This window comes from Porphyromonas crevioricanis, from assembly GCF_900476255.1.
In the GTDB taxonomy this organism is placed as follows: domain Bacteria; phylum Bacteroidota; class Bacteroidia; order Bacteroidales; family Porphyromonadaceae; genus Porphyromonas; species Porphyromonas crevioricanis.
The window spans coordinates 1,180,072-1,410,757 of the sequence record NZ_LS483447.1; the positions used below are offsets into that span (position 1 = coordinate 1,180,072).

A 230,686-nucleotide genomic window follows, 5' to 3' on the forward strand; every position below is an offset into this window, starting at 1 on the left:
GATCCTGATATCGATGTTGGAGAAGAGCAAGATGCTGAGTACTACTATTTACTTCAAAATAGAGTTCCTATCAATTGGATCCCTTTCTTACCCATGAAGATACAAGGTGAGTTGCGAGACATTCAGTTGAGGAGATCGAAGATGCCCATATTCTTCAATGGGAAATATCAGCCGGTTCGGCCATCGACAGAATTACTTGCTTGTAGATATTCAAAGAACGCTGATGGTTCGCAGTCCAGAAAGATTATTCCCTTTGTTATCAATGAGGAAGAAATTCTTGGCTATGGGACGACCTTATCTCTGAAAACGCAGCGAGCACGCTGGTTCTTTGGTGATAGCTTTTTATGGACTGGAATCTCCAGAAAAATTAGCAACTATCAGGCAAATAGTGGATTGATGTTTGATGAATTAGTTCGACGAGAGGATGATAAAGCCATCCAGTTTAAAGAAATGAAATGATGATAACCGCCTTGCATGTAAACTGTACTCTCCCATTCCAGATTAGACAGAAGGGAAGAAAATATAGGATAGACAAATTCGAGATTCTTACGACCATTCTTTCTGCTCTCACTTGGCGAAGAGACAATGGAAATATTAAGCTCTATACGGACTCGATGGCTTTGGAATACTATGATTCCCTTGGAATTTTGGATTTGTGGAATGGAGGGATTGATACGGAAACTTTGGAGAATACTGTTGAATACATTGACCAGAATATCTTTTGGGCAGCTGGAAAGTTGCTTGCATTGAGAAATGAGCCGGCCCCTATAGCCATGATCGACACCGATCTAATTGTATGGAAGCCGATTACCGATGTGCTTGAGAGGGTGCCGATTTCCGTTCTTCATCGCGAACCTTTGTATCCCGGTACATACCTCCCTCAGGAATATCTCAAGGTGCGGAAAGGTTATCGATTTGATCCAGAATGGGATTGGGGAGAGCCTGCTTGCAACACAGCCTGTGTTTTCCTTGCAGACCAGTCTTTCAAGGATTACTACACAAATTGTGCGATAGATTTCATGACGGAAAATTGTGAACTTCCCAAAGAAATGGTTTCGCAGATGGTCTTTGCTGAGCAGCGTATGTTGGTAATGTGTGCCAAGAAGAAAATGTTCTCAATTCATCATTTTTTGGATGATCCTTATCAACGAGAGAATACGACATTTACTCATATTTGGGGAGGAAAAGACGTAGCACGCGCACACGCAAGCCAGAATGAGCTCCTTTGTTTGGCCCTTCTTAGGAAAATCGAAACACTGTTTCCTGCGTATTACGAGAAAATCAAGGAATCCGGATTGGTGTATAAAATTCTCTCCAAGTAGGGTCTGTCACATAAAGTAAGCCAACTAATAATTCGATAGTTACAAGAGTAAAACACGGCTAATTAAAGACTGTGCATGAGGTAGCCTCCAATTAGCCATTTTTGAGACCTCTGTACGAATTAGGAGAGGGACATAGACGCCCCTTCTCTTAATCGTGCAGAGGTCTCTGTTTGTAGTTTGCTTGCCATACGGAGAGAGTATTGCATATAATGTTGTCCTCACTGTATTAGACTGCTAATCGTCTCTTTTAGAGGGATTGTGCAACGGACTCATATAAGCAAGAACAGGTCGGAGCAATCATTGCTCCGACCTATCTAACAATGGGTTTATTCGATTGGTCTTATCTCAAAAGCGAGCTCCCTTGAGCTGTATGTCGCCTTCCGTTCTGGGGCGGATAGAATAGACCTCGTTGAAAACGGTAACAATGCCACTGATAGAACCACTGCCTACAAAGTCCGTCTTGCCGCCAAAACTACAACCCTTCTTAATCTCGAACTGGAATGTATTACCCTCTTTGTCTATGAGCATCCATTTGGTGTAGTGCTTTTCGGATGGATTCTCCAGCTTTGTGCCTTCCTCCGGTACTGTTTGGAGTTGTACATCGGAGATCTTGACCAACTTGTCTTGGTACATCTTCAGCTCCTTGGCTCCGATCACTTTCGGCTCGACAGCTTTATTTTCTTTTGTTTCCACTGTGGCTTTGTTCACATCAAAAGTAATTGTGCCAAAGTAGTTGGAAAGTTTGGCTCCTTTCACTGCAATAAGTAGGCGTGTACCTAACGGATAGACAGTGCCGGCATTCTGATTGGTACGCAGAGCCATGGCAGTACCTTCCTCGTCTTGTACATAGTGATAGTTTTCACCCGCAAGTTGCTTGGATTCGTTGTTTGCTGTTACTACCACATCAATGGTGAAGGCTTCGGTCAGGTCCCTAAATTCTTTTGGTTTGAGAGATTTACCAATAGTGATCAGCTTGCTCAATGGCTCGACGGTAGACGGTTCAGGGTTCGGGTTTGGCTCCGGTTGTTGTACCGAGAATCGCTCCCCACTCATCTGCATATCTGTGTAGAGACTGGGCTTGAGGCTGTATTTCACCGGTGTACTTTCATTCTTTTTGTAGACTGTCACAATGGCCGTGATGCTACCGCTTCCGGCAGGTACGGCTTGTGAGCCGAAAGTACTGTTTTTCATAACTTCCACATCGATTGCAGTCCCAGTAGGATCTTGCAACTTGTGACTCTTCATGAAGAACGTGCCCGAGTACATCTGCTCGTTTTCGTATTTTTCAAACTGTACTTTGGGCAGACGTACCAATACGTTGTGGTATTTTCCCTGGTTGAGCTCGGCAATGGTTGTATTGATGGGTTCTATTTTCTTATTTGGTACTACAACAGCCTTGTTTTTCTGGATTGTGAGTTGCACCGTACCATTGTAGTTAACCAGTTTGCAACCTTTGATATTGACGGTTATCTGATCTCCCGGTTCAAACGGTTTTTCACTTTTGTCGAGGGTTAGGACAATCCCATTTCCGTCTGTGTCTACTATGTAGTGGAAGTTCTGGAATTGGAATTGTTTGCCTCTATAGTCCGAAACTACTACGGCACGTATTGTAAGATCCTCTTCAATAATGATCCCTTCTCTGTTATCATTTGGTAGCAGAGCTTCTATTTCAGAAAGAGGAGTGAAAGTATAATCCTTGCCATCTACACTTTTTTGTGTGATTGTATAGAAGAAACTCTTGCCCGAGGCAACGATGCGGATACCTCCTTCACGAGCTACTCCGCTATTCGGGTGTACAAGGATGTTGATATTGTGCCTGCCTTCGTTCCCACTGGAGGGAGATGCTTTGATCCACTCACCGGCCGTCTCTACTCGCCAAGCCCTATTGGTATTGAGAGTGAGCAGGGAAACACCTCCATTCTGGTCGAAAGGGATTGTATTGTTTTCAAAATGCTGTTCTACACTCACTTGTGGCGATTCATACTTATCGTCATTGTCTTTGCACGAAATCAGCAGAAAAGACAAAAGGAGTGGAGCTATCATCCAAAGAGGTTTTATGCCGATAGCTCGATTGCTGAGGTTTGTCAGATTCATTGTCTATGCTTTTTTTTGATTTGGATACTGTATGGAATAAATCTCCTTTCCCTGGATTACTCGGCAAAACGTTTGCCTTGGAAGTTAAAGTCCGAAGGGTGGATAACGATTAATTGTGGTGTGTCATTGAAAAAAGACAGAAGCCCTACGGCACTACCGTTACCCTCGGGTAGTTTGTGTCCTGCAAACCGGGCATAGCTGCTGGTGCGTACGATCAGACGATTGCCTGTGCGGTCTCTCAGGGTACGCTCCACATATCCGGTCTTTTGTTTGTTTTCCGGATCGGCCCATGTTTTTCCCAGTTCATTTTCCAGAAATTGCACATCATCGACCTGTACCAGCGTGAATGCGTATTCGCTTTTCATCTCTGCAATGCTGAGTTTTTTGGGGTGCAGAGGAGCCGGGAGTCCGGGGATCATGACTCGTGTAACCATCTTTTCGGGTACAAATCCCGTTTCATACTTCGGGTCAGCAGATTTGTAGCCCAGATTCACTATTCCATAGTTTTTGCCAAGGCGAAGTCCTTGACATTTAACCAGAACACGACGACCCTGCTTGTATATCAAATTCATGTTACCCATGCCCATCTTGAGCTCTATGCCTCCAGTTTCATCCTGTATGGCGATACTGCGGTATAGGTTTCCCTCGCTGTCATCGCTATTCACAATGCCTGCAATGACAACATTGGTAAAGATATCCCTACCTCCCGGCTCATACATTTGTTTGAGCTCGGCAATGGTATGTGTGACTTTTACATTGTCGAGATCCTGTGCTATGGAGCCGGCTGTGTCGAACTCCTTCTTGCAGCTGCTTAGCAGAGACAAGAGAGAGAGGACCCCGATTAGTATGCCTATTTTGCTTTTCATATCTATCTTGTTTAGACTGTTGATGTTCTCGGATTACCCGTGTTGGGATCGATTTTAGAATTGCAGAGAAGCATTGAGGAAGAAGGTCGTACCGTACATATAGAAATACTTTGAGTCGAACGGACGAGTCATGCGACCATCTTCTTTCGCACGGCGTATGCGTAGTTGTTCATATCCTCCACTACGCAGATTTCTGTTGTTGAGTAAGTTGCTGGCCGAAAGATTCATTCGGAGGAATGTAGATCGACTCAGGCGGAACGATTTCCCTACAGAAGCATCTACCGTAAAGCCTCCGTCGAATGTTTCTCGTTTGATAAATTCTGCTGCAAGCTCTTCTCTGGCTTGGTCTGTACGGCGTATAGGATTCATCGCTACGAAGCTGCGGCCGAAGTAGTTTACATTGGCACTCAAGAACCAGTAGCGGGGGGAGTTGTAGGTAAAGCCTATCGTGCCCGCTGTTTGAGGGGTACCGGATGTGTTGAAGCCATCCCAGTATACTCGTTCACGAGCCAATTCCTTTTCGCTGTTGTCTACCGTTTGTACGAATTTGGGATTTGATACGTAGGTGTAATGACCATAAGTGAAAGCCCCGTTGAGTACCAATGTCGGACTGAGCTTGGCTTCAAGGCCTATTTCTATCCCAGCATTTTGCTCATCGATACCACTTAGTATATAGTTGGAGAAAGCTCTATGTCCGTCATCGTAGAAGCTCATGTTACGAGTCCGATCGTTGATCCGGGTATAGAATGCGCTCACACGACCACGTATAAGGGGCAGACGTAGCAGGTAGTTCAGATCTGCGGAAAATACCTTCTCGCTCTGAGGATCCTCTACGTGGGTATTGCGAGTACGAGGAGAGACGAAGACATTGCGGAAAACCGGAGCTTGCGACATAGCCACAGCATTGAGAGATACGAAATGATGCCCATTGATTTTGTATGTGAACCCCATTTTTGCTCCCCAATCGACAAAATCAAGAGTCTCGGATTTACCATAAGAATTGGTGGGGAAAAGTCCTCTTTGTTGTAGCCCTTCGCGGCACATGGAGGTAACGGATACCTGGCCACCCAGATATGCGTCCAGATGAGTATAGTTGGCTCTCAAAGCAAACCATGAATTGATGGCTTGTATGTGGGAGAGGTAGTTGTGCCCGATCTTATCTCCTTTGCGGGCAATATGGTTGGGGTTACGCATATCCATTTGAGCTTTGGTGGCATCGACAAATTCGTTTTCTGCGAATTTGTCTACATCATACCAATACTCTCCTCCCAAAAGGTCTTTGATGACATTGAAGTTTTCGGTCTTGTTGATTCGATAATTTACTCCTCCGTCTATACGATAGTTATCATTCAATTGAGAATTTAGTAGAAGAGAGCCATACCATTGTCTCTGGTCAGTACGTCTATCTTCGAGGATATATTCACTCCTCTTTCCCGAAGCAAGTAAGTTCCCTTGGGCATCGTATGTCTCCTTATAATTGTTGCTGTTCAGATGATACAGCATATCCCAATCTATATAGCGGACATTCTCATCACTGCGCCATAGCATGGCGTAGTAGTCTGCCGTTTCTTGATCGGGTGTTTCGCTTAGGTAGGTGTAGTAGGAAGGGAGATTGCGATAATAGTCGGGCCTTGGATCCTGTGCATTAGCCCAGTTGAGGGCCGAGTAAGCATTGTATCCGAAGCGATAACCTGTGGCTGCTGTCAATCTTGTACCCTTATTTATCTCCCATATGTAGCTCAGCGTGAGTACCGGTTCGTGGTTGTTGCGTACTCTGGCATTTCTCCATTGTCCGGCTTGTCGTCCGATATTCGGATTGTAGTAGTTAGACCCTACGAGTTTATAAACCTCTTCGGTTGAGCCACTGGCTACTCCTCGCTCGGTAGGTGCTGCCAAGAGAGAGAAAAGGAATGTATGACCGCCTGCAAGACGTTTCTCGATAGAAGCGAAGTAACCCCACGCATCATAGTGTTGCCCACGTACATAGGAATAATCTCCGGAGCCATATCTGCGTGAGCCAGAGAAAGCAAAAGCCCAGCCACTTTTTGTCAGCCCGGTAGCATAGGTGTACATCAGGCGATTAGTGTAGGTGCGGTTGCTAACTGAGTAGGTCAGACGGCTTCCAGCACGGATACCACTGGCCCGAGTGTCTATCAGGGTAGCACCACCTACACCTCCGAAACTGAAGTCTGCCAATTCATTGTTAAGTATCGAATGTTGGTTACGTACGGCGTCATTTAGACCACCCCAGAGAGACCACACCGAGTAGCCGGTATTCAGGTCATTCATTTGCAGTCCGTTGAGATATTGTAGCTGGTAGGGAGAGTCCAGACCTCTCATGCGGAAACGCATCGGCCCGAAAGTATAGCCGGCAGCATTGGCGTAGGGATCTCTGGAGGCTGTGAGCAGAGGAGAAGACTCTTGTATATCCTCTTCGGTAGTGGTGCCAAGGTCTTCGGTGAGCAGTTCGCTTAAATCTTGCATCGGCAACCTGGCTGCCAGAGGACGTAGCCTGATGATGGATAGATCTCCCTCTTTCCCTTGCCAAAAGAATTGCTGAGCTTCGTACCCGGAGGCCAATACTGTAACCGTATACTTGCCGGGCTTCATTTCTGGTATAAGGTATCTGCCTTCGTTGTCTACGGCTACCATCTTTTCTTGACGGCCTCGCACTTCCAACGTTGCCGTACTTACTGCTCTCCCATCCGTGGCATCCACCACTTGCCCGCGAGAGAAGATCTCTTGAGCCGAAAGGGAAGAAAGCAGAGTCAGGCTCAGACCTAACACGATAAGGAGCTTCTTCATAAGCAATTTATTTTCTGAATGTTTATTACGTTTTCATGACACACCAATGGCGAATACACTCTGTAAATGTATTGTACACGAGAGCCTCGGCAAAGGTACGCTGCTTCCCTCTAACAAGCAAGATGACAGAGAGGGGCTAAAATCTCCTCTACCGAATACTTCCGATAGCTTGTGTTGCTAGGACTTTTTTGTGCTTTTGTCTGTGAAAGGTTTGTACATTTGCGATACAACTCAATTGTAGCATTAGTATTGTGATTAAGTTGATATATTTAGCCGCCGGATGTTTCTGGGGCGTGCAATTCCAGTTGGCCAAGTTGCCGGGAATTGTATCTACTGAGGTGGGTTATATAGGAGGGCATACCGAAAGCCCAACCTACGAGGATGTGTGCAGAGGGAATACCGGGCACTTCGAGGCCGTGAAGGTAGAATATGATGATGCTGTTGTCTCTTCGGAAGATGTGCTAAAGCTCTACTTTGAGATCCATGACTTTGAGCAAGCCGATGGGCAAGGACCTGATTTGGGGTGGCAATATCTCTCCAGAATATTCTACACCGATGATGAGCAACGACAAGTGGCATCAACGATCATAGACAGGCTCAGGGCACAGACTTATCAGGTGCGTACACTATTGGAGCCGGCTCCTAAGTTTTGGCCGGCTGAGACGTACCACCAGAATTATTACGAGAAAAAAGGAGGGCAACCTTATTGCCACACCAGGCGCAAGATTTTCTGAGAGAGAAACTTCCCCGATATGCGTAGATCACTTGCTTTAGAGATATTGTAGACATGAGTAAACACACATTGGCTTTGATAATTGTCACACTTTTGTTGGCTGCCTGCATCTTTTTGGTGGCTCTTATGGGGGTGTGGTTTGGATGGTTCTCTGTGCTTGAGGCTTTCTTTATTGCCTGCGGAGTAGCTATTTCTTCTCTTATTCTGGAACTGATTAGAGAACGGAAGAAGAAAAAGCAATCCTCACAATCGGAAGACCGTCAAGCCTGATAGAGGAGCATTCGACAGTTTTTGCAGTCGAAAAAGAGCTGCAATGCCCCTTTGCTATGTTTTAGATAGAGCGGTTCTATGTATGGCAGGGGTTTTTGTCCTAACCGAGGGCAGTGACCGAGTTCTCTTTTGATACAGTATTTGCAGGTCATGAGAGCTGCATTTTTTTTCGGCTCTAACTCAAAAGCCGGCTGGATATACCGGTACCCCAAATTTTCGTAGTGCCTTCGGGCGACACTGTTGGCTACATTTCCCATATAAGTCAATTCTTTGGACTGCCGGGATACTTGTTTGATTTTTTCTTGCCGAGGACTACGGTCGAGAGGGTAATCTTCCAATGCTTTTTTGCAAAACAAATCGGTGGCTTCTCGTCTCAAAGCAGACAGGATGGAGACGGGAATGAAAAGATCTGCCACTTCAGTTACATTTACTTCTGTTGCGATAAGGGGTGTTTGCCCAAGTTTCCCCAACTCGGAGACAAGTCTCTCCGGATTGGGGCGTTCGGCTTTTTCGGGAACAAAGGCTATGCTCGCTGTTACCGGATTGTAGCTTTCCGGCCCTTCTATAGAGAGGGCTATCTTTCCGTCGCAAGAGGTGAGTTTTAGTCGCACCGGAATACGTCTGGAGGCAGAGGGTTTGGAGAGTAGTTTCTCGAACTTGAGATCTCTGTTGCAGTAGATTTCGGAGCCGGAGGAGAAGTATTCGGGATGATCTACACGACATCTCAGATCGTCGAGGATACCGATCACCTGCGTGCCTTCCACTTTGCCTGTCCTACTTATAAGCAACAGTCCATCCCCATTGCTCAATTGGTGAGACCTGTCCAGCCGGATCGTAGAGCCTTGTACGGCTACCAACCGGCCAACATATCGCCCACGGCTCTTGGGGGTAAGTGGCGAGGCGATGGGGTCTTGACTGCGATCTTTCATTAGATAGGAAGTAAATCCTCTATTGAAACTGCGCTCTACATCCGGGGTGAAGCTGTAGCTTACTTGTCCGAATGAGCTGCGTCTGTATTGCTCCGGCTCTGTCTGTATGAGAGAGCAAAGAGCTTGGTGGTAGCTTGCCGTTACATTCTTCACGTAGCTAATGGGTTTGAGTCGCCCCTCTATCTTGAAAGAGGTGACTCCTGCTTCTGCCATTTCGGAGAGCAGGTTGAGTCGGTTCATATCCTTGAGGGAGAGCCAGTGTTTCTCTGCTCCTCCTATTGTTTGTCCATTGGCATCGGTAAGCGTATAGGGTATGCGACAGAGTTGGGCACATTCCCCTCTATTGGCCGAACGCCCCATCAGAGCTTGAGACAGGTAGCACAGTCCGCTGTACGATACGCACAGGGCTCCGTGTACAAAAGCCTCCAGCTCTACCGGCAGCTTGGCTATCTCGGCTATTTCTTCCAATGTCAATTCTCGGGCCAGTACCACTCGTCTGATACCAAGGGCAATCCATTCGGCTACCTGCTCCGGAAGACGATTGTCGCATTGAGTACTTGCATGGAGAGGAATGGGAGGAAGATCCAAATCCAGCAAGGCTCTGTCTTGTATGATCAAGGCATCTACACCGGCATCGTTCAGCTCTTGTATAATTCGGACTGCTGTTGCCAGTTCGTGATCATACAATATAGTATTGAGAGCTACGTAGACTTTGGCCCGATAGAGGTGAGCATAGCGGCAGACCTCCGCTATATCCTCAACGGAAACGGCTGCGACCGCTCTGGCCCCAAACATTGGTGCCCCTATGTACACAGCATCTGCCCCGTGATCAATGGCTGCTATGGCCGTTTCCTTGTCTTTGGCTGGTGCCAGTAGCTCAAGCTCTCTCATTGGTTACAGTTTACTCCCGTAGGAAAGGTCTCCGGCGTCACCCAGACCTGGTACGATATAAGAGTGATCATTTATTTTCTCGTCCACGGCGGCAACCCAGAGAGTTACCTCTTGCGGTAGGTGTTCTTCTAGATAGTCAATGGCTTGACGACTGGCTATTACCGATGCTATATGTACTTCGGAGGGACGACCATGGGTGAGTAGCGAATGGTAGGCAAGCTCCATGGAACTGCCGGTAGCCAACATAGGATCAGCAATGATAAGGACCTTGTCCTCTATGTTTGGGGCAGCAATGTACTCTATATTGATGTCGAATTTGAGCTTGTCTTTATACTTACGGTAGGCCGATACAAATGCGTTTTCGGCATGGTCGAACATATTCAAGAATCCCTGATGGAAAGGTAGCCCAGCCCTGAGAATAGTCCCCAGCACAATCTGTTTCTCCGGAGTGTAGGCCGGAGATTGGCCCAGAGGCGTTTCTACATTCACGCATTGGTAGTCGAGGTTTTTGCTGATCTCGTAGGCAATCAATTCTCCTGTGCGCTCTATGTTTCGTCGGAAACGCAGGCTGTCTTGCTGTATCTGTTTGTCGCGCATCTCCAGCACATAGCGACTCATGAGACTGTGTTGGCTTTCTAACTGATTTACTTTCATGTTGGTATATGATAGGATTGTTTTTTTCTCAAATACTCTGGATGTCTTGGGTAGACATTTGTTCGACTTGATGTAGACAGGCGATGGCATCGTCTACGGACTGTATGTGACTCACGCTTAGGATACGTTTCCCTCTTACCTGCTTAAACTCTGTTCGCCGGGTATGTGTCGATGCATAGGCCAAGAGCTTGGCAAAGGCTTGACTTTGGTAGTAGTGGCTATTGGGGTCTGTTACCAGGTGCAGGCTCATGCGAGCTTGAGACAGGACGATCTTTTCTATCCCCAGACTGCGGCCTATCCGTCTCAGGCGTGGTACCGCAATTAACTGCTTCCCCTCGGTCGGTATGGGACCGAAGCGGTCGATAAGACGTTGCTCAAAGCTGTTTAGTTCCTCATCAGTATTCAGGCTATCCAACTCTCGGTAGAGAAGTATCCGCTCTCCATCTTGAGGGATGTATTCGGCATCGAAGTAGAGTTGCAGGTTGGTTTCGACCTGTGTCTCTGCCACAAAGGCCTCGGCTGTTGCCCGTTCTTGTCCGCTTTCGTCTTTGTTGAAGAAATCGCTGAATTCATCAGTTTTGAGTTCGGACAGGGCCTCGTCGAATACTTTTTGATAGGCTTCGTACCCCAAGTCAGCCACAAACCCCGATTGCTCTGCCCCCAGAGCGTTGCCTGCTCCTCTGATATCGAGATCTTGCAGGGCAATGCGTATGCCGGAACCGAGATCGCTGAAACTTTCTATAGCTTGCAGTCGTCTGCCGGCCTCATCTGTAAGAGAGGATAGCGGAGGGCTTATCAGATAGCAAAATGCCTTCCGCTTACTTCGCCCGACTCGCCCTCGAAGCTGGTGCAGATCGCTCAGCCCATAGCGGTGAGCATCATCGATAATAATGGTGTTGGCATTGGGGACATCGATTCCATTTTCCACGATAGTGGTGCAGAGCAATACATCGTATTCGTGGCGATTGAAGTCGATGAGCAGGGTCTCCAGTTCGGCCGGCTTCATTTGCCCATGTCCTATACCGACCCTTGCATCGGGCACTTCACGCCGGATCAGCTCTGCTATTTCCTGTATATTCTGTATGCGATTGTGAACGAAAAATACTTGACCGGAACGGCTCATCTCAAAATTGATGGCCTCCCGAATAATATCCGGGCTGAAGCGTACCAAAGCCGTTTCTACCGGATAGCGGTTGGGTGGAGGAGTGTTGATATTGGATAAATCTCGAGCACCCATTAGGGAGAAATGCAGTGTACGTGGGATCGGGGTAGCACTCATTGTGAGGGTATCCACATTGAGTTGGAGCTTGCGCAGTTTTTCTTTTACTGCCACTCCGAACTTTTGCTCCTCATCTATGATTAGCAAACCTAAATCTTTGAATTTTACATCCTGAGAGACCAACCGGTGTGTGCCGATGATTACATCTATCTCTCCGCTTGCCAAATCAGCTAAAATCGCCTTAGTCTCTTTTGCCGACCGGGCTCTTGAGAGGTAATCCACCCTTACCGGCATATCCTTGAACCGCTGACTGAATGTTTCGTAGTGTTGATAGGCCAAAACAGTAGTAGGAACCAATATGGCTACCTGCTTTCGGTCGTTGGCTGCTTTGAATGCAGCTCGCACGGCAACCTCCGTTTTGCCGAATCCCACATCTCCACAAACCAGCCTGTCCATGGGGTAGGGACGCTCCATGTCCTTCTTGACTTCTTCGGTTGCCCGGGCCTGATCGGGGGTGTCTTCGTATAGAAAGCCTGCTTCCAATTCGTGTTGCAGAGTGCTGTCTGGGCTGAAAGCAAAGCCCTTTGTTTCTCGTCTGGCTGCATAGAGACGGATGAGGTCTCTGGCAATATCCTTTACTCGTTTTTTAGTCCGGTCTTTGAGTTTCTGCCACGCTCCACTGCCGACTTTGCTCAGGCGTACCTGCGAAGATTCTTTTCCGTGGTATTTGCTCAGTTTGTGCAGACTGTGGAGATTGACAAATACTACATCGTCGTTTTGGTAAATCAGCTTGATAACCTCTTTCCTTACGCCCCCTTCTTCGATGTTGATGAGTCCGCCAAATAGACCGATGCCGTGATCTACGTGTACGATCAGGTCTCCGGGAGAGAACTGATTGAGCTCTTTGAGAGAGAGGGTGACTTTTCCGGAGCGAACTTTGTCACTCTTGAGATTGTATTTGTGGTAACGGTCGAATATCTGATGATCGGTAAGCAATACGGTGGCATTGTCGCTATCTACAAATCCTTCGTGTAAGGTGAGTGGCAGGCGGATAGGCATCAAATCTTCCGACCCACGCTCTGTGAGGATCTCCCTAATGCGCTCTGCTTGCAGCTCGTTGGCTGTGGATAGATAGACTGTGTACCCTTGGCCTTTCCACTGGGCAAGGAATTTTGTCAAAAGCTCAAAGTTCTTGTGCAGAGACGGTTGTGGTTCCACGTGCAGTACAAAAGAGGCAAGCCGAGGAGAAGACTCCTCTCCCATACGTATCTGTACAAAATGAGCCAATTGTTGCTCAAAGGTCTCAGGGACAACCAGCCGGGATTGCATTTCTTCGAGAGAGCCAAATCCCTCTCCATCGTCTATCAGAGGTACATCGCTGTATATCTGTCGGATGCGTTCGCTCAGATGTAGATACGAATTGACCAAAAAGACGGTGTCTTTGGGCAAAAGCTCCAATATGCTGTTTCGGGCTTTGTCCGAAGCTCCTACGTCCGGCATCAGCGTTACCTCATTCACGGTCTCGACAGAGAGCTGGCTCTCTATCTCAAAAATCCGGATACTTTCTATCTCATCTCCGAAAAAGTCTACCCGCAACGGTAATTCTCCAGCATAGGAGAAGATGTCCATAATACTGCCTCGAATGGCAAATTGGCCGGGTTCGTATACATAGTCCGTTCGCTCAAACCCCCATTCTAAAAGTAGATCTCGGAGGAACTCCTGTCCGGGACTCTCTCCCTTCCGAAGGGAGTAAATCTCCTGCTCCAGTTTCTCTCGATCGATTACTTTTTCGAGCAAAGCCGAGGGATAGGTCACAATGATGGGCAGAGAGGCTGCTCCTGTGCCGGTTGCCTGTCCACTGTCTACGGCATTGCCTTTGCCAGCGACAAAAGCCAATACCTCGGCCCTCAGTACTTCGGCTGCCGGGTCTATATGCCCATATTTGATTGCCCGTTTGTAACTGGTTGGGAAAAACAAAGCACGCCCCGAACCGAAGAGAGCTGTCAGATCGGCATACAGATAGCCGGCAGTATCGGCATCATTCATGATACAGACCAGAGGAGCCGAACTTCCGCTCAACGAAGCCAGTATAGTGGCAAGTGAAGAGCCACACAGCCCTCGCAGGTTTACAGATCGACCGGCATCCAACTCTTTGCGAATGCCGGCAACGATTTCTCGTTTTGCGTAGCGGTGTAGAAAGGATTCAAGCTCTGTCATCATTCCTCAGGTGTAAATATGGTACAGGGATGGAAAGGTGTTCTCCCGTAGTACTGCTCGTATAATGATCGGGCATAATGGTCAATGCCTTGGGGCCACCGGAGCGACTGTGCCACCAACGGCTGACTTTGGTTATCACATCGCTATCTATACGCTCCAATACGTCTCGTACAGCCAAAGGGTCTTTGCGATGAGAGGCCTCGTCTGGAGCTTCGATATGCAGATAGACAAACTGAAAGTCTTGTAATAGCTCCAACGCTTTCGCTGCCTTGCCTGCAAAGTTGCTGTCCGTATCCCCCGTTGCTCCCTCCACGGTAGTTCGTTTCATCCCGAGAGCTAAGGCCATGCCCCACATGACGGGGACTGCCGAAATCATAGCCCCTTGCATTCCATAGCGATGTGCAAATGGGGTGAAATTCAGCCCACGCACAACGGAGCGACCCCACAGGCCGGCAGGTGGCAATCCACAAGACAAAATAAAGTTTTGCAAAGCATCCAAGCTCTCCTTCTCGGGAAGGGAAGGAGAGGGTACGAAGACGTGTCTATGCCGTACCCCCCGACAGAGACGACCGATAGAGGTTGGGAAAAGCGACATGTCGGGTAGCTCCGGCATATCGCAGCGGTAGCAAACAGAACCGGGAGGGAGGTCAAGCCCCAACCCTAAAGCCTCGAAGCCGGCCCGGCCGTCTACTTTCGTTGCTTCTTCGGCATAACCCAATATACAGAGGTTGGCAACCTCGCTGCCCGGTGAGCAACCTTCCGGGATAGAAGCAAAAGTGCCGCATCGGCCCAAAGGAAGAAGAGCATTCAGAGCCGGCATGGAGGCTGCCCGGTAGGGTGTACGGCCGTCAAGCAAACGATGCGGCTCATCGGCGGCACCGTCGAGCAATACCACCAATTGGCTGTAGCGGTGATCCAACCAGGGGAGAGTAGGAGACACTTTTCTTTTTAAGACCTATATGCCTTAGACTATACGAAGAACATAACAAATATCTGTGCCGTAATGATGCGTACAAACATCAGCAGAGGGTAAACCGTGGCGTAGACCACTGAGGGGCTGTCATCCGATACCTGACTGTCGGCATAGTCCAAGGCCATCGGATTGGCCATGGCTCCACAGACCATCCCGGCAGAGGCTCCGAAATCGACTTTGAATATGCGCATTGCCATGAGGCCTATCAACAAAGCCGGTACAACAGTAAGCAGGATACCGCTTACCAGCCAGGTAAGGCCGGTAGAGGTGAAAAGAACATCGAAAAATCCCTGTCCACTCATCAACCCCAATCCGGCCAGATACAATACGATACCGAGCTGTTTCATCATCTGGTTGGCACTACTGGTAACATAAGTCGCCATGCGGTAGCGTGGCCCGAAAGCCCCCATTAGTATTCCCACAATCACCGGACCTCCCGCCAAACCCAGTTTGATAGGCATACTCACGCCGGGTAAGTACAACGGAATCATCCCCACTAGACACCCCAGAAGGATACCGAAGAAGAAGCTGATCAAATTCGGTTTATCCAGCCTTTTCACCTGATCTCCCAATATGCTTGCCACTTCGGTTATGGCTGTGCGTTCTCCCACTACGGTAAGGCAGTCGCCCAATTGTAGATGTAATTCAGGCGAGGGCAAAAGCTCAATGCCGGCACGATCTATTCTGGTTATGTTGATGTCGTACAGGTTACGCAATCTCAATGACCCCAGCTTTACGCCGTTCAGCTCGCTTTTGGTCACGATAACCCCTTTGGATAATAGCTCCTTGTCTACGGCATTCCAATCTATGTCGGAGCGGTTCCAGTCTTTCTCACGGTGTAGCTTACCGAAAAAAGCCTCCAGCACTGGTACATCATCCTCTGCCGAAACGACCAGCAGGTGATCTCCGGCAGATACAACGGTCTCGGAGTTAGCTATATGGACTTCCCCCTCATGCCATATACGGCTTATCACAAAGCGACGATCTACCAAGTGGACTATATCCTGCACTCTCTTGCCACAGATAGCCGGGTTAGTCACCCCGAATTCTGAGAAGAATGCTTTGCGTTGCTCATGTCCGCCGGATTGTCGGTTTTGCTTACGGAATGCAGCCATTATGCCAAGCACAAGTATAACGCCTACAACGCCCATCGGGTAGGCCACGGCACAGCCTTGCGCCATGGCTGCCAAGTCCGAACCTAGTGTAGGACTATTCCCGGCAACCTCTGCCAGTGTTGTTTGCGCAGCTCCGAGTATGGGCGTATTTGTTACGGCTCCACTCATTACACCTATTATATCTGTCATGCTCATCAGCGTATCGGGCAATACCCAATGTATCACGAGCATGAGAAAAAGAGTGAGGGCTACCATAGCCAATCCCAGTATATTATAGGCAATACCTCCACTTTTGAGTGAAGGAAAGAAAGATGGGCCTACTTCCAATCCTAGCATATAGATAAAGAGTACAAGCCCGAAGCTTTGGGCAAAGGAGACCATATCGGCATGCAATCCGAAGCCCGGTATGTATTTGTAACCGAAGTAGGAGAACACAATGCCGATGAAGAACACAAATGTAATCCCCAGAGACACTCGTCCCAGCTTTATTTTTCCCAATACCAGACCTAAAGCCGATACGAGGGAAAGCACGATCACGGTTTGCGTAATGGAGGGAGAGAGGAATTGCTCCCGAAACCAGTCTACTATCATATCAAGTATATATTACAACAACAGGTGCGAAGCAAGTATTATGCTTCCCACCGTGGCTGCAAAAGTACGCTTTTGCGGTGAAACGAATTCTTGCTATTTGGAGTAAATTTTCCCGTGAGTCCTAAGCACGTGTAACGTTCCCCCAACAAAGGGATAAAAAACATAGAGGGAACTGCCGAATGGTAGCCCCCTCTGTATTTTTCTTCCGGTTTGGCATCGCCTGTGATTTATGGAACGATCAGTTTTCCGCTCCATGATTTTTGCATTTCTCCGGAGATTTGCCAGAAATATACCCCACTTTCGAGCGAAGAGGCGATGGATACTTGTTGCTCATTGTTGTCGAGATCATAGCTCCGCAGTATTTCTCCGGCTGCGTTGTAGAGGGTGATCCTTTGTTTGCTAAAGCCCGCAAGCGATGAGGTTTTTGCATAAAGGGTCGATCCGTTGTGCCAGATGCTGTATGGAGCGACATCTCTATCGGGTGATGCCGGATTGTCAATGCCCGTATTGATAAACTTCTTCTCTCCGTAAGTTCGCCCCTCCTGATCCTCTGCATAGATCAGCAAGTCGGGACCACCGCCACAAAGGCCGATAGCATACGGCCAGAAGCCTTGGTCCCAGCCGACACCTTCGATCCAGGAAAAAGGTATATCCATGGGATGGATATACTTGTACACACGTCTGCCCTTACTGTCTTTGTCAGACTTGTTTTGGAAAGGAGACGACATACAAGTCAGTGGCAGATCGCCTTCGTCAGAAGAATTTAGAAAAGACCATCCAGCTATCTTTTTATAGTCGTAGAGTAGTCTTTCCCTGTCACCGGGTTTGCCTTGTGTATACCCCTCTCCGGAAAGATATTCAGTTCCTTGCTCTGCATCATAACGGAGGTAGAAAAACCTTTTGTGTGGAGTGTCGGGGCCATCGAGGGAGAAGTATCTCTCTATTACATGGTATTGTTTACCTTCTTGCTCTATGACCTGCCCGGTGTGCTGATAGACATCTGTGTGATATTGCTCATTACTGCCACATCCCCCTATCTGGTACCTTATATACCATAGCCGTCCCTTTGTCAAAGGATGATCCGTAAAGGCTGTTGATTCATCCACGATAGCATCGCGAGGGGCAGCTCCGCTGGGGGCATGGGATATTCCTCCTCCTTGGTAGTAGCGCAGGCCTCCGCCTTGCATTGCAACAAAGATCTTATGCTCAACAGAACCCAAAGCCTCCAAGCGGGAAATCCCTATATGCTGAGTGACGGTATAAGAGCGTATTGTATCTGTCCCATACACCAGGAGGGAGAGAGGCTGGTATTCTTGAGTGATATACGATTTTCCGGAAATCTCTATTTCCTGCCGTGATAGCACTTTTGTTTTGATGGGTGATGCTTTTCCTGCACTCTTAGAGAAGGCGCATAACTCCAGCTCATCACCACTTGTGGCAGAGAGGTCGTATAGCAAATGCAGGGAGCCGTCTTTCCTTTGCAGGTAGGCCTTAGGTCCCTCGTAGTAGATATAGAAAGGAGGCTCCGTTGCGCTGCCGAATTTAGTGACATGGGTTGCCTGGTACTCCACAACGCTTTTCCCCTGACGCTCACTCTTGCCTATGGTTTTGATCTTTGTGTAGCCACATGTTTGTGGCAGGCTCTCGTCTCCTGTGGATCCGTATTTATAGTCGTAGTACCACTCGCTGTCCATGGGTGGCTCTGCCATAACTGTTTGGGCAGCCATGCGACTACTAACTATTGAGCACAACGCCAATAAGGCGAATACGATTGTTAGTCTGTAATGTTTCATGGTTTATTTATTTCGGATTTATTATTTGTTGTTGAGCCCTTATAAAGCCTCCGGATTTGATAATCAGAGATCTTTGCAATATTCCCCGAAGGACAAGCCTATTCTCCTAAGTAGATCTTTCCGGTGTGTCGCAAGCCTTGTGTGTCGGTCACGATGTAGAGATATAGCCCTGTGGGCAAGGAGGAGAGATCGACAGAGGTCTTATCCTCCATATTGCCGGTCCATACTTGTTCAGCCTTCATAGTGTACAGAGCCAATGTCTTTAGGTTAGTCTTTTCCCATTGTAGAAGATTGGCCTTAACAACGAAAGTCCATTCTTTGGGCAAGAAAGGATTATTCGTTCCTAAGACTTCGGTATTTACCACTTGATCTGCTCGGAAGCAATCTTTTGCTGTGACATTCTCTTGAGGGAGGATTAGGTTGCCGTACAGATCCTTCCATTTGTTGGTATCGTGATAGACGACTTGGTCATCCTGTACAAAGCAAAGCAAGAGATTTGTGGAATAGCTGTCGAAAAGAAGCTGATCATCTATGGGAGTCTTTTCTTTGAGCACAGGGGCGGATGTATATTGGATATGGAAATAAGTAAATCCGAAGCCGCCCAAAGAGCCTATGCCATCTGCCCACTTATTGCCACGAAAGGAGATAGTTCGCCTCCACTTCCCTGCAATATACTCGTAATCGTATCCTTCAAATTTAGGCTGCCATTTATTACCTCCCCACACCCGATCATATGCCGTTTCTGGCTTATCGTAGAGGTTGAAATCATACAAAATGTACTCTTTGTTCGGATCCAAAAAGAGACCATTGCCTTCTTTCCAAGAATTGAAAGGGAGAACATTCCCAGCCCAATGCCAACCTCCCTCATCCTGAAATGTGCCAGGATAGTTGTCTGGATCAGAGAGTCCCTGCGGTATCCGTAGGTAGACGATCCCCTTGTCTTGGCGGATAGCTCCCCAGTAGTTTGTTCCGTTCGCAAGGAATTTATCGTCTTTGGTGCAATAGACTTTTTTGTAATCCAGCTGATTGATTGTCGTATCTCCATGTATAAATACATAGGAGAAAAAGAGGCCCATAGGAGACTTAAGACCCAGATCTATGTCGTGAATGTACATTTGGCAGCTGTTCACCCAAATCGTACCATCACGGAGTGGAAATTCCATGATTTGGTAGTTCTCATCTGTTGGCTTTTCGCCTACACTTTCTTGTGCCTTGGCTGTCGCAGGCGCAACGAGTAGTGCAATAAGCCCCGCTAATAGTATTCGTATCATATTCAAGAAATGACAACTCTAATGTGTAACAGCGAAGTTATAAAAAGAATAAGTAAAAACAAACAAAAGAGAATTGTGTGCCCTAATTGCAAATGTATTCTTTGATAGAGGAATACCTAATTGAGACTACCGCATGATATGCTACCCACTTTGTTCTTTTTGACATTTAGTTTGGCTTACATACTTGAGTGTATAACCCAAGCTCCAGCCTCAGAGCCTTGTGGGTTCTTTGTTTTTAACAATAATGTGGTATAATTAGGGCGAGAATACCCCTTTATTGGCCTTGTCATGCTTCTCTCTTTTGATGCCGACAATTGCTGTTCGGGTTCGAGATAAAATTTTCTGGGGAGAGAGCAAAAATTCTCTCCTGAGAGAATTTTTGCTAACACAGGAGAAAAAAAAATTTCTCTGAGGAGAGAATTTTGACCCTCTCAGAACGCCCTATTCATCGGTGTTTTGATAGAGGTCGAAAAGCCCTCAAAAAGAGCTTTTTCCCAATCTACCACCACGACCTGCTATTGTGTTTGATAGGACGTATTTGTGCTAATTTGGGAAAATGAGCTTTGTGCCGTTTTGCCATATCGTGAGATCAAGCAGCGATCTCTTTGGGAGGGCTCTTTGATTTTGTCGCTCGAGTCTGCTTAGGTCTGCTATGCAACACTGTTTTTACCTAATCGCAATAGGCTCTGGATACTATTGCATAGCACAGCTCTCGTCGCATTATGCAATAGTACCTTTCGTGGAGCTGCTCTACCAAGTCTGAATTTGTCGTACGGAAATTCTCTCTTCTACATAATGTTATTAGGCTGTTATTTAGCATCTCTGTACTGATAAATCCCCTCTCTCGACAATCGCTTGTTGAGAGAGAGGGGATTGTCGTTTTTGATTATTTTCGCAGTGTATGCAAGCAGTTGTATATCAATATGGAGAAGAATTACGGAACTTGATTCGGGATGCGAATACATCTTTGGAGATCAGATGGTGTTCCCTGTTGAGAGCCAATAATTTCCTGTTGTATGAGGTCGGAGAGTAAAGAAATAACAAAGTGGGTGGAGCTATATTCCGAACCTTTGCTTAATCGAGCTTTGTCAATGGTGGCAGACAAGGAGGATGCAATGGATTTGGTGCAGGAGGTCTTTATCTCTGCTTCGTCTGCCTATGACAGATTTCAGGGGAAAAGTAGTCCTCTGACCTGGCTGCAAAATATATTGAGAAACAAGATAGCCGACTTCTATCGAGATAGATACCGTAAGCCACAAGTAGTCAGTATGTCGGATTTTTTCGATCAGTCGGGCTCGTGGACAGACCACTCCGTCCTTCAAGAATGGTCTCCTAATCTCGAAGAGCCCGAGGATGAAAAGGCCTTGATGGATACGCTGGATAAATGTCTCGAACATCTGCCAGTCCATTGGCAAATCACGGTGAAACGATATTATATCGAAGAGAAAAAAGCCAATGAGGTTTGTCAGGAGTTGGATATTGCTACGACGAATTTGTGGAAGATCCTCCAGCGCAGTCGTATGCAATTGAGGAAGTGTATCGAATTAAATTGGTTTGAGAAATTATGACGAAGCTATTCGGCAAACTTATACACCTGCTCATCATGCCTTGCAGTCATGTGCCACAGTTGATAGAGCAGGAAAGATCCGGCAAGCTGCCTCTCTTGCAGAAAGTGCGCCTGCGTGCCCATCTGTCTATATGTAAGTGGTGTGCCGCTTATGCGAGGAAAGTGGAGCAAATAGACAAGTTCCTCACGAAAAAGTATGAGGGAGGAGAAAAAAAAGATCGATTTGAAAGTTCTGAAATACAGGATTTTAAGGATAGGATCAAAAAGAAAATGACACCATAGCCCTATTTCTCCTGTCAGGATTACGAGCCTTTGCCGACTATACGTACAGAAATCCCCTTGGAGACTTTCGCATACTAATTGGTTGCATTGGCGTAATCGAAGAAAACTGATAGGATGAAAACAAGAAAACAACTGCTCTCAGGTAGAGGTATCTATCACCGGATCGGGTCTTATGTTGCCCTTTGGGGTATGGCCGTTATCCTTATATAGATAGGTATATTCAAGTTTACACCGATGGAAGCGGCTGCCATTAGGCCTTTGCTGGAGCATCATCCCATCACATTTTGGGTATATGATGTGTTCGGCGTCCAATTTGTCTCTATTCTCGTAGGTTTGGCTGAGATCTCGGTAGCTCTTTTGCTACTGCTTTCGATCAGAGTTCATTCTCTGAGGAGATACGCCGGACTGGGGATAACTTTCATATTCCTTTTTACGCTCAGCTTTCTCTTCTTCACCTCCGGTATGTGGAAGGTGAGGGATGGTGTACTCATAACCGATTACTTTATACTTAAGGATATAGCGTATCTCGGATTCGGATTGATGCTTTTGGATGCTCCGAAGAACAGCTAACAATAAAATCAGAAAAAGATGAAAAAGGCAAGTATTTTAATTTTCTCGATCGCAGCTCTCTCTCTTGTATTTGCGAGAACACAAGTCGTACAAACGAAAGAAAATAGGAAGGAAAAAATGGAAGACGTGAAAATGAAGAAGGAGATATATCTGGCCGGAGGGTGTTTCTGGGGTACAGAGCATTTTCTGAAACAAATTCGAGGTGTGATAAAAACCGAAGTTGGCTATGCAAATGGCAAGGGAGAGCATCCCGACTATAAGAGCGTATCGACCGGAGAACCCGGCTTTGCCGAAACAGTGAAAGTCGAATATGCTCCGGATCAGATCAGTCTGGAGAAATTGTTGGATTTATTTTTCGAGACTATCGACCCTACTGCTGTGAATAAGCAAGGGAATGATGTGGGGGTACAGTATAGAACAGGTATCTACTATACCGACATGGCCGACGCTCCCATGGTAAGGGCTTCCATAGACAAGCTCGCAGCAATGCATTCGCAACCGATAGCTATCGAAAGCAAGGCTTTGGAGAACTACTATACAGCTGAGGAATATCATCAGGACTATTTGGACAAGCATCCCAACGGATATTGCCATATCCCCAAGAGTCTGTTCCAGATGGCTCGCGAAGCAAATCCCGCCTTTTCGGAAGAGAAATATATACGTATGACCGATGAAGATCTGAAAGAAAAACTCACTCCGCTGCAATACGATGTTACACGCAACAATGCTACCGAAGCTCCTTTCAGAAATGAGTATTGGGATGAATTCGGGGAAGGGATTTATGTGGATATCACTACTGGTGAACCGCTCTTTGTCTCCACTGACAAATTTGAGTCGGGTTGTGGCTGGCCGAGCTTTTCCAAGCCGATAGACAAGACGCTTGTCATGGAGAAAACGGATAAGTCGTACGGTATGGTTCGCACCGAAATCCGGAGCAAAACGGGGGATGCCCATTTGGGGCATGTATTCAACGATGGGCCTGCGGAGAAGGGAGGTTTGAGGTATTGTATCAATAGTGCTGCCTTGCGCTTTATCCCCAAGGAAAAAATGAAAGAAGAAGGATATGAAGACTATATTTTCTTGCTAAAAAAGGAATTACCATTCAAAACCAAACAAATTTAGAAATCATGAAAAAGAATCTATTCAAAGCCGGACTCTCGACTATCGCTCTGGCGAGTATGACCTTCGTTGTTTCCTGCAAAAAAAATGACGAAATGAAAGCCCCGATGACCGGTGATATGCGCACTTTTACTGTTGAAAATATCGTTACACCGAAGTTGTTTGTGCAGAGTGGAACTTTCAAAGGTGTTGGGAGCAAGGAGATAAATCTCCCGATCATTCTACCCGGGCAGAGTGTTGACTTCAAGTTCAAGGCCGGTAAAGGGCAAGCTCTGATGTTCGTTACGATGTATGGAAAATCGAAAGACTGGTTTTTTGCCTCTCAACAGCCCGGTATCAACTTGTTCGACAAACAGGGCCGAGCCATACAGGGTGATGTCTCTTCTCAGGTCAGACTGTGGGACAACGGAACCAAAAACGACCAGACAGGAGATGTTGAGTCTAAACCTATTATGCAAGTTCCGGGCGTGGATGCTTCTAAATTGATGAATTTGAAGTTGGCGTACGAAGAGAAGACATCCGAGTTTACGCTTACTATAATGAATACCTCTGCTGATACCCCGAACGAAACACCGTTCTCTCCGGGTGTATGGGCTGTTTCTAACTTCGACGGTAGCAAGCTTCTTGCAGAAAAGCCCTTCTTCACTCCCAATGAGAAGTCCAATCCGGAGATTACAAATATCGCCCAGATGGGTAACATTGATAAGTTGAAGGAAAAGGTAGAAGCCAATACGGGTATTATCACCGGTATCTCACCTGTATTCCTCGTTGTCTATCGTGGAGACAAAAACCCTATTTATCAGCTTGGAGAGAAAGACCCCGGCCTGGGGTTGAAGAACTTGTCGCAAGCGGGGGATGTGAGCAAGCTGATGAAAAACCTGAAGGCGATGAAAGGTGTAAAAGGGATCTACGTGGCAGGCAATGCCCCCATTGGCCCTGGAAAGATGGCAATGGTGCAGTATAAGGCCGAAGAAGGTGATATGTTGGCCTATGCTACTATGTTCGGATTTTCAAACGACTGGTTCTATGCCAACGAACAGGCTGTATTGGCTCTGTCAAACGGAAATGTGACAAAAAGTACAGCGTTATTTGACTCGGGTACGGGGGTGGATCAATTCCCCGGAGCTGGAAATCGACAGGCCCTTTTTGGTGGGACTCCCCAGATGGAGAGTAATCCGATCAGCAAAGTAGGGAATGCCTTCCCTGTACCTCCAGTAGATCAGGTATTGAGAATCACAATTAAATAAATTGGTTTTCGGGAGAGTCTGTAACGATCTGTTGTCTTCATTGCAGTTAGTGCGGACTCTCCATTTTATCTCTCTTTTCTTTTTCTATCTCTTCTGATGTGTCTGTAGGCTCAAGTATCCGAGAGGATATGCGGGCTTGCAGATCGTCGTTTAGTATGATGACCTAAGTATAGGTGATCGAAGAATAATGGCAAATCATTACACAGCTCAAGACTGCTGCATAACACGGTATTCGCTGCGTTGCTTTCGACATTCGGGCTTGATCATGATGATAGGTATACTCCTCATATTCTCAGTCTCAATGTCTTACTTTCTCTGCATTCAGCAAAGTCAACAAAATGGTAAGTTTTAATTGCCTTTTTGAGACCTATACCAAGGTCTCAAGTCCCCTATATCTCTCTTTGTTTCGGCTACTTTGTGTGCCGGCTGCGTCTTTCTTTATGAATAATCGTGGAGGGGGTTAAATAGACTGCTCCGATTGCTTTTGTGCCAGGTATTCTCGGGCTACAAGGCAGAGCTCCTCGTACCACTCCTCGCCATAGGCTCTGATGAGAGGCTCTTTCAAGAATTGGTATATGGGTATTCCCATCTTACGGCCCAACTTGATAGCACATTTGCAAATGCTCCATTGTTGATAGTTGAGTGCTGTAGCTCCTCCATAATACTTCTGCACCCGAATGGGATAGAGGTGGCAACTGATCGGTTTGAGAAAATCGGTTTCCCCTTCTCTGTATAGCCTCTCTATAGCGCATTGGCAACGACCTTTTGAGTCGTAGGTGGTAAATACGCAGTCTTTTCCATTGACGATTTGGGTAACTTCTTCTCCATCCTCGTCTATATAACTGATCCCCTCTTCTTCGATTAGTTTTTTTGCTTGTGGAGAAATGAGGTCTTGCAGGAGAGGTAGTAAGGCCCTGATTTTGTCTGCCTCTCCGGCAGCCAGAGGTGCACCGTTGTCGCCTTCTACACAACAGATCCCTTTACATACATCGTAGTCGCATACAAATTGTTGGTCTATGATGTCCAGACTTACCAGCTTGTCTCCTATATATATCATGTGAATGTCGTTTAATGGACTGAATCGATCTACAAATGAAGCACTTCGGCTGTCTTATCCACAGGCAAGGACGAAGACAGACGAAGTGCTGCTTGGGTTGGGTGGAAGCTATTCTTCCAGCAAGTCGAGTCCGATCCCAACCGAATCGTCCTCTTCGCTATGTTGATTCTCTTCGCTGCTACCGCAGGGCGAGAAGCCTTTGGGGATCTCAAAAGCCTCGTTCGGGTCGTATCCGAGAGACCTATTCGAGTAAACGAGTCGCATAAACTCCCCGAAAATAGGCAAAGCTGAGGCTGCTCCCTGACCGATGGACATGGAGTCGAAGTGAATACTTCTATCTTCTCCTCCTACCCAACAACCGGCTACCAGAGAAGGAGTGAAGCCGACAAACCAGGCATCGCTATGATTCTGCGTTGTACCTGTTTTGCCACCAAGAGGCATCTTGAGGTTGTGACGAGAGCGCAACCTGCCACCTGTACCACCATCTATCACCGCTCTCATCATCGTGAGCATCTTGAGGGCAGCATCTTGAGAGAGAACTTCTGTAGTTTTGGGAACGAAATTGGCCAAAACATTGCCATGCTGATCTTCTATGCGAGTAATGAAAAGCGGATCGACACGAATTCCGTTGCCGACAAAAGTACTGTAGGCACTGACCATCTCTCCTATCGAAGCATCTGCTGTACCGAGACAGAGAGATACATCCGGGTACTCTATGATGCCATTTAGCCCGTAGCTTCTGAGCAGCCGCACAAAAGTATAAGGAGAGGTCAGCCCCATAAGGTATGCCGTTACCCAGTTGTCGGAATTTTGCAAGCCCCACTTGATACTTACCATTTCTCCCACACGTCGGCTTGAACCTCGAGGTGTCCATGGTTTTCCTCCCTGTGTGTAGAGCGTTTGTGGTACATGCAGCATCATATCGCAAGGTGTGAGCCCATCGGTCATGGCAAGGGAATAGAGGAAAGGTTTGATTGTAGATCCCACCTGTCTTCTCCCTCTACTCACCATGTCGTATTGGAAAGTTGCGAAGTTAATCCCTCCTACATAGGCTTTGATATGCCCATTGTGCGGGTTCATGGCCATGAACCCTGTCCGCATTAGACTTTTGAGGTACACAATGGAGTCGAGAGGGGACATCACGGTATCTCTCATACCTTGCCAGCTCCAGACTTGCATCTTACGTTTCTTGTTGAAAGAAGCCAGTATCTCTGCTTCGGAAAGACCTTCTTTTTGTGCTACTCTCCAGCGATCGGATTGTCGCATGGCCCGTTTGAGGATTTGTTGTTTCTCTTCTTTGCCTATTTGGGAGGAGAAGGGAGCATAAGATTTCCCTGCTTTTTCTCTGTCGAAAGCCGGTTGCAGTACATCAGCCATTTGCTTGCGCACAGCCTGTTCGGCATAGCGTTGCATGGGAAGAGAAAGAGTGGTGTATATCTTTAATCCATCGGTGTAGAGATTTTTCCCATTTTTTTCACACCAGCCATAGGCTGGGTCTGTTTCCCAAGCCAAGCTATCGGCCGTATATTCCTCTTTTTGCCAAGATGCATAGTTCGATCGCTTGGGTTTTTTTGCCGAGAGCATTAACCGTACTCGTTCTCGGAAATAGGGAGCTTCTCCCTCCTTGTGGCTATTCCTGTGGAAAGAGATACGTAGTGGAAGCTTGGATATGGAGTCGCATTGCGCTTGAGTCAGGTAGTTGGCTTTGGCCATTTGTTCCAGCACAACATTCCGGCGCATCAAAGAGCGTTCTACAGAAGCCTCCAATACAGGATTGTATGCAGCCGGGTTTTTACACATACCAACCAAAGTGGCTGCTTCTTGTATATTCAGGTTTTCTGGGCTTTTCCCGAAGTAAGTGTAGGCGGCTGATCGGATCCCTACGGCATTGTACAAGAAGTCGAATTGATTGAGGTACATCGAGAGGATCTCGTCCTTGGTATAGTAGCGTTCCAGTTGGATCGCAATAATCCACTCAATAGGCTTCTGCAACACTCGGGTAAACACATTTTCGGCTGTAGGGGAGTAAAGCATCTTGGCCAGCTGCTGTGTGATGGTAGAGCCTCCTCCTCCGCTTTTTTGCCCTAGCAGACCTCTCTTGACTATTGCGCGCGACAAAGCTCGATAGTCTATGCCGGAGTGCTGCCGGAAGCGCACGTCTTCAGTTGCAATGAGGGCATTTACGATATTATCCGACAAGTCGTTGTAAGAAACGTACACCCGATTGGCTCCGGATTGAGAATAGGAGCCTAATACTTCGCCTTCAGCAGAGAATACCTGTGAGGCGAATTTGTCGATCGGGTTTTGTAGTTGCTCGATGGCAGGCATATAACCAATAGCCCCCTTAGCTATGAGAGTGACAACGACCAATAGGCCAATCCAAAAGAGACCGAAGAGTCCCCAGAGGGTTCCGAGGATGATTTTGGTGCTTTTCTTCATTTATTCTTTTGTATCGATGTGTAATACTATACTTTTTGCACGCCCAAAGGTAGCAAAGCTATCCCGATACCGAGACAGAGGGTTCGAGCTTTGCGGGGGATAGGTATCCGAATACGATCGCTCTGTTTCGCCTTTCCCCTCGCTCATGGATTGCATGATGCTTATTGTGTCAGGTTGAATCGTAGAGAGACTCCAAAATTGCTGTTTCGTATCGGGAAAGAGGCCGTACTCACCAACGGTCGATTTAGATCCCAGTCATAGAAAGCTCGGAATGTGAGCATTCTACTGATTTGGTAGTCTGCACTGATCTTAATTTTTACAGCGAGGTTTCCGGCTGTTGCCTGAGAGAATCGGTCTTGTATCTTGCGAATGAGGGTTGAGGAGTTGTTAATGCTAAACTCTGCTCTTGTGGTGAGAGCTCCTCCGCTTCGTTGAGGCATTTCTTTTGCCTTCTTTCCCTTGGGCTTACGTCGTAGACCTATTTTTTTTGCAAAGTCGTTTTCCTTATAACTCAAAGTGACAGAGGCCTCGTTGGTCGATGTCTCTATAATCTGGAAGGCGGACAGATTGAGCTTTATGTTCCTGCGCTTTCTCCATTCTGTAGCCACTCCAATGCCGTTGAGGAAGGTCATATCCACCCCGATGAGAGGATAGAAGCTCTCATCCAGAGTAACCCCAGGGATCTCATACGGAGCAGCCCCGATGAAATTGTTGTTTGCAGAGACAGACGGATCTCCTTTGATGAATTGATCTTGCACTGTTATTGCTTGTTGTGCCCTTGGCAAAAATCCCAAATTATCATCGGTATCGGAGGCTGGTACCCAAGAGAGGGAGGAGGTATAGCTGTCTACCCGATAGGTGGAGGTATAGGAATGCCTGATACTGAAGTTGCTGAATATCGCTCGGAATGCTGGGAGTTTGGATAAGCCATTGTAGGAGATATTCCAGTTCGGCATTATCGATGCAAGAGCTGGGAATGGGTTTAGCCCTATCTTGTCAGGGTTGCCCATCATGGTATAGGAGGAGAGGAAGGCCGGGATAAGTACTTCGGGGCTGTTTTGCCTGATGTCGAGTTGGTTTATATCTATTTCTTTCCCAGCCAAGCCTTTTTCTATGAAAGGAGACGAGTGTGGATAACGTCCGCCCTGATAGGACTGTCTGATTCGCTCGGTAATCCGTTCTCTTGCATTGAGGAAGTTATTGAAGTCGGGAGAGGAATAGCCATCACGGCCATCCGCAGAGAAAAAGAAGCCTTTTAGCCCGATTATCGTCATCACAAAGTTCCCGCCATAGGTCTGTGGAGATCCATTCAGAGCATAGCTTGTCTGTGTCTGTCTGGAGTCGGATCGTTTGGCTGATAGGGTAATCCGCAACTCTTTGATTGGCTCCAAAGTGAGTTTGGCATCGACGTTGTCCGATACCGTATAAGCTGCTGGATTCACATTCTGTTCGGATCTGAGCAGCCAGCCTTTTTCGTTTGCTTTGGATACGAAACTATTGTCTGTGAGGCCGAAAGCAAAGTCCAGACCGGGGGCCAGCCCCTCTGGCAGATGCCCTTGACCTCCTGCTGCCTGTATATTGGGGAGGAACCCAGGGAGATTGAGTCCGGAACTACGTTTGTAACTGAGAGAGAAGTCCCGTATACCCATCAAGAAGTAACCTATCCGATCTCCCAATCCCTGAAGCAGTGGGTTTTCTTTGGGGAGAGGGGCTGTCATGCTGATTTCTATCTCTACGCTGTCCTTGTTGAGTATCTCTATCCTATTCCGGTCGAGCTTTCTGCTGCGGATAGGGTAGGGTTTGCCGTCGACTTTTGCAGTGATTAGTGCCGGATAGTTCTTGAGCCCGTGCTCAATAATGGTCGTACTATCGGTTTTCAGCTTCACTCGCTGTATTGTCGGAGGGGGGAGTTGAGACTTCTTTTTCTCCTTGCCGGCAGGTCTGTTTATTCTCTCTTCCACACCCTTGAAGTACGGAATTTTGCGCATGAGTTTTACCAAACTCAGGTTGATGCGTCCATCGAGACTCAACTGGTTGCGGATAATATTCCCTACTTCCAGACCCTGAGCAGCCCGTGCCCCCTTGTCCCAGTTGTACGTGGCATTGTAGTTGGCAGAGCCATCTATCCACTCCAAAGCCGGTATCTTGGTTGTCGGCAGGGTATACGAAGCTGTGGCCACCTGATCGTAGTGCAGGGGGGTCCCCAGCTGACGAAGAGACATCATTACGGAGTCTTGCCAGACTTTGTACTGGTCGGGGTTTAACTCTCTATTTACCTGAACGTGGGGCTCCTCTATGCGAGCATTGGTTCCGGAGCGGAAAGAGAGTCGCAAGGAGTTGGTCAGGTTCCAATTGACAGACAGAGAGCGATCCCATATAAAACTTTGCATGAAAGTCGCCGGAAGTTTTACGCCTTCCCCGATGCCGGGATTGAAGTTGCGTACCTGTTGCTCTTGGTAGTTACGCACCAGATTGGTTCGGAGATTTATCCTATTAGGAAGCAGATTGATGCCCCATTCGCTCAGTCCCTTTCCATCCCCTTGTGTCGGTTGCTTTTGCCTTAGATTTCGGCGAGGAAGGTTCCCTATTTCTGTATTTGCATTTTGTTTCTCCTTTCTTTTTTCTCCTTTTGAGAGGAAAGCAAAAGGTTTGAAAGGAGGCAGCAGCGGAGCATAGTCGTAGGTGATGCCTGCATTCCAATTGGTCGTCTTGTCGTACTCGATATCCGGTGTATGCTTGTCCACACCCGTAAAGGCGTAGTTGAAAGAGAAGTTGGCCGGATCGTACGGCATTGGATTTTTACTTTTGATATTGATCCTCATGTTGGCCAAAGACAAGCTCTTGGAGGTGTTCCTTGATATCGTAAGGCGTTCTATCGAATCTCTTTGGCTTTTGTTGGGTGCTGCATTTAATGCTTCTCGTAGCAGAACATCCTGATCAAGAGGATTGTACTGCGGGGTGATTACTTCGTCCGAGATCGTATAGTAGAGGGGTATCGACACATTTGCTTTGGGAGGGAGCAGTTTGCCCAGTTCTATATTGGCGGTCAGGTTGAGCTGTCGGTTGTCCTCCAAAGAGCGTTGAGATAGGCGTTGATCCAAGGCTCCAAATCCGGCGGACGTATATCGCCCTCGCACGTTGAGGTTACCGAGGTCGGATAGTTGCACATTGAGATTGCCTCCTGCAGCCCAACCTCCTTCTTCCTGATAGTCAGTGACTCTCAATTCGTTTACCCATATCTCCACACTTTTGATCTGGTTGGCTCCGTTACGAACCCCGATCATGATAGTTCGTACATTCGATAGGGAAGGATTTCCCAATACGCTGATAGTGGCACGGCTGTTGTCCGGGTCAGGGCGAGAGTAGAGCTTGTAGAAGCCCGACATGGAGTTTTCCGCATTTCTTCTCACCTTGAGGTTTGTGAGATTGCGTATGGAAACATCGAAATAGTTGGCATCCGGCCATACAGCGCGTCTGTCGGCATCGCTTTGCTGGCTGTAAACTCCCGAAGGTGTGATTTGCAAAGGCACCGCATATTCGTAGTAGTTATTGCGGTAGTCCGATCCCAGACGAATGAAAGCATATAGATCTCCTGTGGTGGTACCGGTGTCTTCCTCCAGAACCCTCTCAGCGTGGGTGAACATTTGGAGCCTGCTGTATCGCCTCAGATCATATTGCACATTCTTATATACCGCTCTGGCATCTCCCGGAGCCAAGTGGTGTATTTTAAGGCTGAGCGATTGCTCATTTTGCTGTGTACTCTGGGCTTGTTGCGGATCCAAGGAGCGAAGAACTCCCGGCGGTAACACATAGTTGATCGGCTTGCGGTCTCCATTTTCCTCTATGTTTACTGCGCTGACTTCCATAGTTGCATCCGAAGTGGGAGCTGTGGAGGGGTCATGTAGCTCTTGGGTATAGCTACGCCAGTCTCCACGCACTAATTTGAGGGTGCCGAAGCGTAGTTTTGTCTCATCCTTGAATGAGGTCAGGTACATACGCATATAGCGAATTGTCTTGAAGTCGCTTATGCCACCGATTGAGTTTTGGTATTTGTGTACAGGGACTTTGAATTGGTACCAAGTTACCTCTCCCCACTGCCCGTTGCGAAGCTTAACCCTCGTATCCCTTTTGTCTACAATATGGTTGGAGCCAATCTGCATATCTTGAGGACGGAGCGAGATACGGTACTCGAAGTATTTCTCCGTCTCGTTCAGCGTATTGTCCTGGTTGATATCCTCTACGTCCGGCACAACGCGGCTGGCCACGCTAAATTCATCCCCTTCCCCGGCTTGTGCCGAGTTGCTTTCCGTGCCATTGTAGTACTTGTATCGCTCTATGATAGACAGACGTGAGGCATCGTAGTCCCGACCTCTATAGTGATGGAAGTTGTCCCCTGCTGGGTCGTTGAGAGGGCTTTGTGGATCCTCCTGCCACAAATTGAGAGTTTGAGCCGAGACAATCCCTTTGAGTTTGGCTATGTAGTCCGTGTAGGAGGAGAAGGCCAACTCCTCTTCCGTGCTGAGACCATTGAAGCCGACATCTTGCTTTTTGCGTGCTCCGGGGGTATTGTCGAAAGCATAACCTGTCCCTTGCCGTTTAGGCACTTTCCCCCAAACCGTTGTTTCGGTTGCATCGGGATCATCATTGATAGGCATCCCGTTTTCAAAGAACTTTTTCTCGTCTTTGAGCACTTCCTCCGATACTTCCCCCAGATTGATATACAGATCTCCCCCGCTTGCGGTGTTATCGTAGACAAAAGGATCCATGAGCCAAAACTCTATATACTCAATGTTAGAGGCTTCAAAGTCGCTTTGGTCTATCTTGCGCATGATCCCTCCCCACATCTTCTCCGGTCGGGTGAATAGTCCATCAGCCCCCATATCCACGGTGTTGAGGTTATACGGACCACGCTGACCGGGGTAGTAGGTCAGATTCAGGGTGTTGATGTAGCTCTGCTGGGCAATACTCTCTTCCCGGTAGGGAAAAAGTTCATTGGTCTCTATCTCGCGTACAAAGTGGTTGCTGAGTTGCTCCAAGTCGTTACGCAAATAAGAAGGAGTCAGAGAGCTATGCTCACGAGTAAAGAGAGGATCGATGTAATACCACGAGAGGAGTGCTCGCCTGTTGCCATATTCCAAGTCGTTGGTTTTGGCAGCCTCCGGAAAGAGAGGACTGGCTGTGTCTTGGAAAGGAGTGGAGCTTAGCATCCATGAATAGGGATTAAGCAGATCTATTGTGCTTTGTGAGCTTTCAAAGTCATCCAGATAGCTGTATCCTTTGGCATATCGACCTTCGTAATGCCCCGGTATCAGATGTGCAAATTCTGCATTAAGGCTGACTTCGGATGGCTTGGTGAGAGAGAGTAGGGGCAGGGCATCGAACATGTTGGTGAGCCATTGCGATTTGGTTCGGTAACTCATATTGATACCCCACAAGGTATTTTTCAGGGATTCCGATCCATAGGCCGTCTTCGTTGTCAGAGGCAATTCCGAAAGGTGCATGACGGTAGCACCGAGCGAAAAGTCCTTGCTGAAGTTGTAGTTCAAGTCCAATCCCAACATGGTCTTGCGTTGCATGTTGAAGAATCCCCTGTTTTCGAGAGATACATCTATGCGGCTGCCGGAAGCTAAGATACTCGGGTTGGTGATACGTACCGTACCGGACATATAGTCCACAGTGTAGTCTACGTTCTCGGTCAACAATACCCCCCCTGCCGTTACTCGTACAGAGCCGGGAGTGACATTCGTTGCTCCAAGAGAAATCTCACCGGAGGTTGAGGCTTGATACTCACCCCTGAGCAGGAATTTGTTCTTTTCGGCTACCTGCCTGGCTGCCACGGCTGTGGTATCATACAATTCCTGAAAGATGTATTTTTTCGCCAAGGCTTCTGACCCGAGGGCTTTGCCTAATGTTTTGCCGAAAGGCTGTACGGTGGGGAATATGATAAGTCCCTTTTGAGATAGCACGGTATAGCCCTCTACATAGTCAAAAGTTCCGTCAGGGTAGGGTTCTTGCCGTCTGTCCAGCCGGTCTGCACCCAGTACACCTAATAGCATTTTCCCTTTGATGGGGCCATCGTTGATAAAGGGTTGGGCGATGCCGGCCGAGTCGCTTTGGTAATATATGTCCAGCCGGAAGCGATCAGCCTGCACGTTGTACACATTCGGGCCAAGGGAATAGATGTTTTTCATCATCAAGTCCCAGTAAGGAGCCGAAGGAGTCTGATGTGTTCCTTTGAGTAGCTTGACGTAAAGGTTGTCATTCGATTGATCTGGCTTATCGGTAGAGAACTCTCCCACTTGATATACCTGCCCCCCGTAGGTGTATTCGAATGCTACCCCCAAGACTTCATCGGGAGAGAGTCTGGTGTTGAGAGACAAGTAACCTAAGTTGCTGTTCAGAGTGTAATCTTCGGATCTTAACCTGCGAGCACTCTCTATCTTTTCGTAGTCGCGCCCACTCTTGTACATAGCTCCGAGCAGTTGAGTGACTTTGTCTATTCGTCTGGCTCCCGGTATGGATAAGATTGTTTCGTATAGAGAGTTTGCCCTGTTGTCCGGCAGTCCGGCAGTAGATCCGGTGGGTGTTACGCCCGGGCTGCTGATGTGCTTTGTTTCTCCGAGATCTGAAAAGGCTACGATATTGCGTGCTTCGTCAAAAGCCCCTCGTTTGTTGGTTACCCAAACTTCTATTCTGTTGATTTTTACTCCGGAGCTGATAAAAGGCAGGGTGCTGAGTGCGTTGTCATATTCCTCCGAAAAGTAGTGTCCGAGGAAGAAGTGTCTGTTCTCATCGTAGGCATCTGCCGAAAGTTCAAAAGGCTGGGTCTGTGCTCCTCCTTGTGTAGATACATGTTTGGTCTCCGCCTCCTGCTGGCTGACCACAAGATCTACATCCAGCTTGCCGAACTGCATTTTGCTGTGTATGCCGAAGAGAGAAGATCCTCCTTGTATCAAAGAGTTACGGCTTGACATGGACACATCGCCAGCCTCTATCAATTTGATAATGTCGTCCTCTTCTCCTTCGTAGGACAGTTTGAGTTTCTTGGCATCGAAGTCGAAAGAAGACTCCGTGTTGTAGTTCATGTTGAAGTTCAGTTTGCTGCCAACTGAGGCTTGCATACTGAGCTGTATCTTTTCGTTGAAGTCGAAAAATGTGTGGTTGCGAGCTCTCTCCGGAAGAGAGAGGTTTTCGGTAGCATTCGTTTTGACTCCTGCGAGTACTTCGGCCGATCCTTGTGTGCGTAGTCTGATCCCACCGGGGCCGAATACTTTTTCTGCAGGACCCAATTCAAAGTTCATCTCCAGTGGGTTGAAGCTCTTTTTGCCTTCGCTCTCTGCTGCGGCCCTGTCTTTATCAAGGAAATAGCTGTGTACCCCTCTCTGTTGCATATATCGCAAATACTCCGTTGGGGTATAGGGGATCGGGGTGCCGATTGTCTTGCCTCCAAGCGTTGTGGTGAGTAAGTACATGCCAGTAACGGGATTGTAGACAAAAGATGTCTGTATATTATCCGGTGTTTTCAGATCCATGGGGTATCGTTTTTGCAGGTAACGATAATCCCTGGCTCCCAAAGGCTGTACGGGGAAGCGTAGCGTGTCTGTCGCTACGGAAGATGCTGCTGCGTGGATGTGCTCACGCCCTTGAGCAAAGGTCAGCACCACCGCCACCAAGAGGAGGAGAGTTGGCAGGATATGCAGCGATCGATATGGATGTGTGCGGTTCGAGGGGCTCACCTTGGTATGTTGCTGTATCAGAGACGGCGCAAAGCCTGTTTGATGAGGTCTTCCACTTCTATTGTCGGGTCGGATTCGCAAATTTGCTTGATCACTTTGTGAATTGCCGCTTCCCCAAAGCCCAGTAGCTTGAGGGCTGAAGAAGCCTCGGACCGGACTGCTGTTCGATTGGCACTCACAGCCTTCCCACTCTCGGCTGGTATGGTGTCGAGATCTATTTTCCCTTTTAGGTCTACAATGATGCGCTGTGCCGTTTTGAGTCCGATCCCTTTTACCGATTTCAGAGTCTCCGCTTCTCCCATAGAGATTGCGGTCATTAGTTCGGAGGGAGCGAAGGAGGAGAGAATGATGCGAGCTGTGGACGGCCCCACTCCGGATACGGTGGTCAGTTTGCCGAATAGCTGTTGCTCCAATTTTGTGGCAAATCCATATAAAGTATAGGTGTCCTCCCGAATAATTTCGCTTACCCACAGTTTGACTTCGGTTTTATCCCTTATTGCACTGTAGGTTGTGAGTGAAATATTTAGTTCATAGCCGACACCCGTGCAGTCTATGATTGCTGCGGTGGGGCTAATGTCGGCCAATTGGCCATGGAGGTATGCTATCATATCTCAATGAAGTGTTCGTTTGTCAGAAGCTTACAGTCTGTCGATTCTTACAATTAGGAATAGAAACAGACAATCTACAAACGCAAAAGTACTCATTTTGTTGCCCCCTATTCTCTTTGTCGGTGCTGTTGCTCTCAATGCCAGAGTGTGCTCTCTTTTGTTCAGAGGTATTGAGATCATAAGTATGCTATGGAGTTTGTTGCTTTTGAACCCCTTGGTTATCTCACCCAAGTTAACCTTTCTAAGAGCTATTTGTTTTCAACCTGAGCGGGACAAGTTATATATCAAGATTAGGAGTACTTCTCATGCTACTCATGAGTGCTCCCATTGTTTTGGCACAAGGCCGAATTTCCATGGAAATAGAAAAAGAGATGTACGAGGGAAGTGAAAATCCATAGAGCCCCGGTAGAAAGTTCTCCCTCTGTCCGTATTACGAGAAGCATGTTTGCTTCGATCCCGAAGAACCCCCTGTTTCTTGTTGTTTAATCTGATATATTTTGTAAAAAATCACTTCTGCAGAAAACCGGAAAAATAGGAGAGAAAAAGTCTCCGAAAACGAGTGAATACAAACCCTTTTTTGTCTTTCGTAACCACCTCCTGGAATGCCGATGAATAGGGCGTTCTGGAGGGGTCGATTTTTTCTCCTGAGAGAAATTTTGCTAACACAGGAGAAAACGTTTGCTCTCACAGGAGAGAATTTTTGCTCTCTCCCGTGTTAGCAAAAAATGGCTCCTATCAGAGTCAAAAAAGAGAGGGAAAATTCAGGCTAAAATGCCCCCAATCAAGTCAGAAAAACATCTCAAAATGATAACATAAAAGATTGGATATAAACAAAAATACAAATATAGATTGGCGAAGAAAGAGAGGTGTCTCGGATAATCTTTTCGATACTTCGGGAGAGGGATTATTCTCTTCTCTTTAGATAGGGCAGTAGCTGTCGGAATTGCAGGTTTCTTCTGTATGGAAAAACGAAGAGGTATTTTCTTACCTTTGCTACATCAAGTCACACGAAAACAAAGTAACTATGGCAAACAAAAGACAACTGAAAAAATACATTCATTCAATAGCCAGAGATCTTTACTCCGATATTTCTATGGCAGGAGTAATGCTCCCAGTGGAGCGTGAACAAGAAGCTGAGGATCTGCTTGCACGGATTATCGTGTGGGATGATAAGTATATCCGCATGGTGAGCCATCCGGATGAGAAGCGTAACCCTGTCAAAGTGCGCAAATACTTCAACAACTTGATCGACTCAGCTGCAGAGGAGATTCAGCAAGTTCAGGCAGAGCTGGAGAAGATTTACGACAGCTTGAGCAACTGATATATACAGACCTGTAAAAGAGCAGGGGCCTCATTTTTTTGAGGTCTCCTGCTTTGTTGTGTCTTTGCTTTAGCTCGCTTTAGCTCTTTGGGAGTGGAGAGCGTTTTTGATTGGTTTTATTTTTAGTCTGTATCTATGAACAAGAAAAGCATTGCACGTAGTATCCTCCGTCGCTGGGGGTGGAAGATTATTGATCCGCCAAGTGAGCCACAAAAGAGTGTGATATGTGTGGCACCACATACGAGTAACTACGATTTCATACTCGGAAAGCTCTACTATTGGGCCATAGGTCGGAAAGCCGGTTTTTTGATGAAAAAAGAATGGTTTTTCTTTCCTCTTGGTCTGGTCTTTCGTTCCATGGGAGGGATTCCGATCAATCGTTCCAAACGGAGCTCTACTGTGGAGCAAATGCGTATTTTTTTCTCTGGAGAGGGACAGCGACACGTTGCTATTACTCCGGAGGGAACTCGTAAGGCCAACGATAGGTGGAAGACGGGTTTTTTGCGCATTGCGCAAGGAGCAGGGGTACCGGTGCAGTTGGCAGTTATAGACTATCGACGGAAAGAATTGGGAATTTTTGAGATCTATCAGCCCACGGGCGATATAGAAGCAGATCTCCTCTATATCAGTTCGCGCTATTCTGCCGAACAGGCTCGCAAACCGGAACAGTTTGCATCCAACTGCACGAAATGAAAACAAACGAATCCCAACTACACTTGGCTGTTGCCCAGTACCCGGTCGATGAGAGAAGCCCCGAATCCAATTTGCTCGTTGTAGAGGATTTGCTCAGACATACAGAGGCAGATTTACTTGTCTTACCGGAGTGTTCGCTTTCGGGCTTTTCCACTGACTTCTCTTCTGTGGAACGGGCTGCTGCTTTCCCAGCCATAGACCGTTTGGCGGAGCTTTCCGCGCGCTACGGTGTCGCGCTGGCCGGATCGGCTTTTGTGAGACAAGGCGAACGTTATGCCAACAGGGGATTTCTTCTTTCTCCGGATGGTCGGGTTTGTTATCAGGACAAACGCCACCTTTTTAGTATGGCTGGCGAGACAGAGCTTCTGAATCCTGCTTCGGAGCGGAACATTTTTGAGTTTCTCGGGTGGCGTATTTTGCTTACGGTCTGCTATGATATCCGTTTCCCTGTGTGGTGCCGGAATGTAAATAATGAGTATGACCTATTGATCAATGTTGCCAATTGGCCAGAACCTCGTATTTCGGCGTATAAAATTCTTCTTCAAGCTAGAGCTTTGGAGAATTTATCTTATGTTGTCGGGGCAAACAGAGTAGGCCGTGATGAGAGAGGAATTAACTATACGGGAGAGTCTTCTGTCGTGGATTTCAAAGGGAAACATCTTGTGCAGTTGCCACTCAACGAAGCTAATTTGTCTTTTGTGTACCTCAGTAAAGAGGCTTTGGTTACTTTTAGGCAGAAATTCCCGGCCTGGAAGGACCGAGATCTGTTTTCTCTAGAAATATAGAATGTAGGAAATATCAATCACTGACAAATAATAAAATCAACACGGATATATCATGGATCAAATAGCTCGATTGGTAGCCTCCAAATTGCTTGAAGTAGAGGCTGTACGTCTACAACCGGACAAACCTTTCCTCTGGGCCTCCGGCTGGCATTCTCCCATTTATTGCGATAATCGCAAAACGCTCTCTTACCCGGATGTGCGTAGCACGGTCAGGGATGAATTGGCTGCTATGGTAACTCGTCTGTATCCACAGACCGAGTATATAGCAGGAGTAGCTACGGGAGCTATTGCGCAGGGAGCTTTGGTCGCAGACAAGTTGGGCCTCCCGTTTGTGTATGTACGCTCCAAGGCAAAAGATCATGGCATGGAGAATTTGATTGAGGGAGATCTTAAGCCCAATAGTCGAGTAGTAGTGGTAGAAGACTTGATCTCAACTGGAGGAAGCAGCCTGAAAGCTGTCGGAGCTCTGCGTGCAGCCGGAGCGGAAGTCCTCGGTATGGTTGCTATTTATACACATGGATTTGACGAGCCGGTACGCCGATTTGCGGAAGCCGAAGTGAAGCTGACAACACTCACTGACTACGACACTGTGATTGCTCAGGCTCTCGCAAGTGGTTACGTTGGTCAGGCTGATGTGGATATGCTTGCCCAGTGGAGGAAAGACCCTGCCAGCTGGAACCCTGCTGTCAAGTAAGCCTTTCTGAAAAATCTCCAAAACGCACAAAACCTATGACTGAATATACAAGCCAAATAAAACGCATTGAGAAGCCGGCCGAACAGGTATTCGGCAAGCTGTCGGATCTCTCTAATCTCAACTTCGTTAAGGATAAAATCCCGGACAAGTCAATCACATTGGAGCATGCTGATACAGATAGCTGTACACTCAAACTCAATCCGATGGGGGCACTGGAATTGCGAGTTGTGGAGCGCGAACCATATAAAACGATCAAGATGCAGACGGAACGCTCTCCTCTGCCATTCACCTTTTGGATCCAATTGGTAGAGAAAGAGCCTGACCACTGTTTCTTGCGCCTTACCCTCCATGCGGAGTTGAATATGTTTGTCAAGAAAATGATAGGCAAGAAACTCGAAGGAGGAATTGATCAATTGGCCAATATGCTTGCTGCGCTGCCGTATTGATTTAGGCGAGATATTGTGCTTCGCTCCATACTCCATACCTCTGCCTTGTCTCTGCTTTTGCTGTGGGGCTTGGTTTCTTGCTCTTCCCGGCAGGAGAGCTCTATCCCCTCTGTCCCTGTATATTATGAGTTGTATTTCAATTCGGTACAGGGCAGCCTTCTTTTTTCTCCAGGTTCGGCGTTGGAAGTACGTCGTCCGGAGACGATTGTGCAGAGCATTGGTGTTTCGGGTTTGCTCATAGTGCATTCGATAGTCGATGCTGGTGTATTTTATGCTTTCGACCTTTGTTGTCCGTATGAAGCGGAGCCGGAGATAAGTGTCTGCCTGACCGATGCACTTGAAGTGACTTGCCCCTATTGCCATTCGGTTTATTCCGTTTTGTATGGCAATGGAGCACCCGTGGCAGGGCCCTCTTCAGAGCCACTGAGACGTTATCGGGTAGAAGTTTTTCCGGATAGGCTTGTTGTGATCAATTGAGCTTACCTTTCTTGATCGACCTTTGGTGTAGAGACCGAGAATGGAGCAAAATAATTTATGAAAGGATGTACCGATGGGCATACCAAAGAAAGCCATACAAATCGTAGTTGGGGATATCACGAAGTTGAGTGTAGATGCCATTGTGAATGCTGCAAACACATCTTTGCTTGGAGGTGGAGGAGTGGATGGTGCCATTCACAGGGCTGCAGGGCGGGAGTTGCTTGAGGAATGCAGGGCACTCGGTGGTTGTGAAACCGGACACAGCAAAATGACTGGAGCATATAAGCTGCCTTGTCGGAGGATCATTCACACGGTTGGCCCTATTTGGTATGGAGGGGATGCCAACGAAGCTGAGCTCCTTGAGCAATGCTATACTTCTGCCTTGGATATTGCAAGAACCAATGACTTGCGAAGTATCGCATTTCCTTGCATTAGCACAGGAGTATATCGTTTCCCTAAAGCCCAAGCAGCACAAATTGCTCTAAAAGCAATATGCAGGTATCTCGTCAGTGGTGCATATGAGGGCAAAGTTGTTATCTGTTGTTTCTGTGAAGAAGACGCCTTGCTCTATAGGCAGCTCATGGAGAATATGCCCCTTGTGGGTAGAGGGTAGTTAGACTTATTCTCTTTTTCTCTTTGTCCACCGTATATGAGTGAGTACTGACAGAAGTGAGGACAATTAGGTTTTTCAAAATGCCTTGTGATTACCGTATTCCGCAAAATCCATCAAAAGACTGCTTTTGGGAGCCTGTACCATGGTTCTTTTCGCTGAAGCTCTCAGCGATTTCCTAATTTTGTAACCCTTGGGGGAAAAGAATCCCCAATTCGGATGTGAGTGATGAAGTGTAGATCGTCAAATTTGTTTTGTTTCTTCGGCTATTTGTTTGGAGGTTTGCTTTGGCTTTGCATCGGAGAATATCCGTGTGCTGCTCAAGGAACCTTTGATCCTTATGGGATCAAGGAAGTCAAAGCAGCCAGCGAAGAAGAACAAATACGTCGAGGTAATGGACTTAAAGCCTATGTGATAGATCCGAACACGGGAGATGCCATTCGAGAGAATATAGATACACTCACTATAGGCTTTTATCGCAGGCAGGTAGCTGAAGGGAGAACCTTAGCCATCGGTTATTTGGGTAATTTGCATTCTCCTTGGCACGCCAAGCTCTTTTTCGATCGCCCACGAGAGTTGTCTGGCTTCTTCTACAAGTCGGGTTTGGATCGCCTTATATTTTCTCCACAGACAGCCCTTTTCTACGATACACAATCTCCTTTTGCAGAGGTGCTCTATCATAGGCATGGAGAGAATAAGATACGTGAGAGTCAGCTCGGTATACACTTCGGTGCGAATTATACCCCTAAATTCAATTTGGGAGCAGATTTCGATTATACTTACTCTAACGGTTACTACAATAGCCAACCAACGAAAAACTTCAACTATCGTATTTTCAGTTCTTATCGGCACGACCGGTATGAGGCCTACTTCTCTGTTGCCAACGATTATTTCCATATAGGCGAAAATGGGGGGATTCTTGATGAGCGTTATATCACCAATCCTCAAGAGTTCAATTTGGGGCGTAGCCAAATACGTCCACGAGATATTCCTGTGCGCTTCGCAGGAAATATCCTTTTCAATCGTATCAGGCAAGGATCGGCTTTTCTTACGCATCGGTTCAATTTAGGGTACTACAAGAAGGCTGTCGAAGAGCCTAAAAAAAGTCTCACCACCTCTCCTCCCAAGCAGAGCCTCAAAACCAAGCCGGATGAACCTCCTGCAGACTCACTTGTCTTTGTCCCTGTAGGAAGTATCGTGCATTCTTTGCGATTTACAAAAGATCGCAGACGTTTTATCGGAAGCCCGGATTTTGATTGGGGTAAAGAATATTCCAACGCTTTTATACATCGAGAGAGAGAGGGCAGACGTTTTGTGGCCCCCAACGATACGACACAGATGTTTCAGATCGACAATACTCTGGCTCTGTCTCTTCGCGAAGGGTTTCGCCCTTGGGTTGCATTCGGGCTCACAGCCTATGCCCGGCTTGAGAATAGGGCTTACTATCTGATGGATTCTATTGCCGGTCAGCGTGTACACGAGAAAGGTTATGATGTGTACTTGGGAGGAGAGATCAACCGTATGAGTGGCAAAAGACTACATTTCAAAGGCAAGGCCGAGATAGCCCCGATAGGAGAAAATGCCGGCACTATCCGTATGGATGCTGCCATAAAGACCCGTTTCGATTTGTGGGGAAAAGAGTTGGGGCTGGATGCTTGGGGATATTTTGCTAATACCCGACCATCTTATTTGCTCAGGCATCACCATGGGACTTTCCATTGGTGGGATACAGATCTTTCTTTTATGCAGAGATTGGATCTCGGAGCTTCCGTGGGAAGCGAACTTCTTGGGCTCAAGTTGGAAGCTCGTACAGCTACTTTGCAGAATTATCTCTATTTCGGAGCAGATGCCATTCCTGTTCAGAAGAAAGATCCTATACAAGTTTTGGAGATGAGGGCGAAGCATTGGCACCGCTTGGGTGCACTTTGTTGGGAGTTGGAGGGTGTCTACCAGCAAGCATCTGATGACAAAGCAATCCCGCTACCTCGTATAGCAGCCTATGCCCACGTGTATCTGGACTTCTATATTGCTGGGGTAATGCGTACACAGCTGGGAGTCGATGCTCGTTACCATACGGCTTATAAGGTGCCGTACTACGAACCTGCCACCATGCAGTTTATAAATCAGGATAAGCTGAATATAGGCGGAGGATTACCTCTCTTTTCCGCTTATGTCAATGCCCACCTCAAGCGTACACGTTTCTTTTTACAGATGTACAATGTGGGTGAACTGGTATTTACTCCCAATCGAATGTCTTTGCCAGGCTATCCTATCACGCCGGATAGTTTTCGTGTAGGTTTGTCCGTCGATTTTAATAATTAGTTCACGTCCATGAAGCGGAGATATCGTGGCAAGCCTCTTTCTTTTATCCTCTATTTGGGGCTTTTGCTCGCAGTTTTGCTGTGTATGTTCTTTATCGGACATCGGATAAAGTCTGTCAAGGAATCTGTCGAGTCAGATTGCATCGAGCGAGACTACGAGCAGATAGCGGAGCGTGGTGAACTGAATATCTTGACTGCTTACGATGGACTGAACTATTCTATCGAGGGCGACAGTACAGTCGGGGCTGTCTATCGAGTTGCTCGTGAGTTGAGGCAAATCTCTGGCTGGCAGGTGAATGTGCTTCTGGCTGGTAGTTGGGCGGAGAGTTTGGCCGACTTGTGCAGCGGTCGAGTAGATGTGATAGCAATGCCTGTGGCGCAGACCACACAAATAGATAGCACACGGTATCGCTACTTAGAGCCTATACACCATGGCCTTCTGTATCTTGTGAAACGAAAAGACCGCAGTGCATCCGATCGTCTGGGACAGGGAATAGACTCTGTAGTGCTCCCTCGAGCTTCGTCCGTAGGCATTGTATTGCGTCACTTGTCTGAGGAAACGGGGAATAATTTTCGCATTGTGGAGGACCCCGTCTATGGATCTGAGCAACTCGCTATCCGGGTAGCAGAGGGGAATATTGCAGCCACCATTTGTTCGGACTGGGAAGTTTCTCGACTCATCCGTTTGTTGCCGGAGATCGATTGTAGTGTACCCATATCTGTGGGATTGAGGCAGGGGTGGGTGTTGAGGCACTCCTCTATCTGTTTGGCAGACAGTCTCAACTCTTGGCTGATGAGGATCCTGACCGAAAGAAAAAGAAAAGAAGATAATTTCAATAATTAGTTATATTTGCCTGATAAGTAGGTTAATGACATAGCTAACCCAGCATTAGACAATGAAAGATTTTTTCAAAATGTTTTTCGCCTCCATTCTTGGAGTGCTTACAGCCGGAATTATTCTGGGCTGCCTGTCTTTGTTTATCCTTTTTGGTCTGATAGCAAGTATCAGTATCAGTACTCCGCAAGAGTCGGCTCTGACGGAAAATTCTGTACTCAAGATTGATTTGAGTTCATTGCCCGAAATTGTGATGACTAATAATTTGCTCAGCTTCTCTTCACAGAATGTCTCTGTATCTCTCACAGACGCAGTCTCTGCCATTAAGAAGGCCAAGGAGAATGATAAGATCAAGGGGATATACATCAATACGGAAGGTATTGGTTCAGGCTTGGCTTCGATAGGGGTTTTGCGTCAGGCCATCGAAGACTTTAAGGAGAGTGGCAAATTTGTGGTAGCCTATGCTGATGCTTATTCTCAAAAAGGCTACTATTTGGCATCTGTTGCCGATAAGATTTATTTACATCCACAGGGTTCGTTGGAGCTTAATGGTATTGCTTCACAAACGATGTTCTACAAAGATGCTTTGCAAAAACTCGGTGTAGAAATGATGATATTCAAGGTTGGGACCTACAAAGGAGCTGTCGAGCCTTTCATGCTCAGCAAGTTGAGCGAACCCAACCGCAGACAAATAGAGGAGTATGCCAATGGCCTTTGGAGCCACATCAAAAATACTGTGGCTGGAGCTCGTGGTATTACTCCGGATGAGGTGCAACGCTATGCCGATTCCGGCTACAGCTTTTCCAAAGCCAATATGGCCGAGCAAGAGAAGTTGGTCGATTCTTTGGCTCACAGACAGGACGTGGAGGATGCCTTACGTGCTCGCATCGGGAAGAAATTGGATGAGGAGATCAATTTTGTAAGTCTCTCTCGTATGAGCCGTGAGAAAGCTAAGAGCCATGGCAAGTCAAGCGACTTGGTCAAGGTGATATATGCCGAGGGCGAGATAGCCGATACCAGCGGGGCAGAACCTATCAGTATGGAAAACAATATCAACCAATCATTAGCTCGCCAGCTTCGTAAAGCTGCTCAGGATGATAAGGTGAAAGCCGTTGTTCTCCGTGTCAATTCTCCCGGAGGGAGTGCTTTTGTTTCGGATGTAATATGGAAGCAAGTGGTCGAGCTGAAGAAGAAAAAACCTATTGTTGTTTCCATGGGGGACTTGGCTGCTTCGGGTGGATATTATATATCCTGTGCGGCGGACTATATTTTCGCCGAGCCGATGACACTCACCGGCTCGATCGGAATTTTCGGTATGTTCCCCAATTTCAGAGGTATTGCAGAAAAGGTAGGTATCACCACCGATGTAGTCAAGACAGCTAAGTATGCTGATATGGGAATGCTTTTCGAGCCGATGACGGATGACGAAAAAGCTTTGATTCAGGCCCATGTGGAGCAGGGATATGACACGTTCATATCCAGAGTGGCCGAAGGGCGAAAGATGAGTAAGTCTGCCGTGGACAGCGTAGGGCAAGGGCGCGTTTGGCTGGGAGAGCGAGCTTTGGAACTCGGTTTAGTGGATGAGTTGGGAGGCTTGCAACAAGCTATCGACAAGGCCGCTGCTTTGGCTAAGGTGGATGACTTCGGGATTGATTATAGCAGGACAAAGATTGACTTCTTGGATCTATTGTTCAGTGACACTGGCACGGCTATTCGCCAGGCTGTATTGCGCTACACCATCTCTGCTCAAGAATTGGAATTACTCAGACAGTTACGTACCACTACCCAACAGACAGGTTATCGGGCGGCTTTGCCGATAGGCTTCCGGCCCTACTAACAGACAGAGAAATATATGCTGCAACCTGCTATAGAAACGATGTTTCTCAAACCTCTATCCGTAGTTTATGGCTGGGGGGTCAGGTTGCGCAATGTCCTTTTTGATCGGGGCGTACTCAAGCAAGAGCAATATCCTATCCCTGTTATCTGTATTGGTAATATTCGGATTGGTGGCACTGGCAAAACTCCTATGGTGGAATATTTGCTGGGGATGCTTATTCGGGAAGGATACCGGCCAGCCGTGGTGAGTCGTGGCTACAAGCGCTCCTCATCTGGCTTGCAGATTGTGCACGTCAGTTCTTCGGCATTGGAGGTAGGTGATGAACCAAGGCAGATCAAACAAAAATACCCATCTACTACTGTTGTGGTAGATGCCAATCGGAGGCGGGCTATTACTCGCCTCCTGGAATTGGATGAATCGGAGCGGCCGAATGTAGTGTTGCTCGACGATGGCTTTCAGCATCGCTACGTGTTACCCTCCCTCTCTATCTTGCTCACAGATCATGATCATCCTCTTTGTCATGATGATTTACTGCCTTTGGGGCGTTTGCGAGAGAACTGTGATGCCAGACATCGTGCAGATGTCGTTGTTGTCACTCGTTGTCCGGCACATATGCAACCGATTGACTATAGTATTATTGAGCGGAACTTAGCCCTGTATCCACACCAGAAATTGCTTTTCTCCTCGGTGGGCTATTCCACTCCGATTCGGGTTTTCCCAACAACCCCCTCCATACAAAAACTCACGCACATGAGCGGCAGGGCTTTGGCCATTGCGGGAATTGCCAATCCAACGAAGTTTTTCCGTGAGATAAAGCATAAAATACCGCAGGTTGAGACTTTGTCTTTCTCCGATCATCATCGGTTCGGACCCAAAGATGCCGATCTTATGAATAGGACTTTTGGCTCAGTGTTGGGGAGCACTCCTTCTTCTCAATATCCAATTGCTATTTGTACGGAAAAGGATGCGCAGAGACTGTCTGATATACGACATCTGCTTAGCCCTGCTCTTGTTTCCAATTTGTACTATTTGCCTATACATACTGTTTTTCGCGAATATGCCACAATTTCGATGGATCAGATTGTGCTGAATCATATCCGAGATTTTTACCGAAAACCTACAAGTCCCTATATTTAACCATACAATGACTGACATAGCTACACTCGGTGAGTTCGGTCTTATTGATCGACTTATTCAGGATATTGAGCTTATGCAGCCGAGTAGCATTCTCGGTTGTGGAGATGATGCGGCCGTGGTGTCTTACCCACAGGGGATGCAAACGGTTGTGACAACAGACCTTCTGCTGGAGGGAGTGCATTTCGATCTTACCTATACTCCACTTAAGCACCTTGGATACAAGGCGGCAGTGGTCAATTTCTCCGATGTTGTAGCCATGAATGCCAAGCCAAGGCAAATCATTGTAGCGATAGGTCTGTCCTCTCGTTTTGGGGTTGAGCAGGTGGAGGAGTTGTATTCCGGTATTCGCACTGCCTGTGCTGCTTATGGCGTTGATCTCGTGGGGGGGGATACAACGGCTTCTCTCAATGGTCTCACGATTTCTATTACTTGCATTGGTGAATTAGAACCGGATCGTATTTCCAAACGTAGTGGTGCCAAACCTACTGATCTGATATGCGTAAGCGGAAACCTTGGTGCTGCTTATATGGGTCTGCAGCTATTGGAGCGAGAGAAGACCGTATTCGAAGGGATGGAGAGAAGCGAAGATTTCCAGCCGGCATTCGAAGGGAAGGAGTATCTGATAGAACGCCAGCTCAAGCCAGAGGCCCGCATTGACATCATAGAGATGCTAAGGAGAGAGCAAATACTTCCAACTTCGATGATTGATATTTCCGATGGGCTATCCAGTGAACTTTTGCATATAGCACACAGCAGTCAAGTAGGTGTCCGTATCTATGAGGATAGGATTCCCATAGACTACCAGACGGCACTAATGGCCGAAGAATTTAACCTCAATGTGGTGACAGCTGCTCTCAATGGAGGAGAAGACTATGAGTTGCTATTCACCGCTCCGCTTGCTTTGGCCGACAAGCTCCAGAACCTACAAGATATTCACCTGATCGGTCATGTCACAGAAGCCTCTCTTGGTTGTGCTTTGGTGACACGAGATCAAAAGGAAATTACTTTGCAGGCCCAAGGCTGGCAGGCTTACCCACAGCGATGAATATTGATGAATATATTCGTCTGCATACTTCGCCACAGGGACAACTCTTGGATTCGCTGGAGCGTAGGGCTCATGTAGAGTTGATGCGCCCTCGGATGATCTCTGGCCATGTACAAGGGCGCTTGCTCAAGATAATAGCTTCCATTGTCCGTCCTCGTTATGTTTTGGAGATTGGTACTTATACCGGTTATGCTGCTATTTGTTTGGCCGAATCCTTAACTCCTGAAGCTGAGTTGCATACGATAGAGTCGGATGATGAGATGCTGGATTTTATTCATCGTTTTGTTTCCCAATCTCCCCAGGCGAGTCAAATACATATTCATCATGGCGATGCTTTGGATTTGATCCCTGTTCTCGTCGAATGCTATCCTTTCGATCTAGTCTATATCGATGCCAATAAGCGTGAATATATTCGTTATTATGACCTTTTGATTGACAGGCTCCCTGTTGGGGCTTTGATCTTGGCTGACAATACCCTTTGGGATGGCAAAGTGGCGCAGGAGCCAATGCCTCAAGATGCTCAAACAAAGGGGATTGACCAATTCAATAAATATATTGCTTCCGATCCTCGTGTAGAACAGGTAATCTTACCCTTGCGTGATGGCCTCTCTCTGATCTACAAGTTATGAGTCTTTGTAAAGAGGAGGCTTGTTTATAGGTTGAAGAGATTTTTCTACAGATCTCAACATTGAACCTATGTTTTGGAGAAACCTTGTCATACGACAATCTTGAGAGAACCTTTGGTGTTCTCTTCTGTGTTATATTTGTACAGTCGGCAATAGGCTTGTCGGCACGCTAAGTATGGAGCCTATGAAGAATCAAAGTTGTTTGAAATGTCTCGTTTTTGCCCTGCCCTTATTTTTGTTTTTACAGACAAACCAACTTCTTGCGCAGGGCCACTTCGAGCGTCCGATCAGCAGAGATTCGATAATGATGATGATAGTCGAGGGTTCGGATACTCTATTCATGACGGCTCTCCCCAATTTGATTGTGACAGAGCACAAGTACAAACCTCTCACCCCAGCTGAGCGCAATGAACTTTGGCGCAGAATACGTGATGTGCGCAAGACATTGCCATATGCCAAAGACATTGCAAGTCAACTGATCGAGACGTATGAATATATGGAGACGTTGCCAACTGAAAAAGTAAGGCAGAAGCACCTGAAAAGGGTTGAGGATGATTTGATGAAGAGATACAAACCCAAAATGAAACAACTGACTCTAAGGCAGGGGAAACTTTTGATAAAACTTGTTTCACGCCAATGTAACCAATCTAGCTACAATATCGTACGCTCCTTTTTTGGTGGTTGGAAAGCCATGTGGTGGAATGTTTTTGCCGGATTTTTCGGTGCCAGCCTCAAGACGGAATATGATCCGGTACACAATGCTGACGATGCTGTTACCGAGCGTATAGTTCAATTGATAGAGCTTGGCAGATTGTGACCTTTTTGAGTTCGATTTGGACAGCTTTTTCGGAATAGAAGTTGTCGTACTCCCCAATGATTTTATAAGAATGAATAGAATACAAATTTGCTACTCCAAGAGCTTAGGTCACTTTTTTCGTTTTTGTTTTGGTCAGATATCGGTCTGGGCCATTCTTTTGTTTAGTCTGATTGGCCCGATTTCCTGCCGGGATGACTTTGAGCGTATCAGTCATTCTGCTCAAGATCAGCCTTCTTTCTCGGCTGATACGGTGTTACTTGATACGCTTTTTAGTCGATTGAGCTCAGCTACTCATGAGTTGAAGATCTACAACAGAAATAAGAGTAGTATCCGTTTAGATCGGATTGCTTTGGAGTCGGGTAATAGAGGATATCGAATCAATGTAGATGGGCGCAGCGGAGATAGCTTTCCTTCCATGATCATTCTTCCGGGTGATAGTATGTACGTCTTTGTAGAAGCGACTTTTCCGGAAGGGGAGGACGATCTTCCGGGAGAGATTACCGACAAACTGCTGGTCGAATGTCGAGGAGTACAATCTTCCGTCCTCCTCAGAGGGTTTCGCTTGAATGCTGATCGGGTGGGAGCCTTAATCATAGAGCGAGACACTACACTTTCTCTGAAGAGACCTCTGCTCGTGCGAGATAGTATTGTGGTGGCTTCTCAAGCTACACTTACCATACAAGGAGGGGGGCGGCTGTGCTTCTATCCTAAGGCTTACATGGGTATTCATGGGAGATTGATTGCTGAGGGACAACGAACAACTCCCATTCGTATGGAAGGAGAGAGGCAGGATCGATTGCTTGAAGATTTACCTTATCCATTAGTGCCTGGTCAGTGGGGTGGAGTATATTTTGGTAAGAGCAGCCATGGAAATCGAATGACCTATTGTGAGTTGCGCAATGCTGTCAATGGTATTGTGTTCGATGGAGTACGAAGCCCGGAAGAGATGATACTGACAATGGAGAACAGTCTTGTCTCTAATATAAAAGGTTATGGCTTGGTGGCCGAAGGAGGGCGATTGGAGTTGTCTAATAGTGAGATTTCCAACACGCTCAATACCTCGCTCTTGCTGAATGGTTCTTCTTGTTTGATTCGTTCGTGCAGTTTTGTCAACTTCTATCCTTGGGACAATCGAGGAGGGCCGACCATATTGTACACAGATGTGATCAGCCATGATGAGGCCGGAAATCCGATAGAGAAACCTTTACCAACGCCTGGTAGCAGCTTTGAGATGATTAGCTCCGTGGTGGATGGCTCTCGAGCCACTCGAGTTTCGCCCGGCTCCATTCCTAACGATAATATGGGAGAACTCATCTTGCGTTTGGTCGACTCTACGGCCTTGGGGCAAAGCATTCACATAAGTCATAGCTTTTTGCGTATCCCAGAGGCTTATCATGTCAATTCAGCAATGAAAGATTGTTTATTGCCGAAGGATGATAAGCCAGCTGACCTCAAGAAAGACCGCTATTATTTGAGCCTTGGGTACGACAATAAGCCCGTTCCTGAACGGAATTTCCGTTATGATTTTCGACCTTTCCCGACAGCCCCATTTGTAGGCAAAGGGATGTTTCTTGACACTTGGCCAGTGGATAGAACCGGGGTAGCGCGGAGTGGAAGCCCCACGGCAGGTTGCTATGAGCCGGAGCAGTCTGCAGAGAAGTGAGACTTTTGCACCCTTTTGATTAAAAACTTTACTTACTGACCTTTCAAGAGGTGTTTTGAAGAACCCATAAGCAAAGGGTTATCGTGAGTTGTACTTATGATGTAAGTGCACTCTCGAAATCTTACGTAAGAGGCTTCAAAATCTTACATCACTTTTCGGGGGTAGTTGCGAAACTTCCTTTCAAAGAGATTTTCGAGCCATTACGAGAAGCATTGCAAATCCTTCTGTAAAAACAAGCAAACTACATCTGGAAAAATCTCACTTCGGAATGTCTCTCAGAGTCTTCGTTTTGGGGCTATTGAGCTATTGTTGTTGTTACCGCAGTATGCATCCCCTCTTTTGGGTATTTTGGGCTTGAGGATTATACCTATTTAGCCTATCTTTGTGAGGTGGATTGTGCAGGCTTCTCAGGTTGTTTTGGAGAAATATCCAAGACAGAGAAGAGGCGCATGTATAACAGGGAATGGTGTGAATCATATAAACGACGAAAACATAAAATCAAAAATTAATTCATCTATGTGGTTATTAAAGTCTTCGATAGGGCGAAAGCTGGTGATGAGTATTTCCGGGCTTTTCCTTATCACATTCCTCACGCTGCACGGAGCTATTAACTTTGTGTCAGTCTTCTCCGAAGAGGCATACAATGCAGCTTGCGATTTCATGGGGACTAACCCCGCAGTACAGGTAATGGTGCCAGTGCTGGCTTTGGGGTTCGTGATTCACATCATTTATGCTTGTGTACTGACACTACAGAATCGTCGAGCTCGTGGAAACGATCGCTATGGGACAAGTTCCAAGACTCCTGTACCCTGGAATGCCAAGAACATGTTTGTTCTTGGTGTCATCATTTTGGGCGTGCTTGTCTTTCACCTCACACATTTTTGGCAGCATATGCAATTGCAGGAATGGCGAGGAATGCATTCGGCACGCGGATATGAATTGGTCAAAGAGACTTTTTCCAATCCGTGGATTGTAGCTTGCTATTTGATCTGGTTTGCAGCTGTATGGTACCACCTTACTCATGGATTTTGGTCTGCTTTCCAGACAATCGGTTGGAACAATCGTATCTGGTATAAACGACTGAAAACCATCGGTATCATCATAGCAACTCTCATTATGCTTACCTACTTCGTCACAGCTATCTACTTTTTGATACTAAACTGCTGTGCTGATGGCAGCTGTGCCTTCTAAATTAAATCAATCACTCCCTACAATATAATTGTGTTATGAATATTGATTCTAAAATCCCTGCCGGTCCATTGGCCGAGAAGTGGAGTAACTATAAAGATCATCAGAAGCTGGTAAACCCGGCTAATAAGCGTCGTTTGGATGTGATTGTGGTTGGTACTGGTTTGGCTGGTGCCAGTGCTGCTGCCTCCCTTGGAGAATTGGGTTTTCATGTCCTCAATTTCTGTATTCAGGATTCACCTCGTCGTGCACACTCTATTGCGGCACAGGGAGGTATCAATGCAGCCAAAAACTATCAGAATGATGGGGACTCGGTCTATCGTCTTTTCTATGATACGATCAAAGGAGGAGACTACCGTGCCAGGGAAGCCAATGTTTATCGTTTGGCAGAGGTCTCCAACTCTATTATAGACCAGTGTGTTGCTCAAGGAGTTCCCTTTGCCCGTGAGTACGGAGGTCTTTTGGATAACCGTTCTTTCGGTGGAGCTCAGGTATCCCGTACATTTTATGCTCGTGGTCAAACGGGACAACAACTCTTGCTCGGAGCTTACTCTGCTTTGAGCCGTCAGGTGGGCAAAGGAGCCGTGAAGCTCTACACTCGCTATGAAATGCTCGATGTGGTAGTTATAGAGGGGCGCGCTCGCGGTATTATTGCTCGTAATCTGGTTACAGGTAAGATAGAGCGATTCTCTGCCCATGCAGTGGTGATTGCTACAGGTGGATACGGCAATACATTCTTCCTTTCGACAAATGCGATGGCTTCCAATGGTTCCGCAGCGTGGCAGTGCTATAAGAAGGGAGCCTACTTTGCCAATCCTTGTATGGCACAGATTCACCCCACTTGTATTCCGGTGCATGGAGAGTTCCAGTCCAAGCTGACTCTTATGTCGGAGTCTTTGCGTAATGATGGACGTATTTGGGTTCCCAAGAAATTAGAGGATGCCAAGGCTATTCGAGAAGGCAAGCTCAAACCGACACAGATAAAAGAGGAAGATCGTGACTATTATTTGGAACGTCGTTATCCTGCTTTTGGTAACCTTGTGCCACGTGACGTAGCCAGCCGTGCTGCCAAAGAACGCTGTGACGCGGGTTTTGGGGTAAACAATACTGGTCTGGCCGTTTATCTGGATTTCGCAGACGCTATTCAGCGTTTGGGACGAGATGTGGTGGAGCAGAAGTATGGCAATTTGTTCCAGATGTATGAGAAGATTGTGGACGACAATCCCTACGAAACTCCAATGATGATTTACCCTGCCATCCACTATACAATGGGTGGGATTTGGGTAGACTACGAATTGATGACCACAATCCCCGGTTTGTTTGCCATAGGAGAAGCTAACTTTAGTGATCACGGTGCCAACCGTCTTGGAGCTTCGGCTTTGATGCAGGGCTTGGCTGATGGGTATTTTGTATTACCATACACGATACAGAATTATTTGGCAGATCAGATACGGGTGCCACGCTTTAGTACCGATTTGCCTGAATTTAAGCAAGCCGAAGAAGCTATCCAGAAAAGGATAGAGAAACTCATGAGTATCAAAGGCAATGAGTCTGTAGACAGCATACACAAACGTCTGGGGCATATCATGTGGGATTTTGTTGGTATGGGCCGTACGGCTGAAAGTTTGCAGAAGGCAATTGAGGATCTTAAAAAACTCAAGAAAGAATTTTGGCAGTCAGTGCGCATACCCGGCAAGGCAGATGAGCTTAATGTAGAGCTGGAGAAGGCTCTTCGCTTGGCTGATTTTATTGAGATTGGAGAGTTAATGGCACACGATGCGCTCGACAGAGAGGAGAGTTGTGGCGGACACTTCCGTCTTGAGCACCAGACAGAAGAAGGTGAAGCCCTGCGCCATGACGATCTTTTCAGCTATGTTTCTTGTTGGGCCTACCAAGGGGAAGATAAAGATCCGGTCATGTACAAAGAATCTCTCGACTACGAGTTTGTGGAGCGTCAGCAGCGTAATTATAAGAATTAACCCCTCTCTTTCAACATTAAAGTAATGGACAAAAATATCAATATCACACTCAAAGTATGGAGACAGAAAGGTCCGCGTGAGAAAGGGGCTTTCGAAACATACAGGTTGGAGAATATTTCCCAAGGAAGTTCTTTCCTTGAAATGCTCGATGTACTGAATGAAAAACTCATTAGTGAGCAGAAAGAACCAGTTGTATTTGATCACGACTGTCGCGAGGGAATCTGTGGCATGTGTTCACTCTACATTAACGGACATCCTCATGGGCCGGATGATAGCATTACCACATGTCAGTTGCATATGCGTCGCTTCAATGATGGTGATACTATCATGATTGAACCCTGGAGATCTGCCGGTTTCCCTGTGATACGAGACTTGATGGTAGACCGTTCAGCATATGACAAGATCATTCAAGCCGGAGGTTTTGTCTCGGTTAATACTGGAGGTATCCCTGATGCTAATGCAATCCCCATTTCAAAGAAGAAGGCAGACGAAGCTATGGATGCCGCGGCTTGTATTGGCTGTGGAGCTTGTGCTGCTGCTTGTAAGAATGGGTCAGCTATGCTGTTTGTATCGGCCAAAGTGAGTCAATTGGCACTCCTGCCTCAAGGGCAAGTAGAAGCCGCCAGACGAGCTAAAGCAATGGTGGCTAAGATGGATGAATTGGGGTTTGGCAACTGTACCAACACCAGAGCTTGCGAAATGGAATGTCCCAAGAATGTATCCATTAGTAACATTGCTCGTCTCAATAGAGAGTTCTTGGTAGCCAAGTTGAGAGACTGATATTATCTGGAGTGGAAGTTCGGAGAGGGGGAGGTCGATGTTTTCCCATAGACTTCCCCCTCTCTGTTTCTCCTTGTTTATTTCGAGCTTGTGAGATCGAAGCTATCTCCCTCTTACAAGTGGGACTGAGGAGTGGGATATCCTCTCACCGTATTTGGCGAGCTGCAAGAATGTTTGTAAGTTTGCGAGAAATTTGAGCGCAAGCAGAAAGATTAAGAATAAAAACAAATAAATAACAGATCAAGAAGGAATATGATTGTAGTACAACTCAAAGAGGGCGAAAACATAGAAAGAGCTCTGAAGAGATTTAAGAGAAAATTTGAACGAACAGGTGCTATTCGTGAACTTCGTGCACGTCAGGCTTTTACCAAGCCTTCCGTGATCAAGCGTAAGAAAATGCAGAAAGCTATCTATGTGAAGAAGCTTCAAGAGGCACAAGAGCAATAAGCCCTTTTTGTGCGTTATAGCCTCCTTGAGCTACTCCTTACTGGGAGAGGAGCTTTGGACGGAGGCATATCCTACTACTCTAAGCCATGCCAAAACATCGTTTTGGCATGGCTTTTTTGTTTTCGTCGAGAAGACGGAGATAAGATCTAAATCTCGACAATTGTCTTGCTACACATCCTTTGAGACAGTTACTTTGCAATGCTTGTTTCAAGATAGATGCTTGTTTCAATACAGTTATTCTGCTACAATTGATTGATGATAGTTGCATTTGCAATGCTTGTTCCATAAGGATTGTTTTGTGACGATTGCTTGGTGACATATTCTTTTTAGATAGCTGCTTTTTGTAGCAAAAAGATCTCAAATTGTCTGAACTTTGCTTCCGATGTAATCTTGTTCTTGCTTTTTTTGTGAAAAGAACCTAACTTCGCGACGTTGGTTCGTACCTATTTGTCAAACCTGAAGGCCGACCAATGAGAATGGAAAGGGAGGTCTTCGCAAAAAGTTCTTTGGTATGCAGAAACGAATATTATTTACCGCATTGCTATTGATGCTGTTTTCCTCCTCAAGCATTTTTTCTCAAGAGGTGAAGGATTTAAGGTCGGAGGATGAGATTCAAATCACCGGATACGGACTGGCCAACAGGCATATAAAGGCCGATGACATCACATTGGCCGGAAATGGAGCTCCTAATTCGCCTGTAGTCCATGCCATACGATTACCTCAAATCTCTGGAGCAATCGAGGGAATACAGTTCTTTTGTTCCATGAATGATCCCGAAGCTTGCATTTTTGTGTGTGAGGTGGAGACTGGGAAAATCATTGCTTTTAAGGCTGCTTCTCTAAAAAAAGGCTGGAATGATGTCAATTTCGATGCAGCTGTAGAGATGTCTACTGAAAAGCCCCTTCTTGTGGGTTATTCGATCACTACAGATGAGACAATTCTCTACGTTTTCCCTTTCGATGGGGATGATGACAATTTTGCTTATGACTACAACTATGTGGCCTTTCCTACTGAGAAACTGACAGCCGGAGCTATCATTCCTCGAGTAAGACCTACAGAAAAGCTTAGTTCTCCCACTATTTTGGGTAATAGCATGATTTTCGCCAAGTTGAGAGACAAGGTGAATAATCTGGCTTTCCCTCTTGAGATGCTCGGCCCGATAGGGAAAGAGAATAACCCCGTCTCGGTAGAACTTGGGATCAGAAATGTGGGAAGCAATGAGATATCGTCTGTTGAGGTGAAATTGACAGGGGAGGGACTCACTCCTTCCACCAAGGAAATAGAGATTGTAGATAAGATCCAGGTGGGGCAGGACGGAGTTATCCGTTTCGATTTGGAAAATCTTGCACAAGGGACAGGTGTCGCCAACCTCTCTATACAGAAAGTCAATGGTGTAGAGAATCTTTTCAATTCGGTAGAGCGAAAGGATCAATACTTTGTGTATGACGAGAATAATTACCTGCGGAAAGGGATTTTGTTTGAGCACTTCACAACTGAGAAGTGTAGTAACTGCCCGAAGGTAATGCCTCACATCAAATCTTTCTTCAATGAAGTAACTCAATCTGGTTTGCAGGTCAATTATGTAGCTCATCATGCTGCATTCATGGAAGACCCTTATACCCTGAATGAATCGAAGGAGCTTCTTCCATATTTCTTTGCTTTGATGGTTTATGCTCCATCAGCTTCCATAGATAGACGTGCTATCTGCCATGAAATGGGCTTCGTAGACATCAAAACACCAATCTTCTTACCCATCAATAGGTATCTTAATTATGCCTATAAACGAGTGGCCAAGATGCCTGATTTTGTGGACTTTGAAACAGTGAATAAGAGCTTGACTAATGGTGAATTGTCTATGTCTGTGATTGGCAAAACCAAGGGGTTGGTAGACAAAGACAACTTCTATATCACGGCCATTGTCACGGAAGACAAGATCGAGAGTACCAAGCAGGCCGGATTCAAAGGAACTTACACGCACAATGGTGTGGCCCGTCTCTTTTTGACTCCTTATTCGGGTAATCAAGTGCAGATAAAAGAGGATGGATCTTTTGAAGTCAAATTCGACGCCAAACAGATTAAGCCTGATTGGAAACGTGAGAATCTGAAAGTGGTTCTTTTCGCACATCGCAACCTTGACCTGATGAACCATTCGGATGAGTATGTATATGCCTCTACCTCTGTATCTCTATCGGATGATATAGGCATTGTACAGGTTCAATCCGAAGATGCAATCAAGGTTTTTGACAGAGGAGGCCACGTAGGTATTCTCGGTACTTATTCTTCTGTGCAAGTATATGATATGCAGGGGGCTTGGATTACAAACCGGATCGACACGCCTTTGCCGGCAGGTGAGTATATTGTGGTGGTGAAAAATGATGCCAAGAAAACCGTTGCCAAACTCGTAATACACTAAGTTTAGTTGAGCTCCAGTAGAGAGCTAAATTGTTTGCCCCTCTCAGGAGGTCTATTGATTAGACTTCTTGGGAGGGGTAAATCGTTGTATGCTAAAAGACCTTTTGAACCTGTACAACGCTCTCTATTTGATAACTTTCTTTTGCCGAAATACAGCAAAGAAACTATCTTTAGGCCTACATGAAGTACGATGCCGGTGATATGAGCCGTAGCTCTTGTCGATAAGGCTGGGAGATGCTTATGAATACAATACTGCTCATCCTTTACTCAGCTCTGGTTGTCAGTTTGGTTGTGGTGATAATAAGTGAGAACCGCAATCCACTCAAGGCTACTTCATGGCTCCTGCTTATTACGTTACTACCGGTAATAGGTGTGCTGTTGTACCTGTTATTTGGGCAGGATCAGCGACGTCGGCGAGTAATGAGCCGCAGGGTCTACAGACGTATTATGCGCCGTCCTCAATACTTGAGCATGCCGGAGGCTTTGTTGTCGAGCCTACAAGATGAGCAGCTTAGCCCCGTGATGCGTCTATTGGTCAATAATTCGGATAATCCGCTCCTTGCTGCTGAACATTTGGACATATATACCGAGGGTGGAACTAAACTCGAAGCCCTCTATCAGGATTTGGAGACTGCACATGATCACATTCATTTGCAGTACTATATCATTGCGGACGATGAATATGGGATACGGCTGCAGCAGTTGTTGATGCGTAAGGCTGCCGAGGGTGTCCGCGTGCGAGTGATTTACGACCATGTGGGTTGTTGGGCTACTTCTTCTAAATATTGGAAAACCCTCCGAGAAGCCGGAGTAGAGGTTTACCCTTTCATGCGAGTTGCCTTCCCTATTTTCACGGGTCGTGTGAATTATCGCAATCACCGCAAGATCGTGGTCATAGACGGGACAATTGGCTATGTGGGAGGAATGAATATCGCCAAACGCTATGTAGTGGGGAATGAATTAGGGATGTGGCGCGATACGCATATCCGTATGGAGGGTACGGCGGTGGCCAGTCTCCAAAGCAGCTTCTTGATCGACTGGTACGTTGTCTCACGCAAGGTAATTAGCATTGAGGGTTGTTATCATATTCCACCGGCTCCGAATATGCTTGCAGATGGCATCCGCATGCAGGTTGTTGCAGGAGGGCCGATCGGGCGGTGGCGGACGATCGAGCAGGCTATTAGTTATACGATAGCCAGAGCCACGAAGTACGTCTACATACAAACACCATATTTCCTACCTACCGATACGCTCAACAATATCGTTTTGATGGCGGCTCTTTCCGGAATAGAGGTGCGACTGATGCTCCCGAAAAGAAGCGATGCCGTTTTGGCTCAATATGCTACTCGTTCGTACCTCAGCCAACTGATGCAGGCTGGGGTCCGTGTTTTTCTTTACTCCAAAGGTTTTTTGCATTCCAAGCTGTTATTGGTGGATGGCCGTGTTGCTTCGGTTGGTTCTGCCAATATGGATTTCAGAAGTTTGGAGCATAATTTCGAGCTTAACGTGATGATTTACGACGAGACGACAGTAGAGCGACTTCGGAAAACATTCGAGGCAGATATGGAGTCTTGTGAATTATTGGATCGGCAACAGTGGGCAGCCAGAGGGCGATTTGAGCGTTTTTCCGAATCTTTCGTCCGGCTTTTCTCCCCTCTGTTGTAGTTTGTATGTCAAGTTATATTTTTTTTGATTGAGTCCTTTTTTGTGATGCAGTGGCAACAGCTTCTATCGGATAAACGCCTCGGTTTGGAGGGCAGACACTCTTCTTCCACCGGAGGTGTGCGTACAGACTTTGAGCGTGATTATGATCGCATGGTTTTTAGTTCACCATTCAGGCGTTTGCAGAATAAGACCCAGGTTTTTCCCTTGCCCGGCAATGTTTTTGTGCACAATCGTCTCACTCATAGCTTGGAGGTCAGCTGTGTAGGGCGTTCGTTGGGCTCTATCATCACTCATACTCTCCGGCAGAGACATGGCTCGGATATTTTCCCCACAGAGGGAGCTATCAGCAGTATCGTGAGTGCAGCTTGTTTGGCTCACGATATGGGCAATCCGCCTTTCGGTCATTCCGGAGAGCGTGCCATTGGAGCCTATTTCTCCGAGGGGAATGGTCGTATTTGGGAGGAGCAGGTGCGCCGGGAGAATGGTCGTTGGGAAGATTTTTTGCATTTCGAGGGCAATGCCAATGCTTTTCGCTTGCTTACTCACCAGTTTGTCGGCCGTCGGCCGGGTGGTTTTGCTCTTACTTATAGCACATTGGCAAGTATTATCAAGTATCCACACAGCAGTTTGGTGGCAGGGCGAAAAGGGAAGTTCGGCTTTTTTGCCAGTGAGGAAGATACGATGAAACGAATTGCCGATCACTTAGGCTTGATCAAGCTCTCGGAGGAGCCTCTGCGTTATGCTCGCTATCCGTTGGTCTACCTTGTGGAGGCTGCGGATGACATCTGCTACCAAATCATGGATTTGGAGGATGCCTATAAGTTGAAAATTTTCACTGAGCGTGATACCACCGACTTGTTGATGGATTATTTTGCTCCGGATCAGCGAGATGAGATAAGGCTTGTTTTGAAATGTTTGGATGACTCCAACGAGCGAATTGCCTATTTGCGTTCCCGGGTTATCAACACCTTGGCCGAGGCCTGTGCCGATACCTTTCTGGAGGCAGAAGAGCGTATTTTGGATGGCTCTTTTGAGGGAAGCCTCATTGCTCAGATCTCCGAACGAGAGCGGTCTGCCTACCGTACATGTTCTCGCTTGGCTTATGAGCGGATCTATCCAGCTCGGGATGTTTTGGATGTGGAGTTGGCTGGTCATCAGATCTTCGGTTACCTGATAGACCGCTTGATGCACGCCCTCACGCACCCCGACTATGCCTACTCTCGCTCTTTGCTTTCGAGGGTCAGTTCTCAGTACGATACCCACAGACAAGACATTTACGGCAAGCTACAGTGCACTTTGGACTATATATCCGGTATGACCGACATTTATGCCTTAGATCTCTATCGCAAGATTACTGGGATGAGTTTGCCTGCTATTTAATGAGCAATGAGAATGGGGCCCTGATTTGTCTCTTTTTTGCTGTTGCCAAGTTGGATTGTTTTGTAAAAATCTACCTGAACTCTATACAAGAAAAATCGAGGGAGAAGAGCACAAATATTCGGCTCGATACTTTTCTTTTTTGCCCCTCCGAAACCTCTCTCCAAAATGCCCTATTCATCGGCATTCTGAGAGGGTCAAAATTCTCTCCGCACGGAAAAATTTTTCTCTCCTGTGATAGCGAAAATTCTCTCAGGAGAGAATTTTTATTTCCTCCTGTGTTATGAAAAAAGAGAGCCTATGGGGATTCAAAACGGGGTAAAAAAGAGAGAAATCTGAGTCCTATTTTGAGCCAAAAATAGGTGCTGAGAGGATAACAAAAACAACTCAAATCTAAATGATATATTACATTTTTTTTGAATGAAAGCTATGCTCTCTATTTGATTGAGAGAAGTGGAGGCCGAATTTTCGGCAAAGTCTCCCCAAGGTATAACCTCTGTCCTTTCTTTTGGGAGGCATATAGACAAATTCATGAAAGTGATATAAGAACCGTTCGACAGCCATATCGGAAGACGGATGCAAACCGATCTATTCCCTTTTTTCTCTCTTCAAGTCTCGGGCCAAAATCTCTACCTTTGCTCCTATGAGTCAAGTCAGTGTTCAAGAGGGATCGGAAGGCCGGGCAATACGATTCTTTGTGATAGGTATTACCGACCAGTCCGAACCGCATTTTAGCCCGGAGTTGTGCAAATTGATCAGTCGAGCACAGGTCTTTAGCGGAGGTATTCGGCATAGAGGAATCGTGGAGCCGTATTTACCAGCTTCCTATATTTGGATAGACGTTACGGTACCACTGGAAAAAGTATTTGTGCGGTATCGAGATCATCAGGAGATTGTTGTCTTTGCCTCCGGGGATCCTCTCTTTTACGGCTATGCTGGCACTTTGTTGCGTGAATTTCCCTCGGCAGAGATTCGAGTCTATCCTGTCTTTAATTCCTTACAGATGCTTGCCCACAAGCTATCTCTCCCTTATGAAGATATGCGTGTGGTATCTCTCACCGGACGTCCTTGGATAGGTTTGGATAGGGCTTTGATAGAACGCGAAAAAAAAATTGGCTTGCTGACCGATCGTAAGCATACCCCTTCGGCTATTGCGAAACGACTGATCGAATACGGTTTCGATGAGTATTCTATGACAATAGGAGAGTTGTTAGGCAATCGCAATCAAGAACACTTGAGTATTCGGATGTCTTTGCATCAGGCTGCTGATTATGAAGCTCTATCTCCTAATGTCGTTTTGCTACAGGCAGAGGAGGTGAAACCTCGATATTTCGGGATTGACGAGAGTCGATTTTCCTTGCTGAACGGTCGTGCAAGGATGATAACCAAAATGCCGATACGCTTGTCTTCTTTGGCTGCCTTGGGGCTACCCGGCAGGCGTTGTCTTTGGGACATTGGTTTTTGTACTGGCAGCGTCTCCATCGAAGCGAAGCTACTGAGTCCGCAAACTCAAGTTGAGAGTTTTGAGATCCGTCCCGAAGGAGAAGAATTGATGCGTGAGAATGCTCGTCGTTTCGGTTGTCCCGGCATAGAGGTACATATAGGAGACTTTTTCTCTTTCTCTCTGGAGGATTTACCCCACCCTGATGCCGTGTTTATCGGAGGGCATGGCGGGCGATTGGTCGAGATGATACAACGGGTGGCCCCCTATATGGTTTCGGGTGGAGTGTTAGTGTTCAATTCGGTTTCGTCTGAGAGTCGCTCTGCTTTTGATGAAGGTTGCCGTTTGGCCGGCTTGCTGCCGGATTTATCCCGAATTATCAAAGTAGATGAACACAACCCGATAGACATTGTTCGGGCAACTAAACCTTCCGTTTGAAGCAACAAAGATTTGAAAGACAGCTTTACCAGAATACTATGATTAAATACAGCCTTATATACGTGAGTGACTCAGCCGAAGCAATGGCTGGCTTGATCGCCTCGGAATTGCGGCCCGAAGCAGAGGTATTTCATTACAAAGACCTTGATAACGAATCCATTGCCCGACTTTGGCGTGAACGTGCAGCCTTAATCTATTTAGGGGCCTGTGGGATAGCCATACGGCAGATTGCTCCCTATGTGCAAGACAAACAGACAGACCCAGCGGTAATTTGTATAGATCACCGTGGCAAATCGGTGATCCCTCTACTTTCTGGGCACATTGGTGGAGCAAACGATTTGGCTAAACGTTTGGCTCGTATCGTGGGCGGATATGCCGTATTGACAACCAAAAGCGATGTAGAGGATCTGTGGCCTCTGGATACACTGGATCGTTGTATGGGGTGGGCTATGGAGCCTATTGAGCGCAAAGAGATGAATAGGCTCATTACACTCTTCGTCTCTCGCCGGCCTACTTTGCTTTATCTTGGTATCCGGGATCGAGGTACAGACTATTTGGAGCGTACTGCTCCCGAGCATGTGCAGATACGAAGCGGAAAGATCGATTTTCAGCAGGAGAATGGCTACGAATTGATCATTGCTGTTACTCCCGAAAAAATACAACTCCCACACGGAGTGCCTGCAATGGTCTTGCGTCCGAAGTGTTTACACTTGGGGTTTGGATGCAGACAGCAGGCCAATCCCGAGGGGATAGCCCCATTTATCGTCCATGCTCTTTCCGAAGCCGGCTATTCACCTTTGTCGGTCGCAACAGTCAATACGATAACACTCAAGCAAGACGAACCTCTTTTGCCCACCTTGCTCAAAGCTTTCCCTAACAGTCACAAGCAGATCTTTTCGGCTGAGGAGTTGGAGGGTATCTCTGTGTCCAATCCTTCGGACAAAGTACGGGAGGTAACGGGTGTAGATAGTGTGAGTGAGAGTTGTGCCATAGCAGCCGGTAAAGGACGGTTACTGATCCCGAAGCAGAAAGGGGTACTTACCGAGGGAAGCCATTTCACCTTTGCCTTGGCCGATGATTTGGATATGAGAAGAGAGGGCCATATTGAGATCGTAGGTGCTGGCCCGGGGGATCCTGACTTGGTTTCGGTGCGTGGAAGGCAATTTTTGGAGCGTGCCGATCTTATTCTATATGCTGGCAGCTTGGTGCCGATAGCCCTAACAGAGTGTGCAAAAGAGGGATGTGTGGTGCGTAGCTCGGCCAACATGAATTTGGAAGAGCAGTTTGAGCTGATGTACCAACATTATCTCCGTGGTCATTTGATTGTTCGTTTGCATACGGGGGATCCTTGCATATACGGAGCTATTCAGGAGCAAATGGCCTACTTTGATCGTTTTGGCTTGAGCTACCATATTACACCGGGGATCTCCAGCTTTCAAGCTGCTGCAGCAGCTCTAAGGTCTCAGTTCACCATTCCCGAGGAAGTGCAGACAATCATACTTACCCGTGGCGAAGGGCGTACGCCTATGCCAGAGAAGGAGAAGTTGCATATGCTTGCCAAATCCCAAAGTACGATGTGTATTTTCCTCTCGGCCGGTATTGTCGAGGATGTGCAGAAAGAGTTGCTGATGGCTTATCCTCCGGAAACGCCTGTGGCTGCCTGTTATAAACTGACTTGGCCGGACGAAAAAATCTACAGAGGGCGATTGGATCAATTGGCACACATTGTCAAGAGTAACGGCCTTACCCTTACCACTATGCTTGTGGTTGGTAAAGCAATTGATAATAGAGCAGGCTTATCGCGCTTGTACGCCGATGAGTTCAAGCACCTTTTCCGGAAGTGACCTTCATACCACAATAAGAGACCATTGTTCAGATACTCAAAAGATTCCGAAACAGCCTTTTGACTGAAGTTCATAAGATGTAGCAATGAGCAAGAATTGAGGGAGTCGGGTAAGAAACTAAGTCCGAATGCCGATAATAACACGGCGAACACAATAACTATCTCAACAAAAAAGTCTGCCCCTGAAAACTGACATTTGTGGTCAATTTTAGGGGCAGACTTTTCAATTTAGGACTTTCGTCCTTGCAGCCGAGAGTGTGTGTTTACTCTGGTTCTTTTTGAGGCTGTTGCTCAGGCTCTAAAAGGCCTTTTAGTAGCCCTTGCCAAATTTGGCAAGCCTATGGCAGCAGACTCTCTTTTGAGATCTCTCTCTGAAAGAATGGATCAGCTTAGACCATCTATAAATCCGTCTACAACATCTATGTGTTCTGCCTGTGGTGTTTTGGGAAGCCCCGGCATACGCATGATCTCACCCATGATCACAACGATCATTTCAGCACCTCGATTAACAACGACATCTGCCACTTTCAGCTCGAAATCTCTCACATCGCCATAGCCCTTGGGATCAGCTGAGAAAGAATATTGCGTTTTGGCAATGCAAATAGGGTAGTGAGACATCCCAAGCTCTTCTATACGCTTGATTTTCTTCGTTGCCTTGCTGCTATAGGTTACGCCAGAGGCAGAGTAAATCGTCTTGGCTATGTGGTCTACCTTTGTCTGTATGTTTTCTTTCAGGTCGTAGGTATAGCGAAGAGGTTGGGAAGGGTTGTTCTCCACAGTCTCCACTACCAGCTTGGCCAAATCTATGGCACCGCTGCCTCCTTCTCCGAAAGCACTGTTAATTGCAAATCCCACTCCGAGACTTTTTTCGCAATGCTCACGTACCAGCTCAATCTCTTCCTCCGTATCGGTGGCGAAACGGTTGAATGCAATGACTACAGATTGCCCAAATCGTTTTAGGTTGGAGATGTGTCTGTCGAGATTTTTCAATCCTCGGCGTACTCCTTCGGGGTTGGGTTCTTTGATTGCTTGTTCGGGTACATCTCCGTGCATCTTCAGACCTCCGAGGGTTGCTACAATGACTGTCAGCGAGGGATTTAGTCCTGCATGGCGACATTTGATATTGTAGAATTTTTCAGCACCCAAATCTGCACCGAAACCAGCTTCCGTGATAGCGTACTCCCCGGTCGTAAGTGCCATTTTGGTAGCAATGATAGAGTTGCAGCCATGGGCAATGTTGGCGAATGGTCCTCCGTGTACAAAAGCTGGCCCATGCTCGATGGTTTGCACCAGATTAGGCTTGATGGCATCATACAGGAGAGCTGTGATAGCTCCCGCAATACCCAAATCTTTCACTGTGAAAGGATCTCCCTTACGCGTGTATCCCAGGAGGATTTTCTCTATGCGTCGGCGCAGGTCATCGAAGTCCGAAGCAAGGCAAAGAATAGCCATAATTTCGGAAGCTGCGGTGATGTCGAAACCGGCTTCTCTGGGGATGCCGTTGGAGAGGCCTCCCAAGCCTGTTACGATGTTGCGCAACGAACGGTCATTGACATCCAACACTCTCTTCCAGAGTACCTCAGACAGACCATCGCAAGTATTACGGTTTTGGTAGATGTAATTGTCCAGCAAGGCGGAGATCATGTTGTGGGCGGAGGTAATTGCGTGGAAGTCTCCAGTGAAGTGGAGGTTGATTTTCTCCATTGGCAATACCTGTGCATAGCCTCCCCCGGCAGCCCCCCCTTTCATACCAAAGCAGGGACCGAGAGAGGGCTCTCGGAGAGCCACTGTGGCTGTCTTTCCTATTTGGCGGAGTCCCAAAGCCAAGCCGATGGATACGGTTGTTTTACCGATACCGGCTTTGGTAGGCGTGATAGCTGTCACCAATATGAGGTGATTTTTACGCACCTTCTCTTCATCGATTTCTGATAGAGGGACCTTGGCTACAAAACGCCCGTATGGCTCAATTGTTTCTGTATTGAGTCCGGCTTTTTCTGCTATTTCAGTGATAGGTTTTAGCTCAGCTTCGCGAGCGATCTGAATATCCGATTTCATTTTCTTAGATCTATTGAGGGCTTTTATGTTGTTGCTCTAAACTAAAGAAGGAAGTCTTGCGACAGAGCAATATCTCTCTGTGAATCTGTTCCTTTCTCAAAGGTATAATCATATTAGCCCCTTCTTTGTTTTGAGTTTGTTGTTTTGCTCCCAAAAAACATTGTTTATTTTTGTTCGGAGAGGGTTCTTTTAGGGAAGAATGAAGGGTGAAAACGCTGAAGATTCGATCCGAGAGCATCCTCCATTTTAGCAATACTTTATGAGAACGAAGAAATTAGCCAAACTGATTGCAATACTGCCATTGACAGCTCTGATGGCCTCTCCCGTTTCTTTTGCTCAAGGCCGGGGAGCCGTGGCAGATACTTCTATCATCCAACTTCACGGATATGTTCAGACCGATATTCAAGGGGGGGAGCGAGATGCAACATTGGATGTCGGAAAGCCTAACAAGAACGCGGAGAAGTTATTTGGGCGTATGGGGATCAGGCGAGGGTATTTTACTCTATCGGCCAGACATCCCAAATACCGAGATTGGTCTGCGGTGGGTACTGTCGATATAAATGATAGAGGAGTTTTTCCTTTTCAGGCTTATGTGAATTATCTGCACCAGTTCGATATTAGTGATACCGAACTTAGTTTGCTGGAGATTGGAGGGAAAGCTGGTCTGGACATCCCTTCTTTTGGCTTGGAAGAAAGAGAGACTTCGGATCAAAGACTCAGTCCGGAGCGAGCTGCCTATATATCGAATATGTATCCTGATGTCGTTGATTTGGGAGTTGGTATGCATTTCGGTATTGGTTTCGGTGGCTATACGCCAACCTATCTGCAACACTCCTTCGGCCTTGATATTCAGGCTTTGTCGGGCAATGGGCTTGGCAAGATGCGTAAGGATGTACCGGATGTTTTGTTCGATCTTCGGCATTCGATGAGCAATATCTATTTGGACATCCTGTATGGAGCTTCCTACTATTGGGGATATGTACCTCAAGGGAATGAGCTAGATAAGAAAGTGCGTCGGGATTATCTCTCTGTTTTTGCGCGTTTTGGTTTCAGTACCGTACTCGGTTATACTCGCCTGAGTGCCGAATATATCTCCGGCAATCAGCCGGGAAAACGGCAGCTCTCCCATGTAGTAGGGCAAAAGATCGGAGATAAGGAGTACTACGATGATAAGGCGATATTCTCCAGAGGCTTCCAAGGAGCAATGGGAGAGGTCTCTCACCGATTTTATTTTGCTCCTATCGGCTTGCTATACAAATACTATTACTACAACAAAAGAGATCTCATTACCAATGATAAGGAACTGTGGCAGATGTATCTCGATCAGTTTTTAGCCTCACCCGAGGCTGACGGCAAAGAGCAGGTCCATGGTTTTGGTTTGCAACTATTCCTTCTGGATGATGCACTGCGCCTGACTGCTTATTACGAAATGCCTCATAGCGAACGAGTGCCCAATCCAAAACATCCTCTCTATCGTGATCCGTCCGACGATAAACTCACATTGCGACTACAATATCGTTTCTAACTCAAATCAATAACAAACAAAATGCAGAAGAGTAATATCATTACAGCTGTCATCGTGGGGATTGCTTTTGTCGTTGGCCTCGGTGCTTTGGCTAATGGTGTAGGCAAGGTAAGACGCTCTCCCGAGCCCCTTATCAATGTAACGGGGATGGCCGAACGCAATTTTACGAGTGATTTGGCTGTATGGAGTGCCAGATATGAAGTGATGAGGTTTGATATGCAACAGGCATTTGCCGATCTTGCTGGAAAGAGAGCTCAGGTGAAGAAATTTCTCCAAAGCAAAGGTATAGCGGAGGATAAGGTCGAGTATAGCTCTGTGAGTATTGATCGGAGATACGACAAGGAGGGTTATTGTGATCAGAAAGTTTTTGTTGGCTTTGCTCTCTCTCAGAGTATCACTATTACGTCTAATAATATCGAAGAGGTGGAAAACCTCTCTCGCTCTATCACGGAGCTTATCAATGAGGGAGTTGAGATTTATTCCGAAAGTCCCCAATTCTACTACACCAAGCTCAATCAGCTTAAAATAGAGATGCTCAAAGCAGCATCGGAAGATGCCTACAACAGGGCAGCTGTGGTAGCCGAGGGAGGCAAAGGATCTTTGGGTAAGTTGGTGAAGTCGGATGTGGGAGTATTCCAGATCGTGGGGCTTAACTCCAACGAAGATTACAGCTGGGGTGGCTCGTTCAATACATCAAGCAAGGAAAAGACGGCTTCGGTCACTGTCCGCTCTTCTTATAGAGTGAAATAAAAAGTAGAGGGTAATCAGATTGTTCTATTCAACCTCTGTCCGAGGAGATGTTATTTTACTAACTCGTGTAAAGGTTTTCCAATAGGCAGGAGCTCCTCCAAAAAGAAAGTCACCCGATCTGGCAAACTCCAGATCGGGTGACTTTCTTTTTTTTAGTGCAATCCGATATTACCCTTTGTGAACTTCAAAATCGTCCTTGGTTGCACCACAAACTGGGCAAGACCAATCATCAGGAATATCTTCGAAAGCAGTACCCGGTGCTATTCCTCCATCCGGATCCCCTACTGCAGGATCGTAAACCCAATCGCATAGTGTGCAAATGTACTTTCTCATTGCTGTTTCTAATTTTACTGTAAGTGATAAATATGTAACTCCTAAAGGAAAATCAACCTGTCGGTCTTTTGCAGAACACAAAGGTATGGATATTGTTCATTCGCTTCAAGCATAAGGTCTCTCCGGATACAAAAAATAAGCCCTGACCATCTGCCGGTCAGGGCTTGAGGGAGTGTTTAGAGCTGATAACGAAGCTCTACCACTTGCCAATCTATAATTCGCCACACTTCATCAAGATGCTTACCTCTGTCGTTGGTGTAATCCAAGTAGTAGGCATGTTCCCACAAGTCTATCCCCATGAGAGGCGTCAAACCTCTACGCACGGGGTTGTTTCCATTGGCCTCGGTTACAATTGAGAGGTTTCCTTTCTCGTCCGAAGAAAGCCAAGCCCATCCGGAGCCGAATACTCCCATGGCTGCCTGCTTAAACTCCTTTTGGAAGGCTTCGAAAGATCCCCACTGTGCTGTTATTCGTTCACCGAGTTTTCCTTGTGGCATACCTCCTCCTTTGGGAGAGAATTGCTCGAAGTAGAGGTTGTGATTAAGCAATTGCCCTGCATTGTCTGCAATGCTACCTGTTGCATATTTGGCTATCATCCGAACATCAGATACGGAAGCGAATGGAGTACCTTGGATCAGCTTGTTCAGCTTTTTGACATAGCCGGCAAGATGTTTGCCATGATGCAATTCCACAGTTTGTTTGCTGATTACCGGCTCCAACGCATCTGTTGCATACGGCAATTTCATTAGTTGGAACTGAGCTGAAGCGGAGGAAAAGGAGGCCAGCACAAAGACTGTGGCCATGAGTAGGTGTTTTAGTCTATTCATTTATGTATCAGTTAAGGTATTAGAAATATGATTCCAACACATTAACCGGAACGATGTGCAAAATGTTTAGCAAAGGCCTTTATTCAGAAACTTGCTGTAAAGCGGAGGTTCCACTGTCGCCGGGTGAGATAGTTCGGGACTGCGTACTGCTGATTGAAAACATCGCTGATCCAATAGTAGGAGTTGACATTACTTACGTCGAAGAGGTTGAAGAGGTCTATTCCTAATTGTATCTTCTTGAATGCAGACCACAGGCCGGTACGGAACTTCTGTTTGCTGTTGTCAAGCAAAGTGTACTGCATACCTATGTCTATCCGCTTGTATGCACTGCCTTCGAATGCGGCAGAGGAGAATCCTTTGGCAGGGTTGATTTCCGGCAATCCTCCCGAGAGCACACCTCTGAGGCTCAAACTGATTTGTTTGTATCCAGGGAAGTAATCCTGAAAAAATAGCGACAAGTTGTATTTCGGTGCGTTCATCAAAGGAATCTTGCCTATTCCTTTTCCTAGATTTTGTTCAGCCGAGAGAAGCGAACATGTGAGCCAAGAGTCTATCCCCGGCACAAACTCTCCGAACAGTTTGAAGTCTATCCCGGTTGCATAGCCACTGCCGATATTGCTTCCGTAGTAGCGGATTTTTACATTTTCCCTTATGTATGGGTTGATCCGGTAGAGACGCTTGTAGTAAAGCTCAGTTGTGAACTTGAATTTGCGGTCGGCAATGAGAAAATCCAAATCCGATCCGAGCAAAATAATTGCTGCTGCTTGAGAGCGGGTCTCTTTGTTGAGTGCAACATAGCGATTGTCGTGCTGGTCTTTCTGTTCCAATCGTAGCTCCTTGTAGAATGGAGCTTGATAGTACAAGCCACCCGAAAGACGGAAAATTAAATTCCGGTTGAAATCCGGAGCGAAGGAGGTGTTCAATCTGGGACTGACAGTGAACTCTTTGTTGAAAGACCAATAAGAGGCCCTGACACCGGGGGTTAGACTAAGCACTCCGTGAGATGTCTGTAGGCGAATATGATCTTGTAGGAATGCACTTGCCCTCATTGATCTCATCCGAATGTCGGAGTATAGATTTCGCCAAACAGCCAATATCTCCTCCTTTCGAGGCAAGGTATAGCCCATCGAGTCTCTTTTCTCCCATTCGTTGATATGGTCGTTTACTTGTTCCAGCTTCAGGTTCAGCCCTGCTCTCCAGCGTTGTGTCTCACTGACATTCAGGTCTGTGCGATAGACCATATTGGCAACTGTTGCATAGAGGTGATTCCGGGCATGCTCATGATTATTGCCAATGCCTAATACTCCAGATCCTGTCCCCGATTCTATAGCTGAGGGGTCTTGTGCTCCCAAATCATTGAGGAAATAGGAGCCAGAAATATCGTATGTTTCTTGCTCTCGTGTGCGGAAAGCCGAAAAGGTGAGGGTTTGTCGGAAATCGGTTGATGGGGTATGTTCCAGACTTACGGCTCCGAAGGCTGTGAGGAAAAGGTCTTGCTCTTTCCCCGAGAAGTATATCTTGAACTTCTTGATATTCTCCAATGTCCCAAAATTCGTTTCTCGGGTCTTAGGGACAAAGCGATAAGAGGTGTAGGAGACATTGGTGAGGAAAGAGAGTTTGAGTTTTGTGGAGAAAGCGTAGTGCAGGTAGGCCTGTGCATCGAAGTAATGTGGGTCGTATTCGGCTTGAGTATCATTGAGAGATTTCAGCAGAGTATTGCCGGCTTTGTACCTTAGCCCGGTGATCATTGACAGCCTGTTCATACGTGTGCCAATGTATGCCGAACCTCCCATCATCCCTCCTGTGATGGAGCCTTCTGTTTCTTCCGGTCGTTTGTATTTAATATCCAATACAGAGCTGATCTTGTCTCCATAATCTGCGGTAAATCCTCCTGCGCTGAATTGTACCTGATCGGTGAGGTCGGGGTTTACGAAGCTAAGACCCTCTTGTTCAGCTGACCGGATCAAGAGAGGGCGATAGATCTCTATCCCATTTACGTAGACCATGTTTTCGTCATAGCTACCCCCTCGTACCGAATATTGAGAACTCAACTCGTTGTTCTGGCTTACACCAGCATAAGTGCCAATTAAGCTCTCGACACCGGCCGTCGGGGATACATTGGCCTTTATCAGATCTGTCTTTACGGCCTGCATCGTACTGGTTTGTTTGCGACCCTGTGCGCTTACCACCACTCCTCCGAGATCTATGGCCGATGAGGCCAGACGAATGTTGATTCGTTGGTTGGAAGCGAGAGAGCTTAGCTTCCGTTCCTCCGACTTGTATCCCAGACAAGAGTATTCTATTGTGATAGAATCTTTGCTTGCAGGCATACTGAAGCTGTAGAAGCCTTTCAGATTGGTATAGGCTCCTATGGCTCGCCCCTGAACTCGTACGTTCGCCAACTCTATAGGCTTGTCATCCCTATCCAATACATAGCCCGAAATGGTATATTGTTGGGCCAATACAGGCTCCAGAGTGGAGAGAGCCAGCAGCAAGAAGAATACGATTCGTAGGCCGAGCGTTTTCATAGACGGCTGTAGTCGGGGTTATCCGTTACATCTTCTATCAGCTTCACGAAAGGAGGCAGGTGTATATCTTCCTCTTTTCGTCCTTTTATTTCCAGTAGTTGGAACTTGAGTTCCGGTTCCAAGAATGTATCCAGCTCGAAGTACTGTTTGTCCCATACAAAGCTTTTGCGCAGTTTGTGCACGATCATCAAGTCGGATCTATCGACTCTGTTGAGCATGGATATGTATTCATTGGGGTTGATCTGTCTTTCGGTAACGATAGGCGCTCCTTCCTGTGGATGAGGGAGTGCCTGCACGCTGTGAAAGTAGACATAATTGCCAGGGTAGCCTCTCTTGCGTATACGCACTGTGGAGCCGTCCTCCGCAGGGATATATGCCTGATAGATCTCGGCTTCTACTCCATAGGGGATCTCTCCCGATAGCTCTACAAGGTATTTGCGACGTATACCCAATGTGCCGGGTTCTCCCAAAATGGAAGATATGGTATCGATTGTTTGCAGGATTTTGTTTTCAAAATCTCCATCATTCTCCACGATTCGAAGATTTTGGTGGCCTGTCCAGGCGGCTATGACTTTGGCATCCAACTCTCTGGCCTCATCAAGGGTCTCTCTGCGGAGGTCGTTGTTGTCTGTGGTATAGTGCTCTTCGGCTCCATTGGCTGCTGTCACCAAATGTATAACAGCATCATACCGGGCATTTCGCAGTTTCATCTGAGAATATCCCAACTCGTCTATCATGGCCTGCCAAGCAGTCGGATCCATGTAGGCGGATATATCCATCGTACCTCTATCGGCAATGAGTAATACCGGCTGCGAGGCTGTACGGGCAAGTTCGTAGAAGGTATCCTCCATTTGTATTTGGAACTTGAGTACGGCTTTCTCTATGTTGTAGAAATACTGTTTGTCCGAAGTTGAAAAATTGACAGAAGCAGCATTGAATAAAGTTGGAGTCTCCGGCAAAGCATATACCAGATAGCCCATGTCGGTAAATCGCTCGATGATTTTGACCATAGCTGTAGTTTTGCCTGCGCAAGGGCCTCCGGTCATTACAATGCGAGTGATATTCTTGTTCATGTTACAACCTCCTGCTTATTGTAGCAACAACTCTTCGATGTGTTGCTTTAGCTCTTGTTTTCCCATTACACCTAGCATGAGGTGAGGCTTTTCGTTTCCTGATTTTGAGAAAAGAAGAGTAGGCACAGTACGTATGCCAAAGAAAGCTGTGAGTTCCTGATCTTGGTCTACATCCACCTTGTAGACTTCTATTTGGTCTTTATATTCCCGAGCTATTTCTTCGAGTATGGGGGAGAGGGCCTGACAAGGACCACACCAAGTGGCGAAAAAGTCTACTAAGACGGGTTTCGATGACAAATGCTGCCAGTCATTGGGAGTAGATTCGATATTTGATACGAGCTGTATAAATTCTGATTTGTTGATTTGTCGTGTATTCATCTTTGTTTTTAATGCTTTAGTATTATGTACCAAACATAGCCGGAAAGGCTTTTGTTTGGGAAGAAAGTGTTCTCAGTTTTCACGCAATCCCAAGGCTTGATACAGTTTGTCGAAGTTCGGATTTTCTTTTCGCCAGCGTTCTATTCGCTCTGCATTGGTTATCGCATCTTCATCCGAACTCACATCTTCTATGCTCAGTTTCATCCGCAATTCTGTGTTTCTCAGTCTGCTTCTGAGAAAAGACATGAGAGATATTTGGATCTCTTCCAACTCCTCTTGCTGCGCGGGATTGTAGATTTTTACTTCAAAATCGGCCTTGTCTAATAATTTAGGCAGGCATAGCTGCATGGTGTTGCGTAGGTGAACCTGATCGGTGAGAACCTCTTTTGTATATGCCAACCAAGCCCGTTGCAACTCATTCTCTGTAAAGGATTCGTGCAAATCATCCTCAATGAGGTTGTTTGCCTCTTTCGGAGTGTTATCCCGGCGAATACCATGCACGGATAATCTGTTTCCAATGAAATTTCGATTGTTTTCTCCTATTTGGATCGGAGCTTGTCGTGTGCTCGGTCTGGGAGTTGTATTCGATAGCTGTTGCGCAGGCTGTATAGGAGTCTCAGGAGTCAGATTTGTTTCTGTTGAAGCAAGCGGAGCGGGTGGCGTTTGCCGTGGTTGTTCAGCCGGTTTGGGAACTTCGGTTGCTGTCTCTGCAGTCGTGTTGTGATTTGTGTCTGCTGTTGTTGGGCGGGCAGGTGGTGTGCTTGTGACTTGTGTTTTTGTTGCTTGTGTCACAGCCTTTTGCACTCCCGACTTCAGCTCGTTGCTATACAAAGCTGAGATACTCATTAAAGCAAGCTCCACAAGTAGCCTTTTGTTTGAGGCTTGTCTGTATTGTTGATCGCAGCCGACGCAGATACGTATGGCCTGGTACAAAAAAGCTGAGGAGCAGGTAGATGCGGTCTGTACATACTTTTTGGCAATGGCTTGTGGTTTTTCGAGCAAAATAGCTGTATTGGGGTCTTTGGCCATCAATAGATCCCGGAAGAACGACGCCAATCCATTTACGATCATTGCTGCATCGAAGCCTTTGGCTAATAGCTCATCCAAAGTGAGAAGAACTCCCTTGTAATTGCCCGAAACAAATAGATCGATCAGCCGGAAATAGTATTCGTAATCCAATACATTGAGCCCTGATACGACATCTTGATAGGTAACTCGACCGCCTCCGAAATTGGCTATTCGATCGAAAAGAGAGAGAGCGTCGCGCATCCCTCCATCGGCTTTTTCGGCGATTAAGCCTAAGGCCTCTTCCTCATACTCAATGTTTTCCGTTTGGGCTACATGGCTCAAATGCCGGACGATCTGCGGTACGGCAATGCGTTTGAAATCGTATATCTGGCATCGTGAGAGAATAGTAGGTAGTATCTTGTGTTTCTCTGTGGTTGCCAGAATGAATATCACATACTCCGGTGGCTCTTCCAATGTTTTGAGAAACGCATTGAAAGCTGCTTGTGAGAGCATGTGCACCTCATCTATGATATAGATTTTGTGCCTGCCGATTTGTGGTGGGATTTGTACCTGTTCTATCAGTTGCCGTATGTCGTCTACTGTATTGTTTGAGGCTGCGTCTAGTTCGTATATGTTCAGGGAACGTTGCTCATCAAAGGCCTTGCAGCTTTCACATTGGTTGCAAGCTTCTCCCTCAGGAGTACGATTTAGGCAGTTGATTGTCTTGGCAAAGACTCGTGCCATGGAGGTTTTACCTACTCCTCTGGGGCCACAAAAGAGGTAGGCATGAGCAGTCTTTGCACTGTTGATAGCAGCCTTGAGTGTAGAGGTAAGGGCTTCTTGCCCTACCATGGTCGCAAAACTGTCGGGGCGGTATTTGCGAGCCGATACTATATATTGGGTCGTATCCATCACGGACAAAAATACTCATTAAGAATGGGACGATGAAGCATTTTATTTACACAATTGTTCTCTCTGAAGTTTTCCCCTTTCGATACCTATGGTAGGGATTTCAGAACACATCACAACTATTCCGATACATATCATTTTCGTACCATAATTCTGTTTAGAGTTAAGAATACTACCACATTGCTCTTGGAGAGGAAACAAGGCCTGTGTTCCACTCGTGAGGCGCAACGCTTTCGCCCGTGCTCATCACCACGTTTGCTCCGTTGATGGTGATGCGACAAAGGCTTGCCGTTGTACCGTCTGTTTTGACTTTATTCTTATTGATGTAGAATAGGATTTTGAATGTACTGCGCATAAGTTTTTCGTGCGCTATATGATGGTTTGACGTGTGTTATGAGGTTATGAAAATATTCTCTCGATAGTCTCTCAAAATCTTACGTCACTTTTGGAGGCAGATTGTATTCCTTTCGGAAAACGCCTGTTTTATAGCTATTAAGGGCTCTTCCACTCCCAAGGTGAGATACACATAAAGCCCCCCATGTGTAGGCATCGGTAATGAGAGATAAGTAGGCGCCCCCCCCATAGGAAATGTAGGTAATATCCGCTACAACCAGTTCCCCGGGACGTTTGGGCACGAAATTAGGCTCCGTATTGAGCAAATCTTCGTACCGATGAGTTGTAAGGCCCTAATTCTTTCGGCCTTGTTTTGAAATAACAAGTGAGGATAAGTGTCTGGCTTTTCGATTAAACGAAAGAGACTCGTTTAGGTTTTGGGTCAGTGATCGGTGGAGATGTTCAACTGCTGCATTCCGATCTGTATGTACGGACGCTCCATGTCGGCCGGTTTGCACACTTCTGTATTCCAGATGAGCAGGTCTATGTCTATTGAGATGCGCGACTCTGTTTTAGGGTATTTGAGACGACCGCAAGATTGTTCTACCTGTTTGAGTATTTGTCGGCAGTCTTCTTTGCCCAAATTGGTGTGGATAATGCCGAGACAGTTGATAAAATCGTGACATTTCACCTCGCAATCTACAGCTGGGTTGAGGATAGGTGGAGAAAAGCAGATCCTGGGAAAATGTTTGGACAGTAGCTTTCTGGCTTTTTTGATGCGTCTTATGGCGTAATAATTACTCCCCAAGCTGATAAGTATCCTATTGCTGTTCATCATCTGAAACTCTGTGTTGTATCCTTACCGACTCTTGATGTATATGTGAGAAAAGACCGGAAACGAAGTCCACATCAAGTTGCAACTCTCCGGCTTTTTGCTCCAATTCTTGTAGAATGGATTGGTAGCGATCCGTTTGTAAGACAGACAGATTGTGGCGACACTTGTAGTGTCCGATTTGGGCCGAAAGTTTCATTCGCTTGGAAAGCAGGCCAAGGATATTTTCGTCTATCTGATCTAGTTCGGTGCGCCACGCTTTGAGTACGGGTAGGGGGTCGCGCACCTGCTTCGATACATGCAGGTGGCTCAAAATATTTTGCAGGTCGTGGGGAGTTAGTTGCTGAGCTGCATCACTCAAAGCTGTCTGAGGGTTGATGTGTGTTTCTACGATCAATCCAGCATAGTGCATATCCAGAGACTGGCGACACAGGGCCGGTACGAGAGCACGTTTACCTGCTATGTGGCTCGGGTCGCCCAGTATGGTCATTTCCGGATATCTTCTCATCAACTCTATTGGTATTTGCCATTGTGGCGGATTGCGATAGATGCTGTCTGTGTATGTGCTGAATCCTCTGTGTATGGCTCCCAAGCGAGTTACTCCGGCTTGATAGAGACGCTCAAAGGCTCCGGCCCAAAGTTCGACATCAGGATTGATGGGGTTTTTGACCAACACAATGGGAGGGGTGCTCAAATGAGATAGCGTGTGGGCTATTTCGGCTATCAAGAAGGGGTTGGAGGTCGTGCGTGCTCCTATCCACAAGATGTCTACACCGGCGTGTATGCTTTCCTCCACATGCCGGCTGCCAGCCACCTCCGTTGCCACAAGCATTCCCAATTCATGCTTTACTCTCATTAGCCATGGAAGACCTTTGCTTCCCATACCCTCGAAAGAGCCGGGCAATGTACGAGGTTTCCATAGTCCGGCACGAAAAATCCCGATCCCGGCCGAGCGGAGTTGCCAGGCCGTCTCCATTACCTGTTCTTCACTCTCGGCACTGCAAGGGCCAGCAATCAGGACAAATCCTCCCGACTGGTAGATAGGTAGATCTAATGGTTTGATTGATACGGACACGAACGTATATTTTTCGGATTATCGAGTACTTCATTGAGTAGTCGGGCAAAATCTCCGACCTGTCTTTTGCGAGAGAATAGCTCTATTTCTTCCTGTTCTCCCGATACGGCTGTGTAGCCTTGTCTGATCCAGTCTTTGTGACACGAACGTACAAAAGAAATGACATCCCGGACAGAACGAGCTGCACATCCGATCCGAGTGTGCTTGATAAGTTGCTCCATTACAGCTTCGTCACTTCTTACCAATAGTACCGGCTTACGTACCGCCATGGCTTCAAATATTTTGGTAGAGACCATGCCGTGCGGTCCGCTTTCGGATTCTCGGTTGGAGAGTTGCAGGAGAATAGCTGCCGATTGTATCATTCGAGCCATTTCCTCTCTTGGCAGCATTTCGTGAAAAGTGTTGATTGTCTCCAGTCCGTAAGAAGAGATCACAGGGCGTAATAACCGTTCGCTCTGCTTGTCTGTATACCAATGGATGTGCAGCTTCGATGAGCTTACCAGTTCGGACAGCTCGGGAGAGGCCAAAGCTTGAAACAAAAGGCTTGGGTCTCTCATAGATAAGCTCAGGAGACGTCCAGTGTATATGATGTCGAAGTGAGGGTGTGGTTCTAATCGGGGCGAGAAAATCTCATGGTCGTAGCCGTTGTATATCAAATGACAATCGGGGTTTACTTTGGCAAGTAAATTTCTATGCCAGGGGGAAACAGTGATGACTTTGTTTGCCTGGGATAGGTACCGGTTGCGTTGACTGATAATACGAGCTCGGATACTTCTCATCAATTTGAGCAAAGGGTGCCCCCAAAGAGTGATGGGGTGGGGGAGGAAATCTCCATCGGTATATTGTTCCACAATGTCTCTGCAATCGGCAATCCAGGGTATGCCCCAGCTTTTTGCCAGACGTGCAGCCGTACGCAGAGGAAACTTGCGGTAGGCGAAGCATAAGATGACATCGGGTTTCTCTTTCAGGCTCTTTTGCAAAGCCTTTTCCATGCGTCTTTCCCTCCTTTCGTAGACAAGGTCGGCCAGAAAGTTCAATTTGTGTCTCAATGTCCCGACTTCGTTCTTCCCAAAGTCAATCCTGTATATAGGTATATCTTCTTTGTACCGGCTATCAGTTGCCGTGTGTACATAGTCGGCTTGGTGTCTCACTAATTCGGTCGCTACCACCGGTTCCCAGCCATAGGTCGGTAAGTATTTGGCTACTGCTTGTATGCGAGGAGCAAATACAGGGGGGAACAGATCCGACAGAATCAAGACACGACGCTGTCTCATGGGTCACTCTTTTTTTCCATGAATGTGAATATTCATTGTTTCTCGTATGATGTCTCGATATAGATTGTCCAGCCACTTCTGTTCTCCCACAGCAAAGCTGACATTGTGCCAGAGTAGGTTCAACTCTCCGTGGTGCAGAGCTGTCTGCTCTATTAAGCCAAATGTGTAGGATTTGGCTTCGGAGTATTCCAGCCCCATATAATTAGGACGGTTCAGAGTACAATCCATTACGGTGAGTGGGTGTAACAACAATTCCGTGAGTACTCGAGTGCAGGGGCGAATGAAACGTACTACCCGGCAGGTACCCAACCGAAACCCGGCGACATCAGCATAACCCATGGTGTAGTCGTGCCGTATCCCCGCACTTATCAGGGCTTGCATATCTTCGGGCTCGCGTGCAGACAGGTAGTGATGGCGAGAGATATCAATCGAATGACTACATGTTTTTTGCAAGTGTTCTTTTTCTCGCAGTATCTTATCTGGATCCAAACCGGAGGCATAGGAGCAGTGCAGACCATAGCGTACCTCTCTTTTGTTGCAAAGATCTGTGAGAGGAGTAAAGCAGGCCGAGCCGAGATTGTAACACGGAGCATCGAGCGGATGTGTACCCATGGATTTGAAAAAGAAGATTGTATCGCATATCTCTTCTCCTAGTCGATCTCGCAGTTCTTTGTTTCGCTCAAGTATCCCGGCGAAGGTATAGTAGCGATCTTGCCATGGGGGGCGGAAAGCTAGATGAAAAGCCTTGAAGGGTGATTTCTTCTCTTTAATTATGGCACGCATCATACCTCTCCATCCTCTGTATTCGAAAGGTTCATCTACATCGTGTGTCAGATTGATATGAGAGAAACCAAAGGGAGGTTCGGGAATATCTGTTCCTTCGTTTCGGAGTATTTTGCGCAACAACACCCCATATTCGTCTACGATCGGGCGATGGATAAATCCTGCTCGATATGGCAACGATTCTTTGCCGGGAAAACGACCATGTTCGTCTCGTATTTCTCGCTTATACATCTCTTCGTAGCGAGATATGAGGAAGAATGTAGAGGCTACCAAATCGGCTTCTATGATCAAAGGCCCTCCATCCGACTCCCGGCTTACTCCGGGTTTCCCAAACAAGACAGGTACACCCTCCCATTCTTCCAAGGGCAAGGTGGGGTAGGCGGCTTCGGTACCATAGCAGCCAGTTCGGAAAAAAGAGGAAGGGCGAATCACAACCCTATATCTCTGCATTTCCGATTTGTCTGAAGTATAGCCAATAAGTCGATCCATCCGTTGTTGGGGTAGAAGATCTCCGCCCAGCATAAACTGGATAATGTAGTTGGTTACTTCCGTATTCATCGCCTTTGTTCTTGTTGGAAAACACGACTAATGTAGCACAAAAGTAAAGGAATAATCTGGTCTTAGTTTCACGTCTGATGCGAACAGGAGCAATCCATGGGAGAGGTCTGGGTCGGAGCTCTCGGGTTGCTTCCTTGTGCACGGATAAATCTGCCTACTTTTGCAGCATGAAAAAGGTACGTATCGGTCTCCTCGGGCGCATACTGATAGCTATCGCTTTGGGGATTGTCGCAGGATTGAAAGCACCGGAAGTATTGGTGCGAGTGTTTGTTACTTTCAACTCTTTCTTCGGTAACTTCTTGGGCTTCGTAATCCCTCTCATTATTCTAGGCTTGGTCAGTGCAGCTATTGGACGAATGGGTAGCGGTGCGAAGCGTTTGCTTCTGATCACGGTAGCATTGGCTTATGGCTTTACGATCTTTTCGGGTTTGATCTCTTATGGGACCTCCTCCTCAGTTTTCCCTTCTTTGATAGACCCCAGTGCGAAGACGCATATCACGGAAGGAAACGAAGCTATCAACCCTTTTTTTGTTGTGGATATGCCTCCCCTGATGGGGGTGATGACAGCTCTTGTATTAGCCTTTATTCTTGGTTTGGGGATGTCTCATATACGGGGAAAAGCCTTGATGGAGGTAGCTACTGACTTTGAGGAGATAATCGGTAAAATGATTTCCTCCGTCATTATCCCCTTGCTTCCTCTCTATATCTTCGGAATTTTTCTGAATATGACTTACATGGGGCAGGTAGCCGGTGTAATGCAGGTGTTTCTCAAGATCATCGGTGTGATCTTCGTGATGCATATTCTACTTCTGTTGATTCAGTACTCTATAGCGGGTGCGGTAGTGAAGCGCAATCCTCTCACTCTACTCAAACAGATGTTGCCGGCCTACGCTACTGCTCTTGGCACCCAAAGTTCGGCTGCTACAATCCCTATTACCCTAAAGCAAACTCGAAAGAATGGAGTGAGCGAAGAGGTATCGGGTTTTGCTATTCCTCTATGTGCTACGATACACCTTTCTGGGTCTACACTTAAGATTGTAGCTTGTGCCGTTGCCTTGATGATGATGCAAGGGCTGAATTATGATTTTGGCCTATTCTTTGGTTTTATACTCATGCTCGGTATCACTATGATTGCAGCTCCAGGGGTGCCCGGAGGGGCCATCATGGCTTCGATAGGTATTCTACAATCTATCTTGGGCTTTTCCGAGACAGATCTCGGATTGATGATTGCCCTTTACATCACAATGGATTCATTCGGTACCGCCTGCAATGTTACGGGTGATGGAGCCATTGCATTGATAGTAGACAAATACTATAAACGCCTCTAATACAATGGATTTAGTGTTCTATATCCTATTGTTCCTATTTGGGATTACTTCCCTATTGCTTTACTTACGTCTGAGGAATATTCGCCATATGGTAGATCAGGAACGCATACGAATGCAGGAGCAAAGCGAAAGGTTGGCTGCTGAGGTAAAGACTAAAGAGGAGAGCATATTTGCCGAAATAAACAAACGTATCTCTCTGGAAACCAGCTTAGCCAAACTTGATACAGAGCGCAGTTACTTGCAAAAGGAGGTGGAGAAGTTGCAAAATCAGTCTGAGCATATCAGTTTGGAATTGAAGCAAGAGTTTGAGTTGCTTTCTCAGCGTCTTTTGGATAGTAGTGCCACTCAGTTGGCCGGTAAACAGCGAGAAGAATTGGGGCTTCTGTTTACCCCTCTTAGAGAACAGCTCAACAGCTATCGGGAGAGTATGGAAAAAGCTTGCATCGAGCAGCAAAAAGGGCAAATACAGATGGGGGAGCAGATCCGTCTGCTGATTGAGCAAACTGGAAAGATCGGTCATGATGCTTCAGACTTGGCCAAGGCATTAAGAGGGAATAGCAAGATACAAGGAGATTGGGGAGAGGTTGTGTTGATGAGACTGCTTGAAATCAACGGTCTTAGAGAGCATTGGAGCTATGAAAAGCAACAAACCGTGCGCACAGCAGATGGTCGTTTGCTGCGAAGCGAAGAGGAAGGGAAAAGTCTCAGACCGGATGTGATAGTAACTCTGCCGGAGAATCGACAACTCGTCATTGATAGTAAAGTTTCTCTCACGGCCTACAGTAAGTACTACGATTGCGAGGATGATACAAGTCGCAAGCTCTATTTGAGCGAGCATATCAAAAGCTTGCGAACTCATATCAGAGAGCTTTCCTCAAAGGCCTATCCAGCCCACCTCAGGCAGGCCGGTTATTCCGATGTTTTGGACTTTACTCTACTCTTTGTCCCTATCGAAGGGGCTTTGCAGACTGCTATCAGTTACGATGATAAGCTTTGGGAGGAAGCATACAAACAGCAAGTTATGCTCGTGAGCCCTCTGCAACTCATACCCGTACTCAAACTTGTGTCAGATATGTGGGCTATGCATAAGCAACAGCAAAATGTGCAAGAGATCATGGATCGGGTAGCTAAGATGTATGACAAGCTGGTGCTTGTAGATGAGTCTTTTTGCAAGGTAGAGAATAGTATAGAGGTGGCCCAAAAGCAGATATTGGAAACCAGAAAGCGTTTCTCCCGAGGGAAAGATAACTTACACAGACAGTTTGATCAGCTTGTAAAGTTGGGAGTAACTCCCGGAAAACGTTTGCCTACAGCTGTTAATAATGATGTTGAGGAAGAGTAATTTGTTCCTATAAGGCCTTAATTTAGGTTCTAAACCTATCATCCAGAACTAATAAATCATAAAAGAAAGGGATAAACAGTGGTTATAAATAACGATTTGTAGGTATTTAGTGGAGAAGGGAGGAAACAGACCTTTGCCATCGCTACGGAGGAGTAGTGTTTCAGCCTTGACTTAATACATACAGTAACCGATAATTTTATAGCGACATGAGTAAAGTCAGATTAGTTCTTTTGGCTCTGGCAGCTTTTATGGCAGTGGCCGTTGGATGTGACAAGAAAAAAAATGAACCCCAAGAACCAGAACGGGAAAAGCAAGGGGAGAAGAAAGTAGAATATCTCAATGCCACAGCTTACGGCAAATGGGTGTATTTCTCTTTTGAGCAAGGCAAAGTGGTAGATGTGGCAAACCCTGCCGAGAGCAAAGACTGGGATATAGCATTCCATCGCGAACACGTACAGCTCAATGGTGCTGACGGATTCTCTGGCAAAGCCGACATGGCTGAGACCGGGGAAGAAGACTTCGACAAAGTAGATGGGAAAGGGAAATATACATTCTCGGGTAACAGAAAAGAAGTTATTCGCTGGCAAAATGTCGGTGATATGGACTTTGTAGAAGCTGAACAGATGGTGGCAGCACACAAGACTTACATCGTTGATATGGACAAGATGATGGAAGGCTCAGCTGCCATGTATCAGGCACACAAGACTGTGTATCTCTTCCACTCTGCCGATGGTAAAAGACTGTACAAACTCAAAATAACCGGTACTGTCAATGCTAGAGGCAAGAAAGGTGGAACACTATCTTTCCGCTACAAAGAAATCTAATCATCATATGTAGGTAGGGGCTGTATCAAAATGGATGTTTTGGTGCAGCCCCTTAAGGTGTGTCAGAATAGGCAAAAAGTAGGGGCTGAAGGACGAAGAAATACATTTGTGGTGTGTTGTTTAGCCTTGGGAGGTCGAATGTAATGCTGCATTGCATATTTTATGATACATCGCCTTTCCCCCAATCTGTCGAGGTGGATGCTTTCGACAGAAAAATCAATATCACATTCAACGATTCATGAAGGTAGCAGGGAGAGTGAGTGCTTTGGTATGTCTGTTCCTTTTGGTGGCAGACATAGCTTTCGCGCAAAGTCGCAACATACAAATATCCGGTAGAGTAACCGATAGATCCGATCAACAACCTCTGGCCGGAGCCAATGTGTATATCAAGGGAACTACACAAGGCGGAGCAACGGAGGCCGATGGCCGATTTCGGATCAATTGTCGTATAGACGGCAAGCGCAGGCAAATAGTGCTTGTATCAAGTATGCTCGGCTATGCTGTAAGCGAAAAGAAAATCGATTTGGATAAGAGAGATCATATACAGGTGGACTTTGCCCTCCAAAGCGAAGATCGATGTCTGGAAAATGTGCTCGTTACTGCTACTCGTGCTGAGCACGCTTTGGTGCGTACTCCGGTTGTAACACAGCTTATCAAGAGAAAAGACATTGAACGCATAGCGGCTCCCAGCATCAAGGAACTTCTGGAGTATCAGATTCCGGGAGTGGAGTTTTCCACCCATGGTGGCAATATCTCTGTGCGTATGCAGGGGTTTGAATCAGGTTACATCTTATTCCTTATAGATGGAGAGGAAGTTTCCGGACAAAATAATGGGAATATAGACTTGACAAGGCTTACCCCGGAGCAGATAGAGAGGGTAGAGGTAATCAGAGGAGCCGGTAGTGCTCTCTATGGCTCAAATGCTGTAGCGGGAGTGATAAACATCATCACCAAAAACAGCAACAAACCTATATCTGCATTGGCCTCTGTTGGCTATAGTGAGCCGAATCATTTCACAACCTATGGGGAATTGGGCTGTCAGACGAAATTGATACGCAGCACTACCTCTCTCTCCTACGGAAATGCAGCGGAGTACCGCCTTTATGACAAGGATAAGAAAGACTTTCAGCGGATCCCTCGTGATCAGACATATCGTGTTGGGGAGAAACTGCAGTGGACACCATCGGATGTTCTTCGTATTAAAGCTAATGCCTCTTACTCCTATCGACTTCAATACATCAGCGACTATCAGAGAAATACTAATGGTAGTATTTCCGGCTATTTGTCTGCTTGTTACAAGAAAGATGAGGACAACAGCTATACCTTCACAGCTAACCAGGACTATACTAAGAGGGGGGTTGCTTTCCCAAAGGATTCTTCTTCGGACTCCACTGCCTACACCAACTCCCTGACTATGTTCAGGTTGCAGAATGACCGTAATATTGCTGACAAGTTCAGCCTCAATCTCGGAGCCGAATACCACTTGGAGGGTATGCGCAGTTTCCAGATAAGCAATTTTGCTGAGAATAAATACATTCATTCTGGTGTGGCATTTGTACAGCTCTCTCATCAGGCAATGGAGAGTCTGACTCTTCTCTATGGTATTCGTTCGGATCTCCATTCTGACTATGGTGTACATATATCGCCTAAAGTAGGTTTGATGTACCGCATTGGAAAAATTAATATTCGTGCGGGTTATGCACATGCTTTCAAAGCCCCAACAATAACGGAGCTAAATTTCGATTGGTTTCATGAGAATGGTCCCGGCTTCAAGATAACCGGTAACAAAAATCTCAAACCGGAGACGGCTAATCAGTTTACTTTGTCGGGGGAATACAGCCGTAGGGATTTCTCCGCATCTGTGACTGCTCATCATACCTCTTTCAATAGGAAAATCGTGATGCTTCAAGACAAGTCTGGAAACTTGCATTACGACAATATCTCCGGAGTGAGTCCCCTTGGAGGAATAGAAGCAAACATGATCTGGAGGCCAATAAGCAGTTTCCGTCTTTCGACAAATTATGCTTATGTGTATGAACGTTCTACTGTGAAGGTAAAAGACCAGGATGTGAATGTCTCCAGTGTGCGTCCGCATAGTCTTACAGCTCAGCTATCCTATACCTTCTCCAGGAGAAATTATCAATTGGACGCCTCCATTATGGGGCGGTACCACTCTCGCCTTAATACATCTATCGTATCAACCAACTCGGAAACACAAGAACGCATAGCCGAACCCATTAGCTATGAGGGCTATGCTATACTGCGCTTAGCTGTAAACCAGCGTTTTTGGGAACGCTATAGCTTAGTTCTCGGAATAGACAATTTGCTCGACTATGCGACAGACAAGGTTTCTTCTTTGGCTCCTCTCAGCCCCGGTCGCAGCTTCTTTGGTAAAGTTTCCATAACGCTGTAATATCACATCATCTTTTACTTAGTCATCATTTCTATGAAAAGACTTTCTTCCAAAGCTTATGTCTTCATCTTATTGGCCACAATAGTTGTGGTCGGTTTGGTTGTTTGGCTCTATCCCCGCAAAACGACCGTAGCTTTAGTCAATTTCCCGGCCTACCAGGTCAGTGCCATGGCCAAGTCGGTGGCGGACGATCCTATACGTATTGTAGAAGTTGGAACGGACGAATTGGATAAGTTGCAAAACTGTGATGCTGCCCTCATTTTTGCTATGGGCATTCGACTGACAGATGAACAGCGAGAGCAAATCCTCAAACTGAAAGAGAAAAACATCCTTTTTGCTTCGCTCATGCCTATAGACCCAAGCAATGACCTCTCCAACATAGAGGAAAGTAAGCTTGAAATTCTAAAAAAGTATCTTCTCAAGGGAGGACGAAGCAATTACCGTTCCGGATTGAATTTTATTCGTCATGAGCTTCTTGGAAAGTCTATAACCAGAGATGCTATTGTTGCTGCTGTGGATATTCCGGATAATGTCTTTTTCAATGAGTTCGATGAACGTATAGATACAACACTCACAGATTACACTAATTTTCTCAAAAATAAAGAACTGTACCAGGAAGGAGGAAAGCGCATAGCTCTTTTTACCGGGAATTTTGGGCCTTTCAATTCCAACAAAGATCAGCTCGACGAATTGATTAAGGCTCTTCGGGAGGCTCATTTTAATGTTTATCCTCTCAGTTCATTCAGCAGACGCATAGAATTGCTCGAGGAGATCAAGCCCGATGCAGTTGTATATCTGCCACATGGTAGGTTTTCCATGATGCAGTCAGATGCAGCTGTCGATTATTTCCGCAGAAATAATATCCCTGTCTTTGCTCCTTTGGCTGTTACAGGTACTCACGAGGATTGGCTAGCTGATTCGAGAGGAATGAGTGGAGGAATGTTGAGCCAAAGCATTGTGATGCCTGAGATAGATGGAGCCTTGATGTCCCGTGCATTGATCGCACAGTACGAAGGAAAGGAAGGTTTCCATGAGTTCCATTGTATCCCCGATCGTCTTTCTGTTTTTGTTTCCTCTATCAAACGCTATCTAAGTCTCAGGGACAAACCCAATGCAGAGAAACATCTTGCAATCTATTACTATAAGGGGGCTGGCAAAGCTGCTCTTTCTGCAGCCGGGATGGAGGCTACGACATCTCTCTACAACTTGCTTTTGCGTCTCCAATCGGAGGGCTACAACGTGGCAGGCTTGCCTGCCTCGGCCAAGGCTTTGGAAGAGCTGATACAGCAACGTGGCAGTTTCCCTGCCGGATTTGCACGGACGGAGGTGGAGAAATATTTGGCTTCAAATGTACCTTTCTGGTACACCGCTTCTGAGTTTTCCAAAGATCTCAAGAATGATTTCCCAGAAGATTTGGTAGACTCCCTCGCAAGGATATATGGAGAGGTTCCAGGTGGCTATATGGTACGAAATGGGAAGGGAGAAGGTAGTATAGCCGTGAGTCGGATAGAGCTTGGCAACATTGCTCTGCTTCCTCAGCCCGGGATGGGTGGAGGCGGAGAAGATGACTTCCGCTTGACACACGGTTCCAATCCTTTGCCTCCTTATCATTACTTGGCTTCCTATCTGTGGACCAGACATAAATTCCAGGCAGATGCCATCATCCACTTTGGAACACACGGTAGTTTGGAGTTCATTCCCGGCAAGCAGGTTGGGCTTTCCGAGAGAGATTGGACCGATGCGATTGTGGCTGATATACCACATTTCTATCTCTATTCAATAGGTAATGTGGGAGAGGGCGTAATAGCCAAACGGCGCAGCTATGCCCAGCTTATTAGTCACCTTACTCCCGGTTTTATTCATACCGGTTTGGATGCACAAGCTACGCCTATCACTGAGTTGACAAGCCATTATTTGAGTCATGATCATGACGAGTCCTCTCTCAATGCCCGTATCAAAGCTCAGGCAGCAAAAAACGGGATTTTGAGAGAATTGCGGATAGATACTACCCTCTCCAAACCTCTTAGTCGCGATGAGATAGAATTGATAGACAACTTCGCAGCTGAATTGGCAGATGCTAAGATCAGTGGAGGAATGTACACCTTGGGAGAAGCCTTTGATGCAGGAAAGATACGGTCTTCGGTTGTGCTAATGGCCGTGGATCCTATTGCCTATTCGGCTGCGGAAGTAGCTAAGTTGAAGGGTCGCATAACGGACAAACAACTCAAAGGCTCTTTCTTTTCTACACATTTCCACCGTCCAGCCATGAAATTGGTATCCTCGATACTTGCTTCTGGGCATATTGATCTCTCATCGGCTTTCAGACAGATGGGTATTACAGCTGCGGATTTGACTTTGTCTGAGGCCGTGGAGAGTCAGCAGAAAAATGCTAAAATGGCTATGATGGGCTCCATGATGTCCGTAATGGGTGGAAGTAAAGGAAAAGCTCCAGCTGGTATGGGTAGCATCGGAGGTAAGTCTGGGCAGATGCCACATATGCAGGGCAAGCCTCAGGGGATGGCCGGACACCCGAATATGGCAAAAGGGAAAGTCATGGGTAAAGATAGTAAGTCGCAAAAGCCTTCTTCTACGCCGGAGAAAACGCAGGCTGGAGCTAAGCCCACTGCATCCACCGCTGGAAAGACCATGGGGCAAATGCCTCCCGTTTCTTTACCATCTTCCAGACATCCTCAACAAGGGATGTCTATGCAACAACAGTTGCAAGGAAAGGATGTGGAATACAGCAAGCAAGATGTACAGTTGGCCAATGCCATAGCAAAACTCAAAGAGACGATACAAAATGTTCTTCTATACCGCTCTTATTTGCAGGAGAGCCCCTCTAAAGAGTTGGATGCGATGGTCAATGCTTTGGCAGGTGGATATACATCACCCTCTCCCGGAGGAGACTTTATAGCTAATCCTAACGCCTTACCCACAGGACGTAATCTCTATGCGATCAATGCTGAAGCTACTCCTTCAGCGGCAGCTATTGAGAAAGGAAAACAAATGGCAGAAGAGATGCTCGCTGATTATGTCAGACGTCACCCAGGGAAATATCCAGAGAAGGTTAGCTTCACTCTTTGGAGTGGCAGTTTTGTAGAGAGTGAAGGAGCTACAATAGCCGAGATATTCTATCTTCTTGGAGTTCGCCCCATAGCAGACCGTTTTGGTCGTATCTTGGATTTGGAGCTGATCCCGGCTTCAGAGTTGCAAAGACCTCGTATAGACGTAGTTGTGCAGACTTCAGGACAGCTGCGGGATCTAGCTGCTTCCAGATTGGAATTGATACAAAAAGCCGTAGAGATGGCTGCCGAAGCAGGAGATAAAGATGGGGACAACTTTGTGGCTAAGGGGAGACAAGCTGCCGAGCGAATTTTGCTTGACAAAGGCTTTGCTCCGCAAGAGGCCAGAGATCTCTCTACACAGCGTGTGTTTGGTGCCCTCAATGGAGGTTATGGAACTAACATTCAAGGGATGGTAGAGGCCGGAGATAGATGGGAAGACGAGAGTCAGATTGCCCAGGTCTATCTCAACAACATGGGGGCTGTGTATGGTAGTGGAAAAGACTGGGGAGCATTCCGAGCAGGTGTTTTCGAAGCTGCTTTGCAGAATACAGATGTTGTGATTCAACCCAGACAGAGCAACACTTGGGGAGCCTTGAGCTTGGACCACGTGTATGAGTTCATGGGAGGACTTACTCTCACTGTGCGTCAGGTGACTGGTAAAGATCCGGAAGGTTATCTCAACGATTTGAGGAATCGGCATCGCGCACGCTCACAGGAAATCAAGACGGCTATCGGTATAGAGGCTCGTACTACAATTCTCAATCCTACCTATATCAAACAAATGATTGCCGAGGGCGCAGGATCGGCTGATGCTATTTCCGAAACAGTGCGCAATACCTATGGCTGGAATGTAATGAAACCCAATGCCATAGATCACGAACTTTGGCAAGATATCTATGATGTGTATATCGAAGACAAGCATAATCTGGGAGTGGCGAACTTCTTCGAAGATAAAAATCCCACAGCATTGCAGGAGCTTACGGGTACAATGCTTGAGACAATCCGAAAGGGATATTGGCCTGCCAGTGAGGCTCAACGCAAGAAACTTGCCGAAATCAATGCCGAAATGACAAGTAAATATGGAGCGGATGGTGCATTTACAGGTCAGAACCATAAGTTGCAGTCTTTCATCGGAGAGCAACTGGATGCGAGTCAGCGCAAGGCTTTTGAAGATAAGTTGGCGGAGCAGACAGGGCGGAGCGATCGGGAAGCTGTTGTCCTGGAGAAAGACAAAGCTCGACAAAATCTGACCAATGGGGCAGATTATACTCGTTATCTCGTGCCCATAGCAGCTGTCCTTTTTGTCGTGGTGCTGATCATTATATATGTGTTGCGCCGGAAAAAGAAGGCGGATGAGTAAAAAACTTACGTCACATCACTATTATATCAAAAAACAGGTAGAGCTGTCGTTGCTCAAAACAGAGGCAGCTCTCCCTTGTGCGAATACTTATATGATATGAATACGCTACTGCTCTTTTTGGTAGTTGTCGTTGTTTGCAAGATGATGCTACAGATGAGTTTTTACTCTGTGCGGGTGTCTCTCATCGTTGCTTTGGCCTATGCAGCTGTTCCTTTGTTTATGCATGCTACGGCCCTTATGTTGAATAGACTGGAAGTGGAGAGGATGCTCTCTTCATCCGAAGCGATTGGTAATATCTCTCTGCTCATTGTGATCGACCTGATACAGACAGTCTATTTCTGTATTTACCATCAAAGAGAATTGCCTACTCATCGTCTTAAGCGTGCAGTCGCCATAGTGGTCAGCTTTTGCCCATCTCTACTGGTGCTACCTGCTATTGCTTATATACAGTTGCACCTCTTCTTTTCAGCTTTGGGCGTTTCTTTCCTTTCCCTTTCGATAGGTCTATCTGTTGTGATATTCGTTGTCTTTGCTGTTTCCGGACCGTTGTTGCGACAGATGTTGGGGAGGGGAGGTTCTCTTCGTTCCGAGTTGGTAATACTCCTTTCTCTGCTCATTTTTCTATATACTATAGCGATGGGTTTGATACGCCACAATGCTTCCGTGGCAGCTCCGGAGATGAAGGAGGGGTATAAGTTGCAGGATTTTGCTTTCACACTCGTAATACTATTTCTGGGCATTGCCATGGGCTTTATTTATCATCGCTTGAGAGAGCATTGGCAGAGACGGCGTTCCAGTCTTTACTAACCACATTACAGATCACTTACAACATTTAATTCAAGTATATGAAGTACGTTTCCGACATCATGTTTTGGATCTCCAATGGCTTGCTTATACCAGTAGTCGTGGGGCTCATCTTTCTTTTTGCCAAATCACTGCTCATTTTGGGCAGTCTTTTTGCAGCTTATCAGGCTCGCAGGAGCAGCGAACAAAAACTCGGACCCTTATTTTCTCAGCTTGAGTCTCACAACTTGGGGAGTTTGGAGGGCTATTTGGAGGGGGTAAAGAATCCGAGTCTTTTCCTTCGATATACCTCAATGCTCCTCTCTGCCGATAGACCCAGAAGGGAGTATCTCATTGGTGAGTATGAGCTGCAAGCTCAGAAAAGAATGAGTTCAATCTCTTTAGTGGCCAAATTTGGCCCTACTTTGGGGCTTATGGGTACCCTTATTCCTATGGGGCCAGCTTTGGTAGGGTTGGCTTCGGGCGATATTGCCTCCATGGCCTACAATATGCAGGTAGCATTTGCTACAACGGTGATAGGGCTTTTTGCCGGAGCTGTGGGTTATGCCGCCAAACGACCTGCCACAGCACAGATGCAAAGAGATATGAATCGTCTTTTGTTGGTATCCGACTTGATGGAAAATCATAACTAACACGATATGCCATGAGACGTAATCATAGGAAGAAATACGCAGTAGAAGAGGAAGATGAAGACCCCGTATCGCAAGTAGCCAATCTTTTCGACGTGGCTATGGTGTTTGCGGTAGCTTTGATGGTAGCTCTTGTGACAAAGTACAGCATGAACGAAATCTTTAGCCGGGAGGATTTTACCATGGTAAAAAATCCGGGGAAGGAAAATATGGAGATTATCACAAAGCAAGGAGATAAGATTGAACACTATACTCCATCAGAAAACAAATCCGATGCTACCGGTACCAAGGGACGAAAGGTAGGGATAGCCTACGAATTGGAAAATGGAGAAATCATCTACGTACCGGAATAGAAAAGGTCAATACCGCTCTTTCTAAGTCTTTCCCTCGAACGAAGTCTGTCGGATGTTGTTCGAGGGATTTTCATTTCGCTGTTGATTGTGTCGCATTGGTATTTCTTTTGTGAGCATTGCGTTGGCTCTTTTTTTCGGGATTTATGGATGGCTTTTGGTTACGATTTTGTTTGATCAGAGAAGGATTGAAAATTATATCCAACGTGGGAAAACATACTTTCCAACGTGAGAAAGCAAAACTATCCACGGTTGAATTCTCTTTTTGGATACTTCCTTCCATCCTTAACAAGCGCATCGGTCAAAATCCTCCCATATATGGAGATTTACTTCTACCCATTACATGGTTTATTTTCCTCTGGTGGAAAACAAACTTTCCATAGGTGGAAAATATACTTTCCATAGGTGGAAAATATACTTCCGTATATCCATAGATGGTTTTTCCTTTTATGCGAAAATCTCAGTAGCTACCTGATATGATTTAGAATTTCTCGAGATGCAGATGAATAGGTTTTTTGGGTATTCTAAAAAGAGGATTTAAAAAGACTGATTTTGACTCGATTTCGTAGGGTTGTTGTGACTAGGGAGAGGAACCTTTCGTTCTCGAACCGAAGAAGGAATATTCCTACCTTTGTAAGGCCGTTTGCGTAGCATTGCTCCAAAATAGGTAGTAGACAAAAGGGAAGTTGTGTAATATGCACCTTGTGTTTTCGGACATAGCCGAAAGTGGGGAGTCACAAGCCAATTAATTGCCGGCTTGGGAAAGTCTTTCCTTGATTGATAAAGTGACAATTATATGCTGGCAGCTCTTATTTTTTTTACTCGTTTGCCATGGTGGAAGTTAGGTTCTCCTTCACGAGAGACTTTTGCCAGAGTGATTACCTTTTTCCCCTGGGTGGGTTGGATCAGCGGAGGTCTTATGGCCGGTTGTTATGCTCTGGGAGATACGTTATTTAGTCCAATGGTAGGGATTATTCTTGCTATTATCTCCAGATTGTTGATCACGGGTTGTCTGCATGAAGATGGATTGGCGGACTTTTTCGATGGCTTCGGTGGAGGTACGGACAGAGAGGGTGTCTTACGCATTATGAAAGACTCCCACATCGGAACCTATGGGGTAGTCTCTCTGATTGGATATTTCCTCCTCTTATCTTCTTTATGGTATGAATTGGGCAGGCTGTTGCCACTCTCTTGGTGTCTCTTTGCTTTCGATCCTATCGGAAGGAGTTGTAGTGCCTTGGTTACTATGACTTTGCCTTATGCAAGGGATGTGGAGAGTTGCAAAGCCAAAGTCCTCTACAGCTCTCTCTCTCTCTCGGAGACTTTCATCAGTCTCGCCGGAGGGTTGCTTCCGTTTGCTGCCCTTTGTATCTTCGTGAATCCTTATGTGGCTATCGGATTGATAGGACCGGTGTTGATCACCCTCCTGCTTGTCTATATCATGCTGCGACGGATAGGTGGCTATACGGGAGATTGCTGTGGAGCGGTATTTCTTTTGTCGGAATTATCGATTCCGGTCATTCTTATCCCTCTGCTGCGCCTTTGGCCGATTGGGTAAGGACGTAGATTGTAAAAGTCGGCTTGGCACGAGCTTTGCAATGCCTTTATGATAAAGGAGCTGATGAGTGTAGAACACGAAGAGCAGTATCCGAGAGTACTTCGGGAATGAACCCGATAAGACAACGTGACAAAACAAAGTATGCTATGACAAAACAAACAGCTATAGATAGAAAAAAGTCGATAAGTCTCCCCCAGACAATCGATCCGGCAGATCGTTCACTATTCATCAGAAATGGATTCGATCCTAATATGGACGATATCTTCGATTTCGATAAGGATAACAAAAACGAGGACGACGATAATAACGATTCAGATGATGATGGTGAAGATATGGAAGATGCTTCCGATTCTTTTCGTGGAGATGCTACACCTCCGCCTGCTCAGGGAGGTGAGGATAAAACTTCCGCTTTGGAATCTTTTGGTACCGACATCACTCGTTTGGCCAGAGAGGGCAAGCTTGACCCTATGGTAGGGCGAGAAAGTGAGTTGGCCAGAGTGGTGCATGTACTCAGTAGACGTAAGAAAAATAATCCTGTGTTGATAGGAGAGCCGGGAGTTGGTAAGAGTGCTATCGTGGAGGGGTTAGCTCAGAATATTGTGGAGCGCAAGGTTAGTCGCGTACTCTATGACAAGCGAATTATTAGCCTCGATTTGGGCTCTTTGGTGGCTGGTACAAAGTATAGAGGGCAGTTTGAGGAGCGAATAAAAGCCATTTTAGATGAATTGCGCTCACATCCCGAGATCATATTGTTTATTGATGAATTGCACAATATTGTAGGAGCTGGTTCAACACAAGATTCCATGGATACAGCCAATTTACTCAAGCCTGCCCTGGCAAGAGGTGAAGTGCAATGTATCGGGGCAACCACGCTTGATGAGTACCGTAAGTCGATCGAGAAAAACGGAGCTTTGGAGCGTCGTTTTCAGAAAATTATCGTTGATCCTACCACGAAGGAAGAGACGCTTACGATTCTTGCTAACCTTAAGCCTAAGTATGAGGACTTCCACCATGTTACATATACAGATGGAGCTATCAAGGCTGCAGTGGAGCTGACCAATCGCTACGTTAATGACCGATTTTTCCCAGACAAGGCCATAGACGCCATAGACGAGGCTGGAGCGGGCGTACATGTAGCACATGTGGAGGCACCGGAAGAGGTGGAGGCTTTGGAGGAAAAACTGGCAACAGTCAGACAGAAGAAGCTCGATGCAGTGAAGGCGCAGAATTATGAGCTGGCAGCCTCTTTTAGAGACAAAGAGAGACAGTTGCAGCAGCAGGTAGAGCAGGCTAAGACCGATTGGATGAAACAGATGGATTCTCAACGACAAATTGTAGGAGAGGAGGACATCGCCAGAGTGGTTGCACTGATGACCGGTGTGCCGATGGAACGTATAGCCGAGGCTGAGAATGAGAGACTACGTGTAATAGCTGATGAACTCAAGAAGAAGGTTGTAGGTCAGGACGAAGCTATTGAGAAAGTGGCTAAAGCTATCCAGCGAAATAGGTTGGGGCTTCGCAACGAAAAGCGTCCCATAGGTACGTTTTTGCTTCTTGGTCCTACAGGGGTAGGGAAAACCTATTTGGCAAAGAAACTTAGCGAAAAGCTCTTCGGTACTGAAGATGCCATGATCCGCATAGATATGAGTGAGTATATGGAAAAGTTTTCCGTGAGTCGTCTCGTGGGAGCTCCTCCAGGCTATGTCGGATACGAGGAAGGAGGGCAACTCACCGAACGAGTACGCCGTAAACCTTATTCGGTGGTTTTGCTTGATGAGGTGGAGAAAGCCCATCATGACATATTCAATATCCTTCTACAGGTAATGGATGAGGGATGTCTAACTGATAGTGAGGGGCGAAAAGTAGATTTCAAGAATACCATCGTTATTCTTACCTCCAACGTAGGAACACGTCAACTCAAAGATTTTGGCTTTGGTATCGGGTTTAAGGATGCTGGCAACGAATCTCTCAACAAGGAATATTCCAGATCTGTGATACAGAAAGCCTTGCACAAGACTTTCAGTCCGGAGTTTCTCAACCGTCTTGATGAAATTATTCTTTTCGATCAACTCTCTCCGGAAAGTATCCGAAAGATTGTAGATATAGAGCTTGTCGATATTCTTCATCGAGTGGAGAAGGCCGGTTATCGTGTGCAGGTAGATGATAAAGCTCGAGATGCAATTGCCAAGATCGGCTTCGATGTGCAGTATGGAGCTCGGCCTCTCAAGCGAGCTTTGCAAACAGAGATAGAGGATAAGTTGACGGATCTTATTCTTTCCGGTAAAATCAAGAAAGAGCAGGATGTAGTCTTTTCTACTGACAAAGATGATAAGATCAGTTGCAAGGCGAAGACAGCGAAGATGGTCAAATTTCGGCAAGCAGTAGAGAAAGATGCCCAATAAGATCTTTCGTTACTCTTCTAAGATCGGTGGAGATCGAGGTTCAGAGTGGTTTTTATACCTTTGTCTCCGGGGTCGTAGTGGTGTGTAGCTAAAACTTCGATCCGGGATTATGATATTGGTAGATTGAAAGAGTAATAAAGTAAGTAAGGAATAACCAATGAAAAAGTTAGTTTTCATTCTCAGCATGATGCTCCTGTTTTGTGGAGTAGCAGCTGCACAAAACAGTAAAGCCGAGATTTCGGCAACACAGGCAGAATACGATTTCGGTACAATCAAGGAAGCCAATGGCAAGGTATCTCATGTGTTTACCATCAATAATACAGGGAAGGCCCCTTTGGTGATTACTCGTGTGGTAGCTTCTTGCGGCTGTACGACACCGGAGTATGAGCAAGAGCCTATTGCTCCTGGAAAGTCGGGTAAGATTACTGTAACCTATAACCCGGCGGGTAGACCCGGTTCGTTTGTCAAAACGATAGCGGTGTATAGTAATGGCAAGGATGGAGCTTTCACTCTTAAGATCAAGGGGAAGGTAGAATAATCTGTCTCGAATGCTTATGATAAACAAACATATACGGAGCTGCCTTTTGGTGGCTCTGTTGCTTATAGGGAGTAGCTTGTTTGCCCAACAAAGAGGCAAGGCTGAGTTGTCGTTCCAAGATACGATACATCACTTTGGCAACATTGCTGAGGAAAAAGGATCTGTCTATTGTGAGTTCCTATTTACCAATACAGGGACAATTCCTTTGGTGCTCACACGTGTCAATTCCGATTGTGGTTGCACAAGTCCTTCTTGGCCGGAGGAAGCCATTGAGCCGGGTGCAGAGGGTAGAATCGTAGTATCTTATGACCCAGCAGGCAGACCAGGAGCTTTCGTTAAACGTGTATATGTCTACAGCAATGCTACAAAGACCAAGCAAGACCTTCTCATAAAGGGTTATGTGACTACATTGGGAGGAGGAGAGAAAGGTCAATTTTCTGCTGAGGTAGGGCCTGTCAAGTTGAGCCGAACAGAGCTTCTGTTTCCGACAACATCTCGAAACCGGACTTCCAGTGTACGTCTGATGCTTCTCAATACATCTAATGGCGGAAAAGTCAAGGTGTCTGTACAGTCTAAGAACAGTCTTATAGAGGTCAATCCAGAGGTAATAGAGTTGTCGCCTGGCGAACCTGCAGAGTTGGAACTTTCGCTCAAGGTTTTGTCCGATACAGAGATCGGTATGCATAACGAACCAGTAGAACTTATCATTCTTGACAACGAAGGAAAAGAGTTTCGTGGACGGGTCTTGACCCGATCTACTGTAGTGGAAGATTTCTCTTTTTACCAAAATAGAGAGGAGATGATCCGCACAGCCCCGAGGATGGATCTCAATACTTATTTTGACTTGGGGACTTTGCCTGCCGAAAGTCCTGAACAACAAGTAGAGGTAGAGATCAGAAATACTGGAAAGGGCCTCCTCAAACTAAGAAATCTTAACTGTGATAATCCGGCTGTGCAGATCTTGGATTATCCCGAAGAAATAACCCAAGGAACCAGTGGAATATTGAAAATACGGGTCTTACCTTCTACTTTGAAAGAAAAAGGGTGGGCATCCATTGCTCCTAATATCAATATTGTATGCAATGACCCTTATGCTCCGCTTAGGCGAGTAAAGGTCAAACTCTCGATTAAACATTGACATTATTATACCTATTCGTTTTTTCTCGCTTTATTTGATCTGAGATATGGCCAATATGCATGATGAACACGAAGAGTTTGCACATCCCGAGAATGAAGACATATACAAGGGACTGAAAGTAAACAAAGGAGTGAGGGATGTGCCTATAGTCAACCCCTACTTCAAGCGAATCAAACGAGCTCGTCTTGAAGTCGATGATTATGTGCGCGGAATATTGGCTGGAGACATTACTCTGCTTAGCAGGGCTGTTACTCTGGTAGAAAGCCAGCTTCCTGCTCACCAACAGATGGCGCAGCAGATCATAGAAAAGTGTCTACCATACTCTGGTAATTCGATGCGTATCGGGATTACTGGTGTGCCGGGGGCGGGCAAAAGTACTTCCATAGATACACTTGGGATGCATATCATCAAGCAGGGACACAAGTTGGCGGTTCTGGCTATTGACCCCAGTAGTGAAGTCTCTATGGGAAGTATACTTGGGGATAAAACACGAATGGAGCAATTGAGTCGAGAAAAGAATGCTTTCATCCGTCCTAGTCCCTCTGCTGGTTCTTTGGGCGGAGTCGCTCGTAAGACACGCGAGACAATTATTCTGTGTGAAGCTGCAGGATTTGATACCATTTTCGTGGAAACCGTAGGTGTGGGGCAGAGTGAAACAGCTGTTCATTCGATGGTAGACTTTTTCTTGTTGATACAGTTGGCAGGTACGGGTGACGAACTACAGGGTATCAAACGGGGAATCATGGAGATGGCAGATGGCATTATCATCAATAAAGCTGATGGAGATAATATAGACAAGGCAAAGTTGGCTGCCTCCCATTTTCGTAATGCGCTGAGGTTATTCCCGAAAAGCGAATCGGGTTGGGAACCGAGGGTCTTGACTTACTCCGGTTACTATGGAATCGGCATTAAGGAGATTTGGGATATGATAGATGCCTATCGACATCATGCACACGATAGTGATTATTTTTTGCACAAGCGGCAAAAACAGGCCAAGTGGTGGCTGCGAGAATCAATAGAAGAGGCTTTGAGAGATTCGTTTTTCAGAAATGAAAAAATCTCTGAGCGACTTCCTCTTTTGGAAGGGCAAGTTCTATCCGATAGCATTACCCCTTTTCAGGCGGCAGAAACTTTGCTTGAGTCTTATTTCTGCTGGATAAGGCAACATACAGGACAGACATTGCTTTGATCTTCCTCTCAAATTGACTACCTTCGAGGCTGGTCTGCCTGATTGAGGCAGTAGTGCGAGGAATATGACCAAGAAAAGATAAACAACAATACAAGAAATGAAACAGACTCCATTTACAGATAAACATATCGCTCTTGGAGCCAAGATGCACGAGTTTGCAGGTTACAATATGCCCATCGAATACAGTGGCATCATTGACGAACATCTAGCTGTAGTCAATGGTGTGGGTGTGTTTGATGTTTCTCACATGGGAGAATTTTGGGTGAAAGGGCCAAAAGCCCTTGAGTTTGTACAGAAAGTTACTTCCAATGATGCATCTAAATTGGAGGTCGGCAAAGTGCAATACAGCTACTTCCCCAATGATAAGGGAGGGATTGTAGACGACTTCCTGGTGTACAGATATGAGAGCGACAAATATCTTTTGGTTGTGAACGCAGCCAATATAGAGAAAGACTGGGCTTGGTGTCAGCAGCATAACGAAATGGGTGCAGAGCTTGAAAATGGCTCGGACAAGTGTGCACAGCTAGCCTTGCAAGGCCCCAAAGCAACAGAATTGCTTCAGAAATTGACAGATACAGACCTTTCTAAAATCCCCTACTACACCTTTGCTGTAGGAGAGGTAGCAGGTTGCCCCAATGTGATTATATCCAATACTGGCTATACCGGGGCTGGAGGTTTTGAGCTTTATTTCTACCCAGATTATGGAATGAAAATCTGGGATGCTCTTTTTGAGATAGGGCAAGTCTATGGCATTAAGCCTTGTGGTTTGGGTGCTCGAGATACTTTGCGTTTGGAAATGGGCTTTTGCCTCTATGGTAATGATATAGATGAGACAACTTCAGCTATTGAGGCTGGTTTAGGTTGGGTTACCAAATTCGTTGATGGCAAAGATTTTCCTGGCAGAACCCTTTTGCAGCAGCACAAGGATGGCGCAACAGAGCGCAAGCTGATTGCTTTTGAACTCAAGGATAAAGGTGTGCCTCGTCAGGGATATGACATACTTGATGCCAATGGAGATAAGATCGGTATCGTAACTTCTGGTACAATGTCTCCTTGTCTGAAAAAGGGTATCGGTATGGGCTATATACAGAAAGAAGCTACCAAGATTGGCAATGAAATTGGTATAGGCATACGCAACCGGATATTAAAAGCCGAGATTGTAAAGACTCCCTTTAGAAAGTGAGAGGAATGTATACCGAGCCAAGGATTGCTCGGAATACGATACGCTATTCCTTTTTGTAGATATTGTAGGGGCTGTGTCAAAATTAGATTTTGGTACAGTCCCTTTTTAAGTATGTCAGAATTCGTGAAGAGCTGGATATTTGAATCCGAGAAGCAGGAGGAAAGCAATACTGCCGTTTATGTGTTATAAGATTCTTCCCTTGCAAGAAATAACTCTTTCCCTTTCCTATTATGCGTATAGATCTTTGTTGTTCTGCCCCTCAGTTCAAGGCTTATTTCCGAAAAGAAAATCCACAGATCGTATTAGTCATAGATGTATTGAGAGCATCTTCTTCTATTTGTGCTGCTCTTGGTAATCGAGCTCATGAAATTATCATTGTGGCTCAGTTGGAGGAGGCTTTGCGTTACAAGGAAGCCGGTTGGTTGGTAGGAGCAGAGAGACATGCTAAACGTTGTTCGTTTGCTCAATTCGGCAATTCGCCTTTCGATTATAAGATGGAGCAAGTGCAAGGGCAAAGCATAGTATTTAGCACAACGAATGGTACCAAATGCGTGGATGTTGCTTTTAAAACAGGAGCAAAAGAAGTGTTGATAGGTGCTTATGTGAATTTGCCGACCATTGTGCGCTACCTTTCCGATAGAACAGAAAGAGACGTATTGGTTCTGGCTGCGGGTTGGGAAGATACAGTCGGAGCTGAAGATTGTCTTTTTGCTGGTGCTCTGGCTTGGAATATGGAAAAGATCGGCATTTGTTGTTCATTAGGAGATTCGGCACGCATGATGCGTGACCTATGGATTTCTGAGTGTGCCGAGGGAGAGAATTTGTTGGACTATATACGTCAGTCAGAACACTACCAGCGAATGGAATGTGCAGGTGTAGCACAGGATGTTCCATTTTGTCTTGTCCCGCAACCAGAAGCAGTGCTTCCAATCGTTCGTTCCGTGGATGGTAGATATATCTGTACGAGTAACTAGATTGGTCGGATCGATAGCAAATCAGCAGGCTTCTTAGTTGGATCTTATGTCTATTTGTCGAATTGTGAAGCAAGTGTTGCGGATGTGGCAAAGAGCAATGCTCTTCCTTATTGTTGCTTTGCAGGGTTTTTGTTTGCTTCAAGCTCAAGAAACAGAATCCTCTTTATGGCTTTCTGAGATAATGGACAAGGTCGAGCAAACAGACATGAGTGTAGAGGAGGCTGAACTGATTATTCAGAAACTTCATTTGCTCATCGCTAATCCTATAGATCTAAATCAAGCCTTGGAGTCAGATCTTAGGGAATTACCTTTTCTGAGCGATTTTCAGATTCGTCAATTTATTGCTTATATCCACCGTCTTCCCAATGGACTAAGTAGTATATGGGATCTGAAACTTATTCCGGGTTGGGATCCTCATACGTTGGACTTGGTGCGTCCCTTTGTAATCGTAGTTCCAAAATTGCAGAGACAAACTTTCTCGGGATTATTGCAGCAAAAAGGGAGTTCAATGTTGAAAATTGGTTTCAGGCAACCTTTGCCTGTGGAGGACAAACAATCCGATTACCTCGGCTCTTCCTCAGCTTGGCGATTTAAGGCTGCACATCGTATTGGCAATCGTCTCTCTGCTGGATTGGTAGGCGATTTAGATCCGGGAGAGCCTTTTGATATTCGTAGATTTGGTGGATTTGATCACTATTCTGCTCATTTAATGCTTTCCGACTTTGGCAAATTACGCAAACTTGTGTTGGGAGATTTTCGCCTCTCTTTGGGTTATGGATTGGTATGCAATCAATCTATTGGATTTCTTTCATCTCGATCGGATCGTATAGGACGAGGACTAGTTCATTCCTTTTCTGCTTCGGAGAATAGTTATCAACGAGGCATTGCTATCTCATTGGGAAGCAAGCAGCTCTTTTTAACTTTGGCTGCTTCACGGACTGGACTTGATGCTCGAGAGGAGTTGCATTCAGATGGTAAGAAGATAATTCAGAGCTTTAAGTACAGCGGACTTCATAGAAACAAGGTAGAGTTGGATACACGGCATAATGTGAATATGCGCAGTTTTATAGGTAATCTGCATTATGCCGATACTCAGGTGGAATGTGGTTTCCTGACAAATATCTATGACTGGGGTGGTTCTGCTTTATTGCGACCACCGGGGCGTAACCGTCCTGAAAAGTGGAAAAATCCTACTCTTTTAGCCAATTCTTCTTTTTATTATCGCTACAGTTCAGGTAGTGGCCGATTGTCTGTATATGGAGAAGCTGCTTTAGATCGATTCGGATCTGTGGCTTTCTTACAAGCTATGAGTTACATAGCTGCGAACAATGGTCAGTATTCTTGTCTTTTGAGACATTTTGGAAAGGAGTATTGGGCTTATTTCGGGAGAAGTTCGACACACTTTACAGGCATTGGCAATGAACAGGGATTACTCTTGTCAATGGCTGAAGAGATTGGTAGGTTTCGAGTTTTTTCCGAAATAGACCTCTATAGAACTCTGGTACCTCGTTATCGAAGAAAAGAAAATAGTAGTGGTTATAGATTGCGTTTGGAACTTTCTCCTGTGAAATCATCGGTTTTCAACACCAAGTTTCGAGCCTCTTTTCTTCGAGAACGGAAAGGGCAAAGCAACCTCGGTCTTTCATCCGTTTTCGTCTATAACCCAGAAGGAGAGAATTGGAATGCTTGTTTAGAGGGTCGATATCTCCATGGAAGTAAGAAAATTGAGAGGGAGCAAGTTAGGTATAAGCATAGTTATGCCGTTGGGATTCGAGCTAATTGCTCTTTTTTTGATAACTCACTCAGATTTTGTTTAGGAGGAATCCTCTTTCATTCGGAGGTTGGTAGACTGTTCTTTTCAGAGCGACAGATCGAGCTAATGCCACAGTTTACCGGAGTTCATGGTAAGGGGGGAAGGTGTTACTTATGGGGAGAGTTACGAATTGGTCGAGCCTTTAGGTTGCAACTCAAGGCCGAACACAATAGGGTACGACAAACTCCGACAGATACAAAGGCCCAATCAGCCATTACATTGAGTTTGAGTTATACTCGAAACTCCGTGCTCTAATTAGGATTTACACTCTCCTTTCTTAATCTGGCAACTTTTTTTGCCCTTCAGAATAGCTTTTGACTCTTTTGAAAAGGAGAAGTAGAGAGGTTTTCTATAGGAGTTAGAGGAAGTCATATTTACTTCTGAGGGATCTGTGCTCCATAGTTTCTGACCACACCAAACAGTTTGTGTGCTTTCTCCCATGGATGTTTATTGACAAACATAGGGTTGAGGGAAAAAATAAAAAGACAAATGAACAGTATTCGTTGCATGGAAAAAGGTATTAATGAAAGAAAGGTTCAATGAGCAGGCACGAGGAGCGAAAAAGTTGCCCTCATATCAAGTTATTTTAGGAAAGAAAGTAGAAAGAGAGAAATTCCCGAGATATGAGAAGAATATCATGTTCTCCTCATACCTAGTCTATGCTTAATACTCCCAGCATATCGAATCCTCTCATTCACACATTCACTCCGATAGACGTATTTATATTCTCTCTGTAGAGGTTAGATACCGTCTTTTGGGAAGAGTTGCTTCTCTTTGGCTGGATATTTAATATCGATTGTTTTATCGAACCAAAAGCTCATCCTTTGGCATTACCATTATCTGGATCTGTGACGTATAATGATGTTTGGCAGTCCGAATCTTCTTCTGTGACTAGATCTTTGTCCACATCTATAAAGAATAGCTTCTTCTCAATCCACTGTGGAGCAACCGATTCTATCGCACTATCCTTGGATAAGGTTCATTGATTACTTCCATCCGTATCTGCAATGCAAAGAGGATCGTGTGTCAAATCAGATAAAGAGGAGGTTGCTACAACGTAAAGACCCATCAGGAGAGAGTATCATTTGTTTATACTCTATTTTGTTCATTCCAGAGTATTTGTACCCTTCCAATTTCAGATTTAGCTGATCAGTCAGACTGTATTGTTTCTCATTTGTTTGGTAAATCAGTTGATCGTTCCGATGGATGAAATGCTCGTCAAGAGTCTCATTCGATCCCCCAAAAAGCTCTCTTACTTTGTCCGGGAGTCCTTGGTTATTGTCAGACTATTGTCGGCAAGTGTATAGATATTGTAAGTATGAATCCATATATCTCCCAAATAAAGCCGCTGTGCAACAGAAGTTTTCCTCCCTGATATTCCAAAGGATTACAACCTCCACATAGGTTTTGGAAATACATTTTTCCTTCGGGATGTTCAGATTTACAAGGTCTTCGAGTGTCACCCCGTCTCCTTAAAAGGAGGCCTTACAAAAGCTTTGCTGCTGCAGCGCATAGGCCAGAGTTATTTGTTTATAGTAAAATGAGACTTCTCCAAGGGAAGCCTTTTCTTTTTGTTCTGCAGTGAGTTGGATTGAAAGATATGCGGATACTAGGATCTCTCTGAAATCCTTGACTGATTCCGAGATAAGCGTCTCTGAGTAACTTTTGTCTCTCTAACCGATATACACTAAGGACGGGAGGGCTGATTGTTTCCTGCTGACAGGATACGAATGGCTTCTTGATATTCTCGATCTTGCTGATTTATTAGACTGTAGAATGTGTCTTCGTCATATATGCTACGAGCGATATAAGCCTTTAGCATAGTAGTTATTTCCTTTTCCCGTTCAGCAAAAAGTTGCTTATTCCACTTCACTCCGTTCTCTTCAGCTGTTTTTTTTAGTAAGTCGATGAGGGTATTTGGGAGGTTGTAATTATCTACGAATTGAGCCGCCTTGGGGTAAGTCTTTAGTAGATTTGCTCGCTCTGTATCCAAATAGATTGGGATAACTCTTATCAGAGAAGCTGTATTCAGCAGTTCTTTTTCCAAGGAGTTGAAGCGGGTTGTATCCAAAGGAACAAATATATCGGGCATGATGCCTCCTCCACCGTAGACGGAGCGATTTTGGCGAAGCGTTTGGTAACGGAGAGAATCTGGGAATTTGATGCTATCAGCATGCATGAGTTCACCGTGTTTGAGCCGTGCATATATATCCTCTTCGTAGGCTTGTGCATTCCCCTTGATGTAGGGTTTTTGTATACTCCTTCCCGATGGAGTGTAGTATCGAGCCACTGTTATTCGGATAGAAGAGCCATCGGATAGAGGCACGGGACGCTGTACCAATCCTTTACCAAAGCTACGTCTGCCTATGATTAATCCACGATCCCAGTCCTGTATGGCCCCACTGAATATTTCACTGGCCGATGCTGAGTATTCATTTACAAGTACGATGAGAGGGAGCCTTTGCAAATTGATTTTTTGTCGTTTCTCCACACGTAGCTCTTCATTGAAGAAAGGCTTCCTATTATTTTTCACTGTAAGAAGCTTACTTCCCACCGGCAAGAAATAGCTTGCCATCTCAGTTGCTGCAGACATAATACCACCCCCATTATATCTCAAGTCAATAATCAAAGATTGCATACCAGAAGAGAGGAGTTTATTTATCCCTTCTTCAAATTCTTCCACAGTATTAAGACTGAAGCGACTAAATCGCATATAGCCAATATTCGTGCCAGGGATTATGTATGCAGCCTCTCGACTGTGGATGGGTATATCTCCTCGTGTAATGACGTAATCTTGAATTCTTTTCCCTCTAAGCACCGAAAGTCTCACCAATGTTCCTTTGTCCCCTCTAAGTTTATGCATCACCGTAGAGTTCTTGATCTTAACCCCCGCAATGTTTTCTCCATCTACAGCTAAAATACGGTCTCCCGGCATCAATCCTGCTTTTTCTGAAGGCCCCCCCGGAATTACTTGTACCACATACAGCGTATCGGTCAGTAGGTTGAATTGTATACCAACACCGCTAAATTTCCCTTCGAGAGCACTCAATTCATCTTTATTTTCTTCTGCATTGACATAGACTGAGTGAGGATCCAGTTTATCCAACATCCCTCTTATTGCATCTTCTGTTAGTTTGTCTGTGTCCACGGAGTCTACATACAGCTCTTGTATCAACCGAATTGACTGACCTATTTTACTCATGGAGGACAGCATTTGTTCTCTATACTGACTCCAAGCATGTGGGCAAAAAAGAAGTCCGATAAAAAGAAGCAGGGAGATGCGTTGTGTGTTTTTCATGGAAGATAGATAGGAGGTTTGTATAGTTTGTTTACTCGCAGTTCAGATCAAATCCATCGGGCAAGAAGTCGGCTACATTATGTCCGAAACGCAATAATTCTCGTACAACAGTCGAGCTAATATGTGAGAGTTGTTGAGATGCTGGCAATATTACTGTTTCCATTCTGGCAATATGCCTATTTAAATCAGCCAAAGAGCGCTCTAACTCCATATCAGCTCCGGAGCGTACACCTCGAACCAAAACAGAGGCCCCAAGCCTGGAGGCAATATCTACTGTGAGTGTATCGTATTCAATTACCTCTACTCTGGGTTGTTTGCTGTAGTATCTACTGATTTGTTTCACACGCACTTGTGGGTTGAAAAGACAACGTTTGGCATCATTGATGCCTACTGCTATGATTACTTTGTCGAACAACGCCAAGGAACGTTCCACAATATCAGCATGTCCACGTGTAAAAGGGTCAAACGATCCGGCGTAAAAGGCTGTAGTTTGCATGATTTAAGCAGGCGAAAGAGGAGATATAAGGTGATGTGGTGGATTAGAGCATCTCTTCATCCACTACAAGATTATCTATAATAAAGTCTTGTCTTTTGGGGGTGTTCTTGCCCATATAGAATGCAAGCAGGTCAGTTACATTGTCTTCTCGCTTCATACGTACTGGTTCCAGCTTGATATTCTCTTCTGTGATAAGTTCCTTGAATTCATCAGCTGATATTTCTCCAAGACCTTTGAATCGTGTGATGTGAGCTCTTTTGCCAAGAGTACGCAAGGCATGTTGTTTTTCAGCTTCGGAGTAACAATATATAACAGAAGGAGTATCCCGATCTATACTAATCGTCTTGCTTTTTCGCTTCTGGCTTTTATCAGAGAAGCTCCTTCCTTTTAGTCCCTCTTTGGGGAGTGCAACCTTGAAAAGGGGTGTTTCTAACACAAACACATGCCCACGGCGTACTAAGTCAGGGAAAAATTGCAGAAAGAAAGTGATTAGTAACAGTCGAATGTGCATCCCGTCATTGTCAGCGTCGGTAGCGATAATTACCCGATTGTAGCGGAGTCCTTCTATTCCGTCTTCTATGTTCAGAGCTGCTTGTAAGAGATTAAACTCTTCATTCTCGTACACAACTTTCTTTGTCAGTCCAAAACTATTGAGAGGCTTGCCCAAAAGGCTGAATACAGCTTGATATGCAGGATCTCGACTCGTGGTGATTGATCCACTTGCCGAATTCCCTTCGGTGATAAATATTGAAGTACGTTCCGGTTCCTTTGCTTTCGGATCGTTGAAGTGAGTCGTACAATCACGTAGCTTACGGTTGTGCAGGTTAGACTTCTTAGCTCGTTCACGAGCCAATTTTGTCACTCCACTCATCGCTTTTCGCTCACGCTCGCTCTCTTGTATCTTGCGTAGCATCGCTTCACTATCCTCGCTATGGATATGTAGGTAATTATCCAGCTCCTTCTTTAAGAAATCTCCAACGAATTTTTGTATCGTGGGGCCATCCGGATACATATCTCTTGATCCGAGTTTAGTCTTTGTTTGACTTTCAAATACGGGTTCTTCCACCTTGAGACTGATAGCAGCACTCATCCCGGAGCGTATATCCGAGTACTCAAAGTTTTTTGCAAAAAACTCTTTAATAACCCTAGCTACCGCCTCTCTAAATGCGCTGAGATGCGTACCTCCTTGTGTTGTGTTTTGTCCATTGACAAAACTGTAAAATTCTTCCCCATATTGCTGTGTATGGGTTACGACCACCTCTATGTCAGAGTCTCTCAGATGAATGATTGGGTAGAGGGCTTCTCCTGTCATATTTTCCCGGAGAAGATCAGAGAGTCCTTCCTTGGAGTAATACGTTTTTCCATTAAATGTGACTGTGAGACCGGCATTTAGAAAAACGTAATTCTTGACCATTGCTATCACATATTCGTCTCGATAGTGGTAGTTCTTGAATAGAGAGTTGTCTGGCGTGAAACGAACCTCTGTCCCGGATTTTTCTTCACTGGGAAAGGCTTCTGTCTCTTCTAAGAGCTGAGCCTTCGCGTAGGTTACACTCTTGCTACTACCGTCTCTCCAGACCGTTACTTTGAAAAGAGAGGATAGTGCGTTCACCGCTTTTATACCTACTCCATTCAGGCCAACAGATTTTTTAAATGCTTTGGAATCTATCTTCCCTCCTGTGTTCATTTTGCTGGTTGCATCTACCAGCTTGCCCATAGGGATACCGCGACCGAAGTCTCTTACCACAACAGACCCATCAGCTATATCCAACCGGATATGCTTGCCAGCCCCCATTACGAACTCGTCTATTGAGTTGTCTAGAACCTCTTTCAGTAACACATATATCCCATCATCTGGGTACGTTCCATCACCGAGCTTGCCAATATACATGCCAGGCCGGCGACGGATATGTTCATCCCACTCAAGGGTCTTGATATCGCTATCGCTATAAGAGACTGTACTCATCTATCAATGCGTTTGATATATGCTCGTCTCGTTTTGTGGTGCTTACGTTCAAAATAATTCCACTGCATCTGTACCGCCATATTGGTTTCCAGCTCAGGATTACTCTCTGCATATTCTACTTTGTTTTTCCTGAAAATAGGAATCAGGTCATCAAAAAGTAATGCATTGACCCCTTTGTTTTGATATTCGGGTAATACTCCCACCAGATAGAGGTCTACTACCTTAGGTGGCGATTTCAGAGCTTTGAGCAGATGTGCAAAGCCCAGTGGCCACAAGCTCCCTTTGGCTTTTTGTAGAGCTTTACTCAAATTTGGGAGAGTGATAGCAATACCAACTACTTTATCATCAGTCTCGCGTACGATCACGGTAACAAAGTCAAGACGTACCATTGGTAGATACATCTTGATGTAGTAGTCAATCTGGTTAGATGAGAGTTCCGAAAATCCGTACAGATTGGCATAAGCTGCATTGAGTGTTTCAAATATGCGTCTGCCGTACTGCATTATATCACTTCTAGTCTTGAATTTGAGAGTTTTCAGTCCGTATTTCTTGCGGACCAATTCAGATATTCGGATGTGCTTCTCCGGGATTTCTTCTGGTACATAAATTTTGAACTCCTTCCAATCCTGATCTTTCACAAATCCAATGCGCTCTAATTGCTTGGGATAGTAAGCATAATTGTAGATCGTGGCCATAGTACCGAGCTGATCAAAACCTTCGATGAGCATGCCTTCATGATCCATATCGGCAAATCCCATAGGACCATGTAACATATCCATTCCTTTGGATAGAGCCCAATCCTTTACCGCAGAGAAAAGTGCATCTACTACGTCATCATCATTTATAAAATCGACGAATCCGAATCGGGCATGAGTTTGATTCCAAGCTTCATTAGATTTATGATTGATAATTCCGGCTATGCGACCTACTATTCGATTGTCTTTGTAGGCTAAAAAATAGGCCGCCTCACAGAATTCGAAAGCCGGATTGACACTTTTGTCGAGTGTCATCATTTCATCATTGATCAAGCCTGGTACATAGTAAGGGTTGCCTTTGTATAAGTCCAAATTGAACTTGACAAATTTCCGCAAGTCCGCTTTTTTTGTGATTTCTCTTATTTCTACACTCATATGATCAAATCCTCTTTGTTTTCGTAGGTCGAATCTATATTTTCTTTTCGACCAAAGCTTGAACTACATTCAGCACATAGTCTCCAAACTTTTCACATTCATCTATGATGTCCATGTAATACACGGCATCTTGATATTCATATAACTTGGCCTGCATATCTTCGAGGTTTTTCACTTTGAGACTGTCTCGCAAGTTATTGATTTCGTTCTCAATATCGTAGGACTCTCGCATATCATCCAAGCTGTATTCATTTTGCTCCAGGATTTCATTCATCCTGTCGATTGAGCGGTAGCACAAAGCAAACATGGCTTTTACCTGTTCATTCAGCTCATTGGTAAATACAGACTTCCCTTCGTTTCGTCTCTTGATACTTCTGGCTATGTTGTAGCAGGCATCGCCAACACTCTCAATCTCTGATATGGCTCTAATCATTACTCGAACCTCCTCCTTGGCTTCAGAGCTGAGACGTCCTTCAGAGAGCTTATTAAGATAAGTGGCGATTTCCACCTCCATACGGTCAGAGATATTCTCGTACTTCTCGATACGATTGTAAATGGCCGAAAATTCGTTACTGTCTTTCTCTTCTAACAGTTGCTCGTTCATGTTTAGCATTCTCGCCACACGAGTCCCGAATGTACGTACTTCTCTCCTGACTTGTACTAAACTAAGCTCTGAAGTGGAGAGCATACCGAATGATACAAAGCGCAAATGAGAGTCTTCCTCTTTTTTTGCCTTTGCTGGTAGTAGTTTTGTGCAAATATTGACATAGATATTTACAAACCAAACCATTACTGCGACATTGCATACATTGAAGAGGGTGTGAAAGAGGGATAGAGCAAAACTCACCGAAACGCCCATTGTTGCCAACTCTGCATGGATAGCTGCATACTGAGGATTACTCATTAGAGTACCAGTGGTAATTCCATTCATTGTCTCAGCATCATACATACGGGAGAGTTCGTCCATCCTATGGAAAAGAGCGTTGGGGTCACCTCCTCCTGTCGACTCCAGAATAGAGCGTATCAAACCATTCAAAGGGTAAAATAAAATTAGTGCCCATACCACACCAAAGACATTAAACATCAAGTGTGATAGAGCTGCCCGTTTAGCATTAGTATTGGCATTGATAGCAGCCAAATTGGCCGTGATCGTTGTACCTATATTTTCCCCCAATACCATGGCTGTCGCCATTTCGAAAGGTATCCATCCCTTGGAACACATAATCAGAGTTATCGCAACCATAGCACTAGAGCTTTGTACAACAACTGTGAGTATGGTTCCTATCCCCAAAAAAAGGAATACAGACCCATAGCCCATTTGAGTGTAGTTCTGTAGGAAAGATAGTATTTCGGGGTTGCTTTTCAAGTCTGGCATGGAGCTTTTTAGGAACCCTAAACCAAGGAAGAGAATAGAAAATCCTAAAATAAATTCTCCCCAGTTTTTCCATTCACTTTTCTTGGAGAAGATAAGAGGTATCGTGAAGGCCACCAAAGGTAGAGCAAAGGTGCTCAAATCTACCTTGAACCCGAAGACAGAGATAATCCATGCTGTTATCGTTGTGCCAACATTGGCCCCCATGATGACCGAAACAGACTGTGCCAAAGAAAGGAGACCGGCATTCACAAAGCTCACCACCATTAGGGTCGTGGCACTGGACGATTGTATGAGTGCGGTGATCAACAGCCCGGTGAAGACTCCTAAAATGCGATTTGAGGTCATCACAGACAGGATGGAGCGCATACGTTCGCCTGCTATCTTTTGCAGGCCCTCACTCATTAATTTCATCCCATACAAGAAGATTCCAAGGGATCCGATCAGGGTCAAAAAATCGAGAAATGTATATTCCATACAATCGTGTTATGAGGTTGAGCTTACACTATGCAGCACAAAGGTAATTGAAATATTGCACTAAATATTTGTATACATACGTGCTCTGTCAAGACTCTCTACAGAGGTTTTTCCGTCACTACTAGGTAAATAAAGAGTAACAGATATGGGGTAGTGGTCACTGGTTTTTATCGAATTGTCTACTCTGCAATTCCTGCTTTGTAAAGAAGGGGAGTGTAGGATGTAGTCGAGTCTGGCTCTTAAGAATCGACTGTAAGAAGAGTGAAAAGATATTCCCAAGCCATATCCACTATCCTTGAATGCATCTTTGAGCCCTTGACTCATGCAATGTCTGGTGTAAGAGTGTGGAGTATCATTGAAATCTCCACAAGAAATGATTATGGCATCTCGGTTGTCTGCTACAAATTTGGCTACACGCTCAGCTTGGGCAGCTCGACTAGAGAAGGCTGGGATGAGCTTTCGTACGACCTTGAGCGATAGCTTTTTTGCCTCTCCTTGTCGGGCCAGATTATGGTAAGACTTTTGGTCATTGCCTGTTATTTTGAAGCTCTCGAGGTGATTGTTTATGACTAAAATATCTCTTCCTTTGATTCTCAATCGATAAGCCATAGAACCATTGAATCGAGAAGGGTAAGCAATTCGTTGTGTACTCATGATGGGCCATTTAGACAAAATTGCCAGTCGCGACCCCCTGTCTGGTTGTGCATGTGTTGTGTGGATATACTTGTATTGTGGGAGATAGGCTTTTAAGTCTCCGATACTTAATGTCGCTAAGCGTGCTTCTTGTAGACAGACGATATCTGCGTTGTTTTCTTTTAAGTAGTGGAGTATCGGATTCGGAGAAGACTTGCTGTGTTCCACAAAACCAAAAGCTCCCACATTGTAAGAGATAATTTGTATAGAGTCTGTTGCTGGAATGGTTTGTATTCCATTCATGGGGAATATGGTGAGGGTTGCGTCGTAGGCCAGAAGTATCAGTGCAAAATTGATTGTAGCCCAAATCCATTTTCGTCTTAGAAGCCAAAAAATCAAAACGAACAGCTGGGCTAATAGGACTAAGGGAAAAGCCAGACCTAAAAGGGCTGGGAAGACTAGGCGGCCTGATATGTAGGGGCTGCATACAGAGAGGAGATAGAGTAGATTGATGCCTATACAGATGCAGAGTACAACTTTCCCGGTTGCTCTAAATAGATGGTTGGCTATTTTTTTGCTATGACGTTTTTTCGAAACCATCTTTTTTATCCTTTAATAGAATCTCCTTTTCTTCTTTGTTCAGGCTACTGTATCCAGAATGCCTTATCTTGTTCAGTATATCTTCTTTATCTCTTTTTTTTACAGTTCTTCGGATTGTGGATGAGGATCTTATCGTTCGACGAAGGAGCCAAGCTGGTAGTAATCCTCCTAAGCAGCCTCCCAAATGTGCCATACCTGACCCCAAGTGACTGCTGGTAGGATGCACAATTCCCCAAATAAATTCCAGTAAAACCAACATACCTGCAACATAGCCTATATGTTTCAACTGGGTCCTACCCCAAAAGGGAATGTGTATGGAGAGAGCCGGTTTCCCAAATGAAGCTGCGAAGAGCAGAGATAAGACAGCAGCTGAAGAGCCTAACAATGGCTGTGAAAGAAGCCCCATCCCGAGTCCCAGATGAAGAAGGTTGTACCCCAGTACATAGAAGCCTCCACCGAGGATCCCTCCGCATGTGAAACTTATCCACAGATATTTGCTGCTGTATTGGCGTATAAAAAGCTGACCAATGAGGAATAACAGGCAGCAATTTATACCCAGATGCCACAAACTGTTGTGTAGCCACATATAAGAGAATAGTCCCCAAAGTCTGTGGCTGAGAGATTCGAAGTCAGGCAGTAGCCCCAACCATTCTCCAACCCATTTTGTAGAGCCGATGATTAACGAAAGAACGAGCATCAGCAGCCAAATAAGGCACTGAATTCCAATCAAAGCCTCAAGTTTGGTCCCGAAGCTTTTTCTGAAGCGGTCTTGTATACGAGACTTAGAAATAGGGACCATTGATTTTCCCCTTTCGTCGCCAGAAAAGGATGAGTATTAGACCGCCTATCATACCTCCCAAATGAGCGAAGTGAGCGATACTATCCGAACTGCCAGGGATGGTACTGCGTACACCAAAATACAGCTCCAACAATCCATAGCCTATGACAAAGTATTTGGCCTTGATTGGAATGGGGATGAAAAACAGGTAGATAGCAGCATTTGGAAAGAGCATCCCAAATGCCAATAGCAGACCGAAGACAGCTCCGGAAGCTCCCACAGCCAGAATGCGGTTGAGATATTCTGCTTTTGGCTCAAGTGAAAGGCCAAAAGTATCAGAAAAAGCCAACATCTCTGGTAACTCCCGGCACTGGAAGTACCAAACAACTTCTTGTAATAGAGAGGCGGATAAGCCACATGCTATGTAGAACAATAAAAAGCGTTTACCTCCCCAGAAATGCTCCACAGCTCGTCCGAACATCCAGAGAGAGAACATATTGAAGAATATATGGGTAAAACTCTCTGTGCTATGCAAGAACATGTTGGTTAGTAGCTGGAATGCATAGAATTTACTGGCCCCTACATAGTGTAATCCCAAGGCATCTATTAGGTCCACTCCAAAACGTGGCATAACAATCGAAGCTAACCACATTAGGAGATTAATGAAAATTAGATGCTTTGTGAAGGGTGGTATGGCTCTATCTATTCCGGAGAAGAAATTATTCATGCGAGTATATAGTACTATGATTTATTGCTAAGCAAAAATACAAAAGATTGAGATGTTTTTGCTCTCCTTTCTTACTATCTGTAGGTAGACTTGAACTACAAATTTGAATCTCTCTTCCTTACCTATGGAGGCTGTATTAGCAGTTTCGTCTCTGAGAGGAGAGATCGTCTCTGAATATTTTTGAACTGTTTCTTTTTCTTGCTCCAAAAAAGAAATACTGCTGGCAAAAGTATCAAAACTCTTACCAGCAGTATTAGACAGACTTCAGGAGAGCAAAAACTCGTCCTTCTTGCTTATCTATTCTCCTTACCCTTGCGAGCCGAATAGTTTACATTCAACACATTCGCCTTACGTAATTGCTCCTTTACATCGGATACAACCTTCATACTGATTTCCTTATCCCCCTTTATGGAAACAGTCATCAGCTTGCGACGCTCATCGCGAATCTTACCTTCTTCTTGTTTTACATAGGTATAAACGGCCGAGGGGTCAAGTGTGATTTGGTCATTCAGCTGGATGCAAGGCTTGGTTCCATACTTCACCTGATAGGGAAGAGTTGGCTTTCCTATGTAGATATATGTCACCAAGGATTTTTCTTCCAGCTTTGTGAGTTCAGTTGCATTCGGTAGTTGGCTGTACTGCACCTTAGGAGAAACTTCTCGTATCGTTGTCACCATCATGATGAAAAATAAGAATGCAAACACCAAGTCTGGTAGCGAAGATGTGTTTAGTTCGGGCATCTCGCGTTTACCCGCTTTGCTAAATTTTCCCATACCCTGTGTTAGTTCTTATTTACTAAGGTTAGACAGTGGCATTTCCGATATATGCATCGGATAAGCCTCTACGATTGCTTTCTGCTTAGCAGCAGACAATTCCTCAAATGACATCCGGAACTTTTCCTTAGCCAATGCATCCCACACTTCATTGTAGGCTCGGAGAAGCTCATTCTGTACATTGATATACATCTGGTAACTTGTCTCTACCTCATTTTTTAGTGAGATTGCATAACTACTAGTTGTCACGTTCATCGTCCCTAAGTAGGGAATTTCACGGACTTCCTTCTCCGGTAGATCAGGGCTGTTGTTAGGATTCGTGATAAAACGAACCGCGATGTCTTTGAGATCTTCCAGTTTGACGGGTATAGTTCGATCTCCCGCGGCACCACCACCTCTCTTGAAGATCACGATTTTATCTTGGCGATTGACCAAAAGGCGCATAATATTGCGGTCGTTGATCTCCACATCGGGCTTATTCTGTTGCTTTTCGGAGAGAGGAGGCAGGCGCCTCTTCAGACCTTTATCTGTATCCATTGAAGTCGTAATCAGGAAGAAGATAAGCAACATAAAAGCAATGTCGGCAGATGACGATCCGTTAATCCCCGGAGTTTTTCTTTTCTTTCGAGCCATAGCTTTTTGTTCTTAGGTTATTCTAGATTACAAGGATCAGCGGTTGAAAGCCTTACGCACAGCCCCCCAAACAATAGATAACAATACGAGAGCTCCCATGATATAAATCGTGAAGAGCCACATATCGGTAAGCTTGAGCATCTCCGGAGTGTTGTACACTGCAGAGTCTGAATTCAGCTCTAATGGATTGGTCCCTCCGATAGCATAGGATATGATCATTACAACAGCCAACAACACGACACTACCGACAGACAAGAGAGCTTTCTTTGCATTGGTCTGGAAAGACTTTATAAGCCCTGTCAGAGCAAAGATGATGGCAGCGATAGCCGTGATGAAGAAAATGGCGTAAGTCCAGTACAGGAGGCCATCCGTGAAGTTGTATATCTTGTGAGCTCCTTCCATAACGCTTCCGCCCAGAAAGAAGGCCAACAGAACGACCACAGAGATCGCCATGAAGGCCAAAAGCGTCCAGCTGGAGAGCTTTCTGATTTTTGTTACAGCCATTACAGAGATGGATTTTTATTTGTTGTACTTCAGATTATACTTGATCACATAGTCGATGAGAGAGATAGAAGCATCTTCCATTCTGTTCAGAATACCTTCTACCTTAGACAGAATATAATTGTAGAAAATCTGAAGGATCAGTGCTACAACAAGCCCCCCGATAGTGGTGATAAGAGCCACTTTCATACCACCCGCAACAACTGTTGGGCTGATGTCTCCGGCACGCTCAATGTTGTCGAAAGCAAGCACCATACCTACTACAGTACCCAAGAATCCGAGAGATGGAGCCATGGCAATAAAGAGAGTGATCCATGAAAGGTTCTTCTCAAGAAGACCTCCTTGTACACCTCCGTAAGATACAACCGAGCGTTCTACAACGTCAATGCCTTGTTCGATACGCATCAAGCCTTGATAGGTAATAGACGCAATCGGGCCTCTAGTATCTCTGGCAATGTCCTTAGCTCCTTCTACATCTCCACGATCAAGAGCTGCTTCGATTTCAGCGAGAAATTTTTCGTAGTTGGTATCGGCGAGGTTGAGGTAAATAATACGCTCCAAACAGATTGCCAAACCCAAAATAAGGGCGATAGCTACGAGTGCCATGAAGTCAGGACCACCCTCGATGAATTTGGTTTTGAGAGCTTGATGAAAGCCCACTTGCTCTTCGGGCTGCATCTGGGTAGCAGCAGCTTCTTCTTCAACCGATTCTACCGTCTCTACCGGAGCGGTGCTGTCAGCTTGGGCTGCACTCTCATCCTGAGCCAATGCCGGAGCACTTATCCCTGCCGACAAGAAGGCTATGCATACGATACTTGCGAAAAACTTTTTCATCGTGATTTGAAATTTGAATTAATTGTTTTTTTATTCTTTTCTATGCTTGCGGAGAGGGCGGGATTCGAACCCGCGAAACGCTTTCGGCGTTTACGCACTTTCCAGGCGCGCCTCTTCAGCCACTCGAGCACCTCTCCAATCTTTTTCACCGTGTATACAGGCTCTTCCTGCTAACCGTAAATCGCATGAACGCGCGCTTGCGAGAGATATAAAGACTCTCCAAGGCGACAGATCCCAAGCGAATACTCCGCAAATCTATGTTTTTTTCTGCACTTACACTGCATTTGTCTCTACTTTTTTTTGAAGAGGCGAAATAATCGGATGGCATTCTCTGTCGTTTGTTGCGCTATATCACTGATTTGCACTCCAAAGATTTTCGACAAATGCTCAAGAATATAAGTACAATAAGCGGGTTCATTTCTCTTACCTCTGCGAGGTACGGGAGCAAGATATGGAGCATCGGTCTCGACAAGTAGACGGTCAAGAGGGATTTTGCCTATGAAACCGGACAAAGAAGATTTCTTGAAAGTCAGTACACCGTTGATCCCGACCATGTAATTAGGTAGAGCCAATATGCTATCCAGATCTTTTTCTGTGCCGGTAAAGCTGTGGAATACGCCCGAACTTTTCCCTTGAGAATCAGCTCTTCGGATGCAACCTATTGTCTCTGCTATGGCATCCCGACTATGTAGAATGAGAGGTAAATCCAACTCTAAAGCCCAAGAAATTTGTTTTTCTAGGGCTGCTCGCTGTTGTATGATATAAGATTGATCCCAATAGAGATCCATCCCCACCTCTCCTATGGCTACTAGGGGAAGTTTGTGAAGATATGTATAGATAGAGTTTAGTTGATCCTCCCAATCTTTGTCTACAGAGGTCGGGTGCAGGCCCATTGCAATGGAGCAAAAGTGAGGATATTGCATCGCAGTTTGGCATACACGATCCACGCTTTGTAAATCGATATTGGGTAGAATACAGTGCTCAACCCCTACTTGCAGAGCTCTCTGGACAACATTGTCCCGATCTTCATCAAATTCGGGCTCATATATATGGGTATGCGAATCGATAATCATGTCTCAGTAAACCGATACTTCAGGCAGATCTGCGATCCATCTTATCGAGCAAAATTTTTAGAGCTTCAATATTGCGTCCCATACTTTGCAGTTCAGACAAACAATCATTGGCCTGCGTGTGGTATCGTAGAATGAGTTCTGCCGAAAGCGCCGGAATGTGCAGCCGGTTATAGAGATCGGTTACCCAAGAAATTTTTTCTTCATTCGTTTCTGTCAGTTGCCCATTTAATCTTTGTGTAAGCAGGTTCTTATCCTTCTCCTTTGCTCTGTTCATAGCCGAAATGAGAAGGAAGGTCTTCTTGTTGTTTATGATGTCTCCTCCTATCGGCTTACCGAATACAGAAGTGTCGGCATAAACATCGAGGTAATCATCTTGCAACTGGAAAGCCATCCCTAATGCAATGGCGAAACGGTATATCAGATCTATCTCCTTGCGAGAGGCTGCACGAGAGCAGATAGCCCCTATTTTGGCAGCATAGGCCGGTAGCTCGGCCGTTTTTAGTTGTATCATCTGCAGATATTCCTCTATGGTAACATCCTGTCTTGTTTCAAATTCGATATCGTACTGCTGTCCCTCGCAGACAAGGAGAGCCATGCGAGTAAACAGAGGTAGAATTTCTGCCAATAGTGCTCGATCTTCCATTTTATCTAGGTATTCGTAAGCTTTGAGTAACATCGCATCCCCGGACAATATGGCTTGCTCTTCTCCCCATCTACTATAGACAGTAGGGAGTCCCCTACGTAGAGAGGAACGATCCATGATGTCATCATGTACAAGAGTGTGATTGTGGTAAAGTTCTATTGCAATAGCTGGAATCAGTGCCAACTGGTAGTTCGCAAAAACTTGTGCACTGAGACAACAAAGTACTGGTCTGAGTCTTTTGCCACCAGCCTTGAGACTATAACTAATAGGTTCGTAGAGGTTAGTAACGGTTGTTTGTTCTTCTGTTAACTGAGCTATACAGCTTTCTATGTCTTGGAGAATATGAGTTGTGTCGACCATGATTTAGAGAAAACAAGTGAGATGTAATATGCGGTGTATAATACGAATGTACTCTTGAGAGGGTTTTGCTTTTGATGTAGCTGGTTCTTGAGGAGCAACAGAGAGACAAGAAAAGGGACCACCCTTACTCATTGCTGAGAAAGGGTAGTCCCTCTTTTTGAGACAGATTTATAAGATGAAGTAATCTGCCAAAGTATGATTAAACCGGATAGACGGCTTTAATTTCTCAACTGGAATGCTACTGGCAAAGTAAAGCGAGTACGAACCGGTTTTCCACGTTGTTTACCTGGAGTCCACTTGGGCATGCTGCTAGCCAGTCGCACAGCTTCCTTATCCAGCGCGGGGTCTACACCTCTGACTACCTTGACATCTGTTGTAGAACCATCCTTCTCCACCACAAAGCTCACAATCACGCGCCCTTGTATGTTATTCTCTATGGCAATCTCTGGATAACGAACATTCGAGCTAAGCCACTTCATCAAGGCAGCTGTACCTCCTGGAAACTCGGGCTGCTGCTCCACAATCATGAAAACCTTATTTTCATCATCTTCTTCTTTTACTGGAGCTGTTATCACCGGAGCAGGAGGTGGCAACTTGCGATTTTCATCAGCAGAAACAAGTGATATTTTCTCTACTTTCTGCTCGTTGTCTACTACCTTGAACTCTTCGGGCAACTGTACTTCCTGAACCTTAGTTTCCTCGGGTTCCGGTTGCTTTTCTTCCTCTTGAGGATCTTCCACAATGAGTGTGTCCTCAATGTCGGCAATGTTTAACTTGTCATTCTCCATGGCTTCGGCCTTATCATAAGAGCGAAGCTCCAAAAAGACATATAACACGGAGAGTGCCAATACCAGCCCTAGCAAGAAAGATAGTCCCTTGCCTTTTTCCAGGTTCGCTTTCGGCGATTTCTTGATTTCCATATATGCTTTCTACGTTTTGATATTTCTTGCTTGGAACAAAAGTACAAAGTTTTTTTATCCCAGCTATCTATTTCTGTAGATATTTTTGCCATCCTTGGAGTCATCCTTGCACGAAGCAGAGTACAAAAAAACACTGTACCCGAAAAGAGGTACAGTGCTTCATAATCCTGTAGTGACCCCGGAGAGGCTCGAACTCTCGACCCAATGATTAAGAGTCATTTGCTCTACCAACTGAGCTACGGAGTCTACAACTGACAAGCAGAGAAGAGCGATCTTCACAAAACAGAGCTGCACAATGGCGAATTCTCATGGATCTGTGACCCCGGAGAGGCTCGAACTCTCGACCCAATGATTAAGAGTCATTTGCTCTACCAACTGAGCTACGGAGTCTACTCTTCTGTTGCTTGTGTCTCTTTAGACGGCTGCAAAATTAGGCTTATTTTTTGAATGCACAAGTGTCTTTATCTAAAAATTGCAGAATTGAAAAGCCTTCTTCTTTCTTCACGTTATCTCGGAGGACATACCAGAGCCGGCATCCTCAGAAGACAACAATGGGGATGGTGAGATTGTAGATAATTATCCAGATAGTCATAGGTGTCTTGCTCTATCAGTTTATCTGCTGAGGGGTATTCATTATATATAACATACAGTACTTCCACTCCCCTTTGGTAACAGAGCTCCAGACTCATTAGTGTGTGATTTAGGCTTCCGAGTCTTCCACTGGTTACCAGAGCTAAAGGGTAGTGTCTGTCTGCTATAAAATCCAGAGTTAGGTAGTCTCGGTGAATTGGAACCATCAATCCTCCGGCACCCTCTAATACAATACTGTCATATCCCTTTTGTAGGAGACCTTTGGTACATTCGTCTATATGAGACAGCTCGATTGTTCGTCCGTCTTTCTCTGCTGCCAGATGTGGAGAAGCAGGGTAGCTGAATATATAGGGGCAGGTGAGACCTTCTTTGTCTTCCGGTAAAGTTGATTGACCAAGCAAGCGTCGGTGCTCAAGGATATCTTCACTCTCCTTTATGCAGCCTGTTTGGATCATCTTTTGGGTAATTACCTTGCTGCCTTCGGAGGAGAAGCGTTGTGCCAAAAAAGCTGTAGCAAAAGTCTTCCCAATGTTGGTATCTATACCTGAGACGAATAGAATAGGAGGTATTGTCATAACGAATGTTTCAATGATTTGCAGATACTGTTTTGCTGATGCCCTTTATAGGGGGGTCACTCTATGATGCGGCCGATATTCTTGATAGCAGTGTCTTTGCCCAATGTCTGGCATACACGGTGTACATCCATTACACTGTGTACAAGTAACTTGATCTTACCACTGAAGATGCCGTCTTTGGCTGTCAAATGAATTTCACGCACATTGATTGTGAGTTCTTTCTTAAAAGCCTGAGCAATGGCATTAAGGATGCCATTGGAATCTATCCCCTTGATAGAAAGAGTTGCCTCGAAAGTACTCTTGACGTGTTCGCTCCAGCGAGTGGATAGAATACGGTCTCCATAGCTGCTCTTTAGCCTCATTGCCACAGGGCAGGAACGCTTGTGTACAATCACTTTGTTATCATCGCTGATAAAGCCAAAAGCATCATCTCCCGGGATGGGTTTACAGCAAGGTGCGATTTCATAATTTGGTTTAGCCAAGCTGTCGCTCAACACATAGATCTCTTTGGGGTTGAACTTGTGTTCGTGTACCTCCAGGGGTTGACTAGCTATGGGTTGAGAGGATTTATTTCCCCCGCCCAAGGCAGAACGGAAAAATCGCATAAAGATATTCCCACTTTTCCCATCAGCAGAGATGGCCGGTAGTTTTTTGAGAGAATCCGGTAGGGTCACGCTTCCGCTACCTACGGCATAGAAAAATTCCTCTCGAGTGGAAAATCCGAAATATTCCGCCAGCTTATCCAGATTGGTTATGTTGGAAGAGACTTGGTTGTTCCCGATAAGAGTTTCGACTTTTTCCTGCCCTAAAGCAGCTATATCACGATGCTTTTTTCTCAGAAAAGCGTCTACTTTGGACTTCGCTTTGGCCGTCGTTACAAAGGCAATCCACTCTTCCGTTGGCTCCTGAGTCTTGCTTGTAAGAATTTCTACTTGGTCTCCACTACTCAATTTGTAAGACATAGGTACTAACCTGTGATTGGCTTTAGCCCCAATACATTGATGTCCGATATTTGTGTGAATGGCATAGGCAAAGTCGAGAGCTGTGGCTCCTTGTGGCAATTTCACAATTTCTCCTTTGGGAGTAAAAACCATGATCTCACCTGAAAAGAGGTTGAGCTTGATCGTATCGAGAAAATCCATCGCATTGGGGTTCGGATTAACTAGAATTTCCTGGATAGTGCGAAGCCATTTGTCCAACTCCGAATCTTCTTCCACATTGTCTCCTTTGTACTTCCAATGAGCGGCAAAGCCTTTCTCTGCTATCTCGTCCATTCTTCGGCTCCGGATTTGTACTTCCACCCATTCGCCATCTGGGCCCATCACTGTGAGGTGTAATGCTTGGTATCCATTGCTCTTTGGCTCGGAAACCCAGTCTCTCAAACGCTCCGGTCTACTCTTGTATATATCGGTGATTGCGGAGTAGATCTCCCAACATCGATTCTTATCCGACTGCTCTGGTGAAGATTCAAAAATGATCCGTACAGCAAAGAGGTCGTATATCTCCTCAAAGCTTACTCCTTTCTTTTGCATCTTCTTCCATATGGAGAAGATGCTCTTGACACGTGCTTTTATCTCATACTTAATTCCCAAACTGTCCAAAGCAGAGAAAACCGGTGCGGCAAAATGGTCGAAAATTTCCTGTCGGTGTTCATCTGTATTCTTGATTTTGGCTTTGATACTCTCAAATTCTTCGGGATGCTCATATTGGAAACTCAAGTCTTCCAGCTCACTTTTGATAGCAAATAGCCCCAGACGGTGAGCCAATGGAGCGTAGACATACATCGTTTCAGCCGCAATTTTGAGTTGTTTGGCTGGATGCATGGAGGCTAAGATGCGCATGTTGTGCAGGCGGTCCGCCATTTTGATGAGGATGACTCGGATGTCATCGTTCATTGTGAGAATGAGTTTGCGGAAGTTCTCTGCCTGAAGAGAGGAGTTGCTGAATACCTCTCCTGATATTTTTGTCAATCCATCTACGATTTGGGAAACCTTGTCGCCAAACATGTCCCGAATATCCTCAACCGTATATTCGGTGTCTTCTACGACATCGTGCAACAAGGCACAGCAAATGGAGGTAGAGCCTAATCCAATTTCCTGCGAAACAATCTGAGCGACCGCAATAGGATGCAGGATGTATGGCTCCCCCGAACGGCGTTTGGCTCCCTTGTGAGCTTCGTTGGCCAGACGGAAAGCCTTCTCGATCTTATCTACTTTCTGTCTGTGATTGGACTGCAGGTAGGTCTTGATCAACTCTCCATAAGCCCTCTCCACAATTTCTTCGTCTGTCATCTCGGAGGTCGCAGGAGTCAAGACCCACACATCCCCCCCGGTTTGTGATGTTTGTGCCGAAGAATCCAATATCGGGTCTGAAAGCTCGTTTTCGTTATGATTATTCTTGTCTATCTCTGTTGCCATTTGTCTATACTTTATCTACCAACAAATTTAGCAATAAAAGAGGTTTCTATTACTTCCTTTTGCCAAAGTAAGACTGTCGATTCTTCTCTTTGCAAAGGGGGGATTTCTCTAACTCCTGGCAAAGAGCTAGTGCGAATTTTCTTGTACTCTCTTGGAATGCTTTTCTGCATTTGTATGAAAAAATACTGTTTACCCATGTTTCTGACGAAAGCTATATCTCGCAAAAACAATCTCTCTGTTAAGGATATTTCTGGTAGATCTCTCGTACATTTGCGACTCATGTTTCTAAATAGCGTATTTGTCGTATGAAATACTTGATACAGATATTTTACATACTTCTTTTCTATGCTTTGGGAGAGGGAGTGAGCCTATTGATAGGACAGTTTGTCCCCGGAAGCGTGTTGGGTATGATGCTGCTATTCTTGGCTCTTCGAATGAGAATTATCAGACCTCCCAAAGTTGATGCCACTTCTAATTTCCTCACCGAGAATATGGGGATCTTTTTTGTCCCGGCCGGAGTTGGACTTATTACACAAATCGACCTATTGAAGCAGTATTGGGCTGCTATCGTGATCTCTATGATTGTAAGTACAGCAGTTGTCCTCTGGGTGGTTGCTTTTTCTCAACAGCGAATGGAAAACCATTCTGCGAAACGGTACAAATGACTTAAAATATGTTACAGACAATCCTTTCCAATCCTCTATATTGTTTACCTCTGACAATCGGGATCTATCTTTCGAGCAAGAAAATCTATGCTAAGTGGCACATAGGTCTGTTGCATCCTTTAGCTGTGACAATTGCAAGTATCATAGGTCTGTTGCTTGTGTCAGGGGTAGATTATCAGTCTTATCAGAAGGGAAGTCAAATGATCAGTTTCTTGCTCGGCCCTTCTGTAGTGGCACTCGGCTATGTGCTGTACGAGCAGTCTTCCCACCTCAAGGGGCGTGTTCTCTCTATTCTTAGTTCTGTTTTTATGGGGGCCGTTGCCGGTTTGATAAGTGTGGTCTCATTGGCCTACCTCTTTGGAGCCAATGATGTAATTGCGGCTTCAATGCAACCCCGTTCGGTCACAACTCCTATTGCCATTGCACTGTCGGAGCAATCCGGTGGTATCCCTGCCCTGACTGCTGTGGTTGTCGTTGTAGCCGGGATCGTTGGAGGGTTGGTCGGGCCACCCCTTTTTCGCCTTTCGGGTATAGAGAGTAGTATCGCCAAGGGTTTGGCTTTGGGGGCTTCGGCTCATGGTGTGGGTACCTCGGTGGCTATCCAACTGGGGGCAATAGAGGGAGCTTTGTCCGGGTTGGCGATCGGAATCATGGGGGTATTTACCTCTATCCTTATTCCTTTGGTAAATCTTGTGATAGATCTGTTCCGATGAAAGAGAGGCGTTATTTTGTTTGATGTAGGAGTACCTGCCATATTCAAAAAGAGATAAATGCTTTCCCTTTATCCACTCTTTCTCGTTGAAATGGATAGTGAAAACATCTGTCTACCTTTGTCCCCCGATAAGTTTTTAGCAGAAGAACCGTAAGCAAATTAGATGTTGCCGAGTCGTATCGTATATATGGGAACTGCAGATTTTGCAGTCGAACCTCTTAAGGCTTTGATCGAAGCAGAATTGAATGTCGTGGCTGTAGTCACTATGCCGGACAAACCAATGGGAAGAGGACACAAAGTGAAGTGTTCCACAGTTAAGCTATGTGCTCTGGAGCATGGAATCGAAGTGTTGCAACCGGAAAAGCTGAGTGATCTGGCCTTTGTAGATCGTTTGAAGCAGTTAAAGCCCGATCTGGGTGTTGTGGTTGCATTCCGTATGTTACCAAGGGAGGTGTGGAGCCTTCCGCCTTTAGGGACTGTCAATCTGCATAGTTCGTTACTTCCACAGTATAGAGGAGCTGCACCGATCAATCATGCTGTAATAAATGGCGAATCACTCACTGGGGTGAGTACTTTTTTGCTCAAACATGAGATTGATATGGGAGATGTGCTGGACCAGGCGAAGACAATTATAGGGCCGAATGAGACAGCCGGGGAGTTGCATGACAAATTGACCCTTTTGGGTGCAGATTTATTGCTCAAGAGTGTCAGAGATTTGCTCTCGGGGAATAGTAAACCGATCAGTCAGAAGAGTCTCGAAACCGGAGAGTTGCGTTCCGCTCCGAAAATATTCAAGCCCGATTGCGAAGTAAATTGGGGGTGGACAGCAGTGCGTTTGCACAACTTTGTACGTGGTCTAGCTCCATTGCCTACTGCATGGAGTGAGCTTTCCATAGAGAATCATCCGGCACAGACTTACAAGATATATGAACTTGATCCCTGGGCTGAACCGCCTTCCGGGATCCCTTCTCGTTTGAGACCCGGTACGTGCTATGTGCATCAGGGAAAGGAGCTTTGGGTGGGTTGTGCAGACAGAGCGGTGCGAGTGACACGCTTGCAGCCTCCCGGCAAGAGGCCAATGACAGACCGAGATTTACTGAATGGCCTTAGGTAGTTCGCCCTCCACTTATGAATGCTATATACCCTCCGTTTAGCGATAAGATCTGGCTGGATGTTCGTTCTCCCGAGGAGTACGAAAAGGGGCATATTCCCGGAGCTAAAAACTTGCCACTCTTTAGTAATGAGGAGCGAGCAGAGGTCGGGACGGTCTATGTGCAGCAAGGTCGAGAGGAGGCTATTAGCTTAGGGTTGAAATTAATCGCCCCCAAACTCTCCCTCTTTGACTCTCAAGTATTAGAGCTTTCCGGAGGGAAACGAACACAGCCATTGATGCTCTACTGTGCCAGAGGAGGGATGCGAAGTGCTTCCCTGTCTTGGCTTTTGCAGCTCTATGGTTATGATGTGGCTGTATATTCTGGTGGATATAGAGCTTTTAGGCAGCAGCTTCCTTCTCTGCTGGATAAAGCCGAACGTATTGTTCTATTGCATGGAGCTACCGGAGTCGGGAAGACTCTTTTGTTGCAAGCTCTTGCCGAAAGACAAGTACAAGTCATAGATTTGGAAGGACTTGCCCGGCACAAAGGATCAGCCTTCGGTTATTTGCCAAATACCTCCCAGCCCTCTAACGAGATGATGGCCAATTTTATCTTGCTGCAACTATTGCAGATGGATCTTTCTCGGCCGATTTTTTTGGAGAGTGAGAGCAAGAAGGTCGGATCTGTAGATATCCCGGATGCTTTGTTTGAAAGAATGAAACGAGCTGACTATATCACAATAGAAGCACCCATAGAGAAACGAATAGAACGTATTGTGGCAGACTACGCAACTTTGCCTTCTGAGATGTTGGTCAGTGCTTTTGAAAAAATATCCAGACGTCTCGGTTCCGTACAAACCGATGCTGCAATTTGTGCGGTGCGAGAGAAAGATTATCCCAAGGCCATTTCTATTGCTTTGCATTACTACGACAAAGCTTATCAATCCTCCTCTGGTAAATTGTTCAGCGGAAAAGAGCTGGCACGCCTCTATTTTGATCATGAGAAGAACATCTTTGAACTGCTCCAACAGCTGGAGCGAATTGTATCCTCAAAATAAACTGCATTGTAATCTATCTTCGCACGATCTCTCTTGTCAAGAGATTCTCTCTTGGTGGTTCCCCCTCCTTCTTTATTTTTTGCATTGTTCCTTGTACCAATTTTCGGCCAAAGCCGAAGCTCGGGTTCGGTCTATTTTGCCATTGGATAACAACGGTACTTCGGAGCGAATAATCAATTTGGGAATGTAGTATGGATTGATTGGCCGAAGCCACTCATCCAATAATTGAGGATCCCAGTCGGATGGGGAGAGTAGGGCTACACATTGCCCCAGAGAAAGGTGGGGAGCCGGACAGATACAAAAAGCATGAGAGCTATGTTGTGATAAGAGGTCTTCAATCGCTTCTATTTGTAGCTTCACTCCTCCGCTATTGATTGTATTGTCTACTCGCCCTTTGATGCAAAAGCCCTTGTCCGGGAATTGCTCTATCAAATCATTGCTATGTATTGTTTGTCCCCATGGTAAGTCTATTATGGCTCTGCAATCGGAGTCTTGCCTTACGTGATAGCCGGGCAGGGTGTAAAAACGTTCTGAAGCATCTACTCCCGAAAGTTTGCGAATAGCAACATGAGAGAGAGTTTCGGTCATGCCATAGGATAGGTAGATTTTATTTGGTGCTGTCTGGAGCCGAGCTAATAGATTTTCTGGTACGGGTGCTCCTCCGAGAAGTACCTGTTTGCATTGGAGTAGCCTTTCCCAATCTTCGCTTGAGCGAGCGATGTGGCTGAGTTGGTGGGGTGTCAGTGAGACAAAGTCAATGCCTTCGCTTGGTGGTAAATCACAAAAAGGATTTGTCTGAGGGCGGGTGCACAAAAGCCGGGCTTTTGCAACGATGCTGCGCAACACAAGCATACGAGCTGCGATGGTATGCATGGGCAAACAGAGCCAGACTGTATCCTGTGGTTGAATATTAAAGTAGCGTACGGAGATGGCTGCACTTTGCAGCATATTCCTCTTGTCGATATGTATGAGAGAAGGGGAGCCGGTGCTGCCACTGGTATAGGTTGGTAAGTCCTGGCTTGGAGAAAACCATAGCGACAGAAAGTCTTCCAAGTCTTGCTCTATAGAGGTCATATGGGGATATTCCTTTTTTTGATCAGACATAGGATGAATTCTTTTCGTCTCTCCGAAGGTAGCAAAAACGGTCAGAAGTCAATTGTTCTTGGCATAGAGGTTTGCTCTCTTTTTCCTTGCTAAAGGAACCCTCTGTGCAATACGGTGGTTGATGTATTGTTCGTCGAGACTTGGAGCATATTCCCTATGCTTTTGTCATTACTGTACTCTGTGAGTCTCATCCTCCAAGACTGCCAAAACAGCCTTGCGGAGAACTTGTGCAATGCTCTATAAGGGTCTGAAAACTTTTGAGGTAGGAGACCCTATAGACCGTATATAAAAAAACTCTTCCACTGCATAAGTGAAAGAGTTAAAGTCTAACAGAGCGGAAAACGGGATTCGAACCCGCGACCCCAACCTTGGCAAGGTTGTGCTCTACCAACTGAGCTATTTCCGCCTGGATTTTCTTGGGGACTCCGGTCTTGAGTACCCGGAGCGGGACTTGAACCCGCACAGCCAAAAGATGGCCAAAGGAGTTTAAGTCCTTCGTGTCTACCATTCCACCATCCGGGCATCCTCTTGTCGAAGGTCTGATCGTATCACGAGAGAGCGGAAGACGGGGCTCAAACCCGCGACCCTCAGCTTGGAAGGCTGATGCTCTATCAACTGAGCTACTTCCGCAAAGACCGTAGTACCGCCGTACTACCAAAGTCTGTATTTGCACTGTAGGAAAGTGAGTGGGCAGTGATGGATTCGAACCACCGAAGGCGTAAGCCAGCTGAGTTACAGTCAGCCCCATTTGGCCACTCTGGTAACTGCCCTTTTCCCTAAAGGCGATGCAAAGATATTACTATTTCTCGTAATAGCAATAGGGAGCACACATTTTTAGTGCAGTAATAGCAGCTTCAGCTCCCTTATTTCCCAATTTTCCTCCGGCTCTCTCCTCGGCTTGCTCCATTGTATTGGTGGTCAATACCCCGAAGATGACAGGGATTGGGCGACAAATTTGTTTGTCTGTCAAGCTGTTGAGAGAAGAAAGGCCTTGAGTTACCCCCTGGCAGATATAGTCAAAGTGTGGCGTATCGCCCCGCACTACACAGCCTATGGCAATAACGGCATCGGCAGAACCTTCTCTCACGATTTTTGCACAGCCATATGTCAGCTCGAAAGTCCCCGGGACTTGTGTGACGGATATTTCTTTCACTCCTTGTTCTTGCAGGGTTTCTACAGCTCCGTCCAAGAGAGCTTTTGTTATCCTGCTATTCCATTCGGCCACCACAATCGCTATCTTGCGCAGGTGGGCGTCCTGTATGGGGCTTTGTAGGAGTTCGTCGCTTTGTATATGAGCCAGTGTTGCCATTTTTATTTTTTCAGCGATTCTACCCGTATGATGTCAGCAGCTACAGTATTGGCTTCCGGTGCCATGTAGTATTTTTCCTTGATTGTCTGATAGGTCTTGAGCGCATTGTCGTAATCTTTCAAACTTTCGTATACACGGCCGGCTTTGAGTAGGCAGAGAGGAGAGATAGCTTCGTTTGAGGCATCTTTGGCTGCTTTTTCAAAGCTTTTAATCGCTTCTTGTGGCTTATCTAATTGTACATAGCAGTCCCCTTTGAGCCGTTCGATAGAGGGAGAAACTATTTTTTCAGAAGCAGAGAACTTTTTCAGCTCTTGCAAGGCTTCTTCGTATTTGCCCATGTCGTAGTAGATAATTCCTATGTAAGCATGGCTTAGATTTCCCGAAGGAGTGGATGAATACTTTTTGGCAATTTCGAGCAAACCTAAGTTGTTGGTCGATCCATTCAGGGCCAAAGAATCTCTTTCTTCCATGAATGCACTTTCTGCCATGTAAAGCTCTGTCGCAGCTTTCTCTGCCTTAGGCTTTTTTACGAATTGCAGATAGGCAAATACACCAGCCACAATGGCAATCAGAGCCAATACCACAACGAGGATCTTAGAAATGTTTTTTTCTACATAACGCTCGGATTTCGATGCGATCTCCTCGATCACTTTGTCGTTTGGAAGTTCTTTTTTAGACATAGCTATGTTTAATTCTTAAGATGTTTTCTTGCTTTTGAGAAACGAAGCAAAGATAGTACAATTGCAGCAATAACAATAACTATTTCAGGCCTGAAAGGAACATTGATAAAGTGAGCAACAGGCATACTAAGTTGCATGGCCAAAGCCGGAGAAGATGGGGAACAATCTTCGAGGTAGTGCTCTTGAAATAGAGTCCTGTTTCTTCCCGTCAAATCTGGCATGATTTGTAAACTTTTGCTCGGGGTAAAATCCGGAAAATAGGGGGAAAAGGGCTTGCCGTAGGCGGACAAATCCAATCCTCTTTATCGGCTTTTTAATGCCTCCTCAGAATGCCTATGAATAGGGCGTTCTGAGAGGGTCGAATTTCTCTCCTGAGAGAAATTTTGCTAACACAGGAGAAAAAGTTTGCTCTCACGGGAGAGAATTTTTGCTCTCTCCCGTGTCAGCAAAAAATGTCTCCTGTCACCTCTCAAAAAGGAGTAGAAAAACACCGCCTCAGACCCCCTTATCTGAACAGAAAAGGAAGTATGTAGAGGAAACATAAAAATGCAGAAATAAACGAAAGTGTGTATTCTGGGGCGAGGAAATATATTTCAGAGAGTTTCCTCAGAATGTTTAGGGAATACTGTTTGTTCTATTGCGTGCAATGTGTTTGGTGTCGGGCAAGCATCGATAGATTTATGCCCATTCTCTCTCTCTCTCTCTCTTCAGAAGTTTCTCTTTCAGGTTTGTGGGGAAAATAGTGTGTCGATTTGCGGTAGTGCCTATTCAAAGTTGAATGTAAGTGTGACCATCCGAGTCACAGCCTTTCCTATCGTCTGTGTATAGATCAGATCGGGAGACTCGGCCAAGTCGGGTCGATCAGGTTGCAGTACATTGACGAACCCCCAGGCGAAGGTTAATTCTGGACATAATTTGAAGAAAGGCATATAGAAGTCGCAGCCGATGCCTATTTTTAGCCCGAAATCCAAGGGTTTCATCTTGAGATAGGCACCCTCTTTTTGTCCCAACTCCAATGCAGCATAGCCTCCTCCGATGACATATGGGCGCATGTTGTTTAGTCTGCGAGAGCTGTATTTAAGCATCAGAGGAGCTGACAGATAGTTCGACCTTTGGGAGAATCGTTTGATCTCCGTTTGCCCATCACTGTAGGCAAAACTTCGATCTCCGAAATGTAGAGCCGGTAAAAAACGCAAGTCAAGATCTGGAAGAAGATTAAGGTTGGCTATTACTCCTACGATGAAGCCGGGCGAATAGGAACTAATATCTGCAAATAAGCTCCGTCCCTGCTCATCCACAAATCCAGCGTTACTGATCTTGAGGTCTTGGAAGTCCGAACCAATGAAAAAGCCCAAATGGTACAGCTTCATATCTGCATATGGTCTGTTCTTGGGAACTTCCCGTTGTGCCAAAGCGTTACTCGTCTGTCCTACAGACAAGCTAAGCAGGGTTAGTAGCAATCCTAATATATGTAGCTTGGTAGACTTCATCTTTGATCAATAAAACACCGAAAGTAGCCCAATTATTGTCCTCGCTCCCAATTCGGGGTAATGAACGGGCAGTGTCGGGCTATGAGGCGGTCAGTCTCAGCACGGAAATCTTCTCCAGATATTCGCTGCAGGTAATCAGTTGTTTGCCGGAAAATCTCTGTGATGTTAGTTGCTATTGTATCTAATGTTTCTTGTGTTTTGTTTCCTGAACGAACCGATTGGAAATCTTTTTGGCGTGCCGATATATCTCCATCTATCCCGAATCCAACTTGCATGGATGAGGCAAACTCTTTTTGTGCATCCTCATAGATATAGCCCGACAGTTGAGCCAAGGAGCGTAGTCCGGACCTCAGTATATTGCAAATAAGAGGAGCACGGAGGTTGGGCTGATCAATTCCTTTGAAAAGTTTGAGAGCTGTGGAGTACCATGCCCATTCAAATGAATTGTAGGAATGATGCAGTCTTTGGATATATAGATTGATTTCTTGTAAAGTTGAGCACTTATCCGACAAAACAAAAGAGATCAATTCCTCTACTGCTGTCTGAGGTAGCAGCAAGCCGCAGAGGTCGCACCACTCATTGCCGGATTGAGGTGATGGTAATTCGATTGAAATTTGCCTGTCCGGATGCTCTATGCCCTGCAAGTACTTTAACAGTACACGGAGAAGGTAATAGTCGGAAATGAGTGTGTAGAGTTTTATCCCCCTTTGTTTTGCTTTTTCGGAAACGGATAATTGGTTGGAAAGTCTCTCTGTTTTAGTTTCCCTAAGCTTGGTAAGCCCTTTGGCAACTTTCCCCATGGTGTAGGGGCTTAATACCTGATAAGAGATAAAGTCTTGCAGTTCACCCTTGCGTTTGTCTCTAAGAGACCACTTTTGAGCATCACGAAGCAGACCTATGCTTCCGAGCATATAGCCGGGTTTGAGGTCTGTATGGTCATCTTGTCCTATCAAATAAGAAAAAGGGAAGTCTGCGCTGTCGAGTCCGGAGCCATGTCGCCCCTTTATCAGGCTGAATGCTCCGATGCGGGAGGGCCATAGGAGGTAAGAGTCGCTTGCCAGTTTCCCTCCTCGTTCTACAATACCATGGTGTATAGGTCCAAGCCGGTAGTAATGATTGCTTTGATTGCTGCCACTACCACTGTTGCTAAAAGAGAAATAGCCACCGATCAATAGGTTAGCCTTGTGCATGGATATCGAATGCGGACCGAGAAAGGCTGCGCAACTCTCTCCATTGTGCATGACTGAATTGGCAAAAAAGAGAGAGTTCTCAGCACTGAAGTGAGCTGAAATATGGCAGGCCTGCCCCACAAAACAGTGAACAATATGCGCTCCATCGTCTACGCAGGCTCCGTCTGCTATGACGGTCTTTTTTATTGTTGTGCCCGATCCTATCTTGGTCGGACTTTCTGAAGAGCTGACAATACTGCAATCTTCGATAAGGGTGCAGCCTTCCAATTCGGCCGAATTTCCTATAAGTACATTCTTTATTTGTGAACAGCTGAGCAACCGGCATCCATTCCCGATTTGCCCTAAGGAGCTTTGCTTCTGTTCGGCTCTTTTCTTTGAGAGTTGTCGGAGCTTTTTCTGCAACTTGGGTCGGTCTCGGTACATAGCCATCAGATAAGCTGTTTGTGCCGAGAGTAGGTCTGTAAGCAAGATTTCTCGACCTCCGCTCTCATTAAGTACTGCTATCTCTTCTCCCTGAGCAAAGGAGCTTTCTTCGTTTGTCTCTAATAGAGAGCAGTCTGAGATGAGACAGCTTTCTCCGATTTGGTAGTTAGAAATATGTCTTCCTATGTTTGCGATGCGACAATTGTCTCCTATGTGGCAGTTGTATAGCGAACAGCGATAAACCCCGGCAGGAAGCCGAAGTCCGGAAGGGAGGATGACGTGGCCCTTATTGGCCCCAAGTGAACATTCTCCTGCGAAATACACATCATACACATGATCTGTCTGGAAGTCCTCGCTCGTGATTTTAATCAAAGACCAATCTTCTGCAAAGCAGCCATTGGTCTTTAGCTGGGCTATCTCATCATTTGATAGTTGTCTGTAAGGAGTTGTTTTCATCGCATGACGTTTTAGGCGTTATCCAAAACAAAGCGTATTGCCGACAGGGTCTCCTGCACTTCCTTTTGTCGATTGTCCTCCAAGATGGCAATTTGGGCCTGGATGTATTTTCTGTTTTCGGGAGATATTGTGGCCATGCGCTCTAAACATAGAAGGGCTGCCTTAGGTCTATAATGTTCTGAACTGGCTGTTTCTGATATGCAGTTTATGCAGATGTCGGAGAGACAGTTCAATTCGATTTCATTAGGCGTGTATTGACCCCTCAAAATAGCTCTGGAGAGAGTGTTTAGAGCAATTGATTGCACTGCCAAACCGGAGCATAGCCATTGCATAGCCCAAGCCGGAGCTTTGGGGCAGCGATCGAAGAGAAGGGCAATTAGTTCGTCGGCAAGCTCAGCTTTTCCTTCACAATCTACTGCAAGGCGAAGAGCTTCATTGGAGCTAAGTTCTTCGGCTGGCCATAGTCTCAAAGCAAGGAGTTTTAACTCCCTTACGGAGCGTGACCATAGGTATGTTGCCAAGTTTACAGATGGTTGCTCCGAACGAGCGAGTTGAGATAGATGATCGCGTGTAATGCCGAAGTTGATTTTATACTCCAAACCGTGTTTGCGCATATGAGAAGCCACTTCCCCATCCATACGAGTGCGCAGAGCTTGGCGTATTCTGCGGGCTGCCTCTTCAGTTTGTGTGTCGGGAGCGATAGCCTCAATATCTTGGAGCTGTTGAGAGTATAGGCTGCCTTGTCCGTTATAGGTGCGGCTATAGCGGAGCATTTGTTCGTCGAAAGTTTCGGTGTAATCGGGGTATATATCCGTTATATTGCCGTCCGTGTCCTTTCGGCAGTATAACCGAGGGTTGACAAAGCCTTTATACGGAGGATTATTAAGCTGAGAGTATAAATTCAAGATGTCTTGGTGCAATTTTTGAGGTACTTCGATGCCATAGGTCTTGACAAGATCTTTTGCAGCAAGGGCGTCTCCGCAGCTTTTGATACGTTGTATCTCCTTCAGCAAACTACCGAAAGCCTCCCGGATGGGTTCGTATTTATGTATGATTAGATTTGTTCCCTCTTGCTCCAGAACTTCTTTTGGTAAAGTATCGATCACCCAGCGAGAGATCAAAGCCCGATTCCTCATGTGAGCTTCCTCTATGCGTTGTCCAGACCGGATACGTACCAACTGTTTGATTAACCCATTATGCAGATATCTGTAGTATTCTGCTTTGTAGGCTTCTTGATTTGGCAGTAACCCTAATTCAAGCATTTTGGGATCAGCAATAAAGTACAAAGCAAAAAGATCAGCTCTGGCCTCCTCTATGGTCGAATGCCACTGGCCTAAGGCATCGGCCGATACTCCGGGGGCAAGTTGTCCTGACCCATGTCCAAGGCATTCGTGCAGGTCTGTATGAAGTCGGGAGGTTTGTGATTCGTATCTCTCCAGCATTTGACGTACTTCTTCGTTGGGAATAAAAAGCTCATCCTCTTTTCTATGCGAAGAGGCGTTGTCGTAGGCTGCATGTATATTTTCGATACGAATACTTTTTGAGCCGTATTTGGTTCGTATGGCATCGGCATTCGGTAGGTTGATCCCTATAGGAGGGGCTGGATAGGAGTCTCCTCCCAGCATTGCCACATGTACAACCGTGGCGGAGATACCGCAAGGGTTGGGTTTGCGATATGCCTCATCAATAGGGGCTCGTTGCTCAAACCAATCTGCATGTTGAGAGAGCAGACGGGTCTGCTCTGAGGCTTTATGGTCTATGATCTCTACCAAGCCTTCCCAACTGCCTTTTAGTCCGAGTGGATCTTGGTAGGTCTCTATGAAGCCGTTTATGAAATCGATGTCTGAATCTGTATCTTGAGTCCATGCAATGCAGTAGCGATCAAAGATGCGAAGATCTCCTTCGACATAGAAGTCGATCAGTAATTGTATTATCTCTTGTCTTTGTGGTGAGGTTTCTTCCTGTTTGGCTTTCTTGAGATTCGCTATGATTTTCTGTATGTAGCTTGCATACGGGCCTTCCTTGCTTGTTCTGCGTTTTTCTACCAATTCTCCCGTTTCTTTCCTGTCGAGGAATGTATTGAGACCGATAGAATGAGGAGCTCCCGGTTGGGATGACAGATCTTTGTAGAAAGCCTCGACCTCGGAGCTGCTAATACCCTCTGCATAGAAGTGTACAGATGAAGATTGTATCGGATCTTGCTCTCCACTCTGTACAGTGCGACGAGCTACTACATCGGGAGAGTAGAGCAATTGGCATATCATGTCGAGAGAAACTTTTTCTCCTTCTCTGGGAGATGGTAGCAAGTCGAGGTACCCCTCTTTTGCACAGCTCTCAAATAGTTGTCTGAAATAAGTTTCATCGAAAGACGGCTTGAGTTTGTCTTCTCCATAATGGTGGTGCAGACCATTGGAAAACCAAACACGACGTAGGTAACAGACAAAATCTTTGAAAGAAGAGGTCTGTCTATCTCCTTTGTAGTGCATATAGATCCGTTCCAACACAGTCCTTACGAGCAGGTTGTAGCGACAATTCTGGTCTGTATAGATATCCCTCCCGGCAAGAGTCGCTTCTGAGAGGTAGTAAACGAGTTTTTTGAGATTGATAGGAAGCCCGTCAAAATAGCTTGGTAGGGTATATCTCAGGACTTCTACGTCTGCAAATTTGCAGACTTGCTGCCCTGATATTAGCTCGCTCTTGTCTTCCTGATGTTCTGATATATGCTCTGTTGAAATCATAGCTTTTCGAGTTCGGAGGATGCTCTCTCCCAGTTTATCATTGTCTCGGCAAGATCTTTTTTTGTTTTCTCGTACTCTTTGTAGAAAATTTCGTCATACTGAATTTCCGGAGTAGACATCTTTCTCTCCATGTCAGCGATAGTATTTTCCAGCTGGTCTATTAGATCTTCGGCTTCAGTTATTTCTTTTTCTATTTGTTTTCGTCGAGCACGTATTTGTTTTTGATTTTGGTAGTCTTGTGCAGATGCTCCAACTTCTTCGGTCTTTTCTGGAGTGGATATTTGTGTATCATGTTGTATAGCGATAGAATCTGAGAAAGAGGAATGCTCCAGATAATCCCTCATTCCACCTAAATACTCTTTGACTCGTCCATCCTTAAACTCATATACCTTGCTTACCAAACCATCGAGGAAAAATCTATCATGAGAGACGAGTATCACAGTTCCTTCAAATTTGTTGATCGCCTCTTTCAGGACTTCTTTGGAACGAATATCCAAATGATTCGTGGGTTCGTCGAGAATCAACAGGTTGGCAGGGTGAAGAAGTAGTTTGATGATGGCTAATCTCGCTCTTTCTCCCCCACTTAGCATCCCAACTTTCTTTTCGGATTCTTCTCCTCCGAACATGAAAGCACCTAATAAGTCGTTGATTTTGGTCCTAATCTCTCCTGTTGCTTCTCTGTCTATAGTGTCGAAAACGGTAAGTCTAGGATTGAGTTCTTGTGCCTCATTTTGCGCAAAATAATTTAGCTCTACATTATGTCCGATCGTTAGTTTTCCCGTATAGTCAGTGTATTGCCCCATAATGCAGCGTATCATTGTGGTTTTTCCTTCCCCATTTCGTCCGACAAAGGCTACTTTCTCTCCTCGCTCTATTGTGAAAGTAGCATGGTCGAAGACTTGATGTGCTCCGAAGGCTTTACCCATATCTTCCACTATTACGGGGTAGGCTCCGGAGGGTTGAGCAGGACGAAAACTGAAATTCATGCTGCGATTGTCAGTCTCCTCTATGGTGATACGCTCTATCTTATCCAGTTGTTTAATTCGGCTTTGTACTTGTACCGCTTTAGTCGCTTTGTAGCGGAATCGTTCAATGAAGTCCTCTGTCTCTCGGATCTTTTTCTGTTGATTTTCAAAGGCCCGCCGTTGTTGCTCTATTCGTTCTTGTCTGAGAGAAAGATAATTGCTGTAGTTCGTTTTGTAGTCATACAGTTTACCCAGCTCAAGTTCTATTGTACGAGAGGTCGTGTTGTCTACAAAGCTACGATCGTGAGATACGAGTATAAGAGCTCGCTTTGAGTTTGCGATGAATTTTTCCAGCCAGCGGATGGATTCTATATCTAAATGGTTGGTCGGTTCATCAAGCAATAGTAGGTCAGGACATTTTAGCAAGATGCGTGCTAACTCTATACGCATACGCCAGCCTCCACTAAAAGAGGAAGTAGGTCTATCAAAATCTGATCTCTTGAATCCTAACCCTATGAGCGTTCGTTCTATTTGGGCATGATAGTTCCCTCCTTGTCTGGATAATTCGAGAGCTTCGGATTTATTTGAGAAGCGTTGTAGTAGATCTTGATACTCTTCGGATTCGTAATCAGTCTGCTCTTGTATCTGTTTAGTCAGGGCTTCTACTTCCTGCTCTAAGACGGCTATGTGCTCAAAAGCACGCTCTACTTCCTGATAGACTGTACGTGTATCATCAAGTTGCATGACTTGTGGCAAGTAGCCTATTTCGTAATCTCCGGGTATCGATATAGTTCCAGCTGTAGGCTCTTCTTTTCCTGCAATTAGTTTTAGCAGAGTGCTTTTGCCAGCTCCGTTTCGCCCCACAAGGGCTATATGTTCGGAAGCTGATATCGAAAAGTTAACATCATCGAACAAAAGTCTTTTGCCAAAATCTACGGTTAGCTTGTTTACGGTGAGCATTTATTTGTTGAATCGCTTGATGATACTGTATACTTCGTATAACCCAAGTTCCCCGGCTTTACTCAAGTCGGCTATCCCTTCGGAGGCTTTACCTACAGATAGCAAGAGCAACCCTCGATTGTAGTATGCGTCAGCAAATTTCGGGTAGATCTCTATTGCCGAAGTGTAGTCAGATATGGCTGAAGCACTATCTCCCTGCTCAGCTAAAATCCAAGCTCTATTGTAGTAGGCGATAGCAGAATGAGGTGATAGTAATATCACTCTGTCAAGGTCGGAAACAGCCTGTTGAAGTTGCCCCCTTATGAGAGATGGCTTTTTTAAGCTTGGCTGGGGCGTATTTGAGGAGAGGATACTACTGCTTTCAGATTTTAGTGGAGATTGTTCTTCTCCGATGTGATTGTCGCGGTCTGCCAAGGCTAATCTGGATCGGGCTATTGACCGGCCCAAATAGGCAATGGCAAAAGAGGAGTCTTGAGCAAGGATCACATCGAAGAGAGTGATTGCTTGCTCATGATTTTGCATCTGCAAATAGGCTAACCCTTGCCTTATCCGAGAAGAGACGAGCGTGTGTCCAGATGTTGTTTTGATTTCCTGCTCCAGAAATTCTATTTGTCCTGTATTAATAGGAGTATTGGTATTGCATACAATCAGCCTGAGAGGGAGTGAGCTTGTAGCATTAAGTTGTTCAACAGTATTATCGAAGTAGGAGACGGGCAAGTTTTCTTTGTTTATCCCACAATAATAAGTGAGAGTAAACAGTTCCCTGGTATTGATGTTTACATCTTTGTTTTGGATGCGTCCCCTCAGTTTGCTTGCATATTCGCTGGAAGCTTTGGATCTATCCGAAGACATCACAAGAAGGTTGAACTTTTCTATATTCCTGTCTCGTTCGTCTCGACTTTCTTCCTTGTTGTCACTCTGCTTTTTCTTAAGTGTCGGTAGATTTGGGTTTCTTTTGATCTCTCTCTGTTGTTTCTCTTCCAGCTTGATTGCTGTTAGGTAGTCTCGTTCGGCATCTTTCATTTTACCCAATCCTCTCTTGGCCTCCGATCGTGCCAAGTAACAAATGGAGAAGTCGGGGTAGGCAGTCAATACTTTGTCGAAGTCTTTGATTGCTTCGTTGTAACGGCTATTGCGACTAAGGATCAATCCTCTATTGTATAAGGCGAAATGGTTATCCGGTTCTTGACGGATTACCACATCAAAGTCGGATAAGGCCTTACTATAGCTCCCCACATAGGTTTTCAGAAGGGCTCGATTGTACCGTGCCAAATGATGTTCTGGATCTTCTTCTATCACATGGTCATAATCGGCCATTGCTCCTCGAATATCATTGTTTTGATAGCGCATGATCCCTCTGTTGACATAGCTGTTCAATTCCTCGGGAGCGATTGCTATTGCTTGATCCAGATCTGTAATTGCTTCTTGTAATTTTTCGTTTTGGTAGTATATCTTGGATCGGCTGAGATAGGCTGGGGCAAAGAGGGAGTCGTCTTTGATGATAGCTCCGATCAGGTCTAATGCTGTAATGCTGTCTTGGAGTCCCCAACGAGCTTCGGCAAGCATGAGTTTCCCGGCTTGAGATTGAGGATGATATTGTAGAAGATCTCGTGCAGCAGTGTCTGCAGCTCCGTATTGCTCTCGGTAGAGGAGTAGGTTTGTTAGATTCAGGCCTAACCCTTCATTATTTGGAGCCAGTTGCAGTCCTTTGCGGTAGTCTGCTTCGGCTTTTTCATACTGTTGGGTGTTTTGTCGGGCAATGCCTCGTACCAAATAGGCCCCCGGTATAAATCGATTTTGCCTCAGGGCAGAGTCGGCATCACCGAGAGCTCCACTGTAATCTTCCAAACTGAGCTTGGCAATGGAGCGATAGAAATAAGGTTCTGCTAGCCAAGGACGAGTCCCTATTACCTGATTGAAGTAACCGATAGCCACCACATAATCGTTGTAATACAGAGCATTTCTGCCAATACGCATCACCCGGTCGGCATCTATTTGCGCCAATAGGGTTGCAGGTATAAGTAGTAAAATGCATAATGAAAATAGGACAGATCTTATGTAGAGGCTTCTTTGCATGGATTATGATTTTCTGGTCATTTCACCTACCAACCGGAATGCTACGGTAGGTTGTACGAACCTGTCCTTTGAGAATCTTATTGAGCTTACTCTTGATCATTTGCTTGCGCAGCGAGTTGATGTGATCGATAAAAAGCTTGCCCTCCAAATGGTCGTACTCATGCTGTACAACTCGTGCTGCAAATCCGCTGAGCGTTTCTTCGTGAGAGTTGAAATTCTCGTCCATATAGCTTATTTGTATGGAGTAAGGGCGAGATACCTTTTCATTGATGCCAGGTAGGCTCAAACAACCTTCGTTTTCTGTACAAGTCTCTTCTCCCATTTCTTGGATATGGGCATTGATCATACATCGTTTGAACCCCTTACACTCAGGACATTCTTCTGCCAATACATCAGCGTCTATTACTAATAGTCGGATAGATTTTCCGATTTGAGGAGCAGCCAAACCAATGCCATCGGATTCGTACATAGTCTCCCACATTCGGGCTATCAAGGAGGATAGGTCGGGGTAGTCGGGGGAAATATCTTCAGCTACTTTTCGCAGTACAGGTTGGCCATATAGGTAGATAGGTAGATTCATGCTATTGTCATTTTTATTTTGGTCTATGTTCTTGTTAGAAAGAAGAGCGATAATCCTTCCGTTCTAAGTAGGATTGTAGTATGATCACTGCGCTTACTTCATCAACCAATCCCTTATTCCTCCTTTTCATTTTGGGAATCCCGGCTTCGATGATAGACCGCTGTGCCAAGACGGAAGTGAATCGTTCGTCTTCGTATTCCACAGGTATATCTGGATATTTCTTTTTGAGTTTTTCCACAAAGGGACGAATCTTCGCCATGGACTCAGATTCTTGCCCGTTCATTTGTCGTGGGTAACCGACAAGAATGAGGTCTATTGGCTCTTTGGCAATGTAGTCGGATAGAAATTTCTCAAGCGTATATGTTGCCACCGTGCATAATCCTCCTGGGATCATGCCGAGCACGTCCGTCACAGCAATGCCACAACGCTTCAATCCATAATCAATGGCTAATATTCTTCCCATTGCCGGCAAAGTTAATGGATTAGTATGGGATGAATAAAACCAGTTCGGGGCATCTAAAGTTCCGTGAGAGCAAATAACAAGGGGAAAAGCTCTTTTCTTTTTTGCTAAGCCCAATTGAGTCTCATTTTTTCATCATGGGGAAACATAGAGAGGGTTATGTATCCACATGCCAACAAGAATTTAAGAGGGTAGACAATTCAGAAAGGAGTATGCGAGTTCTCTCGTTTCTTTATCTGTGTCAATTAGATCTTCTAGACATGGGGTGGTGATGTAAGAAATCTTTGTCATGCAATACTCCAACAAAGAGGACATCCTGGTAAAGCTCAAATCTTCCTTGAGAAAAGCCTCCACTGCTACTTCATTGGCCGCATTTAGGATACAGGGTATATTCCCTCCCTGACGAATGGCTCGATAGGCCAACTCCAAGTTTGGAAATCTTTTGGTATCGGGGGGAAAAAAGGACAAATTTTTTCCGAAGAAATCAACCCGAGGATAGCTGTTTGGTATTCTGCGAGTGAGCCCCAAAGCGTAGCTAATGGGCAGACGCATGTCTGGAATACCAAGTTGGGCCTTTATACTTCCATCTGCAAACTCTACCATAGAGTGGACGATACTTTCCGGGTGTACCAATACTTCTATTCTATCTACGGGGCATCCGAAGAGCCAATGGGCTTCAATCATTTCAAACCCTTTGTTCATAAGAGAGGCTGAATCTATTGTCACCTTGGCCCCCATTTGCCAGTTGGGATGTTTTAAGGCATCAGCCGGACAGATTGAGTTGAAAGTATCTCCTGGTCTGTGCAGGAATGGCCCACCTGAGGCTGTGAGTAAAATCTTTGCTATCGGATTGAATTCTCCCACCAAACATTGGAAAATAGCCGAGTGCTCCGAGTCTACCGGGATAATGGATGCGTTCCCTGTGTGTACTTTTTCCATCACAAGCCTTCCTGCAACAACCAGCGTCTCTTTGTTGGCAAGTGCAATTGTTTTTCCGGCATCGGCAGCTGCAAGGGTGGGGAGTAGACCTGCATAACCGACCATGGCTGTGAGTACGATGTCTACTGCTTCTAATGTTGCAGCATCAGCAATGGCATCGGCTCCACTCCAGACTTTGATAGGGAGGTGTGCCAAAGCTTCTTTAACCTTGATGTAGTGGGTCTCATTAGCCACAACAACTACCTCCGGCTCAAATTCGATAGCTTGTTTGATTAGTAAATCTGCATTATTACGCCCGGTAATCACATACGCCGATAGGAGATCCGGATTATCTCTTATTATGTCGAGAGCTTGGGTACCGATAGATCCTGTAGATCCTAGTATTGCAACATTTCTTTTTTTCATAGATCCAAGATGCCGGATGGGATATTCAGTTCGATAGTTTTCTTGGAGTGATCTATCTCGATAATGAGCTCCTTAGCTGCCGGGACAAGTACTTTTTTGTCTTTGGAGGATGATAGACACAGTTCAAACAAAGGGTTGATGGTAGATTCATCTACCGATACTATTTCTCCTACCTCATTCTTTTTTTTGTCAATAATATGGTATCCAAGGAGTCGGTTTGGGTTGTTCAGTTCAGCTTCGTCTTCGATGTACTTTGACTGTATATAAAGTTTACATCCAGATATACGGAGAGCTTCGTCGGAGTTGTTTACTTCTGCGAAACGGAGTAACGCCAAGTCTCTTTTAGATCGATAACTTAATACCCGAAAAGGGATTGGAAGAGCATCCAATTCTATGAATAGGAAAAATCTCTCGCTCTCGTCTTCAAGCAGAGCGGACGGGTCTATATCCAACTCACATGCGATTTCTCCAGAAAGGGCGTGCGGCTTGAGTGTTCGACCGACTGGCAATAGATCTGACTGATTTATTGGATCAAGAAAGGCGAGAGATGTGTGCTCCAAGTGCATTGAGTCTATGTTCTATATTTTGGTATCCTCGGTCTATTTGATCAATGTTGTGTATGATGCTGGTACCTTCCGCACTCATAGCAGCTATCAATAGGGCTATACCGGCTCTTATATCTGGGGATGTCATTTGTGCAGCCCTGAGACTATAGCGTTTGCCCAGCCCTATAATTGTGGCTCGATGTGGGTCACAAAGAATAATTTGTGCCCCCATGTCGATCAATTTGTCTACGAAGAAGAGACGGCTCTCAAACATCTTTTGGTGTATCAACACAGAACCTCTTGCCTGAGTGGCAACAACCAGAAACACGCTGAGTAAGTCTGGAGAGAGTCCTGGCCATGGAGCGTCGGCAATAGTCATGATGGAACCATCCATAAAGGTTTCTATCTCATATATCTCCTGCTCCGGTACAAGGAGGTCATCCCCCTGCTCTTGTACCTGAATTCCGAGCCGTCTGAACGAGGGAACAATAATTCCCAAGTCTGGCAGACTTACATCCTTGATCGTGATGCTGGAACCGGTCATTGCAGCCATACCAACGAAACTGCCAACTTCAATCATGTCTGGCAAGATACGGTGCTCAGCGACGTGAAGTGAATCAACGCCTGTAATAGTAAGCAAATTGGATCCGATGCCTTCTATTTTCGCACCCATAGACACAAGGAGTTTGCAAAGCTGTTGCAGATAAGGCTCGCAGGCTGCATTATATACTGTGGTAACCCCTTCAGCCAGTGTGGCTGCCATGACGATATTGGCTGTGCCGGTTACAGAGGCTTCATCCAGCAGCATATAGGTGCCACGGAGTTTTCCAGAAACCTTTAACTCATAGCTTTGCTTTGGCTTGATATACTCACAGTCAGCTCCCAAGGCCATGATACCTGTGATATGGGTGTCCAGACGTCTACGCCCGATTTTGTCTCCTCCTGGCTTGGGGAATATGGCATAGCCAAAACGAGCAATCATTGGACCGACGAGTAAGACAGAACCCCTCAGCTTGCGACTTTTGAGTAGAAAGGATTCGTCTTTTATGAAATCCCAATTGATGTCTGAAGCACAAAAAGAATAGCTACTGCTATTTAGCCGATCCACTTTTACGCCCATCAGACGCAATAGGTCTATTAGATTATTGACATCCAGAATGTCCGGTACATTGTGTATTGTTACCTTTTCACTGGTCAGAAGGGTAGCCGAAATGATTTGCAGTGCCTCATTTTTTGCCCCTTGAGGAACAATCTCTCCTTTCAATTTGTATCCACCTTCAATAACGAATGAGCCCATAGTAAATAAAAGATTCGTTGTTCTACTTAATTGTTGGCAAGTCTGCTTTTCTCTCACGATTGTGAAAGAGAGGACCGATCCGGTCTCTTGTCACTTCTTTTTCTTTTTCTTGTTGCCCTGTTTTGTGGTATTGTCTTGCTGATGTATTTCCGGCTTCGACAAGATGTGCCTATCCTCCGAGAGTTCTATTTCTCCGTCTGAAAATTCGTATAGATCCTTGAATATTCTAAAGTCGGTTACTTCCGGTTTATTCCAATTGGCATAGGAGCGTTTCATCTGATTTGCGATCATTAGAGATAGGGCTTCCCGCTCCTCTCCCGGTTTCATCTCAGATGCTTTCTTGATGAGCTCTTGCACGATGTGACCATAGTGTCGATAGATGATGTCATTGTCGGGGTAGGGGACTTTTGTCGGCTGCTTCTCCAGCTGATCTTTGCGAATAACCTCGCAAGGATAGTCTATATCGAGCTTGAAGTCGGCCATGATAGCAAGATGATCCCAATAGACATTCTCATTATTGCCATTGTTTACCTTAAATTCTGGAAACATACCGGACATGATCCGAACGATGGATCGTGCACAAAAGTTTCGCTCAACTCGGTCTGGTATTGAGAGACAATGGTTCACCATGTTTTGTATGTTTCGTCCATACTCTGGCAGAGCCAATGCCGGTTGTTTGCTGTATTTCATCATAGTGTGATTCTTTTTCTTTTTGGTTTCTACGGATAATTAGTACCCGGGCCTTTTGAGTAGCCTAAATGTATTGACTTTGTAGGCCTCCACTCCAGGTTGATCGAATGGATTAACCTTCAGCATGAGACCTCCGATAGCCACCACAAACTCGAAGAAGTAAAGGAGTTGTCCCATGCAGTAGGCGTTTAGCTCCGGTACACTGACTTCAAGTATTGGCACCTCTCCCTCGGTATGGGCCATCTGGCTGCCAATGAGGGCCTGTCGGTTGATTTCATTGGGGCTATATCCTGCAATGTAATTGAGTTGATCGGTGTCCTCTGCGTAGAGAGGAAGAGTGAGGTTGTTTCTACATTTATCTACAGTGACATAGGTTTCAAATATACTTCGCTCCCCTTGCTGTATCCACTGTCCCATAGAATGGAGATCGGTAGTGAGCGTAATGGCAGCAGGAAAAAGACCTCGTTGCTGCTTCCCTTCGCTTTCGGCAAAGAGCTGCTTCCACCACTCAGAGAAGAAATGCAGTTTTGGAGTGGAGGTTGCCAAAATTTCGATTTTTTTCCCACTCATGTAAAGTGCATATCGGGCCGCCGCAAAGCGCATGGCCGGATTTTTGTCAAAAGCCACGGACAGACATTGCTCTCTCATCCTTTTTGCACCATTGAGCAACTGGCGTATGTCTATCCTTGATATAGCCATGGGTAACAATCCCACAGCTGTTAAGACGGAAAAGCGACCTCCCACATTGTCCGGGATGTCTAATGCTGTGAGTTTTTTTTGATTAGCCAGAGTGCGTAAAGCTCCTGAGAAAGGGCTGGTTATGACTACTGTAAGCCGATCGGCTTCTTTCTCTCCGACCTTTCCTATCAAGAGGTCTCGCAAGAAACGAAAGGCAATAGCCGGCTCTGTGGTTGTGCCACTCTTTGATATATGTATGATGCCAAAACTTCTATCTTGGAGCAGCATCATGAGTTCATATAGATAGTCCTGACAGATATTCTGCCCGGCAAAGAGGACTTGCGGATGCTTATGTGTTGTTCGATAGCTTTCAAAGCTATGCCCGAGGGCCTGTATTACGGCCCTCCCTCCCAAATAACTCCCACCAATACCGATGCATATCACAAAATCGCAGCCTGAGAAAGTAGAGGCTGCTCGTTCTATCCGAAGGAAGTCTTCTTCCTGCATACTGATGGGAGTATCTACCCAGCCTAATACATGATTTTTGTCTTCCTTCTTTCGTTCCAGTAAAGTCTTGCCGGACTGCACAGCCAATCTTTCTATCTCAGCATCATACAGAGCTTGGATGGATTGTAGGTTTATGTACAGGTCACTCATAGTGCCGATTTGCCTTTTTATTTGAAATGCCGAGTAAGTGCTGTAATAGCCTCATTCGGGACTCGTTTTTCATACAGAATTTCGTATACAGTATCCATGATAGGCATATTTACACGGAAACGTTTGTTTACCTCACGTACACACTTGGCCCCATAGTATCCCTCTGCGATCATCTCCATTTCCATCTGAGCTGCTTTCACGCTGTAGCCCTTCCCTATCATGTTGCCAAAAGTACGATTTCTGCTGTATTGCGAGTAGGCTGTTACCAACAAGTCGCCCAGATACACAGAATCCGTAATATCCCTATCGACCAAGTGCACTGTATTGACAAAGCGATTCATCTCACTGATTGCATTCGACATGAGTACGGACTGGAAGTTATCTCCATACTGTAAGCCATTGCAAATTCCTGCAGCTATGGCATAGACATTTTTCAGAACAGAGGCGTACTCTATCCCCACCACATCATTACTCACAGCACAGAAAGTAAAGTCCGTGCGTAGAGCTTGTGCAAAAAGCTCAGCCTTGGCCTTGTCGAAGCAACCCACAGTGAGGTAGGATAGCCTGTTTTTTGCCACTTCCTCTGCATGACACGGGCCGGCAACAGCTCCTATCATATGTCGAGGAATTTCCATTTCATGTTCCAGATAATCCGATATGAGGACATTTTCATCCGGAACAATTCCTTTAATCGCATTGATGATAAGTTTGTCTTTGAGGCTGGATGAGCGAAGTCGTTTGAGATAGGTCTTTATGAAAGGAGAGGGCGTTACCAATACGACAGTGTCAGAAGCTCGGAAAAAGGCATTCAGATCCGAGTCGCTAAAGAAACATATTCGTTTTTTATCGAAGTGTACGGATGTGAGGTAGTCGGGGTTATGACCGGTCTGTTGAAAGGCTTTGATTTTTTCCGACCGACGCACAAACCAATTGATTCGGGTTTGGGTCCCTAATATAATCTTAGCCAAAGCCGTAGCCCAACTGCCACTGCCTAGTATCCCTATGACGCCTAAGCTGTCCATTCGAATATAGTTGATGTACAGAAAGTAAAAAGGATAGTTCTCCTGGCATACCACACTCTAATCGTCTCTGTGGCAATACTATCCTTTTACACTGCTTATTTTTCTACAGAACTCCAAGAGCTTACGTCTTCTAAGTGAAGTGCCGGCAAGCCTAATTTGTACTTCTTGTTCAGGTCAGTAAGGAGTTGGAGTATCTTTCCCGGGCGTTCTTTCTTCACAGCGTCTACAGTCAAATAGCCAGCCTTGTATAGCACTGGTACCCATTCATCGGCAATACCAGCAGCTGCGAAGGTTTCCCGACTGTCTCGCTGAACCCTCTTTTCAGGCCTCATTTGTGGAAAGAACAGCACCTCTTGTATACTCTCTTGTCCGGTGAGCAACATTACCAAACGATCCATTCCAATACCCATACCACTAGTAGGAGGCATACCATACTCCAACGCACGCAGGAAGTCATGGTCGATATACATTGCCTCATCGTCTCCTTTTTGAGACAGTTTCAATTGCTCTTCAAAACGTTCCCGTTGATCTATAGGGTCGTTTAGCTCACTGTAGGCATTGGCTATTTCTTTGCCGTTCACTATAAGCTCGAAGCGTTCGGTGAGGTCTGGGTTGGATCGGTGTTGCTTGGTTAGCGGAGACATCTCTTTGGGGTAGTCGATGATGAATGTCGGCTGTATGTACTGACTTTCGCATTTTTCCCCAAAGATTTCATCTATCAGCTTTCCTTTACCCATAGCTTCCGAAACCTCTATGTCCAAATCTTTGCACGTCTTGCGTAGTGTATCCTCGTCCATACCGGTGATGTCCACTCCGGTGTATTCTTTTATGGCATCTGTCATTGTGATGCGCTTGTATGGAGCCTTGAAGTCAATGACTTTTTCTCCAACCTTGACCACTGTCGTGCCCAAGACTTCAAGGCATATCCGCTCAAGCATTTGCTCTACGAATGACATCATCCAATTGTAGTCCTTATAGGCTACGTATATCTCCATACACGTAAACTCTGGATTATGAGTCCTGTCCATCCCCTCATTGCGGAAATTGCGACTAAACTCGTAAACACCATCAAAGCCCCCTACAATGAGCCTTTTCAGGTACAGCTCGTTGGCGATACGCAAGTAGAGGGGAATATCCAAGGCATTGTGATGTGTGATAAAAGGTCTGGCAGAGGCCCCTCCGGGTATCGGCTGTAGTACGGGGGTATCCACTTCCAGATATCCATGCTCATTGAAGAAAGAGCGCATTGCATTGAATATCTTGGTGCGTTTGATGAAAATATCTTTCACTCCCTCGTTTACGATCAAATCTACATACCTCTGACGGTAACGCATCTCAGGGTCACTGAAACTATCGTAAGTAACTCCATCCTTCACTTTTACCACGGGTAGTGGCTTGAGACTTTTTGAGAGGAATGTAATCTCTTGAGCATGGATTGATATTTCTCCCATACGGGTGCGAAAAACAAAGCCCTCTACTCCTATGATGTCACCAATGTCCATGCTTTTCTTTACAACCACATTGTAAAAAGTTTTGTCATCTTCTGGACAAAGGTCATCACGAGTGGCATAGATTTGAATCCGCCCTTGTTTGTCTTGCAACTCAATAAACGAAGCCTTACCCATGATGCGACGACTCATCACCCGTCCCGCCACACGAACCTGGCGAGGAATTTCTTCCGTGTCATCGAATGTTGCTTTTATGTTGGCCGAGTCGTCATTTATCACATATTCGGCTGCCGGATAAGGCTCTATCCCTATTGAGCGAAGTTCTTCCAAACTATTACGTCTGATAATCTCCTGCTCATTGAGTTCTAATATATCCATTTTTGTTGCAAGTACTTGTTGTATTCGTAGCGAAGGTAGCTATAAAAACTGAAAGGAACTAAAATAATCTTGACTCCAAATATGCTATCTCTCGGATGTGAGGATGAGAGAGGTCGGGAGGGGTGATAAGGATCCAAGGCTATGGTTTCGAATATGTTCTGACTATGCGTTTTGACAAGTCCTCAATACCGAACAATAAGCATCACTAAACTATCGGGGATTGTGCCAAATGTTCGTTCTATAACAACGAGAGTTCGACATGAGAAAACGATGAATAAAACTACCTCACCAACTGTATTAACTACCTAATATTGCTGGTGTTATGATTGAAAAGATAGTGAATTAATTGTTTCTTAATACTTGACGGTCAGTAAAATGTGAATAGATAAAATGTTGCTTTATCTTTATAGAGACAAATGTAGTTGTTGTTGACCTATAGACCACAATTTTGTCACCAACCTGATCTCGGGACTTATCGCTTACAACATCCTGCCTAAAAAGCCTGAACTCAATATTGAAATCATCAGAAATCCAACTTCCCTATTTACGCTTAGTTAGATAGAACAATGTTAAAGCCAATGTTCCGAAGCTGTGGAAACCAACATGGTAGATCAGCGGAGTGCGAATATCACACGCCAATTTTACGGCTTTGAGGTGAGTAATTTAGTTTCCCCTTGCTCATCGTATCGGGAAATACCTTGTAATCTCCCTTGCTCTTCTCCTTTGTGTAAAGTGAGATTATCAACTCCACTATTCGGATATAACGAGGTATCAGACTCTCCACATCCGTTTTTTGTCTTGCCTTGCGGATATACCGCTTCTCCTTACTGTTCGTTTCGACTTGCGAAGCTCGCAAACTTTGTAAGTCGGAAAATGCAAACCCGTAAGGACAGATGAGATAAACATTCTTCGACTTACTTCCATCCCTTTCGGCCTGCAATGGGAATGTCAAGAGCTTTGTCACATCGCCTTTGCTTAAGAAAAGAGATTTGCGCTCACGGCTTCATACTTCGCCTCTTCAAACAGATTGAAGCGTATTGCTCCCTGACACTGACGGCTAGCTACATTAGTCGACTCAACCAATACAAATGCCCATTTATCGTTGCAGCGGTGTGTAATCCTCCTTCTTAAAAAGGAAATGGTAATCATCAAAGAAATCTATCGTAAGAGCCGTTAGGGGAATATCATCCTCACCACTCCTTCGCACAAAGGAGTTAAGCTGTTTGTCGGAATTTCGGTTGTTACCATACGTTCCTTCGTTCTTGCTTTCTTTGTTGGGCTTTGAGTTTCTCTGTACTAAGGGAAACAAGTGTCATTGGATCTCTCCCGATGTTTTGCAGGTAGTTCTTCAGAAGTTCGGCACTCACTGCTCCATACTTTTGGAGTAGGGTATTATGCCCTTACTCAATTTTTTCCCGAAAGCTTTGCAAGCGTTGATTGTCTTCTTGTTTGTTGTTTTCCCTAATCATTGGGGAGAGGTGCTTTCCCCAGTGGTTATCACTACGTTCGCTCCGTCTATGGTGTACGGCAAAGGATTACCGTTGTTCTATTTGCTTTGGTCTTGTTCTTATTAATTATAGAGTAGACCTTTTGAAGGTCCTGCACATAGTCTTTTCGTGTGCTATATGAATGGCAATAACTTTTTCTCTCAAAGCACCTAAGCTTTCGATAAACTATACTAAAGGCGTTTTATTTCATCGTTGGTAGTGTTGCCCTTGTACTTCTTGCCACTGATGAGGTTTGACAACTTGTAGGAGACATATATCGTGAATGTGCGTGTCTGATAGTTTCGGCTATAATCCATGGTGATGTGTTCGCCATCATACGCCCGTTTGCCGTGTAGCGTGGAGAAAATATCTGCACATTCGAGATAGATATTTAGGCGGTCTGAGAGCAGAGACAAGTTGAGAGCGACATCGAGATTCCACGCTCGAGGTATTTTGAACAAACCATTTTCGCTTGCGCTACGATAAGCACCATTGACAAAACATTGGACATGATTGCCGGGACTAATGGTGTTGTCGACTTTTAGCATATATCCATCGCCTCGCTCTCTTGTGAATCCTGCGACATGCATCCATTGTGTTTGGTAGTCCATTCGCAGCGCACATTTCCAAAAGTCGCCCCAGTTGATTCGTTGACTGATAGACAACGAGAGATATTTGTTTACACCGTGGTTGTCCGGTCTATAAAGCATGATATTGTCGGCATAAAGCGTGGGTACCTGTATGATTTGGTCCACGACTGCTGTATAATTGATCATCAGAGAACTCTTCATATACCTATTCAAGAGCGATAATTCATGTCGTGTCTCTGGACGCAAGTCGGGATTACCTCCTTCGTATAGATAGGGCGAACTGTAATTAAGACCTGCTCGCAGCTGATTGTATGCTGGATACTCCGTCTTCATAGAATAGGACAACTGCGACTGAAAAGCCTTTTTGCTCATCGATATGGAAGCAGAGGGATATAGTCGAGAGCGAGAGAAGAGCTTGCGAGCACCCAGCTGTGCTTCGTCCTTTCGTTTGATGGACAATGCCTCGTGTCGAAGCCCCACCACAAAAGATAAGGGTTGGAGGGCATATTGCACTGTAGCGTAACTGGCATAGCGATGCTGATAAGTCCTTATATCAAATGGGCTTAGTGTAGCATGACTGCCACCGACTTGATACGTTTGTGAAACGGATGTATAAGCGTAGTCTGCACCGAATTGGACATTTATGCGATCCGAGACTTTATAGCTCGCTACGGCTTGGGAATAGGTGAGGAAGTTGCTACCCTCCGAATGCGTATTGACATTTGGCTCTACCGTATGATCCGAACTCATAGAAGTCATAACGTTGGAATTGTTTCCTCGATAGAGATCAGTATTGAAGAGTAGGTCCCAACGCTTGTCGGAGTAGTTGTAAAACAGGTTTCCCGTCCACTTATGACTTGGACTCTTAGAGTTAGATTTTTGCTCAAACTCTATGTTGCTCACTGCATCTGTATAGTGCAATCCATTGACGATATCTGTCTTCCAATGCGCATGACTGTATGTGAGTGAGACACCCAAACTATTGCTCTTGTTGGGAGAATAGACCAAGCTATTGCGGAGAAACAGATTCCTATAGAGTTGCTCCTCCGTACTATTGTACTTCACGGACGAAGATTGGTTTTTCGTCATCAACTGCACTATATCGAGCTGGGCACGTGTAGGGTCATAGTCATATGCGAGCGAAGACTGCCAGCTGAGCGTAGGTGTGTTGTACGAGAACTTACCCCTATTCCAATACTCTGTGCATTCGCTATGGATCACACTACTTGCGATCTCTGCACCTATTCCGGCTTTCTTCCCTTTTGTGCGGATCTTGATCACAGCCCTGACGTCTGCATCATAGAAAGCCCCTGGATTGGGCAATACATCGACCGAGAGCACGTCTTCCATTTTGAGCTCTTTTAGTTCTTGTAGGTCTTCGAGCTTTCGATTGTCGATATAGACTACAGCTGCACCTCTGCCGACTACAGTAAACCCACTACCAGACTTTTCGACAAAAGGTAGTTGCGCAAGGTAATGTGTGATGTTGGGTAATGCTTTTTGTAGCCTTGTAGGCGAGAACTTGATACCATCATTTGTGATTCTGCTTGAGCTTTGTCCCGTTACCGTGACCTCTTCCAGTTCTAAGGGGATCTCCTTCATCTTTATGAGTAGTGGAGAAGAAAAAGGAGCTTGTAAGACCTTCCTCTCAAATCCGATATACTGCACCCTGATGATGCGTATCTCTTTTTCGGCAGAGACATAAAACTCTCCGAGATGATTGGTGATAATAGTCTCAATAGGTGCTGCACTTTCTGACACAAGCAATTCGATATAGGCTCCTACTAGGGCATCCCCCTTGTCATCTATCACCTTTCCCAAAAGTGAGAAAGCAGACTGAGCGCAACACCAATGCACCGTGCCCAATAACATCACAACTGTGATAAGGACTTTATTGCATGATATAGTCATAATAGTTTTTTAACGAGAGTTCAACGTAACAAAACGGTGGATAAAACCACCTCACCAACTGTATTTACTACCTAATATTGCCGGTGTTATAATTGAAAAAGAAGCGAATTCATTTTGATTTATTATTTGATATTCAAAATGAGATATGAAAAGAACTGCTTTATTTTATGAAGACAAATATAGTTGATGTTCCTGAATCGTAGATGATTTCTCCAAGCTTTTTGATGAAACAATCAGGAAAAGAACTTCAATGAGGCAGGCAAAAATGCAGGAATAGAAAGTTTAAGATGTCGTACAGTTAGGTCGTGATGGAGCTCATGCAGATCGCTTCAAGAGTAGTTGTGTTTGGCTCAAAATGCTCTGTTGCGATGTGCTCTATGCATGATGTAACCCATCTAATGATGCTTGAAGCCTTTTGCATGGGTTCCAAAATGGCAAGTAGAACTTATTACTTTATTGATTTGCAGAGTAAGGTGATCTTGAAGACATTGGGAATAAGGGCACAAGAAATACTTTATTATCGTATATGGCCGAGCCTGAATATTGAATGAAGATAACGCTTCGAAAGTCATGTTATGCAACAGCCCTCGATATAAATTCTTAGGTCTCCTCTTTTATAGGCACCTAGGATTATATGTATATTTATATATTTCTGTGCTGTTTTGTTTCCTTTTTACTGCAGTTTTTCTTCTCGAATTAGGGCTATTTGACCGTGTTTTTCCACTCTTTTTTGAGGCCTATGGGAGGCGTTTTTTGCTGACACGGGAGAAAATAAATTCTCACAGGAGAGAATTTTCGCTAACACAGGAGAGAGCAAAAATTTGGCATGGAGAAAAAATACCCCCTCCAGAACGCTCTATTCATAGGCATCTCAGGAGGTGATCATAAAGGCCTCAAGGAGGGGGGATTCTCTTGTTTTCAGAACCTTTTTTCCTGTTTTCCCAGTTTTCTCTGCAAGCGAAATTTTACAAAACATATCAGAATCTCTTTGCCGTATACTGGATGTTTGTTTGCTTCATGTAGATCATAGGGCATCCACGTGAATGATTCTTTTCGTGAGGTCTCAGAAATGAGGCCTTTTCATTGGATGATTTTCTTTGTTGTGACATCGTTTTGTGACATTGATTACAGTATGGACAAAATCCAGATGAGAAGCTATGACAGAGAAAAAATAAGGAGTTTCTATTTGTTTGGGTACTAAACGGAAGATATTTGTTGCAATGTTGTGTGATTTTCACTCAAACGAAAAGAGAATATCGCTATTGTTAATAGCCTTTACTATAATATGTTATGGTTATATAGGAAGTTCTTTTGATCGGATTCTTTGTGCATGTTGTTTCTGTTGCAGGGGAATAAATATCAGATTTCCTCATTCTATACTATTGTAAGTTTCGAAAATCCTTGTACCTTTGCGCTGTGTTTCCGAGAGGTGCTCCTCGAATTGAGAGTGCGGACGTAGACGCAGACGACCACAATTAGGGCCTATAGCTCAGCTGGTTTAGAGCATCTGCCTTACAAGCAGAGGGTCATAGGTTCGAATCCTATTGGGCCCACCCGCGGTTGTCTATTGCTGTCCTTCTACGGAACAATTGGGGCCTATAGCTCAGCTGGTTTAGAGCATCTGCCTTACAAGCAGAGGGTCATAGGTTCGAATCCTATTGGGCCCACTTAAGAAAATGAAATTGTAAAGCCATGAACCCTAACTAGGTTCGTGGTTTTTTTATAATCATTGAGGAAATGAGACTGAAATATGGCTCCTATGAATCTGTACTCACCATCCACAGATTTTATTTTTCTCTTTTCATAATCTTTTTTGTGGGCAACGCCGAACAAAAGATGAACTTCTGTTGTTTCTTGCCCAGTGAGAGTTGTCGTTTCTCTACTCACTGCAAATCGTGACAGTTGAGGTAGAAAGGGCACCAATTAGTATCGGTAACAAACCGGAGTATTGGAGTATACTCCTCTTATTTTTAGAAATCCTATGAAAAAGTTAGCATTGATCATTATCACACTGAGTTCCCACTTGCTTGTTTCTTATCTTTATGCACAAGACACTACCAAGAATTGGACTGTTTCCGGAATTACGGGCTTGAATCTTTCGCAAACCTCCCTCACTAATTGGGCTGCCGGGGGGGACAATACTGTTGCCGGTAATGTGTATCTCAACATAGGAGCTAAGTATGAAAAAGGACGTTTTAGCTGGAATAACACACTTAACACAGATTTTGGGATGAACTATACCCAAGCCAATGATTGGGTAAAGACCGTAGACAAATTCGAGCTAAGTACAATGGCTGGTTACAAAGCTACGGAGCAATGGTTGGTGTCGGGTATGGCTTCCTTTTTGACACAGTATGCCAAGGGGTACAAGAAACCCTCCGATCCCAAGGAAAACTATATCTCCAACTTCTTTGCTCCTGCCTACCTCAATTTGGGGCTTGGAGCAGAGTATCGTCCACATAAAGTTGTATCCATATTTATGTCTCCCCTTACCGGTAAATTGACTATCGTGGATGATAAGAGACTTTCTGATGCTGGGGCCTTTGGAGTGAAGAAGGGCGAGAAGCTTTTTGCTGAGCTTGGAGCTTCTACTGTGGTTTTAGCCAACTTTTCTCCTATGAAAAATATCAATGTAGTGACCAAACTAAGCCTTTTTTCAGCTTACACCCACGACTTCGGAAATATTGATGTCAATTGGGATTTGGCTGTTGCAGCGAAGATCAATAAGTTTTTGTCGGCTACAGTTACCACGAACCTTATCTATGACGATGATGTAAAGATGATTGATAGCAACGGGGTAGTAACTGGAGCCAAGGTGCAGTTTAAGGAAATTGTAGGATTGGGTCTGGCTTATAACTTCTGATTTTGCCGGAAAAATATAACTCAAAGAGGGTGTTGCAGAAAAAGCAACACCCTCTTTTTTTTGTGCCATATTTGAATTTCGGAATGCCAAAGAGTCTATACAATAGTCTCTGAGGTAATAGACCCAACTTACCCCTATTGGGGGGAAAGAGTTTTAGCGAAACTTGTCGTAGAAATGCTCCCCTTTCTTTTTCCCCTTGCTGTTCCTTCCTTTAGCCTTTGTATCACTGTGTCTGCTGCTCCGTTTATTTCCACTCGATCGGTCTTTATACCTACTATTTCTGCGTGTGGATGCCCTGCGGGAGTGTTGCTCATCTTTTGAGAAAGGCTTGGCATATTCTACTCGTATCAGGCGACCATTCACCTCGTAGTCGTTCATCATGGATATTACCTTGTCGGCAATATCTTCCTCAACCTCGAAATATGCTTGACGTGACAGTAAGTCGATTTTGCCAATTTTGATGCGAGGGCCGGGGCAACAGCGGTTGATCAGCTCTATCAGCTTGTCTGGGAATAGCTGATCTGCCTTACCGAAGTTAATCATGAGTCGGCTCATCCCTTCCTCGGCTTGTGCATTTCGTTTGTTGCGGCGCGTTTCGTTTGTTTCAGTTTTTATACGCCCTTTTTCATCAGCCTCGTCTATCGTTGGGGCCGAGCGATAATACTCCAGCATCCGACGGAACTCCAGACTTACAATACGTTTGACTAAGTCCTGCTTGTCTATCCATTCCAATTTGCGCATAATACCGGGTAGAAGATCTTCAATGGCGGAGTTCTCTTCCGGTACTTCTCGCTCTATTTTGTCGGCCAGGTGGTAGATCTGCTTTTCACAGACAGCTTTTCCGTCAGGCAGGTAAGCTCTTTCGAAGGATTGCCCTATGCGCTGCTCTATTCCCTTTATTTTTGACTTTTCACGACTGTGACACAATGCAATGGACAGGCCTGTGCGACCAGCTCTGGCAGTACGTCCCGACCGGTGTGTATAGACCTCTATTTCGTCCGGTAGTCCGTAGTGGATGATGTGGGTGAGGTTGTCTACATCCAATCCTCTGGCTGCCACATCTGTTGCCACAAGCAGTCGAATGTGTCCTATCCTGAATTTCTGCATTACATAGTCTCGTTGGGCTTGACTAAGTTCTCCATGCAGAGAGTCGGCATTGTAGCCATCCTGTATCAGTTTGTCTGCTATTTCTTGGGTTTCTGCCCTTGTGCGGCAGAATACGATGCCATAAACATTAGGGTAGAAATCCACTACACGTTTCAGGGCTGGGTATTTATGCTTGGCGGCTACCAAATAGTATTGATGTTTGATATTGGTATTCGCCATATTTCGGGAGCCAATGACGATCTCTTTCGGATCGTGCATATATGATCGTGCTATCGCATTTATTTCTTTCGGCATTGTCGCTGAGAATAGCAGCATATGCCTTTCTTCCGGCACGTGGCTTAATATCTCGTTGAGACTCTCGGTGAAGCCCATGTTTAGCATTTCATCAGCTTCATCAAGTACCACTGTATTGGTATTTTCCAGTGAGACGGCTTTCCTGTTGATCAGGTCTACTAATCTCCCCGGGGTGGCGACAAGTACCGAGACGCCATTCCGCAGAGAGCGAATCTGAGCCTCGATAGAAGCTCCGCCATATACGGGCACAATCTGTATTTGATCAAGGAGCTTGGAGTAGGAGATCAGGTCGTCGGCAATTTGCAAACATAGTTCTCGTGTAGGGCTGAGTATGAGAGCCGCAGGTTTCTTTGCTTCCGGTTTCCGGTTTGTGTTTACTATTTTCTGGATCAGAGGTAAGCCGAAAGCAGCTGTCTTACCTGTGCCGGTCTGTGCTAAGGCAATTAGATCTATGTCATCACCCAATAAGTAGGGTATTACAGCCTCTTGTACAGGCATGGGATGCTCGAAGCCTATTTCTGTTATGGCTTCTATCAAGGGATCGATGATCCCTAATTCTTGGAATGTATTCAAAATGAATTAGTTTTTTGTTGTTGCGATGGCAGCTTTCCACAGCTTGGTCGCACAAGGTGAAATATAGCAGCGTATACCGAATTTGCAGGCTTGTCGGAGAAAGTCGGATTAGTTGCTCAAAATATTTTGTCTAAGACGAGCCTGATCTTCCGGGCCGAAGCCAAGCTCTTGGGTGAGGTAGTTGGATATGCTGCCATATCGGGATCGGATGAGCTCCATTACTTCCAGCATAAGATCATCGTGAGCCGTAATCAAAAAAGTGAAGGCCTCTTGCTGTTCCTCATTCATTTGTGCAACAAGGTTTTTCCAGCGGCTAGTTTTTTTGATCTTGTGATTAGGCTCTGTGTAGAGCTCTACGATAGCTTGGTCTGATACACCGCAAGTGCTCAAGATGAGCATACCCAGATAGGACAGCCCCCCCAGTGGGTAAGGTGAGCAGAATAGTATCGGGTACATATCCGGATCGGATGCCAGAAAGAGAGCTTGCCGTATTTGCTCATTGTTGTGATCTACATAGGAGAGCAGGATTTGCCTGACCGTAAGTCGCATTTCCTCATTTGTGTAAGGTTCGCTGACCAGACGTTGCAGTAAGCTATCCAGATGAAAGGAGTCATTGCAGGGTAGGTGGATTGTGGCGTCTCGTGTTTCTACTTCGGGTTTTTCCTTTTCGTTGCACAATGCAATGATGGAGTGTAACCCCATCGAATTGATTTTTTGCATATCCAAAGGGCTGAAATCCTCGAAATTTTGGGAGAAATATATAACCCCCCAGCGAGTATTTTCTCCATCGGTATTAGTCACTCCTCCTATATCCCACAGAGATTGCAGACTGTCAAGTAACACTCTGCGAGGCCCCACTACATACTTAATACCGGGGTCAAGAAAATCCAGTTGGAAAAATTTGGGGCTGAAATTGTCTTTTGTGACACAGGTAGCCGATCCGGAATTTGCTTCGACTTCAAACACTTGACTTGTGGATTGGCTCTCCGGTCTGTCTAATACCGATATGCGCACTTTGCCTCTTATGTCCGGGTCTGTTTCCCAGCAAATCTGATAGTTGCCTATTTCTGTTCGCTCGCACATGGCTGCTACTCTGTAGGCTTTTTTGCCGGATGCACAGCCGAGGAGGAGTAGTAGACATATGGCAATACCTATGGGAGGCAAAGTATGCGAAAGAGATGTACAAGTCATGGACGAAACTATCTTGTGCTCAGATCTCTACTTTTCGAGCCAAGGTATCCTCCGTGATGACGCATGGCATAATCTGCATATCCGAAGTTGATAGCCTGCATAGTACGCACCACCAGTACGTCACCGATTACAGTCATCACCGTGGTACTTGTAGTCGGAGTCAAACCCAGAGGACAGACTTCTGCCGGATTGCCGGTGGAGAGACAGACATTGACCATTTGGGCTAGCTCACAGTCCGTATTTCCGGTGATGAGCAACATAGGGATGCCTTTGACCAACCCTTTTGCCAACTCGACCAACTCCAGAACTTCTCTGGTGCGTCCGGAATTGCTGACCAACAGAAGGATGTCATTTTCTCGTATAATTCCCAAATCTCCGTGTTGAGCTTCGCTGGGATGTAGAAAATATGCAGGAGTACCGGTAGAGCAAAACGTTGTAGCCATATTGGCTGCTATTTGTCCGGCTTTTCCCATACCGGAGGTGATAAGACGTCCTCCTCGGCTGTGTACCTGCTCGATAATCATGGCCACGGCCTTGTCGTAGTCGTTGCTTTGGGGTATCCGGCTTATTGCATCGGCTTCATGCCGCAACATCTCCTCTACACTGTAGTGCTTTACTTCTTCTGCCATTATCTGTTGATCCGTAACAATCTCGGCTGCAAAAGTATTTATTAAATTTGATGTCTCATTCATATTTGTAGATAATGTCTTATCATATACGCACGCTGGGTTGTGGCCTTCGCCTGGCTTTTATGCCCGAAGACGAGAAAGTTACGTACATGGGGTTCGCAGTGAGAGCTGGCACAAGGAATGAAAATATAGCCTCTTATGGTATGGCCCACTTGGTTGAGCATATGCTCTTCAAAGGGACTAAAAGCCGGAGCAGTACCCATATCATACAGCGAGCCGAAGAAGTCGGAGCAGAATTGAATGCCTATACGACCAAAGAGGAGACTTTTATCTACGCAGCTCTTCCTTGCGACTACTGGCAGCGTATCTTTCTGCTGTTGGCCGATGTTGTACTCAACAGTCGTTTCCCCTCGGAAGAGCTCATCAAAGAAAAGACTGTAATCATAGATGAAATCAATTCGTACCGGGATAGTCCCTCCGAGTTGATTTATGACGAATTTGAAAATATCCTTTTCGCCGGCACGCCTTTGGGGCATAGTATTTTGGGTAACGAACGTTCCGTGAAGCGAATTTCTGCAACCATGGGGCGTCGTTTTATGGACGAATACTATCGTCCATCGAATATGCTGTTTTTTATCAAAGGTCAAGTAGACGAGGAGCGTCTGGTGGAGTTGGCCGAACAAGTCTTCGGCTGTTTCCCGAACGAGTTACCACTTATCAGCAAGCCGGATGTGTCACAAAAGCCTCCGGTAGTCAAGCAAATCCGAACAAGGCGGAATACCTACCAAGAGCATGTACTCATGGGGAGCTCTACATTCTCCATGCATAGCGAGAAGAGGATACCGCTTGGTCTTCTGCTTAACATTCTGGGAGGGCCGGGAATGAATTCTCGTCTGAATATGGCTTTGAGAGAGAAAAAAGGGTGGGTGTACAATGTAGAAGCCTCCTACAATGCCTATTCCGATGCTGGTATGTACAGTATCTACTTTGCTTCGGCCCGGGAGAATGTGCAAAAGGCAATGAGATCCATAGAAGAAGAGATGCTCAAACTGGTAGAGCAACAACTTCCCGAGCGAGATTTGTTTGCTGCCAAAAGACAAGTGAAAGGGCAACTTCTTATCGCCGAAGATTCGAGAGAGAGCGTGGCCCTAAATTTTGCCAAGAGCCTCTTGCATTATGATCGCTATGATGATATGCAGACCGTTCTTTCTCGCATAGATGCCATTACTGCCGAGCAAATACAGCAAATAGCAGCCGAGACTTTGCGCCCTGAACTAATGACAAGGCTTATCTATTGCTAAAAGAGCCAATCCGGATTGACTTTTTATCAATATTACAGCAGGATTGTAGCAATGTTATGCAGTAGTCACATTGGGAAATAGGATGAAAGGAGTGAGCTTCCGACAAGGGGTTTTTCGATATCGACAATAATGTCGTGAGGACTGTTGGGGACTGTATTGTTCGTAGTCCCATTGTGGGCCTGTTGCTTTCTGTGGCAGGCCCTATTTGTTTGCTTGCGGATGAACGCTGAAACTACATGTCTGATACTACGATCTCCGACAAAATCGCAAACGTCTGTCGGTGAGCTTTTGCGCAAATAAATTCGGTATCTTTGGGCTGTAACATTAGAATTAGTAACGAGTACATTTAGTAGAAATGACAACGAAAGAGTACATCAAACAGAACGAGGAGCGCTTCCTCAACGATTTATTCGAGCTTATACGTATCCCTTCGATCAGTGCCAAACAAGAACACAAGGCTGATATGCAGCGTACAGCCGAGCATTGGCGTGATCACCTGCTCAAGATAGGTGCAACCAAAGCCGAAGTCATGCCCACTATCGGAAATCCGGTGGTCTATGCCGAACGAATCATAGATCCTCAAGCCAAAACTGTGTTGGTATATGGTCACTACGATGTGATGCCTGTCGAACCTCTTGAGCTCTGGAAGTCCGAACCTTTTGAGCCGGAAATACGTGATGGACACATCTGGGCACGTGGAGCTGATGACGACAAGGGGCAGTCCATGATACAGGCCAAGGGCTTCGAGACGGCTCTTGCCTTGGGCTATGTAAACTGCAATGTGAAATTTATTCTCGAAGGAGAGGAAGAGATCGGCTCCGGCTCTCTGTATCCTTTCTTGGAGCAAAATAAAGAATTGCTCAAAGCTGACTTTATACTTGTTTCCGATACCTCCATGCTGGCTGCAGACATTCCGTCCATGACCAGCGGTCTGCGAGGTCTTGCTTATTGGGAAATAGAAGTTACAGGTCCCAATAGGGATCTACACTCGGGTATCTATGGCGGAGCCGTAGGTAATCCGATCAATGAGCTTTGCAACATTATTTCCAAGATAATAGATGAAAATGGGCATATCACCATACCGGGTTTCTACGATGATGTGGTGCCTCTGAGCGAAGAGGAGCGTCGTATGATAGCACAGGTTCCTTACAACGAAAAGGAATACTGTGATGCTATCGGTGTGGATGCTGTGACCGGAGAAAAGGGGTATGTAACCCTGGAGCGCAATAGCTGTCGCCCCTGCTTCGATGTCTGTGGTATATGGGGAGGATATACCGGAGAAGGAGCTAAAACGGTTCTCCCATCCAAGGCTTTCGCCAAGGTCAGCTGCAGATTAGTGGCTAATCAGGATCACGAGAAAGTTGCCAAACAACTGGTAGACTATATCGCTACATTGGCTCCGAAGCACGTAAAAGTAGAGGTTCGCCCACATCACGGAGGGCAGGCTTATCTCTGTCCTATTGATATGCCCGCCTATCGCACGGCTTCCGATGCCATAGAAATTGCGTTTGGGAAACGTCCTTTGGCTGTGCGCAGTGGAGGTAGTATCCCTATTATTGCTGGGTTTGAACGTATACTCGGCTTGAAGTCTATTCTCATGGGCTTTGGTCTTGGCTCCAATGCCATTCATTCGCCCAACGAAAATATGCCGCTTGATATGTGGTATAAGGGGATAGAGGCAGTGGCTGAGTTTTATAGACTGTTTAAGTGATTGTTCTACGGAGACCGAGGTCGAAATGAAAGAACAAGCAAATAAAATCCTGATACAAGGGGCAATCCTCGATGGGCAGGCTACAGACTTGCTCATTGAGGATAACCGGATTAGTCGCATTGCTCCCAAGATAGAGTCGGGAGTCGATATGCGGCTCATCGATGGCAGCCACAAAGCCATTGTGCCCGGTATGTATAACTGCCATACTCATTCGGCTATGACCTATTTCAGAGGTTATGGAGATGATCTCAATCTAATGGATTGGCTTGAGGGGTATATCTGGCCGGTAGAGGCGCACTTGACTCCGGAGGATGTGTATTGGGGCTCCAAGCTGGCTTGCCTGGAGATGATCAGGAGTGGTACGGCGGCTTTTCTCGATATGTACACCTTCCCGTTGTCTACTGCTCAAGCTGTCGAAGACATGGGGCTACGAGCAGTGTTGAGCTACACTCTCTTCGATAGGGATGATCCCGAACGAGCGGCTTTGGATAGGGAGCAGAGCTATGTCTATCTGGAGAAATTCAAGGCCTTTTCGGATCGTATCACATTCTCTATCGGGCCTCATGCTATCTACACGGTGAGTGGGCCGCAATTGCAGTTTTGCCACCGGTTTGCCGAGGAGAATGATGTCTTGATACACTTGCATCTTTCTGAAACGGAGGGTGAATGCCGAGATGCCATGGAGAAGTATGGCCTTAGCCCTGTTCGCTATCTGCACAAGTTGGGAGTACTCAGTCCTCATTTGGTTTTGGCTCACGCTGTGTGGGTGGACGAGGAGGAAATGGATCTATTGGCCAAATATGGATGTAAGGTGGTGCACAACCCCGCTTCCAACCTCAAATTAGCTTCGGGCTACCAATTTCGCTATGAGGAAATGCGTCGGCGAGGCATCCTGATTGGTTTGGGTACCGATGGAACCTCCAGCTCCAACAATTTGGATATGTACAGAGCCATGCACTTGGCAGCTCTCATGGGCAAAGCTTGGAGGAAGGATCCTACAGCAGTAACTGCCCGGGATATCTATCGCACAGCAACAGCCGATGGTGCAGCTATTATGGGTATTGATGCCGGAGTGATAGCTGAAGGAAAACTGGCAGATCTATGTCTGGTAGACCTCAAAAAACCCGAAATGGTACCTTGTCACAACCTTGTATCAAATCTTGTTTATTCGGCCTCCGGCTCTGCCGTCGTCGACACGACAATTGTAGATGGTCGGATTTTGATGTTGCATGGCAAGATAGAAGGAGAAGATGAGATTATAGATAAGGCGGCTGAGGTTGCCTATAAGCTGATTGCAAAAGCCCGGCAAGCAAAATAAGCCATGGCTATGCTAATGAATTGATAACAACACTAAAACCAATACCTCAAAGATTATGCAAGAACAGAATTATCACGAGGCGGCGACTTACATAGCTTCCCGCTTGCCTCAGAAAGCACAAATAGCAATTATATTGGGCAGCGGGTTGGGTGAACTCGGAGAGGCGATAAGCAATAAGACTGTGATCCCTTACGGAGAGATTCCTCATTTCGCCAAATCTACGGCTGTCGGCCACAAGGGCAATTTGATTTGTGGTGAGTTGGGCGGTGTGCCTGTGATAGCCATGCAGGGACGTTTTCACTACTACGAAGGTTATCCGATGGAGATGGTTACTTTCCCTGTGAGAGTGATGAAGTTGTTGGGAGTAAAGACCTTATTTGTGTCAAACGCTGCCGGAGGGGTGAATACCTCTTTCAAGGTTGGTGATTTGATGATCATTACCGATCACATCAACAATATGCCTAATCCCCTTGTCGGGCTGAACATGGAAACTTTTGGGGTGCGTTTCCCCGACATGACTCGGGCTTACGACCGAGAGTATGTGGCAAAAGCGAAAGAGATAGCCAAGGAGCTGAAGCTCGAACTCAAAGAAGGTGTCTACGTCGGCCTTACGGGACCTTCCTACGAAACACCAGCCGAATATAAGTTCTGGGGATCTGTCGGTGGCGATGCTATTGGTATGAGTACTGTACCTGAAGTGATTGTAGCTCGCCATGCTGGACTTCGTGTGTTCGGTATGAGTGTGATCACGAATGAAGGCTATCATTTTGCCGATGATTTTGTGAATGATGCCGATGATGTGATCCGTGCGGCTAAAGCTGCCGGTGAACGCATGGAGAAGCTCTTTATAGAGTTGGTAAAGCGCATTTGATTTGTCGTATTTCCCTCTGAAAAAGGAGGGTAAGATAGGAGATACCATTGTACCGGTTCTAAAAAGACTGTTTCAATAGCTCCAAGGTCAAGGTAATGATATTGGGGTCGTCTGCTTTAAGAGTGGGCGACCCCATTTTTTGTCTGTATAGTAGCCTTGAGTTATGGTCCACCAGTCGCTATTGAAGTTGATGTATTTTGTAAAAAATACACTTGCGGTAAAAACCGAAAAATAGGGGGAAAAGAGCCTCCTTATAGGATAGGCCAATACAACTGCTTTTTGACTGCTTTGTGCACCTGCCAGAATGCCGATGAATAGGGCGTTCTGGAAGGGCCGAATTTCTCTCCTGAGAGAATTTTTGCTAACACAGGAGAAAAAAATAATTTCCTCAGGAGATAATTTTCGTTCTCTCCCGTGTTAGCAAAAAACGACTCCCCTCGACATCAAAAAAAAGAGGGAAAATAGGGGGAAAATAGCCCTGATTTAGGGCAAAATGCAAATAACGGAAGATAACAATACAATTGTCAAATAAACAGAATAGAGCAATTCCCAGTTGAGAAAGTTTCTTCAATTTAGAATCAAGCCTTGTCGGACTTTTTCTCCATTCATTAAGGCAGATTGTCATATTGCACAGTTCTTGGTGCCTACTTGTCCGAGAATCCTTGGATTGTTGTCAAAATAAGGAGTTTCATATGGTTGGTATGTTATTTGTATAGAATTCAAGTAAGAAAACCCAAAATACATAGTAATGAGCAATAAAAAACACAGTCGGACAGAAGCCGGAAAAGCCCCGGAAATGCCGACCGAAGAAGTACAGGATACAGCGCAACCGGATACAGACAAAGAGGCAACTGCCGAGATCCCCGAGGAGGATGAGCTGACAAAGCTCAATCGGGAATTGAACTCTCTTCGAGATGACCATTTGAGGCTGATGGCTGAGTTTGACAATTATCGCAAGCGTACCCTGAAAGAAAAAAGTGAACTGATACGCAACGGAGGGGAGCGTACCCTTCGAGATCTACTTCCCGTAGTGGATGATATGGAGCGTGCCATATCCAACCTGCCGGAAGAGGAGCGCAAGACACCTTTCGCAGAGGGTGTGGAGTTGATCTACAAGAAGATGACCGACTTTCTTACAGCCCAGGGTGTGAAACCCATAGAGACTGTGGGAGAGGTGTTTGATGATGAAAAGCATGAGGCAGTGGCTATGATACCCGCTCCCAGCCCCGAAGAGGCAGGCAAAGTGATAGACTGTACACGCAAGGGCTACACCTTGAATGATAAGGTGCTTCGTTTTGCTGCAGTGGTTGTAGGCCAATGATTTACTTTCGGAGGATTTGTATAGATGGCAAGTAAAAGAGATTATTACGAAGTCCTCGGGGTGGCCAAGAATGCCACAGAAGAGGAGCTGAAAAAGGCATATCGTAAGCTGGCAATCAAATACCACCCGGATAAGAATCCGGGGGACAAAGAAGCCGAAGAGAAATTCAAGGAAGCAGCCGAAGCTTATAGCGTATTGAGCGATGCGCAAAAGAGAAGTCGCTATGACCAATTTGGCCATGCAGGTGTAGGCGGAGCTTCCGGTGCCGGAGGTTTTGGTGGACAGGGAATGTCTATGGAAGACATTTTCAGTATGTTCGGCGACCTTTTCGGTTCCGGTGGGTTTGGTAGTTTTGGTGGTTTTAGTTCGGGCTTTTCATCCGGCAGAGGATCTGCTCGTCCGGTCTCCAAGGGGTCGGACTTAAGAGTACGTATCAAGCTGTCTTTGGCTGATATAAGCAAAGGAGTGGACAAAACCATTGCACTGAACAAATATGTCCCTTGTAAGGAATGTTCCGGCGTAGGCTGTAAGGAAAGCAAAGACAAGCACACTTGTCAGACCTGTCATGGGTCGGGCGTTGTGTCCTCTGTACAGGATACCATATTCGGCAGAATGCAAAGCTCCACGACCTGTCGTACCTGTGGAGGAGTGGGCGAAGTAATCGAAAACCCTTGTTCCCACTGTGGAGGCTCCGGAATTGTGCGAGACAAGGAGTCTATAGATATTCACATTCCGGCCGGAGTGATCGGAGGAATGCAGATCTCTCTCTCCGGAAAGGGGAATGCAGCCCCCCGTGGTGGTATCAATGGCGACTTGTTGGTTGTTGTTGAGGAGCTGCCGGATGAGAATCTTATCCGCAATGGCAACGACTTGATATATAATTTGCTCGTTTCCGTTCCTTTAGCTGCTAAGGGAGGGGAAGTTGTGGTGCCTACATTGGATGGGAAAGTCAAGCTGCGTATAGAGCCGGGTACACAACCGGGCAAGGTGTTGCGTTTGCGTGGCAAAGGCATTTCTGTTTATGGCTCTCGATATGGCAAGGGAGATTTGTTGGTTCATGTAAATGTCCATATCCCTCATTCGCTCAGCTCCGAAGACAAGAAGTTGCTTGATCAATTGGAGAGATCGGAGCATTTCATTCCTTCCGAGAGCGACAGGAAAAATATTGATAATGACTACCGCAGGCGGATGATGGACTAATAATATTTGCCATAGGCTTGCATATTCGTTATAATCATTTATTTTTGTGCTGTCCTTCGGAGTGACATTCTTTATGTTTGTTTCTTCGTGATAAAGAGTAGTAATTAACTAAAGAACAGGTACCTTATGTATTGGACTCTGGAATTGGCATCTAAGTTGGAGGATGCACCCTGGCCTGCAAGTAAAGATGAACTTATTGACTATGCACAACGCTCTGGTGCTCCGCTTGAGGTGATCGAGAACCTGCAAGAGATAGAAGATGAAGGGGATATCTACGAGTCTATCGAAGATATTTGGCCTGATTATCCCAGCAAGGAAGATTTCTTTTTTGACGAAGATGAGTACTAATCTCTGTTTTTGATTACATACTAAATCGGAGATCGGAAGCGTTGTAAAAAGACAAGGGACGGCAGAGGTGAGCTGCGTATTGTGCCTCACGTGTGCCGTCCTTTTGTTGTTTGTATGGGGAAGATCATTCGTTTGTGCCTTTGCTTTTTCGGGGGGCTTATACTCCGGGGTGCTGCTTTCAGCCTGTCGGCACAGTCCGATTTGTCGCTCTCTCAGTACAGTCATGCCATGGGGTATTACAACCCTGCCCAATCCGGCCGTAGTGGAGAGGTCAAGCTGACAGCTTTGCACAACAGGCAATGGGAGGGAATGCCCGGGGCATCAAAGAGTTTTGTATTGATGGCGGATGCGCCTATACCTATTTGGGGGCAGCAACACGGAGCCGGTATCGTGCTAACCAATGAGACAATAGGGCTTTTTACACAGACGGAGCTTGCCGGGCAGTTTGCCTTTCGGCAACGTCTCAAATCCGGATTTTTGAGTATCGGCGTAGAAGGGTGTTTTTACAACAGTAGTTTCGATGGCACAAAAGTAAAACTCCCCGAAGGCGAAGGGAGCGGAGGCAATGACCCTGCTATCCCTCTGACCAAGGTGGGTGGAAAAACATTTGACTTGCGTGCCGGGCTCATGTATATACACCCTAAGTGGTATGTCGGTGTGGCTGCCAGACATATTTTGAACCCACAGCTGAAGTATGATCTCAATCATTACATAAGATTAGTACCTTCGTACAACTTACTTGCGGGATACAATATAAAGCCCGTGGGTTCGTTATTGGCTTGGTACCCTTCGGTCTTTGCGCTTACTGATGGGTATTCATATCGGGTGGACGTGAATATGGGGATGAGTTATGCAGACAAGTTCTATGCCTCCCTGATGTATCGTCCGATGGCAGCTGCAGGTCTCTCGTTCGGTATGCGTTTGGGGAGTGTGTTTGCTACCTATGCTTTTGAGATGCCGACCTCTTCTTTGGCGCATCGCAATTGGGGGAGCCACGAACTACTTTTGACATATAGCTTTCCGCTATCGCAAACCAAGAAGGGGGATGTCCGATACAAAAGCGTGCGTTTGCTTTAGGAAAATCCAGGCCCGGTTTTTTGAATTGAGGTGTAGATATATTATTAAGACAGTATAGATGAAGATATCGAAGTTGATATATGCGACGGTTTGCTCGGTGACTTTGGGAGTTGTCGGGTCTTTCTTGTCCTGTGCCTCCGGTCGTTCTTCGGTTGGAGGTGAGCTTACCGGAGCTCGGCTCAGCAGTTGGAATGAGCCTCAACCCTACGGTATGATACAGATACCTAGAGGTACGATTGTGTTGGGCTCCAAAGATTCTACTGACTCGATTTGGGGAAGCCCTTCCATCACCAGAGCGATTTCGGTGGATGCTTTTTGGATGGATCGCACGGAGATTACCAATGCGCAGTATCGCCAGTTTGTGTACTATGTGCGAGATTCTATAATCAGAGAGCGATTGGCCGACCCTGCCTATGCCGGTCTTTCCGAGTTTAAGATCACGGAGGATCGGTATGGAGATCCTGTGACTCCACATTTGGATTGGTCTAAACCTATCCCCTCTGGCAAAAGAGCTTCCGAGAGCGAGTTGGAGGCAATCAATAGCGTGTACTATACCAATCCGGTGACCCGAGAGCGCAAATTGGATGCCAACCAGATGCTCTATCGATACGAAGTCTATGACTATCGCTCTGCGGCTCTTCGCAAACATCAGTTGGATGCTGCAAAGAGAAACCTTAACACCGATATTAAACCCAATTTGGACGAACAGGTGCTTGTTTCCAAGGATACAGCCTACATAGATGACGCCGGAAAAGTAATATCGGAAACTATTACACGCCCCTTGTCCAGTGAATATGATTTCCTGAATACCTATATCGTGCCGATCTATCCCGATGAGACTTGCTGGATAAATGACTTTCCCAATGCTCAGAACGATACATATATGAAGCTCTATTTCAACCACCCGGGTTATGACGACTATCCGGTTGTAGGGATCAGTTGGGAGCAGGCTTTGGCTTTCTGTGCTTGGCGTTCGGCATCTTTCCGTCAAGGGTTGGATTTGCCTGCCGGGCAGGTTATCGAGGACTTCCGTTTGCCTACAGAGGCCGAGTGGGAGTATGCTGCTCGCACAGGAAACAGCAATAATAAGTACCCTTGGAGTACCGATGATCTGAGGAGTGGCAAAGGTTGTTTCCTGGGCAACTTTAAGCCGGGCGAAGGAGACTATACTTCGGATGGACATTTGATTACCTCTCGTGTGGGATCTTACTCGCCGAATGATTTCGGACTCTACGATATGGCAGGTAATGTGGCTGAATGGACCAGCTCGGTGTTTACCGAGAGTGGTTTGATGCAGTTTAACGACATCAACCCTGAGCTTTCTTATACAGCCGATCTGCAAGATCCCTACATCTTGAAGCGGAAAGTGGTACGTGGCGGTTCATGGAAAGATGTAGCACGATTTATCCGTAGTACTACACGTAGCAGTGAATATCAGAACGTGCCCCGCTCCTATATCGGTTTTAGATGTGTGCGCACGACTGTAGCTTTCAAATAAACGAACAATAAGACTCTACCGTCATGGGAAAGAAATATAGACGATACAGAAATAGATTGGAGCTCTTTTTGGCTAGTAGAAAGGGTAGGCGTGTACTCAACTTTTTCTACAGCTGGGGAGCTGCGGTTGTGATTATCGGGGCATTGTTTAAGCTCCTGCATTTGCCATTCGGCAATCAAATGCTGTTTGTTGGGATGATGACCGAGTTTTTCGTTTTCTTCATCTCTGCTTTCGAGAAACCGGCAAATGAATATCATTGGGAGAATCTGTTCCCTCAGTTGGATTCGGATAACCCTATGGATAAGGAAGAAATGGAGGCTCGCAAGGAGTACTTTCAGGAAAAAGCCCGGCAGGCGGCTCAGAGTGGAGATGGGATACAGGGCTTCCCCTTCCCCTACACGGCTCCTCTTGCAGGGGCACCCGTGGTCAACACAGCTTCTGTAACTTCTGCTACTTCTCCGTCTGCAGCAGGAGTGCCACAATCTCCCTTGTCCGACATCTTGCCCGAAGATCAACTTGCCAAATTGAAAGACGGAATAGAGAAGTTGGCATTGGCTTCCGAACAACTTGCGCGTATAGGGCAGATGTCCGAAGGAATGGTGCAGACCTATGAGCAATTACAAGGAATGACCGAGGCCTCTGCAGGCTATCAGAAGGAAATGGAAAATCTCGGGCGTAACATTGCTGGTCTGAATACCATATATGAGATACAACTCAAGGGTATCAGCTCTCAGATAGACACGATAGAGCACATCAACCGAGGCTTGCAGCATATTCGGGATATGTACGATGGTACGGTGATTGATAGCTCTCACTTCCGTACCGAGAATGAGCGCATGGCAGCGCAGCTTACCAAACTCAATGAAGTGTATGCTCGTCTGCTATCCGCTCTTACGGTGAATATGAATGTTCCCAATATGGGTGCTGGAGCCCCAAAGCAATCCGAATCGTGATATACGAATCTTGGGTCGTGTTGCTTCTAATGTTTAGAACTTGGATATAACCTATTAAAACGATATGTCTGTAGGATCGGGTGGCAATGTCAATAGGCAAAAGATGATCAATCTGATGTACTTGGTCTTCATCGCCATGATGGCCCTCAATGTCTCTTCCGAGGTGCTTGAGGGGTTCCAGAAGGTAGACCGAGGCTTGGATGCTACTATCGGTGGTACTGACAGACGCAATTTGCTTCTGTTGGAAGAATTGAGGACAGCCTATGCCTCCAATCCGGAGAAAGTCCGGAAATGGCTTGAGAGAGGAGAGCAGATCCGAAAAAGCTCCGAAGACTTGTGTCTGTTTATCGAGAAGATCAAATCGGATATTGTTCGCAAATCCGATGGATCCACTGCCGATGTCAAAGATATCAAGCACAAAGATGATCTGGAGGCTGCTTCCTATGTCTTGCTCAACCCCATCAATGGCAAGGGAAAAGCTTTGAGGCAGAAAATAGATGACTTTAGGGCCTTATCGGGCAAGCTGGTATCGGATACGGCCAAATTGGCTACAATAGAGCGTATGTTGGATACACAGACCTCAAATAGGGAAAGCTCTTGGGAGGCTTCTCTGTTTGAGAGTATGCCGGTGAGTGCTGCCATAACGATGCTCACCAAGATCCAGAGTGATGTGCGATTTGCCGAAGGAGAAGTCTTGACAAACTTGTTGAAGTCTGTTGATGTCGGAGACTATCGAGTCAATTTGATTACAGCCCAAGTGATCCCCCAAAGCCAAGTGGTGATGAGAGGAGATACCTACCGTGCTCAGATTGTGCTGTCGAGCGTAGACTCCACATTACAACCGGATATTTATGTAGGTGGACGTCAGTTGCCGGCCGAGAGCAAAGGTCTTTTCACTTCTGTTGCCGGAGCTCCGGGTACTTATCCTGTGCAAGGCTATGTAGAGATGAAGCGTGCCGACGGTAGCAGTATGCGCAGAGAGTTTAAGAGTGAATACTATGTTACCGAGCCAATGGCATCCGTGGCACCGGTCTTGATGAATGTTCTTTACGCAGGTATAGAGAACCCGATCAGTATAGCAGTCCCCGGGGTTCCCTCCCAGAATGTGTCTGTCTCTATGACCAATGGGCAGATAACCAAGCGTGGCGAACTATGGATTGCCCGTCCGGCCAAAGTCGGCACGGAAGTGGAGATAACCGTTTCCGCCAAGATGACTGATGGGCGAGTACAGACAATGACTAAAAACAAACTGAAAGTCCGAGCCCTGCCGGATCCTACTCCTTACATAGAAATCAAGGATGCACAGGGCAATCCCACTCGTTTTAAGGGAGGGCGCATTGCCAAGTCTCAACTACTGTCTGCTGGAGGCCTCAAGGCTGCCATAGACGACAATGTGCTTGATGTGAGCTACAAAGTGGTGAAGTTCGCAACAAAATTCTTCGATTCGATGGGTAACACGATACCCGAAGTCTCTAACGGAGCTGAATTTTCGGAGCGACAAATAAGACAGATCCGTTCGTTGCAACGAGGGAAGCCATTCTATATTACCGATGTACAAGCTATCGGACCGGATGGAATCACAAGGCGTATCACCCCTATGGAAGTAATAGTAAACTGATTATGAAACTGATCTCAAAAATATTGTTGGCTGTATCTGTCGTACTTGTTGCTGCTCCTTCGGGGATGGCTCAAAATGAAGTCCCCGATGAGGGGGGCGTGACAGTGAGACGGGCAGCTGGAGCCAAATCTCGCGGACAGAAAAAGAGCGATCCTGCAAGTTCTCTGTCGAACCGGGCGAAGAGTTTCAATGAGCTGTTATCTCAGAAGACGGACGGGACTCCGTGGGAGCGTGTAATATACCGCAGATTGGATCTTACCAAAGACTCCAATGCTCCTCTGTATTACCCTGTACGTGCCAGAGATGGTATGAGGAACTTATTCTCTACGGTCTTTGATTTGCTCAATCAAGATGCCATAGCCGTGTATGAGTATATGGATGGCTACGAGGCTTTCGATGAGGAACATCGTTTGCAGTTCAAAGACTTTTTAGATCGAACACAGATCATGTATGCGGCTGCTCCAAAGGAGAGCGGGAGGCTTTTTAAGATAGAGCCATCCGATATCCCTTCCAACAATATCAAAGCCTATTACATCAAGGAGCTGTGGTATTTCAATCCGCAGAATAGTGCCTATGACCTGAAGATATTGGCTCTATGCCCAATCCTCTCCGATGTGGGGGATTATGGAGAAGAAAGCAATACTCCTCTGTTCTGGATTCCATACGAGAATATCAGGCCATACATCGCACGGCAAAAGGCGATGCTTAGCAGCTTGAATAATGTACATTCGGCTACTTTGGACGACTTTTTCCGGATGCGTATGTATCGAGGGGACATCGTGATGGCTTCTAATCTGCTTGATCGGTCGATTGCTCAGTATTGCAATACACCGGATTCGATCAAAATGGAGCAAAAGCGTATTGAGTTGGAGTTGAAAAACTTCGAGAAAGGCCTCTATGCTACACAAGACAGTACGTGGATGAATCGCAAAATGGAGGGCAAGACTGGTAAGTCAGCCAAATCGATAAACCGGAAACGTACCTCTCGCACCAAAGAGACAGCGAAGTCTGATCCAAAACCTAAAAAAGTAAAAGCGGCAAAGCCTGCCAAGACCTCTGCAAGCAAGAGCAAATCGTCCGGGCGTTCGAGTCGCAGGCGATACTGACTTCTGTAGGAGAGAGTATGAAAGAATTACTAACCCTCTTCCTTACGTTTTTCCGAATTGGCGGATTTACGTTTGGGGGAGGGTATGCTATGTTGCCCCTGATAGAGCAGGAGTTGGTAGATCGGAAGGCTTGGATCGACCGAGAAGGCTTTCTCGATCTGTTTGCCATGGCGCAGTCCATGCCGGGGATATTTGCTGTGAATATCTCCATCTTCATCGGGTACCGCCTTCGTGGAGTATTGGGGGCGGTGTTTTGTTGTTTGGGAACTATTTTGCCCAGCTTTGTAGTGATCTTGGGTATCGCTATTTTCTTCGTTGAGTTTAGGGATAATCAGATCATTTCTCGCATTTTCATGGGGATCCGTCCGGTTGTTGTGGCGATGATTGCAGCCCCTGTATTACGCACTTGGCAGGCGATGAAGATGAAGCGTTCTGCTCTTTGGATACCAATTGTGTCTGCTGTTTCGGTTTGGTATTTTGAGGTTTCTCCTGTGTTTGTGATATTGCTTTCCGCTTTGGGAGGGCTTTTCTATACATTTGTTATCAAGCGAGCATTGCAGAGAAGGGCAGAAAATCACTCGTGATACATTCTCCTGCTTTGTAGTTCTTTTTTGTTCGATGTTGTACCTCAAGCTATTTTTAGTCTATTGCGAAATCGGTCTTTTCGGTTTTGGAGGGGGGTATGCCATGTTGTCTCTCATTCAGGACAAGGTCGTTAATCAATACCATTGGCTTTCTGCTCAAGAATTTGTAGACATTGTGGCTGTTAGCCAGATGACTCCGGGGCCGATAGGAATCAACAGTGCTACCTATATCGGATATAAGGTGACTGGCTCTGTTTGGGGAGCTGTTGTTGCAACCACGGCTGTTAGTTTGCCCTCTTTTATATTGGTGCTTATCATCTCGTATTATTTCAGCAAGTTCAGGAACAATAAGTATGTCGAGGCTTCTTTCCAAGGTATTCGACCAGCTACAGTAGGCCTTATCGCTTCGGCTGCTTTGCTCTTGTCCATTCAGAGCGGATTTATTTCGGAGTTGATCAGTCCGGCTTCCGAACAGCTATGTTTGGATAACATTATCGTTCGCGAAAACTTCGTGGACTGGCGGAGTTTGTTTCTTTTTGCTTTGGCGTTCGTAGCTACGATCAAGAAATGGATACATCCTATTTTGATGATTGTTCTGGCAGGATTGGTAGGGTTTGCCCTTTACTAAGATTGTTGCATAACACGGTACTCGCTGTGTTATCTTCGACATTCGGGCTTGGTCATAATGACAAGTACACTCACTGTTCTCCCTCAGTCTCAATATCTTGCGATTACTGCATCCTGTAGAGTCAATAAAAAGGTAAGTCGCAAGGGCTTATGCAAAGGTCTCGAGAGGGGCAAGCCTGGAGAATAAATAAAAGGCGATGCCGATTATCGGCACCGCCTTTTTATTTATTCGGGTAATTAAGCCTTCGGTTTACTCAACCGTAATATTATCGATAAGGAGATCGTAAGTTGCAGCTCCTCCTGTCTTAAGAGCAAACATATTTGCTGTTGTAACCTCATTATTGGAGATCTTTGAGATATCCAGAGAAACTTTTATCCATTTGCCATTGGTATTGACTTCTCCCTTATATGCATTTTCATTCGTTGGGCTTGCTTCTACGAGGATATCCTTGTCTTTGATGTCTCCCATGTTAAATACAGGGAACTGTTTGTACTTATCAGATTTTTGGTAGATGTTGATTGACAGACTCCTCCCATCAGATATAGAACCCTTTACATAGAAATTGATACGAGATTTCCCTTTCAGGGAGGCTAGAATTTCCGGTGTGGACTTGACTGTGAAGAGATAAGGATTCTTTTCTATTTTCCCCTTTATTTGAAGGGCTGTTTTTCCATCCATGCCAAGGCCTTCTGCTTTGCTTGCATAATCCGGTATTTTGGGGTTCGTTTTATATTGAGCCAAAGCATCCATGAAAGTATCCCAATTCTCGAAGTCGGAGCCAGGGAAAAGCTGATTAGAGGCTGGTTGTGGGCCATCTTCTTTGCCAGCTTGTTTGATCGTGATAGTTATCGTTTTGCCGGTAGTAGACTTGGTAGCAAGAGATTTGATGGTGAGATCGGCCGTGCGTTCGCTGGTCGTTTCGTTGGCGGTTACTTTGATTTCTACGTTTGTATCTCCGCTTCCACTTGCAGGAGTAATGGTGATCCAGTTGGCAGCTTCGGGCTTGCTGATTTCAAACTTACCTGTTGTCTTGAGCGATAACGTTTTGGTAGAGGCTGTCTTGTCGAAGTTCAGTGTTGTTTCACCTTCTATTGTGATGTTGGCAGGAGTATCGCCTCCTTCGGCATTGATTTCATATTCACCACCATCGATCTTATCCCAGTCAGTGATTGTACCGCCGGGGTTGAGAGTTTCGACTGTACCATCGGGCATGAGTTTTACCTTGAATGTGTACTCCTTACCGGCTTCGACTTTTTTGAGGTCATCTTTAGGCTCCCATACATAAGTCTTCCCTCCCACGACGAAGTCTACATTGCCGATCTTGGCGTTTTTCGGTATGATGATAGCTTCGGCTTTGGTGTCTTTGACGATGGCTGCAAAATCTTTTGTTCCCTCTACATTAGTCAGGGTACCATCCGAAAGATTGAATTTGGCTTTTGTTTCAAAACCTTTCAGTGTAGCCGACATATCACTGATAGCTGAACCGTCAGACATGCTTACTTCAAAAATAATCTTTGACAGCATATGACGGAAGCCAAGTTTGATCTGGTCTTTGGGGGTAGAGGCACTTACGTTTTTCAGATCATTGGAGTAGAGCAGGTCAATATTCGACAACGGAGCTTGTTTGGCGATGTCTACGTTGTAGATGTTCCCACTCAGAAGAGTCTGGGTGTAGGGATAATAAGCGATAATATCTACCTTCTGATCGGCTCCCGGAAATACGATCGTGTTTTCGGCATTGGCGGGTACAAACTTCCCATCGGCATCGGGAGTAATGTATTGTTTGTTGGCAGCCGGAAGAGTACTTACATTGCTGATGTTCGAGCCGGAGTTGAACATGAAGATGCCAATAGCATCATTGTTGTCCCACTTTGTATCATGAGCACGAGTAGACAGGCCTCGAATGTTTGTCTCGAAGTTTACTGGCTGATCTCCATAGCCATTTTTGTAGTCAGGTTCGTCTGTGCTGTTGCAAGCCGTAAAACCTATGAGAGACAAGGCTGCTAGCAGCGTAAATGAAATCCATTTCATTTTCATATCAAAAAAGATTAGTGAGTAATTAGGTTATTTCCTTATCTGTTGTTTCAATTAGCGATTCCAGGCGTTTAGCTGCGTAGATCGTTTGTATTGGTTCGGGATTTGAGGGAAGAAGGTATAGCCAGTACGTTTCTCAAGTTCTTCCACAGAGATGGCGTAACCCTCATATTTTTGTCCTTTCAGGTCTTTGTGTGGGAGACAGAAGGCTAATGTTCGGAAGGTCCCATTTGGCAGGCGTCTGGCCAAGGCTTTGTAATAATAAGCTGGTCTTGGAGCTTCTTGTTGGTCATTGTCATAAGCTACAGGAAGTTCGGGAGAAGGCTCCATACCTGCGTATGGCTCGGGCATTGCACCGGTTACTACGTATAGAGTGTCGTAGCCGGTTGGTGCAGAAGAAATAGTATTCATCACTCCTCGTACATATTTCTCTAAGTTTTGCCATATACCTTGGTTGAAGGTACTCCATTGAGGAGTGCAGTTGGCAGAAGTCATGGTTGAATGGCTGTAAGCAGCATTCTTGTTCCTGTCTGCTGCCGGAAGCTGATGTCCTCGGTCATACACTCTTTTAGGGGGGGAAGAATAACCCTTTTTTATGTTCACTTGTATCTCTTCCGGCAAAAAACTGTCTTTGTGCCACTTGTCTTCTCGGTCGTAATTCCCTATATAACAGTGATGGAGAGGGTAGGCGACCCAGCGTGACATCTTGTTCGCTACATCGTAGAGGTAGGTATAGTTGCGCACGTTGGGGTTTTCCGGGCTATCGTTGGAGTCATTCAGAGGTTCGTTGTGGAAGATGAGTGTGAAACCCTCTTGCTTGACGATTTTGGGCATTTCCAAGTAGGGGTGGATATCTGGTTCGGGAGTTGGGTCATCCGGATTCTCTTTTAGCTTGAAAGTGTAGCTGTATTTCTTCCCTGCTTCGTAAGTTATGGCAGGCAGTCGGTGTTTGTATGATTTTCCAGAAAGTTTGATTTCGCAATCAAGCTCCTTGTTCCCTTGTGTCGGTATGAGGTAGGCTGTTAAAATCCGGCTTTCGCCTTGCCCTTCTACATGCATTGACAGGGATTTTTCTTGACCAACTTCCTTCCACGAATTTGTCGGGATATGGTATTTCACTTCTACGGGAAGAGACTTCAACAGCACTTCTGGCGTCATGGACTGAGCTTCTGCAGGGATGTTTTTCACATTGATCTCTACCAGAGCCAAACGATGGAAAAAGTTGAGTGTATAATGGTTGTAGACAGAAATGTTCTTCAGATTGTCAGCTGTCAGTAGGTCATATTCTTTGTGATCAGTCTGATTAGAAAGATCTATATCCAGTTCACCATTCGGAGACGTTTGAGCACTGTATGGGTAGTAGGCATAGAGGTCTACGGCCTGCCCCTCAGGCAGTCGTAGCTTGTCTTCTTCTCCCATGGGCAGGAATCGGGCGGTATTACCGGCCACGGAGTTGTTGTACCGAGCATTGGGTTGGAGTACTGTCGATGTGCTATTGGATAACATATATATTCCGATGGCCTCACGTCCTTCCCATTGGGAGCCGAGACGTGTATAGGAATCATCCACATGGACGGAAAAGAGAAATTCTCCCTCTGGATTGTCTTTTTCGGGAAAAGGTTTGTCACTGTTTCCGGAGCAAGATGGAGATACCAACGAGAGAGCCGAAGCCAAAATGATAAGAAAGGACAGTTTGCTTTTCATCATCTTATTCTATTACGTGTTATTCCTTAAATCGGAGAGTCGGGATTGGAGTATGTGCGCCAAACCGACGTCTGGGAGGCAAAGCTTTTGGCGCACGAGATTGCCCTCATTTGGATGCGAAAATCCAAAGACAGTTTTTGTGTGCTTCATGGTTTGCAACCGAGTTTTCCGTTGCAAAGTTAGGATTTTCATTTACATATGAATTTTTGATTTACACCAGAGCTTCGATGTGGGTGTTTTTCGTTTGATGAGAAAGTTATACTTCGTAACGAAATGGGTGAAGCGGGAAGGAGCAATGTGTCTTTTTTGTTGTTGAATTTATAGACTTGGATGCACTCCCTACAAAGATGTATACAAGAGTTTTACAAAGGGCTTGTTTATTGTGCCTTTCGATTACCTTTGTTCAGTAATCAGAATCGTAATGGAAATATCTTCTCTGGTCTCTACAAATAATAGAGTATGCTCATTGTCATTGGGGGCATTTGCTCTTTTGTTGTGGACTTTTGTTGTGGTGGGCTGTAACCCCAATCGAACGACAGATCGGACCCAAATTGAATTGGATTCGATTTTATTCAGTGATGAGTTGTCTTTGCGCGTGGACGCAGATACGCCAACAATATTCGTGAGTATCAATTATTTCTATCCTAAATCTGACAAGAAGCTGCTCAGGCGTTTCAATGCTATTTTTTTCGGTGACTCCTTGGCTCATTTGGAGCCTGCCGAAGCCATGCAGGTTTATATCAAGTATTTGCAGCAGACATATCGGGCTGACAATTATTCCTACTCGGAGCTGGCGGATAACCTGCCAGGGGAACTCTTTGATCAGGCTTTTGAATTGTCGGATTCAGTTGCGTATTCTGATTCTCTGTTTGTGTGTATGCGAGTTAGTCAGTACGAAGAGAAAGGTGGAGCACACGAGTCTACTTCTCAGACGTACTACAATATAAATCGAGAGAATGCCGAAATACTTTCGGAGCAGGATCTGTTTGTCGATGGTTATAGGGATGAACTCTCCGACATTATTGTGGCTTGTTTGTTGGAGCAGTTGGGTAAAAAGTCTCCCAGAGATCTGGAAAATGAGGGTTATTTCAATGCTGAAGAAATTATGCCTAATGGCAACTTTGCTATCGGAGAAAAAGGCCTTACCTACTGCTTCAATGAATACGAGATAGCGGCCTATGCCATGGGGACGATCTATGTATTTATACCTTACGAAAGATTGCAATCCATTCTAAAACCGGATGCTCCGATCAAAAACTATTTGCCTTGATAATAGATAAATATTTTCCCAGCCTGACTAACGAGCAGCGAGCGCAATTTGCGCAGTTGGACGAATTGTATCGAGAGTGGAATAGTCGCATCAATGTGATCAGTCGCAAAGACATTGATCAGCTCTATTGTCACCATGTACTTCATTCTTTGGCTATCACTCAGATGCTTCACTTTTCCCCTAATACCAGGGTGATAGATTTGGGCACCGGAGGAGGCTTTCCCGGCATACCGCTGGCTATCCTTATGCCCGAAGTGGACTTTTTGTTGGTAGATAGTATTGGCAAGAAGATCAAGGTAGTTACGGCTGTAGCTCTGGAGCTGGGCCTCAAAAACGTGTGCGTGCAACATGCTCGTGCCGAGCAACTCAGAGGAGAGAAATCTCATTTTGTTGTCAGCCGGGCAGCCATGCGATTGCCGGAGCTGGTGAAACTTTCTACCCCTTTGATAGAGAAAAAAGAGCAATTCAATGCTTTGCCCAACGGTCTAATTTGTCTTAAAGGAGGCGATCTGACTTCCGAGTTGCACCTTTTTCGTCAAAGAGCTTTGGTAGAGGAGCTTTACCCGGCTTTTGATGATGAATATTTCAAAAATAAGAAAGTCGTTTACTTGCCCCTATGATAGAGATACAGAAGTTTGTCTTTAACGAAGTATTTGAGAATACCTATGTGGTTTGGGATACAGATACGTTGGAAACTGCCATTATTGACTGTGGCTGTATGTATCCGGAAGAGAAGACTCGATTGAAAGACTTTATCCAAAGTCGCAAGCTCAAACCTACTTTGCTACTCAATACTCACATGCATTTCGATCATTGTTGTGGGAATAGCTTTGTGGCTGAGGAGTGGCACTTGTTTCCCCAAACACATCGAGCTGAGATAGAGCAAATGCCTACTCCCTCCCGTCAGTTGGAGCTATTCGGGATGCAGAGCGATTGTCCCGAAGTGCGAGTGCAGTACATTGACACAGACAGTCCTCTCAAGCTGGGCAAGCACGACGTACGAGTTCTTTTTGTACCAGGACATTCTCCCGGACATTTGGCTTTTTATATCCCGGATGCAGCTTCTGTATTCGTGGGCGATGTCTTGTTTTTGCTGGAAATTGGCCGTTGCGATCTTTGGGGTGGCAGCTTACCCACTTTGTTACAGTCTGCACGGACACAGCTATTTGTGCTCCCTCCCGATACAACCGTCTATTGTGGGCATGGTCCCGAGACAAGTATTGGATATGAGATGGAGAACAACCCCTATTTTCGTTGAAAGTTCAAATTACACATCAAATCATTTTAGTCACAGATATGGATAACAGCCAGTTTGTAAATCGTCATGTAGGTATCTCGGACTCCGATCAGAAGCAAATGCTTTCCACCATAGGAGTTGCTTCTCTGGATGAGTTGATAGACCAGACTATTCCGTCAAATATCAAACTTCCTGCCGAGCTGGATTTGCCGGAAGCCATGACCGAAAGAGAGTTGGAAGAGCATATTGCAGAGCTGGGCTCTAAGAACAAAATCTACACTTCCTACATCGGACAAGGTTGGTACGATACCGTTACTCCGGCTCCAATTCGCCGTGGAGTGCTTGAGAATGCAGTTTGGTACACTTCTTACACACCTTATCAGGCCGAAATATCTCAGGGCAGATTGGAAGCTCTTTTTAATTTCCAGAACGTTGTCACCGAACTGAGTGGAATGGAGCTGACCAATTGTTCTCTACTGGACGAGGCCACGGCTGGTGCCGAAGCCGTTATGATGCTCTACAACGAACGCAGCAGAGCCAAGGCAAAAGCCGGAGCCAATGTCGTCTTTCTGGATGATCAATTATTTGAGCCAACGAAAGCCGTTATCCGGACTCGCGTATTGCATCAGGGGATGGAAATTGTTAGCGGAGACTGGCGCAGCTTCCAATTCGATGAACGCGTGTTTGCTGCGGTGATACAGTACCCCGATGCCTTGGGAGAAGTTCACGATTACCGCTCCTTTGTAGAGAAAGCACATGCTGTTGATGCTCAGGTAGCAGTTGCTGCCGATCTGATGAGTTTGGTATTATTGACCCCTCCGGCCGAATGGGGTGCTGATGCGGTATTCGGTAGTACGCAGAGATTTGGTATCCCAATGTACTATGGTGGACCGTCAGCCGGTTATTTGGCTGCCGGAATGAAATGTAAGCGCACGATACCGGGGCGTATTATCGGTGTCTCCAAAGATGTTTATGGACACCCGGCTTATCGATTGGCTTTGCAGACCAGAGAACAACACATCCGTCGGGAGAAAGCAACCAGTAATATCTGTACGGCTCAGGCACTACTTGCTACAATGGCAGGTTTTTACGCGATATATCATGGCCCGGATGGTTTGAAAAGAATAGCCGGGCGGATACATGCTTATACCGGCTATATAGCAGAGCAATTGAAGCTGCTTGGCTATACCGTTTGCAATACGAACTTCTTCGATACACTCACAGTGGAGTTGCCTGCCAAGGTCTCCACCGAATCTTTGAGAGCTTGTGCCGAAGAGTGCTCCGTCAACCTATTCTACCGTCGTGATGGCAGAGTAAGTTTGAGCTTGGATGAAACAACGATGCCTTCCGACTTGGGTGTTCTGCTCTATATCTTTTCTTCTGCGCTGGACACAGAAGGAGAGAAGACCATAGAGGAGGAAATATCGCAAACAAGGCAATACTTTGATTCTTCTTTTGCTCGACAGAGCTCTTTCCTTCAGCACGAAGTATTCAATAGCTATCATACCGAAACCGAACTGATGCGCTACATCAAGCGTCTGGAGCGTAAAGACATCTCTTTGGCTCACTCCATGATACCGCTGGGTTCGTGCACGATGAAACTCAATGCTGCATCGGAGTTGATCTCCCTTTCCATGCCACAGTTCGGCAACATACACCCTTATGCCCCGGCCGATCAGACGGAAGGATACTCTGAATTGATCGATTCTCTTAAGCATTACCTTGGGGTTATCACAGGCTTGCCAGGCGTAACTATCCAACCTAATTCAGGGGCTTCCGGTGAATATGCCGGACTTCGTACAATCCGTACTTATCTAGAGCGCAATGGTAAGGCTGATAGAGACGTGGTTATTCTCCCTGCTTCAGCACACGGCACAAACCCTGCCAGTGCAGTACAGTGTGGATTCCAGACTGTAACGATCAATTGTGACGAGCGAGGAAATGTAGACATGGATGACTTTATGGCCAAGACCGAGGAGAACAAAGATCGGATTGCTGCCATGATGATCACATACCCGAGTACGCACGGGATCTTCGAAACCAATATTGTTGATCTTTGCCGTCGTATCCATGACTGTGGTGGTCAGGTGTATATGGATGGGGCTAATATGAATGCCCAAGTGGGTATTACCAATCCCGGATTTATCGGAGCGGATGTATGCCACTTGAATCTCCATAAGACATTCGCTATCCCTCATGGAGGTGGAGGGCCCGGTATGGGACCGATCTGTGTAGCCGAGCATCTTATCGATTGTTTGCCGGATCATTGTCAGGGACATCCAGGTTTCGATGCTACACAGGTAGCAGCCTCTCCTCATGGCAGTGCCGGAATTGCGGCTATTACGTATAGCTATATTCGTATGTTGGGGTACAGCGGTTTGCGCCGAGCCACCCAAGTGGCGATACTCAATGCCAATTACATGGCAGCTCTGCTCAAGGATACATTCGGTATTGTATATACGGGAGCTACCGGTAGGGTAGGGCATGAGCTTATTTTGGAATGTCGCAATATCAAAGAAGCCAGTGGAATAGATGAGGCCGATATTGCCAAACGTCTGATGGATTTTGGCTATCATGCTCCCACTCTATCTTTCCCGGTGCATGGGACATTGATGGTAGAGCCAACCGAGAGTGAAAGCAAGGCTGAATTGGACCGCTTTGTGGATGTGATGAACTGTATCTGGAAGGAAATACAAGAGGTGGTAAATGGTACAGCAGACAAGACAGACAATGTACTGAAAAATGCTCCTCACCCCGAATACGAGTTGGTAGCTGACGAATGGAATCACAGCTATCCTCGCTCCAAGGCTTGCTACCCTTTGGATTATTTACGTAGCAACAAGTTTTGGATCAATGTAGGTCGTATTGACAATGGCTATGGAGATAGAAATCTGCAGCCGACTTTCTGTGCTTGTGAAGTTCATCTGTGAGACCATTTTGAGGAGCTTCCCGGAAGATTACTTTAGCAGCCTCTGCTTTGGAACATACACATACAATGCTGTAGTATGCAGTAGTTTCTTGTGTAACGGTCTTTTTAAGAAGAAGCTGACAAGGTAGGAGATCTTACAAAGTACCTTCACTGCTACTTCGGTTCTTCCACTCCTATAAAATAGAATCCGAAAAGATGCGAGTAGATTGTATCTCTGAGTTCAGTTCTACTCTCGTTTTTTCGGATTCTTTTTACGGTTTACTGTATGTATTCCTCCTGTTATTGAGACTCATTGTACAACACATCTCTTGCTGCGTATTTTTAGACACTCGGACTGATTATGAAAATAAGTTGTTCTCTGTGTCCTCGTCTCAAAGCCCTTCATGATTACAGCATTCTGCAATATCAAAAAATAGCAAGTTCGATTGTCATTTTGGAGCTTCTGTAAAGGGGGCATAATTAGAATCAACGATCCCCGGACAAAATTTAGGTGAAAATTTTGTCCGGGGATACGTATTCTTAATTTTGGGTTAAGAGGTTCTTTTAGCCACAACGAGAAGTACCACAGTTTGTACAGATGAGACAACCCTCTTGATAAATAAGAGTTTCTTCCCCACAGTTGGGACAAGTTTGACCATTGATCTTGGCTCCATTAGGTAGGTATCTTTTCAAAGCTCGCTCGACACCATTTTTCCACGTGTTTATACTCTCGTCGTTCAGAGACATGCCTTGCACTAGATTCACCACTTGGTCGATAGGCATTCCATAGCGTAGCACACCGCTGATGAGCTTTGCGTAGTTCCAATACTCAGGATTGAATTTGCTATCCAAACCTTCTATAGTTGTTTTGAACCCTCGTTTGTTGCGGAATTGGAAGTCGTAGTGTTTACCGCCATCTTCGTCATAACTCTTGATGATCAACCCCTTATTCACCGATTTGGGTACCATGATTCCCTCATCATCATCGGCAATACCAGTGAATATTTCGTAAGGCTTACCGTCTCTCAACCCTACGAAAGCAATCCATTTTTCCTTGTTGTTTTGGAATCGTAGGATTTCAGCCTCCAACTCACGAGGGCGAGAAATAGGCTCTGCCGGGGGAGTCGGAAGGGTCGTGCCCCTTTCTGCCCCTTCTGTTTTCTTCTCCTTGGGCTTTTCTGTGCTGATAAGCACACCGGCACGAGAGCCGTCCCTATACACAGTACAGCCTTTGCAGCCAGAACGCCAAGCTTCAACATAGAGGTCGGAGATGAGTTGCTCGTTCACGCTATTCGGCAAGTTGATCGTCACACTGATGGAGTGATCTACCCACTGTTGGATCCGACCCTGCATACGCACTTTGGCGAGCCAATCGACATCATTTGAAGTAGCCTTATAGTAGGGAGATGCTTCGACCAGCTTATTGATTTCGTCTTGTGTGTATTTCTTCTTGGGGTCATACCCCTTGGCTTCCATCCATGTGACAAACTTGTGATGGAATACAATATACTCCTCGAAACTGTCTCCAACTTCGTCTACAAAGTCTACCGTTACGTTCTTGTCTCCGGGATTTACTTTGCGTCTGCGTTTATACACAGGCATGAATACCGGTTCTATGCCCGAAGTGGTCTGTGTCATAAGGCTGGTAGACCCTGTCGGTGCTATAGTTAGACAGGCAATATTGCGTCTGCCGTATTGGCACATATCGCGGTACAGTTCAGGTGCATGCTCACGAATACGCATCATAAAGGGATTTTTTTCTTCTCGTCCGGCATCAAAAATCGGGAAGGCTCCACGTTCTTTGGCCATCTCAACTGAACTGCCATAGGCTGCCAAGCATAGAGTCCGTTGCACCTCTACAGCAAATTCTGTGGCCTCTTCTGAGCCATAACGCAGGCCCATAGCTGCCAGCATATCTCCTTCAGCTGTAATTCCAACTCCAGTACGTCGCCCTTTGAGTGTCTTGTCTTGAATCTTTTTCCAAAGCTGGTATTCGCAACGTTTGATCTCGTCGCTCTCCGGATCACTCTCTATTTTGCGTAGGATTGTATCTATCTTTTCGCTTTCCAGATCTATTATGTCGTCCATAATACGCTGGGCAAGACCTACATGACGTCGGAAGAGATCAAAGTCGAAAGAGGCCTCATCCGTGAAAGGATTCTTTACGTAGGAATATAGGTTTATAGCCAAAAGGCGACAGCTGTCGTAGGGACAAAGCGGTATCTCTCCGCAAGGATTGGTAGAAATAGTACGGAAGCCCAGATCCGCATAGCAGTCGGGTAGGGATTCTCGTATAATGGTATCCCAGAAAAGGACGCCTGGTTCGGCACTTTTCCATGCATTGTGCACGATCTTGCGCCATAGCTCCTGTGCATTGATCTCTTTGCTGTAGCTGGGGCTATCTGAATGGATAGGATACTGTTGGATGTAGTTGTTGCCCAAAACAGCAGCCTGCATAAATTCATCTGTAAGGCGTACCGATACATTCGCTCCGGTCACCTTCCCTTCAGTCATTTTCGCATCAATAAATGACTCTGCATCGGGATGCTTAATGCTCACAGAGAGCATCAATGCTCCTCGCCTGCCATCTTGAGCCACCTCGCGTGTGGAGTTGGAGAAGCGTTCCATAAATGGAACGAGGCCCGTGGAAGTGAGAGCAGAGTTTTTTACCGGAGATCCTTTCGGACGGATGTGAGAGAGATCGTGTCCGACCCCTCCACGCCTTTTCATTAGTTGTACCTGCTCTTCGTCTATTTTGAATATAGCACCATAGGAGTCGGCAGGTTCATCAAGCCCGACAACAAAGCAGTTAGACAAAGAGGCCACCTGATAATTGTTGCCGATGCCTGTCATGGGGCTACCTTGCGGTACAACATATCTGAAGTGATCGAACAGCTCAAACAGCTCTTTTTCACTCACCGGGTTGGGGTACTTCTGTTCGATGCGGGCAATCTCCGAAGCTATACGCTGATGCATATCTTCCGGGCTACATTCGTAGATATTACCCGCACTGTCTTTTAATGCGTATTTCCCAGCCCAAACTTTGGCTGCCAGTTCATCCCCTTGAAAGTATTCGAGCGAAGCTGCATAGGCTTCGTCGAAGCTATAAATCTTTTTATCCATTAGATAGAAAGGTCGTTACATTAGATATTCTGAAAATATAACTTATCGAAGCAAGGGATACTTGTCTCCAATTTGTTTCGCAAAGTACGTGTTTTTGTGGGTTGTAGGAAATGTTTTGGTGAATTATTTTTGAACAGTCAAGATGAAAGTTTTCCGATTTTGGATATAACTATCTGTATATTAGTTTAATATGTTTGTTTTGATTGTTGGAAGTTTTCCGAAATACAAATCAATTGTATTGATGGTTTGAACCAAAAGAAGAGATTTGCAGACACGTAAGAAAAAGAAAGAAGAGATTCTTTGGCTGATTTCTCTTTAATTGAATGGTAAGTTCGAATACAGAAAAAGGAAGGATAAAGAGGAGTTTGAAAATGTGATGAAAGGAGGGTCTCTCCGATAATTCGTTAGATATGATGTTGTCTAAACATTGTATTTATCTGTTTGCTTTTATGTTGTTTTTGTGAATTGTTTAGAGCCTTTTTGAGACTCAGAATGGGACTCATTTTCTTTCTTTTTTCTCCCACTTTTGCTCCCTACGGGTTCTGTTTTTTTATGACACGGGAGGGAGCAAAAATTCTCTCCTCAGAGAATTTTTGTTTTCTCCTGTGTTAGCAAAATTTCTCTGAGGAGAGAAATTTGACCCACTCAGAATGCCGATGAATAGGGCTTTTGGGGAAGTGTGTTTGGAATGCCTGAAAAGGGATATGTCAGGTTGAGTACTCGAGCCCTTTTTCTTGGATTTTTCTCGCTTTGGACCTGGAAAAGGTTTTACAAAAGATGTCGACTTTCTAAGGAGTAAACCAGAGAGATGATGTACTTCTTACTCGAGATGGCTATGCTATTTGCAACTGTTGCACAAAAGGATTATTTCGCTTCTTACTCCTAAAATCAAGAAAGGGCTGTGCCGAAACTTTATTTCAGCACAGCCCTTGTGTTGTGACCCGGGTGGGATTCAAACCCACGACCTTCAGAACCGGAATCTGACGCTCTATTCAGCTAAGCTACCGAGCCATTTGCCACTGCTCCTAAGAGGAGAGCTCTAGCGCAGCAAAGGTAATCACTTTTTCGTTATCTGTCTATTGGCAGGCATGTCTCTTGGAGGAGTTGTGAGATCAGCTTCATGCCTATTTGACTTCTGAATAGCGATCTTTCTTCTTACTGCTTTTGAATTAGTTTCTCAAAATTGGGAGAAAAGACTATGCGAGTGTTTTCTCCTTCTGCTGTACAGATGAGGAGGTACTCTACCTCTTCTATCTTTTTTGCCAACTCGGAAGCCTTTTCAGACCCTACGACCATAAATGCTGTGGCCAAAGCATCTGCAATCATGCAGTTGGGAGCCAATACAGTGGCACTCAGCACATCTGTTTGCACCGGATAGCCTGTGCGAGGATCTATCGTGTGAGCATACCGTTGGCCATTTAGTTCGTAGTAATTGCGGTAATTACCACTGGTCGCCAGTCCGGACTTATTCTTTGGTAGTCGTACCAAACACTGTAGGTCGCCACTGTTGTTGCGGTTGTTCTCCGTAGGACGGTCAATACCAATCTGCCAAGCTTGTCCCATCGGATTGGACCCCGAATAGGCTATTTCTCCCCCTATTTCCACCAGGTAATTCTTCACCCCTTGTAATTCCAATGTATGGGCAATATGGTCTGCACCAAGCCCTTTGGCTATGGAAGCAAAATCCAAAGTCATGCGAGGATCCATTTTGCGGATACTATCATTCTCCAGACTAATTTTGCTGTAACCTACAAACCGGAGTAGGCTGTCTACTTTATATTTATCCATCTTTTCCCGGTGCTTAAACCCAAAACCCCAGGCATTGAAGAGAGGGGAGCATGTGGGGTCGAAAGCTCCGTCGGAGAGCTGTGCTATACGTTGGGTTTCCTCGAAACAAAGACGAAAGAGAGAATCTGTATCAAACCCTTTGTTTTCGTTTATTCGGCTGATGAGACTGAGGCTGTCGAAAGGATTGATAGAACGATCAAGCTCGGAAAATGCCCGGGCAATGCGATTGGTTAGGACGGAGTCGTGCTGGTAGGTGATATGGTAGTAAGTTCCCCAAATGCAGCCCTCTTGTCGAAAATATGGAGCTGAATGATCTTGACAGCCCCAAAGAGCGGAAAGAAAGCCTAAAAACAAAAGAGTTTTTAGGCTGCTAATCCGTGAGAGATAGAAGAAATAAGCTCCTTTCATTTTCTTATGGGTTGTGAAAGGTATGTCCGCTTATCATCTACGTGTCCTGTAGAAAGCAAATAGCGATTTTCGCTATTGATCATAGCCACTATTGTTTGCAGTCTTTGTCTCTTTGCATAGGCTTCTGCCAAAGTAAAAGTGTCTATGAAATCTGCCAGGTGAGAATTGTCGTAATTCACACCACGAGCAACTTCCTGCCCTTGGCTGTCAAGAAAGAGGACTTCAAGGCTCTGTTTTCGATCATACATTTCTCTCAAAAAGCGAGCCAACGAATCTATGATAGTAGAAGGGTAGCATACGATTTCGTATTTCATACCAGAAGAACCATAGCGGTAGTTGAGAGCTTCGTCATAGCGCATATGCGGAGTGGAAAATTTTTCTCCCGTTTCTTTGTTGCGTAGTCGTAGGGCCGTGTGTTCTATTGCTTGTTTGCCTATATATACAGAGGTGAGCTCTACGATACCCAAACTATCAGTGGCAAGTCTCAAATGAGGAGCCGATTTGTTTTTGCTGGGAGCCAGCGAGGGACGAGAGAGACGGACACGAGACGAGTGTTCTTTCTCCTGTAGAACCTGAAACCCGGGTGCAAGTTCTGTAATTTGTTTGGAGAGAAGCTCCATTACATTCTTGATACTATCCAGCCGTTGCATATTGAACATCCATTTGGCTTGTCTCCTTAATCTGATTGCCTGTTGTCTGGAGGCAGTGTCGGTCAAATCCAAACGGTCGATGTTTTTGTAATACTCGACTGCCGAGCGGTAGTCTCCCATGATCATGGCCGAGTCGGCTTGTTCGAGCAAACGGTTCTGCTCTCTCAATGTACCTGAGCAGGCGGAGAGAAGGAGGTAGCATAGGGGGAGAAGAAGCATCTTTTTACAATAGTACATAGCAAGTCTTGTCTGTTGAGTAAGGATAAAAGACAGAGGGGCCACCACTGTCATTATTGCTATGTACAGCAGTCGGCCCCTCTGAGATTATTTCAAGGTCTTGAAGGTAAAAGGTTTCTGAAAGGGTATTAAAGACAACGTCTGTCGCATCTTTCCTGATTCGGCATTTGAGCTATGGTCTTGTTGTCTTTCATCAACTTGAGCTCTTTTACCAAATGAGGAGCTTTGCCCCATCGGTCGATCACGAAGAGTACATAGCGAATATCTACCGATATGGTACGTTGCATATTTTTGTCGAATTCTATATCCCCACTCATTGCTTCCCAGTTGCCGTCAAAGGCCAACCCTATCAGGCGTCCGTTCTTGTCAAACACCGGGCTACCGGAGTTCCCTCCGGTAATGTCATTGTCTGAGAGGAAGCAGGTCTTGAGAGTTTTCTCACATCCGTAGGGGGCAAAGTTTCCTTTCTTGAGTAAGGACAGGATCTCCGGTTGTACGGCAAATTCCGTGCTTTCCGGATTTTGTTTTTCCAGAATACCACGTTGTGTGGTAAAGTGGCTGTACAAGTGTCCGTCTTTGGGAGAATAGCCTCCGATTGAGCCATAGCTCATACGCATTGTCAGGTTGGCATCGCTGGGCATAGGTGTGTTCGGATCCATTTCGCGTCTACCGGCAAAGTAGAGTCTGCGTCCTCTCTGGATCGCTTTTTCTGCCTGCTCTCCTTTTTCGCGAAGGGCTCTATATTGATCGAATACGGAGGTGCTAAGCTGTATGGCAGGATCTTGCTTGATAATGTTTTCGCGTTCTTTGGCTCCAAGTTCACAGGTGTGTTGCATTTTTTCGTAGCTGATAGTTGCACTATTCTCGAAGACATGCTGTGCATAGCGTTTTATGTCACCTCCAAAGTCTCTATCCACAACTCGGTAGATATCCGGCAGTCTTTCTTGTGAAACACGATCACGCAATAGGGTCATCATGGCTACCAGAACTTTCTCATCAAGTTGTGGCAGGTAGTCTTTGTAATAGTTTGATTTCAAAGACTCGAGCTGTTGTTTCCCTTTTTTGCCCAAGCGAATGGCTTCTTCGGCTTTTCTGCTGATACCTATGATCTCAGACCCATAGACAAGTGTTTCGTATAGGTAGGTCAGATCTTTTGTAATAGCTCCCTTGTCTTCATAGGCTTGTTTGGTTTCTTTCAGCACATTGGCGTAGTCTGCTTTGTTGGCAGCCCACTGAGCAAAACGCTCTTCTTCCATGCGTTTGTTCTCTACCACTCCCAGCTCTTTTAGAGCCTTATTCATCCCGATAGAGTTTTTCCAGAAGTTGGATGAACGGGCATATTTGCTTGCATATTTGATGCGTGTAGCCTGATCGGCATTCATGGCACTGCGCCAGATAGTCTGCTTTGCTCCACGAACTTCTATACGAGGAGCATTCTCGTTGTTCATACGATTTTCCACACCCCAAGAGGTAAGGTAGCGGTCTGTACTACCCGGAAAACCGATTGTCATGGCATAATCGCCGGGTTGGTAACCGTCGAGCGAAACAGTGGCATAGTATTCCGGTTTGTAAGGCTTATTGTTTTTGTTGTATTCGCTGGGTCTATTGTCTTTGCCAGCATAGACACGGAAAGCACTGAAGTCTCCGGTATGTCTTGGCCACATCCAGTTGTCTGTGTCTCCACCGAATTTACCGATAGAGCTGGGTGGTGCAAAAACCATACGAACATCTTTGAATACATCGTATACGATCATATAGTACTCGTTGTTGGCATAGAAAGGCACAACGATGGCTTCTTGATGCTTCTCGAGTTTCACCGATTTGGCTATTTCCTTACCAGCAGCTCGTGCTTTCTGGATGCGCATCATTTCATCGCTTTCATTGCCTACGAGCATAAGGACTTCCTTTGTCACATTTTCTACCTTACGCAAATAGCGTACTTGGAGTCCCTCAATAGGAAGCTCTGCCGACAGCGACTGAGCTACAAAGCCATCTCTGAGATAATCGTGATCCACAGAACTCTGGCTCTGGATGGCTCCATATCCACAGTGATGGTTGGTCAGTATCAGTCCTTGATCGGACACAGTCACTCCGGTACATCCTCCTCCGAATTGCACAACAGATCTGGTGACAGATGCTTTGTCGAGGTTGTACAGAGAATCAGCAGGCAAAGCAAAGCCTAATTCTTTCATCCGGTCGAGATTTTGCTTTGTAAGCTCACTCAGGATCCACATCCCCTTGTCGGCATAAGCCGTAGACACACAGCCAAGCATCAACAGAGAGGCTAATAGTAGATTCTTGATTTTCATCGTTCTTTTTCTTGTTGTTATACTTAAAACCAAATTTTATATACCCAAAAATCTATCGGTAGATCTGCCCAAACTCACCGGAGTTTTTGCAATAGCGATCTCAGTAATTTTGTTTGACCAGACATTTCACCGCAACTTGAGCAAAGATAGTACCAAAAGCTCGCAAGAAAAAACAGAAAACAGTTTGTAGCTATTTATCTGTTAGCTCTGTAAATCACCCCGATTTGCGTACTTTTGCTTACCTCTGTAGTGGAGAGAGTTGATAAATGGCTACGATATGGATATTAAGACAAGGTTAGTTTACTTGGCGATGCGCCCCCGCTTGAAATCTATAGACAAATATCAAGGGCGAGAGATGGACGTGCAGCTCAAGCAATTCAGACGTATCTTGTCTTTGGTCGAACAAACTGAGTATGGGCAAGAATATCAACTCAAAGCCGATCTCTCTTATCAGAACTATTGCAGACGAACTCCGATTGTCGATTACGAAGATCTTAGACCTCGGATAGAGGCAATGATGCAAGGAAAATGCAATGTGTTGCTACCTGGTAGGTGTGATTGGTATGCCCAAAGTAGCGGGACTACATCCAGCAGAAGCAAGTTTATCCCCGTACCACAAACTCATTTGAGGGATTGCCACTTCAGAGGAGCAAGCGATGCTTTGTGGTTGTATCTAAGGAATAGACCCGATAGCCATTTCTTTGATACCAAAGGCTTGGTGCTTGGAGGGGCCTTCAGAGCTGTGAGTAAGGGAGGAGCTGCCAAGTGTGGAGATTTGTCCTCCATTCTTGTGGAGAAGATGCCCACTTTGGGCAATCTGCTCAGAGTGCCGGCCAAGAAAACTCTCTTGATGGATGAATGGGAGAGTAAACTTGCAGCTATCGTAAAGGAAGTAGCGGATAAGAAAGTTGGGAGTCTCAGCGGTGTCCCTTCATGGATGCTGGTCATGATAAAGTCTTTGCTGCAGTACAAAGGAGCAGCCAACTTAAGTGAGGTCTGGCCAGAGCTGGAAGTGTTTTTTCATGGAGGAGTCAGTTTTGAACCCTATCGAGAATTGTATCGGCAGCTCATCCCTTCGGACAAGATGCAATATGTGGAAACCTACAACGCATCGGAAGGTTTTTTTGCCATACAGGACGAGCCGGAAGAGAGAGCTATGCAGCTAATGCTGGATTATGGGGTTTTCTATGAATTTCTGCCCTTTGATGAGACTTTTGCTTCCTATCCCCGATTGCTTACCTTGGGGGAGGTACAAGTAGGGAAGCCTTATTCAATGATTATTTCTACTCTGGGGGGATTGTATCGCTATAAAATAGGGGATGTAGTTACTTTTCAATCTTTATCTCCCTACCGCATCAAGATAACTGGCCGTACAAAACACTACATCAATGCCTTTGGAGAAGAATTGATGGTGGATAATGCAGATAAGGCTATTTCCGAAGTTTCCTTAAAGATGGGCTTGCAAGTCATCGAATATACGGCAGCTCCTCTGTTGATGGAAGAGAAAGGGAAGGGGCGGCACGACTGGCTTGTGGAGTTTGAAGGAAAGGTGGACGAAACGACTCTCTCTATATTTGCAGAGGAGCTGGATCAGGCATTGAGACGAATAAACAGTGACTATGATGCCAAGAGATACAAGGATATGACATTGCTGCCCCTGCATGTAGCTGTTGCTCCACAAGGGAGCTTCCACCAATGGCTCAGTAGGCAGGGTAAGCTCGGAGGGCAGCACAAAATACCTCGTCTATGCAACGATCGAAAGCATATGGATAGCCTGATCCAAATGCTTCGTGACGTAGAAAAAGGGTAGGGGAAAATTAACGCTTGCGACGGAGTAGGAAATATAAATGCCTGAAAAAAGTGGAGATACAGCCATACTCCTTACTCATGATGCAGTAACGCTCGAGCAGTGATGCCCGGTGGTGCTGGGTTGTGGTTCCCTTGTTCAAATAGCGTGCTAAAATACTGTCTACTTGCTCAATCTTTTCTGCCTTGTGCATACAGCGGATGCACCAATCATAGTCAGCGGAATAGCGGTATTGTTCATCATATTTCCCTGCTATTGAGCGACGTACCACAAATGCCTGATGACAAACAAGCATCCCATTCTTGAAACTCTCTGCATTCAATAGCTTGGGAGGCCTTAGCTTGCGTAAGCCTAATTCGTCTCCATTTTCGTCAATTAGCAGCGTGTCTCCATAGAGAATATCTGCTCCTGCTTTTTCTGCTGCTTGCATTACGGTCTCTACCGTATATCGATTGTAAAAACTATCTCCGGCATTCATAAACCAGACATAGTCTCCTTGAGCCAGTGTCAGGCCCTTGTTCATTGCATCGTAAATGCCCTTATCCGGTTCGCTGTATACCTCGGCATGTGGGCAAATCGCTCTTACTTTTTCGAGAGTGTTGTCGGTAGAAGCTCCGTCTATTACCAAATACTGAACAGAGGAATAAGTTTGTTCTGCAACGGAAATCAGTGTGCGCTCTATGGTCTGAGCAGCATTGTAGCAAACCGTTATGATCGAGACTCGCAGCATTTGTATGGTTGAGGTCAATGCATGGAGCTGTAGAGGTCTTTGGTGATCAGAGAACGAATATTCTCCATCAAGAGAGAGAGGGCCACAGAGTTGAATCCTCCTTCGGGTATAATCAGGTCGGCATACTTTTTCGAGGGTTCAACAAACTCTTCATGCATTGGTTTGACAGTACCAAAGTATTGGTCCAGCACAGAGTCTACAGACCTGCCACGTTCTTGTATGTCTCTCGACAGTCTGCGACCCAACCGTACATCGGCATCTGTGTCCACGAAAACCTTTACATCCATGAGGTCTCGAAGTTTCTTATTTTCGAGGATGAGGATGCCATCCAATATGATCACTCTGGCAGGATGTACCTCCACCGTCTGTGGTAGACGGTTATGCTCAACAAAGGAATATACCGGCCTGGCGATAGAGCGACCTGCCTTTAGCTCTTGTATGTCAGCAACCATGACATCCGTATCGAAAGCATCTGGGTGGTCATAGTTGAGCTTGGCTCGCTCCTCCAAAGGAAGTTCGTCATGGGCCTTGTAATAGAAATCGTGGCAAAGGATAAGCACTTCTTCCTCCTGAAAGGCTTCCTGTAGCTTGCGCACCAAGGTGGACTTTCCGGAAGCCGTACCGCCAGCCACACCTATGATAGTCGTTTTCATGATCAAGACCTTTTTCTTTTTATTCTGAGCTCTTAGGGCAATATACCATTGTTTCTAAATACCTCGTAGAGAATATCTATGGCTTCATCAAGCTGGGCCTTGGTATGCGTGGCCATTAGGGAGAAACGAATGAGTGTATCCCCGGGAGCAACGGCCGGAGCAACGACAGGATTGATAAAGACACCACGATCGAAAGCCTCTTTGGTAATAATGAAAGTTCGTTCATTATCACGCACATAGAGGGGAATGATAGGGGTAGAGGTATTCCCGATTTCAAAGCCCAATGATCTGAATCGACCCAAGGCATACCGGGTGAGTTCCCAAAGTCGCTCTATTCGCTCCGGCTCTTTCAGCATAATGTCTAAGGCTGCGTTGGCAGCTGCCGTGGAAGCCGGAGTACAGCTTGCACTGAAAATATAAGAGCGAGCATGATGTCTTAAATAATTGATGATGATTTTGTCAGCAGCTATGAATCCCCCCAAAGAGGCGAAACTTTTACTGAAAGTCCCCATGATCAGATCAACTTGATTGGTCAGCCCGAAGTGGTCACATACCCCTCTGCCTTGGCGACCCATTACTCCAAAACCATGTGCTTCGTCCACCATGATATTGGCGTTGTACTTTTTGGCAAGACGCACAATCTCGGGAAGGTTGGCTACATCGCCCTCCATACTGAAGACGCCATCTACGATGATCAGTTTTACTTTTTCCGGAGCACACTGTTGTAGGCGTTTCTCAAGGGAAGCCATATCGTTGTGCCGGAACTTTAGCTTTTGACTGAACGACAGTCTTAGGCCTTCGATAATGGAGGCATGATTCAATTCATCCCAAATGATATAGTCCTCTCGCCCAGTGAGGCAGGATACAACTCCCAAATTCACTTGAAATCCGGTGGAGAAAATGATGGCATCGTCTTTGCCGACGAATTTGGCCAATCGTTTTTCCAGAGCCAAGTGGGAGTCCAAAGTTCCATTCAGAAAACGGCTGCCAGCACATCCCGTCCCATAGAGCTCTGTTGCTTCGATAGCTGCTTGCTTGAGCTTGGGGTGATTAGTCAGCCCCAAATAGGCATTCGATCCGAACATGAGCACACGCCGACCGTCTATTACGACTTCGGTAGACTGCTCACTTTCTATTTTTCTGAAATAAGGGTATATCCCGGCAGCCTGGGCCTCCTGAGGAGCAGTATAGCCGGCTAACTTTTCGTCTAACAGATTCATCATATTTTTACACAAAAAACGCCTCGGGCCAAGTCTTGGTCTACGGATACATCACAAGGATGATTCCCCGTCCAAAGACTAACGAGCAAGTGTATCTTTTCTATAGGGCTACTCACTTTACCCGATATTGTGCAAAAGTAAAGATTTTCCCTAAATAGCATTCATTACCCGCAGACTGTAGATACAGGTAATAATACGTATCAACCTTTTGATTGATGCACATTAGCTGCTGACTACTGACTGCAAATTATTTCTTTACGAGAGAGAAAGTTCTTTTGCTGGCCTAATCCATTAATTTGCGGTATCGAATTCGCTTAGGCTCTTCATTCCCGAGTCTGCGCTTTTTGTCTTCTTCGTATTCAGAATAGGCTCCTTGGTAGAAATAGACTTGACTGTCCCCTTCGAAGGCCAGAATATGAGTACAGATACGGTCTAAGAACCAACGGTCGTGCGATATGACCACAGCGCAGCCTGCAAAGCCCGTGAGACCTTCTTCCAAAGCTCTAAGCGTGTTGATATCTATGTCGTTCGTAGGTTCATCGAGCAGCAACACGTTAGCTCCACTTTTGAGAGTGAGAGCCAAATGTAATCTGTTGCGCTCTCCTCCGGATAAAACACCACATTTTTTTTCCTGATCACCTCCCGTGAAGTTGAAGCGAGAGAGATAAGCTCTGGCATTAAGCTCTTTGCTGCCTACCTTTATCATCTCTTGACCTCCCGAAATGACTTGGTATACGGTCTTTTCTGGGTCGATATCCTTATGTGTTTGGTCAGCATATCCGATCTGCACTGTCTCTCCAATCTCGAAAGTTCCTTTGTCAGGCTTTTCAAGCCCCATGATAAGTTTGAAGAGAGTTGTTTTACCTGCTCCATTGGGCCCAATTACACCGACAATTCCGTTAGGAGGTAGCATGAAGCTGAGGTCGTCGAATAACAATTTGTCGTCATAAGACTTGGCTACCCCCTGAGCTTCTATCACCTTGTTTCCCAATCTTGGTCCGGAGGGGATATATAGCTCCAATTTTTCTTCTTTTACTTTCTGATCTTCGTTTAGCAGTTGTTCGTAGCTGTTAAGTCGAGCTTTTCCTTTAGCCTGACGAGCCTTTGGAGCCATATTGATCCACTCCAATTCTCTCTCGAGAGTCTTGCGTCTTTTGGATGCTTGTTTTTCTTCCAAAGCCATGCGCTTGGTCTTCTGATCAAGCCAGGAAGAATAGTTGCCTTTCCAAGGAATACCTTCTCCTCTGTCGAGCTCCAATATCCAGCCTGCCACGTGGTCAAGGAAATAGCGGTCGTGAGTGATACAAATCACTGTCCCTGCATATTGCTGCAGGTGCTGTTCGAGCCAGTCGATACTTTCTGCATCCAAATGATTGGTTGGTTCATCAAGCAACAAAATATCCGGTTGTTGCAGAAGAAGGCGACACAGAGCTACACGACGACGCTCTCCCCCCGAGAGAGTGTCTACCAAACGATCTTCCGGTGGGCAACGTAAGGCATCCATGGCTCTTTCTAATTTTGAGTCGATGTTCCATGCATCGGCTGCATCTATCTTATCCTGCAATTCGGCTTGTTTATCGCAGAGAGCTGCCATCTTGTCTGCATCTTCCAATACATCAGGATCCGAAAAAGCTTCATTCACTTGCTCAAACTCTTTCAGGAGATCCATGACAGGTTGTACTCCCTCTTGTATGACCTCTTTTACTGTCTTGCCTGATTCTATGTGGGGGTCTTGCTCCAAATACCCCACACTATATCCGGGGGAGAATACTACATCGCCCTGAAAGTCTTTATCCAAGCCTGCTATGATTTTAAGCAAGGTCGATTTTCCGGATCCATTAAGACCTATGATGCCAATCTTGGCTCCATAGAAGAAAGAGAGATAGATATCCTTGAGTACTTGTTTTTGTGGAGGGTAAATCTTGCTCACCCCCACCATAGAGAAAATTATTTTCTTGTCATCAGCCATAGTTCTGTATTCTCAGTTAATAGCAAAGGGCTGTCCCAGAAGTTTTACTTCCGAGACAGCCCTTTGCTTTTGTGATACGTATTTTCTGGCCACAGTCTGAAATAGAGAGAAGCACTCTGCCCGGGTGAATCCGAGCGTATGTGGCCTGATGTGTATTTTTATTTCGCTGGTGCGATATTGACGCGACGTTCCTTGATACGAGCTTTCTTACCCATACGACCACGCAGGTAGTAAAGCTTGGCACGACGCACCTTGCCATACTTTTCTACTGTCACGTTCTCAATAAAGGGACTGTCTATCGGGAAGATGCGCTCTACTCCGATCCCGTCCGAAATCTTGCGTACGGTGAAACGCTTGAGTTGCCCCTCTCCGGAAATCCGGATTACCACGCCACGGTATTTCTGGATACGTTCTTTGTTACCTTCTTTGATGCGATACTCCACTGTGATGGTATCGCCAGCCCTGAACGAGGGAAGCTCTTTGCCTGCTTTGAATTCCTCGTTTACGATCTTGATAAAATCCATTGTCTTGCTTTTTCGATTAGCTGTTCTTGCCAAACGCAATATACACAGGCCACTCTATTTTCCTGCCAGAGATTACGCAAAGCGAGTGCAAAGTAAGTCATAAATAAGGAAATAGGCAAGAGCCTGTGCTTCCGTTCCGTTGTGTTTTGCCAATTCAACCTAAGCTCCGACTGGGATATAGATTGTAGCTGTCGGTCAAAATCCTTTTCGTGACAACTCTACTCAATGAGATCGCGCCCTATATCATGCCGGTAATTTTTCCCTTCAAAGAGGACTTGTTTGGCTATTTCATAAGACTTTCCAAGAGCTTCTTCCACCGTTTTGCCATAGGCACTTACAGCCAGAACTCGCCCTCCATTGGTTACCACATGATTATCAGCCCAGCGAGTTCCCGCATGGAAGAGCATAATGTCTTCTGGGGGTTCTGGCAAATCCATTGTTATCCCCTTGGTATAATCTCCGGGATAGCCTCCGGATACGAGCATAACGGAGGTGACCGCACGTTCGTCTATTTCCATTGGGTAGTCTGCCACCTTTCCTAAGGCTATCGCTAAAAGAAGATCTACAAAATCCGATTTGATTCTTGGTAAAACAGATTCGGTTTCCGGATCGCCTAATCTGCAGTTGTATTCAATCACGTAAGGATCTCCTTTCACGTTCATTAGTCCGAAGAAGATAAACCCTTTGTAGGAAATGCCTTCTGAAGCTAGCCCATGAATGGTAGGGCGAACGATACGCTCTTCCACTTTGTCCATAAAAGCCTTGTCTGCAAAGTAGACAGGGCTCACCGATCCCATCCCTCCTGTATTTGGTCCTGTATCTCCATCTCCTATTCGTTTGTAGTCCTTGGCTACTGGAAGCAAACAATAATCTTGTCCATCCGTTGCTGCGAACACCGAGCATTCGATTCCGGAGAGAAACTCTTCTATTAGCACTGTATCCCCTGCCACTCCGAACTTGCCACCGAGCATTGCTAAAAGGCTGTCTTTGGCCTCTTGCTCCGTCTCAAGGATTTCCACTCCCTTACCCGCAGCCAGACCATCTGCTTTTAGCACATAAGGGGGGCAGAGACTTTCTATGAATGCACAGGCTTCGTCCTTTTCTTTAGCCATAAAGCTTTGGTAGCGAGCTGTCGGGATGTCATGCCTTTGCATGAAAGCTTTGCTAAAGTCCTTACTCCCTTCCAATCTGGCTCCATCTTGCCCCGGTCCTACCACGGCAACATGAGCAAGGTCCGGACGAGAGGCGAAATAGTCTGCAATGCCCAGGACAAGAGGCTCCTCTGGCCCTGTCACAAGGAGGTCAATTTGCTGATCCAATACAAAGTCGGCGATCGCAGGGAAATCTTTGGGGTCAAGATCGGGGATGTTGATCCCATAGGTTTCTGTACCGGCATTCCCGGGTGCTATGTATAGTCTGGCACAACGCTTACTCTTGGCTATGTTGTATGCCATCGCACTTTCTCTTCCTCCGGATCCCAGTAGAAGTATGGCTATTGTTTCCTGTCTGTGCAGATTTGTTGTATTTCCTTCCCAAGGCAGGTTTGTCTCGGGTTGAGTTTGTTTGGTGGATTGTTTCTGTCTCATAGTTTATTACTGTCAAAGATGAGTGGTGAAATAACGAGTGATAGTCGTGTAGAGGTGTACACGATCCGGGCCGATTACATTGTGTTTATGACCAGGGTAGACCATATAGTCCGGGTAAGTACCTGCGTCTACGCACGCTTGCACAAAAAGTAGCCCGTGTTGCCAAAGTACGACATTATCTACATCGCCATGGATGAGCAACAAACGGCCTTTCAGTTGGTCGGCCCTTTTGCAGAGATTTGTTCGTTCATATCCATCCGGATTTTGCTCCGGAGAGTCCATGTATCTCTCACCGTACATAATTTCGTACTTACTCCAGTCCATTACGGGCCCTCCAGCTACACCTACCTTGAATACTTCCGGATGAGTGAGCATCAGATTGGTTGTCATGAAACCTCCGTAGCTCCACCCGTGTACGCCCAACCGATCTGCGTCCACCCAAGGTAATGATTTTAGGAATTTGACACCTTCCATCTGGTCTGCCATCTCATTTGTTCCCAGATTTCTGTGTATTACTTGTTCAAAGGCTTTCCCTCTATTGGCTGATCCTCGGCTGTCTACGGTGAAGACGGCATAGCCCAGTTGTGCCATATAGATATCCCAACCTCCGGCCGAACTCCTCCAGCTGCGTGTTACCAGTTGAGTGTGAGGACCACCATATACATACACAATGACTGGATATTTCTTTCCCGGTTGCATATTCATCGGCTTTACCAAACGGTAGTGTAGCTGAGTTTGGTTGTCGGCTGCAGTTATGGTCCCCAACTCTATCTCGGGCATTTGGTACCCAGCATCCGGATTTATAGACTCTTGTAGGATCTGTTGTTTTTTCCCCTTTGTAGAACATAGGCGAGTGAGCCTTGCCACTGTGGGACTCTGGAATATGTCGATAAAATGGTAATAATCCGAAGAAATACGAGTGTGATGGATCCCTGGCTCAGGAGTGAGACTGTCGGGGGTCCCTCCTGAGAGAGAGACGGAATAAAGCTGCCTATCAATGGGAGAAAGCTGATTGCTTTCATAGTATAGTTTTTCTCCTTTGGGGTCTATTCCTTTGAAATCCAATACTTCCCATTCCCCTCGGGTAAGTTGGCGAAGCAATTTACCTTGTGTGTTGTATAGATAGAGGTGTTTGTAGCCATCCCTTCGACTTTGCCAAACAAATAGATCCGGATGTCCGGGAACGAAGTACATGGGGTGTAGAGGCTCGGTGTATGTGTCGTCCGTCTCGGTAAAGAGGGTTGCAATGCGCTCTCCTTGCACAAGTTCATAGGCATTGAGATCACAACGAGTTTGATCTCTGTTTACTTCGGCTATATAGAGGATCTTATTATCCGGACTCCAGCTCAGATTCGTGAGATAATGCTCCGGATCTCCTCCTGTATTGAGGTAGGTTGTGGTACCGGTTTTCAAATCGAATACTCCCACGGTCACATGATGCGAAGCCATGCCGGCCATGGGGTAACGTACCGGAATCTGTTCGGCTTTTCGCTTTTTTATATCCACGAGAGGATAGGGGGTTACCATGGAACGATCCATTCGATAGAATGCCAACTTGCTCCCATCAGGGCTCCAAAATGTGCCTTTCTCTATACCGAACTCAAATTGGTGGACTGCTTCTCCATAGGTCAGAGCTTCGTAACCGTCATGAGTAATGGCCAGTGGCGCTTGCTTGTCGCCATTCAACAGAAGGTACAGATTGTGATCTTTGACTACCACTGCGGCATCTCCTTTGGGGGAAATATCCAGCAGATCGCTTCCGGCCTTGGTGGAAAACGTAGCCTCTACGTTTTTTGTATCCGGGTTGTACACGAAAAGACCGGTAGGGTAGGAGTATAGTAGTCGATCACCATTGACTGTCTGTATTACACTTGGGTAAATAGCCGAACCCTTTTCTTGTGAAAGGCCCATTCTTGTCTGTACCTCTGCATTGGGAACAGATTGTCGAGGAAGGGATTCGATGCCTTTTCCCTGATAAGTCGGTTCGTAGAGTATATATCCGGATTCATTTGTGCTGGTAATTTTGTTACCGCACCATCCTAAACCGGGTAGGTATTGAGGGGATGAAGCCTTGAATTCTTTTCCCCCAGGAATAAGTTGCTCCAAAGAGTGTAGTTTCATCTCTTTGGTCGAGTAATTCGTATTTTGGCCTTCGACAGAGAACCGTGTACCAGAAGTCATTATGCTAATAAGCAGGAGAGAGAAAGGTGCAAAATGTTTCATATCACTGATTTGTGTCTTCGTTGCGGATTATCTGTATTTCTCTGTGAGTCTTCTTGGGAGATCTCCTCTTCTGATCGAGATCAGTATCCTCACCATCATAGATTGCTTTTTTACGGTCTTCCGGCCAATCCGTTTCTTGCTTGCGAGCTTTGCGAATACGCTGTAATCTTGCCATTTCGGTTGTTTGGGAGACTTTGCCGGAGAGATAATCTCCTATACGTTTTCTTGTGCGAGAGATCACCGGTTTTTCCTCGGTTTTTCCCCTTCGGTAAAATCCCGGTTCATAGGCTCGCTTGTCCAGAGTACCTCCTGCTCTTGTTTTTTGTAGGGTGGGCTTTCGTTCTCCTCGGAAGGATTTTTCCCGGTCTCCATTTTCCGATCTTTTCATTGCAGGCGAGGAGGTTGCAAATTTTCCTTCGTCTTCATGATACCTGCCTCTTTCTTTGGAGGTATAGCTCGTCCTATTTTTCTTGTCCTCAAATCTCTTGTTCTCTCTTTGAGGAGGACGAGTGTAATTTGCCGGGCGGGGTCTTTCTGATCTTTCCTTTTTTTCTCTGTGTATTGTAGCTGTTTGTCCTTTTTGTCTTTGTTCGGCTCGATGTTCGGAAAAAGTTCCTTCAAACAGTTCGTAGCCCCTCAATTCACAGTGGAGAGCTCCATTCATCAGCTCTTCCTTGTACATGGGTTTTAGACCTATGCTGTTGAAATGTTCGGTCTTGTGTGCCAAGATCCAAGCCTTTCCAGAGCCAAAGTTGTGTTTGAGTCGTTCTCCTATCATTGCATACAGATCTTCCCCACTGCGAAGGCCAAGTCGCTCTCCATACGGAGGGTTGGTAATCAGCACGAAAGGAGCTTCCGGTTTGGGGTGCTGTTGCATGGGCAGCACTTGCAGTTTGATATATTTGCCCAGACCGCTCCGGTCGACATTCTTTTGTGCAATCCGTATTGCTTCCGGCAGTATGTCCGACCCGTATATTTTATGCTCCGGTTCGCGTTCCTCCGAGCTATCCTGATAAAGCTCATCGAATAGCTCTGTATCGTAGTCGCTCCACGACTGAAAAGCAAACCGATCTCGATAGATACCAGGAGCGATGTTGGCTGCTATGAGAGCTGCTTCTATGACTAGGGTTCCGGATCCACACATAGGGTCTATCAGATCGCAATCATCTTGCCAACCAGTTTTGAGTATGATCCCTGCAGCCAGAACCTCATTGAGAGGGGCTTCTGTCTGAGCCACTCTGTAGCCCCTTTTGTGAAGACTTTCTCCAGAGCTGTCCAGAGAAACGGTGACATCTTGGTGAGAGATATGGATATTGATAAGGATATCGGGATTGTGCAGGCGCACCGAGGGGCGTTTGCCATACTTTTCTACGAAGAAATCGGCAATAGCATCTTTTGCCCGGTAACTCACATAGCGACTGTGCCGGAAAGTTTCGGAGTACACCACCGGATCAATTGCAAAGGTGTTGGTGGGGGAGAGTATTGCGGACCAGTCGAATTGCTGCATATGAGCATAAACCTCATCGGCATCTTGGGCCTGGAATTTCAAGACCGGTTTGAGGATGCGTAGGGCAGTCCTCAGCTTCAGATTGGCTGCATAGAGCAGACGTTTATCTCCCTCGAATGCGACCATTCGCTTGCCGGGACGAATGTTTTGTGCTCCCAGTTGGCGGAGCTCTTCAGCGAGCACGTCCTCCAGGCCATGGAGTGTTTTGGCTACTATTTCGAATGTCTCTGTCATAGATCAATGGCAGGTAGGTAGTAAGTGGAAAGGCTTTCGAGCAGAGTGATACTATTGTTTGCTCCAAGCCTTTCCTTTTTTAGGTGTGAGTCAAATGTTCCCCAAGTCTTTACGCACTTTCGCCACAGCTTCTTCTGCTGTTTTGTATGCGGTATCCAGCTCCAATTCGTTTGCAACAGGTCGGCGTAGCCCTATGTAGTACTTTATCTTGGGCTCCGTGCCGGATGGACGAATAGATAGCTTGGAGCCATCTTCAGATTTGTATTGCAGCACGTTGCTTGTCGCTGGCATTTCGAATTTTTCTGTCTTGCCACTGCGCAAATCTCTTTTTTCCAAAGATTGGTAGTCGAGTATCTCCACTATCGGGGATCCTGCAATTTGAGTCATTGGCTGCTCTCGGTATTTGCGCATCATCTCTGCTATTTCTTGGGCTCCTGTTCGGCCTTTGCGCACAATGCTGACCCCGACCTCTTTGTAGAATCCGTACTTCACGTAGAGGCTGCGCATTAGCTCGTATATTGTCAATCCCTTGTCCAGAGCCCAAGCTGCCATTTCGGCAAAAATACAGCAGGCAGATACGGAACTTTTGTCTCGGATGAAGTCTTCCCAAAGGAAACCATAGCTTTCTTCTCCTCCTCCTATGTACCTCTTTCCCAATACCTCATTCTTACGCACAACATCGGCTATCCATTTGAACCCTGTGTAGCAATCGAAGAGCTGCACCTGATAATCGTCAGCTATCGCTTTTATCAGCTCTGTGGTTACTATTGTTTTTACCACATAGTCATTGGGGGCCAGCTCTCCTTTTTCTTTGCGTCTGGCTATTGAGTAGTAGGTCAGTAGTGCACAGATCTCATTCCCATTCATGAGCACCATTTCCCCTTCTTTGTTGCGCACAGCTACCCCGATGCGGTCTCCATCCGGATCCGAAGCCAATACCATGTTGGCCTTTGTTTCGTTTGCCCGCTCGATAGCCATTTTCAGAGCAGCCGGTTCTTCGGGATTGGGTGATACAACGGTCGGGAAGTCGCCACTGATAACATCTTGCTCCGGTACGTTGAGAATATTTTCAAAGCCGAAAGCCCTTAACGCTTTGGGGACGATAGTACCGCCAGTGCCATGGATGGGTGTGTAGACAATAGCCAAATCCTTATGCCTTTGGACCGACTCCGGCGAGAGGCTTAGGGACTTTACCTTGGCTATAAAGTCGTTGTCCATTTCTTCTCCCAAAAGGGTTATCATAGAACTGTCTCCTTGGAAGCGAATCTTGTCCACAGATGAGATTTTTCCAACTTCGGCAATGATGCTCTGATCATGAGGGGCGATGACTTGTGCTCCATCGCTCCAATATACTTTGTATCCGTTGTATTCCGGAGGATTATGCGAGGCCGTTACCATCACACCACTTTGACAGCCTAGCCTGCGTATTACATAGCTGACCTCCGGAGTTGGCCTGAGGGCCTCAAATAGATATACGTAAATACCGTTGGCGGTAAAAATTTCTGCCACAGTTTGTGCAAATTGTCGGCTATTGTGCCGGCAGTCGTAGCCAATAGCCACGCTGATGCGATCCGAGGAGGCAAATTCTTTTTTCAGGTAATTGGCAAGCCCTTGAGTAGCTGCACCTACTGTGTAGCGGTTCATGCGGTTACTCCCTGCTCCCATGATCCCTCGCAGACCTCCGGTGCCGAATTCCAGATCCTTGTAAAAGGATTCGATAAGCTCTGTCGTGTCTTCACTATCAAGCATTTCTCGCACTTTGGCTTGTGTTTCGGCATCATATGCCTCCCCTAGCCAACCATTGGCCTTAGCTCTTACTTCTTGTAGGAGTTGGTTTGTATCCATATTTGTAGTCTAAATTATTGTCTATGCTACAAAGGTAGCATTTTGGGGCGATGCTTCCCGACCTATTAGCAGCCTCTATCCCTTCCGTATCGTAGCATATTGTGACGGTTTCCCTATCGTTCAATTGCCTGCTGATTTGAATAGAGGTTTTCAAATTGTATTTTTTGGAGGGATGCTATGAAGAGTGTCTTCTTATGACAATATAGTTTATTGTTGTTTTATTGCGTATTGTTTTGTGTTTTCTTTGATACCTTGTTTTTGCTTGGAATAGGTCTTATATTGACCGTTTTTCTCCCTCTTTTTTTCTCCTCATGGGAGCTGTTTTTTTATGACACGGGAGAGAATGAAATTTCTCTCCTGAGAGAAATTTTGCTAACACAGGAGAGAATAAATTTTTGTATAGGAACTATCAGCGAAAAGAGTATTAGGTTGTAGATGAGAGGTAAATGAATGGAAATGAGAGCGATTTGCGCCATGTCTCGGTGGTTTGCATTGAGGGATAAAGTGCAGAAAGCGCGGATTTATGCAGAAGTTCCGTTACCAAATCGTTAGTCCATCTCTCTAATGGTAACGAAGAGGTAAGAGAAGGTAACTGACAGAAGAGTATTCGGCAACTTACCGTTCCTTTATTGCGGTGCTTATGCTTTGTACTACAATGTTTGCGTAGCTGAAAACGCTTCGATAACGGATAACTTTGCCCATAAAAAAAGAAGCGTATGCAAACAGACAAATTCAAGGTGTTGCTCTACCTCAAAAAGGGCGGATTGAACAAGGTGGGGCTGGCTCCGATAATGGGGCGTATTACTTACGACCGCACGATGGCACAATTCAGCAGTAAGCTGTCGTGCAATCCCAAGTTGTGGAACGTGCGTGAAAGCCGACTGAATGGCAAGAGCCAAGAGGCGGTGGAAACCAATGCTAATTTGGAACGGCTTCTACTCTCGATACAGGAAGCGTATCAAGTCCTCTGTGAGCGAGGTGTGGAATTTACAGCCACAGACATCAAGGAAGCATTCCAAGGCTGTATGCAAGGACGTGTTACCCTGTTGCAACAATACGACAGAATGGTGGAAGAGGCGGAAAAACGTATCGGGACAGACATCAAGAGGCAATCGTTTGCTATCTATCGCAATACACGAAAGCAGTTAAGCCGTTTCATTCTCAACCATTACAAAGTCAAGGATTTGACCTTTACGCAAATCGAGGATGATTTCTTGGACAACTTCCAACATTATGCGAAAAGCAAGCTGGGCTATTCGCAGGCTTACTTTTGCAGGTTAGCCCAATTGGTCAAGAAGACCTGCAAGATGGCTTTCAATGAGGGAATAACGGAACGCCCCATATTGGACTTTGTGAAAATAGAGAAAGGCGATGCAAAGATGCCACGAGCATTAGATAAGGCTTCGTTTGAGAAATTGCAGAGCCTGAAGCTGAATGAATATGAAAAGGAATTGGAGACTGCACGCAATCTCTTTCTCTTCTCGTGCTATACAGGAGTATCCTATTGTGATATGATGTGTCTCAATCAGGAACATCTTTTTCTTGACGATGAGGGCAAAAGTTGGTTGAAGTTTCAGAGACAGAAGACTGATTCTTTAAGTCGGGTTAAATTACTGCCCGAAGCAGAACATATTATTGAAAAGTACAGCTCGGAAGAACGAGATACGCTTTTCCCGAACATCCCTTATACCACTTACCGCTATCTTCTGAAAGGGCTGCAACATCGGGCAGGAATAACAATTCCCATTACCGCACATCTTGCTCGCCATTCGTTCGGTACGCTGACCTTGGAGGCTGGTATTCCGATAGAGAGCATTGCTAAAATGATGGGACATTCGTCCATTGCCAGCACACAAATCTACGCCCAAATCACTGATCAAAAGATTTCCTCGGATATGGACAGGCTGATACAACAAAGGAATATATAGGCTTAAAATGAAAAGAGCTTGTTCCTCATTAATGGAGCAAGCTCTTTCTCTTTATTGTTTCATTTTTAATATCGGGAAAAGATTACCAAGTTCGTCCGTTTCTGTTCTCTCGAAAACTTGAAATCCCATTTTCTTATAGAATGCGAGAGCATTGGGATTTTGTTCGTTTACATCAATATAGCGTATTTTGCATTCGTCAATGGCGAGTCGAATAAGTCTTTTTCCTATGCCTTTTCTGAAATAATCAGGCGAAACAAACAGCATTTCTATCTTGTCGTCTGAGATGCCCATAAACGCAATGGGGCATTCATTGTCATTCACGACAAACAAATCAACCACACTCAATGCTCTTCGACCGTGAGGAATAAGATTCTGAATATCTTGTTCCGTTAGAAAAAGATGAGTTGCTCGAACAGCTCTCTCCCATACGTTTATAAGAGAATCGAGAAGTTCGACTGCTCTTGGTTTATTGATAGGGTAAAATTCTATGGTCATTTTATTTTCAATGCCTGCCTTAAATCTCGGACATATCCGACTTGCATGTACTTCAAATATATCTTTACAAGCGGTTTGGGAAACCATTTCTTAGGCTCTATGTACTCCGTGAAATCAATTGTGGCAGTCTTTTCGTTTCCACTGAAAACACCGCTCCAATGGCCTTTCATATTTTTATTCTCCATATCAAACTCCCAAAGGCAGTTAGGGTCTTGTTTTGTTATTGTAAAAACAGTTCTGCACCCACCTTTCGCAATCTCTACAAATTGCGTATCTGATACGACTTCTATCCTTTCAATATCACTTCTCCATGAGTAATCTGTAAGCGATGTTACGATTTCCCAAACTCTCTGTAAATCGCATGGAAACGTAGCTTTTATGTTTGATGTTACGACCATAAAGTTTAGGATTTCAGAAAATGTCGTTATCTCACAAATCCGTTTTTGTAGAAATCATACCATTGGGCAATCTGTTCGGGGATATTGGCTTTCAGCAATAGAAGCATCTCACGAGTGAATTCCAAATGTCCTACACCATTTGCCGTAACAATATTCTTGTTACTAACGGCTTGTGCTTCCACATATCCAGCTTCATTCGTATATTTCTCACCACCCCATTTTTTGAGTTGGTCGAGACCGTTGCCTGTGTGCTTTACATTGTTCAGGAAACCGTGAGAACAGAGGAATGAAGCACCGTTACATATTGCCCCGACGATTTTACCTTTATCTAAAGCCTCTTGCACCAATGGTGCGACAAGTTTCGCTTCGGACGAATCCCAGCGGTTGCCACCGATAAGTACCAAGGCTGCATAATCTTTCGGCATATTCTCGAAAGAGTAATCGGGCAAGGTTCTGAAACCTCCGATGGAACGGACAGCGTCCGATGTTGGGGCAACGGTATGCACTTCATACTTGATTTCACCTCCCGGTATCACGCCCACGTGAAGAGCCGTAGAGAGAAAAGCCCCCTCCCAATCGGTATATTCATTCAATAAGATAAATAATACTTTCTGTTTCATCATCAGTTCATTTATTTTATTTTCTCTCTGCCATTACTTTCGCCACGGTTTGCCACTCGTCGTTTTCGGTCATTCGCTCTTTTCTCCACAGAAAAGAAGAAGTCGCTATATCAGAGAATACATACCTCATCTTCTCTGTCGTGTTTTCAGTCAGGATAATTTCTTTGCCAACCTTTCGGGCGGTCAGTCGGATAGCCTCGCCCATACAACCATAGAAAATATCCCATGCCATTGTCTCGGGATTAAAAATACGGAGTGTCGTTCCGTATTCGGCATCGGGTTGTTTATTTATCAGGCGTTCCTCACGAGACGGGACGATAAAAAGGTCTTGCACTGCCGTACCGTCCAATACTCGGGAAAATATCCATTCGCCCTTTACCTTTCGTGGTTCGGCATCTTCCAAATGGTCGTTCCACACAATGTCCCATTCGCCTATAAGACCTCCGAAGAAATCATATTCTTCGGGGATTCGCCCATTCCTTGTATTGCTACACAATGCTGTTATAAATTCATTCATCCTAAATGTGATTCGTGCCATATCTTCTTGTTTTAGTCGTTATTCGATTGTCGGTTGGTATGGTTAAAATATGTCGTCATATTTGGCGGAATATGACAACTGTTTTATCAGTCTTTCCAAAACCACCAGTTCAGTTTTTCTTTTTCCCGATGCTCTGGTGGCGTCTGTGCAAAATAAACCGCACATCTGAAAGCGTACAATACACAACGGTCTTGCACCACTCCAACATAGTCGTTGGATAAGGTAAAGAGGACTTCGGGGTCTTTGCCTTTCAAGTCGTCAATGGAAGTTATACCTATATTCCACAAGTCGGTGGCAAGCGATTTTCCTATTCCGGGAATTACCGTTAATTCCTTAATGGTCTGCTCTTTGGTCATTGCATCTGACGAACTATATAACAAGGTTTCCCTCGTTGTCAATCTGCCAAAAAGGATTGTAGGCAACCTCGAACACATAGCCGTCTAAATCCTTAAAATAGCCACTGTAACCGCCCCAAAACACTTTCTGCGCAGGCTTCACAATGGTTGCCCCGAACCGTTCGGCTTCCTGCATCACTGCATTGACTTCTTCCTCCGATGTGGCATTATAGCTGATTGTCATGCCCGAAAAGGACGCCTGCTGATAATTCAGCGTTGTGTCTTTTTCCAATTCTTGCAGTGGATATAATCCTAAAACTATCCCACCCAAAGGGAACAATGCGTAGGCTTCCTGGCTTTGTTGCGATTTCTTCCAGCCTAAGCCCTCGTAGAAAGCCAATGCCTTTTGAAAGTCTTTTACTCCCAATGTGATTAAAGTGAGTTTCTGTCTCATAAGTTGTACATTATTTAATCCGCCAAAAAGTTACTCATTCATAGCGAGAAAGACGAATAGAACAGTAAGAAAATATCTCTTACAAATGCTTTATTTCCGATAGTTCTCTTGTAGCAGTCGATTGATGTCGGATAGTCGATAGAGGATTTTCCCTGCGATTTGGGTGTAGGGGATAATGCCCTTGTCCCGATAGTCCTGTAAGGTGTGGGGGCTGATGAAAAGCCGTTCGCAGACCTCTCGCCCCGTGAGATAGATTTCTCCCCCGAAGAGCGGACGGTGCGTTTGGGCAATCTCCCGAAGGCGTTTGCTTACTTCCTTAATGCCTGAGATGAGTTGTTTTATTTCGGGCGTTTCTTTATTTATGATTTCGTGTTCCATAGTCATTGTATTTTTCGGTTCGACTTTTCGAGGAGTGCTTCCACATCCTCTCGTTTGTAGTAGCACTTATGCCCGATTTGAATGAAGGGCAATACGGAAGTATCCCGATAATGCTGGAGCGTTCGTTTGCTGATGTTCAGGATTCGGCAAACGTCCCCGTTGTGCAACAGGTCGAGGACTTCGGGCTTCGTGCCGAATTGTTCTCTCATACAAAGAGCCAACTCTTCGATGCTCTTTTTTAGTTCCTCCCAAGCGGAGGTGTCGATAGCGGTAAATCTCATATCAATATCGTTTTAATTGTCATTTCTACTTCGTTGGATGCAAATGTACGCAGGCGAAATCCTTGTTACCAGACCTGATGAAATCAAGGGAAATACAAGGAAGTCGCAGGCAAATATACAAGCATGAATTGCCTAATTCACCCACTTATCTCTAAGTGCGTACTTGTGGCTTCGATACGGTATGAAGTGGCTCTCTTATCAGTGAAAACAGACGCTCCTTTCTCCCTCGAAGAAAAAGTATGCAGGCTTTGGCAATCCGAAGAAGTCGCTTTCCGAGCCGTCCTACTTTTGGTTCTCTTCTTTTGAGCGTTTTTGTCCCAATTTTTCCCGTTTGTGCCGTCCATTTTCGGAGCATTCTTCTGTACCTCGAAGCAACAGCCTCGTAAACCTTGGCGGTATAGGTTCGGCTTTCTAACTTGGTTTCAGCATCCTTTTTCGGGTGAAAGTCCAAAATCAAGCAAACAGAAGAAGTACGAACAATGAAAAGAAACAAGCAAACGAAAAATGCCATAGATACTTTCTTCTTTCACTGTGAAAGGAGATATACAGTGAAAGAGAAAAAGCGAGGAATGGCTTTTTGCTATTTCTCTACCGAGAAGTGCGACAAGGCTCGTCCTCCATGAGTCGACAGCCTTTCCCTTTCACCGTTTGAATCCACTTTTTATTCACACAATAATCATCGAATCAACTTATGAAATCAAGATATTACGACCTCCCCACTATCAAGGCAATACCGATAGCCGACTATCTGCACGCCTGCGGTATCGAGCCTGCCAAGCGTTACAACGGATACGCCCTCTATCACGCCCCCTACCGAGAAGACCCCAACGCCAGCTTGAAAGTGGACTTTCGGCAAAACTTGTGGCACGACTATGGGACAAGCCAAGGCGGAAGCATCATCGACCTCGTGGTGCGGATGCAAGGATGCAATGCCTACGAAGCAATGGCACATCTTGCCGAAGGTAAAGAGGAATGTTTTATTTCCTCGTCCTTTCATCGTGAAACAACCGCTTTCACGACCAATTCTACAAGTACAAGGAGCATTCTCTCCATCAGCGAAGAATTACCCCTGCCTCTACAAAGCTATCTCCGAGAGGTACGGGGGATAGACCTTGTCACGGCAAGCCCTTATCTCCGTCACGTTCGCTACGAAGTAGGAGGACGTGAATACTCCGCCATCGGCTTTGCCAATCGTGCAGGAGGGTACGAACTCCGAGATGACAAGAAGTTCAAAGGCACAATAGCACCAAAGGATATAAGCCTCATTCAAGAGAGTACTTCTGAAACGCCCTGTCTCTTCGAGGGCTTTATGGACTTTCTTTCCCATCTCACGATGAAAAGGGAAGAACCCATTTCGCCTTCCATCGTTCTGAACTCCGTGAGCAATATCCATAGAGCCATCGCCTACCTCCACGAGAAAGGTATCGATTCCGTTCGGGCTTTCTTCGACAACGACCAAGCAGGACGACAGGCTCTTCAAGTTATCCAATCGGCAGGTATCAACGTGGAGGATATGAGCCGACACTATGCTCGATACAAAGACCTCAATGAGTACCACGTTGCCCAAAGAACAGGGCAAAAACAGGTGATACCACCTCGTAAACGAGGACTTGGACGATAAGGCAAAACAGAGCAAACAACATTATTCTATCATCAGGTATTCAAAGATGCAGGAAATAAAATGTATGCGAATAAACGGCTTTGTTTCGATAGCTACGGCAGTTCCTCAGAACCGCAAGTTTGCAGAGCCAACTTAGAAACAAAGCGTGCAGGCATTCACAGAATGCAGCAGGTAACGAAAGTGAAAGAGATGCTGCGGAAAGGTCATTTCAAGAAATGCCATAGCTCATTAGGGTATTTTCTTCACGCTGCACTCCGTTATCGCTAAAAATACCCTCCTGAGCCAAGGGACTTCGCCCCTTTGGATACCCCTAAATCAATCTTCAAACAATGGGCTACGCCGTATTACATATAGACAAGGCGAGAAGCAACGACTCGGGAAATACCGCTCATATAGCACGGACATATACCCCGAGTAACGTCGATCCTTCTCGCACACACCTGAACAGGGAATTGGTGCAATTCCCTGCAAATGTGACCAACCGTAGCGAAGCGATAGAGCATCGTATCGCCACGGCCGGTATCTACCGAAAGGTTGCAAAGAACCAAGTCAAAGCCCTGCGCTTTATCCTGTCGAGTTCACTGGAGGATATGGCTCGTATAGAGCAGGAAGGACGCTTGTACGAGTGGTGTGATGAATCGATGGATTGGCTTCGCTCCACTTTTGGAGCAGACAATGTGGTCGCTGCCACGCTACATGCAGACGAGGATACTCCCCATATTCACGCCACGGTCGTTCCGATTGTCACGGGCGAAAGAAGGAAAGCCAAAGAGGAAGCCGAGAATGGGAAGCGGAAGTACAAGACGAAGAAGAACAAGGTACGACTTTGTGCCGATGATGTGCTTACGCCCAAGAAACTGGAGCAGTATCAGACGGACTATGCCAAGCGAGTGCAACGGTTCGGATTGGAACGGGGCGTACACGGCTCGGAAGCCAAGCACCGGACCACGATGGAGTATTACAAGGAAATTCTCAAATCCACGAAAGAGAAGGAAGCTCAAAAGGCGGAACTCACAGCCAAGATAAAGGAGCTGGAGAAGCAGGCAGGCAAGCTCCGTATGAAAGGCACGCTGTACTCCCTCTTTGGCAACTCCGAACTCGACAAGGCAGAGAAACGCATAGAAGACTTAGAGCAGGAAGCCGAACGGCAGCAGTATCTTTCAGAAAAGGAGAAGAATGAAATCCGAAAGGAGGTCGTTCTCTTGCAAGACACGGTCAAGGGAAGGGACAGAGCCATTGCCGAATTGAAAGAGACTGTGCAAGTTTACGAGGAAGAGCGGAATTGGATAAAACGCTTCTTCAGTGGTTTCTACCAGCTTTTGAATATCCGTCTGATGCTCCGAAAGATGGGTTTCTCTGACGACAGGATAGCGGAGATGTATCGCACGGAAACTCCCCAGCGAGGAACGGCTAAAACCTATTCGGGGCTGTACAAGAGAGAGTTTACGGAAGAGGATAGCGAAATCCGTATCATCAAGGATGAGAAGAAACGACCGCTCCTCACCATCAACGGGCTTCCCATTACCGATTGGTGCGAGCAGAAATGGAGACAGCTTATCAATCGCAACCGTTCGCAACGACTGTAATTGCTTTTTTCTTTCACTGACAAGAAGAAAAACAAGAAAAGACGCTCACTTTCCCTCGCAAAGGGTTATCTTTGCAAGTGAAATAGTGAGCTTGTCTTTAATAATAGACAAGTTTAAGTATCAAGCTTTTAGGATTATTTATAATTAGAAGATGGATGATTTTGACGGTTTTGTGATTTACTCAAAAAAAGATGAGAGCTTCGTTCCTTATGGAGTTACTTCTAGCAATAGTGAATGCCATGCTATATCAAATTATATTCCATCCTCAGTAAAAGAAGTTCTTGTAGAGATTGAAGATATTCGCTTTTTTAAACATAAGGGTATTGATATCAAAGCTATTTTAAGAGCTTTAATTGTCAATATAATTGTTGGACGTATTGTTCAAGGGGGTAGTACTATTACACAACAGCTTGCGAGAAATTTACTTAAAGATAACAGTAAAACCATCGTCAGAAAACTCAAAGAGTCTACTTTAGCTCTCAAATTAGAAAGAAAGTATTCGAAAGAAGAGATTTTAAATCTGTATTTTAATAATATTTACTTTGGAAAAAATCTTCGTGGTATAAGAACTGCTGGGCTTTATTACTTTCAAAAGGAAGTCAATCAACTATCACACGCTCAGCTTCTTTTCTTAATCACAATCTTAAGAGGACCAAATTTTTATTCTCAGAATCTCGAACAAGCAAAGAGGAGATATTTGTTTATAAGTAAAAAAATGATGTTCATGGATGTCATTTCAAACGGCAGTTATAATAAATTAATAAAAAGTTATCCACAAATACTCTATAATCAATTGGTTGTTGTTAGACCAGCATCACTTCCTTTTATTGTGGAAAGGGTAGACAATAAAACTAAAACGTTATTCTCCAGCATAAATACAGAAATTCAAGCTCTTGTTGCAAAAAATGTAAGGGAATCAAAATACCCGATGTCAATTATTGCTATTAGAAATAAAAAAGTAGTAGCATTCTCAAGTTCTTATGGAACTGATTATGTGTTTACAAACAAAACAAATGTAGGCTCCACATTAAAGCCATTTATATATTGTTTCTTGAGAGAGCAAGGTGTTAATAAGTATGAAGTATTCCCATCTACATATAATAATCAGAATTGGAATGTTAGAGAAGCATCTTCCTTTAAAGACAATCTCTCTATAGATGATGCCTTATATTTCTCTAATAACAATGTATTTATTAACGCTTCAGAAAAAGTTGGTATAGAAAAGGTACTTGAATATCTATCAAAACTTTTGAATAAACCTCTTTCTTCATTTACATTGTCAAGTTTATTAGGAGCTACAGAAGATGGAATCTCATTATATGAACTCTGCTCTGTATACTCTACCTTTTTTTCTCAAGATATAAAAGACGGTATAAAATCTGATTGTTTCCAAATTCTTAATGATATCTTCAGAAACAAGCTGGATTTAGATATTAATAATGTTTTTTTAAAGACAGGAACAACCAATAATAATACTGAAAGATTCGCTGTCTTTGGTAATGCGGAACTTACATTTGCAGTTCTAAAGAATGAAAATCCTATTAATGATTACTCTAAAGAGGGAGGATTTATTTATGGAGTTAAGAAAATATTCTCCGATATATTTAATCGGCAGAAAAAATGCACAAGAGAATGGATGTAGTTACTAAAATACAAGAATTAAATCCAGAATTAACTACTCTGGTATTTTCTTCAATTATTGTATTTATTACATGGCTAATAAAGACACTTATAGAAAAACCTATAGAAAATTCTAGAAGCACATTCGTGAAATACTTTGAAAAAAGGATTCAGATTCTTTCTGAACTTAATGCAAATCTTCATTTCATTGCCTACTTCCCCAAAAACACAGAATTCAAAGAAAATCTGCAGAGGATATTACTTGATGGACTTAAATCTGCCTATATAAGCAAAGAAATATTTGACAATATAACAAGAATCGCAATTGATGAAACGACTGACGAGGATCTAGTGTTAAAAACAATTGAAAATATTGAAGAAGAGCTTGAGGCGTTAGTTTCTAAGATTAGGGAAGAAAATAAATTTTATTACAAATACACAGACATAAGACCTGTCAATAGAATACTTAAATTGCTTATGCTGTTTCTGATGTATCTGGTTGCTGCAACAATAATTTTTTCTTTATTTTTAATAGTGGGCTATCTGGTACGAAAAATAATACTGTAAACAATTAAGCTAATGAGCGTTAAAAATGCTTAGTTCGCAATAAAAATTACATGATTCTGAGAGTGAATAGAATTCAAAAGAAATCCTTCCCTTGCAAGATACAGTAAAAGAAAAATAGGAGTTAGATAAAACTCTTTTTCAATGGACTTATATCTACCTTTATCTCCATCTCATACATAAAAATGAATTTTCTGACAACAGAAATGCGGAGATGTATCGCACGGAAGTTACCTAATGAAATACAGCAAAGGTTATTTGAAACTATACAAAAGATAATTTATGGAAGATGTTTATGAAATTCGCATAACCAAGGATGAAAAACGACCATAAAGCATTCCTTTCATCATTAGATTTCTTTTCTACAAAACTTTTAAAAAGAAAGTTACACAAGAATACTCACTTTTCCACACAAAACATTACCTTTGGAAGTAAAATAGTGAGCGTTCTTTGGCTATTCAAAATATTGTATATTAGTGCACCTCGCTCATTTCTAAATCGTTACCTATACGATTTGCATTTTATCGCAGAACCTTGTAATGTAGGCACTTAACCCGAAAATCATATTTTCTACACGGAGAAAAAAATGACCCTCTCAGAATGCCGATGAATAGGGTATTCTGGAAGGGCGGATTTAGAGAGATCGGAAGAGAAAATATGGGATTGGATATTTGTGTTCTCTTCTCCTGATTTCTTTCTTTTTTTGATAGTTCTGTTTTTACAAAATATGTTGAATTGAAATGATGGAGAGTGCGTGATCTATGACACCCTATGAAGCTTGTCTTTTGTTGATATACAATAGTTTTTCTTTTTTTATTAACCTGCTACGGTGAGTGCCCGGAGTATGATTTCAAGAATAGCCGCATAATACGTTATTCGCTTTTAGGCTTGGTCATATATGACGAGTATACTCTCTGAACCTTTAGTCTCAATGCCTTCAAGATTACCGCAACCAGCAAAGTCAACAGAAAGGCAAGTTTTGATTGTCATTTTGGAGTCCATGTAAAGGTCTCCGCTTACTATTCAAAGGCGGTGTGTCATAATACGCAAACTGCTGTGTTACTTGTGACATTTGGCTTCGGTTACATACTCTAGTATGCTCCCTTCAGCCTCTGTCTTAGTGCCTTGTTTTTGCGCATTCTAATGCAGCTAAAAGGGGCTGTGGCTAATTTCAATTTTGCCACAGCCCCTTCCTCTTGGTTATCCCGAGCAGGCTATTTGTACCTACTGAACAGTATATCTACTATAGTTTGCTGATAAGGCTTTTAAGCGATTCCTTGGCATCACCCAAGCAGAGATATACCCCTTTTTCTCTGTGATAGAGAGGATTCTCAACACCTGCATATCCAGGGTTAAGATCGAAGTTACAAATGATTACTTCAGGAGCTTGATCTACATTGAGTACCGGCATCCCATAGATTGGTGTTCCTTCTGCATCACGAGCAGCAGGGTTCAGGACGTCATTTGCTCCGATAACTACGACGGCATCGGCTTTGGCAAAGTCATCGTTTATGGCGTCCATTTCAAAGAGCTTTTCGTATGGCACATCGGCTTCAGCCAATAGTACATTCATATGTCCGGGCATACGACCTGCTACAGGGTGGATGGCATAGCGCACACAGGCTCCTCTGCTTTCCAACTCATCTGCCAGCTGTTTCACCTGATGCTGAGCCTGCGCCAAAGCCATACCGTAGCCAGGTACTATGATTACATTCTTAGCTTCGGACAATACTTCATCAGGGCTTTGTGTCGAGTTCTTTTTCTCGGATGAGGTATGAGCTTTGTTTCTGGCCCCTCTCACTCCTTTGAGCAACTCTTTGAGCGATTCCTTGGCATCGCCTAAGCAGAGATGTACTCCCTTTTCTCTGTGATAGAGAGGATTTTCAACACCTGCATATCCTGGGTTAAGGTCGAAGTTACAGATGACTACTTCGGGAGCTTGATCTACATTGAGTACCGGCATCCCATAGATTGGTGTTCCTTCTGCATCACGAGCAGCAGGGTTCAGAACATCATTTGCCCCTATAACTACCACAGCATCCGTTTTCACAAAATGATCATTTATGGCGTCCATTTCAAAGAGCTTTTCGTATGGCACATCGGCTTCAGCCAATAGTACATTCATGTGTCCGGGCATACGACCTGCTACAGGGTGGATGGCATACCGCACGCGAGCTCCTCTGCTCTCCAGCTCCTCTGCCAGTTGCTTCACCTGGTGCTGGGCCTGCGCCAAAGCCATACCATAGCCGGGTACTATGATTACATTCTTGGCTTCAGCCAATACATCGGCAGGACCTTGTGTAGAGGAGGTGTCTTTGGGGGAAAGATCGGCCTTACTGTCTGCTCCTCTCATTTCTTTGAGTAATTCCCTTAGCGATTCCTTGGCATCACCCAAGCAGAGATGTACCCCTTTTTCTCTGTGATAGAGAGGATTCTCAACACCTGCATATCCAGGGTTAAGATCGAAGTTACAAATGATTACTTCAGGAGCTTGATCTACATTGAGTACCGGCATCCCATAGATTGGTGTTCCTTCTGCATCACGAGCAGCAGGGTTCAGGACGTCATTTGCTCCGATAACTACGACGGCATCGGCTTTGGCAAAGTCATCGTTTATGGCGTCCATTTCAAAGAGCTTTTCGTATGGCACATCGGCTTCAGCCAATAGTACATTCATATGTCCGGGCATACGACCTGCTACAGGGTGGATGGCATAGCGCACACAGGCTCCTCTGCTTTCCAACTCATCTGCCAGCTGTTTCACCTGATGCTGAGCCTGCGCCAAAGCCATACCGTAGCCGGGTACTATGATTACGCTATTAGCTGCTGCCAATATTTCTCCTGCATTTTTTTGAGTCGGTGCATCGGAGGAGCATTCTGCTGTTTGCTGAGAGACTTTCCCTTGCTCTTGGGGCTTTATGCTGCTTTGTTTTGCTTTGGGTTTGTTCGATACTCCCATCAATATGCTCACCAAGCTGCGGTTCATAGCTCTACACATAATTTGCGTGAGCAGCAGACCGGAAGCTCCAACAATGCCTCCTACGGCAACAAGGAATATATCCCCAATAGCCATACCGGCAATAGACCCGGCAACCCCAGATAAGGAGTTGAGTAGGGAGATAGTGATAGGCATATCAGCCCCCCCTACACGAACGGAGAAGTATAAGCCAAACAAACCAGAGAAGATCACGCAACCCAAGATAAGAATGGACATACTTCCATCCTGTGGAATTGCTTGAGAAAGCATGATAAAACTAAGTGTAACGACCAAAGACAAGATCGTAACGACAGAGTGGAAAGGCCAGAAAATAGGCTTTTGCGGTAATAGTCGATGAAGTTTGCCTGCAGCTACCAAACTGCCGACCAACGTGATCATCCCAACCGCAATAGCGAGCATGGATGTAAACCGTATGAAGGGAATATAGCCATCAGATGCAGTATTGAAAATAAAGCCAATCATCGAAGCCGAAAGGATACCTACCAAGGCCGATGCCCCTCCACCCAATCCGTTGAAGAGGGCTACGAGTTGTGGCATCTGTATCATTTTGACTCTCTGTGCCATAACTCCGCCTATCAGAGCTCCCACAATCAGAGCTGGGTAGATAGTCCAAGCACTCAATATATCACTATGGATGATTGTAAGAACAATGCCTACAAGCATAGCGAATGCAGAGATGGTATTCCCCATGACGGCTGTTTTCACTCGGCTCATCATGGCTATACCCAGAAGCACAGCCAAAGAGAGGATTGTGCTAATGATAACGACCGATGTGCTAATCATGACTGTTTGTCTCCTTTCTTCTTCTTGTTGAACATCTGGAGCATCCTATGCGTGATGCCAAAGCCTCCGACCACGTTAATTGTAGCCAATATAATGGCTATGGTGCCGAACAACTGGGAAACGAAAAGATGGTTGCGCATTAACAGGGCTACCCCGGTAGCCGACAGAGCCCCCACGATAGTAACCCCGGAAAGAGCATTCATCCCGGACATGAGAGGTGTGTGTAGCAGACTCGGTACTGTTTTGATGATGAAATAGCCAACTATGGTGGCAATAACAAATACGGCTAATAATATCAGTGGATGTATCATCGTTTCTTTTTCTTTTTTCTGGACATAAAGCTCAAAGGGTGGTCGCCGAGTTTTTCAATTCCACGGTGGCCACCCTTCGGTTATGAGTTAATATTTCGTTGATCTATATCAGATTCCCATTGCCTCACGAGCCCCAGCGTGCACCAACTCTCCGTCTATGCAAACAAGGCTTTTGGCAATTACTTCGTCATTTCTGTCAAGAACTACCTGGCCATCTTTTACCAGATATTTTACCAAGTTGTAGAGGTTGTTCGAGAACATCCAAGTAGAGCTTGTAGGTAACAAGCCAGGGATATTCTTGACTCCCATAAGGGTTACATCGTGCTTCACTACGATGTCTCCAGCCGGAGTCAGAGCACAGTTACCTCCTTGGTCGATAGAGATATCCACAATTACCGATCCTCGTTTCATACCTTTGACCATTTCCTCTGTGATAATGACCGGAGCAATCTTGCCAGGGATAAGAGCTGAGCAGAAGACAATATCCATCTCCTGTATCGCTGCTGTGAGGGCTTTTCTTTCGCGCTCCAGTACATCATCGGGCAGTTTGTTGGCATAGCCACCCTCTGCGATGGCCAGTTCGGCGGGTACTGTGGTGTCGATGACTTTGGCTCCAAGGCTTTGTGCCTGTTCAGCTGCTGCCGGACGTATATCGGCTGCATAGGTGATGGCTCCCAATCGTTTGGCTGTGGCCAGGGCTTGCAAACCTGCCACACCTACTCCGATAACCATAACCTTGGCTGCATCTATCTTGCCCACTGCGGTAAACATCTGTGGCAAGAAACTGGTCACACGGTCTGCGGCCATGATAATCCCTTTGTAGCCTGCACAAGTACTCATAGAGGTCAAGGCGTCGAGGTTTTGGGCTCTGGAGATACGGGGGATCCCATCCAAAGTGATAGCTGTTACTCCCTTGTTGGCAAGATTTTTTACCATCTCGTGGTTGACAGGAGAAGCTGGGTGGATAAAGGTGATCAAATACTGACCCTTGTGCATCATGTCTACCTCGTGTTTCCCGACCTTCTCATTGAAAAGAGGTTCTTTAACCTTAAGGATCATTTCAGCCTCGTTGTAGATTTCTTCGGGCTTGTCTATCATACGGGCTCCGGCTTTGGTATAGTCCTCATCTCGATAGAGGGCTGCATCTCCGGCTCCTCGCTCTACAAGTACAGTAAATCCGTCTTGAACCAACTTTGCCACTGTCTCCGGAGTGGATGCCACACGAGCTTCGTCGTGCATAATCTCCTTGGGAATACCAATAATCATGTCTTTTTGTTGTTTGAGTTTGTATGTTGCGAAATCTTAGGTCTGCCTAAAGATTTCTTTTTGCTTAAAACTTCGCAAATATAAGAAGTATAATGGTAGGATTTGCGACTTTCCTGCTAATTTTTGATACTGTGGAATGAAAGAGGGTATACTACTGGTCGGGTGGGGCTCAGTACCCCATCATGGTAGGCCAAAGAGCCGTTTACATAGGTACGTCTGACACTGTGGGAAAAGGAATAGCCATCAAAGGGAGACCAGCCACATTTCGATAGAACTCGGCCGTCCTGCACCAAAAGAGGACGATGAGGATCTACCAATACAAGGTCTGCCCGATAACCCGGCCTGATGTAGCCACGATCGGGAATGCCAAATAGCTCTGCCGGCTGATGGGCCATTTTGCTTACAACTTGTTCCAGACTGAACTCTCCCATTCGGCTCAACTCCAGCATAAGCAGCAGAGAATGTTCTACCAATGGCCCCCCACTGGCCGCTGTGAGTACGTTGCCTTCTTTCTCTGTCAGTAGATGTGGGGCATGGTCTGTTGCAACAATATCTATGCATCCGTTGCGTACTGCTTGCCGAAGAGCTGCTCTATCGGAAGCGGCCTTGATGGCAGGGTTCCACTTTATTCTGTTGCCCAAGAGGGCGTAATCACTGTCACTGAACCAAAGATGATGCACACAAACTTCTGCCGTAATTCGCTTCTGACTCAGAGGTAAATCGGAGCGGAAGAGCCCCAGTTCTCGAGCCGTGGATATGTGCAAAATGTGGAGTCGCGCATTTGTCTTATCGGCCAATTCGACAGCTTCGGAGGAGGAGCGATAGCAAGCCTCTTCCGACCGTATAAGCGGATGAAAATGAATATCCAGATTTTTGCCAAATTTCTCCGTATAATAGGCCTTATTGGATTGTATAATGTTCTCTTGTTCACAGTGTGTAGCTATTAGCAGATCTGTTTCTCCAAATATCCTTCTGAGTGTTTCTTTGTTGTCTACCAGCATATTTCCGGTAGAAGCACCGAGGAAGAGCTTTAGCCCCGGCACCGTATGTTTGTCTACTCGCTTTATCTCGTCTATGTTGTCGTTCGTTCCACCGAAGAAAAAACCATAGTTCCCCCACGAGCATTCAGCCGCTCTCTCCATTTTGGCCTGCCAAGCCTCCAGTGTAACGGTGGGGGGCTTGGTGTTCGGCATATCCATAAAAGACGTTATTCCTCCAGCTATAGCTGCCCGGCTTTCACTATAGAGGTCGGCTTTGTGAGTTAGCCCTGGGTCACGAAAATGTACCTGATCGTCAATACAACCGGGGAGCAAATACAGCCCTTGGCAGTTTACGACTTCATCTGCAATAGATCGCAAATGTTCTTCCTTTTCCGGTTCATAGAGGACAGCCTTGATGTCCGATCCTTCTATCAATACTGAGCCTCTCAGTCTTTGTCCCTCATTTATGATAAGAGCATCGGAGAGCAGGGTTTTCATCTTTCAGTTCCTTTCTTTTTGGGGAAGCCTTTGAATAAATGCCAATACCTCAACTTCAAAACACCTAAGAAAGCTTCTCCAAAGATGGATGAATTCATCTTGGATGTCCCCAATACTCTATTGGTAAACGTGATAGGGACTTCCTTGATTTTGTACTTCATGCAATGAGCTGTGTATTTCATTTCTATTTGGAAGGCATAGCCTTTGAAGTGTATCGAATCCAAGTCGATCGAATTCAAGACTTCTCGTTTGTAGCAAACAAATCCGGCGGTTGTATCCCGAACATTCATCCAAGTGATAAGACGCACGTACACGGAGGCGAAGTAGGACATCAAAATCCGTCCCAAAGGCCAGTTGTCTACTCTCCCTCCACGGATATAACGAGATCCTACGGAGACGTCTGCACCTTCTTGCGAACAGGCTTGGTACAGCTCCAGTAGCTTGTCTACAGGATGACTGAAATCACAGTCCATCTCAAAAATATAGTCGTAACCTTTCTCCAAAGACCATTTGAAGCCGGCAATGTAGGCTGTTCCTAATCCCTGTTTGCCTGAGCGTTCGATCATATGCACTCGAGATGGGTAGTCCTGCTGTTTTTGTCGTACGATGTCTGCGGTTCCATCCGGAGAATTGTCATCCACAACAAGAAGATCGAATTTATGAGGCAGGGACATTACCTTGTCGATCATAGAAGCGATGTTTTCTCGCTCATTGTAGGTCGGGATAATTACAATGCTATCCATTGGCAAAATTCTGTCATACGAAACTGTGCTTGAGAGACCAAGAGCGTGGAAAATCTTTCACACAAAGCCCTTGCAGATTTTCCTCGAGATTTGAAAGTCAAAACCAAGACTCGAAGGAGAGTCAAGGTACGAGCTCAACCTCTAATTGTCGGTAATACTGCATACCTCACTGCGCAACATGTTTCAAATGCGTTATTATTGAGGCAAATGTATGCAAAACCCTTTATACATAGTTCAATTTGGAAAAGAGAGCACGAGAGATAGGTCTCGGTCTTTGCAAGTCGATAGATTGACTGAAATAAGAGTCAGAAATGTTGAGGTTGGTGGGGTTTTCGTAAGTTTGTCTATCATGAAAGAATTGGAACAGGTAAGCGAATTTCGTTCATCTCCTGAGCTGGTAGAGAAGCTCTATAAATACAGTATCCTCAAAACTTATGAAGCCGGTAGCGTTATCCTCAATGAGAATGCCTATATACGCTCTATCCCTATCGTAACTCGTGGAGTAATGCGGGTAATTCGTACGGAAGAGGATGGGCGAGAGATTTTGTTGTACTATATCAAGGCAGGGGAGAGTTGTATTATGTCTTTTCTTGGAGGGCTACACAACGAAACGAGTAAGGTCAGGGTAGAAGTGGAGGATGATGCAGAGATCCTTTTTCTTCCGATGGACAAGGTCTCGCTTTTTATGAAAGAGCATCCCGAGTGGCTCAACTACATCTTTCGATCTTATCACAAGCGTTTTGAGGAATTGTTGGAGACGATCAATGCTATTGCTTTTAAGAAAGTGGATGAGCGTATGTTATCTCTCCTTCGGAAGAAATCCGAACTTACCGGCTCATCTACCATTCAGATCACACATGAGCAATTGGCAACAGAACTGGGTACGGCACGAGCTGTTGTCTCCAGGTTGCTCAAACAGCTGGAAGAAGCTGGTCAGGTTCGTCTTGGGCGTAACAAAATCTCTCTTATGTAACCAAAGTAGCTGTACGAGTCTCGGGAGAAGAAGACCTTTGTGCTATTATTTAATCCCGAGGATTTATGTACATAGCAGGTTATTTAGCTTCTGTCTTTATTGGGGTTGCTCTTGGTCTGATCGGAGGAGGTGGTAGTATACTTACCGTGCCCGTATTGGTCTATCTGATGGGAGTAGACCCCATGTTGGCCACGGCCTATTCGCTTTTCATTGTTGGGATAACCAGTGCAGTAGGGAGTGTCTCTTATTTCCGTCTTAATTTGGTAAATATTCGTACTGCAGCTGTCTTTGGCTTCCCTTCCATTGTGGCAGTGTTTCTTACCAGAGCCTACTTGGTCCCTGCTATTCCGTATGAGGTCTTTCGTATCAATGGCTTTTTAGTTACACGGGGGATGCTGTTGATGCTGCTCTTTGCTGTCATGATGCTTGTGACTTCTTTGAGTATGATCCGAATAGAGAAAGACAAACCGAAAGCAGAAACTAATAGAAGTCATTTCAACTATGGACTTATTCTACTCGAAGGAACTATAGTTGGTACTCTCACCGGCCTTGTTGGAGCCGGTGGTGGCTTTTTGGTCATTCCGGCTTTGGTTGTTCTTGGCAAACTTCCCATGAAAGAGGCGGTTGGGACATCTTTAATCATCATTTCTGCCAAATCCCTTATTGGTGTACTTGGGGAGCAAGGGATTGCCTATTGGGATTGGAGCCTTCTTTTATTAGTTACGGTATTTGCTTCCGTGGGCATTTATTTTGGTATAATACTTTCCAAGAGAATTGACAGCAATAAATTGAAACCGCTCTTTGGTTGGTTTGTCTTGGCGATGGGAGTATACATCATTTTTAGGGAAGTAATCGGTATATGATTTCGATTTCCCCATTTGTGTAACAAAAGTAGCTGTACAGCTAATTGCTTTGGTGGATCTTTGTGTTCAGAAAAAATAGACATCAAAATATTTAGAACGGATGAAAGTAGAACAGATTTATACCGGTTGTTTGGCTCAAGGAGCTTATTACATTTCCTCGGAAGGAGAAGCAGCCATTATAGACCCTTTGCGTGATACGAAGCCTTATTTAGATAGGCTTGCGCATGATGCCGTGCAGCTTAAATATATCTTCGAGACACATTTTCATGCAGATTTTGTGAGTGGGCATCTTGACTTGAGTCATGACACTGGAGCACAGATCGTTTATGGCCCCACTGCCAAGCCTGGTTTTGAAGCTATTGTCGCTGAGGATAATCAAATTTTCAAAGTAGGGAAGGTTTCAATTCGCGTGATTCATACACCCGGACATACGATGGAGAGCTCTTGCTTTTTGCTCACGGATGAGGAAGGGCATGAACACGCCCTTTTTAGTGGTGATACACTCTTTTTGGGAGACGTGGGACGCCCTGATTTGGCACAAAAAGCAGCCAATTTGACCAAAGAAGAGCTGGCAGGTCTGCTCTATGATAGCCTCTACAACAAGATATTGCCTCTTGCGGATGACATTGTTATCTATCCGGCACATGGAGCTGGATCTGCTTGTGGAAAAAATATGATGAAAGAGACGGTGGACACTCTTGGCAATCAAAAGCGTGTAAACTATGCTTTCAACCAACCTTCTCGAGAGGCTTTCATCGCTTCTGTGATTGATGGGCTACTACCCCCTCCGGCTTATTTTGGAGGGAATGTAGCAATGAATAAACTTGGTTATGACCATTTTGAAAAGGTACTTGGTCGCAGTCTTGAGGCTCTCTCTCCGGACGAGTTTGAGAGTAAAGCAAAGTTGTTTGGAGCATTGATACTTGATACCAGAGCTATAGAGGATTTTGCTCCGGCATTTATTCCTCAATCTGTGAACATTGGAGTAGATGGTGATTTTGCGCCTTGGGCTGGGGCTATGATCATAGATGTGCAGCAACCTATTCTTATTGTTGCGGATCCGGGTCGAGAAGAGGAAGTTATTACTCGATTGGGGC

The 230,686-nt window shown here is 45.6% G+C and carries 175 protein-coding genes, 10 tRNA genes and 6 pseudogenes (2 of these 191 running past the window's edge); 88 read left to right on the top strand and 103 right to left on the bottom strand.

Annotated features, from left to right (window positions below):
* Both DQN70_RS05180 and DQN70_RS05185 read left to right on the top strand, forming a co-directional pair.
* Positions 1-459 carry the end of a hypothetical protein gene (locus DQN70_RS05180; protein ID WP_023940904.1) on the top strand. It extends 1,437 nt beyond the left edge of the window, so 459 of the gene's 1,896 nt are visible here — the last part of the coding sequence; its start codon lies off the left edge, out of view; the stop codon is at positions 457-459.
* Positions 456-1,322, top strand: coding sequence for a DUF6734 family protein (locus tag DQN70_RS05185; RefSeq protein ID WP_023937437.1), 867 nt, complete (start codon positions 456-458; stop codon positions 1,320-1,322). The genes DQN70_RS05180 and DQN70_RS05185 overlap by 4 nt, the downstream gene beginning before the upstream one ends.
* A gap of 345 nt (positions 1,323-1,667) precedes the next feature.
* Here DQN70_RS05185 and DQN70_RS05190 read toward each other — a convergent pair whose 3' ends face one another.
* Genes DQN70_RS05190 through DQN70_RS05200 form a run of 3 tightly spaced genes read right to left on the bottom strand, consistent with a single transcriptional unit; the run spans position 1,668 to position 7,087 of the window.
* Entirely contained in the window at positions 1,668-3,416 is a 1,749-nt protein-coding gene (locus DQN70_RS05190; RefSeq protein ID WP_023940902.1) for a DUF5689 domain-containing protein, read from the bottom strand.
* Positions 3,417-3,472: 56 nt separating this feature from the next.
* The gene (locus DQN70_RS05195; protein ID WP_023937435.1) at positions 3,473-4,282 is read right to left on the bottom strand and encodes a DUF5689 domain-containing protein; all 810 of its coding nucleotides are present in this window, start codon (positions 4,280-4,282) and stop codon (positions 3,473-3,475) included.
* A gap of 54 nt (positions 4,283-4,336) precedes the next feature.
* Positions 4,337-7,087 carry a carboxypeptidase-like regulatory domain-containing protein gene (locus tag DQN70_RS05200; RefSeq protein WP_023940900.1) on the bottom strand — a complete coding sequence of 917 codons (2,751 nt, stop codon included), beginning with the start codon at positions 7,085-7,087 and terminating at the stop codon, positions 4,337-4,339.
* A gap of 251 nt (positions 7,088-7,338) precedes the next feature.
* On the opposite strand from DQN70_RS05200, the gene msrA reads away from it, so the two are divergent.
* Both msrA and DQN70_RS05210 read left to right on the top strand, forming a co-directional pair.
* Positions 7,339-7,821 carry a peptide-methionine (S)-S-oxide reductase MsrA gene (gene msrA, locus DQN70_RS05205; protein WP_036889491.1) on the top strand — a complete coding sequence of 161 codons (483 nt, stop codon included), beginning with the start codon at positions 7,339-7,341 and terminating at the stop codon, positions 7,819-7,821.
* A gap of 53 nt (positions 7,822-7,874) precedes the next feature.
* Positions 7,875-8,090, top strand: a complete 216-nt coding sequence (locus tag DQN70_RS05210) for a hypothetical protein (protein WP_023937429.1) — start codon at positions 7,875-7,877, stop codon at positions 8,088-8,090.
* On the opposite strand, the gene DQN70_RS05215 is transcribed toward DQN70_RS05210, so the two are convergent.
* The 7 genes from DQN70_RS05215 to DQN70_RS05245 form a co-directional block, all read right to left on the bottom strand.
* Positions 8,081-9,910, bottom strand: a complete 1,830-nt coding sequence (locus tag DQN70_RS05215) for a peptidase U32 family protein (RefSeq protein WP_023940897.1) — start codon at positions 9,908-9,910, stop codon at positions 8,081-8,083. The two genes, DQN70_RS05210 and DQN70_RS05215, sit on opposite strands and share 10 nt — an antisense overlap.
* 3 nt (positions 9,911-9,913) lie before the next feature.
* Positions 9,914-10,564, bottom strand: coding sequence for a uracil phosphoribosyltransferase (upp, locus tag DQN70_RS05220; RefSeq protein WP_036888547.1), 651 nt, complete (start codon positions 10,562-10,564; stop codon positions 9,914-9,916).
* Positions 10,565-10,592: 28 nt separating this feature from the next.
* Positions 10,593-14,003: a transcription-repair coupling factor gene (gene mfd / locus DQN70_RS05225; protein WP_081711905.1), complete on the bottom strand. Its 3,411-nt coding sequence runs from the start codon at positions 14,001-14,003 to the stop codon at positions 10,593-10,595.
* Positions 13,987-14,940 carry an alkaline phosphatase family protein gene (locus DQN70_RS05230; protein WP_023940893.1) on the bottom strand — a complete coding sequence of 318 codons (954 nt, stop codon included), beginning with the start codon at positions 14,938-14,940 and terminating at the stop codon, positions 13,987-13,989. Before DQN70_RS05230 ends, mfd begins: the two co-directional genes overlap by 17 nt.
* A 29-nt stretch (positions 14,941-14,969) precedes the next feature.
* Positions 14,970-16,679 (bottom strand): putative transporter, encoded by a 1,710-nt coding sequence (locus DQN70_RS05235; protein ID WP_023937423.1) that lies wholly within the window; start codon positions 16,677-16,679, stop codon positions 14,970-14,972.
* Positions 16,680-16,906: 227 nt separating this feature from the next.
* Complete coding sequence (locus DQN70_RS05240; RefSeq protein WP_111759347.1) at positions 16,907-18,472, bottom strand: T9SS type A sorting domain-containing protein; 1,566 nt, start codon at positions 18,470-18,472, stop codon at positions 16,907-16,909.
* 98 nt (positions 18,473-18,570) lie between these two features.
* Positions 18,571-19,743, bottom strand: a complete 1,173-nt coding sequence (locus tag DQN70_RS05245; RefSeq protein ID WP_042226292.1) for a T9SS type A sorting domain-containing protein — start codon at positions 19,741-19,743, stop codon at positions 18,571-18,573.
* Positions 19,744-20,759: 1,016 nt separating this feature from the next.
* On the opposite strand from DQN70_RS05245, the gene DQN70_RS05250 reads away from it, so the two are divergent.
* The 5 genes from DQN70_RS05250 to DQN70_RS05270 all read left to right on the top strand — a co-directional run bounded on the left by DQN70_RS05250 (position 20,760) and on the right by DQN70_RS05270 (position 24,528).
* Positions 20,760-21,311: a sigma-70 family RNA polymerase sigma factor gene (locus DQN70_RS05250; RefSeq protein WP_023939323.1), complete on the top strand. Its 552-nt coding sequence runs from the start codon at positions 20,760-20,762 to the stop codon at positions 21,309-21,311.
* Positions 21,308-21,592 (top strand): hypothetical protein, encoded by a 285-nt coding sequence (locus DQN70_RS05255; RefSeq protein ID WP_023937413.1) that lies wholly within the window; start codon positions 21,308-21,310, stop codon positions 21,590-21,592. The genes DQN70_RS05250 and DQN70_RS05255 overlap by 4 nt, the downstream gene beginning before the upstream one ends.
* A 216-nt stretch (positions 21,593-21,808) precedes the next feature.
* Positions 21,809-22,162: a YkgB family protein gene (locus tag DQN70_RS05260; RefSeq protein WP_262501285.1), complete on the top strand. Its 354-nt coding sequence runs from the start codon at positions 21,809-21,811 to the stop codon at positions 22,160-22,162.
* Between the two features lie 18 nt (positions 22,163-22,180).
* Positions 22,181-23,284 (top strand): peptide-methionine (R)-S-oxide reductase MsrB, encoded by a 1,104-nt coding sequence (msrB, locus tag DQN70_RS05265; RefSeq protein WP_023937410.1) that lies wholly within the window; start codon positions 22,181-22,183, stop codon positions 23,282-23,284.
* A gap of 5 nt (positions 23,285-23,289) precedes the next feature.
* Positions 23,290-24,528 carry a spondin domain-containing protein gene (locus tag DQN70_RS05270; protein WP_023939324.1) on the top strand — a complete coding sequence of 413 codons (1,239 nt, stop codon included), beginning with the start codon at positions 23,290-23,292 and terminating at the stop codon, positions 24,526-24,528.
* Positions 24,529-24,988: 460 nt separating this feature from the next.
* On the opposite strand, the gene DQN70_RS05275 is transcribed toward DQN70_RS05270, so the two are convergent.
* From DQN70_RS05275 to ruvA, 4 genes are all read right to left on the bottom strand, one after another.
* Positions 24,989-25,585 (bottom strand): DUF3109 family protein, encoded by a 597-nt coding sequence (locus DQN70_RS05275; protein WP_023939325.1) that lies wholly within the window; start codon positions 25,583-25,585, stop codon positions 24,989-24,991.
* A gap of 108 nt (positions 25,586-25,693) precedes the next feature.
* Positions 25,694-28,024 carry a transglycosylase domain-containing protein gene (locus DQN70_RS05280; protein WP_023937406.1) on the bottom strand — a complete coding sequence of 777 codons (2,331 nt, stop codon included), beginning with the start codon at positions 28,022-28,024 and terminating at the stop codon, positions 25,694-25,696.
* 161 nt (positions 28,025-28,185) lie between these two features.
* Positions 28,186-35,760 (bottom strand): T9SS outer membrane translocon Sov/SprA, encoded by a 7,575-nt coding sequence (sov, locus tag DQN70_RS05285; RefSeq protein ID WP_023939326.1) that lies wholly within the window; start codon positions 35,758-35,760, stop codon positions 28,186-28,188.
* A 17-nt stretch (positions 35,761-35,777) separates the two neighbouring features.
* Complete coding sequence (gene ruvA, locus DQN70_RS05290) at positions 35,778-36,368, bottom strand: Holliday junction branch migration protein RuvA (protein WP_023937403.1); 591 nt, start codon at positions 36,366-36,368, stop codon at positions 35,778-35,780.
* Between the two features lie 1,024 nt (positions 36,369-37,392).
* Between ruvA and DQN70_RS05300 the strand changes: the two genes are divergently transcribed.
* The 24 genes from DQN70_RS05300 to cobM all read left to right on the top strand — a co-directional run bounded on the left by DQN70_RS05300 (position 37,393) and on the right by cobM (position 65,246).
* Positions 37,393-37,689, top strand: coding sequence for a hypothetical protein (locus DQN70_RS05300; protein ID WP_023937394.1), 297 nt, complete (start codon positions 37,393-37,395; stop codon positions 37,687-37,689).
* A gap of 135 nt (positions 37,690-37,824) precedes the next feature.
* Entirely contained in the window at positions 37,825-38,382 is a 558-nt protein-coding gene (locus DQN70_RS05305; RefSeq protein ID WP_036887442.1) for a lysophospholipid acyltransferase family protein, read from the top strand.
* Positions 38,379-39,167: a nitrilase-related carbon-nitrogen hydrolase gene (locus DQN70_RS05310; RefSeq protein WP_023939330.1), complete on the top strand. Its 789-nt coding sequence runs from the start codon at positions 38,379-38,381 to the stop codon at positions 39,165-39,167. Before DQN70_RS05305 ends, DQN70_RS05310 begins: the two co-directional genes overlap by 4 nt.
* A gap of 52 nt (positions 39,168-39,219) precedes the next feature.
* A complete protein-coding gene (pyrE, locus tag DQN70_RS05315) occupies positions 39,220-39,861 on the top strand; it encodes an orotate phosphoribosyltransferase (protein ID WP_023939331.1) in 642 nt (213 codons plus the stop codon).
* A gap of 35 nt (positions 39,862-39,896) precedes the next feature.
* Positions 39,897-40,307, top strand: a complete 411-nt coding sequence (locus DQN70_RS05320; protein WP_023937387.1) for an SRPBCC family protein — start codon at positions 39,897-39,899, stop codon at positions 40,305-40,307.
* A gap of 15 nt (positions 40,308-40,322) precedes the next feature.
* Positions 40,323-40,784 carry a Rieske (2Fe-2S) protein gene (locus DQN70_RS05325; RefSeq protein WP_023937386.1) on the top strand — a complete coding sequence of 154 codons (462 nt, stop codon included), beginning with the start codon at positions 40,323-40,325 and terminating at the stop codon, positions 40,782-40,784.
* A 73-nt stretch (positions 40,785-40,857) separates the two neighbouring features.
* Positions 40,858-41,397 (top strand): O-acetyl-ADP-ribose deacetylase, encoded by a 540-nt coding sequence (locus tag DQN70_RS05330; RefSeq protein WP_023937385.1) that lies wholly within the window; start codon positions 40,858-40,860, stop codon positions 41,395-41,397.
* 225 nt (positions 41,398-41,622) lie between these two features.
* Positions 41,623-43,716 (top strand): putative porin, encoded by a 2,094-nt coding sequence (locus tag DQN70_RS05335; protein ID WP_052521756.1) that lies wholly within the window; start codon positions 41,623-41,625, stop codon positions 43,714-43,716.
* Positions 43,717-43,725: 9 nt separating this feature from the next.
* Positions 43,726-44,559 carry a transglycosylase SLT domain-containing protein gene (locus DQN70_RS05340; RefSeq protein WP_023937381.1) on the top strand — a complete coding sequence of 278 codons (834 nt, stop codon included), beginning with the start codon at positions 43,726-43,728 and terminating at the stop codon, positions 44,557-44,559.
* A 52-nt stretch (positions 44,560-44,611) separates the two neighbouring features.
* Positions 44,612-46,387 (top strand): signal peptide peptidase SppA, encoded by a 1,776-nt coding sequence (sppA, locus tag DQN70_RS05345; RefSeq protein ID WP_052512522.1) that lies wholly within the window; start codon positions 44,612-44,614, stop codon positions 46,385-46,387.
* A 15-nt stretch (positions 46,388-46,402) separates the two neighbouring features.
* On the top strand, positions 46,403-47,524 hold the full coding sequence (gene lpxK / locus DQN70_RS05350) for a tetraacyldisaccharide 4'-kinase (protein ID WP_023937378.1): 1,122 nt from the start codon (positions 46,403-46,405) through the stop codon (positions 47,522-47,524).
* Positions 47,525-47,531: 7 nt separating this feature from the next.
* Positions 47,532-48,569, top strand: coding sequence for a thiamine-phosphate kinase (thiL, locus tag DQN70_RS05355; protein ID WP_023937376.1), 1,038 nt, complete (start codon positions 47,532-47,534; stop codon positions 48,567-48,569).
* Positions 48,566-49,198 (top strand): O-methyltransferase, encoded by a 633-nt coding sequence (locus tag DQN70_RS05360; protein ID WP_023937374.1) that lies wholly within the window; start codon positions 48,566-48,568, stop codon positions 49,196-49,198. The genes thiL and DQN70_RS05360 overlap by 4 nt, the downstream gene beginning before the upstream one ends.
* Before the next feature lie 301 nt (positions 49,199-49,499).
* Positions 49,500-50,012: a DUF4294 domain-containing protein gene (locus DQN70_RS05365; RefSeq protein WP_023939333.1), complete on the top strand. Its 513-nt coding sequence runs from the start codon at positions 49,500-49,502 to the stop codon at positions 50,010-50,012.
* A 70-nt stretch (positions 50,013-50,082) separates the two neighbouring features.
* A complete protein-coding gene (locus tag DQN70_RS05370; RefSeq protein ID WP_145980604.1) occupies positions 50,083-51,675 on the top strand; it encodes a right-handed parallel beta-helix repeat-containing protein in 1,593 nt (530 codons plus the stop codon).
* Between the two features lie 516 nt (positions 51,676-52,191).
* Complete coding sequence (locus DQN70_RS05375) at positions 52,192-52,866, top strand: succinate dehydrogenase cytochrome b subunit (RefSeq protein WP_036887456.1); 675 nt, start codon at positions 52,192-52,194, stop codon at positions 52,864-52,866.
* Between the two features lie 35 nt (positions 52,867-52,901).
* Positions 52,902-54,842, top strand: coding sequence for a fumarate reductase/succinate dehydrogenase flavoprotein subunit (locus DQN70_RS05380; protein ID WP_023939336.1), 1,941 nt, complete (start codon positions 52,902-52,904; stop codon positions 54,840-54,842).
* A gap of 24 nt (positions 54,843-54,866) precedes the next feature.
* Positions 54,867-55,622 (top strand): succinate dehydrogenase/fumarate reductase iron-sulfur subunit, encoded by a 756-nt coding sequence (locus DQN70_RS05385; protein ID WP_023937366.1) that lies wholly within the window; start codon positions 54,867-54,869, stop codon positions 55,620-55,622.
* 252 nt (positions 55,623-55,874) lie between these two features.
* Entirely contained in the window at positions 55,875-56,069 is a 195-nt protein-coding gene (gene rpsU, locus DQN70_RS05390; RefSeq protein ID WP_023937364.1) for a 30S ribosomal protein S21, read from the top strand.
* 511 nt (positions 56,070-56,580) lie between these two features.
* The gene (locus DQN70_RS05400; RefSeq protein ID WP_023937362.1) at positions 56,581-58,482 is read left to right on the top strand and encodes an Omp28-related outer membrane protein; all 1,902 of its coding nucleotides are present in this window, start codon (positions 56,581-56,583) and stop codon (positions 58,480-58,482) included.
* Positions 58,483-58,721: 239 nt separating this feature from the next.
* Complete coding sequence (gene cls / locus DQN70_RS05405) at positions 58,722-60,146, top strand: cardiolipin synthase (protein WP_023939342.1); 1,425 nt, start codon at positions 58,722-58,724, stop codon at positions 60,144-60,146.
* A 45-nt stretch (positions 60,147-60,191) separates the two neighbouring features.
* Entirely contained in the window at positions 60,192-61,526 is a 1,335-nt protein-coding gene (gene dgt / locus DQN70_RS05410; RefSeq protein ID WP_023939343.1) for a dGTP triphosphohydrolase, read from the top strand.
* A 640-nt stretch (positions 61,527-62,166) separates the two neighbouring features.
* A complete protein-coding gene (locus DQN70_RS05420; protein ID WP_023939347.1) occupies positions 62,167-63,402 on the top strand; it encodes a bifunctional cobalt-precorrin-7 (C(5))-methyltransferase/cobalt-precorrin-6B (C(15))-methyltransferase in 1,236 nt (411 codons plus the stop codon).
* A 38-nt stretch (positions 63,403-63,440) separates the two neighbouring features.
* Complete coding sequence (gene cobM, locus DQN70_RS05425; protein WP_036887469.1) at positions 63,441-65,246, top strand: precorrin-4 C(11)-methyltransferase; 1,806 nt, start codon at positions 63,441-63,443, stop codon at positions 65,244-65,246.
* A 383-nt stretch (positions 65,247-65,629) separates the two neighbouring features.
* On the opposite strand, the gene DQN70_RS05430 is transcribed toward cobM, so the two are convergent.
* On the bottom strand, positions 65,630-67,300 hold the full coding sequence (locus DQN70_RS05430) for a formate--tetrahydrofolate ligase (protein WP_023937352.1): 1,671 nt from the start codon (positions 67,298-67,300) through the stop codon (positions 65,630-65,632).
* Between the two features lie 259 nt (positions 67,301-67,559).
* Between DQN70_RS05430 and DQN70_RS05440 the strand changes: the two genes are divergently transcribed.
* A complete protein-coding gene (locus tag DQN70_RS05440; RefSeq protein WP_023937349.1) occupies positions 67,560-68,825 on the top strand; it encodes a hypothetical protein in 1,266 nt (421 codons plus the stop codon).
* Positions 68,826-68,846: 21 nt separating this feature from the next.
* Entirely contained in the window at positions 68,847-69,575 is a 729-nt protein-coding gene (locus tag DQN70_RS05445) for an SIMPL domain-containing protein (RefSeq protein WP_023937348.1), read from the top strand.
* A gap of 168 nt (positions 69,576-69,743) precedes the next feature.
* On the opposite strand, the gene rd is transcribed toward DQN70_RS05445, so the two are convergent.
* The 12 genes and pseudogenes from rd to DQN70_RS05500 all read right to left on the bottom strand — a co-directional run bounded on the left by rd (position 69,744) and on the right by DQN70_RS05500 (position 81,486).
* A complete protein-coding gene (gene rd / locus DQN70_RS05450) occupies positions 69,744-69,908 on the bottom strand; it encodes a rubredoxin (protein ID WP_023938753.1) in 165 nt (54 codons plus the stop codon).
* A 176-nt stretch (positions 69,909-70,084) separates the two neighbouring features.
* Positions 70,085-70,711, bottom strand: a complete 627-nt coding sequence (locus DQN70_RS05455; protein WP_042120645.1) for a superoxide dismutase — start codon at positions 70,709-70,711, stop codon at positions 70,085-70,087.
* 107 nt (positions 70,712-70,818) lie between these two features.
* Positions 70,819-73,263, bottom strand: a complete 2,445-nt coding sequence (locus DQN70_RS05460; RefSeq protein WP_023939435.1) for a TonB-dependent receptor — start codon at positions 73,261-73,263, stop codon at positions 70,819-70,821.
* A complete protein-coding gene (locus tag DQN70_RS05465) occupies positions 73,260-74,336 on the bottom strand; it encodes an ATP/GTP-binding protein (protein ID WP_023938759.1) in 1,077 nt (358 codons plus the stop codon). Before DQN70_RS05465 ends, DQN70_RS05460 begins: the two co-directional genes overlap by 4 nt.
* Positions 74,337-74,351: 15 nt before the next feature.
* Entirely contained in the window at positions 74,352-74,714 is a 363-nt protein-coding gene (trxA, locus tag DQN70_RS05470) for a thioredoxin (RefSeq protein ID WP_023939434.1), read from the bottom strand.
* A gap of 72 nt (positions 74,715-74,786) precedes the next feature.
* Entirely contained in the window at positions 74,787-76,634 is a 1,848-nt protein-coding gene (locus tag DQN70_RS05475; RefSeq protein WP_023939432.1) for a DNA polymerase III subunit gamma/tau, read from the bottom strand.
* 205 nt (positions 76,635-76,839) lie between these two features.
* Positions 76,840-76,986, bottom strand: a pseudogene (locus DQN70_RS05480) (Arm DNA-binding domain-containing protein); the annotation flags it as partial.
* A 184-nt stretch (positions 76,987-77,170) separates the two neighbouring features.
* Positions 77,171-77,305: pseudogene (locus DQN70_RS09705) on the bottom strand (IS3 family transposase); the annotation flags it as partial.
* Positions 77,306-77,406: 101 nt separating this feature from the next.
* On the bottom strand, positions 77,407-77,802 hold the full coding sequence (locus DQN70_RS05485; protein ID WP_023939430.1) for a 2-amino-4-hydroxy-6-hydroxymethyldihydropteridine diphosphokinase: 396 nt from the start codon (positions 77,800-77,802) through the stop codon (positions 77,407-77,409).
* The gene (locus DQN70_RS05490) at positions 77,786-78,871 is read right to left on the bottom strand and encodes a bifunctional 3-deoxy-7-phosphoheptulonate synthase/chorismate mutase type II (RefSeq protein WP_023938767.1); all 1,086 of its coding nucleotides are present in this window, start codon (positions 78,869-78,871) and stop codon (positions 77,786-77,788) included. The genes DQN70_RS05485 and DQN70_RS05490 overlap by 17 nt, the downstream gene beginning before the upstream one ends.
* On the bottom strand, positions 78,847-80,145 hold the full coding sequence (locus tag DQN70_RS05495) for a glycosyltransferase (protein WP_023939429.1): 1,299 nt from the start codon (positions 80,143-80,145) through the stop codon (positions 78,847-78,849). The genes DQN70_RS05490 and DQN70_RS05495 overlap by 25 nt, the downstream gene beginning before the upstream one ends.
* A 3-nt stretch (positions 80,146-80,148) precedes the next feature.
* On the bottom strand, positions 80,149-81,486 hold the full coding sequence (locus DQN70_RS05500; RefSeq protein ID WP_023938769.1) for a polysaccharide deacetylase family protein: 1,338 nt from the start codon (positions 81,484-81,486) through the stop codon (positions 80,149-80,151).
* A gap of 167 nt (positions 81,487-81,653) precedes the next feature.
* Here DQN70_RS05500 and DQN70_RS05505 point away from each other — a divergent pair, with 167 nt between their 5' ends.
* The 16 genes from DQN70_RS05505 (at position 81,654) to DQN70_RS05585 (ending at position 104,651) form a co-directional block, all read left to right on the top strand.
* Positions 81,654-82,814 (top strand): dicarboxylate/amino acid:cation symporter, encoded by a 1,161-nt coding sequence (locus DQN70_RS05505; RefSeq protein WP_036887705.1) that lies wholly within the window; start codon positions 81,654-81,656, stop codon positions 82,812-82,814.
* A gap of 4 nt (positions 82,815-82,818) precedes the next feature.
* A complete protein-coding gene (locus tag DQN70_RS05510) occupies positions 82,819-84,156 on the top strand; it encodes a DNA recombination protein RmuC (RefSeq protein WP_036887473.1) in 1,338 nt (445 codons plus the stop codon).
* A gap of 206 nt (positions 84,157-84,362) precedes the next feature.
* A complete protein-coding gene (locus DQN70_RS05515) occupies positions 84,363-84,980 on the top strand; it encodes an HmuY family protein (protein WP_023939427.1) in 618 nt (205 codons plus the stop codon).
* Between the two features lie 238 nt (positions 84,981-85,218).
* The gene (locus tag DQN70_RS05520; protein WP_023939425.1) at positions 85,219-87,393 is read left to right on the top strand and encodes a TonB-dependent receptor; all 2,175 of its coding nucleotides are present in this window, start codon (positions 85,219-85,221) and stop codon (positions 87,391-87,393) included.
* A gap of 33 nt (positions 87,394-87,426) precedes the next feature.
* On the top strand, positions 87,427-91,818 hold the full coding sequence (locus DQN70_RS05525; protein ID WP_023939424.1) for a cobaltochelatase subunit CobN: 4,392 nt from the start codon (positions 87,427-87,429) through the stop codon (positions 91,816-91,818).
* A 96-nt stretch (positions 91,819-91,914) separates the two neighbouring features.
* Complete coding sequence (locus DQN70_RS05530) at positions 91,915-92,625, top strand: hypothetical protein (RefSeq protein WP_036887481.1); 711 nt, start codon at positions 91,915-91,917, stop codon at positions 92,623-92,625.
* Positions 92,626-92,663: 38 nt separating this feature from the next.
* Positions 92,664-93,254 carry a MotA/TolQ/ExbB proton channel family protein gene (locus DQN70_RS05535; protein ID WP_023938778.1) on the top strand — a complete coding sequence of 197 codons (591 nt, stop codon included), beginning with the start codon at positions 92,664-92,666 and terminating at the stop codon, positions 93,252-93,254.
* An 11-nt stretch (positions 93,255-93,265) separates the two neighbouring features.
* Entirely contained in the window at positions 93,266-93,604 is a 339-nt protein-coding gene (locus DQN70_RS05540) for a DUF2149 domain-containing protein (RefSeq protein ID WP_023938779.1), read from the top strand.
* A 793-nt stretch (positions 93,605-94,397) separates the two neighbouring features.
* Positions 94,398-95,159, top strand: coding sequence for an adenosylcobinamide-GDP ribazoletransferase (locus tag DQN70_RS05550; RefSeq protein ID WP_023939419.1), 762 nt, complete (start codon positions 94,398-94,400; stop codon positions 95,157-95,159).
* Between the two features lie 146 nt (positions 95,160-95,305).
* Entirely contained in the window at positions 95,306-97,561 is a 2,256-nt protein-coding gene (locus DQN70_RS05555; RefSeq protein ID WP_023939418.1) for an ATP-dependent Clp protease ATP-binding subunit, read from the top strand.
* A gap of 157 nt (positions 97,562-97,718) precedes the next feature.
* The gene (locus tag DQN70_RS05560) at positions 97,719-98,099 is read left to right on the top strand and encodes a DUF1573 domain-containing protein (RefSeq protein WP_023939417.1); all 381 of its coding nucleotides are present in this window, start codon (positions 97,719-97,721) and stop codon (positions 98,097-98,099) included.
* Between the two features lie 16 nt (positions 98,100-98,115).
* A complete protein-coding gene (locus DQN70_RS05565; protein ID WP_042120657.1) occupies positions 98,116-99,237 on the top strand; it encodes a DUF1573 domain-containing protein in 1,122 nt (373 codons plus the stop codon).
* A gap of 55 nt (positions 99,238-99,292) precedes the next feature.
* Positions 99,293-100,426: a methylmalonyl Co-A mutase-associated GTPase MeaB gene (gene meaB, locus DQN70_RS05570; protein ID WP_023939416.1), complete on the top strand. Its 1,134-nt coding sequence runs from the start codon at positions 99,293-99,295 to the stop codon at positions 100,424-100,426.
* Between the two features lie 97 nt (positions 100,427-100,523).
* Complete coding sequence (gene gcvT / locus DQN70_RS05575) at positions 100,524-101,609, top strand: glycine cleavage system aminomethyltransferase GcvT (protein ID WP_023938790.1); 1,086 nt, start codon at positions 100,524-100,526, stop codon at positions 101,607-101,609.
* Positions 101,610-101,839: 230 nt separating this feature from the next.
* Positions 101,840-102,583 carry a 2-phosphosulfolactate phosphatase gene (locus DQN70_RS05580; RefSeq protein ID WP_023938792.1) on the top strand — a complete coding sequence of 248 codons (744 nt, stop codon included), beginning with the start codon at positions 101,840-101,842 and terminating at the stop codon, positions 102,581-102,583.
* A 97-nt stretch (positions 102,584-102,680) separates the two neighbouring features.
* Positions 102,681-104,651 carry a helix-hairpin-helix domain-containing protein gene (locus DQN70_RS05585; RefSeq protein ID WP_158441727.1) on the top strand — a complete coding sequence of 657 codons (1,971 nt, stop codon included), beginning with the start codon at positions 102,681-102,683 and terminating at the stop codon, positions 104,649-104,651.
* Positions 104,652-106,083: 1,432 nt separating this feature from the next.
* On the opposite strand, the gene DQN70_RS05590 is transcribed toward DQN70_RS05585, so the two are convergent.
* From DQN70_RS05590 to DQN70_RS05690, 20 genes are all read right to left on the bottom strand, one after another.
* Positions 106,084-107,694, bottom strand: a complete 1,611-nt coding sequence (locus DQN70_RS05590; RefSeq protein ID WP_023939413.1) for a S41 family peptidase — start codon at positions 107,692-107,694, stop codon at positions 106,084-106,086.
* A 31-nt stretch (positions 107,695-107,725) separates the two neighbouring features.
* Positions 107,726-108,193 (bottom strand): pantetheine-phosphate adenylyltransferase, encoded by a 468-nt coding sequence (gene coaD / locus DQN70_RS05595; RefSeq protein WP_052115583.1) that lies wholly within the window; start codon positions 108,191-108,193, stop codon positions 107,726-107,728.
* Positions 108,194-108,233: 40 nt separating this feature from the next.
* Positions 108,234-110,156: a DNA topoisomerase IV subunit B gene (locus tag DQN70_RS05600; protein ID WP_023939412.1), complete on the bottom strand. Its 1,923-nt coding sequence runs from the start codon at positions 110,154-110,156 to the stop codon at positions 108,234-108,236.
* The gene (locus DQN70_RS05605) at positions 110,153-111,286 is read right to left on the bottom strand and encodes a hypothetical protein (protein ID WP_023938803.1); all 1,134 of its coding nucleotides are present in this window, start codon (positions 111,284-111,286) and stop codon (positions 110,153-110,155) included. Before DQN70_RS05605 ends, DQN70_RS05600 begins: the two co-directional genes overlap by 4 nt.
* 34 nt (positions 111,287-111,320) lie before the next feature.
* Complete coding sequence (locus DQN70_RS05610; RefSeq protein ID WP_036887523.1) at positions 111,321-113,135, bottom strand: Na/Pi cotransporter family protein; 1,815 nt, start codon at positions 113,133-113,135, stop codon at positions 111,321-111,323.
* Between the two features lie 60 nt (positions 113,136-113,195).
* On the bottom strand, positions 113,196-114,368 hold the full coding sequence (locus DQN70_RS05615; RefSeq protein ID WP_023939410.1) for an endonuclease/exonuclease/phosphatase family protein: 1,173 nt from the start codon (positions 114,366-114,368) through the stop codon (positions 113,196-113,198).
* Positions 114,346-115,167 (bottom strand): rhomboid family intramembrane serine protease, encoded by an 822-nt coding sequence (locus DQN70_RS05620; RefSeq protein ID WP_023938808.1) that lies wholly within the window; start codon positions 115,165-115,167, stop codon positions 114,346-114,348. Before DQN70_RS05620 ends, DQN70_RS05615 begins: the two co-directional genes overlap by 23 nt.
* Positions 115,151-115,873, bottom strand: coding sequence for a rhomboid family intramembrane serine protease (locus DQN70_RS05625; protein WP_036887525.1), 723 nt, complete (start codon positions 115,871-115,873; stop codon positions 115,151-115,153). The genes DQN70_RS05620 and DQN70_RS05625 overlap by 17 nt, the downstream gene beginning before the upstream one ends.
* Before the next feature lie 293 nt (positions 115,874-116,166).
* Positions 116,167-116,646, bottom strand: a complete 480-nt coding sequence (locus DQN70_RS05635; RefSeq protein ID WP_036887567.1) for an ExbD/TolR family protein — start codon at positions 116,644-116,646, stop codon at positions 116,167-116,169.
* A gap of 15 nt (positions 116,647-116,661) precedes the next feature.
* The gene (locus DQN70_RS05640) at positions 116,662-117,279 is read right to left on the bottom strand and encodes an ExbD/TolR family protein (RefSeq protein WP_023938815.1); all 618 of its coding nucleotides are present in this window, start codon (positions 117,277-117,279) and stop codon (positions 116,662-116,664) included.
* Between the two features lie 36 nt (positions 117,280-117,315).
* On the bottom strand, positions 117,316-117,783 hold the full coding sequence (locus DQN70_RS05645) for a hypothetical protein (protein ID WP_023938817.1): 468 nt from the start codon (positions 117,781-117,783) through the stop codon (positions 117,316-117,318).
* Between the two features lie 15 nt (positions 117,784-117,798).
* Entirely contained in the window at positions 117,799-118,614 is an 816-nt protein-coding gene (locus DQN70_RS05650) for a MotA/TolQ/ExbB proton channel family protein (protein ID WP_023938819.1), read from the bottom strand.
* A gap of 49 nt (positions 118,615-118,663) precedes the next feature.
* Positions 118,664-118,751, bottom strand: a tRNA-Ser gene (locus tag DQN70_RS05655).
* Between the two features lie 153 nt (positions 118,752-118,904).
* On the bottom strand, positions 118,905-119,687 hold the full coding sequence (locus DQN70_RS05660) for a TatD family hydrolase (protein ID WP_023938822.1): 783 nt from the start codon (positions 119,685-119,687) through the stop codon (positions 118,905-118,907).
* Between the two features lie 19 nt (positions 119,688-119,706).
* Positions 119,707-120,690, bottom strand: coding sequence for a polyprenyl synthetase family protein (locus DQN70_RS05665; RefSeq protein WP_023938824.1), 984 nt, complete (start codon positions 120,688-120,690; stop codon positions 119,707-119,709).
* 218 nt (positions 120,691-120,908) lie between these two features.
* The gene (locus tag DQN70_RS05670; RefSeq protein WP_023938827.1) at positions 120,909-121,610 is read right to left on the bottom strand and encodes an energy transducer TonB; all 702 of its coding nucleotides are present in this window, start codon (positions 121,608-121,610) and stop codon (positions 120,909-120,911) included.
* 173 nt (positions 121,611-121,783) lie between these two features.
* Positions 121,784-121,856 (bottom strand) — tRNA-Lys (locus DQN70_RS05675).
* A gap of 71 nt (positions 121,857-121,927) precedes the next feature.
* A tRNA-Lys gene (locus DQN70_RS05680) sits at positions 121,928-122,000 on the bottom strand.
* 116 nt (positions 122,001-122,116) lie between these two features.
* Positions 122,117-122,776 carry a dethiobiotin synthase gene (bioD, locus tag DQN70_RS05685; protein ID WP_023939408.1) on the bottom strand — a complete coding sequence of 220 codons (660 nt, stop codon included), beginning with the start codon at positions 122,774-122,776 and terminating at the stop codon, positions 122,117-122,119.
* Positions 122,777-122,832: 56 nt separating this feature from the next.
* Positions 122,833-125,067: a RelA/SpoT family protein gene (locus DQN70_RS05690; protein WP_042225636.1), complete on the bottom strand. Its 2,235-nt coding sequence runs from the start codon at positions 125,065-125,067 to the stop codon at positions 122,833-122,835.
* Positions 125,068-125,498: 431 nt separating this feature from the next.
* Between DQN70_RS05690 and DQN70_RS05700 the strand changes: the two genes are divergently transcribed.
* The 4 genes from DQN70_RS05700 to mnmH all read left to right on the top strand — a co-directional run bounded on the left by DQN70_RS05700 (position 125,499) and on the right by mnmH (position 128,721).
* Positions 125,499-125,858 carry a CidA/LrgA family protein gene (locus DQN70_RS05700; RefSeq protein ID WP_023939405.1) on the top strand — a complete coding sequence of 120 codons (360 nt, stop codon included), beginning with the start codon at positions 125,499-125,501 and terminating at the stop codon, positions 125,856-125,858.
* A gap of 8 nt (positions 125,859-125,866) precedes the next feature.
* A complete protein-coding gene (locus tag DQN70_RS05705) occupies positions 125,867-126,571 on the top strand; it encodes an LrgB family protein (RefSeq protein WP_023938835.1) in 705 nt (234 codons plus the stop codon).
* 186 nt (positions 126,572-126,757) lie between these two features.
* On the top strand, positions 126,758-127,684 hold the full coding sequence (gene fmt, locus DQN70_RS05710; RefSeq protein ID WP_231968789.1) for a methionyl-tRNA formyltransferase: 927 nt from the start codon (positions 126,758-126,760) through the stop codon (positions 127,682-127,684).
* A 14-nt stretch (positions 127,685-127,698) separates the two neighbouring features.
* On the top strand, positions 127,699-128,721 hold the full coding sequence (gene mnmH, locus DQN70_RS05715; protein WP_023939403.1) for a tRNA 2-selenouridine(34) synthase MnmH: 1,023 nt from the start codon (positions 127,699-127,701) through the stop codon (positions 128,719-128,721).
* Positions 128,722-128,793: 72 nt separating this feature from the next.
* Here the strand turns inward: mnmH and DQN70_RS05720 are convergent, their stop codons facing one another.
* The 22 genes and pseudogenes from DQN70_RS05720 to lysS all read right to left on the bottom strand — a co-directional run bounded on the left by DQN70_RS05720 (position 128,794) and on the right by lysS (position 151,211).
* Positions 128,794-129,825, bottom strand: coding sequence for an AMP-binding protein (locus DQN70_RS05720; protein WP_042225628.1), 1,032 nt, complete (start codon positions 129,823-129,825; stop codon positions 128,794-128,796).
* Positions 129,826-130,158: 333 nt separating this feature from the next.
* Positions 130,159-130,231: transfer RNA gene (locus DQN70_RS05725), tRNA-Gly, on the bottom strand.
* 30 nt (positions 130,232-130,261) lie between these two features.
* Positions 130,262-130,347 (bottom strand) — tRNA-Leu (locus DQN70_RS05730).
* Positions 130,348-130,382: 35 nt separating this feature from the next.
* Positions 130,383-130,455 (bottom strand) — tRNA-Gly (locus DQN70_RS05735).
* 57 nt (positions 130,456-130,512) lie between these two features.
* Positions 130,513-130,595 (bottom strand) — tRNA-Tyr (locus DQN70_RS05740).
* Between the two features lie 29 nt (positions 130,596-130,624).
* Positions 130,625-131,134: a 6,7-dimethyl-8-ribityllumazine synthase gene (gene ribH / locus DQN70_RS05745; protein ID WP_023938843.1), complete on the bottom strand. Its 510-nt coding sequence runs from the start codon at positions 131,132-131,134 to the stop codon at positions 130,625-130,627.
* Positions 131,135-131,136: 2 nt separating this feature from the next.
* Positions 131,137-131,814: a tetratricopeptide repeat protein gene (locus tag DQN70_RS05750; protein WP_023938845.1), complete on the bottom strand. Its 678-nt coding sequence runs from the start codon at positions 131,812-131,814 to the stop codon at positions 131,137-131,139.
* A gap of 764 nt (positions 131,815-132,578) precedes the next feature.
* Positions 132,579-133,304: a type IX secretion/gliding motility protein PorT/SprT gene (gene porT, locus DQN70_RS05760; protein WP_023938855.1), complete on the bottom strand. Its 726-nt coding sequence runs from the start codon at positions 133,302-133,304 to the stop codon at positions 132,579-132,581.
* A gap of 32 nt (positions 133,305-133,336) precedes the next feature.
* On the bottom strand, positions 133,337-135,373 hold the full coding sequence (locus tag DQN70_RS05765; protein WP_023938857.1) for a DUF4954 family protein: 2,037 nt from the start codon (positions 135,371-135,373) through the stop codon (positions 133,337-133,339).
* An 11-nt stretch (positions 135,374-135,384) separates the two neighbouring features.
* Positions 135,385-138,111: a dipeptidyl-peptidase 3 family protein gene (locus DQN70_RS05770; RefSeq protein WP_023939398.1), complete on the bottom strand. Its 2,727-nt coding sequence runs from the start codon at positions 138,109-138,111 to the stop codon at positions 135,385-135,387.
* The gene (locus tag DQN70_RS05775; protein WP_439708945.1) at positions 138,108-139,526 is read right to left on the bottom strand and encodes an ATP-binding cassette domain-containing protein; all 1,419 of its coding nucleotides are present in this window, start codon (positions 139,524-139,526) and stop codon (positions 138,108-138,110) included. Before DQN70_RS05775 ends, DQN70_RS05770 begins: the two co-directional genes overlap by 4 nt.
* A pseudogene (locus DQN70_RS09735) lies at positions 139,518-139,946 on the bottom strand (ATP-binding cassette domain-containing protein); the annotation flags it as partial. The pseudogene DQN70_RS09735 and the gene DQN70_RS05775, both read right to left, overlap by 9 nt.
* A gap of 90 nt (positions 139,947-140,036) precedes the next feature.
* Positions 140,037-142,040, bottom strand: a complete 2,004-nt coding sequence (locus DQN70_RS05780) for a tetratricopeptide repeat protein (RefSeq protein ID WP_023939397.1) — start codon at positions 142,038-142,040, stop codon at positions 140,037-140,039.
* 94 nt (positions 142,041-142,134) lie between these two features.
* Positions 142,135-142,692 carry a peptide deformylase gene (def, locus tag DQN70_RS05785; RefSeq protein WP_023938864.1) on the bottom strand — a complete coding sequence of 186 codons (558 nt, stop codon included), beginning with the start codon at positions 142,690-142,692 and terminating at the stop codon, positions 142,135-142,137.
* 34 nt (positions 142,693-142,726) lie between these two features.
* A complete protein-coding gene (gene ruvX, locus DQN70_RS05790) occupies positions 142,727-143,155 on the bottom strand; it encodes a Holliday junction resolvase RuvX (protein WP_023938866.1) in 429 nt (142 codons plus the stop codon).
* Positions 143,156-143,335: 180 nt separating this feature from the next.
* Positions 143,336-144,496 carry a 1-deoxy-D-xylulose-5-phosphate reductoisomerase gene (dxr, locus tag DQN70_RS05795; protein ID WP_023938868.1) on the bottom strand — a complete coding sequence of 387 codons (1,161 nt, stop codon included), beginning with the start codon at positions 144,494-144,496 and terminating at the stop codon, positions 143,336-143,338.
* On the bottom strand, positions 144,493-145,062 hold the full coding sequence (gene rimM, locus DQN70_RS05800; protein WP_036887583.1) for a ribosome maturation factor RimM: 570 nt from the start codon (positions 145,060-145,062) through the stop codon (positions 144,493-144,495). Before rimM ends, dxr begins: the two co-directional genes overlap by 4 nt.
* The gene (murA, locus tag DQN70_RS05805; RefSeq protein WP_023938870.1) at positions 145,028-146,338 is read right to left on the bottom strand and encodes a UDP-N-acetylglucosamine 1-carboxyvinyltransferase; all 1,311 of its coding nucleotides are present in this window, start codon (positions 146,336-146,338) and stop codon (positions 145,028-145,030) included. The genes rimM and murA overlap by 35 nt, the downstream gene beginning before the upstream one ends.
* Before the next feature lie 90 nt (positions 146,339-146,428).
* Positions 146,429-147,031 (bottom strand): DUF4290 domain-containing protein, encoded by a 603-nt coding sequence (locus DQN70_RS05810; RefSeq protein ID WP_023938871.1) that lies wholly within the window; start codon positions 147,029-147,031, stop codon positions 146,429-146,431.
* A gap of 36 nt (positions 147,032-147,067) precedes the next feature.
* A complete protein-coding gene (locus tag DQN70_RS05815) occupies positions 147,068-148,363 on the bottom strand; it encodes a glucose-6-phosphate isomerase (RefSeq protein ID WP_023938872.1) in 1,296 nt (431 codons plus the stop codon).
* 17 nt (positions 148,364-148,380) lie between these two features.
* Positions 148,381-149,385, bottom strand: coding sequence for an NAD(P)H-dependent glycerol-3-phosphate dehydrogenase (locus tag DQN70_RS05820; RefSeq protein ID WP_023938873.1), 1,005 nt, complete (start codon positions 149,383-149,385; stop codon positions 148,381-148,383).
* 95 nt (positions 149,386-149,480) lie between these two features.
* On the bottom strand, positions 149,481-151,211 hold the full coding sequence (gene lysS, locus DQN70_RS05825) for a lysine--tRNA ligase (protein ID WP_023938874.1): 1,731 nt from the start codon (positions 151,209-151,211) through the stop codon (positions 149,481-149,483).
* 441 nt (positions 151,212-151,652) lie between these two features.
* Between lysS and DQN70_RS09710 the strand changes: the two are divergent.
* A pseudogene (locus DQN70_RS09710) lies at positions 151,653-151,765 on the top strand (IS982 family transposase); the annotation flags it as partial.
* A 74-nt stretch (positions 151,766-151,839) separates the two neighbouring features.
* On the opposite strand, the gene DQN70_RS09605 reads toward DQN70_RS09710, so the two are convergent.
* Both DQN70_RS09605 and DQN70_RS05835 read right to left on the bottom strand, forming a co-directional pair.
* Positions 151,840-152,175 (bottom strand): site-specific integrase, encoded by a 336-nt coding sequence (locus DQN70_RS09605; RefSeq protein WP_023939395.1) that lies wholly within the window; start codon positions 152,173-152,175, stop codon positions 151,840-151,842.
* A gap of 714 nt (positions 152,176-152,889) precedes the next feature.
* Positions 152,890-155,199: an outer membrane beta-barrel protein gene (locus DQN70_RS05835; RefSeq protein WP_023939391.1), complete on the bottom strand. Its 2,310-nt coding sequence runs from the start codon at positions 155,197-155,199 to the stop codon at positions 152,890-152,892.
* Positions 155,200-156,677: 1,478 nt separating this feature from the next.
* On the opposite strand from DQN70_RS05835, the gene DQN70_RS05850 reads away from it, so the two are divergent.
* The 3 genes from DQN70_RS05850 to DQN70_RS05860 all read left to right on the top strand — a co-directional run bounded on the left by DQN70_RS05850 (position 156,678) and on the right by DQN70_RS05860 (position 158,062).
* Positions 156,678-156,752 (top strand) — tRNA-Val (locus tag DQN70_RS05850).
* Between the two features lie 39 nt (positions 156,753-156,791).
* Positions 156,792-156,866, top strand: a tRNA-Val gene (locus DQN70_RS05855).
* Between the two features lie 314 nt (positions 156,867-157,180).
* Positions 157,181-158,062, top strand: a complete 882-nt coding sequence (locus DQN70_RS05860; RefSeq protein WP_036887591.1) for a DUF3078 domain-containing protein — start codon at positions 157,181-157,183, stop codon at positions 158,060-158,062.
* Positions 158,063-158,215: 153 nt separating this feature from the next.
* On the opposite strand, the gene DQN70_RS05865 is transcribed toward DQN70_RS05860, so the two are convergent.
* The 3 genes from DQN70_RS05865 to DQN70_RS05875 form a co-directional block, all read right to left on the bottom strand.
* Positions 158,216-160,036 (bottom strand): DEAD/DEAH box helicase, encoded by a 1,821-nt coding sequence (locus tag DQN70_RS05865; RefSeq protein WP_023938890.1) that lies wholly within the window; start codon positions 160,034-160,036, stop codon positions 158,216-158,218.
* A gap of 108 nt (positions 160,037-160,144) precedes the next feature.
* Positions 160,145-161,227, bottom strand: a complete 1,083-nt coding sequence (locus tag DQN70_RS05870; RefSeq protein ID WP_023938892.1) for a tyrosine-protein phosphatase — start codon at positions 161,225-161,227, stop codon at positions 160,145-160,147.
* A gap of 8 nt (positions 161,228-161,235) precedes the next feature.
* Entirely contained in the window at positions 161,236-161,856 is a 621-nt protein-coding gene (locus tag DQN70_RS05875) for an SIS domain-containing protein (RefSeq protein ID WP_036887729.1), read from the bottom strand.
* Between the two features lie 74 nt (positions 161,857-161,930).
* On the opposite strand from DQN70_RS05875, the gene DQN70_RS05880 reads away from it, so the two are divergent.
* From DQN70_RS05880 to DQN70_RS05945, 14 genes are all read left to right on the top strand, one after another.
* The gene (locus DQN70_RS05880; protein ID WP_023939388.1) at positions 161,931-163,157 is read left to right on the top strand and encodes a M16 family metallopeptidase; all 1,227 of its coding nucleotides are present in this window, start codon (positions 161,931-161,933) and stop codon (positions 163,155-163,157) included.
* A 355-nt stretch (positions 163,158-163,512) separates the two neighbouring features.
* On the top strand, positions 163,513-164,868 hold the full coding sequence (locus DQN70_RS05885) for a dipeptidase (protein ID WP_023938899.1): 1,356 nt from the start codon (positions 163,513-163,515) through the stop codon (positions 164,866-164,868).
* A gap of 25 nt (positions 164,869-164,893) precedes the next feature.
* Positions 164,894-166,186 carry an amidohydrolase family protein gene (locus DQN70_RS05890; protein WP_023939387.1) on the top strand — a complete coding sequence of 431 codons (1,293 nt, stop codon included), beginning with the start codon at positions 164,894-164,896 and terminating at the stop codon, positions 166,184-166,186.
* A 55-nt stretch (positions 166,187-166,241) separates the two neighbouring features.
* Positions 166,242-167,057: a purine nucleoside phosphorylase I, inosine and guanosine-specific gene (locus DQN70_RS05895; RefSeq protein WP_023939386.1), complete on the top strand. Its 816-nt coding sequence runs from the start codon at positions 166,242-166,244 to the stop codon at positions 167,055-167,057.
* A gap of 748 nt (positions 167,058-167,805) precedes the next feature.
* A complete protein-coding gene (locus tag DQN70_RS05900; protein WP_023938906.1) occupies positions 167,806-168,378 on the top strand; it encodes a nucleotide exchange factor GrpE in 573 nt (190 codons plus the stop codon).
* 24 nt (positions 168,379-168,402) lie between these two features.
* Entirely contained in the window at positions 168,403-169,578 is a 1,176-nt protein-coding gene (gene dnaJ / locus DQN70_RS05905; RefSeq protein ID WP_023938907.1) for a molecular chaperone DnaJ, read from the top strand.
* Between the two features lie 126 nt (positions 169,579-169,704).
* Entirely contained in the window at positions 169,705-169,926 is a 222-nt protein-coding gene (locus DQN70_RS05910; protein ID WP_023938908.1) for a DUF2795 domain-containing protein, read from the top strand.
* A 114-nt stretch (positions 169,927-170,040) separates the two neighbouring features.
* Positions 170,041-171,003, top strand: a complete 963-nt coding sequence (locus DQN70_RS05915) for a PorP/SprF family type IX secretion system membrane protein (protein ID WP_023938909.1) — start codon at positions 170,041-170,043, stop codon at positions 171,001-171,003.
* A gap of 58 nt (positions 171,004-171,061) precedes the next feature.
* The gene (gene porK / locus DQN70_RS05920; protein ID WP_023938910.1) at positions 171,062-172,501 is read left to right on the top strand and encodes a T9SS ring complex lipoprotein PorK/GldK; all 1,440 of its coding nucleotides are present in this window, start codon (positions 171,062-171,064) and stop codon (positions 172,499-172,501) included.
* A gap of 23 nt (positions 172,502-172,524) precedes the next feature.
* A complete protein-coding gene (porL, locus tag DQN70_RS05925; RefSeq protein WP_042120671.1) occupies positions 172,525-173,454 on the top strand; it encodes a type IX secretion system motor protein PorL/GldL in 930 nt (309 codons plus the stop codon).
* A gap of 64 nt (positions 173,455-173,518) precedes the next feature.
* A complete protein-coding gene (gene porM / locus DQN70_RS05930; RefSeq protein ID WP_023938914.1) occupies positions 173,519-175,072 on the top strand; it encodes a type IX secretion system motor protein PorM/GldM in 1,554 nt (517 codons plus the stop codon).
* Between the two features lie 2 nt (positions 175,073-175,074).
* Positions 175,075-176,178 (top strand): type IX secretion system ring subunit PorN/GldN, encoded by a 1,104-nt coding sequence (gene porN / locus DQN70_RS05935; RefSeq protein WP_023939384.1) that lies wholly within the window; start codon positions 175,075-175,077, stop codon positions 176,176-176,178.
* Between the two features lie 17 nt (positions 176,179-176,195).
* The gene (locus tag DQN70_RS05940; protein ID WP_023939383.1) at positions 176,196-176,762 is read left to right on the top strand and encodes a chromate transporter; all 567 of its coding nucleotides are present in this window, start codon (positions 176,196-176,198) and stop codon (positions 176,760-176,762) included.
* Positions 176,763-176,796: 34 nt separating this feature from the next.
* Entirely contained in the window at positions 176,797-177,390 is a 594-nt protein-coding gene (locus tag DQN70_RS05945; protein WP_023938918.1) for a chromate transporter, read from the top strand.
* 249 nt (positions 177,391-177,639) lie between these two features.
* On the opposite strand, the gene DQN70_RS05950 is transcribed toward DQN70_RS05945, so the two are convergent.
* Together DQN70_RS05950 and DQN70_RS05955 are read right to left on the bottom strand one after the other, a co-directional pair.
* Positions 177,640-179,427: a fimbrillin family protein gene (locus tag DQN70_RS05950; RefSeq protein WP_023939381.1), complete on the bottom strand. Its 1,788-nt coding sequence runs from the start codon at positions 179,425-179,427 to the stop codon at positions 177,640-177,642.
* 51 nt (positions 179,428-179,478) lie between these two features.
* The gene (locus DQN70_RS05955) at positions 179,479-181,131 is read right to left on the bottom strand and encodes a DNA/RNA non-specific endonuclease (protein WP_023939380.1); all 1,653 of its coding nucleotides are present in this window, start codon (positions 181,129-181,131) and stop codon (positions 179,479-179,481) included.
* Between the two features lie 418 nt (positions 181,132-181,549).
* On the opposite strand from DQN70_RS05955, the gene DQN70_RS05960 reads away from it, so the two are divergent.
* From DQN70_RS05960 to gcvP, 4 genes are read left to right on the top strand one after another with little or no spacing between them, the layout of a single operon-like run.
* Positions 181,550-182,398: an RsiV family protein gene (locus DQN70_RS05960; RefSeq protein WP_023939379.1), complete on the top strand. Its 849-nt coding sequence runs from the start codon at positions 181,550-181,552 to the stop codon at positions 182,396-182,398.
* A complete protein-coding gene (gene rsmG, locus DQN70_RS05965) occupies positions 182,395-183,018 on the top strand; it encodes a 16S rRNA (guanine(527)-N(7))-methyltransferase RsmG (RefSeq protein ID WP_023938924.1) in 624 nt (207 codons plus the stop codon). Before DQN70_RS05960 ends, rsmG begins: the two co-directional genes overlap by 4 nt.
* Positions 183,015-183,656, top strand: a complete 642-nt coding sequence (locus DQN70_RS05970) for an MBL fold metallo-hydrolase (RefSeq protein ID WP_023938925.1) — start codon at positions 183,015-183,017, stop codon at positions 183,654-183,656. The genes rsmG and DQN70_RS05970 overlap by 4 nt, the downstream gene beginning before the upstream one ends.
* A gap of 38 nt (positions 183,657-183,694) precedes the next feature.
* Positions 183,695-186,565: an aminomethyl-transferring glycine dehydrogenase gene (gene gcvP, locus DQN70_RS05975; protein WP_023938926.1), complete on the top strand. Its 2,871-nt coding sequence runs from the start codon at positions 183,695-183,697 to the stop codon at positions 186,563-186,565.
* A gap of 542 nt (positions 186,566-187,107) precedes the next feature.
* On the opposite strand, the gene DQN70_RS05980 is transcribed toward gcvP, so the two are convergent.
* The 5 genes and pseudogenes from DQN70_RS05980 to DQN70_RS06000 all read right to left on the bottom strand — a co-directional run.
* A complete protein-coding gene (locus DQN70_RS05980) occupies positions 187,108-189,666 on the bottom strand; it encodes an adenosylcobalamin-dependent ribonucleoside-diphosphate reductase (RefSeq protein ID WP_023938927.1) in 2,559 nt (852 codons plus the stop codon).
* A gap of 937 nt (positions 189,667-190,603) precedes the next feature.
* Positions 190,604-190,677, bottom strand: a tRNA-Arg gene (locus DQN70_RS05985).
* A 144-nt stretch (positions 190,678-190,821) separates the two neighbouring features.
* Positions 190,822-191,862, bottom strand: a complete 1,041-nt coding sequence (locus DQN70_RS05990; RefSeq protein WP_023938355.1) for an FAD:protein FMN transferase — start codon at positions 191,860-191,862, stop codon at positions 190,822-190,824.
* Positions 191,859-192,749 carry a hypothetical protein gene (locus DQN70_RS05995; RefSeq protein WP_111759351.1) on the bottom strand — a complete coding sequence of 297 codons (891 nt, stop codon included), beginning with the start codon at positions 192,747-192,749 and terminating at the stop codon, positions 191,859-191,861. The genes DQN70_RS05990 and DQN70_RS05995 overlap by 4 nt, the downstream gene beginning before the upstream one ends.
* Before the next feature lie 191 nt (positions 192,750-192,940).
* Positions 192,941-195,058 (bottom strand): annotated as a pseudogene (locus tag DQN70_RS06000) (S46 family peptidase); the annotation flags it as partial.
* Between the two features lie 277 nt (positions 195,059-195,335).
* Here DQN70_RS06000 and DQN70_RS06010 point away from each other — a divergent pair.
* Positions 195,336-196,868, top strand: coding sequence for a GH3 auxin-responsive promoter family protein (locus DQN70_RS06010; protein ID WP_042225623.1), 1,533 nt, complete (start codon positions 195,336-195,338; stop codon positions 196,866-196,868).
* A 7-nt stretch (positions 196,869-196,875) separates the two neighbouring features.
* Here DQN70_RS06010 and DQN70_RS06015 read toward each other — a convergent pair whose 3' ends face one another.
* From DQN70_RS06015 to DQN70_RS06055, 9 genes and pseudogenes are all read right to left on the bottom strand, one after another.
* Positions 196,876-197,595: a glycosyltransferase family 2 protein gene (locus tag DQN70_RS06015; protein ID WP_036887610.1), complete on the bottom strand. Its 720-nt coding sequence runs from the start codon at positions 197,593-197,595 to the stop codon at positions 196,876-196,878.
* Positions 197,596-197,609: 14 nt separating this feature from the next.
* A complete protein-coding gene (udk, locus tag DQN70_RS06020; RefSeq protein ID WP_036889840.1) occupies positions 197,610-198,248 on the bottom strand; it encodes a uridine kinase in 639 nt (212 codons plus the stop codon).
* A gap of 32 nt (positions 198,249-198,280) precedes the next feature.
* Positions 198,281-199,468, bottom strand: a complete 1,188-nt coding sequence (gene spt, locus DQN70_RS06025) for a serine palmitoyltransferase (protein ID WP_036887741.1) — start codon at positions 199,466-199,468, stop codon at positions 198,281-198,283.
* 283 nt (positions 199,469-199,751) lie between these two features.
* A complete protein-coding gene (ettA, locus tag DQN70_RS06030; protein WP_023938341.1) occupies positions 199,752-201,437 on the bottom strand; it encodes an energy-dependent translational throttle protein EttA in 1,686 nt (561 codons plus the stop codon).
* A 158-nt stretch (positions 201,438-201,595) separates the two neighbouring features.
* Positions 201,596-201,961, bottom strand: a complete 366-nt coding sequence (gene rplS, locus DQN70_RS06035; protein ID WP_023938339.1) for a 50S ribosomal protein L19 — start codon at positions 201,959-201,961, stop codon at positions 201,596-201,598.
* 218 nt (positions 201,962-202,179) lie between these two features.
* Positions 202,180-203,457 carry a phosphoribosylamine--glycine ligase gene (purD, locus tag DQN70_RS06040; RefSeq protein ID WP_042225632.1) on the bottom strand — a complete coding sequence of 426 codons (1,278 nt, stop codon included), beginning with the start codon at positions 203,455-203,457 and terminating at the stop codon, positions 202,180-202,182.
* Between the two features lie 102 nt (positions 203,458-203,559).
* Positions 203,560-205,770 carry a S9 family peptidase gene (locus DQN70_RS06045; protein WP_023939370.1) on the bottom strand — a complete coding sequence of 737 codons (2,211 nt, stop codon included), beginning with the start codon at positions 205,768-205,770 and terminating at the stop codon, positions 203,560-203,562.
* Positions 205,771-205,969: 199 nt separating this feature from the next.
* A pseudogene (locus tag DQN70_RS06050) lies at positions 205,970-207,511 on the bottom strand (THUMP domain-containing class I SAM-dependent RNA methyltransferase); the annotation flags it as partial.
* A gap of 90 nt (positions 207,512-207,601) precedes the next feature.
* The gene (locus DQN70_RS06055; protein ID WP_023939367.1) at positions 207,602-209,356 is read right to left on the bottom strand and encodes a phospho-sugar mutase; all 1,755 of its coding nucleotides are present in this window, start codon (positions 209,354-209,356) and stop codon (positions 207,602-207,604) included.
* Positions 209,357-210,072: 716 nt separating this feature from the next.
* Between DQN70_RS06055 and DQN70_RS06060 the strand changes: the two genes are divergently transcribed.
* A complete protein-coding gene (locus DQN70_RS06060) occupies positions 210,073-211,284 on the top strand; it encodes a site-specific integrase (protein ID WP_023939365.1) in 1,212 nt (403 codons plus the stop codon).
* A gap of 51 nt (positions 211,285-211,335) precedes the next feature.
* On the opposite strand, the gene DQN70_RS06065 is transcribed toward DQN70_RS06060, so the two are convergent.
* The 8 genes from DQN70_RS06065 to DQN70_RS06100 all read right to left on the bottom strand — a co-directional run bounded on the left by DQN70_RS06065 (position 211,336) and on the right by DQN70_RS06100 (position 214,783).
* Positions 211,336-211,779, bottom strand: a complete 444-nt coding sequence (locus tag DQN70_RS06065) for a GNAT family N-acetyltransferase (protein ID WP_023939364.1) — start codon at positions 211,777-211,779, stop codon at positions 211,336-211,338.
* Positions 211,776-212,177: an SRPBCC family protein gene (locus tag DQN70_RS06070; RefSeq protein ID WP_006948561.1), complete on the bottom strand. Its 402-nt coding sequence runs from the start codon at positions 212,175-212,177 to the stop codon at positions 211,776-211,778. Before DQN70_RS06070 ends, DQN70_RS06065 begins: the two co-directional genes overlap by 4 nt.
* Positions 212,178-212,203: 26 nt before the next feature.
* Positions 212,204-212,797, bottom strand: coding sequence for a type 1 glutamine amidotransferase family protein (locus DQN70_RS06075; protein ID WP_370664417.1), 594 nt, complete (start codon positions 212,795-212,797; stop codon positions 212,204-212,206).
* Between the two features lie 16 nt (positions 212,798-212,813).
* Positions 212,814-213,314 (bottom strand): hypothetical protein, encoded by a 501-nt coding sequence (locus DQN70_RS06080; RefSeq protein ID WP_024990992.1) that lies wholly within the window; start codon positions 213,312-213,314, stop codon positions 212,814-212,816.
* Between the two features lie 107 nt (positions 213,315-213,421).
* Positions 213,422-213,691, bottom strand: a complete 270-nt coding sequence (locus DQN70_RS06085; protein ID WP_023939360.1) for a helix-hairpin-helix domain-containing protein — start codon at positions 213,689-213,691, stop codon at positions 213,422-213,424.
* A gap of 13 nt (positions 213,692-213,704) precedes the next feature.
* Entirely contained in the window at positions 213,705-214,124 is a 420-nt protein-coding gene (locus tag DQN70_RS06090) for a VOC family protein (protein ID WP_023939359.1), read from the bottom strand.
* 90 nt (positions 214,125-214,214) lie between these two features.
* A complete protein-coding gene (locus DQN70_RS06095; RefSeq protein ID WP_023939358.1) occupies positions 214,215-214,502 on the bottom strand; it encodes a helix-turn-helix domain-containing protein in 288 nt (95 codons plus the stop codon).
* 2 nt (positions 214,503-214,504) lie between these two features.
* Positions 214,505-214,783, bottom strand: coding sequence for a helix-turn-helix domain-containing protein (locus DQN70_RS06100; RefSeq protein WP_006948555.1), 279 nt, complete (start codon positions 214,781-214,783; stop codon positions 214,505-214,507).
* Positions 214,784-215,262: 479 nt separating this feature from the next.
* Between DQN70_RS06100 and DQN70_RS09510 the strand changes: the two genes are divergently transcribed.
* From DQN70_RS09510 to DQN70_RS06125, 6 genes are all read left to right on the top strand, one after another.
* A complete protein-coding gene (locus DQN70_RS09510; RefSeq protein ID WP_006948553.1) occupies positions 215,263-215,406 on the top strand; it encodes a hypothetical protein in 144 nt (47 codons plus the stop codon).
* A 68-nt stretch (positions 215,407-215,474) separates the two neighbouring features.
* Positions 215,475-216,404 carry a toprim domain-containing protein gene (locus DQN70_RS06105; protein ID WP_023939355.1) on the top strand — a complete coding sequence of 310 codons (930 nt, stop codon included), beginning with the start codon at positions 215,475-215,477 and terminating at the stop codon, positions 216,402-216,404.
* A gap of 60 nt (positions 216,405-216,464) precedes the next feature.
* Positions 216,465-216,671 carry a hypothetical protein gene (locus tag DQN70_RS06110; RefSeq protein WP_023939354.1) on the top strand — a complete coding sequence of 69 codons (207 nt, stop codon included), beginning with the start codon at positions 216,465-216,467 and terminating at the stop codon, positions 216,669-216,671.
* Positions 216,672-216,733: 62 nt separating this feature from the next.
* Positions 216,734-217,990: a MobV family relaxase gene (gene mobV, locus DQN70_RS06115; protein WP_023939353.1), complete on the top strand. Its 1,257-nt coding sequence runs from the start codon at positions 216,734-216,736 to the stop codon at positions 217,988-217,990.
* A 151-nt stretch (positions 217,991-218,141) separates the two neighbouring features.
* On the top strand, positions 218,142-219,632 hold the full coding sequence (locus DQN70_RS06120; protein WP_023939352.1) for a transglycosylase domain-containing protein: 1,491 nt from the start codon (positions 218,142-218,144) through the stop codon (positions 219,630-219,632).
* The gene (locus tag DQN70_RS06125) at positions 219,623-220,177 is read left to right on the top strand and encodes a hypothetical protein (protein ID WP_042225618.1); all 555 of its coding nucleotides are present in this window, start codon (positions 219,623-219,625) and stop codon (positions 220,175-220,177) included. Before DQN70_RS06120 ends, DQN70_RS06125 begins: the two co-directional genes overlap by 10 nt.
* 1,240 nt (positions 220,178-221,417) lie before the next feature.
* On the opposite strand, the gene DQN70_RS06130 is transcribed toward DQN70_RS06125, so the two are convergent.
* The 5 genes from DQN70_RS06130 to DQN70_RS06150 all read right to left on the bottom strand — a co-directional run bounded on the left by DQN70_RS06130 (position 221,418) and on the right by DQN70_RS06150 (position 227,753).
* Complete coding sequence (locus tag DQN70_RS06130) at positions 221,418-223,955, bottom strand: NAD(P)(+) transhydrogenase (Re/Si-specific) subunit beta (protein WP_111759353.1); 2,538 nt, start codon at positions 223,953-223,955, stop codon at positions 221,418-221,420.
* Positions 223,952-224,263, bottom strand: coding sequence for an NAD(P) transhydrogenase subunit alpha (locus DQN70_RS06135; RefSeq protein ID WP_036887747.1), 312 nt, complete (start codon positions 224,261-224,263; stop codon positions 223,952-223,954). Before DQN70_RS06135 ends, DQN70_RS06130 begins: the two co-directional genes overlap by 4 nt.
* Before the next feature lie 111 nt (positions 224,264-224,374).
* Positions 224,375-225,532 (bottom strand): NAD(P) transhydrogenase subunit alpha, encoded by a 1,158-nt coding sequence (locus DQN70_RS06140; protein ID WP_023937480.1) that lies wholly within the window; start codon positions 225,530-225,532, stop codon positions 224,375-224,377.
* 116 nt (positions 225,533-225,648) lie between these two features.
* Complete coding sequence (locus DQN70_RS06145) at positions 225,649-227,010, bottom strand: dihydroorotase (RefSeq protein ID WP_023940965.1); 1,362 nt, start codon at positions 227,008-227,010, stop codon at positions 225,649-225,651.
* Positions 227,007-227,753, bottom strand: a complete 747-nt coding sequence (locus DQN70_RS06150; protein WP_023937478.1) for a polyprenol monophosphomannose synthase — start codon at positions 227,751-227,753, stop codon at positions 227,007-227,009. Before DQN70_RS06150 ends, DQN70_RS06145 begins: the two co-directional genes overlap by 4 nt.
* Positions 227,754-228,102: 349 nt before the next feature.
* Here DQN70_RS06150 and DQN70_RS06155 point away from each other — a divergent pair, with 349 nt between their 5' ends.
* The 3 genes from DQN70_RS06155 to DQN70_RS06165 all read left to right on the top strand — a co-directional run.
* Positions 228,103-228,726, top strand: coding sequence for a Crp/Fnr family transcriptional regulator (locus DQN70_RS06155; protein WP_036890327.1), 624 nt, complete (start codon positions 228,103-228,105; stop codon positions 228,724-228,726).
* A 65-nt stretch (positions 228,727-228,791) separates the two neighbouring features.
* A complete protein-coding gene (locus tag DQN70_RS06160; protein ID WP_023940969.1) occupies positions 228,792-229,589 on the top strand; it encodes a sulfite exporter TauE/SafE family protein in 798 nt (265 codons plus the stop codon).
* A 100-nt stretch (positions 229,590-229,689) separates the two neighbouring features.
* Positions 229,690-230,686, top strand: partial view of an MBL fold metallo-hydrolase gene (locus DQN70_RS06165; RefSeq protein WP_023940971.1) — the 5' portion only. It continues 419 nt past the right edge of the window; the window shows 997 of its 1,416 coding nt (coding positions 1-997); the start codon lies at positions 229,690-229,692; its stop codon lies beyond the right edge, outside the window.

Bases quoted from the DNA above. Each gene is read 5' to 3' on its own strand.
- DQN70_RS05970 (WP_023938925.1), top strand. From the start codon at position 183,015: ATGATAGAGATACAGAAGTTTGTCTTTAACGAAGTATTTGAGAATACC.
- DQN70_RS06060 (WP_023939365.1), top strand. From the start codon at position 210,073: ATGCAAACAGACAAATTCAAGGTGTTGCTCTACCTCAAAAAGGGCGGA.
- DQN70_RS05605 (WP_023938803.1), bottom strand. From the start codon at position 111,286: ATGAGTGTAGAAATAAGAGAAATCACAAAAAAAGCGGACTTGCGGAAA.
- DQN70_RS05590 (WP_023939413.1), bottom strand. From the start codon at position 107,694: ATGAAAAACACACAACGCATCTCCCTGCTTCTTTTTATCGGACTTCTT.
- DQN70_RS05515 (WP_023939427.1), top strand. From the start codon at position 84,363: ATGAGTAAAGTCAGATTAGTTCTTTTGGCTCTGGCAGCTTTTATGGCA.
- DQN70_RS05625 (WP_036887525.1), bottom strand. From the start codon at position 115,873: ATGAATAATTTCTTCTCCGGAATAGATAGAGCCATACCACCCTTCACA.
- DQN70_RS05320 (WP_023937387.1), top strand. From the start codon at position 39,897: ATGACTGAATATACAAGCCAAATAAAACGCATTGAGAAGCCGGCCGAA.
- DQN70_RS05255 (WP_023937413.1), top strand. From the start codon at position 21,308: ATGACGAAGCTATTCGGCAAACTTATACACCTGCTCATCATGCCTTGC.
- DQN70_RS05880 (WP_023939388.1), top strand. From the start codon at position 161,931: ATGTCTTATCATATACGCACGCTGGGTTGTGGCCTTCGCCTGGCTTTT.
- DQN70_RS05430 (WP_023937352.1), bottom strand. From the start codon at position 67,300: ATGAAATCGGATATTCAGATCGCTCGCGAAGCTGAGCTAAAACCTATC.
- DQN70_RS05980 (WP_023938927.1), bottom strand. From the start codon at position 189,666: ATGGATAAAAAGATTTATAGCTTCGACGAAGCCTATGCAGCTTCGCTC.
- msrB (WP_023937410.1), top strand. From the start codon at position 22,181: ATGAAAAAGGCAAGTATTTTAATTTTCTCGATCGCAGCTCTCTCTCTT.
- DQN70_RS05330 (WP_023937385.1), top strand. From the start codon at position 40,858: ATGGGCATACCAAAGAAAGCCATACAAATCGTAGTTGGGGATATCACG.
- mnmH (WP_023939403.1), top strand. From the start codon at position 127,699: ATGAATGCTATATACCCTCCGTTTAGCGATAAGATCTGGCTGGATGTT.
- mobV (WP_023939353.1), top strand. From the start codon at position 216,734: ATGGGCTACGCCGTATTACATATAGACAAGGCGAGAAGCAACGACTCG.
- DQN70_RS05400 (WP_023937362.1), top strand. From the start codon at position 56,581: ATGCAGAAACGAATATTATTTACCGCATTGCTATTGATGCTGTTTTCC.
- spt (WP_036887741.1), bottom strand. From the start codon at position 199,468: ATGAATCTGTTAGACGAAAAGTTAGCCGGCTATACTGCTCCTCAGGAG.
- DQN70_RS05185 (WP_023937437.1), top strand. From the start codon at position 456: ATGATGATAACCGCCTTGCATGTAAACTGTACTCTCCCATTCCAGATT.
- udk (WP_036889840.1), bottom strand. From the start codon at position 198,248: ATGAAAACGACTATCATAGGTGTGGCTGGCGGTACGGCTTCCGGAAAG.
- DQN70_RS06065 (WP_023939364.1), bottom strand. From the start codon at position 211,779: ATGACCATAGAATTTTACCCTATCAATAAACCAAGAGCAGTCGAACTT.
- DQN70_RS05485 (WP_023939430.1), bottom strand. From the start codon at position 77,802: ATGATGAACAGCAATAGGATACTTATCAGCTTGGGGAGTAATTATTAC.
- cls (WP_023939342.1), top strand. From the start codon at position 58,722: ATGAATACAATACTGCTCATCCTTTACTCAGCTCTGGTTGTCAGTTTG.
- DQN70_RS05640 (WP_023938815.1), bottom strand. From the start codon at position 117,279: ATGGCTCGAAAGAAAAGAAAAACTCCGGGGATTAACGGATCGTCATCT.
- DQN70_RS06160 (WP_023940969.1), top strand. From the start codon at position 228,792: ATGTACATAGCAGGTTATTTAGCTTCTGTCTTTATTGGGGTTGCTCTT.
- ettA (WP_023938341.1), bottom strand. From the start codon at position 201,437: ATGGCTGATGACAAGAAAATAATTTTCTCTATGGTGGGGGTGAGCAAG.
- meaB (WP_023939416.1), top strand. From the start codon at position 99,293: ATGCATGATGAACACGAAGAGTTTGCACATCCCGAGAATGAAGACATA.
- DQN70_RS06105 (WP_023939355.1), top strand. From the start codon at position 215,475: ATGAAATCAAGATATTACGACCTCCCCACTATCAAGGCAATACCGATA.
- DQN70_RS05555 (WP_023939418.1), top strand. From the start codon at position 95,306: ATGACAAAACAAACAGCTATAGATAGAAAAAAGTCGATAAGTCTCCCC.
- porT (WP_023938855.1), bottom strand. From the start codon at position 133,304: ATGAAGTCTACCAAGCTACATATATTAGGATTGCTACTAACCCTGCTT.
- DQN70_RS05645 (WP_023938817.1), bottom strand. From the start codon at position 117,783: ATGGCTGTAACAAAAATCAGAAAGCTCTCCAGCTGGACGCTTTTGGCC.
- DQN70_RS05610 (WP_036887523.1), bottom strand. From the start codon at position 113,135: ATGGAATATACATTTCTCGATTTTTTGACCCTGATCGGATCCCTTGGA.
- DQN70_RS05275 (WP_023939325.1), bottom strand. From the start codon at position 25,585: ATGATATATATAGGAGACAAGCTGGTAAGTCTGGACATCATAGACCAA.
- DQN70_RS05820 (WP_023938873.1), bottom strand. From the start codon at position 149,385: ATGGACAGCTTAGGCGTCATAGGGATACTAGGCAGTGGCAGTTGGGCT.
- fmt (WP_231968789.1), top strand. From the start codon at position 126,758: ATGGGAACTGCAGATTTTGCAGTCGAACCTCTTAAGGCTTTGATCGAA.
- DQN70_RS06140 (WP_023937480.1), bottom strand. From the start codon at position 225,532: ATGATTATTGGTATTCCCAAGGAGATTATGCACGACGAAGCTCGTGTG.
- DQN70_RS05240 (WP_111759347.1), bottom strand. From the start codon at position 18,472: ATGAAACATTACAGACTAACAATCGTATTCGCCTTATTGGCGTTGTGC.
- DQN70_RS09510 (WP_006948553.1), top strand. From the start codon at position 215,263: ATGAAAAGAAACAAGCAAACGAAAAATGCCATAGATACTTTCTTCTTT.
- DQN70_RS05940 (WP_023939383.1), top strand. From the start codon at position 176,196: ATGAAAGAATTACTAACCCTCTTCCTTACGTTTTTCCGAATTGGCGGA.
- porK (WP_023938910.1), top strand. From the start codon at position 171,062: ATGAAGATATCGAAGTTGATATATGCGACGGTTTGCTCGGTGACTTTG.
- DQN70_RS05380 (WP_023939336.1), top strand. From the start codon at position 52,902: ATGAATATTGATTCTAAAATCCCTGCCGGTCCATTGGCCGAGAAGTGG.
- DQN70_RS05770 (WP_023939398.1), bottom strand. From the start codon at position 138,111: ATGATTTCAACAGAGCATATATCAGAACATCAGGAAGACAAGAGCGAG.
- DQN70_RS05365 (WP_023939333.1), top strand. From the start codon at position 49,500: ATGATGATGATAGTCGAGGGTTCGGATACTCTATTCATGACGGCTCTC.
- DQN70_RS05500 (WP_023938769.1), bottom strand. From the start codon at position 81,486: ATGAATACGGAAGTAACCAACTACATTATCCAGTTTATGCTGGGCGGA.
- def (WP_023938864.1), bottom strand. From the start codon at position 142,692: ATGAATCTACCTATCTACCTATATGGCCAACCTGTACTGCGAAAAGTA.
- DQN70_RS05580 (WP_023938792.1), top strand. From the start codon at position 101,840: ATGCGTATAGATCTTTGTTGTTCTGCCCCTCAGTTCAAGGCTTATTTC.
- DQN70_RS05530 (WP_036887481.1), top strand. From the start codon at position 91,915: ATGAATACGCTACTGCTCTTTTTGGTAGTTGTCGTTGTTTGCAAGATG.
- DQN70_RS05890 (WP_023939387.1), top strand. From the start codon at position 164,894: ATGAAAGAACAAGCAAATAAAATCCTGATACAAGGGGCAATCCTCGAT.
- DQN70_RS05620 (WP_023938808.1), bottom strand. From the start codon at position 115,167: ATGGTCCCTATTTCTAAGTCTCGTATACAAGACCGCTTCAGAAAAAGC.
- DQN70_RS05995 (WP_111759351.1), bottom strand. From the start codon at position 192,749: ATGTACTATTGTAAAAAGATGCTTCTTCTCCCCCTATGCTACCTCCTT.
- gcvP (WP_023938926.1), top strand. From the start codon at position 183,695: ATGGATAACAGCCAGTTTGTAAATCGTCATGTAGGTATCTCGGACTCC.
- porL (WP_042120671.1), top strand. From the start codon at position 172,525: ATGGGAAAGAAATATAGACGATACAGAAATAGATTGGAGCTCTTTTTG.
- DQN70_RS06075 (WP_370664417.1), bottom strand. From the start codon at position 212,797: ATGAAACAGAAAGTATTATTTATCTTATTGAATGAATATACCGATTGG.
- DQN70_RS05190 (WP_023940902.1), bottom strand. From the start codon at position 3,416: ATGAATCTGACAAACCTCAGCAATCGAGCTATCGGCATAAAACCTCTT.
- DQN70_RS06070 (WP_006948561.1), bottom strand. From the start codon at position 212,177: ATGGTCGTAACATCAAACATAAAAGCTACGTTTCCATGCGATTTACAG.
- DQN70_RS05340 (WP_023937381.1), top strand. From the start codon at position 43,726: ATGAAGCGGAGATATCGTGGCAAGCCTCTTTCTTTTATCCTCTATTTG.
- DQN70_RS06145 (WP_023940965.1), bottom strand. From the start codon at position 227,010: ATGAAAACCCTGCTCTCCGATGCTCTTATCATAAATGAGGGACAAAGA.
- DQN70_RS06150 (WP_023937478.1), bottom strand. From the start codon at position 227,753: ATGGATAGCATTGTAATTATCCCGACCTACAATGAGCGAGAAAACATC.
- pyrE (WP_023939331.1), top strand. From the start codon at position 39,220: ATGGATCAAATAGCTCGATTGGTAGCCTCCAAATTGCTTGAAGTAGAG.
- DQN70_RS05750 (WP_023938845.1), bottom strand. From the start codon at position 131,814: ATGTCTAAAAAAGAACTTCCAAACGACAAAGTGATCGAGGAGATCGCA.
- porM (WP_023938914.1), top strand. From the start codon at position 173,519: ATGTCTGTAGGATCGGGTGGCAATGTCAATAGGCAAAAGATGATCAAT.
- DQN70_RS05520 (WP_023939425.1), top strand. From the start codon at position 85,219: ATGAAGGTAGCAGGGAGAGTGAGTGCTTTGGTATGTCTGTTCCTTTTG.
- DQN70_RS05765 (WP_023938857.1), bottom strand. From the start codon at position 135,373: ATGAAAACAACTCCTTACAGACAACTATCAAATGATGAGATAGCCCAG.
- DQN70_RS05950 (WP_023939381.1), bottom strand. From the start codon at position 179,427: ATGAAAATGAAATGGATTTCATTTACGCTGCTAGCAGCCTTGTCTCTC.
- DQN70_RS05660 (WP_023938822.1), bottom strand. From the start codon at position 119,687: ATGATTATCGATTCGCATACCCATATATATGAGCCCGAATTTGATGAA.
- thiL (WP_023937376.1), top strand. From the start codon at position 47,532: ATGACTGACATAGCTACACTCGGTGAGTTCGGTCTTATTGATCGACTT.
- rimM (WP_036887583.1), bottom strand. From the start codon at position 145,062: ATGCACTTGGAGCACACATCTCTCGCCTTTCTTGATCCAATAAATCAG.
- DQN70_RS06055 (WP_023939367.1), bottom strand. From the start codon at position 209,356: ATGGATACAAACCAACTCCTACAAGAAGTAAGAGCTAAGGCCAATGGT.
- DQN70_RS05915 (WP_023938909.1), top strand. From the start codon at position 170,041: ATGGGGAAGATCATTCGTTTGTGCCTTTGCTTTTTCGGGGGGCTTATA.
- trxA (WP_023939434.1), bottom strand. From the start codon at position 74,714: ATGAATACACGACAAATCAACAAATCAGAATTTATACAGCTCGTATCA.
- rplS (WP_023938339.1), bottom strand. From the start codon at position 201,961: ATGGATTTTATCAAGATCGTAAACGAGGAATTCAAAGCAGGCAAAGAG.
- DQN70_RS06155 (WP_036890327.1), top strand. From the start codon at position 228,103: ATGAAAGAATTGGAACAGGTAAGCGAATTTCGTTCATCTCCTGAGCTG.
- DQN70_RS05525 (WP_023939424.1), top strand. From the start codon at position 87,427: ATGAAAAGACTTTCTTCCAAAGCTTATGTCTTCATCTTATTGGCCACA.
- DQN70_RS05245 (WP_042226292.1), bottom strand. From the start codon at position 19,743: ATGATACGAATACTATTAGCGGGGCTTATTGCACTACTCGTTGCGCCT.
- mfd (WP_081711905.1), bottom strand. From the start codon at position 14,003: ATGATGACAGAGCTTGAATCCTTTCTACACCGCTACGCAAAACGAGAA.
- DQN70_RS06125 (WP_042225618.1), top strand. From the start codon at position 219,623: ATGGATGTAGTTACTAAAATACAAGAATTAAATCCAGAATTAACTACT.
- DQN70_RS05910 (WP_023938908.1), top strand. From the start codon at position 169,705: ATGTATTGGACTCTGGAATTGGCATCTAAGTTGGAGGATGCACCCTGG.
- DQN70_RS06090 (WP_023939359.1), bottom strand. From the start codon at position 214,124: ATGAGACAGAAACTCACTTTAATCACATTGGGAGTAAAAGACTTTCAA.
- DQN70_RS05705 (WP_023938835.1), top strand. From the start codon at position 125,867: ATGTTACAGACAATCCTTTCCAATCCTCTATATTGTTTACCTCTGACA.
- DQN70_RS05495 (WP_023939429.1), bottom strand. From the start codon at position 80,145: ATGAGACAGCGTCGTGTCTTGATTCTGTCGGATCTGTTCCCCCCTGTA.
- DQN70_RS05560 (WP_023939417.1), top strand. From the start codon at position 97,719: ATGAAAAAGTTAGTTTTCATTCTCAGCATGATGCTCCTGTTTTGTGGA.
- DQN70_RS06085 (WP_023939360.1), bottom strand. From the start codon at position 213,691: ATGACCAAAGAGCAGACCATTAAGGAATTAACGGTAATTCCCGGAATA.
- murA (WP_023938870.1), bottom strand. From the start codon at position 146,338: ATGGGCTCATTCGTTATTGAAGGTGGATACAAATTGAAAGGAGAGATT.
- DQN70_RS05720 (WP_042225628.1), bottom strand. From the start codon at position 129,825: ATGTCTGATCAAAAAAAGGAATATCCCCATATGACCTCTATAGAGCAA.
- DQN70_RS05280 (WP_023937406.1), bottom strand. From the start codon at position 28,024: ATGAAGAAAAGCACCAAAATCATCCTCGGAACCCTCTGGGGACTCTTC.
- DQN70_RS05650 (WP_023938819.1), bottom strand. From the start codon at position 118,614: ATGAAAAAGTTTTTCGCAAGTATCGTATGCATAGCCTTCTTGTCGGCA.
- DQN70_RS05700 (WP_023939405.1), top strand. From the start codon at position 125,499: ATGAAATACTTGATACAGATATTTTACATACTTCTTTTCTATGCTTTG.
- DQN70_RS05665 (WP_023938824.1), bottom strand. From the start codon at position 120,690: ATGGTCGACACAACTCATATTCTCCAAGACATAGAAAGCTGTATAGCT.
- DQN70_RS05310 (WP_023939330.1), top strand. From the start codon at position 38,379: ATGAAAACAAACGAATCCCAACTACACTTGGCTGTTGCCCAGTACCCG.
- DQN70_RS05690 (WP_042225636.1), bottom strand. From the start codon at position 125,067: ATGACAGACGAAGAAATTGTGGAGAGGGCTTATGGAGAGTTGATCAAG.
- DQN70_RS05370 (WP_145980604.1), top strand. From the start codon at position 50,083: ATGAATAGAATACAAATTTGCTACTCCAAGAGCTTAGGTCACTTTTTT.
- DQN70_RS05775 (WP_439708945.1), bottom strand. From the start codon at position 139,526: ATGCGTATAGAGTTAGCACGCATCTTGCTAAAATGTCCTGACCTACTA.
- DQN70_RS06095 (WP_023939358.1), bottom strand. From the start codon at position 214,502: ATGGAACACGAAATCATAAATAAAGAAACGCCCGAAATAAAACAACTC.
- DQN70_RS05300 (WP_023937394.1), top strand. From the start codon at position 37,393: ATGGCAAACAAAAGACAACTGAAAAAATACATTCATTCAATAGCCAGA.
- ribH (WP_023938843.1), bottom strand. From the start codon at position 131,134: ATGGCAACACTGGCTCATATACAAAGCGACGAACTCCTACAAAGCCCC.
- DQN70_RS05895 (WP_023939386.1), top strand. From the start codon at position 166,242: ATGCAAGAACAGAATTATCACGAGGCGGCGACTTACATAGCTTCCCGC.
- DQN70_RS05960 (WP_023939379.1), top strand. From the start codon at position 181,550: ATGGAAATATCTTCTCTGGTCTCTACAAATAATAGAGTATGCTCATTG.
- DQN70_RS05440 (WP_023937349.1), top strand. From the start codon at position 67,560: ATGAGAACGAAGAAATTAGCCAAACTGATTGCAATACTGCCATTGACA.
- rd (WP_023938753.1), bottom strand. From the start codon at position 69,908: ATGAGAAAGTACATTTGCACACTATGCGATTGGGTTTACGATCCTGCA.
- DQN70_RS05305 (WP_036887442.1), top strand. From the start codon at position 37,825: ATGAACAAGAAAAGCATTGCACGTAGTATCCTCCGTCGCTGGGGGTGG.
- DQN70_RS05565 (WP_042120657.1), top strand. From the start codon at position 98,116: ATGATAAACAAACATATACGGAGCTGCCTTTTGGTGGCTCTGTTGCTT.
- DQN70_RS05385 (WP_023937366.1), top strand. From the start codon at position 54,867: ATGGACAAAAATATCAATATCACACTCAAAGTATGGAGACAGAAAGGT.
- DQN70_RS05445 (WP_023937348.1), top strand. From the start codon at position 68,847: ATGCAGAAGAGTAATATCATTACAGCTGTCATCGTGGGGATTGCTTTT.
- DQN70_RS05455 (WP_042120645.1), bottom strand. From the start codon at position 70,711: ATGGCCACAGTCTTTGTGCTGGCCTCCTTTTCCTCCGCTTCAGCTCAG.
- DQN70_RS05875 (WP_036887729.1), bottom strand. From the start codon at position 161,856: ATGGCAGAAGAAGTAAAGCACTACAGTGTAGAGGAGATGTTGCGGCAT.
- DQN70_RS05860 (WP_036887591.1), top strand. From the start codon at position 157,181: ATGAAAAAGTTAGCATTGATCATTATCACACTGAGTTCCCACTTGCTT.
- DQN70_RS05335 (WP_052521756.1), top strand. From the start codon at position 41,623: ATGAAGTGTAGATCGTCAAATTTGTTTTGTTTCTTCGGCTATTTGTTT.
- DQN70_RS05215 (WP_023940897.1), bottom strand. From the start codon at position 9,910: ATGAGAGAGCTTGAGCTACTGGCACCAGCCAAAGACAAGGAAACGGCC.
- DQN70_RS05535 (WP_023938778.1), top strand. From the start codon at position 92,664: ATGAAGTACGTTTCCGACATCATGTTTTGGATCTCCAATGGCTTGCTT.
- DQN70_RS05835 (WP_023939391.1), bottom strand. From the start codon at position 155,199: ATGACTATATCATGCAATAAAGTCCTTATCACAGTTGTGATGTTATTG.
- dgt (WP_023939343.1), top strand. From the start codon at position 60,192: ATGCAGTGGCAACAGCTTCTATCGGATAAACGCCTCGGTTTGGAGGGC.
- DQN70_RS05955 (WP_023939380.1), bottom strand. From the start codon at position 181,131: ATGATGAAAAGCAAACTGTCCTTTCTTATCATTTTGGCTTCGGCTCTC.
- dnaJ (WP_023938907.1), top strand. From the start codon at position 168,403: ATGGCAAGTAAAAGAGATTATTACGAAGTCCTCGGGGTGGCCAAGAAT.
- DQN70_RS05475 (WP_023939432.1), bottom strand. From the start codon at position 76,634: ATGGATACGACCCAATATATAGTATCGGCTCGCAAATACCGCCCCGAC.
- upp (WP_036888547.1), bottom strand. From the start codon at position 10,564: ATGAAAGTAAATCAGTTAGAAAGCCAACACAGTCTCATGAGTCGCTAT.
- DQN70_RS05465 (WP_023938759.1), bottom strand. From the start codon at position 74,336: ATGAACAAGAATATCACTCGCATTGTAATGACCGGAGGCCCTTGCGCA.
- DQN70_RS05550 (WP_023939419.1), top strand. From the start codon at position 94,398: ATGCTGGCAGCTCTTATTTTTTTTACTCGTTTGCCATGGTGGAAGTTA.
- lysS (WP_023938874.1), bottom strand. From the start codon at position 151,211: ATGGATATATTAGAACTCAATGAGCAGGAGATTATCAGACGTAATAGT.
- DQN70_RS05200 (WP_023940900.1), bottom strand. From the start codon at position 7,087: ATGAAGAAGCTCCTTATCGTGTTAGGTCTGAGCCTGACTCTGCTTTCT.
- sppA (WP_052512522.1), top strand. From the start codon at position 44,612: ATGAAAGATTTTTTCAAAATGTTTTTCGCCTCCATTCTTGGAGTGCTT.
- DQN70_RS05670 (WP_023938827.1), bottom strand. From the start codon at position 121,610: ATGGAAATCAAGAAATCGCCGAAAGCGAACCTGGAAAAAGGCAAGGGA.
- rpsU (WP_023937364.1), top strand. From the start codon at position 55,875: ATGATTGTAGTACAACTCAAAGAGGGCGAAAACATAGAAAGAGCTCTG.
- DQN70_RS05810 (WP_023938871.1), bottom strand. From the start codon at position 147,031: ATGATGAAATACAGCAAACAACCGGCATTGGCTCTGCCAGAGTATGGA.
- DQN70_RS06100 (WP_006948555.1), bottom strand. From the start codon at position 214,783: ATGAGATTTACCGCTATCGACACCTCCGCTTGGGAGGAACTAAAAAAG.
- ruvX (WP_023938866.1), bottom strand. From the start codon at position 143,155: ATGGGAAGAATATTAGCCATTGATTATGGATTGAAGCGTTGTGGCATT.
- DQN70_RS05210 (WP_023937429.1), top strand. From the start codon at position 7,875: ATGAGTAAACACACATTGGCTTTGATAATTGTCACACTTTTGTTGGCT.
- DQN70_RS05900 (WP_023938906.1), top strand. From the start codon at position 167,806: ATGAGCAATAAAAAACACAGTCGGACAGAAGCCGGAAAAGCCCCGGAA.
- DQN70_RS06010 (WP_042225623.1), top strand. From the start codon at position 195,336: ATGGATATTAAGACAAGGTTAGTTTACTTGGCGATGCGCCCCCGCTTG.
- DQN70_RS05510 (WP_036887473.1), top strand. From the start codon at position 82,819: ATGGATTTAGTGTTCTATATCCTATTGTTCCTATTTGGGATTACTTCC.
- DQN70_RS06110 (WP_023939354.1), top strand. From the start codon at position 216,465: ATGTATGCGAATAAACGGCTTTGTTTCGATAGCTACGGCAGTTCCTCA.
- cobM (WP_036887469.1), top strand. From the start codon at position 63,441: ATGATTAAATACAGCCTTATATACGTGAGTGACTCAGCCGAAGCAATG.
- gcvT (WP_023938790.1), top strand. From the start codon at position 100,524: ATGAAACAGACTCCATTTACAGATAAACATATCGCTCTTGGAGCCAAG.
- DQN70_RS05635 (WP_036887567.1), bottom strand. From the start codon at position 116,646: ATGGGAAAATTTAGCAAAGCGGGTAAACGCGAGATGCCCGAACTAAAC.
- DQN70_RS06130 (WP_111759353.1), bottom strand. From the start codon at position 223,955: ATGATTAGCACATCGGTCGTTATCATTAGCACAATCCTCTCTTTGGCT.
- DQN70_RS05585 (WP_158441727.1), top strand. From the start codon at position 102,681: ATGCTCTTCCTTATTGTTGCTTTGCAGGGTTTTTGTTTGCTTCAAGCT.
- ruvA (WP_023937403.1), bottom strand. From the start codon at position 36,368: ATGATAGCATACCTCCATGGCCAATTGGCCGACATTAGCCCCACCGCA.
- DQN70_RS06015 (WP_036887610.1), bottom strand. From the start codon at position 197,595: ATGCTGCGAGTCTCGATCATAACGGTTTGCTACAATGCTGCTCAGACC.
- DQN70_RS05945 (WP_023938918.1), top strand. From the start codon at position 176,797: ATGTTGTACCTCAAGCTATTTTTAGTCTATTGCGAAATCGGTCTTTTC.
- DQN70_RS05195 (WP_023937435.1), bottom strand. From the start codon at position 4,282: ATGAAAAGCAAAATAGGCATACTAATCGGGGTCCTCTCTCTCTTGTCT.
- bioD (WP_023939408.1), bottom strand. From the start codon at position 122,776: ATGACAATACCTCCTATTCTATTCGTCTCAGGTATAGATACCAACATT.
- DQN70_RS05870 (WP_023938892.1), bottom strand. From the start codon at position 161,227: ATGACTTGTACATCTCTTTCGCATACTTTGCCTCCCATAGGTATTGCC.
- DQN70_RS05360 (WP_023937374.1), top strand. From the start codon at position 48,566: ATGAATATTGATGAATATATTCGTCTGCATACTTCGCCACAGGGACAA.
- DQN70_RS05815 (WP_023938872.1), bottom strand. From the start codon at position 148,363: ATGAGTGACCTGTACATAAACCTACAATCCATCCAAGCTCTGTATGAT.
- DQN70_RS05250 (WP_023939323.1), top strand. From the start codon at position 20,760: ATGAGGTCGGAGAGTAAAGAAATAACAAAGTGGGTGGAGCTATATTCC.
- DQN70_RS06080 (WP_024990992.1), bottom strand. From the start codon at position 213,314: ATGAATGAATTTATAACAGCATTGTGTAGCAATACAAGGAATGGGCGA.
- lpxK (WP_023937378.1), top strand. From the start codon at position 46,403: ATGCTGCAACCTGCTATAGAAACGATGTTTCTCAAACCTCTATCCGTA.
- DQN70_RS05990 (WP_023938355.1), bottom strand. From the start codon at position 191,862: ATGAAAGGAGCTTATTTCTTCTATCTCTCACGGATTAGCAGCCTAAAA.
- DQN70_RS05375 (WP_036887456.1), top strand. From the start codon at position 52,192: ATGTGGTTATTAAAGTCTTCGATAGGGCGAAAGCTGGTGATGAGTATT.
- DQN70_RS06120 (WP_023939352.1), top strand. From the start codon at position 218,142: ATGGATGATTTTGACGGTTTTGTGATTTACTCAAAAAAAGATGAGAGC.
- DQN70_RS05615 (WP_023939410.1), bottom strand. From the start codon at position 114,368: ATGGTTTCGAAAAAACGTCATAGCAAAAAAATAGCCAACCATCTATTT.
- DQN70_RS05505 (WP_036887705.1), top strand. From the start codon at position 81,654: ATGAAAAAGGTACGTATCGGTCTCCTCGGGCGCATACTGATAGCTATC.
- dxr (WP_023938868.1), bottom strand. From the start codon at position 144,496: ATGAAAAAAAGAAATGTTGCAATACTAGGATCTACAGGATCTATCGGT.
- DQN70_RS05420 (WP_023939347.1), top strand. From the start codon at position 62,167: ATGAGTCAAGTCAGTGTTCAAGAGGGATCGGAAGGCCGGGCAATACGA.
- DQN70_RS06045 (WP_023939370.1), bottom strand. From the start codon at position 205,770: ATGAAACATTTTGCACCTTTCTCTCTCCTGCTTATTAGCATAATGACT.
- DQN70_RS05460 (WP_023939435.1), bottom strand. From the start codon at position 73,263: ATGAAAACGCTCGGCCTACGAATCGTATTCTTCTTGCTGCTGGCTCTC.
- DQN70_RS05540 (WP_023938779.1), top strand. From the start codon at position 93,266: ATGAGACGTAATCATAGGAAGAAATACGCAGTAGAAGAGGAAGATGAA.
- DQN70_RS05600 (WP_023939412.1), bottom strand. From the start codon at position 110,156: ATGAGTACAGTCTCTTATAGCGATAGCGATATCAAGACCCTTGAGTGG.
- porN (WP_023939384.1), top strand. From the start codon at position 175,075: ATGAAACTGATCTCAAAAATATTGTTGGCTGTATCTGTCGTACTTGTT.
- DQN70_RS05885 (WP_023938899.1), top strand. From the start codon at position 163,513: ATGACAACGAAAGAGTACATCAAACAGAACGAGGAGCGCTTCCTCAAC.
- DQN70_RS05235 (WP_023937423.1), bottom strand. From the start codon at position 16,679: ATGATAGTAGACTGGTTTCGGGAGCAATTCCTCTCTCCCTCCATTACG.
- DQN70_RS05270 (WP_023939324.1), top strand. From the start codon at position 23,290: ATGAAAAAGAATCTATTCAAAGCCGGACTCTCGACTATCGCTCTGGCG.